Origin of the sequence: Amycolatopsis minnesotensis, from assembly GCF_039529815.1 — a bacterium.
In the GTDB taxonomy this organism is placed as follows: Bacteria; Actinomycetota; Actinomycetes; order Mycobacteriales; family Pseudonocardiaceae; genus Amycolatopsis; species Amycolatopsis minnesotensis.
Genome location: NZ_BAAANN010000006.1, coordinates 1 through 226,540, shown reverse-complemented (window position 1 = coordinate 226,540; position 226,540 = coordinate 1). Strand labels below are relative to the sequence as shown.

At 70.0% G+C, this 226,540-nt stretch carries 222 protein-coding genes, 2 tRNA genes, 1 pseudogene and 1 riboswitch (1 of these 226 cut by a window edge); of the genes and pseudogenes, 101 read left to right on the top strand and 124 right to left on the bottom strand.

Translation table 11 applies throughout. From position 1 onward, the window contains the following. Both uvrB and ABD256_RS10050 read right to left on the bottom strand, forming a co-directional pair. Positions 1–1,235, bottom strand: the 5' portion of a protein-coding gene (uvrB, locus tag ABD256_RS10055) for an excinuclease ABC subunit UvrB (protein ID WP_344415982.1). 919 nt of this gene lie to the left of the window's left edge; the window shows 1,235 of its 2,154 coding nt (coding positions 1–1,235); the start codon lies at positions 1,233–1,235; its stop codon lies off the left edge, out of view. A gap of 57 nt (positions 1,236–1,292) precedes the next feature. Then, positions 1,293–2,504, bottom strand: coding sequence for a DUF5685 family protein (locus ABD256_RS10050; RefSeq protein WP_344415980.1), 1,212 nt, complete (start codon positions 2,502–2,504; stop codon positions 1,293–1,295). 84 nt (positions 2,505–2,588) lie between these two features. Between ABD256_RS10050 and ABD256_RS10045 the strand changes: the two genes are divergently transcribed. After that, positions 2,589–3,122: a ribonuclease FAU-1 family protein gene (locus tag ABD256_RS10045; RefSeq protein ID WP_344415978.1), complete on the top strand. Its 534-nt coding sequence runs from the start codon at positions 2,589–2,591 to the stop codon at positions 3,120–3,122. On the opposite strand, the gene ABD256_RS10040 is transcribed toward ABD256_RS10045, so the two are convergent. Beyond that, positions 3,108–5,411, bottom strand: a complete 2,304-nt coding sequence (locus tag ABD256_RS10040) for an excinuclease ABC subunit UvrA (RefSeq protein ID WP_344415976.1) — start codon at positions 5,409–5,411, stop codon at positions 3,108–3,110. The two genes, ABD256_RS10045 and ABD256_RS10040, sit on opposite strands and share 15 nt — an antisense overlap. Before the next feature lie 219 nt (positions 5,412–5,630). Beyond that, entirely contained in the window at positions 5,631–6,821 is a 1,191-nt protein-coding gene (coaE, locus tag ABD256_RS10035) for a dephospho-CoA kinase (RefSeq protein ID WP_344415974.1), read from the bottom strand. A gap of 181 nt (positions 6,822–7,002) precedes the next feature. Between coaE and ABD256_RS10030 the strand changes: the two genes are divergently transcribed. Beyond that, positions 7,003–7,215, top strand: coding sequence for a hypothetical protein (locus ABD256_RS10030; protein WP_344415972.1), 213 nt, complete (start codon positions 7,003–7,005; stop codon positions 7,213–7,215). Between the two features lie 13 nt (positions 7,216–7,228). Here the strand turns inward: ABD256_RS10030 and ABD256_RS10025 are convergent, their stop codons facing one another. Further along, positions 7,229–7,639, bottom strand: a complete 411-nt coding sequence (locus ABD256_RS10025) for a pyridoxamine 5'-phosphate oxidase family protein (RefSeq protein ID WP_344415970.1) — start codon at positions 7,637–7,639, stop codon at positions 7,229–7,231. Positions 7,640–7,641: 2 nt separating this feature from the next. Here ABD256_RS10025 and ABD256_RS10020 point away from each other — a divergent pair, with 2 nt between their 5' ends. Further along, complete coding sequence (locus ABD256_RS10020; RefSeq protein WP_344416204.1) at positions 7,642–7,941, top strand: MmcQ/YjbR family DNA-binding protein; 300 nt, start codon at positions 7,642–7,644, stop codon at positions 7,939–7,941. A gap of 284 nt (positions 7,942–8,225) precedes the next feature. Here ABD256_RS10020 and ABD256_RS10015 read toward each other — a convergent pair whose 3' ends face one another. From ABD256_RS10015 to ABD256_RS09995, 5 genes are read right to left on the bottom strand one after another with little or no spacing between them, the layout of a single operon-like run. Beyond that, positions 8,226–9,416, bottom strand: a complete 1,191-nt coding sequence (locus ABD256_RS10015) for an acyl-CoA dehydrogenase family protein (protein ID WP_344415968.1) — start codon at positions 9,414–9,416, stop codon at positions 8,226–8,228. A 1-nt stretch (position 9,417) separates the two neighbouring features. Beyond that, a complete protein-coding gene (locus ABD256_RS10010) occupies positions 9,418–10,371 on the bottom strand; it encodes a 3-hydroxyacyl-CoA dehydrogenase NAD-binding domain-containing protein (RefSeq protein WP_344415966.1) in 954 nt (317 codons plus the stop codon). Continuing rightward, complete coding sequence (locus ABD256_RS10005) at positions 10,368–11,114, bottom strand: acetoacetate decarboxylase (RefSeq protein ID WP_344415964.1); 747 nt, start codon at positions 11,112–11,114, stop codon at positions 10,368–10,370. The genes ABD256_RS10010 and ABD256_RS10005 overlap by 4 nt, the downstream gene beginning before the upstream one ends. A gap of 5 nt (positions 11,115–11,119) precedes the next feature. After that, complete coding sequence (locus ABD256_RS10000; RefSeq protein ID WP_344415962.1) at positions 11,120–11,887, bottom strand: crotonase/enoyl-CoA hydratase family protein; 768 nt, start codon at positions 11,885–11,887, stop codon at positions 11,120–11,122. A gap of 10 nt (positions 11,888–11,897) precedes the next feature. Continuing rightward, the gene (locus ABD256_RS09995) at positions 11,898–13,040 is read right to left on the bottom strand and encodes a CaiB/BaiF CoA transferase family protein (RefSeq protein ID WP_344415960.1); all 1,143 of its coding nucleotides are present in this window, start codon (positions 13,038–13,040) and stop codon (positions 11,898–11,900) included. Between the two features lie 275 nt (positions 13,041–13,315). Here ABD256_RS09995 and ABD256_RS09990 point away from each other — a divergent pair, with 275 nt between their 5' ends. Then, a complete protein-coding gene (locus ABD256_RS09990; RefSeq protein ID WP_344415958.1) occupies positions 13,316–13,774 on the top strand; it encodes a 13E12 repeat family protein in 459 nt (152 codons plus the stop codon). A gap of 268 nt (positions 13,775–14,042) precedes the next feature. Here the strand turns inward: ABD256_RS09990 and ABD256_RS09985 are convergent, their stop codons facing one another. Both ABD256_RS09985 and dxs read right to left on the bottom strand, forming a co-directional pair. Then, positions 14,043–14,954, bottom strand: a complete 912-nt coding sequence (locus ABD256_RS09985) for a LysR family transcriptional regulator (RefSeq protein ID WP_344415956.1) — start codon at positions 14,952–14,954, stop codon at positions 14,043–14,045. A 99-nt stretch (positions 14,955–15,053) separates the two neighbouring features. Next, complete coding sequence (gene dxs / locus ABD256_RS09980; protein WP_344415954.1) at positions 15,054–16,991, bottom strand: 1-deoxy-D-xylulose-5-phosphate synthase; 1,938 nt, start codon at positions 16,989–16,991, stop codon at positions 15,054–15,056. Between the two features lie 331 nt (positions 16,992–17,322). Between dxs and ABD256_RS09975 the strand changes: the two genes are divergently transcribed. From ABD256_RS09975 to ABD256_RS09925, 11 genes are all read left to right on the top strand, one after another. Further along, positions 17,323–19,344, top strand: coding sequence for a glycosyltransferase family 2 protein (locus ABD256_RS09975; protein WP_344415952.1), 2,022 nt, complete (start codon positions 17,323–17,325; stop codon positions 19,342–19,344). Beyond that, positions 19,341–20,540 (top strand): acyltransferase family protein, encoded by a 1,200-nt coding sequence (locus ABD256_RS09970; protein ID WP_344415949.1) that lies wholly within the window; start codon positions 19,341–19,343, stop codon positions 20,538–20,540. Before ABD256_RS09975 ends, ABD256_RS09970 begins: the two co-directional genes overlap by 4 nt. 124 nt (positions 20,541–20,664) lie before the next feature. Then, positions 20,665–22,143: an aldehyde dehydrogenase family protein gene (locus tag ABD256_RS09965; protein ID WP_344415945.1), complete on the top strand. Its 1,479-nt coding sequence runs from the start codon at positions 20,665–20,667 to the stop codon at positions 22,141–22,143. A gap of 37 nt (positions 22,144–22,180) precedes the next feature. Then, on the top strand, positions 22,181–23,740 hold the full coding sequence (locus tag ABD256_RS09960; protein ID WP_344415942.1) for an APC family permease: 1,560 nt from the start codon (positions 22,181–22,183) through the stop codon (positions 23,738–23,740). Next, positions 23,741–25,288 carry a GMC family oxidoreductase gene (locus ABD256_RS09955; protein WP_344415940.1) on the top strand — a complete coding sequence of 516 codons (1,548 nt, stop codon included), beginning with the start codon at positions 23,741–23,743 and terminating at the stop codon, positions 25,286–25,288. Between the two features lie 297 nt (positions 25,289–25,585). Next, positions 25,586–26,509 (top strand): quinone oxidoreductase family protein, encoded by a 924-nt coding sequence (locus tag ABD256_RS09950; protein WP_344415938.1) that lies wholly within the window; start codon positions 25,586–25,588, stop codon positions 26,507–26,509. Positions 26,510–26,621: 112 nt separating this feature from the next. Further along, the gene (locus ABD256_RS09945; protein ID WP_344415935.1) at positions 26,622–27,041 is read left to right on the top strand and encodes a DUF1707 SHOCT-like domain-containing protein; all 420 of its coding nucleotides are present in this window, start codon (positions 26,622–26,624) and stop codon (positions 27,039–27,041) included. A gap of 1 nt (position 27,042) precedes the next feature. Continuing rightward, positions 27,043–27,777 carry an ABC transporter ATP-binding protein gene (locus ABD256_RS09940; protein ID WP_344415933.1) on the top strand — a complete coding sequence of 245 codons (735 nt, stop codon included), beginning with the start codon at positions 27,043–27,045 and terminating at the stop codon, positions 27,775–27,777. Positions 27,778–27,785: 8 nt separating this feature from the next. Then, on the top strand, positions 27,786–30,293 hold the full coding sequence (locus ABD256_RS09935; protein WP_344415931.1) for an ABC transporter permease: 2,508 nt from the start codon (positions 27,786–27,788) through the stop codon (positions 30,291–30,293). A 94-nt stretch (positions 30,294–30,387) separates the two neighbouring features. Further along, positions 30,388–31,842, top strand: a complete 1,455-nt coding sequence (locus ABD256_RS09930; RefSeq protein WP_344415928.1) for a pyridoxal phosphate-dependent decarboxylase family protein — start codon at positions 30,388–30,390, stop codon at positions 31,840–31,842. A gap of 141 nt (positions 31,843–31,983) precedes the next feature. Then, positions 31,984–33,216 carry a type I restriction endonuclease gene (locus ABD256_RS09925; protein ID WP_344415926.1) on the top strand — a complete coding sequence of 411 codons (1,233 nt, stop codon included), beginning with the start codon at positions 31,984–31,986 and terminating at the stop codon, positions 33,214–33,216. Between the two features lie 38 nt (positions 33,217–33,254). Here ABD256_RS09925 and ABD256_RS09920 read toward each other — a convergent pair whose 3' ends face one another. Then, on the bottom strand, positions 33,255–34,013 hold the full coding sequence (locus ABD256_RS09920; protein ID WP_344416202.1) for an endonuclease I family protein: 759 nt from the start codon (positions 34,011–34,013) through the stop codon (positions 33,255–33,257). A gap of 274 nt (positions 34,014–34,287) precedes the next feature. Between ABD256_RS09920 and ABD256_RS09915 the strand changes: the two genes are divergently transcribed. Continuing rightward, positions 34,288–35,229, top strand: coding sequence for an esterase/lipase family protein (locus ABD256_RS09915; protein WP_344415924.1), 942 nt, complete (start codon positions 34,288–34,290; stop codon positions 35,227–35,229). A 24-nt stretch (positions 35,230–35,253) separates the two neighbouring features. Here ABD256_RS09915 and ABD256_RS09910 read toward each other — a convergent pair whose 3' ends face one another. After that, the gene (locus tag ABD256_RS09910) at positions 35,254–36,675 is read right to left on the bottom strand and encodes a choice-of-anchor A family protein (RefSeq protein ID WP_344415921.1); all 1,422 of its coding nucleotides are present in this window, start codon (positions 36,673–36,675) and stop codon (positions 35,254–35,256) included. Between the two features lie 803 nt (positions 36,676–37,478). Next, positions 37,479–37,673 carry a hypothetical protein gene (locus tag ABD256_RS09905; RefSeq protein ID WP_344415919.1) on the bottom strand — a complete coding sequence of 65 codons (195 nt, stop codon included), beginning with the start codon at positions 37,671–37,673 and terminating at the stop codon, positions 37,479–37,481. Positions 37,674–37,706: 33 nt separating this feature from the next. Here ABD256_RS09905 and ABD256_RS09900 point away from each other — a divergent pair, with 33 nt between their 5' ends. After that, entirely contained in the window at positions 37,707–37,925 is a 219-nt protein-coding gene (locus tag ABD256_RS09900) for a hypothetical protein (RefSeq protein WP_344415917.1), read from the top strand. Positions 37,926–37,942: 17 nt separating this feature from the next. Here the strand turns inward: ABD256_RS09900 and ABD256_RS09895 are convergent, their stop codons facing one another. After that, on the bottom strand, positions 37,943–39,613 hold the full coding sequence (locus tag ABD256_RS09895; RefSeq protein ID WP_344415915.1) for a glycoside hydrolase family 99-like domain-containing protein: 1,671 nt from the start codon (positions 39,611–39,613) through the stop codon (positions 37,943–37,945). A gap of 44 nt (positions 39,614–39,657) precedes the next feature. After that, a complete protein-coding gene (locus ABD256_RS09890; RefSeq protein WP_344415913.1) occupies positions 39,658–40,038 on the bottom strand; it encodes a MerR family transcriptional regulator in 381 nt (126 codons plus the stop codon). A 63-nt stretch (positions 40,039–40,101) separates the two neighbouring features. On the opposite strand from ABD256_RS09890, the gene ABD256_RS09885 reads away from it, so the two are divergent. Both ABD256_RS09885 and ABD256_RS09880 read left to right on the top strand, forming a co-directional pair. Beyond that, positions 40,102–40,977, top strand: coding sequence for a polysaccharide deacetylase family protein (locus tag ABD256_RS09885; protein ID WP_344415911.1), 876 nt, complete (start codon positions 40,102–40,104; stop codon positions 40,975–40,977). Between the two features lie 68 nt (positions 40,978–41,045). Next, positions 41,046–41,549: a tetratricopeptide repeat protein gene (locus ABD256_RS09880; protein WP_344415909.1), complete on the top strand. Its 504-nt coding sequence runs from the start codon at positions 41,046–41,048 to the stop codon at positions 41,547–41,549. Here ABD256_RS09880 and ABD256_RS09875 read toward each other — a convergent pair. Next, positions 41,535–42,082 (bottom strand): annotated as a pseudogene (locus ABD256_RS09875) (NUDIX domain-containing protein). The gene ABD256_RS09880 and the pseudogene ABD256_RS09875 overlap by 15 nt on opposite strands. Before the next feature lie 120 nt (positions 42,083–42,202). Between ABD256_RS09875 and ABD256_RS09870 the strand changes: the two are divergent. After that, positions 42,203–43,276 (top strand): GmrSD restriction endonuclease domain-containing protein, encoded by a 1,074-nt coding sequence (locus ABD256_RS09870; protein ID WP_344415907.1) that lies wholly within the window; start codon positions 42,203–42,205, stop codon positions 43,274–43,276. Between the two features lie 59 nt (positions 43,277–43,335). Then, a complete protein-coding gene (locus ABD256_RS09865) occupies positions 43,336–44,217 on the top strand; it encodes a HEPN domain-containing protein (RefSeq protein ID WP_344415905.1) in 882 nt (293 codons plus the stop codon). A 16-nt stretch (positions 44,218–44,233) separates the two neighbouring features. Here ABD256_RS09865 and ABD256_RS09860 read toward each other — a convergent pair whose 3' ends face one another. From ABD256_RS09860 to ABD256_RS09850, 3 genes are all read right to left on the bottom strand, one after another. Continuing rightward, positions 44,234–45,139, bottom strand: a complete 906-nt coding sequence (locus tag ABD256_RS09860; RefSeq protein ID WP_486303465.1) for a tyrosine-type recombinase/integrase — start codon at positions 45,137–45,139, stop codon at positions 44,234–44,236. Between the two features lie 210 nt (positions 45,140–45,349). Beyond that, the gene (locus ABD256_RS09855; RefSeq protein ID WP_344415903.1) at positions 45,350–45,508 is read right to left on the bottom strand and encodes a hypothetical protein; all 159 of its coding nucleotides are present in this window, start codon (positions 45,506–45,508) and stop codon (positions 45,350–45,352) included. A gap of 104 nt (positions 45,509–45,612) precedes the next feature. Further along, positions 45,613–45,686, bottom strand: a tRNA-Ile gene (locus ABD256_RS09850). Positions 45,687–45,925: 239 nt separating this feature from the next. On the opposite strand from ABD256_RS09850, the gene ABD256_RS09845 reads away from it, so the two are divergent. Continuing rightward, complete coding sequence (locus ABD256_RS09845) at positions 45,926–46,129, top strand: hypothetical protein (protein WP_344415901.1); 204 nt, start codon at positions 45,926–45,928, stop codon at positions 46,127–46,129. Positions 46,130–46,257: 128 nt separating this feature from the next. On the opposite strand, the gene ABD256_RS09840 is transcribed toward ABD256_RS09845, so the two are convergent. Then, complete coding sequence (locus ABD256_RS09840) at positions 46,258–46,482, bottom strand: hypothetical protein (protein WP_344415899.1); 225 nt, start codon at positions 46,480–46,482, stop codon at positions 46,258–46,260. A 163-nt stretch (positions 46,483–46,645) separates the two neighbouring features. Here ABD256_RS09840 and ABD256_RS09835 point away from each other — a divergent pair. Further along, a tRNA-Asn gene (locus tag ABD256_RS09835) sits at positions 46,646–46,718 on the top strand. A gap of 158 nt (positions 46,719–46,876) precedes the next feature. On the opposite strand, the gene ABD256_RS09830 is transcribed toward ABD256_RS09835, so the two are convergent. The 3 genes from ABD256_RS09830 to dnaG are packed head-to-tail and all read right to left on the bottom strand — an operon-like array spanning position 46,877 to position 50,118. Continuing rightward, positions 46,877–47,641: a trans-aconitate 2-methyltransferase gene (locus ABD256_RS09830; protein WP_344415897.1), complete on the bottom strand. Its 765-nt coding sequence runs from the start codon at positions 47,639–47,641 to the stop codon at positions 46,877–46,879. A 60-nt stretch (positions 47,642–47,701) separates the two neighbouring features. Further along, the gene (locus tag ABD256_RS09825) at positions 47,702–48,223 is read right to left on the bottom strand and encodes a hypothetical protein (RefSeq protein WP_344415895.1); all 522 of its coding nucleotides are present in this window, start codon (positions 48,221–48,223) and stop codon (positions 47,702–47,704) included. Next, entirely contained in the window at positions 48,223–50,118 is a 1,896-nt protein-coding gene (gene dnaG / locus ABD256_RS09820) for a DNA primase (protein ID WP_425546424.1), read from the bottom strand. Before dnaG ends, ABD256_RS09825 begins: the two co-directional genes overlap by 1 nt. Before the next feature lie 29 nt (positions 50,119–50,147). Here dnaG and ABD256_RS09815 point away from each other — a divergent pair, with 29 nt between their 5' ends. Further along, entirely contained in the window at positions 50,148–51,125 is a 978-nt protein-coding gene (locus ABD256_RS09815; RefSeq protein WP_344415891.1) for a sigma-70 family RNA polymerase sigma factor, read from the top strand. Here the strand turns inward: ABD256_RS09815 and ABD256_RS09810 are convergent. Beyond that, on the bottom strand, positions 51,038–51,646 hold the full coding sequence (locus tag ABD256_RS09810) for a carboxymuconolactone decarboxylase family protein (protein ID WP_344415889.1): 609 nt from the start codon (positions 51,644–51,646) through the stop codon (positions 51,038–51,040). The genes ABD256_RS09815 and ABD256_RS09810 overlap by 88 nt on opposite strands. 117 nt (positions 51,647–51,763) lie before the next feature. Next, positions 51,764–53,155 (bottom strand): MFS transporter, encoded by a 1,392-nt coding sequence (locus ABD256_RS09805; RefSeq protein WP_344415887.1) that lies wholly within the window; start codon positions 53,153–53,155, stop codon positions 51,764–51,766. Positions 53,156–53,297: 142 nt separating this feature from the next. Here ABD256_RS09805 and ABD256_RS09800 point away from each other — a divergent pair, with 142 nt between their 5' ends. After that, positions 53,298–53,813 (top strand): MarR family winged helix-turn-helix transcriptional regulator, encoded by a 516-nt coding sequence (locus ABD256_RS09800; RefSeq protein WP_344415885.1) that lies wholly within the window; start codon positions 53,298–53,300, stop codon positions 53,811–53,813. On the opposite strand, the gene ABD256_RS09795 is transcribed toward ABD256_RS09800, so the two are convergent. From ABD256_RS09795 to ABD256_RS09775, 5 genes are all read right to left on the bottom strand, one after another. Continuing rightward, positions 53,797–55,605 (bottom strand): glycosyl transferase, encoded by a 1,809-nt coding sequence (locus tag ABD256_RS09795; RefSeq protein WP_425546418.1) that lies wholly within the window; start codon positions 55,603–55,605, stop codon positions 53,797–53,799. The two genes, ABD256_RS09800 and ABD256_RS09795, sit on opposite strands and share 17 nt — an antisense overlap. Positions 55,606–55,658: 53 nt before the next feature. After that, entirely contained in the window at positions 55,659–56,753 is a 1,095-nt protein-coding gene (locus ABD256_RS09790) for a serpin family protein (protein WP_344415883.1), read from the bottom strand. A gap of 13 nt (positions 56,754–56,766) precedes the next feature. Next, positions 56,767–56,979 carry a hypothetical protein gene (locus ABD256_RS09785; protein WP_344415881.1) on the bottom strand — a complete coding sequence of 71 codons (213 nt, stop codon included), beginning with the start codon at positions 56,977–56,979 and terminating at the stop codon, positions 56,767–56,769. A 71-nt stretch (positions 56,980–57,050) separates the two neighbouring features. After that, positions 57,051–58,325 carry a deoxyguanosinetriphosphate triphosphohydrolase gene (locus ABD256_RS09780; RefSeq protein ID WP_344415879.1) on the bottom strand — a complete coding sequence of 425 codons (1,275 nt, stop codon included), beginning with the start codon at positions 58,323–58,325 and terminating at the stop codon, positions 57,051–57,053. Positions 58,326–58,341: 16 nt separating this feature from the next. After that, positions 58,342–58,995 (bottom strand): YdcF family protein, encoded by a 654-nt coding sequence (locus ABD256_RS09775; protein WP_344415877.1) that lies wholly within the window; start codon positions 58,993–58,995, stop codon positions 58,342–58,344. 510 nt (positions 58,996–59,505) lie between these two features. Between ABD256_RS09775 and ABD256_RS09770 the strand changes: the two genes are divergently transcribed. The 3 genes from ABD256_RS09770 to ABD256_RS09760 all read left to right on the top strand — a co-directional run bounded on the left by ABD256_RS09770 (position 59,506) and on the right by ABD256_RS09760 (position 62,033). After that, a complete protein-coding gene (locus ABD256_RS09770; RefSeq protein WP_425546417.1) occupies positions 59,506–60,102 on the top strand; it encodes a papain-like cysteine protease family protein in 597 nt (198 codons plus the stop codon). Between the two features lie 5 nt (positions 60,103–60,107). After that, positions 60,108–60,890, top strand: coding sequence for a hypothetical protein (locus ABD256_RS09765; RefSeq protein ID WP_344415875.1), 783 nt, complete (start codon positions 60,108–60,110; stop codon positions 60,888–60,890). An 84-nt stretch (positions 60,891–60,974) separates the two neighbouring features. After that, positions 60,975–62,033, top strand: coding sequence for an Lrp/AsnC family transcriptional regulator (locus ABD256_RS09760; RefSeq protein WP_344415873.1), 1,059 nt, complete (start codon positions 60,975–60,977; stop codon positions 62,031–62,033). Positions 62,034–62,052: 19 nt separating this feature from the next. Here ABD256_RS09760 and ABD256_RS09755 read toward each other — a convergent pair whose 3' ends face one another. From ABD256_RS09755 to ABD256_RS09715, 9 genes are all read right to left on the bottom strand, one after another. Continuing rightward, positions 62,053–62,658, bottom strand: coding sequence for a response regulator transcription factor (locus ABD256_RS09755; protein WP_344415871.1), 606 nt, complete (start codon positions 62,656–62,658; stop codon positions 62,053–62,055). Next, positions 62,655–63,863 carry a sensor histidine kinase gene (locus tag ABD256_RS09750; protein WP_344415869.1) on the bottom strand — a complete coding sequence of 403 codons (1,209 nt, stop codon included), beginning with the start codon at positions 63,861–63,863 and terminating at the stop codon, positions 62,655–62,657. Before ABD256_RS09750 ends, ABD256_RS09755 begins: the two co-directional genes overlap by 4 nt. A 62-nt stretch (positions 63,864–63,925) precedes the next feature. After that, positions 63,926–64,666 carry an ABC transporter permease gene (locus ABD256_RS09745; RefSeq protein WP_344415867.1) on the bottom strand — a complete coding sequence of 247 codons (741 nt, stop codon included), beginning with the start codon at positions 64,664–64,666 and terminating at the stop codon, positions 63,926–63,928. After that, positions 64,663–65,628: an ABC transporter ATP-binding protein gene (locus tag ABD256_RS09740; protein WP_344415865.1), complete on the bottom strand. Its 966-nt coding sequence runs from the start codon at positions 65,626–65,628 to the stop codon at positions 64,663–64,665. The genes ABD256_RS09745 and ABD256_RS09740 overlap by 4 nt, the downstream gene beginning before the upstream one ends. 135 nt (positions 65,629–65,763) lie before the next feature. Beyond that, the gene (locus ABD256_RS09735) at positions 65,764–67,152 is read right to left on the bottom strand and encodes a glycine--tRNA ligase (protein WP_344415863.1); all 1,389 of its coding nucleotides are present in this window, start codon (positions 67,150–67,152) and stop codon (positions 65,764–65,766) included. A gap of 184 nt (positions 67,153–67,336) precedes the next feature. Next, complete coding sequence (locus ABD256_RS09730) at positions 67,337–68,047, bottom strand: class F sortase (protein WP_425546423.1); 711 nt, start codon at positions 68,045–68,047, stop codon at positions 67,337–67,339. Positions 68,048–68,150: 103 nt separating this feature from the next. Beyond that, positions 68,151–69,251 carry a hypothetical protein gene (locus tag ABD256_RS09725; RefSeq protein ID WP_344415859.1) on the bottom strand — a complete coding sequence of 367 codons (1,101 nt, stop codon included), beginning with the start codon at positions 69,249–69,251 and terminating at the stop codon, positions 68,151–68,153. A gap of 259 nt (positions 69,252–69,510) precedes the next feature. Then, entirely contained in the window at positions 69,511–70,194 is a 684-nt protein-coding gene (locus ABD256_RS09720; RefSeq protein ID WP_344415857.1) for a class F sortase, read from the bottom strand. A gap of 15 nt (positions 70,195–70,209) precedes the next feature. Further along, positions 70,210–71,472 (bottom strand): hypothetical protein, encoded by a 1,263-nt coding sequence (locus tag ABD256_RS09715; protein ID WP_344415855.1) that lies wholly within the window; start codon positions 71,470–71,472, stop codon positions 70,210–70,212. Between the two features lie 304 nt (positions 71,473–71,776). Here ABD256_RS09715 and ABD256_RS09710 point away from each other — a divergent pair, with 304 nt between their 5' ends. Continuing rightward, positions 71,777–72,145, top strand: coding sequence for an ArsR/SmtB family transcription factor (locus tag ABD256_RS09710; protein ID WP_344415853.1), 369 nt, complete (start codon positions 71,777–71,779; stop codon positions 72,143–72,145). Continuing rightward, positions 72,142–72,567: a Fur family transcriptional regulator gene (locus tag ABD256_RS09705; RefSeq protein ID WP_344415851.1), complete on the top strand. Its 426-nt coding sequence runs from the start codon at positions 72,142–72,144 to the stop codon at positions 72,565–72,567. The genes ABD256_RS09710 and ABD256_RS09705 overlap by 4 nt, the downstream gene beginning before the upstream one ends. 252 nt (positions 72,568–72,819) lie before the next feature. Here ABD256_RS09705 and ABD256_RS09700 read toward each other — a convergent pair whose 3' ends face one another. The 21 genes from ABD256_RS09700 to ABD256_RS09600 all read right to left on the bottom strand — a co-directional run bounded on the left by ABD256_RS09700 (position 72,820) and on the right by ABD256_RS09600 (position 93,205). Then, on the bottom strand, positions 72,820–73,575 hold the full coding sequence (locus ABD256_RS09700) for a TIGR03943 family putative permease subunit (RefSeq protein ID WP_344415849.1): 756 nt from the start codon (positions 73,573–73,575) through the stop codon (positions 72,820–72,822). Then, positions 73,575–74,609 carry a permease gene (locus ABD256_RS09695; protein WP_425546416.1) on the bottom strand — a complete coding sequence of 345 codons (1,035 nt, stop codon included), beginning with the start codon at positions 74,607–74,609 and terminating at the stop codon, positions 73,575–73,577. Before ABD256_RS09695 ends, ABD256_RS09700 begins: the two co-directional genes overlap by 1 nt. A gap of 214 nt (positions 74,610–74,823) precedes the next feature. Beyond that, positions 74,824–75,267, bottom strand: coding sequence for a hypothetical protein (locus ABD256_RS09690; RefSeq protein ID WP_344415847.1), 444 nt, complete (start codon positions 75,265–75,267; stop codon positions 74,824–74,826). Beyond that, positions 75,264–76,103, bottom strand: a complete 840-nt coding sequence (locus ABD256_RS09685; protein ID WP_344415845.1) for an isoprenyl transferase — start codon at positions 76,101–76,103, stop codon at positions 75,264–75,266. Before ABD256_RS09685 ends, ABD256_RS09690 begins: the two co-directional genes overlap by 4 nt. 32 nt (positions 76,104–76,135) lie before the next feature. Beyond that, complete coding sequence (gene recO / locus ABD256_RS09680) at positions 76,136–76,891, bottom strand: DNA repair protein RecO (protein WP_344415843.1); 756 nt, start codon at positions 76,889–76,891, stop codon at positions 76,136–76,138. A 44-nt stretch (positions 76,892–76,935) separates the two neighbouring features. Beyond that, the gene (locus tag ABD256_RS09675) at positions 76,936–77,745 is read right to left on the bottom strand and encodes an RDD family protein (protein WP_344415841.1); all 810 of its coding nucleotides are present in this window, start codon (positions 77,743–77,745) and stop codon (positions 76,936–76,938) included. 172 nt (positions 77,746–77,917) lie between these two features. After that, the gene (era, locus tag ABD256_RS09670; protein WP_344415839.1) at positions 77,918–78,817 is read right to left on the bottom strand and encodes a GTPase Era; all 900 of its coding nucleotides are present in this window, start codon (positions 78,815–78,817) and stop codon (positions 77,918–77,920) included. Between the two features lie 22 nt (positions 78,818–78,839). Continuing rightward, positions 78,840–79,193 (bottom strand): cytidine deaminase, encoded by a 354-nt coding sequence (locus tag ABD256_RS09665; RefSeq protein WP_344415837.1) that lies wholly within the window; start codon positions 79,191–79,193, stop codon positions 78,840–78,842. After that, positions 79,186–80,529 carry a hemolysin family protein gene (locus ABD256_RS09660; RefSeq protein WP_344415835.1) on the bottom strand — a complete coding sequence of 448 codons (1,344 nt, stop codon included), beginning with the start codon at positions 80,527–80,529 and terminating at the stop codon, positions 79,186–79,188. Before ABD256_RS09660 ends, ABD256_RS09665 begins: the two co-directional genes overlap by 8 nt. A 12-nt stretch (positions 80,530–80,541) precedes the next feature. Continuing rightward, complete coding sequence (ybeY, locus tag ABD256_RS09655; protein ID WP_344415833.1) at positions 80,542–81,099, bottom strand: rRNA maturation RNase YbeY; 558 nt, start codon at positions 81,097–81,099, stop codon at positions 80,542–80,544. Continuing rightward, the gene (locus ABD256_RS09650) at positions 81,096–82,184 is read right to left on the bottom strand and encodes a PhoH family protein (protein ID WP_344416193.1); all 1,089 of its coding nucleotides are present in this window, start codon (positions 82,182–82,184) and stop codon (positions 81,096–81,098) included. Before ABD256_RS09650 ends, ybeY begins: the two co-directional genes overlap by 4 nt. A gap of 111 nt (positions 82,185–82,295) precedes the next feature. After that, the gene (locus tag ABD256_RS09645; RefSeq protein WP_344415831.1) at positions 82,296–82,652 is read right to left on the bottom strand and encodes a histidine triad nucleotide-binding protein; all 357 of its coding nucleotides are present in this window, start codon (positions 82,650–82,652) and stop codon (positions 82,296–82,298) included. A gap of 9 nt (positions 82,653–82,661) precedes the next feature. Beyond that, on the bottom strand, positions 82,662–83,381 hold the full coding sequence (locus ABD256_RS09640; protein ID WP_344415829.1) for a hypothetical protein: 720 nt from the start codon (positions 83,379–83,381) through the stop codon (positions 82,662–82,664). Positions 83,382–84,212: 831 nt separating this feature from the next. Further along, positions 84,213–84,977 (bottom strand): 16S rRNA (uracil(1498)-N(3))-methyltransferase, encoded by a 765-nt coding sequence (locus ABD256_RS09635; protein WP_344415827.1) that lies wholly within the window; start codon positions 84,975–84,977, stop codon positions 84,213–84,215. Next, the gene (gene dnaJ, locus ABD256_RS09630) at positions 84,978–86,147 is read right to left on the bottom strand and encodes a molecular chaperone DnaJ (protein WP_344415825.1); all 1,170 of its coding nucleotides are present in this window, start codon (positions 86,145–86,147) and stop codon (positions 84,978–84,980) included. A gap of 41 nt (positions 86,148–86,188) precedes the next feature. Then, positions 86,189–87,214: a heat-inducible transcriptional repressor HrcA gene (hrcA, locus tag ABD256_RS09625; RefSeq protein ID WP_344416191.1), complete on the bottom strand. Its 1,026-nt coding sequence runs from the start codon at positions 87,212–87,214 to the stop codon at positions 86,189–86,191. 539 nt (positions 87,215–87,753) lie between these two features. After that, positions 87,754–87,972, bottom strand: a complete 219-nt coding sequence (locus ABD256_RS09620) for a DUF397 domain-containing protein (protein ID WP_344415822.1) — start codon at positions 87,970–87,972, stop codon at positions 87,754–87,756. Then, on the bottom strand, positions 87,944–88,843 hold the full coding sequence (locus ABD256_RS09615; protein ID WP_344415820.1) for a helix-turn-helix domain-containing protein: 900 nt from the start codon (positions 88,841–88,843) through the stop codon (positions 87,944–87,946). The genes ABD256_RS09620 and ABD256_RS09615 overlap by 29 nt, the downstream gene beginning before the upstream one ends. 9 nt (positions 88,844–88,852) lie before the next feature. Then, on the bottom strand, positions 88,853–89,929 hold the full coding sequence (locus tag ABD256_RS09610; protein WP_425546415.1) for an HNH endonuclease signature motif containing protein: 1,077 nt from the start codon (positions 89,927–89,929) through the stop codon (positions 88,853–88,855). Between the two features lie 484 nt (positions 89,930–90,413). Beyond that, a complete protein-coding gene (locus ABD256_RS09605) occupies positions 90,414–91,910 on the bottom strand; it encodes a CoA-acylating methylmalonate-semialdehyde dehydrogenase (RefSeq protein WP_344415816.1) in 1,497 nt (498 codons plus the stop codon). Next, positions 91,907–93,205 (bottom strand): aspartate aminotransferase family protein, encoded by a 1,299-nt coding sequence (locus ABD256_RS09600; protein WP_344416188.1) that lies wholly within the window; start codon positions 93,203–93,205, stop codon positions 91,907–91,909. The genes ABD256_RS09605 and ABD256_RS09600 overlap by 4 nt, the downstream gene beginning before the upstream one ends. 155 nt (positions 93,206–93,360) lie before the next feature. Between ABD256_RS09600 and ABD256_RS09595 the strand changes: the two genes are divergently transcribed. The 8 genes from ABD256_RS09595 (at position 93,361) to ABD256_RS09560 (ending at position 103,194) form a co-directional block, all read left to right on the top strand. Then, positions 93,361–94,974 (top strand): PucR family transcriptional regulator, encoded by a 1,614-nt coding sequence (locus tag ABD256_RS09595; RefSeq protein ID WP_344415814.1) that lies wholly within the window; start codon positions 93,361–93,363, stop codon positions 94,972–94,974. Positions 94,975–95,032: 58 nt separating this feature from the next. Then, complete coding sequence (locus tag ABD256_RS09590) at positions 95,033–95,404, top strand: SSI family serine proteinase inhibitor (protein WP_344415812.1); 372 nt, start codon at positions 95,033–95,035, stop codon at positions 95,402–95,404. A 205-nt stretch (positions 95,405–95,609) separates the two neighbouring features. Continuing rightward, complete coding sequence (locus tag ABD256_RS09585) at positions 95,610–97,181, top strand: NCS1 family nucleobase:cation symporter-1 (RefSeq protein WP_344415810.1); 1,572 nt, start codon at positions 95,610–95,612, stop codon at positions 97,179–97,181. Beyond that, the gene (locus tag ABD256_RS09580) at positions 97,132–97,974 is read left to right on the top strand and encodes a nitrilase-related carbon-nitrogen hydrolase (RefSeq protein ID WP_344415807.1); all 843 of its coding nucleotides are present in this window, start codon (positions 97,132–97,134) and stop codon (positions 97,972–97,974) included. The genes ABD256_RS09585 and ABD256_RS09580 overlap by 50 nt, the downstream gene beginning before the upstream one ends. Next, a complete protein-coding gene (gene hydA / locus ABD256_RS09575) occupies positions 97,974–99,359 on the top strand; it encodes a dihydropyrimidinase (RefSeq protein WP_344415805.1) in 1,386 nt (461 codons plus the stop codon). The genes ABD256_RS09580 and hydA overlap by 1 nt, the downstream gene beginning before the upstream one ends. 9 nt (positions 99,360–99,368) lie before the next feature. Continuing rightward, on the top strand, positions 99,369–100,367 hold the full coding sequence (locus ABD256_RS09570; RefSeq protein ID WP_344415803.1) for a TIGR03842 family LLM class F420-dependent oxidoreductase: 999 nt from the start codon (positions 99,369–99,371) through the stop codon (positions 100,365–100,367). Positions 100,368–100,414: 47 nt separating this feature from the next. Continuing rightward, positions 100,415–101,440, top strand: coding sequence for a methyltransferase (locus tag ABD256_RS09565; protein WP_344415801.1), 1,026 nt, complete (start codon positions 100,415–100,417; stop codon positions 101,438–101,440). Positions 101,441–101,649: 209 nt separating this feature from the next. Continuing rightward, on the top strand, positions 101,650–103,194 hold the full coding sequence (locus ABD256_RS09560) for an alpha/beta hydrolase (RefSeq protein WP_344415799.1): 1,545 nt from the start codon (positions 101,650–101,652) through the stop codon (positions 103,192–103,194). 15 nt (positions 103,195–103,209) lie between these two features. Here the strand turns inward: ABD256_RS09560 and ABD256_RS09555 are convergent, their stop codons facing one another. After that, complete coding sequence (locus ABD256_RS09555; protein ID WP_425546413.1) at positions 103,210–103,974, bottom strand: TetR/AcrR family transcriptional regulator; 765 nt, start codon at positions 103,972–103,974, stop codon at positions 103,210–103,212. Positions 103,975–104,080: 106 nt separating this feature from the next. Here ABD256_RS09555 and ABD256_RS09550 point away from each other — a divergent pair, with 106 nt between their 5' ends. Next, positions 104,081–104,788 carry a GNAT family N-acetyltransferase gene (locus ABD256_RS09550; protein WP_344415795.1) on the top strand — a complete coding sequence of 236 codons (708 nt, stop codon included), beginning with the start codon at positions 104,081–104,083 and terminating at the stop codon, positions 104,786–104,788. A 300-nt stretch (positions 104,789–105,088) separates the two neighbouring features. On the opposite strand, the gene ABD256_RS09545 is transcribed toward ABD256_RS09550, so the two are convergent. Continuing rightward, positions 105,089–105,691, bottom strand: a complete 603-nt coding sequence (locus ABD256_RS09545; RefSeq protein WP_344415793.1) for a TetR/AcrR family transcriptional regulator — start codon at positions 105,689–105,691, stop codon at positions 105,089–105,091. Between the two features lie 70 nt (positions 105,692–105,761). On the opposite strand from ABD256_RS09545, the gene ABD256_RS09540 reads away from it, so the two are divergent. Continuing rightward, positions 105,762–106,655: an NADP-dependent oxidoreductase gene (locus ABD256_RS09540; protein WP_344415791.1), complete on the top strand. Its 894-nt coding sequence runs from the start codon at positions 105,762–105,764 to the stop codon at positions 106,653–106,655. Positions 106,656–106,692: 37 nt separating this feature from the next. Here ABD256_RS09540 and ABD256_RS09535 read toward each other — a convergent pair whose 3' ends face one another. Both ABD256_RS09535 and ABD256_RS09530 read right to left on the bottom strand, forming a co-directional pair. After that, the gene (locus ABD256_RS09535; protein ID WP_344415789.1) at positions 106,693–107,931 is read right to left on the bottom strand and encodes a serine hydrolase domain-containing protein; all 1,239 of its coding nucleotides are present in this window, start codon (positions 107,929–107,931) and stop codon (positions 106,693–106,695) included. Positions 107,932–107,970: 39 nt separating this feature from the next. Continuing rightward, the gene (locus tag ABD256_RS09530; protein ID WP_344415787.1) at positions 107,971–108,774 is read right to left on the bottom strand and encodes a siderophore-interacting protein; all 804 of its coding nucleotides are present in this window, start codon (positions 108,772–108,774) and stop codon (positions 107,971–107,973) included. Between the two features lie 117 nt (positions 108,775–108,891). On the opposite strand from ABD256_RS09530, the gene ABD256_RS09525 reads away from it, so the two are divergent. Continuing rightward, positions 108,892–109,470 carry a DUF1707 SHOCT-like domain-containing protein gene (locus ABD256_RS09525; protein ID WP_344415785.1) on the top strand — a complete coding sequence of 193 codons (579 nt, stop codon included), beginning with the start codon at positions 108,892–108,894 and terminating at the stop codon, positions 109,468–109,470. Between the two features lie 3 nt (positions 109,471–109,473). On the opposite strand, the gene ABD256_RS09520 is transcribed toward ABD256_RS09525, so the two are convergent. The 5 genes from ABD256_RS09520 to ABD256_RS09500 all read right to left on the bottom strand — a co-directional run bounded on the left by ABD256_RS09520 (position 109,474) and on the right by ABD256_RS09500 (position 113,010). Then, positions 109,474–111,084: an FtsX-like permease family protein gene (locus ABD256_RS09520; protein ID WP_344415783.1), complete on the bottom strand. Its 1,611-nt coding sequence runs from the start codon at positions 111,082–111,084 to the stop codon at positions 109,474–109,476. Then, the gene (locus ABD256_RS09515) at positions 110,979–111,413 is read right to left on the bottom strand and encodes a hypothetical protein (RefSeq protein ID WP_344415781.1); all 435 of its coding nucleotides are present in this window, start codon (positions 111,411–111,413) and stop codon (positions 110,979–110,981) included. Before ABD256_RS09515 ends, ABD256_RS09520 begins: the two co-directional genes overlap by 106 nt. Beyond that, entirely contained in the window at positions 111,414–112,184 is a 771-nt protein-coding gene (locus ABD256_RS09510) for an ABC transporter ATP-binding protein (RefSeq protein ID WP_344415778.1), read from the bottom strand. A 71-nt stretch (positions 112,185–112,255) separates the two neighbouring features. Further along, a complete protein-coding gene (locus ABD256_RS09505; RefSeq protein WP_344415775.1) occupies positions 112,256–112,591 on the bottom strand; it encodes a hypothetical protein in 336 nt (111 codons plus the stop codon). After that, positions 112,588–113,010 (bottom strand): SgcJ/EcaC family oxidoreductase, encoded by a 423-nt coding sequence (locus ABD256_RS09500; protein WP_344415772.1) that lies wholly within the window; start codon positions 113,008–113,010, stop codon positions 112,588–112,590. Before ABD256_RS09500 ends, ABD256_RS09505 begins: the two co-directional genes overlap by 4 nt. Before the next feature lie 112 nt (positions 113,011–113,122). Here ABD256_RS09500 and ABD256_RS09495 point away from each other — a divergent pair, with 112 nt between their 5' ends. Next, complete coding sequence (locus ABD256_RS09495) at positions 113,123–113,824, top strand: TetR/AcrR family transcriptional regulator (RefSeq protein ID WP_344415770.1); 702 nt, start codon at positions 113,123–113,125, stop codon at positions 113,822–113,824. A 216-nt stretch (positions 113,825–114,040) separates the two neighbouring features. On the opposite strand, the gene ABD256_RS09490 is transcribed toward ABD256_RS09495, so the two are convergent. Next, positions 114,041–114,295 (bottom strand): hypothetical protein, encoded by a 255-nt coding sequence (locus ABD256_RS09490; protein WP_344415769.1) that lies wholly within the window; start codon positions 114,293–114,295, stop codon positions 114,041–114,043. Between the two features lie 39 nt (positions 114,296–114,334). Continuing rightward, positions 114,335–115,540, bottom strand: coding sequence for a radical SAM family heme chaperone HemW (gene hemW / locus ABD256_RS09485; RefSeq protein ID WP_425546412.1), 1,206 nt, complete (start codon positions 115,538–115,540; stop codon positions 114,335–114,337). 65 nt (positions 115,541–115,605) lie between these two features. Between hemW and ABD256_RS44375 the strand changes: the two genes are divergently transcribed. From ABD256_RS44375 to ABD256_RS09445, 9 genes are all read left to right on the top strand, one after another. After that, on the top strand, positions 115,606–115,740 hold the full coding sequence (locus ABD256_RS44375) for a putative leader peptide (protein ID WP_425546411.1): 135 nt from the start codon (positions 115,606–115,608) through the stop codon (positions 115,738–115,740). Positions 115,741–115,865: 125 nt separating this feature from the next. After that, entirely contained in the window at positions 115,866–117,566 is a 1,701-nt protein-coding gene (locus ABD256_RS09480) for a nitrite/sulfite reductase (RefSeq protein ID WP_344415765.1), read from the top strand. Continuing rightward, complete coding sequence (locus tag ABD256_RS09475) at positions 117,563–117,730, top strand: Insertion element protein (protein ID WP_344415763.1); 168 nt, start codon at positions 117,563–117,565, stop codon at positions 117,728–117,730. Before ABD256_RS09480 ends, ABD256_RS09475 begins: the two co-directional genes overlap by 4 nt. Then, on the top strand, positions 117,727–118,422 hold the full coding sequence (locus ABD256_RS09470) for a phosphoadenylyl-sulfate reductase (RefSeq protein WP_344415761.1): 696 nt from the start codon (positions 117,727–117,729) through the stop codon (positions 118,420–118,422). The genes ABD256_RS09475 and ABD256_RS09470 overlap by 4 nt, the downstream gene beginning before the upstream one ends. Positions 118,423–118,432: 10 nt before the next feature. Then, on the top strand, positions 118,433–119,353 hold the full coding sequence (gene cysD / locus ABD256_RS09465) for a sulfate adenylyltransferase subunit CysD (protein ID WP_344415758.1): 921 nt from the start codon (positions 118,433–118,435) through the stop codon (positions 119,351–119,353). Next, positions 119,353–120,615, top strand: a complete 1,263-nt coding sequence (locus ABD256_RS09460; protein ID WP_344415756.1) for a sulfate adenylyltransferase subunit 1 — start codon at positions 119,353–119,355, stop codon at positions 120,613–120,615. The genes cysD and ABD256_RS09460 overlap by 1 nt, the downstream gene beginning before the upstream one ends. Continuing rightward, positions 120,612–121,346, top strand: a complete 735-nt coding sequence (locus ABD256_RS09455) for a sirohydrochlorin chelatase (protein ID WP_344415754.1) — start codon at positions 120,612–120,614, stop codon at positions 121,344–121,346. Before ABD256_RS09460 ends, ABD256_RS09455 begins: the two co-directional genes overlap by 4 nt. A gap of 161 nt (positions 121,347–121,507) precedes the next feature. After that, positions 121,508–122,179: a cyclase gene (locus ABD256_RS09450; RefSeq protein ID WP_344415751.1), complete on the top strand. Its 672-nt coding sequence runs from the start codon at positions 121,508–121,510 to the stop codon at positions 122,177–122,179. A 202-nt stretch (positions 122,180–122,381) separates the two neighbouring features. Then, the gene (locus ABD256_RS09445; RefSeq protein WP_344415749.1) at positions 122,382–123,155 is read left to right on the top strand and encodes an enoyl-CoA hydratase family protein; all 774 of its coding nucleotides are present in this window, start codon (positions 122,382–122,384) and stop codon (positions 123,153–123,155) included. Positions 123,156–123,190: 35 nt separating this feature from the next. Here ABD256_RS09445 and ABD256_RS09440 read toward each other — a convergent pair whose 3' ends face one another. The 3 genes from ABD256_RS09440 to ABD256_RS09430 are packed head-to-tail and all read right to left on the bottom strand — an operon-like array spanning position 123,191 to position 124,266. Further along, positions 123,191–123,556 (bottom strand): barstar family protein, encoded by a 366-nt coding sequence (locus ABD256_RS09440; RefSeq protein ID WP_344415747.1) that lies wholly within the window; start codon positions 123,554–123,556, stop codon positions 123,191–123,193. Between the two features lie 5 nt (positions 123,557–123,561). After that, complete coding sequence (locus ABD256_RS09435) at positions 123,562–124,056, bottom strand: guanyl-specific ribonuclease (protein ID WP_344415745.1); 495 nt, start codon at positions 124,054–124,056, stop codon at positions 123,562–123,564. Between the two features lie 9 nt (positions 124,057–124,065). Further along, a complete protein-coding gene (locus ABD256_RS09430) occupies positions 124,066–124,266 on the bottom strand; it encodes a hypothetical protein (protein ID WP_215545933.1) in 201 nt (66 codons plus the stop codon). A gap of 59 nt (positions 124,267–124,325) precedes the next feature. Here ABD256_RS09430 and ABD256_RS09425 point away from each other — a divergent pair, with 59 nt between their 5' ends. The 3 genes from ABD256_RS09425 (at position 124,326) to ABD256_RS09415 (ending at position 127,953) form a co-directional block, all read left to right on the top strand. Then, positions 124,326–125,291 carry a zinc-binding dehydrogenase gene (locus ABD256_RS09425; RefSeq protein ID WP_344415741.1) on the top strand — a complete coding sequence of 322 codons (966 nt, stop codon included), beginning with the start codon at positions 124,326–124,328 and terminating at the stop codon, positions 125,289–125,291. A gap of 110 nt (positions 125,292–125,401) precedes the next feature. After that, positions 125,402–126,412, top strand: a complete 1,011-nt coding sequence (locus ABD256_RS09420; RefSeq protein ID WP_344415739.1) for an alpha/beta fold hydrolase — start codon at positions 125,402–125,404, stop codon at positions 126,410–126,412. 89 nt (positions 126,413–126,501) lie between these two features. Next, positions 126,502–127,953, top strand: a complete 1,452-nt coding sequence (locus ABD256_RS09415) for an amino acid permease (RefSeq protein ID WP_344415737.1) — start codon at positions 126,502–126,504, stop codon at positions 127,951–127,953. 1 nt (position 127,954) lies between these two features. Here ABD256_RS09415 and ABD256_RS09410 read toward each other — a convergent pair whose 3' ends face one another. After that, positions 127,955–129,007 (bottom strand): nitronate monooxygenase, encoded by a 1,053-nt coding sequence (locus tag ABD256_RS09410; RefSeq protein ID WP_344415735.1) that lies wholly within the window; start codon positions 129,005–129,007, stop codon positions 127,955–127,957. Positions 129,008–129,251: 244 nt separating this feature from the next. Here ABD256_RS09410 and ABD256_RS09405 point away from each other — a divergent pair, with 244 nt between their 5' ends. Continuing rightward, positions 129,252–129,485 (top strand): hypothetical protein, encoded by a 234-nt coding sequence (locus tag ABD256_RS09405; RefSeq protein WP_344415733.1) that lies wholly within the window; start codon positions 129,252–129,254, stop codon positions 129,483–129,485. A 44-nt stretch (positions 129,486–129,529) separates the two neighbouring features. Then, positions 129,530–129,976, top strand: coding sequence for a pyridoxamine 5'-phosphate oxidase family protein (locus ABD256_RS09400; protein WP_344415731.1), 447 nt, complete (start codon positions 129,530–129,532; stop codon positions 129,974–129,976). 1 nt (position 129,977) lies between these two features. Here ABD256_RS09400 and lepA read toward each other — a convergent pair whose 3' ends face one another. After that, a complete protein-coding gene (gene lepA, locus ABD256_RS09395; protein WP_344415729.1) occupies positions 129,978–131,837 on the bottom strand; it encodes a translation elongation factor 4 in 1,860 nt (619 codons plus the stop codon). A gap of 115 nt (positions 131,838–131,952) precedes the next feature. On the opposite strand from lepA, the gene ABD256_RS09390 reads away from it, so the two are divergent. Next, positions 131,953–132,564: a class I SAM-dependent methyltransferase gene (locus tag ABD256_RS09390; protein ID WP_344415727.1), complete on the top strand. Its 612-nt coding sequence runs from the start codon at positions 131,953–131,955 to the stop codon at positions 132,562–132,564. Between the two features lie 30 nt (positions 132,565–132,594). Here ABD256_RS09390 and ABD256_RS09385 read toward each other — a convergent pair whose 3' ends face one another. After that, entirely contained in the window at positions 132,595–133,566 is a 972-nt protein-coding gene (locus tag ABD256_RS09385; protein ID WP_344415725.1) for an AsnC family transcriptional regulator, read from the bottom strand. A 198-nt stretch (positions 133,567–133,764) separates the two neighbouring features. Between ABD256_RS09385 and ABD256_RS09380 the strand changes: the two genes are divergently transcribed. The 4 genes from ABD256_RS09380 to ABD256_RS09365 all read left to right on the top strand — a co-directional run bounded on the left by ABD256_RS09380 (position 133,765) and on the right by ABD256_RS09365 (position 137,393). Further along, positions 133,765–134,601 (top strand): LLM class F420-dependent oxidoreductase, encoded by an 837-nt coding sequence (locus ABD256_RS09380; RefSeq protein ID WP_344415723.1) that lies wholly within the window; start codon positions 133,765–133,767, stop codon positions 134,599–134,601. 1 nt (position 134,602) lies between these two features. Then, entirely contained in the window at positions 134,603–135,586 is a 984-nt protein-coding gene (locus ABD256_RS09375) for an amidohydrolase family protein (protein ID WP_344415721.1), read from the top strand. A 9-nt stretch (positions 135,587–135,595) separates the two neighbouring features. Next, positions 135,596–136,201: a nitroreductase family protein gene (locus tag ABD256_RS09370; RefSeq protein WP_344415719.1), complete on the top strand. Its 606-nt coding sequence runs from the start codon at positions 135,596–135,598 to the stop codon at positions 136,199–136,201. 73 nt (positions 136,202–136,274) lie between these two features. Next, positions 136,275–137,393 (top strand): FAD-dependent oxidoreductase, encoded by a 1,119-nt coding sequence (locus tag ABD256_RS09365; RefSeq protein ID WP_344415717.1) that lies wholly within the window; start codon positions 136,275–136,277, stop codon positions 137,391–137,393. Here the strand turns inward: ABD256_RS09365 and ABD256_RS09360 are convergent. Genes ABD256_RS09360 through ABD256_RS09335 form a run of 6 tightly spaced genes read right to left on the bottom strand, consistent with a single transcriptional unit; the run spans position 137,390 to position 141,892 of the window. Continuing rightward, complete coding sequence (locus ABD256_RS09360) at positions 137,390–138,412, bottom strand: WXG100 family type VII secretion target (RefSeq protein ID WP_344415715.1); 1,023 nt, start codon at positions 138,410–138,412, stop codon at positions 137,390–137,392. The genes ABD256_RS09365 and ABD256_RS09360 overlap by 4 nt on opposite strands. Further along, complete coding sequence (locus tag ABD256_RS09355) at positions 138,412–138,726, bottom strand: type VII secretion target (protein ID WP_344415713.1); 315 nt, start codon at positions 138,724–138,726, stop codon at positions 138,412–138,414. The genes ABD256_RS09360 and ABD256_RS09355 overlap by 1 nt, the downstream gene beginning before the upstream one ends. A 6-nt stretch (positions 138,727–138,732) precedes the next feature. Next, the gene (locus tag ABD256_RS09350) at positions 138,733–139,302 is read right to left on the bottom strand and encodes a YbaB/EbfC family nucleoid-associated protein (protein WP_344415711.1); all 570 of its coding nucleotides are present in this window, start codon (positions 139,300–139,302) and stop codon (positions 138,733–138,735) included. Between the two features lie 21 nt (positions 139,303–139,323). Continuing rightward, positions 139,324–140,559: a DUF6346 domain-containing protein gene (locus tag ABD256_RS09345; protein WP_344415709.1), complete on the bottom strand. Its 1,236-nt coding sequence runs from the start codon at positions 140,557–140,559 to the stop codon at positions 139,324–139,326. Positions 140,560–140,604: 45 nt separating this feature from the next. Continuing rightward, complete coding sequence (locus ABD256_RS09340) at positions 140,605–140,985, bottom strand: VOC family protein (protein WP_344415707.1); 381 nt, start codon at positions 140,983–140,985, stop codon at positions 140,605–140,607. Between the two features lie 46 nt (positions 140,986–141,031). Then, positions 141,032–141,892: a DMT family transporter gene (locus ABD256_RS09335; RefSeq protein ID WP_344415705.1), complete on the bottom strand. Its 861-nt coding sequence runs from the start codon at positions 141,890–141,892 to the stop codon at positions 141,032–141,034. Positions 141,893–142,259: 367 nt separating this feature from the next. On the opposite strand from ABD256_RS09335, the gene rpsT reads away from it, so the two are divergent. After that, positions 142,260–142,520: a 30S ribosomal protein S20 gene (rpsT, locus tag ABD256_RS09330; protein WP_344415703.1), complete on the top strand. Its 261-nt coding sequence runs from the start codon at positions 142,260–142,262 to the stop codon at positions 142,518–142,520. A gap of 668 nt (positions 142,521–143,188) precedes the next feature. Here rpsT and holA read toward each other — a convergent pair. After that, positions 143,189–144,169 carry a DNA polymerase III subunit delta gene (gene holA, locus ABD256_RS09325; protein ID WP_344415701.1) on the bottom strand — a complete coding sequence of 327 codons (981 nt, stop codon included), beginning with the start codon at positions 144,167–144,169 and terminating at the stop codon, positions 143,189–143,191. A 128-nt stretch (positions 144,170–144,297) separates the two neighbouring features. Next, positions 144,298–144,430, top strand: a riboswitch (SAM riboswitch). 13 nt (positions 144,431–144,443) lie between these two features. On the opposite strand from holA, the gene thrC reads away from it, so the two are divergent. Continuing rightward, positions 144,444–145,700, top strand: a complete 1,257-nt coding sequence (gene thrC, locus ABD256_RS09320; protein ID WP_344415699.1) for a threonine synthase — start codon at positions 144,444–144,446, stop codon at positions 145,698–145,700. A 43-nt stretch (positions 145,701–145,743) separates the two neighbouring features. Here the strand turns inward: thrC and ABD256_RS09315 are convergent, their stop codons facing one another. Continuing rightward, positions 145,744–146,637, bottom strand: coding sequence for a TIGR03854 family LLM class F420-dependent oxidoreductase (locus ABD256_RS09315; RefSeq protein WP_344415697.1), 894 nt, complete (start codon positions 146,635–146,637; stop codon positions 145,744–145,746). Between the two features lie 134 nt (positions 146,638–146,771). After that, entirely contained in the window at positions 146,772–147,356 is a 585-nt protein-coding gene (locus ABD256_RS09310; RefSeq protein ID WP_344415695.1) for a TetR/AcrR family transcriptional regulator, read from the bottom strand. 142 nt (positions 147,357–147,498) lie between these two features. On the opposite strand from ABD256_RS09310, the gene ABD256_RS09305 reads away from it, so the two are divergent. Together ABD256_RS09305 and ABD256_RS09300 are read left to right on the top strand one after the other, a co-directional pair. Beyond that, the gene (locus tag ABD256_RS09305; protein ID WP_344415693.1) at positions 147,499–148,530 is read left to right on the top strand and encodes an aldo/keto reductase; all 1,032 of its coding nucleotides are present in this window, start codon (positions 147,499–147,501) and stop codon (positions 148,528–148,530) included. Between the two features lie 82 nt (positions 148,531–148,612). After that, on the top strand, positions 148,613–149,455 hold the full coding sequence (locus tag ABD256_RS09300) for an LLM class flavin-dependent oxidoreductase (RefSeq protein ID WP_344415691.1): 843 nt from the start codon (positions 148,613–148,615) through the stop codon (positions 149,453–149,455). Between the two features lie 21 nt (positions 149,456–149,476). Here the strand turns inward: ABD256_RS09300 and ABD256_RS09295 are convergent, their stop codons facing one another. The 7 genes from ABD256_RS09295 to nadD all read right to left on the bottom strand — a co-directional run bounded on the left by ABD256_RS09295 (position 149,477) and on the right by nadD (position 156,087). Continuing rightward, entirely contained in the window at positions 149,477–151,873 is a 2,397-nt protein-coding gene (locus ABD256_RS09295; RefSeq protein ID WP_344415689.1) for a ComEC/Rec2 family competence protein, read from the bottom strand. After that, the gene (locus tag ABD256_RS09290; protein WP_344415687.1) at positions 151,870–152,628 is read right to left on the bottom strand and encodes a ComEA family DNA-binding protein; all 759 of its coding nucleotides are present in this window, start codon (positions 152,626–152,628) and stop codon (positions 151,870–151,872) included. Before ABD256_RS09290 ends, ABD256_RS09295 begins: the two co-directional genes overlap by 4 nt. 147 nt (positions 152,629–152,775) lie before the next feature. Further along, complete coding sequence (locus tag ABD256_RS09285) at positions 152,776–153,633, bottom strand: DegV family protein (protein ID WP_344415685.1); 858 nt, start codon at positions 153,631–153,633, stop codon at positions 152,776–152,778. A 10-nt stretch (positions 153,634–153,643) separates the two neighbouring features. Further along, positions 153,644–154,372 (bottom strand): diglucosylglycerate octanoyltransferase, encoded by a 729-nt coding sequence (gene octT, locus ABD256_RS09280; protein WP_344415683.1) that lies wholly within the window; start codon positions 154,370–154,372, stop codon positions 153,644–153,646. A 2-nt stretch (positions 154,373–154,374) separates the two neighbouring features. Next, a complete protein-coding gene (locus ABD256_RS09275; RefSeq protein WP_344415681.1) occupies positions 154,375–154,989 on the bottom strand; it encodes a histidine phosphatase family protein in 615 nt (204 codons plus the stop codon). Continuing rightward, positions 154,986–155,423 carry a ribosome silencing factor gene (gene rsfS, locus ABD256_RS09270; RefSeq protein ID WP_344415679.1) on the bottom strand — a complete coding sequence of 146 codons (438 nt, stop codon included), beginning with the start codon at positions 155,421–155,423 and terminating at the stop codon, positions 154,986–154,988. The genes ABD256_RS09275 and rsfS overlap by 4 nt, the downstream gene beginning before the upstream one ends. Positions 155,424–155,472: 49 nt before the next feature. Continuing rightward, positions 155,473–156,087 carry a nicotinate-nucleotide adenylyltransferase gene (nadD, locus tag ABD256_RS09265; RefSeq protein WP_344415677.1) on the bottom strand — a complete coding sequence of 205 codons (615 nt, stop codon included), beginning with the start codon at positions 156,085–156,087 and terminating at the stop codon, positions 155,473–155,475. A 304-nt stretch (positions 156,088–156,391) separates the two neighbouring features. Between nadD and ABD256_RS09260 the strand changes: the two genes are divergently transcribed. The 6 genes from ABD256_RS09260 (at position 156,392) to ABD256_RS09235 (ending at position 162,516) form a co-directional block, all read left to right on the top strand. After that, positions 156,392–158,497, top strand: a complete 2,106-nt coding sequence (locus tag ABD256_RS09260) for a RecQ family ATP-dependent DNA helicase (protein WP_344415675.1) — start codon at positions 156,392–156,394, stop codon at positions 158,495–158,497. A gap of 80 nt (positions 158,498–158,577) precedes the next feature. Further along, entirely contained in the window at positions 158,578–158,967 is a 390-nt protein-coding gene (locus ABD256_RS09255) for a hypothetical protein (protein ID WP_344415673.1), read from the top strand. A gap of 103 nt (positions 158,968–159,070) precedes the next feature. Beyond that, the gene (locus ABD256_RS09250) at positions 159,071–160,360 is read left to right on the top strand and encodes an MFS transporter (protein ID WP_344415671.1); all 1,290 of its coding nucleotides are present in this window, start codon (positions 159,071–159,073) and stop codon (positions 160,358–160,360) included. An 81-nt stretch (positions 160,361–160,441) separates the two neighbouring features. Then, entirely contained in the window at positions 160,442–161,047 is a 606-nt protein-coding gene (locus ABD256_RS09245) for a TetR family transcriptional regulator (RefSeq protein WP_344415669.1), read from the top strand. A 23-nt stretch (positions 161,048–161,070) separates the two neighbouring features. After that, positions 161,071–161,544 (top strand): hypothetical protein, encoded by a 474-nt coding sequence (locus tag ABD256_RS09240; RefSeq protein ID WP_344415667.1) that lies wholly within the window; start codon positions 161,071–161,073, stop codon positions 161,542–161,544. Between the two features lie 27 nt (positions 161,545–161,571). After that, the gene (locus ABD256_RS09235; protein WP_344415665.1) at positions 161,572–162,516 is read left to right on the top strand and encodes an alpha/beta fold hydrolase; all 945 of its coding nucleotides are present in this window, start codon (positions 161,572–161,574) and stop codon (positions 162,514–162,516) included. Here ABD256_RS09235 and proB read toward each other — a convergent pair. The 5 genes from proB to ABD256_RS09210 form a co-directional block, all read right to left on the bottom strand. After that, complete coding sequence (gene proB / locus ABD256_RS09230) at positions 162,513–163,622, bottom strand: glutamate 5-kinase (RefSeq protein WP_344415663.1); 1,110 nt, start codon at positions 163,620–163,622, stop codon at positions 162,513–162,515. The two genes, ABD256_RS09235 and proB, sit on opposite strands and share 4 nt — an antisense overlap. Next, entirely contained in the window at positions 163,619–165,085 is a 1,467-nt protein-coding gene (gene obgE, locus ABD256_RS09225; protein ID WP_344415661.1) for a GTPase ObgE, read from the bottom strand. Before obgE ends, proB begins: the two co-directional genes overlap by 4 nt. 109 nt (positions 165,086–165,194) lie before the next feature. Then, entirely contained in the window at positions 165,195–165,458 is a 264-nt protein-coding gene (gene rpmA, locus ABD256_RS09220; RefSeq protein WP_344415659.1) for a 50S ribosomal protein L27, read from the bottom strand. Between the two features lie 39 nt (positions 165,459–165,497). Next, positions 165,498–165,812 (bottom strand): 50S ribosomal protein L21, encoded by a 315-nt coding sequence (gene rplU / locus ABD256_RS09215; protein WP_009081084.1) that lies wholly within the window; start codon positions 165,810–165,812, stop codon positions 165,498–165,500. A 163-nt stretch (positions 165,813–165,975) separates the two neighbouring features. After that, positions 165,976–168,936, bottom strand: coding sequence for an Rne/Rng family ribonuclease (locus ABD256_RS09210; RefSeq protein WP_344415657.1), 2,961 nt, complete (start codon positions 168,934–168,936; stop codon positions 165,976–165,978). 545 nt (positions 168,937–169,481) lie between these two features. Here ABD256_RS09210 and ABD256_RS09205 point away from each other — a divergent pair. Both ABD256_RS09205 and ABD256_RS09200 read left to right on the top strand, forming a co-directional pair. Beyond that, positions 169,482–170,900, top strand: a complete 1,419-nt coding sequence (locus ABD256_RS09205; RefSeq protein ID WP_344416186.1) for a S8 family peptidase — start codon at positions 169,482–169,484, stop codon at positions 170,898–170,900. A gap of 41 nt (positions 170,901–170,941) precedes the next feature. Further along, the gene (locus ABD256_RS09200) at positions 170,942–171,961 is read left to right on the top strand and encodes a DNA polymerase III subunit beta family protein (protein WP_344415655.1); all 1,020 of its coding nucleotides are present in this window, start codon (positions 170,942–170,944) and stop codon (positions 171,959–171,961) included. A 30-nt stretch (positions 171,962–171,991) separates the two neighbouring features. Here ABD256_RS09200 and ABD256_RS09195 read toward each other — a convergent pair whose 3' ends face one another. The 4 genes from ABD256_RS09195 to ABD256_RS09180 all read right to left on the bottom strand — a co-directional run bounded on the left by ABD256_RS09195 (position 171,992) and on the right by ABD256_RS09180 (position 175,380). Next, a complete protein-coding gene (locus tag ABD256_RS09195; RefSeq protein ID WP_344415653.1) occupies positions 171,992–172,822 on the bottom strand; it encodes an ABC transporter permease in 831 nt (276 codons plus the stop codon). Position 172,823: 1 nt separating this feature from the next. After that, the gene (locus tag ABD256_RS09190; RefSeq protein WP_344415651.1) at positions 172,824–173,630 is read right to left on the bottom strand and encodes an ABC transporter permease; all 807 of its coding nucleotides are present in this window, start codon (positions 173,628–173,630) and stop codon (positions 172,824–172,826) included. Beyond that, complete coding sequence (locus tag ABD256_RS09185) at positions 173,630–174,544, bottom strand: ABC transporter ATP-binding protein (protein ID WP_344416183.1); 915 nt, start codon at positions 174,542–174,544, stop codon at positions 173,630–173,632. Before ABD256_RS09185 ends, ABD256_RS09190 begins: the two co-directional genes overlap by 1 nt. A 101-nt stretch (positions 174,545–174,645) precedes the next feature. Next, positions 174,646–175,380 (bottom strand): FadR/GntR family transcriptional regulator, encoded by a 735-nt coding sequence (locus tag ABD256_RS09180; RefSeq protein ID WP_344415649.1) that lies wholly within the window; start codon positions 175,378–175,380, stop codon positions 174,646–174,648. Between the two features lie 76 nt (positions 175,381–175,456). Between ABD256_RS09180 and ABD256_RS09175 the strand changes: the two genes are divergently transcribed. Further along, a complete protein-coding gene (locus ABD256_RS09175; protein ID WP_344415647.1) occupies positions 175,457–176,905 on the top strand; it encodes a sialate:H+ symport family MFS transporter in 1,449 nt (482 codons plus the stop codon). Further along, positions 176,886–177,818, top strand: coding sequence for a dihydrodipicolinate synthase family protein (locus tag ABD256_RS09170; protein ID WP_344415645.1), 933 nt, complete (start codon positions 176,886–176,888; stop codon positions 177,816–177,818). Before ABD256_RS09175 ends, ABD256_RS09170 begins: the two co-directional genes overlap by 20 nt. Before the next feature lie 193 nt (positions 177,819–178,011). On the opposite strand, the gene ndk is transcribed toward ABD256_RS09170, so the two are convergent. The 4 genes from ndk to folC form a co-directional block, all read right to left on the bottom strand. Next, entirely contained in the window at positions 178,012–178,413 is a 402-nt protein-coding gene (gene ndk, locus ABD256_RS09165) for a nucleoside-diphosphate kinase (protein WP_344415643.1), read from the bottom strand. A gap of 82 nt (positions 178,414–178,495) precedes the next feature. Next, positions 178,496–180,040: an alkaline phosphatase D family protein gene (locus tag ABD256_RS09160; protein ID WP_344415640.1), complete on the bottom strand. Its 1,545-nt coding sequence runs from the start codon at positions 180,038–180,040 to the stop codon at positions 178,496–178,498. A 68-nt stretch (positions 180,041–180,108) separates the two neighbouring features. Then, positions 180,109–180,459, bottom strand: coding sequence for a DUF4233 domain-containing protein (locus ABD256_RS09155; RefSeq protein ID WP_425546422.1), 351 nt, complete (start codon positions 180,457–180,459; stop codon positions 180,109–180,111). Positions 180,460–180,488: 29 nt separating this feature from the next. Further along, positions 180,489–182,168 (bottom strand): bifunctional tetrahydrofolate synthase/dihydrofolate synthase, encoded by a 1,680-nt coding sequence (gene folC, locus ABD256_RS09150; protein WP_425546410.1) that lies wholly within the window; start codon positions 182,166–182,168, stop codon positions 180,489–180,491. 278 nt (positions 182,169–182,446) lie between these two features. On the opposite strand from folC, the gene ABD256_RS09145 reads away from it, so the two are divergent. Together ABD256_RS09145 and ABD256_RS09140 are read left to right on the top strand one after the other, a co-directional pair. Then, on the top strand, positions 182,447–183,328 hold the full coding sequence (locus tag ABD256_RS09145; RefSeq protein WP_344415636.1) for an SGNH/GDSL hydrolase family protein: 882 nt from the start codon (positions 182,447–182,449) through the stop codon (positions 183,326–183,328). A 29-nt stretch (positions 183,329–183,357) separates the two neighbouring features. After that, a complete protein-coding gene (locus tag ABD256_RS09140) occupies positions 183,358–183,492 on the top strand; it encodes a hypothetical protein (protein ID WP_344415634.1) in 135 nt (44 codons plus the stop codon). 398 nt (positions 183,493–183,890) lie between these two features. Here ABD256_RS09140 and ABD256_RS09135 read toward each other — a convergent pair whose 3' ends face one another. After that, positions 183,891–184,427 carry a hypothetical protein gene (locus tag ABD256_RS09135; protein WP_344415632.1) on the bottom strand — a complete coding sequence of 179 codons (537 nt, stop codon included), beginning with the start codon at positions 184,425–184,427 and terminating at the stop codon, positions 183,891–183,893. 544 nt (positions 184,428–184,971) lie between these two features. On the opposite strand from ABD256_RS09135, the gene ABD256_RS44370 reads away from it, so the two are divergent. Continuing rightward, the gene (locus tag ABD256_RS44370) at positions 184,972–185,520 is read left to right on the top strand and encodes a LysR substrate-binding domain-containing protein (RefSeq protein WP_425546409.1); all 549 of its coding nucleotides are present in this window, start codon (positions 184,972–184,974) and stop codon (positions 185,518–185,520) included. On the opposite strand, the gene ABD256_RS09130 is transcribed toward ABD256_RS44370, so the two are convergent. Beyond that, positions 185,486–188,140, bottom strand: coding sequence for a valine--tRNA ligase (locus ABD256_RS09130; protein ID WP_344415630.1), 2,655 nt, complete (start codon positions 188,138–188,140; stop codon positions 185,486–185,488). The genes ABD256_RS44370 and ABD256_RS09130 overlap by 35 nt on opposite strands. Positions 188,141–188,235: 95 nt before the next feature. Here ABD256_RS09130 and ABD256_RS09125 point away from each other — a divergent pair, with 95 nt between their 5' ends. Genes ABD256_RS09125 through ABD256_RS09115 form a run of 3 tightly spaced genes read left to right on the top strand, consistent with a single transcriptional unit; the run spans position 188,236 to position 192,372 of the window. After that, positions 188,236–188,673 (top strand): MarR family winged helix-turn-helix transcriptional regulator, encoded by a 438-nt coding sequence (locus tag ABD256_RS09125; protein WP_344415628.1) that lies wholly within the window; start codon positions 188,236–188,238, stop codon positions 188,671–188,673. 44 nt (positions 188,674–188,717) lie between these two features. Beyond that, positions 188,718–190,091, top strand: a complete 1,374-nt coding sequence (locus ABD256_RS09120) for an MFS transporter (protein ID WP_344415626.1) — start codon at positions 188,718–188,720, stop codon at positions 190,089–190,091. Then, on the top strand, positions 190,066–192,372 hold the full coding sequence (locus ABD256_RS09115; RefSeq protein WP_344415624.1) for an FdhF/YdeP family oxidoreductase: 2,307 nt from the start codon (positions 190,066–190,068) through the stop codon (positions 192,370–192,372). Before ABD256_RS09120 ends, ABD256_RS09115 begins: the two co-directional genes overlap by 26 nt. A 9-nt stretch (positions 192,373–192,381) precedes the next feature. On the opposite strand, the gene ABD256_RS09110 is transcribed toward ABD256_RS09115, so the two are convergent. Together ABD256_RS09110 and ABD256_RS09105 are read right to left on the bottom strand one after the other, a co-directional pair. After that, positions 192,382–193,098: an SDR family oxidoreductase gene (locus ABD256_RS09110; protein WP_344415622.1), complete on the bottom strand. Its 717-nt coding sequence runs from the start codon at positions 193,096–193,098 to the stop codon at positions 192,382–192,384. 84 nt (positions 193,099–193,182) lie between these two features. Then, on the bottom strand, positions 193,183–194,064 hold the full coding sequence (locus ABD256_RS09105) for an alpha/beta fold hydrolase (RefSeq protein WP_344415619.1): 882 nt from the start codon (positions 194,062–194,064) through the stop codon (positions 193,183–193,185). 87 nt (positions 194,065–194,151) lie between these two features. On the opposite strand from ABD256_RS09105, the gene ABD256_RS09100 reads away from it, so the two are divergent. Together ABD256_RS09100 and ABD256_RS09095 are read left to right on the top strand one after the other, a co-directional pair. Then, positions 194,152–194,664: a CGNR zinc finger domain-containing protein gene (locus tag ABD256_RS09100; RefSeq protein ID WP_344415617.1), complete on the top strand. Its 513-nt coding sequence runs from the start codon at positions 194,152–194,154 to the stop codon at positions 194,662–194,664. Positions 194,665–194,782: 118 nt separating this feature from the next. Further along, positions 194,783–196,384 (top strand): MOSC domain-containing protein, encoded by a 1,602-nt coding sequence (locus ABD256_RS09095; protein ID WP_344415615.1) that lies wholly within the window; start codon positions 194,783–194,785, stop codon positions 196,382–196,384. Positions 196,385–196,389: 5 nt separating this feature from the next. Here ABD256_RS09095 and ABD256_RS09090 read toward each other — a convergent pair whose 3' ends face one another. The 3 genes from ABD256_RS09090 to ABD256_RS09085 are packed head-to-tail and all read right to left on the bottom strand — an operon-like array spanning position 196,390 to position 198,620. Beyond that, a complete protein-coding gene (locus ABD256_RS09090) occupies positions 196,390–197,157 on the bottom strand; it encodes an SDR family NAD(P)-dependent oxidoreductase (RefSeq protein WP_344415612.1) in 768 nt (255 codons plus the stop codon). 9 nt (positions 197,158–197,166) lie between these two features. Beyond that, complete coding sequence (locus ABD256_RS44365; RefSeq protein WP_425546421.1) at positions 197,167–197,256, bottom strand: MFS transporter small subunit; 90 nt, start codon at positions 197,254–197,256, stop codon at positions 197,167–197,169. Between the two features lie 14 nt (positions 197,257–197,270). Next, positions 197,271–198,620, bottom strand: coding sequence for an L-lactate MFS transporter (locus ABD256_RS09085; RefSeq protein ID WP_344415610.1), 1,350 nt, complete (start codon positions 198,618–198,620; stop codon positions 197,271–197,273). Between the two features lie 97 nt (positions 198,621–198,717). On the opposite strand from ABD256_RS09085, the gene fdhD reads away from it, so the two are divergent. The 6 genes from fdhD to ABD256_RS09055 all read left to right on the top strand — a co-directional run bounded on the left by fdhD (position 198,718) and on the right by ABD256_RS09055 (position 205,254). Then, positions 198,718–199,542, top strand: coding sequence for a formate dehydrogenase accessory sulfurtransferase FdhD (gene fdhD / locus ABD256_RS09080; RefSeq protein ID WP_344415608.1), 825 nt, complete (start codon positions 198,718–198,720; stop codon positions 199,540–199,542). A gap of 228 nt (positions 199,543–199,770) precedes the next feature. After that, complete coding sequence (locus tag ABD256_RS09075) at positions 199,771–199,974, top strand: hypothetical protein (protein WP_344415606.1); 204 nt, start codon at positions 199,771–199,773, stop codon at positions 199,972–199,974. Then, positions 199,961–200,908: an HNH endonuclease signature motif containing protein gene (locus ABD256_RS09070; RefSeq protein ID WP_344415604.1), complete on the top strand. Its 948-nt coding sequence runs from the start codon at positions 199,961–199,963 to the stop codon at positions 200,906–200,908. The genes ABD256_RS09075 and ABD256_RS09070 overlap by 14 nt, the downstream gene beginning before the upstream one ends. 199 nt (positions 200,909–201,107) lie before the next feature. Further along, on the top strand, positions 201,108–202,616 hold the full coding sequence (locus ABD256_RS09065) for an alpha/beta fold hydrolase (RefSeq protein WP_344415602.1): 1,509 nt from the start codon (positions 201,108–201,110) through the stop codon (positions 202,614–202,616). An 88-nt stretch (positions 202,617–202,704) separates the two neighbouring features. Continuing rightward, entirely contained in the window at positions 202,705–203,652 is a 948-nt protein-coding gene (locus ABD256_RS09060; RefSeq protein WP_344415600.1) for an alpha/beta hydrolase, read from the top strand. 111 nt (positions 203,653–203,763) lie between these two features. Continuing rightward, positions 203,764–205,254, top strand: coding sequence for an alpha/beta hydrolase (locus ABD256_RS09055; RefSeq protein ID WP_344415598.1), 1,491 nt, complete (start codon positions 203,764–203,766; stop codon positions 205,252–205,254). Between the two features lie 40 nt (positions 205,255–205,294). Here ABD256_RS09055 and ABD256_RS09050 read toward each other — a convergent pair whose 3' ends face one another. The 5 genes from ABD256_RS09050 to tig all read right to left on the bottom strand — a co-directional run bounded on the left by ABD256_RS09050 (position 205,295) and on the right by tig (position 210,007). Next, complete coding sequence (locus ABD256_RS09050; protein WP_344415596.1) at positions 205,295–205,645, bottom strand: hypothetical protein; 351 nt, start codon at positions 205,643–205,645, stop codon at positions 205,295–205,297. Positions 205,646–205,687: 42 nt separating this feature from the next. Next, the gene (gene clpX, locus ABD256_RS09045; RefSeq protein WP_344415594.1) at positions 205,688–206,983 is read right to left on the bottom strand and encodes an ATP-dependent Clp protease ATP-binding subunit ClpX; all 1,296 of its coding nucleotides are present in this window, start codon (positions 206,981–206,983) and stop codon (positions 205,688–205,690) included. Between the two features lie 215 nt (positions 206,984–207,198). Further along, the gene (locus ABD256_RS09040) at positions 207,199–207,831 is read right to left on the bottom strand and encodes an ATP-dependent Clp protease proteolytic subunit (RefSeq protein ID WP_344415592.1); all 633 of its coding nucleotides are present in this window, start codon (positions 207,829–207,831) and stop codon (positions 207,199–207,201) included. A 27-nt stretch (positions 207,832–207,858) separates the two neighbouring features. Beyond that, positions 207,859–208,494, bottom strand: a complete 636-nt coding sequence (locus ABD256_RS09035; protein ID WP_344416178.1) for a ClpP family protease — start codon at positions 208,492–208,494, stop codon at positions 207,859–207,861. A 118-nt stretch (positions 208,495–208,612) separates the two neighbouring features. Continuing rightward, positions 208,613–210,007: a trigger factor gene (tig, locus tag ABD256_RS09030; RefSeq protein WP_344415590.1), complete on the bottom strand. Its 1,395-nt coding sequence runs from the start codon at positions 210,005–210,007 to the stop codon at positions 208,613–208,615. A gap of 193 nt (positions 210,008–210,200) precedes the next feature. On the opposite strand from tig, the gene ABD256_RS09025 reads away from it, so the two are divergent. The 3 genes from ABD256_RS09025 (at position 210,201) to ABD256_RS09015 (ending at position 213,959) form a co-directional block, all read left to right on the top strand. Then, positions 210,201–211,757, top strand: coding sequence for a hypothetical protein (locus ABD256_RS09025; RefSeq protein WP_344415588.1), 1,557 nt, complete (start codon positions 210,201–210,203; stop codon positions 211,755–211,757). Between the two features lie 125 nt (positions 211,758–211,882). Continuing rightward, positions 211,883–212,398 carry an XRE family transcriptional regulator gene (locus ABD256_RS09020; protein WP_344415585.1) on the top strand — a complete coding sequence of 172 codons (516 nt, stop codon included), beginning with the start codon at positions 211,883–211,885 and terminating at the stop codon, positions 212,396–212,398. 73 nt (positions 212,399–212,471) lie between these two features. Beyond that, on the top strand, positions 212,472–213,959 hold the full coding sequence (locus ABD256_RS09015) for a sensor histidine kinase (protein ID WP_425546408.1): 1,488 nt from the start codon (positions 212,472–212,474) through the stop codon (positions 213,957–213,959). A 245-nt stretch (positions 213,960–214,204) separates the two neighbouring features. Here ABD256_RS09015 and ABD256_RS09010 read toward each other — a convergent pair whose 3' ends face one another. Together ABD256_RS09010 and ABD256_RS09005 are read right to left on the bottom strand one after the other, a co-directional pair. Next, the gene (locus ABD256_RS09010; RefSeq protein WP_344415580.1) at positions 214,205–214,531 is read right to left on the bottom strand and encodes a DUF3099 domain-containing protein; all 327 of its coding nucleotides are present in this window, start codon (positions 214,529–214,531) and stop codon (positions 214,205–214,207) included. A gap of 60 nt (positions 214,532–214,591) precedes the next feature. Then, a complete protein-coding gene (locus ABD256_RS09005) occupies positions 214,592–215,857 on the bottom strand; it encodes an amidohydrolase (RefSeq protein WP_344415578.1) in 1,266 nt (421 codons plus the stop codon). A 65-nt stretch (positions 215,858–215,922) separates the two neighbouring features. Between ABD256_RS09005 and ABD256_RS09000 the strand changes: the two genes are divergently transcribed. The 7 genes from ABD256_RS09000 (at position 215,923) to ABD256_RS08970 (ending at position 223,408) form a co-directional block, all read left to right on the top strand. Further along, positions 215,923–217,419: a DUF7782 domain-containing protein gene (locus ABD256_RS09000; protein WP_344415576.1), complete on the top strand. Its 1,497-nt coding sequence runs from the start codon at positions 215,923–215,925 to the stop codon at positions 217,417–217,419. Then, entirely contained in the window at positions 217,419–217,853 is a 435-nt protein-coding gene (dtd, locus tag ABD256_RS08995; protein WP_344415574.1) for a D-aminoacyl-tRNA deacylase, read from the top strand. The genes ABD256_RS09000 and dtd overlap by 1 nt, the downstream gene beginning before the upstream one ends. Positions 217,854–218,152: 299 nt before the next feature. Continuing rightward, complete coding sequence (locus ABD256_RS08990) at positions 218,153–219,196, top strand: sigma-70 family RNA polymerase sigma factor (protein ID WP_344415572.1); 1,044 nt, start codon at positions 218,153–218,155, stop codon at positions 219,194–219,196. A 234-nt stretch (positions 219,197–219,430) separates the two neighbouring features. Then, the gene (locus ABD256_RS08985) at positions 219,431–221,107 is read left to right on the top strand and encodes a fumarate hydratase (protein WP_344415570.1); all 1,677 of its coding nucleotides are present in this window, start codon (positions 219,431–219,433) and stop codon (positions 221,105–221,107) included. A gap of 92 nt (positions 221,108–221,199) precedes the next feature. Further along, positions 221,200–221,823: a dihydrofolate reductase family protein gene (locus tag ABD256_RS08980; RefSeq protein WP_344415568.1), complete on the top strand. Its 624-nt coding sequence runs from the start codon at positions 221,200–221,202 to the stop codon at positions 221,821–221,823. Further along, complete coding sequence (locus ABD256_RS08975) at positions 221,820–222,173, top strand: YciI family protein (protein WP_344415566.1); 354 nt, start codon at positions 221,820–221,822, stop codon at positions 222,171–222,173. Before ABD256_RS08980 ends, ABD256_RS08975 begins: the two co-directional genes overlap by 4 nt. Further along, positions 222,170–223,408, top strand: coding sequence for an RNA polymerase sigma factor (locus ABD256_RS08970; RefSeq protein WP_344415564.1), 1,239 nt, complete (start codon positions 222,170–222,172; stop codon positions 223,406–223,408). Before ABD256_RS08975 ends, ABD256_RS08970 begins: the two co-directional genes overlap by 4 nt. Here the strand turns inward: ABD256_RS08970 and ABD256_RS08965 are convergent. Together ABD256_RS08965 and ABD256_RS08960 are read right to left on the bottom strand one after the other, a co-directional pair. Further along, a complete protein-coding gene (locus ABD256_RS08965) occupies positions 223,397–223,774 on the bottom strand; it encodes an MFS transporter (protein WP_344415562.1) in 378 nt (125 codons plus the stop codon). The two genes, ABD256_RS08970 and ABD256_RS08965, sit on opposite strands and share 12 nt — an antisense overlap. A gap of 253 nt (positions 223,775–224,027) precedes the next feature. Next, a complete protein-coding gene (locus ABD256_RS08960; protein WP_344415560.1) occupies positions 224,028–224,459 on the bottom strand; it encodes an SRPBCC family protein in 432 nt (143 codons plus the stop codon). A 774-nt stretch (positions 224,460–225,233) separates the two neighbouring features. Between ABD256_RS08960 and ABD256_RS08955 the strand changes: the two genes are divergently transcribed. Both ABD256_RS08955 and ABD256_RS08950 read left to right on the top strand, forming a co-directional pair. Then, on the top strand, positions 225,234–225,704 hold the full coding sequence (locus ABD256_RS08955; protein ID WP_344415558.1) for a hypothetical protein: 471 nt from the start codon (positions 225,234–225,236) through the stop codon (positions 225,702–225,704). Beyond that, positions 225,701–226,030, top strand: a complete 330-nt coding sequence (locus tag ABD256_RS08950; RefSeq protein ID WP_344415556.1) for a transcriptional regulator — start codon at positions 225,701–225,703, stop codon at positions 226,028–226,030. Before ABD256_RS08955 ends, ABD256_RS08950 begins: the two co-directional genes overlap by 4 nt. Positions 226,031–226,540: the final 510 nt, after the last annotated feature.

Here is a 226,540-nt window from a genome sequence, read left to right as displayed (position 1 = left end):
ACCGTCTGGCCGATCCGGTCGGAGAACTCCTCCCAGGTCAGCGGCCGGTTGTCGACCGCGCTCGGCAACCGGAACCCGTGCTCGACCAGGTTCCGCTTGCGCGACATGTCGCCCTCGTACATACCGCCGATCTGCGGCACGGTGACGTGCGACTCGTCGATCACGAGCAGGAAGTCCTCCGGGAAGTAGTCGATGAGCGTGGCGGGCGAGGTGCCCGCTTCCCGGCCGTCGATGTGCCGCGAGTAGTTCTCGATCCCGGAGCAGAACCCGACCTGGCGCATCATCTCGATGTCGTAGCTGGTGCGCATGCGCAGCCGCTGCGCCTCCAGCAGCTTGCCCTGCTTCTCCAGCTCGGCGAGCCGCGCCTCCAGCTCGGCCTCGATGCCCTTGATCGCCCGCTCCATCCGCTCCGGGCCCGCCACGTAGTGGGTGGCGGGGAAGATGCGGACCTCGTCGACCTCGCTGACGATGTCGCCGGTCAGCGGGTGCAGGTAGTACAACTTGTCGACCTCGTCGCCGAAGAACTCGACCCGGATCGCCAGCTCCTCGTACGCCGGGATGATCTCGACGGTGTCGCCGCGGACGCGGAACGTGCCGCGGGCGAACGCGACGTCGTTGCGCGTGTACTGCACGTCCACCAGCGCCCGCAGGAACGTGTCCCGGTCGACCTCGCCGCCGACCACGAGCTTGCTCGAACGGTCGAGGTAGGACTGCGGGGTGCCGAGGCCGTAGATGCACGACACGCTCGCGACCACGATCACGTCACGCCGGGACAGCAGGTTCATCGTGGCGGAGTGGCGCAGCCGCTCGACGTCGTCGTTGATCGACGAGTCCTTCTCGATGTAGGTGTCCGTCTGCGCGATGTACGCCTCGGGCTGGTAGTAGTCGTAGTAGCTGACGAAGTACTCGACCGCGTTGTTCGGGAACAGGTCCCGCAGCTCGTTCGCGAGCTGGGCGGCGAGCGTCTTGTTCGGCGCCATCACCAGCGTCGGCCGCTGGACGCGCTCGATCAGCCACGCGGTGGTGGCCGACTTGCCCGTGCCGGTGGCACCGAGCAGCACGGTGTCCTTCTCGCCCGCCCTGATCCGGCGCTCCAGCTCGTCGATCGCGGCGGGCTGGTCACCGGCCGGCTTGTAGTCGCTGACCACCGTGAACTTCCCGTCGGCGCGGGGCACCTCGGAGATCGGGCGGAACTCGGACTGGGCGAGCACGGGGTGTTCGGTTGCGAAAGCCACGAGGACCAGGGTAGGCGCAGGCACCGACAGTTTCAGCGGCCCACGGTCCGGACAGGCTCAGCAGTCGCACGCGCAGTCACAGCAGTCACACCCGTCACAGCAGTCCGGCCGGCTGGCGTCGATCGGCTTCCCGCTCCACGGGCCGGGGTACGGGTCGCGGCAGCAGACCTGGCACGTGCCGCACTGGTACGCCGCGACGGCGCAGCCGAAGACCAGGTTGCGCCGGACCGCGGGCACCCGGAACCTCGGCACCCAGCAGCCGCCGCCCTTCCCGTCGTAGTACGGGTCAGGGGCACCGCCGGACGGCGGCTCCGGCGGGCCCGTTGGCCCGGGTGCGCCGGGTGGCCCCGCCCACTGTCCGGGCGCCGGCCGCGCGCCCCGTGACCCCTGGGGCCCGTGCTGGGACGGCCCTCCCGGGTACGCGGCGCGGGCGAACGTCCTGGCCACCGAGTGCCGCAGCTCGTGGACGAGCAGGGCGTGCACGAGCGTGGCATCGGCGAACACGGCCTCGTCGAGCGCGAGCCGGACGCCGAGCACCGCGTCGTCGCACAGTCGCCTGGCCCCGGCCCGCGAAGTTCCGGTGGCCACCAGCGGGTTCCAGGCTCCGGTGCGTTCGTCCTCCGCCTGGTCCTCGACCGCGTCCAGCAGGTGCGCGACGCGCCCGAACAGGCGCCCCGCTTCCCGCAGCGGCGCCTCGTTCGCGGCGACCCCGGAGAGGACGGCGGTGTGCGCGAACGCGGCGGCCGTCGCGCGCTCGGTCGGCCCGGTGGCCACCAGCACCGGGTCCCCCGTCCCGATCGCGCGCTCGAGTCCGGCCTGCCCCGCGACCGCCTCGGCCAGCACCGCGGTGTCGAATCCCAGACCGGCTCCGGTGCGGCCGGCTTGCCGGGTCCAGCGCGCGGCCATCCTGCGCCCGGCGCCCGCGACGGCCCGGCGGCCGAACACGCCGTCACCGTCCTCGGCGTGGTCGCCGATCTTCGCGGACGCGAGCACGAGCGACACCGCCGCCGCGAGGCGCGCGCCGTCGCCGTGCGAGACCGAGGTGCCGCGCATGCCGCGCAGCGGGCACGGCCCGGCGCGCCGCCTGCCGCCGGGCACCTGCGCCTCGACGAGCGCGGAGACGACGAGTCCGTCGTGGTTGGTGACCACGCGCGCGAGCTGGCCGTGCTCGTCGCGCAGCGCGAGGCACAGCCCGCACAGGTGCGCGAGCCAATCCGCGTGCAAGCCTTCGGACAGCCGGTGACGGCAAGGACGGATGATCCCGAACACGAACTCCCCCAGAGGTCGATCCCGACGCGGACACCCTAGCGCCGGTTCACCCGTCGTCTCGGCGGTGCACGGCAGGATGGCGGCATGACCGACGTGCACCCGCCCAAGCTCGAGATCTTCGACCTGGACCGGCGGACCAACACCGATCCGAAGGGGATCTCCCGCGAAGTCGAAGAGTTCCGGGTGGAGCCGTTCGGCCTGTACCTCGCCCGCCCTGCCCCCGGCCGCGCGCAGTTCCACTACCTGGAGTCGTGGCTGCTGCCCGAGCTCGGCCTGCGGATCACGGATTTCTGGTTCTCCCCCGGCCACGAACGCGACCAGGACTTCTACCTCGACGTCGTCGAGGTGGCGCGGGAGGGCTCGCGCTGGTTCGCCACCGATCTCTACCTCGACATCGTGCTGCGCGAAGGCCGCGGCCTCGAAGTGCTCGACACCGACGAACTGCTCGCCGCCGCGCGCCACGGCCACGTCGACGACCAGCGCGCCACCACCGCGCTCGAACGGACCTACGCCGCGGTCGACGGGCTGGCGCGCCACGGCCACCGGCTCGGCGCCTGGCTGTCCACAATGGACATCACGGTGAGCTGGCGGCGGCATCCCCGCTCAGACCGGGACTGAGCGCGCGAGGTCGCGCCGCAGGAACTCACCGGTGTGCGAGCCCTCCGCGGCGAGCAGATCGGCGGGCGTGCCTTCGAAAATCACCTCCCCGCCGTGCCGCCCGGCCTCCGGGCCGAGGTCGACCACCCAGTCCGCGCGGACGATCACGTCCGGGTCGTGCTCGACGACCAGTACCGTGTTGCCCGCGTCCACCAGCCGGTCGAGCAGGCCGACCAGCGCGCGCACGTCGGCCATGTGCAGCCCGGTGGTCGGCTCGTCGAACACGTACACGGTGCCGGTCTCGCGCAGCCGGTGCGCGAGCTTGACGCGCTGGCGCTCGCCGCCGGACAGCGTGGACAGCGGCTGGCCGAGGGTCAGGTACCCGACGCCGACCTCGTGCAACGTGGCCAGCCGCCGCCGGATCACCGGATCGTCGAAGAACCCCAGCGCGTCCTCCACCGTCATGCCCAGCACGTCCACGATGGTCCGGCCGCCCACGCGGTGTTCGAGCACCTCGTCGGCGTAGCGGCGGCCTTCACACTGTTCGCAGGTGACGGTGACCGGGTCGAGGAAGGCGAGATCGGTCTCGAGCACGCCGCGCCCTCCGCAGCCGCGGCACGCGCCGGTCGAATTGAAGCTGAACATCCCGGGCGACACGCCGTTCACCTTGGCGAACAGGGCCCGCACCTGGTCGAAGATGTCGACGTAGGTCGCCGGGGTCGACCGGCTGGACACCCCGATCGCCGACTGGTCGACCATGACCGCGTCCGGGAACCGCGCGCGGAACTCGCCGGAGAGCGAACTCTTGCCGGAGCCCGCGACCCCGGTGACCGCGGTCAGCACGCCCTCGGGCACGCGCACGGAGACCCCTTTCAGGTTGTTCCGGCGCGCGTCGCCGATCTCGAACCAGCCACGCGGCGCACGGGGCTCGGCCTTGACCTCGGGCGTCCTGCCGAGATGACGCCCGGTGACCGTGCCCGCGGCGCGGAGCCCGGCCACCGTGCCTTCGAACACGACCTCGCCACCGGCGGCACCCGAGCCCGGGCCGAGATCGACGACGTGATCGGCCACCGCGATGACGTCCCGGTCGTGCTCGACGACCAGGACCGTGTTCCCCTTGTCCCGCAAGGCGATCAGCAGCTCGGTCAGCCGGTGGACGTCCCTCGGGTGCAGGCCGACGCTCGGCTCGTCGAAGACGTAGGTCATGCCGGTGAGGCTGCTGCCGAGGTGCCGGACCGTCTTCAGCCGCTGCCCCTCGCCACCGGACACGGTCGAGGTTTCCCTGCCGAGGGTGAGGTACCCGAGCCCGATGTCCTCGAGGCGGCGCAACGCGGCCAGCGCGGCGCGCGCCACCGGGGCGGCCACAGGATCGTCGAGCGCGGAAAGCACCTCGATCAGGTCGCTGACCTCCATCGCGCAGTAGTCGGCGATCGAGTGCCCGCCGATCTTCGACGCCAGCGCCGCCGCCGAGAGCCTGCCGCCGCCGCACACCGGGCACGGCCCCTCCGCGACCATCTCGCCGAACGCCTCGCGGTGCTTTTCCTTGACCTCGCCCGCGTCGCGGTTGAGGTGCAGGCGGGTGAACCGCCGGACCGCGCCCTCGTACTCGTTCTGATACTTGCCCGTCTTGCCGGGCCGCTCGACCTTGAACCCGCCGCCGTGCAGCAGCAGCTCGCGCTCGTCCGCGGTGAACGCGCCGACCGGCTTGTCCGGGTCGAACAGGCCCGACTGGGCGTAGAGCTGCCACTGGAAGGTGCCCGGCGCGAAGGTCGGGAACCGCAAGGCGCCTTCGTTCAGCGACTTCCGCTCGTCGAGGAAACGGCTCAGCTCGACGGTGGTGGTGCGCCCGAGCCCGTCGCAGCCGGGGCACATCCCGCTCGGGTCGTTGAACGAGTAGGCGTTCGACGGGCCCGCGCTCGGTGCGCCGTGCCGCGAGAACAGCACGCGCAGGATCGGGTTGATCTCGGTCATCGTGCCGACCGTGGAGCGCGCGTTGCCGCCGACCGGCTTCTGGTCGACCACGATCGCGGTCGTGAGGTTGTCGATCACCTCGGCGCGCGGGCGCTCGTACTTGGGCAGCCGGTTACGGACGAACCAGCCGAAGGTCTCGTTGAGCTGGCGCTGCGACTCGACCGCGATCGTGCCGAACACGATCGAGGACTTGCCGGAGCCCGACACCCCGGTGAAGACCGTGAGCAGGCCTTTCGGGATCTCGAGCGAGACGTTCTTCAGGTTGTTTTCGCGTGCGCCGGTGATCACGATGTGATCGCCCGCGGTGGGCGCGGGCGGCGGCAGTACAGGGGTGCCCATACGGCGGAACGTAGCGAAGACCCCCGACAGAATCCCGCCGCCAGTCGTCGGATCGGGTGACGGGGGCCACTCTTGCTATCTGCGTGAACCGAATCGCCTCTTGTTACGTCGGAGAGGGCGCAGGAGCAAGAGGGGAGCTCCCGCCACGAGGCTGGTCGGCATCGACGTGCTGGGGGTATGCCGACCAGCCGATCGTGGCCCCGGTTCCGCGAAGGCCGGTCAGCCTTCCGGCGTCCAGCCGGAGCGAGCGGCCCAGTCCTCGGCCCGGCGGAACGCCGCGTTGACCCAGCCCTGCTTTTCTTCCGCATACGGCTCGACCGTGCCGTCGTGGGCGTGCGCGTCGGCGAGGCCCTCCTTGACCGCGGCGTACGCATCCCGTTCGCCGGGGTTCTGCCGCAGCCACTCCGCGAACAGCAGCGCGAGCCGCCACGCCGGCGTCTCCGGCGAGCGGACGTGCAGGTTCACCGCGCGGCAGGGGTCGGCGCCGTAGTGGAACCGCTTCGGCCAGGTGCCGGTACCGTCCTGCGCGTCGTCCCGCCAGTCGCCCGCCGCGGGCGGGAAGCCCGCCGCGGTCAGCGCGTCGGCGAGTTCGTCGGCGCGGTCGAGCGAGTCCACGGTGAGCTGCAGGTCGAGCACGTCCTTGGCGAGCAGGCCCGGCACCGACGTCGAGCCGATGTGGTCGACGCGCCGGGCGCGGTCCCCGACCGCGGCGCGGATGCGGGCGATCGCGCGCGCGGCCTGCACGGGCCAGGCGGGGTCGTGGGGCACCAGGCGCGGTGAGCTCGCCGCGCGGGGGCGGTGCAGCCGGATGTTCGCCTCGAAGGGCACCAGCCGGTCGGCCCACAACGAGTCCACTTCGGACAGCACGGCGTCCTCGTGGCCGCCGTTGTCGAGCCACACGTCGGCGACCGCCCTGCGGTCGGCCTCGGTGGCCTGTGCGGCGATGCGGGCGCGTGCGTCGTCCTCCGCCATCCCGCGCGCGGAGACCAGGCGGCGCACCCTGGTCTCCACCGGCGCGTCGACCACGACCACCACGTGGTAGTGCGGCGCGAGACCGCCTTCGACGAGCAACGGGACGTCGTGCACCACGACGGCGTCGGGCGCGGCCTCGCCGATCAGCTCGGCGGTGCGGGCGCCGATGCGCGGGTGCGTGATCGCGTTGAGCGTTCGGCGAGCCTCGTCACTCGCGAACGCCTTCGCGGCGAGCGCCTGCCGGTCGAGCGCACCGGTGGCGGTGAGGATGTCCTCGCCGAACGCGGTCACCAGTTCGGCGAGTCCTTCCGTGCCCGGCTCGACCACCTCCCTGGCGATCCGGTCGGCGTCGACGACCACCGCGCCGTGCTCGGCGAGGCGCGTGGCCACCGTCGACTTGCCCGCTCCGACGCCCCCGGTCAACCCGACACGCAACATGGGCCGCATTCAACCAGCACGGTCGTGGACCCGCGGCGCGGGCCGCACCCACTGATGGGTGTTTCACAAGATCAACAAGGCCCGTGACTCAACTGATATGGGTGACACGCCGATGGGTTACCGCCGATTTTCGCGGCCGTTGCGTACCGTGCGGCGCGAAGGTAGCCCACACGGAGGAACGATGCCCTCGAGCAAGCACGCCGGAAGGCACCGGCTCGGCACGCCGGGGCTCGTGCACTGCGTCATGCATCGCCCCGTCGAGGACGCGCTGACCGAGTTCCGCCGCACTTGGTGGCGAGCGCTGCTCGTGCCCGCGAAGCACAGCCTCGCGGGCCTCCGCCGCCGCGCCGTCGTAGCGGCTCAGGAACGGGCCTGGGCGCCCGCCACCACCTGAGCCCCCCGCACTGTCACCACGCCCGCACGCGCGCGGGCGTGACCGCGATCGGCACCGAGTAGTCGCCGAAGAATCCTTCCACCGTCGTCTTCAACGCGCCGGTGATCAGGTGCTCGTACTTGGCGGCGTACGCCTCGCGGTACCCGTCCGCCGGGGTGCCGCCCAGTTCGGCCGTGCCGTCGATGGACACGATGGCGCCGCCGTGCCCGTCGCTGTCGAGGTGGAACGCCACCTTCGGGCCCGCTCCGATGTTGCGGGTCTTCCCGACGTCCGGCTGGCTCTGCACCCACAGCAGGCCGCCGTGCCACAGGAACCACACCGGCGAGGCCTGGGGCTGTCCCTTCGAATTCACCGTGACCAGCCAGCCCACCGTCTCCTTGGCCAGCCTGTCCGTGACGTCTCGGCTCAGCTCGATGCCGCTCATCGATCACTCCCTTCCGCGATGACGGGATCTTCGCGTTCACCGTGGCGGGCAAGATCTTCGCGATCCTGCGGCCCGCTCACGAACCGCCACGGATCAGCCTCAAGGGTGACCCCGATGAAGCCGAACGGCTGCGCGCCACCCACCCGGCGATCACCCCGGGCTACCGGCTGCACAAGCGGCACTGGAACACCGTGCTGCTCGACGGCTCGGTACCCGACGACCTGGTGCTCAGCCTCGTCGACGACTCCTACGACCTGGTACTCGCCTCGCTCACTCGCGCTCAGCGCGCGAGCCTCCGCTGACCGGCTCCCCCTCGTTAACAGGCTCTTCCTCCCCCGTGGCTGGTTCCTTCGGTGCTGCCGGTTCCCGGTGCTCGTCGGCACGCGAGAACCCGTCCCGGCAGTGCCGGGCGAAGCGCCTCGCTCCCGCTGTCATCCGTCCCACCCCGCTGTTTGGAGTAACACCGTTGTAGCACCGCGGTACGACACTCGCAGGCGGGTTTCCGCGGGCGGACGCCCCGTCGCGACGAGCGGCCACCCCCGCGCGGAAGAGGACTGCGCGGAGGCGGCTTCTCACGACGAACGGCTCAGACGAACGCGCTCTCCCCGGTGATCGCCTTGCCGACGATCAGGGTGTTCATCTCCCGGGTGCCTTCGAACGAGTAGATCGCTTCGGCGTCGGCGAAGAAGCGGGCGATGTCGTAATCGAGCACGATCCCGTTGCCGCCGAAGATCTCCCTGCTCCACGCGACGACTTCGCGCATGCGGGAGGTGACGAACGCCTTCGCCAGCGACGAGTGCTCGTCCTTGAAGATCCCCGCGTCCTGCAGCCTGGCGAGCTGGACCAGCATGCCCCACGAGGCGGTGATGTTGCCGAGGCTCTTCACCAGCAGGTCCTGCACGAGCTGGAACTTCGCGATGGGGCGGCCGAACTGCCTGCGCTCCTTCGCGTAGTCCAGCGCGAGCTCGTAGGCGCCGATCATCACGCCGAGGCCCTGCCACGCGACACCGCCGCGGGTGGCGCGCAGGATCTCCGCGACGTCGCGGAAGGAATCGATGCCCTGCAGGCGGTTCGTCTCGGGGACTCGGACGTCGGTGAGCGTGATCTCGGCGTTCTCCACGATCCGGAACGCGATCTTGTTCTCGATCTTGACCGGGACGAAACCCAGAGTGCCCTTCTCGACGACGAAACCCTTCACCTTGTTGTCGTCGACGTCGCGGGCCCACACGATCACAAGGTCAGCGAAGGTGGCGTTGCCGATCCACTTCTTGGCACCGTTGAGGATCCAGGTGTCACCTTCGCGCTTCGCCGTGGTGCGCATGCCGCCCGCGACGTCGGAGCCACCGAGCGGTTCGGTCATCGCGAACGCGCCGATCTTGTCCATCGCGGCCATCGGCGGGAGCCAGCGGTCGCGCTGCTCCTGGCTTCCGCCCGCGTACACCGAGTACATCGCGAGTCCGTTGTGGACACCGAAGAAGGTGGACACCGAAGGGTCGGTGCGGGTCAGCTCCATCGACATCATGCCGACGAGCAGGTTGCTCGCCGCGGGCCGGTGATCGCCGTAACCCTCGTAGGGCACTCCGGCGAGGCCCTGCTCGCGGAACTTGGCGATCAGCTCCTTCGGGAACTCCCCCTTCGCCCAAGCCTCGTTCACCATCGGCTTGATCTCGGTGCGCATGAAGGTGCGCGCCTGCACCAGTACCTTGCGCTCCTCTTCGGACAACAGGGTTTCGTAGTCGTAGAAGTCCGCGGTCAGCTGGTCTTCGAGCGTGGTCATCTCAGTTCTCCTCCCTTGTACCGTCCAAAGCGGACAGCACGGCGAGCTGCCTGCGGTCGCGCGCCTCGGTCAGTTCCGAGTACGTGGAGGAGCCGTAAGCGTTTTCGACGGCCTCGATGAGCCGTTCCTGTTCTTCCGGGCCTTGCGAGGGCTGGCCGAGACCGGCCCACATCTTCTTCATGGACACGCCGATGTGCTCGGCCATGTGCCGGTACCCACCGGGGCCGCCGCCGAGGTGCGAGCCGAGGAACGGGCCCACCGTCGACCAGCGGATGCCGAGCGAGTTCGTGATCACCTCGTCCAGTTCGGCCGGGCTGACGACACCCTGCTCCACCAGGTAGATCGCCTCGCGGTTGAGCGCGTTCTGCAGCCTGTTGCCGACGAAACCGGGGATCTCCTTGCGCTCCACCACCGGGGCGCGGCCGAGCAGGCGGTAGAACTCCACCGCACGGGTCACCGCGTCGGCGCCGGTCCGCTCCCCCGGTACCACCTCGACGAGCGGGATCAGGTGCGGCGGGTTGAACGGGTGTCCGATGAGGACCCGGGACGCGTCCGCCAGCTCGCCGGTGAACGCGGTCGACGGGATCGCGGACGACGAGCTGAGCAGCAGCGCGTGCGCGGGTGCCTCGGCGACGAGCGTGGCGAACAGGTCCTTTTTGAACTCGAGGTTCTCGGGACCGTTCTCCTGCACCACATCCGCGTCGCGGACGGCGTCGGTGACATCGGCCGCGAGGCGCACGCGATCGGCGATGCCGGTGACGTCGAGACCGCGTTCGGCGAGGTGCGGGGCGAACTCCTTCAGCGCCGCGTCGACCGCGTCCGCCAGGTCGGGCCGGGGGTCGGAGACCGCGACCCGGATGCCGTGCGCGGCGAACAGGACCGTCCAGGACAGCCCGATCGTGCCTGCGCCGATCACCGCCGCGTGCTTGAACTCCGCTTCCTCGAACACTGTCATGACCGGACTCCCTTCAGGTAGTCGTGCACCGGCTTGACGGGGGCGAGGGTCAGGTCGGTGAGGATGTGGCTGGCCGAAACGATCTCGCGCACCGGCAGGTCGGCCAGCGGCGCCAGCACGTGCTCGAAAAGCTGGAGGCGGGCGGGTCCCGCCCACGCCTGCTTCACCACGACGTCGGTGATCTCGGTGCGGACCAGCTCCGCGACGCGGGGCGCGCCGTCGTAGCCGGGGACGAACTTGAGCATGAACGTCGGCACGGTGATCTGGGCCGCCGCCTCGGCGAGGTCCAGCACGTGGTGCTTGTAGCCCATGGTCGCGGTGGCGACGCGCTGCGAGCCGTAGTCGAGGGTGCCGACGAGCGCTCCGTTGTCGGCGAACAGGCTCGGCGACCCGATCGTCTTCGGGTAGGCGCTGACCTCGCGCCCGGACGCGGTGGCCGGGAAGTTGTCGAGGTACATCGCGTGCAGGTACTCGCCGCGTTCGCCGTCGAAGGTGACCGGGATCGCCTGGCCGGATTCGGTGTACGGGCCGTACCCGCTGACGTCGCCCATCTTCATGACCTCGAAGCGCACCAACGGTTCTTCGATTTCGAGCGGCTCCGGCACGACGGCGCGCAGGGCGGCTTCGTCGGTGCGGTAGACGATGTTGAGGTACTCGCGATCGGTGAACCGCGGCACCACGGGTGCGAACGCCGGGTTGACCAGCGGGGTGGTCACGTGCTGAAGAACTTCTTCGGTCTTCATCGAGCTTACTTCCCTTCCCACTTCGGGTCGCGGCGCTCGGCGAAGGCGGTCATTCCCTCGCGAACGTCCTTCGACTGCATGAGCTGGGACATTTCCTTGCGCTGCAAGGAGAACGCCTCCGGTTCGGAGATGCCTTCGGCGGCACGGACGATCTTCTTGACCGCGGCGAGCGCGAGCGGCGCGTTGGCGGTGATCAGCTCGGCGAGCTGGAGCGCGACGGCGGTGGCCTCACCGCTCTCGACGACGCGGTTGACCAGGCCGAGTTCGCCCGCGCGGGCGCCGCTGACCGGCTCGCCGGTGAGCAGGAACTCCATCGCCAGGTGGTGCGGGATCCGCTTCGGCAGCCGGATCACCCCGCCGCCCGCGGCGATCAGCCCGCGCTTGACCTCCGGCAGCCCGAACTTGGCGTCCTCTGCGGCGACGATGAGGTCGCAGCCGAGCGCGAGTTCGAACCCGCCGCCCATCGCCCAGCCCTCGACGGCGGCGACCAGCGGTTTCGTGGTCTCGGCCTCGGTCAGGCCGCCGAACCCGCGGCCCTCGATCGACGGGGATTCACCGCGTAGCGCGGCCTTGAGGTCCATCCCGGCGCTGAACGTGCCGTCGGCTCCGGTCAGCACCCCGGCGCGGAGGGCGGGGTCCGTCTCCAGCCGGTCCAGCGCTTCGGCGATTCCGGCGGCTGTGGCGGCGTCGATCGCGTTGCGGGCGTTCGGGCGATCGATGGTGATGAGCAGTGTCGAACCGATGGCCTCGGTGCGGACTTCGGGCGTGCTCATGGCTTTCTCCTTACTTCGCGAGTTCGCTCAGGACCTCGGCCGTGTGCTGGCCGGGGAGCGGGGCGAGGCTGCGGACCGACGCCGGGGTCGCGGAGAACCGCACCGGGATGCCGACCGAGCGGATGGTGCCCTCGCTGGGGTGCTCGACGCTGTCGAGCAGGTGCCCGTCGCGGACGTAGTCGTCTTCTCCCGCGCGGTCCAGTTCGAGGACCGGCGCCATCGGGATGCTGTGCTTCGCGCAGACCTCGGCCCATTCCGCGGTGGTCAGCGCCGGGGCGCAGTCCTCGATCATCGCGGCCAGCGCCTCGGTGTCGGCGTTGTCGATCGCGTCGCCGTTGACGCGCGGGTCCTCGGCGAGTTCGGGCCTGCCCGCGGCGGCGAAGAAGTCGCGGAAGTTCTGCGGGTTGTACGGGATCACGCAGGCGAGGCCGTCCTTGGTGCGGACCGCGCGGTGCCCCTTCGACATCGACAGCGGGAAGCCCGTTTCTCCCTGCGGGGGCTCGAAGACGTGCCCGGAAAGGTGCTCGACCAGGTTGAACGCGATCAGCGTGTCGGTCATCGGGATCTCGACGTACTGGCCTTCGCCGGTCTTCCGCTGGTGCAGCAGCGCCGCGAGCACCGAGTAGGCGATGGTCAGCGAAGACACCTTGTCGCCGAGGATCGTCGGCAGGTACACCGGCTCGCCGAGGGCGCGGTTCGCGATGTCGACCAGACCGGAGGACGCTTGCACGGTCTCGTCGTAGGCGGCGTTGCCGGCCTGGCCGGAGTCGCTGCGGAAGCCCTGGGCGTGGGCGTAGACGAGCTTCGGGTTGCGGGCGGCGATCTCGTCGTAGTCCAGGCCCAGCCTGGTCAGCGCGCCGGGGCGCATGTTCGTGATCATCGCGTCGGCGGTGTCGATCAGTTCGAGCGCTTGCTCTTTCTGCTGCTCGTCCTTGAGGTTGAGCGACACGCTCCGCTTGTTGCGGTTGACGTTGAGGTTGAGCGGGGTCATGCCGGGAGTGGTCCGGTACTGGCCGACGCGCACGGTGTCGGCGGGGGACTCGATCTTGATCACGTCGGCGCCGAGGTCACCCAGGATCTGTGCGGCGTAGGGGCCCATTACGACGGTGGAGAGGTCGATCACCCTTATGCCGGTCAGTGGTCCGGTGTTCATTCCGTCATCTCCTCGTGGTCTCTGCTCTGGTTTCGACGGTAATCGGGTCTTTCCGGGAAGGGAACGATCAAGAAGCGCATAATGGTGTGATTGGGGTGGTCATACCATTCCCAGGGGGACGGCGAGAGTTTGAAGCACGCCTGCGGCGCGCCGTGGGGAACGGATTTCCTTGATCGCCTTGACGTGCCATTCCCGACGCATTGTCGGTCCCGTTAGCTGTTTGCGTCGTTGTGGTCCCGCTGTGGCAAGCTGTGACCTTTCCTGCACCTGATTGGGTGACGGAAAACGTTTTGCTGGTTGACAGAATCGTGACATGTCTTCTGAAGAAGAGTTTTATCGGGTTCGCGTGCTTTCCGACTCCGCGGCTCGGCGGCTCGGCGGCTCGGCGGTTGCGGGTTATTCGGTATCAGCAGGCAACGCTGCTGCGCGAAATAGCGGAGATGGAGCAAGTGTCCTCACGAAGATCCACCGTGGGGCAGGTGGGGTTGCTGCATGCCGTGACGCAGGCTGCGGCGGAGCGGAAGGTGGCGCTCGCTGACGCGTTGACCTCATACCTGCCGTGCACCCTGGCCGCGATGGAAGCGGGGCTCATTGACGAGTACGCGGCCTCCCGTGCGTTCGAGGCGACCGCGTGCGCGTCGGAAGAGGTGGCCGCCGAAATCGACTCTCAGTTAGCGGGGAGGTTCGAGAACCGGAATCCGCCGCACTGCGGAGGTTGGTCGACTCGTTGTTGATGCGGGTCGACCCGGAGGGGTACGAGCGGCGGCGTCAGGAGAAGGTGGCGGCGCGCAGGTTGGAAATCCGGCACGGGGATCACGGATCGTCGCCCCTGTTCGCCGAACTGCCAACAAGCGCCAGGGGATAAGCGCACCATGGGTCAATTGCGCTTGAATGAAAACTACCGGCCACCCAGCGCCATGCGGAAGTACCTCCACGCACCGCGCCCAACCGGCGCAGCTACCCCGAAGATCCCACCGGATTCGGCTGATGCGCTCGGGGCGCTCAGGTCTCCAGCGGGTCGGCGAAGACCTCGCGTGCGCGGCTGACCAGTCCCTCCAGGTCGCCGCCATGACCGCCGCGGTCGGCGCGCCACACCAGGCCGGTTTCCAGGGTCGCCTCGAAGTCTTCCAGCGGGAGGATGGTCACGTTGTCCAGGCGGTAGAGCTGCATCGGCGAGCCGGGGTCGAGCATGGAAATCGAGAAGGCGATACCGGTGGAAACCAGCTCCGCGATACCGGCGTAACCGGACGAGGAAAGCTTGATGCGCTTCTTCACCCCGGCCGCGGCGAGCCGGCCGTCCAGCTCGTCGAAATAGACGGGCGTCGAATCGGCCGAATCGGCCACATAGGACAGTCCGGTCAGGTCGGCGACGGTGAGCGAGGTGCGGCCGGGGAACAGGTCCGCGGGGACGGCCGCGCCGAGGCGTTCGGTCATCACCGGCAGCACTTCGAGGGCGGGGTCGGTCACCGGGAGCCTGGCCAGCGCGAGCGCCAGCTTGCCGTCGCGCACGTCGGCGACCAGTTCGGCGGTGCCGCCGGGCCAGCGTTTCAGCTCGGCCGTTTCGCGGGTGCGCTCCTCCAGGTCCTTCACCCGTTCACGCAGCGCGGGGTGCACCCCGGCGGGCATCCCGACGAACAGGGTGCTGCGGCCGGGGCGGGCGGCTTCGCGGACCTTCCACGGGATCGACGAGACGCGGTCGAGCACATCCCGGGCGAGCGGGAGCAGCGCCTCGCCCGCTTGGGTCAGCGCCACCTTGTGCGTGCTGCGGTTGAACAGCTGCTGGTCCAGCTCGTGCTCGAGATCCTTGATCCGCTGGCTCAACGGGGACGCCGCCATGTGCAGCTTCTTCGCGGCCTGCGAGAAGTTCAGCTCCTCGGCGACCGCCACGAAGTAGCGCAGGTGCAACATCTCCACGCCGCGAGCCTACCCAGGGCGATGCCGTACGCCCTGAAGGGAGCCTTTCGGCATCGGAAGCTCCCTTCAGGGCAGGTGAGCCACCCCCGAGGAGCGCTTTCAGGACTCCTTGCTGGTGGCTTCCGCGTCGGTGGCGTCGACCCGAGTGCGCTGGGGCTGGCCGAGGAGGTTCGCGGCCCACTCGGTGACCCTGCGCGCGACGTCCTGCGCGGTCAGGCCGACCCCGGCCAGCACCTCTTCCCGCGAACCGTGGTCGAGGAACCGCTGCGGCACCGCGAGATCGCGCAAGGGGACCGGGCAGTCGGCGTCGCGCAGCACGGCGTCGAGACCGGAGCCGAACCCGCCGTGCCTGCCGCTGTCCTCGACGGTGACGACCATCCGGTGCTGCTCGGCCAGCTTGACCAGCGCCTCCGGCACAGGGAGGACCCAGCGCGGGTCGACGACGGTGACGCCGATGCCCTGGTCGGCCAGCCGGTCGGCGGCGGCGAGCCCGAGCGGGGCGAACGCGCCGACGGCCACCAGCAGGACGTCCGTCCCGGCGCCGTCGTGAGGGCGGTAGAGCACGTCGACGCCGTCGATCCGCTCCACCGCGGGGACGGATTCGACCACCGAGCCCTTCGAGTACCGCAGCACGGTCGGGCCGTCGGACACCGCGACGGCCTCGCGCAGCTCTTCGCGGAGGGTCTCGGCGTCACGGGGCGCGGCGACCCTGATGCCGGGCACCATGCCGAGCAGCGACAGGTCCCACATGCCGTGGTGGCTCGGGCCGTCCGGACCGGTGATCCCGGCGCGGTCGAGCGCGAAGGTCACCGGCTGGCGGTGCAGCGCGACGTCCATCAGCAGCTGGTCGAAGGCGCGGTTGAGGAAGGTGGAGTACACCGCGACGACCGGGTGCATGCCGCCCATCGCCAGGCCCGCGGCCGAGGTGACCGCGTGCTGCTCCGCGATGCCGACGTCGAACCACCGGTCCGGATGGGCCTCGGCGAACTTCTGCAGCCCGACCGAGCGCTGCATCGCCGCGGTGATCGCGACGACGTCGTCGCGCTCCTCCCCGATCTTCGCGAGCTCGTCGCCGAACACCGCCGTCCAGCTCCGCCCCTTCGGCTTCGGCTTGCCGGTGGCTGGGTCGATCGGGTCGGTCTGGTGCATCTGGTCGGCTTCGTCGGTCACCGCGGGCGGGTAGCCGTGCCCCTTCTCGGTGACGACGTGCACGATCACCGGTCCGCCGAAGGTCTTCGCGCTGTGCAGCGACTTCTCCAGCGCCACCAGGTCGTGCCCGTCGACCGGGCCGAGGTACTTGAGGCCGAGGTCGGAGAACATCACCTGCGGGCTCAGCGCGTCCTTGATCCCGGCCTTGGCCGCGTGCAGCGCCGCGTAGATCGGCTTCCCGACGACGGGGGTGTGCTGCAGCATCGCGCGCCCGCCGTCGAGGAAGCGCTCGTAACCGGGCTGCAGTCGCAGCGACGCGAGGTGGTCGGCGAGACCGCCGATCGTCGGCGAGTAGGAGCGGCCGTTGTCGTTCACCACGATGACCACGGGGCGGTCGGGGCCGGCGGCGATGTTGTTGAGCGCCTCCCAGCACATGCCGCCGGTGAGCGCGCCGTCGCCGACCACGGCGACCGCGTGCCTGCCGCCGCCGGAGAGCTGGAACGCCTTCGCCAGACCGTCCACATAGGACAGGGCGGTGGAGGCGTGGCTGTTCTCCACGAAGTCGTGCTCGCTCTCGGCACGGATCGGGTAGCCCGCGACGCCGCCGACCTGGCGGAGCCGGTCGAAGCCCTGGTGCCTGCCGGTGACGATCTTGTGCACGTAGGCCTGGTGGCCGACGTCCCAGACGATCGCGTCCTGCGGGGAGTCGAACACCCGGTGCAGCGCCATGGTCAGCTCGACGACGCCGAGGTTCGGGCCGAGGTGACCGCCTGCCAGCCGGACCTTGTCGATGAGGAACTCCCGGATCTCGTGAGCCAGCTTGGCGAGCTGGTCCGGGTTCATGCGTTTGAGTGCCGCCGGTCCCTGGACTGACGCCAGCAGTTCCACGCTTCCACCTCACCTGGTCTCCGCACCCGCGCGGTCCACGCGGGCATCGGCCCAGTCTAGGAGAGCCGCGCGCGCCATCGCCTCCCTCGGAGGCGTTGGTTTGGCGGCCGTCACGTTTCGGCATTCGGTCGAACGGCCGTTGGCCCGTTCAGGCCAACCCCCTGTCAAGTAGTCACTGGGAGTGGGAAATTAACAGTCGGATACCGAAGTATGTGAACTCACTCTCACTTAACGGAGTGGACTAGGCGCGCATGCAGTAACCACTCGTAGCGTGCCCCACGAACGGATGAACACAAAAGCGAGCCATGATACGCGGAGGTGAACCGACGCCGTGCCGTTCCTTCAGCCGTCGATCGAGATGACTGACCAGCGGAGGCTCGCCGAGCAAGCAGGCGAGCAGAGAAACGGCGGCGCCAACGAAGACGCCAGAGCCACACTTGTCCATCGAGAAGACACCCGGTACGCCAAGGCGGCGGAACCGGGAGCCGCCCACGCGGCGTTCGCGCCGAACGAGCGGTGGCACCAGCACACCCTGCGCGTGCTGAGCAGGCCGGCGAGCCACCGGAGGCCGCCGAACGTCGCGGTCGTGCGCTTCGTCGAAGCGCCCCGCATCGAATCCCGGTTCGGCAAGCACGGGCTGGACCGCGTGCTCGAACAGGTCGCCTGGATCCTGCGCACCGAGCTGTCCGAGCAGGAGCACATCACGCCCGACGAGCACGGCGGGGTGATCCTGACCCTGTGCGGCGCGGCGAACTGGCAGGTGAAGGCCAGGCTGGGGAGCATCTCCACCCGGCTCGCCAGGCTGCCGATCGAGCTCGGCGACGAGCACCTCACCATCACACCGGTGATCGGCTGGGCCGACGCCGCCGACCGGCCGGTGAGCATGGACCCGCACAAGCTCGTCGAACGGGCCACCGAGGCGGCCGAGCTGGCGACCAGCCAGCTCGACCTGATCCCGCGCAAGTGGGCACCCCCGTCGACGCCGAAGCGCAAGAAGTCGACGGGCCCGCTCCGCACGACACTGCAGTCGCTGGCCACCCTGGTGCTCGGCATCGCGGTGCCGTTCGCGCTGCTCGTGTCCTTCTACGCGGACGGAATCGACCTCGCGACCCCGGTGTACCTGGTGGTCACGGCCTCGCTCGTGGTCACCGCGATCGTGATCTGGACGGAGAACTTCTTCGCGCTGGACCCCGATCGCCCGCCGAAGAAGGCGGCGGCACCGGAACCCGCCGCGTCCGCGATCATCCCGGCCTACCTCCCCAACGAGGCGGCCACGATCGTCGACACCCTGCACGCGTTCCTGCGCCAGGACTACGGCGGCCCGCTCCAGGTGATCCTGGCCTACAACACGCCGACCTCGATGCCGATCGAAGCGGAGCTGCACGACCTCGCCGCCCGCGATCCCCGGCTCGTCGTGCTGAAGGTCCCCTACTCCACATCCAAGGCGCAGAACGTCAACGCGGCGCTCGAACTCGTGACGGGCGAGTTCGTCGGTGTCTTCGACGCCGACCACCACCCGGCGCCCGACGCGTTCGGCAGGGCGTGGCGCTGGCTCTCGCACGGCGCCGACGTCGTGCAGGGACACTGCCTCATCCGCAACGGCGACGCGTCGTGGGTCGCCAGGACCGTCGCGGTCGAGTTCGAGTCGATCTACGCGGTCAACCACCCCGGCCGGGCGAAGCTGCACGGGTTCGGCCTCTTCGGCGGCTCGAACGGGTTCTGGCGCACGCAGGTGCTGCACGAGACCCGCATGCACGGCCAGATGCTCACCGAGGACATCGACTCGTCGATCCGCGTGCTGCTCTCGGGCCGGACGGTGGTCAACGACCCCGCCCTGATCAGCAGGGAACTGGCGCCGGCGACGCTGTCCGCGCTGTGGAAGCAGCGCGTGCGGTGGGCGCAGGGCTGGTTCCAGGTGTCGCGCCGCCACCTCGGCCCGGCACTGCGCTCGAACGCGCTGACCGTGCGCAACAAGCTCGGCATCACGTTCCTGCTCGGCTGGCGCGAGGTCTACCCGTGGCTGTCGATCCAGATGATCCCGGTGGTGGCGTTCATCTTCTGGCGCGACGGCGGGTTCGGGAAGATGGACTGGTTCGTGCCGGTGTTCGTGCTGTGCACCATCTACACGCTGTCCTCCGGCCCGAGCCAGGTGCTGTTCGCGTGGCGGCTCGCCGCGCCGGACGTGCGGAAGCATCCCCGCTGGTTCCTCGCCTACCTCGTGGTGTCCACGTTCTTCTACACCGAGTTCAAGAACCACGTGGCCAGGGTCGCGCAGATCAAGGAGCTCACCGGCGAGCGCAAGTGGGCGATCACCCCGCGCCAGGCACCGTCCACGCGGGAGCGCACGGCGTGACCGCGGTGCTGCCGTCGGCGAGGAAGGTCACGCGCGAGGCCGCCCCGCCGCGCCGGTTCCAGCTCGACGTCTACCGCGCACTCGCGGCGATCGCGGTCGCGACGTTCCACGCCTACCAGTTCAACCGGAACGAAAAGTGGCCGCTGGAAGGCACCGTCTGGCACGAAGTGATGATGAGCACCGACCTGTTCGTCGCACTGTTCTTCGTCCTGTCCGGGCTGCTGCTCGGGTTACCGGTGGCGAAGGCGGCGCTCGGCGAATCGGGGCCGAGGCCGGCGAAGGTGTTCCTGATCAAGCGCGTGTCACGGCTGATCCCGGCCTACTTCATCGTGGTGCTGGTGGTCTGGTTCGTGTCCAACCCGGAACTGCCCGGCCACTGGCAGGACCTGCTGCTGCACCTGACCTTCACGCACGTCTACAGCGACCAGTACATCTTCTGGACCGACGGACCCGCGTGGTCGCTCGCCGACGAGATGCACTTCTACCTGCTGCTGGCGCTGCTCGGTTCGCTCGCCTACCGCGTCTGCGCGCGGCTGGAAAGCAAGCGGGCGAAGCTCGCGGTCCTCTACGGCGGCGCGGGCACGCTCGTCGCGCTCAGCCTCACCTACAAGCTGCTCGCGAAGTTCGTCTGGCACCGGCCGTCCTCGTCGTGGTCCACCTGGTTCGGCCCGATGGCGAAGCTGGACCTGTTCGCGATCGGGCTGCTGATGGCGGTGCTGGCCGCCGCCGGCGTCAAGCTCGCCCACCGGTGGTCGCGGTGGACCTCGGCGCTGTTCGGGCTCGGCGTGATCGTGCTGGCGCACTGGGTGCGCTCGAACGGGTACCTCCCGGACCCGTTCCTGCACCCGGTCGTCGCGGTCGGCTGCGCGTTCGTGGTGGCCAGCACGACGCTCACGACGGTTCCCCCGCCGCGGATACTGAGCTGGCGGCCGGCGGTGACCGTCGGGCTCGCCAGCTACAGCCTGTACCTGTGGCACGAGCCGGTGCTGCGCGTGCTCGACACGCTGGGCGTGCTTCCGTCGACGGGGTCGCCCTCCGCGTTCGTCGTGACGGCGGTGGCGCTGCTGGCGCTCGCCATCCCGGTCGCGCTGCTCAGCTACCAGGCGATCGAGAAGACGGGCATGAAGATCGCGGCGGCCTTCGATTCGAAGGGCAGGCCCCGCGAGTACTACGCACCGGAGCCGCTCGCCGTCTGAACCGTACGGAACGTCACGGGCCGCACCGCTGAATGAGCGGTGCGGCCCGTTTTCAGCGTAGGATTCCGATCCGGCGCGGGCCGGGCCCGCGCTGTGGCACGCACTGTCCAAACTGGAGAGGTTGATGGCGGACTTTTTCATCAACGGCAATTGGGTCGGAGCGAAGCAGGGCGGTACCCGCGAGATCCGGTGCCCCGCCAACGGCTCACTGGTGGCCGAGGTCGCCGAAGGCACCCGTGAGGACACCGAGGCGGCCATCGCGGCGGCACGGAACGCCTTCGACAACGGCCCGTGGCCTGGCACCCCCGCGGCCGAGCGCGGTGACGCGCTGCTGCGCGCCGCTGACCTGCTCGTACAGCGCAAGGACGCGTTCGCCCGCGCGGAATCGCTCGACACCGGTAAGCGGCTGGTGGAAAGCGAACTCGACATGGACGACATCACCGCGTGCTTCCGGTACTTCGGCAAGCTCGCCGGAAACGACGCCGGCCGCGTCGTCGACACCGGGAACCCGGACGCGTTCAGCCGGATCGTGTACGAACCGGTCGGGGTCTGCGGGCTGATCACGCCGTGGAACTACCCGCTGCTGCAGACCGTGTGGAAGGTCGCGCCGGCGCTGGCGGCCGGGAACACCTTCGTGCTCAAGCCGAGCGAGCTGACCCCGCACACCTCGATCCTTCTGATGCGCCTGCTCTCCGACGCCGGCGTGCCCGACGGGGTCGCGAACCTCGTGCTGGGCGCGGGCGGCGAAGTGGGCGCCCCGCTCTCCGAACACCCCGACGTCGACCTGGTGTCGTTCACCGGCGGGCTCGCCACCGGCAAGGTGATCGCCGCCTCCGCCGCGGCCACGGTCAAGAAGGTCGCGCTCGAACTCGGCGGCAAGAACCCGAACGTGGTGTTCGCCGACGCCGATTTCGAAACCGCCGTCGACTACGCGATCACCGCGATCTTCCTGCACTCGGGGCAGGTGTGCTCCGCGGGCGCGCGGCTGATCGTGCAGGAGGGGATCCACGACGCCTTCGTCGACGAGATCGTCCGCCGCGCGGAGCTGATCCGGCTCGGCGGGCCGTTCGACCCGGACGCCGAGACCGGGCCGCTGATCTCCGCGCAGCACCGGGAAAAGGTCGAAAAGTACGTCGCGACCGCGATCGAAGAGGGCGCGGTGCTGCGCACCGGCGGCAAGCGTCCGGAGGGCGAGCGGTTCGCGGGCGGCTACTACTACCTGCCGACCGTGCTCGACGGCGTCCGCCAGGGCAGCACCGCGGTGACCGACGAGTCGTTCGGCCCGGTGCTGACCGTCGAGACGTTCACCGACGAGGACGACGCGGTCCGCATCGCCAACGACACGCACTACGGCCTCGCCGGCGCGGTGTTCACCGACGACGCTTCGCGCGCGCAGCGCGTGGCGAATCGCCTCCGCCACGGCACCATCTGGATCAACGACTTCCACCCCTACCTCCCGCAGGCGGAATGGGGCGGGTTCAAGCAGTCCGGATTCGGCCGCGAGCTGGGCCCGAGCGGGCTGGCCGAGTACCAGGAAGCCAAGCACATCTACCAGAACCTGCGCCCGGTGCCGCCGAAGTGGTTCTCCGGCGAGCAGGGCTGAACTCGTAAATTCCATAGTGGACTGATCAGGAGGCGCCTTGAGCACACAGGGTGGCGGCGACCAGGAACTCAGCGATTTCGGCTACACCAACCAGTTGAAGCGGACACTGGGCAGTTTTCACACCTTCGCCGCGGGCATCAGCTACATCTCGGTGCTGACCGGCGTGTTCCAGCTGTCCTATCTCGGGCTCGGGCAGGGCGGCCCGGCGTACTGGTGGTCGTGGCCGATGGTGTTCGTCGGCCAGCTGATGGTGGCGCTGACCTTCGCCGAGCTCGCGGCGCACTACCCGGTGGCCGGTTCGGTCTACAACTGGGCGAAGAAGCTCTCCAACAACCACCTCGCCTGGCTGGCGGGCTGGATGATGCTGCTCGCGTCGATCGTGTCGATCTCCGCGACCGCGCTCGCCTACCAGCGCACGCTCCCCCAGATCTGGGGCGGCTTCCAGATCATCGGTGACGGCACCGGCACCAGCGACGCGGCCAACGGCGTGCTGCTGGCGAGCCTGCTCATCGTGTTCACCATGCTGGTCAACGCGTTCGGCGTGAAGCTGATGGCCCGGATCAACAGCGCGGGCGTGTTCATCGAGCTGGTGTTCGCGGTGCTGCTGGTGATCTTCTTCGCCGCGCACTTCGTCCGCGGCCCCGAGGTGGTCACCGAGACGCTCGACACCGGCGCGAACCACACCGGCGGCTACCTCAGCGCGTTCCTGATCGCCGCGATCGCGTCGTCGTACGTGATGTACGGGTTCGACACGGCCGCCTCGCTCGGCGAGGAGTCGAAGGACCCGCACCGCAACGCGCCGAAGGCGATCCTGCGCGCGCTCATCGCCTCGGCACTGCTCGGCGGCCTGATCATCCTGTTCGCGCTGATGGCGGTGAGCGACGTGAACGCGCCGCAGCTCGCGACCGAGGGCCTGCAGTTCGTGCTCACCGACGCGCTCGGCGGCACGATCGGCCGCGTCTTCCTGATCGTGGTGGGCATCGCGATCACGGTGTGCGTGCTGGCGGTGCACACGGCCGCGATCCGGATCGCGTTCGCGATGGCGCGCGACAACGCGCTCCCCGGCGGTTCGAAGCTCGCGAAGGTGAGCAAGAAGACCGGCACCCCGGTGCTGCCCGCGGTGCTCATCGGCGTGATCGCGATCGTGCTGCTGCTGGTGAACATCAACTCGTCGCAGATCTTCTCGGCGGTGACGAGCCTTGCCATCATCCTGATCTACATCTCGTACCTGATGGTCACCGTGCCGATGCTCATCAAGCGGCTGCGCGGGCAGTGGCCGCCGAAGAACGTGCCGGAAGGCCGGTTCTCGCTGGGGAAGTGGGGCCTGCCGGTCAACGTCGTCGCGGTGCTGTGGGGCGGGTTCTGGACGGTGAACCTGGCTTGGCCGCGCGCGGAGATCTACAACGCGACCCCGCCGTTCCACTGGTACCTGCAGTGGAGCTCGGTGCTGTTCGTCGCGGTCTTCGCGGCGGGCGGGTTCGCCTACTACTGGTTCGTGCAACGGAAGAAGGTGGGGGTGCTGGCCGATCACGCGGCGAAGGCCGCGGCCGACGAGCCCCCGTCCGAGGTCCAAGAGGTTCGAGAGGAGAGCGCTTAAGTGAACGAGGAGTTCGACTACGTCGTCGTCGGTGGCGGCACCGCGGGATCGGTGGTCGCGGCGCGGCTTTCGGAGGACCCCGGCGTCACCGTCTGCCTCCTGGAGGCCGGTCCGTCCGATGTGGACGACCCCGCGGTGCTCCGGCTGAACCAGTGGATGGGCCTGCTGGAGTCCGGGTACGACTGGGACTACCTGGTCGAGCCGCAGGAGTCGGGCAACTCGTTCCTCCGGCACGCGCGGGCGAAGGTGCTGGGCGGCTGCTCCTCGCACAACTCGTGCATCGCCTTCTGGGCGCCTGCCGAAGACCTCGACGAATGGGCTTCGTTCGGGCTCGACGGCTGGTCGGCCGAGGACGTTTTCCCGCTGTACAAACGGCTTGAGACCAATGACGGGCCGGGCGAGCACCACGGGCGCTCCGGCCCGGTGACGATCCGCTCGGTCCCGCCGCGCGACCCGGCTGGCGCCGCGCTGCTCGAAGCGTGCGAACAGGCCGGTATCCCGCGCACCGAGTTCAACTCGGGCAGCACCGTCACACACGGCGCGAACTGGTTCCAGATCAACGCGCGCGAGGACGGCACCCGGTCCTCCGCCTCGGTCTCCTACCTGCACCCGATCATCGGAAAGCGGTCCAATTTGGACATCCGAACGGGAGCGCGGGCCAAGCGGCTCACCTTCGAAGGCAAGCGCTGCACCGGTGTCGAGTACCTGGCGCCGGACCTGATCCACGGCATCGAACTCAAGGCGCGCCGCGAGGTCATCGTCAGCTCCGGTGCGATCGACACGCCGAAGCTGCTGATGCTGTCCGGTATCGGGCCGGCCGAGCACCTGCGCGAGGTCGGCGTCGAGGTGCTGCACGACTCCCCCGGCGTCGGCGCGAACCTGCAGGACCACCCCGAGGGCCTGATCCAGTGGGACGCGAAGCAGCCGATGGTGAGCGATTCCACGCAGTGGTGGGAAATCGGCATCTTCACCACCACCGAGGACGGCCTCGACCGGCCGGACCTGATGTTCCACTACGGCTCGGTCCCGTTCGACCTGAACACGCTCCGGTACGGCTACCCGACCACGGAGAACGGCTTCTGCCTGACCCCGAACGTGACGCGCAGCAGGTCGCACGGCACCGTGCGGCTGCGCACCAGGGACTACCGCGACAAGCCGAAGGTCGACCCCCGGTACTTCACCGACCCGCACGACATCCGCGTGATGACCTACGGCATCAAGCTCGCGCGGGAGATCGTCGCCCAGCCCGCGATGGCCGCATGGGCCGGCACCGAACTCGCCCCCGGCGCCGGCGCGCGAACCGACGACGAGATCGCCGACTACCTGCGCAAGACCCACAACACCGTCTACCACCCCTCGTGCACCGCCAAAATGGGCGGCGACAACGACCCGAACGCCGTCCTCGACGCGCGCCTGCGCGTCCGCGGCGTCTCGAACCTGCGGGTGGCGGACGGCTCGGCGATGCCGTTCCTGGTCGCGGTCAACCCGTGCATCACCACGATGGCGATCGGCGAGAAGTGCGCGGACATGCTCAAGGAAGACGCCTGACCGCCTGCCCTTCGGGGAGCATGAGGCCGCGCTCTCGGTTTTCGCGGGCGGGCCGTTCATGCCTTGAGGGCTCCCTTCAGGGCATGAGCCGGGGCCCGGTAGCTCGCCCCTCGTTTCCCGCTTCCGCGCTCGCGCCCCGAAGGGGCCCTTGAGGGAATCTGACGCCGCAAAGGCCCCCTTCGGGGCATGAGCTGCCCCATACGACCAGTGCCGACAAGGGCACTGAGCGTTTATTCGCGTGGTCACCCGGATCCGATGCTCTACGCTGCCGCGGAGATCATCGGCGAAGGGGGACACATGCGCGGCATCAGGTTCGACGGGCAGGGTACGAGGCAGCCGTTCGAGGTGGCGGAGCTGGCCGAACCGGTGCCGGGGCCGGGCCAGCTGGTGGTGCGCACCGAAGCGGTCGGTGTCGGGATCGGGATCGTGCGCATGCTGGCAGGCGGCTCGATGCCGTCGAGCGGCCCCGGTGGCGAGATGGTCGGGCACGTGGCCGCCGTCGGGCCGGAGGTCACCGGGTACGAGATCGGCGATCGGGTCGGCGGCGTGGTGTTCGAGGGCCTCTACGCCGACGCCGTGCTCGCATCTCCGGCGCTGATTTCCCTTGTTCCGCGAGGAATCGACGCCGGTGACGCGTTGAGCCTGGTGCGCGGCGGGCTGATCGCGCTGTCGGTGCTGCGCGCCGCGCGCTTCGAACGGGGCGAGTCGGTGCTCGTCACCGCGGCGGCGAGCGGGACGGGGCATCTCGCGGTGCAGCTGGCGAAGGCCCTTGGCGCGAGCCGCGTGGTCGCCGCGGTCGGCTCGGCGGACAAGGCGGACTTCGCGCGGTCGTGCGGAGCCGACGAGGTGGTGACCTACTCCGGCGAAAGCTGGGGTGAGCCGGTGGACGTCGTCCTCGACGGCGTCGGCGGCGAACTGGTGCAGCGGGGCGTCGACGCGCTCGCGCCCCACGGCAGGCTCGTCGCCTTCAGCGCGGGCGGCGGGACCGTGGACGCGGGGAGCCTGCTCGGTGAGCTGAAGTCGGTCATCGGCTTTTCCATCGGCCTCATCAGCAGGCGGCAGCCCGAGCTGGTGGACGAGCGGCGTGCCGAGCTGTGGGCGCTGCTGGCCGGTGGCGCCTTGCGTCCCGCCGCCACGACGCTGCCGTTCGACCGGCTCGCCGAGGCCGTCGAGCTGATCGAGTCGCGTCGCAACCTCGGCCGCGTGCTGCTGCGGCACTGACGCTCGCGCGCTCCCATTCGGACACTCTGCCCTGAAACGGGTATGACCTTGCCCTGGTCACCCGCGCTCCCTAAACTGTGTGAACCTTACACAAATAAACTGGGGAAGCACCATGACCGAGACAGCGCCGCTGCTCATGCGGATGCTCATGTCCGAGCGGGTCCCGGCTTCGGCCGCCGACCGCGAGGGCGTCGCGAGCCGGCTCGCCCGCGCCCGAGAAGACGGCGCGCTCACCGAGCAGGAGGCAGGCGAGCGCCGGGACCGCCTGAACGCGGCAGGCACCCGTGACGCCGTGCGGCGGGTCCTCGACGGGCTGCCCGGCGTGCCACCCGCTGGTCTCGTCACCGTGCGCCGGGTGGTCACCTGGGCCTTGCTCGGGGTGAACGTCGTGCAGATCGCCGTCTGGCTGCTGATGTGCGTGATCGGCCTGCACTTCGCGCCGCCGTTCTGGCTGTGGTCGGTCGTCGGCGGCGGCCTCGTGGTGGCCGTGCTCTGGCGGCTCACCGAATCCGTCTACCGGGTGCGCGGCTGACATGACGAACTCTCCCGTCCGCCTCGAGGCGGTACGCAAGACCTACGGGCGCGGCGACAGCGCTGTCACCGCGCTCGACGGTGTCACCTTCGGCTTTCCCGCGGGCAGCTTCACGGCCGTGATGGGTCCGTCCGGCTCCGGCAAGAGCACCCTGCTGCACTGCGCGGCGGGGCTCGACCAGCCCGACTCCGGCACCGTGACACTCGCGGGCACACCACTGACCGGGCTGGGCGAAACCGAGCTCACCGTGCTGCGGCGCGACCGGGTCGCCTTCGTGTTCCAGTCGTTCAACCTGATGCCCGCGCTCACCGTGTGGGAGAACGTCACGCTGCCGACGATCCTCGCCGGGCGCGCACCCGACGACGCGTGGGTCGCGAGGGTGCTCGACCGGGTCGGCCTCACCGACCGCACGAAGCACCGGCCGGGCGAGCTCTCCGGCGGCCAGCAGCAGCGCGTCGCGGTGGCCAGGGCGCTCGCCGTCCGCCCGGCGGTCACCTTCGCCGACGAGCCGACCGGGGCGCTGGACACCCAGACCGCGCTCGAAGTGCTCGCGCTCCTGCGCGAACTGGCCGAGGCGGGCCAGACGGTGGTCATGGTGACCCACGACCCGGTCGCGGCATCCCACGCGGACTCCGCGCTGTTCCTCGTGGACGGTCGCATAGTGTCCGAAGTGGACCGTCCGAGGGCGGACGCGGTGGCCGCCGAGCTGGCCGGACTGACTGGGCGGGCGCGGTGAACCGGCCGATGACCAGGCTCGCGCTGGCGAGCCTGCGGTTCCGCGCGGCCGCCTCGGTTGCCACGTTCGTCGCGGTGCTCGTCGGCTGCGCGCTGCTGATCGCCTGCGGCGGGCTGATGGAGTCGGCCATCCGGCTCGGCGCGGTCCCGCAGCGGCTCGCGGGCGCGCCGGTGGTCGTGGCCGGTTCCGAGGGGTTCAAACTCCCCGACGAAGAGAGCGAGACCGTCGCCTACCCCGAGCGTGCCGGCGTCGATCCTTCGGTGCTGCCGAAGGTCGCCGCCACCTCCGGTGTGGCGAAAGCCGTCCCGGACATCACCTTCGCCGCCACCATCGCGGGAGACGAACCCGGTACCGATGTCCTTTTCGGACACAACTGGGCGTCCGCCGCGCTGACCCCGTTCACGGTGCGCGAAGGCGCCGAACCACGACCCGGCCAGGTGAGCCTCGACGAGGCGTCGGCGGACCGGCGCGGCGCCGAGGTCGGCGCGCCGATCGACCTCGTCGTCGGCGGGCGCGCGGAAACCTTCACCGTCGCGGGCATCCTGCACGGCGAGCGGGCCATCGACGCACCCGCGCTGTTCTTCGCCGAGGACGACGCGCGACGCCTGTCCCCCCGATCGGACAAAGTGGACGCGATCGGGGTCGTGCCCGCCGACGGTGTGGACGTGGACGACCTCGCGGAACGCCTCGGCGCGCAACTCTCCCCCGGCGCGAGCGTGCTGACCGGCGACGACCGCGGCGCGGCCGAATACACCGGCATCGGCGCCAGCAGGCTGCCGCTGATCCTGCTCGCGGCGGTGTTCGGCGGCATGGTCCTGGTGGTGATGGCGCTCGTGGTGTCGGCGACGATCAGCCTCTCGGTGCGCCAGCGCCAGCAGGAACTCGCCCTGCTCCGCGCCAGCGGGGCGACCCCGGCGCAGGCACACCGCATGGTGGTCGCCGAGACGATGGCGGTCGCCTTGCTCGGCGCGGTGTGCGGGCTGCCCGCCGGCGCGCTCGCCGGCGGCCAGATCTTCGATGCGAGCACCGCGCAGGGGGTGTTCCCCACTCAGCTCGTGTTCCACCAGGGACTCGTCCCGTTCGCGGGCGGTTTCCTGCTGGCGCTGGGGATTCCGTGGCTCACCGCGCATTTCGCGGCGAGAGCGGCGGCGAGGGCCCGGCCGATCCAGGCACTGTCCGAAGCCGCGATCCCGACCGCGAACCTCGGACCCGTGCGCAGGACGCTGGGCAAGGCCTTCGCGGCCGCGACCGTCGCGCTCGCCGTCGCCACGATGTTCCTCGACCCGGAGACGGCGTCCGCGGTCGGCGGTCCCGCGGTGCTCACCGGTTCCATCGCGGCCGGGCTCTTCGGTCCGGAGCTGGTGCATGTCCTGGCGGGTATGGCGGTTCCGGTGCTCCGGCGGTTTTCCGGCGGCGCGATCGCGGTGATCAACATCAGGGCGCGGGCACGGCAGTTCGCCGCGGTGCTGACGCCGCTGACGCTGGCCACCGCGATCGCGCTCGGCAACATCTACGCGCAGACCACCCAGAGCGAGGCCGCGACGGCGGCGCGCGCCGACGAGCTGAGCGCCGACGTCGTGGTGTCCTCCGGTGACAGGGTCGTCTCGCCCGATCTCGCGACCCGGCTGCGCGGCGTGCCGGGAGTGACGGCGGTGTCGTCGCTGGTGGTCAGCAAGGGCTGGGTCGAAGAGCCCTACGACGGCAACGGCAGCGACCCGAGCACCCTGCTCGGCGTCGACGCGCAGACCGCGGACCCGGTACTGAACACGCCGGTTGCCGAAGGGTCGTTGCGGGACCTCGGCGGCGCTTCCGTGGCGCTGCCCCGATCCGAAGCCGAGGACCTCGGCGCCGGGCTGGGCGCCAAGGTCACCCTGCGGCTCGGCGACGGCGCGCGCGTGGAGGTCGCGGTGGTCGCGCTGCTGGACGGTTCGTCGAACTACCCGAGCGTGGTGGTGCCCGCGGCACTGCTGGCACCGCACACGAGCACCGGCCTGGCGAGCGAAATCCTCGTCCGCGGCACCGGCGACCTGGCGTCTGGGGTACGCCAGGTCGCCGGGCCCGGCACGACCGTCGGCGACGGCGGCGTGCTGGCCGCCGAGTTCGCCACCGGCGTCGACGTGCAGGCGTGGATCAGCTACCTCCTCGCAGTGCTCGCGATCGCGTACGCCGCGATCGCGGCGGTCAACACGCTCGGGGTGGCGGTGCTGTCACGGCGGCGGGAACTGGCCTTGCAGCGCCTGGCCGGGGCCACCCGGCGGCAGGTGACGCGCATGCTGTTCGTGGAAGGCACCGTGCTCGGCGTACTGGCGCTGGCACTGGGCACGGTGATCTCGCTGTTCACCGTACTGCCGATCGCGATCGCCACCGGGTCGGTGCTGCCATCGGGGCCGATCTGGGTGTTCGTCGTGGTGGTCGACGCCGCGTTCCTGATCGTGTGGCCGGTCACCGCCATCACGGGCAGGCTCGCGATGAAGCGGAAACCCGTGGATGAACTGAGCATCGGCGGCGGGCAGTAGTCCGCTGTCCCCAGTGGACAGACTCGGCGGCGCCTGCGTCCGCCGGAGCCGAAAATGCTGGCGGCTGGGTGGTCCGGTGTGATGATCTGGACCCATGACGGATCCGCTCGGCGACCGCGAGCTCGCCACCGAAGCGTTCGAACTCGTCGCACAGGCGGTCAAGCCGTACCTGGACACGCTTTCGGACGCGCTGGTGCACGACACCCGCGCGGAGACCCTGCTCGCGGAACTGGACGGGACGCTCCCGGACGCCGGCGACGGCACGCTCGCCGCCGTCGACCGGCTCGTGCGGGTCGGCACGGGCACCGCGACCCGCTCGTCCGGCCCTCGGTTCTTCCACTTCGTGGTGGGTGGCGCGACACCGGCCGCGCAGGCGGGCGACTGGCTCGCGACGCTGCTCGACCAGAACTCCGGCCTGTGGCTGTCGTCGCCGCTCGCGACCCATGTCGAGACGGTGGCTCTGCGCTGGCTCAAGGACCTGTTCGGCCTGCCCGAAGGCCACGGCGGCGTGCTGACCCCGAGCGCGACCTTCGCCAACCTGACCGCGCTGGCCTGCGCGCGGTGGTGGTGGGCCGATCGCCACGGGGTCGACGTCACCGCCGACGGGCTCACCGGCCTGCCCCGCATGCCGGTGCTCTCCAGCGGATACGTGCACGCCAGCAGCCGCAAGGCGTTGCAGGTGCTCGGCCTCGGCAGGGACGCCGTCGAGACGTTCGCCCGCGACGACACGGGCGCGGCCGACCTCGCCGCGATGGAACGCAGGCTGGCCGAACTCGACGCGCCCGCGGTGCTCATCGCCAACGCGGGCGAGGTCAACGCCGGGGACTTCGACCCGATCGACCGGATGGCCGATCTCGCGGAGTCCTATCGCGCCTGGTTGCACGTGGACGGCGCGTTCGGGCTGTTCGCCGCGACCTCGCCGCGCACGGCACCGCTGGTGCGCGGCGTCGAACGGGCGGATTCGGTGATCGCCGACGGGCACAAGTGGCTGAACGTGCCCTACGAAAGCGGCTTCGCGTTCGTGCGCGACCCGCGAATCCTCGGCAGGGCGTTCGGCGGCTGGAACGCGCCGTACCTCCCGGAACCCGACGAGGTGCGGGTCAACTACAACAACCTCGGCCCCGAATCGTCACGCCGCGCCCGCGCGCTGCCGATCTGGGCGACCCTGCGGGCCTACGGCAGGCAGGGGCACCGCGCGATGGTCGAACGGCACCTCGACCTGGCGCACCACCTCGGCGAGCTGGTCGAGGACTCCCCCGGCTTCGAACTGCTCGCCCCGGTACGGCTGTGCGTGGTGTGCTTCCGCTACCGCCCGGCCGGACTGTCCGATGTGGACACCGACCTGCTGAACCAGCGGCTCGGCGACGCGATCGTCGCCGACGGCAGGGTCTTCGTCGGCACCACGCGCTACCGGGGTGTCACCGCACTGCGGCCCGCGATCGTCAACTGGCTCACCACCGAAGCCGATATCGACCTGCTGTTCGCCGTCACCAAGGAACTGGGCGAAAGACTCGCGGCACAACTCCCCGCTTTCCACAAAGGCTCGTGACAAGCACACCATACTCCTGCCTCGGAAATCGCCGACATTGCTCTGCGGTTACGGTGCCACAATACCCGTAACGACACCTTCACCCGCGGCGACGTGATCGTCATCATGCATGCGTACCTCGGACATCAGAAGGGAGCCGTCGTGGGCATCGCAGAGCAAACCCGAGCACTGGCCACCAAGATTCGTGAACACAAATCCACGGTAACAACCGAGGAAGCCACGAAAAATGCCTTCGTCCTCCCGTTTATCAGCGGCGTTCTCGGGTACGACGTATTCGACCCCGCCGAAGTCATCCCCGAATTCACAGTGGACGTTGGGATCAAAAAGGGTGAAAAGATTGACTACGCAATAAAACACGACGGCAAGGTTCAGCTGCTAATTGAGACCAAGAAGATCTCCGATCCATTGCGCCTCGAGCACGCTTCACAGCTGTACCGATACTTCGCAACCACCAACGCGAGGATCGCAGTACTTACCAATGGCGAGACATACGAGTTCTACACCGATCTCGATGCCCCCAACCGCATGGACGCCAAGCCTTTTCTCGTGCTCGACCTAACCGACATCGACGAAACACTTCTTCCCGAACTGGCAAAACTGACCAAGGAATCATTCGATCTCGATTCAGTGATCAGCGCCGCCGGTGAACTCAAGTACATCGGCCAGCTCAAAAAAGTCCTCACAACCCAGTTCAAGGAGCCAGAGGACGAGTGGGTTCGCTTCCTTACAACCAGGGTTTACGACGGATTCTTCACCCAGCGGATACGCGACCAGTTCTTGCCACTCGTGCTGAAAGCATCCCGACAGTATCTCAACGAGCAGGTCAACGATCGGCTGAAGAATGCACTCGGCAGCACAGATTCCTATGCCATTCCGGTTGACACTGAACCTCAAGCCGAAGCGGGACCCAAATCGCAACCAACCGAGAAAACTGCCACAGAAGACCTGAAGCTCGAAGTCGTCACCACTGACGCCGAAGCGGAGGGCTATCACGTCGTCCGCGCGATTGTCTGCAGTGAAGTTCCAGCGGCCCGAGTCGTCGCTCGAGACACCAAGACCTACTTTGGTGTCCTGCTCGACGACAACAACCGGAAGCCGATAGCCCGGCTCTGGTTCAACCGCTCGAAGAAGTACCTGGGGGTGTTCGACGAGCACAAGACCGAAACCAGGATCTTGATCAACTGCGTCGAAGACATCTATCGCCACGCCGATCAACTGCGCGCCACGGTAAACAGGTATCTCGCCGCACCCGCACGCGATTCCGTTCCGGTGGCCTATATCGCGTCCGGTTCGCAGGTTGTCACAACGAACACCCCGGAACACGAGCGGATGCCCGCAAACCAGGCCAACGGAATGGACCCCATAGTTGAATAGGACTCACGAAGGCACCACATAAGCAGCCTCGCCGCAGCTCACGGCCAGATGGACGTGACCCACTCCGGGTGGTCGACGAACGGGTTGCGGTTGTGCTGGAACTGGTCGTAGATGACCTGGTTCCGGTGCTGTTCGAAGGAGTCCGGCGGGTCCTGCGCGCTCCAGGCCTTCAGGACGGACAGGCGGCCGATCGCGGGGGCCGAGCCGTTGTCGACCTTGTCGTTCGGTTCGAGGTCCGGCGCGCCGTCGTAGCGCACCGCCATGTAGAGGATCATGCGAGCGACGTCGCCCTTGACCGCGTCGCGCGGTTCGAACGAGTCGTCGTCGGTGCGGTTGCCCGGTGCCCCTCCGACCTCGCCGCCGCCGTTGTCGAAGTCCTTGCTCCCGCGCTCGGAGTTGACCGTGACCTGTTCGGGGCGCAGGTGGTGCAAATCCGTACCAGGGCCCGTGGCGGTGCCGAAGTCGCCATGGGACTTCGCCCAGACGTGCTCGCGGTTCCAGTCGCCGGTGCCGCCGCCGTTGCTGGTCTTCGGCTGGGACTTGCCGGAGTAGACGTCGATGACGTTCGCGGAGTTGGCCGGGTCCTCGTCGGTCGCCTTGATCCCGTCCCACACCTGGTCGTAGCTCAGCTTGTCCATCTTCGAGATGATCGTGTGCAGCGCCGTCTTGAGCTCGGCACCGCTCTTGCCTTCGGCGTCCCGGTAGTAGTCGTCCGCCGCGGCGGCGGGTCCCGCGAGCACGGTGCCGGCGAGCGCGGCCCCCAGCAGCGCGACGGGTAGTTGACGGCTCAGGCGCATGATCGCGTCCTTTCCCCCGGTCGTCGCGACGGCCCTGCCCGGACACGACGCGACGAGATCGGCAACTTGTGAGAAAAACACTGTCATACAGCGACTTGTGTTGAACACCGACGATCGTCGGTTGACAAGCCCGCCGCGTGACGAGAAGTACGCAACCCACTGACAAAGTTCCCGTTCCCATTGCGCAGTGAATTGACAAACAATTCCGCTTCGGAAACTGATAGCGTTCATTTTCGCCTCGCGATGCGAGCGCTTTCCGTTGAAGGGGTCGACGATGATCAACCGGAATCGCAAGGTGTCCAGGATTTTGGCGCTGCTGGCGGGGTTCGCGCTGCTGACCGGCATCGGAGCGCCCGCACGGGCCGCCACCGACCCGGAGCTGCCGAGCTTCCCGACGGCATTGCTCTATTCTCTCGGAAACCCCGACGCGACCCCTCCTGGCGCGAACGACTGGTCCTGCACCCCGTCGCCGTCCCACCCGCGGCCGGTGGTGCTGGTGCACGGGACCTGGGAAAACCGCTACGACAACTTCGCCAAGCTGTCCCCGGCGCTGAAGCGCGACGGGTACTGCGTCTTCGCGCTCAACTACGGCGCGCGCGGCCCCGGGCTGATCGGCCAGGCGCCCGCGGTCAAGGGGTACGGCGACATCGGCGAGTCGGCCAAGGACCTCGCGGCGTTCGTGGACCGCGTGCGCGCGTCCACCGGATCCGGCGACGTCGACCTCGTCGGCCACTCCCAAGGCGGCATGCTGGCGCGCCAGTACCTGAAGTTCGAGGGCGGCGCCGGCAAGGTGCACACCCTGGTGTCACTGGGCGCGACGCACCACGGCACCACGCTCAGCGGCATCGCGACCCTGGCGGAAACCCTCCATCTGCTGGGGTTCTCGCCGCTGCTGCTCGGTGAGGCGGCACAGCAGCAGGTCGTCGGCTCCCCGTTCCTCGCGAAGCTGAACGCGGGAGGCGACACCGTGCCCGGCGTCGGCTACCTCGCGATCGCCACGAAGTACGACGAAGTCACCACGCCGTACTCATCGGCCTTCCTCACCGCCGGGCCCGGCGCCACCGTGCGGAACGTGACGCTGCAGGACGGCTGCGCGCTCGACCTTTCCGATCACCTGTCGATGACCTACTCCGCACGCGCGATCGGCTTGGTCAAGCAGGGCCTCGACCCGTCCGCACCGCCCGCGCCGTGCGGCGTGAACCTGCCCGTGCTCTGACCTCCGGTCCACTGTGGCCGGTGCTCAGGATTCGCCGCGGTTGCGCCGGATCGTGACTGCCACCAGTGCGCCTCCGAGTACCAGGAGCAGCCCGCCGACGGCCAGTGTGCCGCGGACGTCGGTCCCGGTCGAAGCCAGCGGGCGGCCACCGGTGGGGCCGCTGCCCGGCTGTGTCCCGGTCGCGACCGGCTGGCCGGTGGTGCTGGACGAAGGCACCACGGGGCCGGGCGTCGTGCTGGTCGTGGTGGCGCTGCTGGTGGGCCCGCTCGTGGACGTCGTCGCCGAGGTACTGGTGGTCGGTGTCGTCGGCGCCGTGCTGCTCGTGGTCGTCGAGCTTGTCGGCCCGGTACTGGACGTAGTCGTGGTCGGCCCGGTGCTGGAGGTGGTCGTGGTCGACGTCGGCGCCGTGGTCGTCGTGGGTTTGGTGGTCGTCGTGGGTTTGGTGGTCGGCGTGGTGACGCAGTCCGGCAGGTCCCCGGTGAACGGGTAGGCGTGGAACTCCTGCCCGCCGCCCCCGGTGGCTTCCGACGTGTGCAACAGCGACCCCGTGGTGAAGAAGCGGCCGTTCATGCCGGGCACCGTGATCGTCGCGAGGCTGCCGGGGTTGCCGATCAGCACGCTGCCCTGGAACTGCGCGCCCCCGGTGACCCGCACGCTGGTGGCGTCCGGGAAGTTCCACAGCAGCCGTTCCCGCAGCTTGTTCAGCGGGTCCTGGTCGCCGGGGTCGCCGGTGTAGGTGTTGATCGTCCGTGCCGCGCCCGTCATGTTGACCAGCACGGTCGCCCCTGCCGGGATGCCCTGGAACTCGATCCCCTGCATCCCGCCGCCGCGCCCGGTCAGGTCGAAGTCCACTGTGAACACCTGCAGCGCGGACTTCCCGTCGCCGGTGAACAGGGTCCGATGGCCTTCGTTGCGCGCCGTCCCCGTGGCGGGCCTCGGCTCGGTGTCCTGGCGGGCGTAGCAGTGGCTGGCCCGGCGCAGGTCGGCGCGCAGGCCGGCGTAGGGCTCGGCCGCGTCCGGATCCTGCACCAGCTTGCCCGTGACCGTCCCGCTGAGCGCCCCCGCGTATCGGACGACACCCCCCTCGGCGAGCAACCGCTGGCCACTCGCGACGCTCACGTCCCCGCCGGTGGTCAGGAAGTCCGCGCCGTCCGGCGGCGGCACCCTCGACCCGACACCGGCGATGCCGACGTTGTACGCGGCGGACGCGCCCGCTCGTTTCGCCATGTCGAAGTCGCCGAGGACGACGACCCTGCCTTCGGCTTCCGCCGCCGCGCCGCGCACCTGGAATTCGCCGCCGACGTAGACGTTGATGCCGTTGTCGCGGCCGGCGAACCCGCCGTTGTTGATCGGCGGGAAGGTACCGGGGCAGGCATCTCCCGCACACGGCCCCAGCCCGCCCGGCAACGGGGCAGCGACCGCGCCGGAGGTGGCCACGACAGCCACCAGGCCCACCGTGGCAGCGATACTGGCGGATATCGTGGCGAATCGCCTTGCGCGCATGCGTCCGATTGTTATGCCGTTCGGCGGAACTCGCTCACCCGAACAGCGGAAATACCCCAACCGGGCGATATCCGCAGGTGAACGGCACCGAGCAAGGGAGCCGACGCCATTCAGCGCCCCCGGATCGGCTATTTTTCCCAGCACGGCTTGGCTTTCCGTAGCACGGTGTGATGTGGACCATACTCGTTAGAGGCGCGGTCGCCGGTGCTCCTAATGTTTGCGGTGCGGGTTCTCGCCCCTGGGGTTTCACTTGTTCCGGTCACCGGCAACAACTGTCCGAGGCGTGCGCCCTGCATCTTTTCATCCCGATTTCCTCATCCGAGAGGGTGCTCGATGCCGCGATCCGGATGACTTCGAAGGCGCTCCCTGCTCTCCGCCACCACGGCGGTGACCGCGCTGGGAGCGTTCGCACTGGCCGCTCCCTCGGCCGACGCCGCCGAAACCAGCGTTCGCTGCGATCCCGCCGCCAACGCCTCCGGCGAACCGGACACCCTTTCACTGGCACCGAACTGCGCCTACACGCTCACCTCCCCGGCGGACACCAGGTGGGCACTCGGACTGCCCGAGACCAAGGGCAACTCGGGCGACCTCACCCTCAACGAAGTCACCATCACCGGCGGCCGCGCCCCCGATGGCGTCGGTACCTATTCCTTCGGCGGGGGAAAGCCGGGCGGCGGCATCGGCAAAGGCGCCGTTCTGCGCATCACCGGCAGCACCATCAGCGGCAACACCAGCGCCGACGGCGGTCAGGGTGGCACCGGGGGTCCCGACGGCGGCTGGGCGGGATCCGGTGGCAGTGCGGCATCGGTGCCGGGATCGCCGTGTCCACCAGGCAAGGCGAGCTGCTGGGCCCCGTCATCGCGAAGACCGAGATCTCCGGTAACCGAGCGGGTGAGGGTGGCGATGCCGGTGTCGCGGGCCCCGGCGGTTACCCGGGGCAAGCGGGCTACGGTGGCCAAGGTGGCGGACTCGGCGTGTTCTACGACACCGTCACCCTCGACGGAGGGACGATCCGCGACAACGCCGCGGGCGAGCCCGGAACAGGCTCCTATCCTTCACCTGCATCCGCCGGTGGCATCTACATCAACGGCGGGCATGTCACGCTGACCAACAGCGCGGTGGTGACCGCTGCTCAGAACCGCCAGGCCGAGGATCTCGCTGCCGCGGCCCGAGCCGCGATGCCCACTCGCTAAGACACGGCGAACCGGCGCTAGTGCGGGTTCGGGACGCATCCTGTGCCGGTGGTGAGGCTCAGCGCGGCCCGCGTAGCGTCGAGGTAGGCGCAGCCGTCCCGCTTGTTCGGTTCGATGTAGCCGCCTTCGTGCCATTCGTTCCAGGCGTACAACGAAACAAAGTTGTCCACTGTGGACGGCCTCGTCGATTCGGCGATATCGGTGCCGACGCCGGTGAGCAGCCGCCGGTACTGAGCCAGATCGGCGTCCGGGAACCACCGGAACGCCTTCGCCAGCGCGGCCGGGTCCGGGCCGGGATCGCCGATCAGGATCCCGATCCGGGGCCGCTCATCGAAGTCCGAAGTCGCGCAGCGCACCAGAATTCCCGGATATGCCTTGAAGAAGTCGCGCTGGCGATCGACGTACTGCTGGTAGGAACGGGATTCGTCGAACTGGCCGAGGCACTGGCTGCCGTCGAACCCGGTGTCCGCCGGGGGAAGCCCGCCGTTGAGGGTGATGAGCACGTCCTCGCCGAGCTTCTCCTTCGCCCGCGCCCTGATGGCGTCGTTGAAGCGCTTGGTATCCGCGTTGTCCATTCCGGACACCGAACCGTTTCCGATGCCGCGGGCGTCGCACACCCCGATGATCGGCCTGCCGTCGTTGGCTCGCAGGTAGTTCGGCTGCGTCAGGTAGGTGTCGACCAGGGTGTTCGCAGCCTTGGCGATCTGCTCGTCCGGGATGTTCAGGCCGACGTCGCCGTCTTTCCACGGGTGCATGCAGGGAAGCACGTTGAAGTCGATATCGGACCGGTTCTGAGCCTTCAAAAAGGACTTCAGACCGTCGATGTAGTTCTCGCCGCCGCCGTTCGCGGGGTTCCAGTACCAGTAGAAGCTGAAGTACCGCAGCCCTGCTCCGGCTGCCTGGGCGACCTGTTTGCGCAGCGTTTCGGGATCGGAGTCGTCGTAGTAGCCGATGGCGGGCTGGCGATCGGAGAAGTCTTCCTTCGGCCAGTGCCACGCGTTGCGCGGCACACCGGCGCCCGCGAAGTCGCGCAGCCCTCCCCACGGATCCTGAGCCCTGCCGTAAACCTGCTCTACATTGCGCATCATCGCCTGGTTGCCGTTCTTGTCCCAGGTGGCGAAGTAGATCGCACCGGTGCGGTGGAACGCGGTCCAGACGTAACCGAGCGGGCCGTCGGTGCGATACCCGTGGTCCGCGAACGCCTTCTCCTGCGCGGCGGGCACCACTCGCCACTCGGCGCCGTTCGACATCCGCAGCAGCGCGTCCGTACCCGGGAGCTTGGTGGTGGCCGCGTATCCCAGCACTCCCTCGTCGGCGAAACGACCGGACGCCACGAGCTTCTGGCGCTCGTCGGCGGATGCTGTCGGCAGGTACGTCGGCGCGGATGTGGAGCGTAGCCGGAAAACGGGCTGACTCCCCTCGAACGGCTGCCTGCGCAGGTATCCCAACTTGCTGCTCAGCGCCGTCATGCCGTACCGCGCGACCGCCGAAGACTGTTCCGCCTGCGACAGCGTCCAGAACCAGCCCTTCCCGCCCGCGGTGCGCAGTTCGAGGAGCGGCACCGGATCGACGACCTTCGCCTCCGGCGACGAACCGGCCGCTCGCGCTGGCACGGCCTGCCCCGCCGGCACGTGGACCAGGCTCACGGCAACGAGAACCACCGCGGCTATCGCTCGCAACGAACGCATGACTACCCCCTGGAGTTGCTCCGGGCAGCCTATCGGGGCAGCTCTTACCGATCCGATAAGGACCCGGACGGCTCCGAGGCCGCGTCGATCACTTCGCCGAGCACGTCACGGGAGGTGGTCAGTTCGATGATCGTGCGGTCGATCCGCCGCTGCTCGGCGATCAGCTCGGTGACCAGCTGGGGAGTGGCGATCTCGGAGGGGCCGCCGTCCGCGTCCCGCAGGCACGGAAGCAGCCGCGCGATCTTCTTGCTGTGCAGGCCCGCGGCGAACAGCTCCTGGATGCGAACGACCCGGTCGACGGCCCACTCCGGATAGTCGCGCTGACCACCGGCGGTGCGGTCGGCCGTGAGCAGCCCCTGCTGCTCGTAGTAGCGCAGCGACCGCTCGCTCACCGCCGTACGCCGAGCGAGCTCACCGATCCGCATATCGACTCCCACCGGGATCTCGGAGTTGAACCTGACACTGGTGTCAGCTTCTACGGTATCGGCATGACGAACCCGACGGACAACGCACTCTTCGACTACAGCCCGATCACCGAGCGTCCGCCGATCAGCTGGCCCGGCGGTGCCCGCGTCGCCGCCTACATCGGTCTCAACGTGGAGCACTTCCTCGTCGACCGCCCGTCCACCAGCATCTGGCCCGGCTCGGCGGATCTGGTCCCCGACGCACTCAACTACGGCTGGCGCGACTACGGGCCAAGGGTCGGCATCTGGCGAACGATCCAGAGCCTGGACCGGCACGGCATCCGGGCCAGCGCGCTGGTGAACTCGGCGGTCGCCGAGCACTACCCGCAGATCATCACGGCGGGCCTGGAACGGAACTGGGCCTGGCTCGCGCACGGGCGAACCAACTCCATCCTGCACACCGGCATGACCCGCGACGAAGAACGCGATTTCCTCACCGACGTCGTCGACACCATCACCACCGCCACCGGCAGGCGGCCACAGGGCTGGATGGGGCCCGGCCTGACCGAAACGTTCAACACCCCGGCCCTGCTCGCCGAACTCGGCCTGAACTACGTACTGGACTGGACCAATGACGACCAGCCCTACCGGCTGAACACATCCGGCATGCTCAGTGTCCCGTACTCGATCGAACTCAACGACCTGCTCTTGTTCAGCAAGGGTTTCACCGGACCGGAATTCGTCCAGATGGTCAAGGACCAGCACGAACAACTGCACGCCGACTCCGAACACAGCGGCCGGGTCATGGCGCTCGCCCTGCACCCGTTCGTGATCGGCCAGCCGTTCCGGCACAAGTACCTCGACCAGGCGCTGGAATACCTCGCCGCGCAACCCGACATCTGGCTGACCACCAGCGACGAGATCGCCGACCACTACCGAAGCACGGTCGCCGAACACTGACCCGGCACCGGCCCGGCCCCGCGTGGCCCCGAGGTGTCAGCACCAGAACCGCGATCGGGCGCTGGTAAATGACCAGCCGGACCACGCTGGGTCAGGCGAAGCTCGCACCGTGGGTCCGGGGCTCGGCCCCAGAGACAACACCACCCGATCTCGGCGAAGGCGCGAAGCACCGAGCAGGATCAGGCCAATCGGGTCAGGCGAGCAACGCACGACGTTCATTCGACACGGCAGACGCCCTGCAACCGGCCGAGGTCGTCCATCCCGAACTACCGTTCCTGTTCCTCGGCCCAACTCAACTCGACCGCTGGCGCGGGAACGCACTCGTCCACCTCGGCGCCGACGAAGCCATCAGCCACCTCGAAGCCCTACTCGACGCGATGCCAGCCGAGTTCGTCCGCGCCCGCGGCGCGACCTATGTGGACCTCGCGCTCGCTTACGGAGCGGCCGGTGACCGGGAGGCCGCCGAAACCTACGCGCGGCAGGCCCGGCGGATCATCTCCGAAGTCTGTTCCGTGCGCCTGCGCCGCAGGCTGGAGCGCTTGGTGCTGCCGGGCGCGTCACGCCTGGCGTGAACTGAGGTAGTAGAGCAACGACACGAGCGTGCCGGAGCCGAGCAGCTCTTGCCGCTGCGCCAGCTCGTTCACCCGCGACAACGGCACCCACTCCACGCGCCCGACCTCCTCCGTATCGGTCGGCTCGCTGACGTGCTCAGCCGCCCGCCACAAGTACACGTCCACCGGCGCGGTGACCTGCCCGGCAACGGCTCGAAGCTCACCAAGTGCTCAGGCTCGCCGACCAGCCGCCACCCGCTCTCCTCAGCCGCCTCCCGAGCAGCAGTCTGAGCGGCCTCCTCGCCGTCATCGACCATCCCGCCGAGCAGCTCATACCCCCACTGCTTCGTAGCGAACCGATACCGCCACAACATCAGCGCTTCGTCCCGCTCGTTCACGATCAGCGCGATAGCGATACGAGCCAGGTGCACCACGTGGTACTCCCAACGCTCCCCGTTGGGCGCCTGCACGTCGGTCAACCCGACCTTCACCCACCGGTTGTCGTACACCAACCGCTCAGCGAACGTCTCCCACGACCCATGCTTGTCAACCACAGACCACAGCTTACGTCGAAGGATCACAACACTGTGGTAGAAGTTGCATCTTGCGGTGCCTCTAGGAGGCTCAGACGGTCCGATCTGAACTCCTACCATACAGCCGACTCAGGGGAGAACGTGGCAAGTTTCGAAGACATCGAGAAGCGTTTCGAAGAAGCACAAAATGCACTTGTGCTTCAAGCTTCAGACTTATCTCTTGAGACCATCGCCTCAATGGTATCGAGTCAATCAATCGATGTAGCACCACAATTTCAAAGACGAGAGCGCTGGGATATATTCCGACAGTCCGCGCTCATAGAGTCATTCCTTCTAAATATTCCCGTTCCGCCAGTCTACCTTTCGGAAGAAGAATTTGGAAAATATTCTGTAATTGACGGAAAGCAACGCATAACCGCCGTGCACGATTACATGCGAGACAAGTTTCAACTCTCAGGGGTCACACGATTCCCCGAGGTCGAGAGACTTCGTTTTAGTCAACTTCCAGAAACCCTGAAGAACGCGCTCATGGTTCGTCCGTATATTCGAGCCATCACGATTCTACGTCAATCCAATAAGGGAACTAAGTTTGAAGTTTTCCATCGGCTCAACTCAGGCGGCCAACCACTAAATGCCCAAGAGGTTCGGAACGTTATTTTCCGAGGACCGCTAAACGATCTACTACTGGAACTTTCATCTGAAGAGTTTCTACGTAAGCAACTCAAAATTCGCGACAGCAGAACAAGCGCCTATCGCGACATGCAAGATGTTGAATTCGTTCTTCGATTTCTAACCCTGCGGGAGACGTGGGAAAACTTTTCTGGCGACTTCAAGCGCTCGATGGACAACTTCATGTCTAGACATCAGTACGCCACCAACGAAGAACTTGATCAATATCGCGCATCGTTTCAGCTTAGCCTTGCAATGTGCGCATCAATATGGGGCGACAACGCCTTCAAGCGACCAGAGAAGAAAGGCTGGCGAGACCAAACCCTTGCTGGAATGTACGACGCACAAATGGTAGCTGCCACCCTTTTGAAACCAGAAGAGATTCAAGTTGCCGTACAGCGTCGTAGTGATATCATCGAGATGAGTAGGCGACTCTTTGAAGACCCAGACTTTGAATCCGCAGTACGCGTCGCTACGAACACTCCAGCAAAGCTTGTTTTGCGAGTCAGTGACATGCTCAGGGTACTGAAGTTGGACAGCAAATGAGCGTAGCAAGTCCCGCGAGACAGAGATTTCTAGACCGAATTTCTTCCGTAAATGAGGCGGTGCAGCAGCCCTTGCTGATAGACGGCCCGCTTGTGGATGCGATCCATAATCAAAGAGCAAGCCTACTTCGAAATGGCTTAATGGTAGTTGCTTTCACTTCATTAGAGGATTTTATTCGAAATCGCACAGTCGAGTTATTTAAGATCATCAGTCGCACTGTTTTGCCTTTTTCTCAACTACCTAAAGAGCTTAAAGAAGCGGCAACAATAGGGGCCGCCCGGTCAGCCGTTTACCAGGCAGGGCTCGCCAACAGGGCAGGAAAAGATCCAATCGCGCTCGTACAGTCGGCCGCCCGATCAGTTGGCAGCACTCTTAGTGGAGCCTTAGAAATATGCGAGTACAGTCTCGCTTACAGCGGCCCCAACGTCACTAGCGCCGACTTGTCATCAGCACTTGGAGCATTTCAGATTTCTGACCCTTGGAACGAAATGTCTTCCATTGCTTCCAGATGCGGACTCGGTAGTCTTCCTCTGAAACAAGCCTACGAAACGATGCAACTTAACAGAAACCGGGCGGCTCATGACGTTAACGCGAATATACAGCCAGGCGATTTCTACTCGTTTGTCCAAGAAGCCAAGTCTATAGCCATCGGATTCGACCTACTGACAAGCCGGGCAGCACGCTTGCTGACGGAAGGCGATAAATCTGTACTCAACGGCAAGAAGAAGCTGAGCAGCTCAATTGCAATCAGGTACATACAGCCACGAGGCACTAAATACGTCGAGCACATTGAGAACCGCACACGCGCAGTTAAGGTAGCCAAAGACCGCGAAGAAGCGTGGCGTCTCGCCGTTGGAAACGCAAGACGCAAGAGGGATGCAGTAGTGGAATTAAACTCTAGGGGGGTCCCAATCGAGTGGTACACCAGCGAAGCTCCATGAACTATTTTAAAAGCAGTCAATCATTCCTCTTTATTTTCGGCATTCGTGCTCCAAGAAGTTCAGCAGCCTTACGGTCGGCGGCAGCTACCCATGCAGCATAGACTCGCAACGTCGTAGCACCGCCGCCACCGTGGCCGAGGCGTCCAGCGACGGTGCGGAGGTCGATTCCAGCTGTGAGCAACTCAGTCGTGGAGTCGTGCCGGAGCGCGTGAATGTGAGTCTCGATGCCGAGGCGCTTGGCCATCTTCTTGTAGCGGCTCGATACCGCATCGGGTGGGTAAGGCACAGACGGGTCGTTGCCGCGCGTGCCAGGAAAGACGTAGGAGTCCGCGTTCCACTCCACGCCCAAGTCTGCATAGCGCTGCTGACAACGCGCGAGATGTTCGCGTAGGAGCACGACAGCTTCCGTATCCAGCGCGGTGCGGCGCATCTGGTGTGTCTTGGTGTCCTTCTCCGCGCCGACGCCTCGGAGCGTCGTGTAGCTGCGGCGGATCTCCACGATCCCCTCGTCCAGGTCCACACGCGACCAGCGGAGCGCGCACACCTCACCGCGGCGGATGCCGGTGGTCATCACGAGCCATACGAGGGTGCCCCAGTCCTCGTCCAGCGCGAACGCCTTCTCCATCAGGCGGGCGGCCTCGGCCGGTGATGGTGGGTCCGGGTGTGGTGGCGTCTGCTTCGGCCGCTGAGCGATGCGCGCGTGCTTCGAGGAGATCCACTCCCAGCGAACCGCAGCGTTGAGCACGCCGCTGATGATCGAGTGAATCTGGCGCACGGTGGACGAGGCCATGGCTTTGCACTTGTGCGGCTTGCATTCCAGCTCGACGCAGTCGTGTTCGTTGTCGGCGTTGTGCTCGACGAACGGGCGGCCATCGCACCGGACGCGGCACCGTCGAAGTTCGTCGTAGAAGGTCTCAAGCATGCGTGCGGTCAACTTGCTGACCGCGATTTTTCCCAGTGCGGGGCGAATGCTTCGTTCGATGTACCCGACGTAGCCGTGCCGAGTTATCGACTCGATGTCGGCGGTGCGGAGCCACTCGTCTATGGCCTAGGAGAACGAGACCGAGGTGGACGCCGAGCGTTGCCCGTCCACGCGAGCTTGGAGCTTCGTCATCGCCTTCTCGGCCGCTCGCTACGCGGCTTTGTCCGTACCCCGCACGGTTTCGGTCAGGTACGACGGCTTTCCGGTCACCGGGTCGACGCCCGCGTACACGCGGACCTGGAGCGCGTTGCCCCGGGCACGGATGCTGCCTCGCTTGCGGCTGTTTTCGCCGGTAGATGACTTGGCCATAGCCTCAGGCTGAGCCGCGTCGGCGAGGGCTGTCAATGGACAGAGCCATGGACGAGCGCGTGACCGCTGATCTTGCGGGAGATAGTTTTCGCTGGTCAGTCGGGTGGGCCGGGCGGGGCTCGAACCCGCGGCCAAGGGATTATGAGTCCCCTGCTCTAACCAACTGAGCTACCGGCCCCTGCCACCGGAAGCGCCGCAGGCCACAGGCCAGCGTGGCGGGCTGACGGCGTGGCGGGGGTCCCAGTCGCGCAAAGTTATCACAGGGGCAACGGTGGTTCGTGGCGGTGGTCCGTTCGCGCGGAGGGCTTCTCCTGGCGCCGTCGGTCGTCTAGCGTCGATGCCTCAGCGCACACCTGGATGGTGGCCATGTCCGGTTCCGGCAGAACCTCCGGGGACAGAGCCCCGCGCTCTCTCGTGATGGCGGACGTGTTGGTGGCGGGGCTCGCGCTCGGGTACCTCGCTCGCGAGCATCGCGAGGTTCTCGTGGCGCATCTTCCGTTGCTCGCTCTGGTCACGCTCGTCGTCGCGGTGTTCGTGGTGGCCGCGGGACGGACGCTCGTCCGGGCGAGCGATTACGTGGACGACGTTCTCGACGCCGAGTTCGGACCGGATCGCCGGTGACGGACACAGGTGCGCCGACCTTGGCTGACGCTCCACGCTCCGGTTGAACCAGCAGGGCCGCAACCTCACCTAGCGAGCCGGAGCAATAGCGGGCACCCGACCCGCTCTGGAGAATTTTCGGCGCCGGGTCAGCGGTTCGCCGGGTCGTGGCCGTTGACCGGCCCGGTGCGGCGGAAGGGAACCCGCTCGCCAACCCGTTCACCCACCTTGGCCCGAGCGATGCCCGCCGCGCCCTGCACCGCCGGGTGGTCCACGACCTTCCGGTACGTGCGCACGATCTGCTCGTACCGGCCGCGCCCTGCCTTCGCCCCGAGCACGTAGCCCACGACGGCGCCCAGCAGGAACTTCTTCATGGTCGCCAGCTCCTTCCGGTGGTTCGGTGCCTCCCAGTGTCCCCCAGCGGCGGTCGCGGCGCTGGCGGCCGGAACCAAGGGGGGTGGTTGACCACCGCCGGAAGGGCGTGCGCTAAAGTTTCTCCTCGTTGGCAGGGAGACCGGCCGGAACACACAACTTCATTCCCCCATAGCTCAATTGGCAGAGCATTCGGCTGTTAACCGGAGGGTTCTTGGTTCGAGTCCAAGTGGGGGAGCATCAGCCCAGGTCAGTGCACCTGGGCTTTTTTGTGTCCGGAACTCAGAGGCCCCGAGTGTCCAGAAACCGTCCGCCCCCGCCGGTAACGTGAAGATCGGGGGCTCCCCCGTCGCACGAACGGGATAGTTCGTGCGACCTGCCGAAGGAAACCCGGGCTCAGGCGACAGTGGCCACGGCGAAGACGCGGCGGAACGGGAACCACGTGGTGCCGTCGGGACGCGGCGGGTAGACCTCGTCCAGCATCGGGGCCAGCTGGGCGCGGAACCGGGTCCACCCGGCATCGTCGAGCGCCGCTTTGACGGGCCGCAGCGCGGTACCGGTGATCCACTCGAGGACGGCGTCGGGACCGGTGAGCCGCTGCGCATAGGTGGTTTCCCAGGCATCCACCCGGCATCCGAGTTCGGCGAACAGGTTCGCGTAGTCGATCGGGTCGTCCACGGCGTCCGCGTCGCGGAGGTTCGCCCCGCGCAGCCGCTCCGCCCACTCCTCGCGCGCGGCGAGCCGGCGCATCAACACGTGCGACGGCGCGTTCAGGTTTCCGGGCACCTGCATCGCGAGCCAGGCGCCGGACGGGAGCGCGCTCACCCACTTGCGCAGCAGGTCGCGGTGCTCGGGGACCCATTGCAGCACCGCGTTGGTCACCACGACGTCGGTGTCGGCGCGGGGCGACCAGTCCAGGACGTCGACGTGCTGGGCGTCGATACCGGCTTCACGGGCGGCGGCGACCATTTCCGGCGAGTTGTCCGAGGCTTCGAGAACCGCGCCCGGCCAGCGGAGCGCGAGCGTCTTGGTGAGGTTTCCCGGTCCGCAGCCCAGATCGACGACCCGGCGCGGTGACGGGTGGCCGATGCGGGCGACCAGGTCGTGGAACGGCCGGCCGCGCAGGTCGGCGTAGTCGAGGTACTTTCCCGGATCCCACATGAGACCTCCCAAAAGCCGCAACAGTACAACCGTACTGCTGCAATCAGTACGAGCGTACTGCTAGCTTCCGGGATTGGCCAGCTTCGCGCTCGCGTCCCTGGCGATCTCTTCGACGAGCGTGGCGTCCACCCCGGGATCGGCGCGGACCTGCAGTACGACGCCGTCGCGGCCGGGCACCTTGCGCTGGACGAACCAGACCCCGCCGCCGTCGAGCTCCTGCCGGTGCCGCGACCGGATCGACCCGTCCACGCGCTGGCGGATCATCAGCGGCACCTTGCCGGGACTCGGCAACGAGAGCCGCAGCGGCTCACGATCGGTGAGCAGCACCGCGTCGCCCGCGGTGCCGGTCTCGTCGGCCTCGGTGACCGCGAGGAGGTCCGCCGTCCAGGCGGCCTTGCTGATCAGGTGCCAGCCGATCCGGCGCGCGCCGGATTCCGACGGCACCCACAGCCCGAGCGCGGTGACCACCGCGTGCCCGCCGCCGGTGACCGCGGCCGCCGCGAGCGCGTGCTCGTCGGCGTCCAGTGCCCCCGGGAACCCGTCGGGCAGCGGATCGCCCATGAGCCTGCGCAGCCAGCCCATCAAGCCATCCCGCCGTCGGCCTGCTCCCGCAGCGCCTTGCGGTACTGCTCGAGCGCCACGAGATCGCCGAACAGGGCGCGGTACTCGTCGGCCGCCTCGACCGGCGAAAGCCGCTGCAGCTTCGACTTGATCTCGCCGATCTGCCTGCCGACCAGGTTCTCCTGCACCGCGGCCAGCACCCCGCCGACATACCGCGCGTCGGCGTCTCCCCTGGCGCGCAACGGTTCCACGGACAGCTCGCTCATCACCCTTCGCGGTGTCCCCTGTGGACAGTGCGGGGTGGCCGCGTCGATCAGCGCGGGCCCGGTGAGCCCGCTCGCGGCGCCACCGGCGGCGAGCACGGCGCGGTGCACCGAGACGTAGACGGGATGGGTGAACGCTTCTTCGGGCAGGGCGTCGTACTCGGGCCCGGCGATCGCGGGCTCCTGCAACGCCGCCTTCAGCGCTTCCCGCTGCGCGATCAGCCGCGGGTCGCCGGGCGCGGGCCTCGGCACGTCCTGCGGCTCCGCCGGCGCGGGCGCCGCGGCCTTGGGCGCCGTGCGCTTCGGCGCGGCCTTGGTGCCCGAACTCGCCCGGACGCGGCGCACCACCATCGCCTCGTCCTGCCAGCCGACCCACCACGACAGCTTCGTCGCGTACCCGTCGCGCTTGGACCTGTCCTTGATCTGGGCCACCACCGGCACGGTGTCGCGCAGCGCGGCGACCTGGCCGTCGACCGAGTCGAGGTCGTAGCCGCGCAGCATGCTCCGGATCGCGAACTCGAACAGGGGGGTGCGCCGGGCGACCAGGTCCTTGACCGCCGCGTCCCCCTTGGCCAGCCGCAGCTCGCACGGGTCCATCCCGTCCGGCGCGATCGCGATGTAGGTCTGGCCCGCGAACGTCTGGTCGCCCTCGAACGCCTTGAGCGCGGCCTTCTGCCCCGCTTCGTCACCGTCGAAGGTGAAGATCACCTCGCCGCGGAACGCGTCGTCGTCCATCAGGAGCCTGCGCAGCACCTTCATGTGGTCCTGGCCGAACGCGGTGCCGGAGGAGGCGACCGCGGTCGGCACGCCGGCGGCGTGCATCGCCATCACGTCGGTGTAGCCCTCGACGACCACGACCTGGTGGCGCTTCGAGATCTCGCGCTTGGCCATGTCGAGGCCGAAGAGCACCTCGGACTTGTGGTAGATCGGGGTCTCGCTGGTGTTGAGGTACTTGGCCTCGATGCGGTCGTCGTCGAACAGGCGGCGGGCACCGAATCCGACGACGTCGCCGGAGAGGTCCTTGATCGGCCACAGCAGGCGGCGGTGGAACCGGTCGATCGGGCCCTGGCGGCCCTCCTTGACCAGCCCGGCCGTGATCAGCTCCTTGAGCTCGAAACCCTGGTTGAGCAGGACCTTCGTCAGCTTGTCCCAGCCTGCCGGCGCGAAGCCGCAGCCGAAGGTCACCGCGGCGGCCTGGTCGAAACCGCGCTGGTTGAGGAAGTCGCGCGCGGTCTGTCCCTCCGGCGTGAGCAGCTGCTCGGCGTAGAACTTCGCCGCGATCCGGTGTGCCTCCACCATGCGCGTGCGGGTGCCGCGGTCGCGCTGGACGCTGCCGCCGCCGCCCTCGTAGGTCAGCCGGAACCCGGCGCGGTCGGCGAGGCGCTCCACCGACTCGACGAACGAGAGCTTCTCGATCTGCATGAGGAACTTGATGACGTCGCCGCCCTCGCCACAGCCGAAGCAGTGGAAGGTGCCGTGGGTGGGCCGCACGTTGAACGACGGGGTCTTCTCGTCGTGGAACGGGCAGAGGCCCTTGAGCGCGCCCCCGCCCCGGCGCAGTGCGACGTAGTCGCCGATCACCTCGTCGATCCGGTTGCGGTTGCGCACTTCCGCGATGTCACTTTCCCGGATCCGGCCTGCCACGGAAGACAGTCTAGTCCTCGTCCGGCACACTCGATCCGGTGAGCACCACCGAACAGGGACTGGACGAGCTGGCAGGCGAGTTCGCCGGGCTGAGGACGCATCTGACGGCCGTGGCCTATCGCCTGACCGGCACGGTTTCCGACGCCGAGGACGCCGTGCAGGAGTCGTGGCTGCGCCTGACCGGCCTCGCGCCCGCCAAGCGCGCCGAGATCCGCGACCGGAAGGCCTGGCTGACCACGGTGGTCAGCCGGATCTGCCTCGACCGGCTGCGCTCGGCGGCGGTGCAGCGCGAGCGGTACGTCGGCCAGTGGCTGCCCGAGCCGATCGTCACCCCGCTCGAAGGCGCGCCGGGCGAGAACCCGCTGGAGGTGGCCGTGCGCGACGAGGGGATCCGGATGGCCGCGATGGTGGTGCTGGACAAGCTCACCCCGGAGCAGCGCGTGGCATTCGTGCTGCACGACGCGTTCTCCGTGCCGTTCGGCGAGATCGCGGACATCCTCGGCTGCTCCCCCGAGGCCGCGCGCCAGCACGGCTCGCGCGGCCGTCGCGCACTGGACGACGCCGCCCCGCCGCCGCGGACCTCGCTCGAAGAGCAGCAGGCGACGCTGGAGAAGTTCATGGTGGCGATGATGACCGGGGACGTCCAAGCCGTCGCCGAGGCGCTGCACCCGGACGTGGTGCTCATCGGCGACTCGAACGGCAAGGCGCGCACCTCGCGGCAGGTCATGGCCGGCGGCGACAAGATCATGCGCTTCCTGCAGGGCCTGCTGCGCAAGTACCGGCCCGGTTCGTTCGAGAGCGCGATCCCGGTGCTGGTCAACGGCGACCTCGGGCTCTACCTGCCGGCCAATCCCGGTGACGACGGCCACATCGCGCTCGACGCGCACGTGAACACGTTCGCCATCCGGGACGGCCGGATCGCCGCGATCTACGACTGCGCCAACCCGGACAAGCTGTCGCGGCTGCCGTCGGCAGGCACCGGGATCAGGCAGGCGTCCCCGGACGTGAAGCCCTGATCGGTGATTTCGAGCGCGCTGTTCATCCGGCCGCGCATGTTCTCCACCGCGATCATGTAGGTCAGTTCGAGCAGGCCCTGGCGCCCGAACACGGTTTCCAGCTCGGCGACCTGCTCGTCGGTGACCCGGACCGGGGATTCGGTCATCGCGTCGGCGTAGGCGAGCGCGAGCCGTTCCTCGCCGGTGAACAGCTCCGACGTCGCGTACTCGTCGATGTGCTTGAGCCGCTCGATGTCGAGGCCCTGGTGCTTGATCAGCATGGTGCCGAAGTCGACGCACCAGCTACAGCCGAGCTGGACGGCGGTGCGGTAGACGGCGAGGTCGCGCACGTTCGGCGGCAGTTTCTTCGCGGCGCGCTCGATCATCAGCTCGTGCACTGCCTCGGTCCACATCAGACCGGGGTGGTGCGCGCTCACCGTGACCGGCTCCGGCACGGCGCCGAACTTCTTGCGCGCGAAGCGGTAGGCGAGCCGGGTGAACCTGCTGGCGGCCTTGGTCGGGACGCCGGGAATGCGGGGCATGGATCCTCCTTCGGTGCTGCGGTCATGACGAGGACGAGCCGGCTTCCGCGAATGTGACAGGAGTGACGAGCGTCTCCCCTGCCCGGACGGCTCGCGGTTTCCCCGGCCACGGCGAAATCATTCAGGCCCGCCGCTCATCGGCCGCCCGGCCGGGACTTCGCCCGCGGCCTCCTCCTGCGCCCTGGTCGGCGCGCACCACCAGGCCGCGGCCATCGCCAGCGCGCCGGCGGCGAACACCACGGTCAGCCCGGCGTCGTCGAGCGAGCCGGTGACGACCAGCGCCAGCCAGCCGAACACGGCGAGCCCGAGCGCCCCGCCGCCCTGGCGGGCGAAGGTCAGCGCGCCGAGCGCGGCGCCGACCCGCTCGCGCGGCGCGCTCGACTGCACCAGCACCGTGTAGGCCGACGCGGTCAGGCCGAACGCGGCACCGGCCAGTGCCAGTCCGGCGGCCAGCAGGGCGATCCGGCCCGCGCCGCCGAGCTGGGGCGCCACCGCGAGCGCCACCATGCCCGCGGCGCCGGTCGCGCAGCCGGAGCGGCCCCAGCTCGCCATCGCGGGCCATCGCCTGGCGAGCACGGCGAACGACAACGAGACGACGAGCTGGCCGACGGTCATCGCGAGCAGGAGCGCACCGGCGGCCGCGGGCCCGTCCTCGCCCGCGGCGAGCCCGCCGAAGGTGATCATGGGGAACAATGCGCTGCCCGCCATCGCGGTCACCAGGACCGAGCGCGACACCGCCCGGTTCGCGAAGGCCTGCGGCGGGATCAGCGGGCTTTCCGCCCGCCGCTGCCGCACCACGAATCCGGCGCCGGCGGCCAGTCCCGCGACGACCAGCAGCGGTGTCCACAATGGACTGTGCGCGAGGTCCCCGGCGGTGCCGAGCGCGACCGCGACCGATCCGGCCGCCACGACGAGCGCGGCACCGGGTACGTCGAACCGCGGCCGCTCGCCGGTGGCGCGCCCGCCCGGCAGCGATCCGGCGCCGAGCACGACCGCGAGCAGGCAGATCGGCAGGTTGAGCAGGAAGATCCAGCGCCAGCCAGGGCCGGCCGCGAGCGCGCCGCCGACCGGCGGCCCGCCGAGCGCGGCGATCGAGAACACCGCCGTCTGCCAACCGGCCCTGCGCAGCAGCTCGGTCTTGGTGAACAGCTCGCCGAGGCCGCTGATCGCGCCGACGATCAGGCCGCTGCCGCCGACGCCCTGCACGGCCCTCGCGGCGATCAGCCAGCCGATATCGGGCGCCGCCGCGCAGGCCGCCGAAGCGACGGCGAACAGCAGCAGCGAGCAGAGGACCGTGCGGCGCCTGCCGAACAGGTCGCCGAGCCTGCCGTGGACGGGCGTGGAGACGGTGACGGTGAGCGCGTAGGCGGCGTTGACGCCGGCGATCGCGGGCCCGGCGCCGAGTTCGGAGCCGAGCGACCGTAGCCCGGCGGACAGCGCCGTGCCGTCGAGCTGGGCCATCAGCATCCCCAGCAGCAGCGCCGCGAAGGCGTGATTTTTCGTGTGCATAACGCACACATTAACATGCAAAAAACACGCTTTTGAGTTGACGGCACCAGCGCACGACGCCATTCGGGGGCGTGGCACTATGTCCGAACCATCCGCTCGGGTGAACCCGCTGGAGGGCACGACGCTGGAGGGCACAACTGCAGTGACCGAGCAACACGAAGACGCGGTGACCGACAAGGAGACACGCACGATGCCAGGCGCCGGTGCCGCGCTCTTCCGGTTGGTGCGGTTCTGGACGCGCCGGTGGGCCCCCGTGGTCGCCAGCGGTATCAGGGGGCACGACGAGAACGTGCAGAACGTCTACGTCGTCGAAGCGATCGCGAGCGCCGGTGACGCGCGCAGCGAAGTGACCGTCGCCGACATCGCGCACCAGATCGGCATCGACCGGTCGGTGGCGAGCAGGATGATCGCGGTCGCGGTGGCCGCGGGCTATGTCCGCCGTGACACTTCCGGCAGCGACGCCCGGCGCGCCAACCTCGCGCTGACGCCGTCCGGCGAGCAGTTCCTCGCCGACTCGCACGCGTTCCAGCAGCGGACGTTCGAGTCGCTCGTGGCCCACTGGCCCGCCGACGACCGCCGCCGCTTCGCCGGCTACCTGCGCAGGCTCGCGAAGGAAGTCATCGACGAGCCGCAGCCCAGCTCTACGAGCCGCTCGTGAGGGCCCGCACGTCCCACACCCACACGCCGCCGATGAACTCCCCCGGCTTGTGCAGCAGGTCGTCGACGGTCTGCTTCAGCGGCACCTGGTGCTCGTCCGGCGGCAGCACCAGTACGTCCGCGCGCCAGTAGCGCAGGTCGCGCAACGCCTTCGCGCGCGTTCTGTCGTCGATCGAGGCCGCGGCACCGGTCTGGGTCACCTCGTCGAGCAGCCGCGAGGTGGACGTCGTGACGGCGCCGTAGCGGCCGCGCTTGTCGTCGGGGCCGTTGGGGCCGACGAAGTAGCCTTCGGCGAGCGGGAACCCGAGTCCGGCTTCCACCTGCCAGTGCAACGGCTTCGCGTTGCCGGGACTGGCCAGCGGCACCGTCACCACCGACTTGCCGTGACCGACGAACTGGCGCCAGGTGCCGTCGGCGAAGAAGGCCGGAGTGGCGGGCCGCGTGCCGCTTTCGAGCGGGGTCGGCGCGATCGGCAGCAGCACGGCCGCGAGCGCGCCGCACCACAGCAACCGCACCGGGACGTCCGCTTCGAGCGCGCCGAAACGCGGGCTGGCGCGCCAAACCCGGTCGGTCGCCATCGCGAGCAGGATGCCGATCGCGGGCACGCAGCCCATCGCGAACCGGGACTCCAGCACGGATTCGAGCAGCGGCAGCTCAGCCAACAGCTTCCACGGCAACGAGATCCCGGTGTCGGTGTGCGCCACCGTGAGCGTCACGCCGAGCGAGAGCAGCGCCATCACCGCCATCGCGATCGCGACCGCGCGGGCCAGCGCCACCCGCCACAGCCAGCCGCTGATGACGACCACCAGCACGATGAGCGGCCAGCCGAAGAACGCGTTCTCCTCGGTGTAGTTCAGCGCGACGTCCTGCGCGACGTTCGCGTCGCCCGCGATGGACTGGGTGGGGAACCGGGTGAAGGCCGCGGTGTCGTTGCCGACCGGGCCGTGTTCGAGCGAGCCGTAGCTCTGCGGCCCCGCGAACTGCCACCACAGCGGGAAAGCGGCGAGCGCGACCGACACCACGACCGCGACGCCGAGCCCGATCGCGGTGGGGCGCACCAGTTCCGGCACCTCGCGCGGGCGCGTCAGCGCGTAGGCGATCGCGAACACCACGAAGCTGAGCATGCAGATCAGCAGCGGCTCCTCGCCGAGGAAGATCTGGTATGCCAGCAAAAGGCCGAGTATCACGCCGTCGCGCACCGGGCGCTCGCTGCGCACCAGCTTCACCAGCCGCAGCACGATGAACGGCAGCACGAACAGCCCGACGAAGTTCGGATGCGCGTTGCCGTGCGAGATCAGCGGTGGCGCGAACCCGCAGAAGAGCCCGCCGGCCGCGGCCGCGAACCGGGACGTCACCAGGTGCCGCGAGAGGACCCAGTACCAGGCGGCCGCGGTGCCCGCGAGGCCGCCGGTGAGCGCGATCGCCCAGGTGACGGTCGGGCCGAAGAGCAGGGTGATCGGGGTCAGCGGCACGCCGACGCCGAGCATCGCCGTGTTCGCCATGAGGTTGACGCCGAGCGGGTAGTTCTGCAGGTCGCTGGCGAGCGGGTTTTCCAGGTGGGACACGGCCTTCGCGGTCACCGCGAAGAACCATTCCCACATGTTCTGGTCCTGCGCGCTGTTGACGAGGTACCCGGTGCCGAGGTTCAGCCACTGTCCGCTGTAGACGAACAGCGCGAAGAACACGAAGCCGGCCACGATCCCGGTGTCGGCGCGGGCCCACCGCCGCCCGCGCGGCTCGGCTGCCGGTTCGCCGTCGAGCACGGCGGTCAGCTCAGTCGGAAAGTCGCTCACGCCGGTTACACGTCACCGGAGGGTGAAAAGGATGCACGCACTTCGCGATTCCTTCACGGTTCGACGACACGGGCGAAGAAGTAGACCACACCGGTGGCCGCGTGCCGCACGAGAAGGAGGAACGGGCGGTCGACCGACACGCTGACCTCGTCGATCGGCATGGACGTGAGGCGCATCATAGCCGCGGTCGCCGCCGCGCCCTCGAAACCGCTCTCGTCGACGCGCAGCACGGACTGGTGCAGTACGTCGGAGACCACCAGCCTGGGATCGGGGCTGAGCCCGCTCAGATCGGCGCCGGGCCCGAACAGGGTGCGCACGCCCAAGTGCTGGAGCGCGCCGGTGAGATCGGCGCGGACGTCGAGGTCGAGCTTCGGCAGCGCGAGGTTGACCTGCCTCGGCCGGAGCCCGTCGAGCAGCGCGGCCAGCGCCTCCGCGTCGAGCGCGGCCTCCTGCCCGGCCAGCTCGCCGTCGGGCAGCAAGACGACCGCTTCGGCACCGCCGACCGCGGGCATCCCGACCACCTGCCAGCCGCCGTCGGCGTGGTAGGCGAGCCGCTCGGACTGGTGCATCGTCGGTACTTCGCGCACACCCGACGGCGCCGCGAACGCCGCGGGGCCGGTCGCGCCGTCGGAGAACGGGATGGCCCACGGGCACCGCAGGTAGAGCGCGTTCACGACGCTGGCCACGGTGTCGTCGCCGACGATCCCCGGCGGGAGCAGCTCCGGGATCAGGCCGCGGGTGGTCTCGGCGATGTCCGCGTTGATCACCTGCCGGGCGCGCTCCGGCTCGGTCACGAACGGCGCTTCGGCGACCCGGCCGCCTGGCCAGGTGGCGAGTTCCCCGGCATATCCCGGTTCGATCGGCAACTGGTCCCACACCCACAGGGTGTTGGCGACCGCGAGGACGGGCTCTTCGCGATCCGGCCTCGGTTCCAGCGTCGCGGCCTCGCGCAGGGGGCGCGCGTCGAAGTCGTCGCCGAGCAGGGCGAGCAGCTCGTCGGCCGCCTTGCCCCGCGCGGCGCGCGCGACGAGGCCGAGCGCGCTGGCCACCGAATACGGCGAGAAGCACGAGTCGGCCGCTCCGGTGGCGACCGCGCGGTGCAGCGCGAGGCTGAAGGTCAGGTGCGATGCGGCTGTTCCGTGGGACACACCCGCGACCGTACTACCCGCGGGGGTCCTTCAGGTGCGCACCGACTTCCGGCGGCGGGACCGGCCGTGCCGCCGCGCCGGACGGACCGGACGGACGGGGGCGGCGTGGTTCACGCACACCGGCCGCACCGCCGTGGCCCGGGTTGTCGCGCGGTCCCGCCCCGGCGGGAACGCGCCTGCGCAGGAGCCGGCGCACCAGCGCGCCGAGCAGGCGTTTCGGACTCATGCGCCCAGTGTGGCACCGTGCGCGGCCGTTTCCGCCGATTCCGCTCCCAGCGGAACCCGGCCGCGGCCCCTTCAGCCGTGCCGTCCGAGGTGCCACGAGTGCCAGGCGTGGGCCTGCGCGTCGGTGAGCGAAGCGACCTGGTCGACGACCACGCGCAGCCTCGCGTCATCACCGGCGGCGGCATCCCATGCGGTGCGGTAGGCCACGTCGAGCGACTCCGGGGCGCGGACGGCGAGCACGCGCACCAGCTCGGCGAGCACCTGGCGCTGTCCTTCCTGCATGGCGAGGCGGCGGGGGTCGCTCATCACGTACCGGACGGCGAGCGCCTTGAGCAGCGCCACCTCGGCCGCCACCTGCCCTGGCACCACGAGCCGCGCGGAGTACCTGGTCAGCGGACCCTCGCCGCACTCGTCCCTGGTCGCCGTCACCACCGCGGAGGCGAACCGGCCGACGAGCTCGCTGGTCAGCTGCTTGAGCGCGACCTGCGCGCCGAGCGAAGCGTCGTACCCGGTCTTCGCCAGCGCGGCCACCACGGGCAGCGCCGCCAGCTCGCGCGCCGCGTCCTCCACAGTGGACACCGACTGCGCGGAGAAGTGCTTGGTGGCCAGCTCCGCCACCGCGGCGCGCTCCTCGAAGTCGGCGAGGACGTGCAGCGAGATCCGGCCGGCGAGCACGCCGTCCTCCACGTCGTGCACCGAATAGGCCACGTCGTCGGCCCAGTCCATGATCTGCGCCTCGAGGCACGTCCGCCCGGCGGGCGCGCCGTCGCGCAGCCATTCGAAGGCGCCGGAATCGTCGGTGTAGGCGCCGAACTTCCGGCCGGGCCGCTCACCCCGCCGCCAGGGGTACTTCGTCGTCGCGTCGAGGCACGCCCTGGTCAGGTTCAGGCCCACCGCCGTGCCGTCGCCGGTGAGCGCCTTCGGCTCCAGCCTGGTGAGGATCCGCAGCGTCTGCGCGTTGCCCTCGAACCCGCCGCAGGGCTCGGCGACCTCGTCGAGCGCGTTCTCCCCGTTGTGCCCGAACGGCGGGTGCCCGATGTCGTGCGCGAGCCCCGCGGTGTCCACCAGGTCGGGGTCGGCGCCCAGCTCCTCGGCGATCCCCCTGCCGATCTGCGCGACCTCGAGCGAATGCGTCAGGCGCGTCCGCGGCGCACCGCTGATCTCGGTGCCCTCGCCAGGCCCGACGACCTGGGTCTTCCCGGCGAGCCGCCGCAACGCGGCGGAATGCAGGACACGGGCCCTGTCCCGTGCGAAGGCGCTCCGCCCGTCGGCGCGCGTGCCCGGCAACGCGGCGCCCTTGGCGGCCTCGGCGAGGCGGCGCCGCAGATCGTGCTCGGTGTAGGTCACCGGGCAAGCCTAGGACTCAGCCGACCGTGGTGCCGCCGATTTCGTCCGCGGGGCTCCTGGTGAGCAGGTAGAACAGCAGCGCACCGGTCTCACGGTAGATGTACATCGCCTGGCGTTCCCTGGTCTGCACCATGGGCCCGCTGTGCGTCGGCGAGCTCCGCGTGTCAAGCCCGGAGTCGTCGGCCATGGTGACCGCGCGCAGCGAATGCCACGGATCGCTGACGACCACCGCGCTGTGCCAGCCCCGCTTCTCCACCGCGGCGGCCACCGCGCGCAGGCTGCCCAGCGTGTCGCTGCCCTCGCCGACCACCATCGTCGACGCGCGGGGCACACCGGCCTCGCGGAGCCATTTCGCACCGGCGTCCGCCTCGGTGAACCGGTCGCCCGCCTTGTTGCCGCCCGTGGTGACGACGGTCTTGGCGACACCGGTTTCGTACAGCATCTTGGCGTGCAGCAACCGCGCCTGGAACACCTCGGACGGTTTGCCGTTGTACTGCGCGGCACCCAGCACGACGATCACGTCGGCGCTCGCCCGGTCGTCGACGCGGGCGACCTGCCACACGCGGAACGCGGTGCCGCCGATCACGAGCGCGAGGACCACGACCGTGCCGAACACGGCGCGGCGCACCCAGGTTGCCTTCGTGGGCCGGATCGGCGGGGGCGTGCTCATCGGGGTGATTCTCGCAGAGGCACGTCACCGGCACGGGAAGCGGGCGGCCACCCGCCCCGGGTCGCGGGGCGGCGCGGCGCACGAGGAATTGATCCGCCCGGCGGTGACCGGTGGCGCGCACCGATAAACGATTACTTCGACGACTGCTTCAAAGACCGCTCCAAACAACTACTTCAACAAAGCACGACAGCCAGCCGGTGCGCGGCGGAAATTCGCCGGAACCGGACCTACTCTCGCGTAAAGAGTGCGCCTCGACCTGTGCGAACGGCGAGAATTGCCAGTATCCGCCACGATGTCCCCCTCGACGCCGGGATCCGCCGAATCCCGTAACGCCGGATTCCGCCAACAACAACCGTGAAACAGAAAACCCTCCGTTGGTAGGTACCGGACCGGGTTCGTCGAGCGCATCCTTTTCACACCTCCGGCTCCCATTCATGGTCAGCGAAACGGAAACCATTCCTGGAATGGTCGGCCGGACTCCCCTCCCTGCTCACGTGAAGGAGTTTCGGTGTGAAGACCAAGATTCCCGTCCTGCGCGGACTGGCGGTGAGCTGCGCGGCCGTCACCGCACTGCTCGTCGCACAGGCCCCCGGCGAGGCGGCGCCATCGACCACCGCCGCCACTGACCTGGACATCACCATGCAGGCCCAGGAAAAGGACCAGTGGTGCTGGGACGCGAGCGGCAACACCATCGCCGACTTCTTCGGGCACACGCTGTCCCAGACCAGGTTCTGCCAGATCGCGCACAACGAGTCCGGCTCGGGCTGCTCGAACCAGCAGGGGTACCTCAGCGACCAGCAGCGCGTGTTCCGCTACCTCGGCTTCCGCAACGTCGGCAGCTACAACTCCAACGGCTACACGCTGAGCTACGCCGGGATCAAGCAGCAGATCGACGCGGGCCAGCCGATCGGCACCCGCATCGGCTGGCGCTCCGGCGGCGGCCACATGCACGTCCTCTACGGCTACGACAACTCCAACGGGGTGACGAAGGTCGAGTACGGCGACCCGTGGGGAAGCAACCGGCGCTACAACTCCATGAACTACAACTCCTACCGGTCCAACAACTCGTTCACCTGGACCCACAGCGTGTACGGAATCGAGGGATGAGCGCGATGAGGAAGCACCTGGTACGCGCGGCCTTGGTGTTCGGCGCGGGCGCTTCGCTGGCGCTCGGCCCCGGTGAGGCGTTCGCCGCCGAGGGCCCCGCCGGCGCCCCGACCGGCCACGACCTCGCGGTGCTCAGCGGCGTCGTCGGCGGCAAGGGCACCCTCGACCGGCTCGCCACGACCAAGTTCCCCGGTGCCGCGGCGGTCAGCGCCGAGGCGGCGGCCCGGACCGCGCAGGCCGACGTCACGAAGCCGGTCGGGGTGTACGAGCCGACCGCGGAGTTCATCGCGGGGAAGTCCGCGGTGCCCGCCGCGCTCTCCTACGTCGCGATGCCCGCGCGGACGGGCGACGGCTCGGTGGCCACGGTGTGGGCGCAGCGCGAAGCGGGCACCTGGTCGGTCTTCAACGTCGCATCGGGTGATGTCGAGAACCGGTTCGCCTCGGCCGCGGGCAAGGGCTACCTCGTGCACGAGCCGCAGGTCAACGCCTGGTACTCGGTGGAGGGCGGCACCGTCACCGTGCTCGACGGCTCGGTGACCGGGGTCGCGACCGGCACCAGGATGACCGTCGACGCCTACCGCGCGGCACTGCGCGACCGGTACGCCGACAAGCTGCCGGGCTCGGCGTACGACCGCTCCGGCGCGGGCGGCGGCTACAGCAAGGCGGTGGCCGCGAAGCCCGCCGCGGCGGAGCCGGAATCGTCGACGGTCTCGTTCGTGCTCGGCGGTGCGGCACTCGCACTGCTCGGGGCCGGTTCGGTCGTCGCGATCCGCGTCCGCCGGAACTGACCGGTGGCCGTGGTGCCGGGAGGTGCGGGCCCGGCACCACGGCCGCCGTTGCGGATGGCGGGGCCGCGGGCCAAAATGCGCGCCATGCCTCGCCATTCCGCGCCGGGTTCGGCCGCACCGGGCCACTCCCCGCCGGATTCCGCCGCGCTGAGCGAAGTCGACCTCGCCCTCGTCGAAGCCCTCCAGGTGGACCCGCGAGCGCCGTGGACCAGGATCGCCCTCGCCATCGGCATCGACGCCACCACCGCGGCCCGGCGGTGGGAACGGCTCCATTCCGCCGGGCTGGCCTGGCTGACCGCCTACACGACCACGCCGACCACCACCATCGGCTACGTCGACCTCGCCTGCCGCCCCGACCGGCTGCCCGCGCTGACCGAGGAGCTGTGCCGGTGGCCGTCGGTGTTCAGCGTCGAACGCACCACGGGCCGCTACCAGCTCTTCCTCGGCCTGACCGCGCACGACCTCACCGCGCTCGACGCGCTCGTCACCGGCCGCGTCGGCGAGCTGGCCGGGGTCGACTCGACCCGGCTCGCCATCGCCACCAAGGTCTACCGCGAAGGCAGCGGCTGGCTGGTGCGGGCGCTGGCGCCGGAACAGCGCGCCGCACTGGACGACACCGCCGCCCAGGCCCGCGCGCTCGTGCCGGGGCGCTGGAACGACGCCACCGTCGCGACGCTGCTGGAGGCGCTCAGCGTGGACGGGCGCCGCAGCTGCGCCGATCTCGCGCGGGACTGCGGGATGAGCGAGTCGGCCGTCCGCCGCGTGCTCGGCCGCATGCTCCGCAACCACGAACTGGACTTCCGGTGCGATCTCGCGAACGGCCTCGCGGGCTGGCCGGTGATCGCGACCTACCGGCTCGACGTGCCTGGCGACAAGCTCGACCGGATCGCGCGCGCACTGGCCACCCGGCCCGAAACCCGGCTGTGCGTCGCGGTGACCGGCGAGCACAACCTCATCCTGACGGCGTGGCTGCACGCGCCCGTCGAATGCGGTGGTTTCGAAGCGCAGCTCGCCACGGCGGCCCCCGAAGCGCGGGTGGTGGACCGGGTCGTCACGATCCGGATGCCGAAACGCATGGGGCGCCTGCTCGCGAGCAACGGGACCGCGGTCGGCCAGGTCCCGATCGTCCCCGCGCGCACCTGACGACGATTCCGCGAAGGGATCAGAGCCAGCCGCGTTCTTCGCTCAGGCGCACGGCTTCGGCCCTCGTGCGCGCGCCCGTCTTCCCGATCGCCGAGGACAGGTGGTTGCGCACGGTGCCCTCGGAGAGGAACAGCTTCTTCGCCACGTCGGCGACCGTGCTGCCGTCCTTGGCCGCTTCCAGCGCCTCGCGTTCGCGCGCGGTGAGCGGGCTCGACCCGGTGGCGAGCGACTCGGCCGCCAGCGCGGGGTCGACCACCCGGAGTCCACTGTGGACGCGGCGGACGGCGTCCACGAGCTGTTCCGGTGACGAGTCCTTCACCACGAACCCCGCCGCGCCGGCGGCCATCGCCCTCGACAGGTAACCGGGCCTGCCGAACGTGGTGCAGATGATCACCCGGCACGACGGCAGCGCCGCGGCCAGCTCCGCCGCCGCGGTCAGCCCGTCCTTGCCCGGCATCTGCACGTCGAGCAGCGCCACGTCCGGCACGGACTCCTTCGCCGCGGGCAGCACCTCGTCCCCGGAGCCGACCTGCGCGACGACCTCCACATCGGACTCCAGCCCGAGCACGGTCGCCAGCGCACCCCGCACCATCGCCTGGTCGTCCGCGAGCAGCACCCTGATCACGCGAAACCTCCCGCCGGCTCCACGCGCGCAGACGGCGCGGAGGCGGGCTCGGCGTCCAACGGCACCTCGGCGCGCACCACGAACCCGCCGCGCGGGCCCGCCGAGGCCGTCAGCGATCCGCCCACCCCGGTGAGCCGCTCGGTGAGCCCGTTCAACCCGTTCCCGCTCGGCACCGGCCCGGCCGCCTTCCCGTCGTCGGAGATCTCGACCCAGTTCCGCCCCAGCCGGATCTGCGCCCGCTTGGCACCAGAATGCCGGATCACGTTCGTCACGGCCTCGCGCACCACGTACCCGAACGGGCGTTGCAGGCTCGGCTCCACGTTGTCGACCGCGTGCGGGAGATCGGCGTCGATCTCGGCCGCCCGCAGCGCCGCGCGCGCCCCGACGATCTCCGCCGACAGCGAAACCTCGCGATAGTCCGAAACGGTGGCCCGCACGTCCGAAAGCGCGCTGCGGGAGAGGCCTTCGACCTCGCGCACCTCGGTGATCGCCTGCTGCACGTCACCGCCGCGTTCGAGGATCTTCCGCGCCAGGCCCGCCTTCACCGTGATCGTGGTGAGGCTGTGACCGAGCACGTCGTGCAGGTCCCTCGCCAGCCGCGCCCGTTCCTCGGCCACCGCCAGCGTGCTGATCTCGGCGTTCGCCATCTCCAGCCTGCGCACCGCCCTGACCAGCCGCGCCATGAAGAAGACGGCGGCCGTGATCGAGGTGACCGTGATGTAGTCGCTCAGCCGCTGGCCGAACTGCCCGTCGAGCCAGCTCACCGCGAAGATCACCAGCAGCGCGCCGCCGTCGAGGATCAGCCCCCACGCGGCGGGGAGCGTGAACACCACGACGAGCGAGGCGTAGAGCAGGATGTACGGCGATTCGGTCACGAGCACCAGCACGGACCCGATCGCCAGCATCGTGACCGGGTGCGCGAACATCAGCCACCGCGGTCCGGGCGATTGGACCGACGGGAACGTGACGTAGAGGGCCCCGTACCCGACGAGCAGGCCGCCGATGACGTAGTTGCTCGCCGTCACCGGCGGTTTCGCCAGCTCGATGAAGATCGGGATGTAGGCGGGGAGCAGGAACAGGCAGCCGACGATCACCCAGCGCAGCGGGTGGAAGCTGTGCCTCGCGCGGTCGACCGGCACATCGCCCCACCACGCTTCCTTGGTGTCGAGGCCGACCGACGGCCCGTCCTTTTCGCCCTGTGCCATCCGGAGCGATTCCTTCCTGCGGCCGTCCTCGCCCACCGCGTTCCTTCCCGCCCGCGCGCCGCTCAGACGCGTGCGCTGTCCTTACCGTAGCGGCGGACGACCGCCGCACCCAGCACCACGGTCCATCCCACGAGCACCACGGCCGCGGTCCCGAGGCTCACCGTCAGGTTCTGGGTGATCACGCCGCGCCCGATCTGGGTGAGCCAGTAGGTCGGCATCACCTGCGCCACGTCGTGCAGCCACGACGGCATCGCGTCGATCGGGATCCACAGCCCGCCGAGGAAACCCATCCCCATCATCACCAGCATGTTCACCGGCTGCATCGAGTCCGGGGTGCCGAACTGCGCCAGCAGCAGGCCGAGCAGGACGAACGGGATGCCGCCGATCCACAGCCCGAGCACGATCCTCAGCCAGCCCGCCGCGTCGAGGTGTACCCCTTCGACCAGCACGCCGATGAGCGGCACCACGATCAGCACCGGCAGCCCGACGGCCATCCCCGAGACCGTCTTCGCGGTGAGGTAGCCGGGTCCGGACAACGGGGTCAGGCGCAACTGCCGCTGCCAGCCCGAGGCCCGTTCGAACGCCAGCTTCGTCCCGCTGGACATCGCGGAGGCGAACACACCGAACGCGATCATGTTGACCATGACCACACCGACCACCGCGGGCCTCGACGGATCGTCTGCCTTGACGAAAACGTTTGCCTGCAACAAGAACATCAACACGGGGAAGGCCAGCGCGAAGATCACGAACCGCGGCTGGCGAAACGGGCGGCGGATCTCGGTCAGCAGGTAGGTCAGGCTCATCGCACGCCGTCCTCGGAGTCGTCGGTGTTCTCGGCGGTCAGGGAAAGGAAGGCGCCTTCGAGGCCGATCGCGGCGATCTCGATGTCGTGCGCGCCGGGAAATCCGGAAAGCAGGGCACGCAGGGTGGCATCGGAGTCGTTGCTGACGAGCGCGACCCGGTCGCCGCGCAGCTCGACCTCGGTGACGCCGGGCAGCCCGACGACCGCGCGCTCGGTCGCGCCCGGCACGACGGCTCGGACCGTCCGCCCCCCGACGAGCGCGCGGACCTGCGCCACCGTCCCGTCGGCGACGATGGACCCCGCCCGCATGAACACGACCCGGTCAGCGAACTCCTCGGCCTCGTCGAGGTAGTGCGTCGCGAACAGCACCGTGCGCCCCGATTCGGTGTACTCGCGCATCGACTTCCAGAACTCGCGCCGCGAGCCGACGTCCATCGCGGCGGTCGGCTCGTCGAGCACCAGCAGGTCCGGGTCGCACACCAGCGCGACGGCGAACCGCACCCGCTGCTTCTGCCCGCCGGAGAGCTTGGTGCTGCGGCGGGCCGCGAGGTCCTCGACGCCCGCGCGCCGAAGCGCTTCGGAAACCGGCATCGGCGCCCGGCTCAGCGACGCGATCATGCCGACCGTCTCCCCCACGGTCAGGTCCTCCAGCAGCGCGGCCCCCTGCAGCATCGCGCCGATGGCCCCCTGCGCCACCGCGTCGGCCGGGGTGCGCCCGAAGACCGTCACCGAACCGTGGTCCGGTTTCGTGAGCCCGAGCAGCATGTCCACGGTGGTCGACTTGCCCGCGCCGTTCGGGCCGAGCAGCGCCACCACCTCACCGGGGGCGATGGTCAGGTCGATCCCGTCGACGGCGCGCACGTCGCCGTAGTGCTTGCGCAGCCCGGCGAGCCGCACCGCGGCCCCCGCGGCCACCTCCCGGTCCGCGCCGGTGGCGGTCGAAGTAGAAGCTGTTTTGGTCATGCACCGAGCTTGCCGCCGTGGGCACCGGAGTTCGCAGGCCGCGCGTCACGACATCGGCATGACACCTGTCAGGGGTCTGCCATGACGAACGGCCCGCCACCGGTGAGAGGTGACGGGCCGTTCGCGGCGGGACGCTCAGCAGCCGATGAGCCGACCGGCCAAATAGGACTCGAGCTTGTCGATCGCGACGCGCTCCTGCGCCATCGTGTCGCGCTCGCGCACGGTCACCGCGTGGTCTTCGAGCGAGTCGAAGTCCACCGTGACGCAGAACGGGGTACCGACCTCCTCCTGGCGGCGGTACCGCTTGCCGATCGACCCCGCGTCGTCGAAGTCGATGCTCCAGTGGCGGCGCAGCTTGGCGGCGACGTCCTTCGCCTTCGGCGTGAGATCGGCGTTGCGGGACAACGGAAGGACGGCCACCTTGTACGGCGCGAGGCGGTAGTCCAGCTTCAGCACGACGCGCTTGTCCACGCCGCCCTTGGCGTTGGCGACCTCGTCCTCGTGGTAGGCGTCGACGAGGAAGGCCATCATCGAACGGCCGACCCCCGCGGCGGGCTCGATGACGAACGGCCGGAACCGCTGCTTGGTCGCCTGGTCGAAGAACGACAGGTCGACGCCGGAGTGGTTCGAATGCGTGGTGAGGTCGAAGTCGGTGCGGTTCGCGATGCCTTCGAGCTCACCCCATTCCTGCCCGGCGTTGAACGCGAACCGGTACTCGATGTCGACGGTGCGCTTCGCGTAGTGCGAGAGCTTTTCCTTCGGGTGCTCGAAGTGGCGCAGGTTCTCGGACCTGATGCCGAGGTCGGTGTACCACTCGGTGCGCGTGTCGATCCAGTACTGGTGCCAGGTCTCGTCCTCGCCGGGCTCGACGAAGAACTCCATCTCCATCTGCTCGAACTCGCGGGTCCGGAAGATGAAGTTGCCCGGCGTGATCTCGTTGCGGAACGACTTGCCGACCTGGCCGATGCCGAACGGCGGCTTCTTGCGCGAGGTCGTCTGCACGTTGAGGAAGTTGACGAAGATGCCCTGCGCGGTCTCCGGGCGGAGGTAGGCGAGGCCCTCGGCCGACTCGACCGGGCCGAGGTAGGTCTTCAGCATCATGTTGAAGTCCTTCGGCGCGGTGTACTCGCCGCGGGTGCCGCAGTTCGGGCACGGCACCTCGGACAGGTCGTCCTCGAGCACCTTCTTGCCGGTGCGCTCGGAGAACTCCTCGGCGAGCTGGTCCGCGCGGAACCGCCGGTGGCACGAAAGGCATTCCACCAGCGGGTCGTTGAACACGTTGACGTGCCCGGAGGCTTCCCACACCTGGCGCGGCAGGATCACCGAGGAGTCGAGCCCGACGACGTCGTCGCGGCCCTGCACCATGGTCTTCCACCACTGGCGCTTGATGTTCTCCTTGAGCTCGACACCGAGCGGACCGTAGTCCCACGCCGAACGGGTACCGCCGTAGATCTCTCCGCAAGGGAAGACGAAACCACGACGCTTGCAGAGACTGACCACAGTCTCGATGGTGTTGGCTGGCACCCACGCTCTCCAGACATGCGGGAACGGTTATCTGACTCGGTGTGCCAGCGTATCCGGCCGTTCCCGCCTCGCTGGCAACGGGTTGACCTCAGGTTTACCGGGGAGACCGAAAGCAAGCCCCCGAGGACGGCAACCCGACCTGCGCGGATCGCTCACTTCCGGCCGGTTCGGTATTCACTGGCACCTACGGGCGGGACACCAGATCGGCTGTCACGATCCGGTTGTCCTGGTAACCCTCTGTGCCACCAACGTATTCCCCGCCGCACGTGACGAGCACGAGCCGGTGCGGCCCCTCCTGTCCGAAGAGCGTCTGCGCGCGGTCGGCGAGAGCGTCCTTGTGCACGGTGACGACCTCGCGGACGCGGTACACCCAGTGCCCGCCCGCGGTGTCCGCGACGGTGACCTCCTGGCCGTTCTTCATCCCCCAGAGCTCGTTGAACGGGCCCTTCTTGCCCTTCCAGTTCACGTGCCCCGACAACAGCGCGGCACCCTGGGCGTCCCCGAGCTTCGCGCCCCACCAGGTCGCGTCGTCGAGCCCTTCGGGGATCGGCAGCGTGCCGTCCGCGGTGATCTCCTTGCGCACCAGCTTCGCGGTACCACCGGACGGGAGCCGGACCGTGCCCGGTTCCTGCCCTGGCGATGCCTGCTGCTCACCGGCGGCGGGCACCCCGGCCGCCTGGCTGGTCTCCCCCGCGGCGGCACCGGGCGCCGGCGGCGCGCTGGCCGCGGGCTGAGGATCACCACCGCCGAAGGCGACCAGCACGACGACGAGCGCCGCCACGACCACCGCGGCCGCGCCCGACACCAGCCAGGCGATCTTGGCCCGTGCTCCCCGGCGCGCCACCGGTGCCGGGCGCTCCGCTGAAAACCGGGGCTCCCCTTCGACGCTTTCCACCATGTTCTCCGCTGCTCCTTCGCTGTCCGTCCACCCGCCGCCCGGACCGGCCGGCACCCCTTACATGCGGCGCCTGCCGGTCCGGGTTGCAGCGGATCTCCGGCTAGCCCCGGACCCGGCGGCGGTAGAGCGCCGTCCCGGCACCGGCACCGGCGAGGAGCACCGCACCGATCCCGATCGCGGCGGCGGGCGACGAGCCTCCGGCACCGGCCGCCTGGGCGGGGTCATCCCCTGCCGGGATCTTCACCGGCACCGCGGGCTGGCTCGACGTGCCCGGCGCACCACTGGGGGCCGTCGTGCTCGGCACCGGCTTCGCGACGAAGTCCTTCGGGACGCCGCAGGCGACCAGGCCGAACTGGAAGTTCGTGATACCAAGGGATTCACCGCGCTTGCCGTTCTCGTCAACGGGGAAGTCCTCGACCTCGACGAGCCATCCGGCGACGGCGCCCGAAGCCTTGCCCTCGGTCCCTTCCTCGGCGAGCTTCGGCGCGACCCGTGCCTTGATCGACTCCGGGGTCAGCACGGCGTTCGCGGTGACCCGGGTGATCTTGACGTCGGTGGCCCATTTCGTCGCCGCCGCGTCGAGATGGGTCGGCTTGCCCAGCTTCACGTCCTTGACGACCACCGGCTCGTCGCCCTTCGGCACGTCGACCTTCTTCTCCACGCCTTCCGCCGTCGAGGCGTCCTTGACCCAGATCTCGCCCGCCGTGGCGGTGCCCGCGACCTTGTCGGGCGCGGGGCAGTCCGCACCGGTGGCGAGGCCGCTGAAGTACAGGCCCCAGTGGTGCGCGCTCTTGTCGTCGGCGGGGCGCAGCCAGAAATCGCCCTTCACGGCGGCGGACGGGACGTTCGTCTCGGCGATGCCCGCGGTCAGCGAATAGAGGTTGGCCTTGAGGCCATCGGGCAGCTCCGGGTTTCCCTCTTCAAAGGAACTGGCGTGCGCGGAGAAGCGCTCCGCGCCCTTTTCCGGCACGGTGAGCCGGTCCTGCTCGTCCTTCACGGTGCCCGCCTTGCCCGCGGCCACGACCACCTCGCTGCCCAGCGGCTCCTTGAACTCCACCCCGCTCGCGATGATCCCCGCGCCGAAGGCCACCGGCCCGTCCTTCGGGAGCGGCGTGTCCGCCGCCGACGCCGTTCCCGGCGCGGCGGCCATACACGCGGCCGCCGCGAGGCAGGCCGCCAGCCTTGACTTCGGAAAGCTCATGTCACCCTCGTTTTCCCCGCCGGGCCCACGGGCCCGGACCTCCACTGGACACGAACGGGCCCCCAGTACCGCTCCCGGCTGAGGTCCCCAAAAAAAGCCACGGCTACCCGCACGTGGACGGTGTCAACGTGCCACAGCTCCAGGCACCGTGACAGGGCGTGCACGCATTGGAGACCGGAGTCACGTTAATCGCACACACAATGGGAAGAAATACGCAGCGGGGCACGAAAATCGGTGACGCACCGGCGCGAAACCGCGCTCAGTGGTGCGCTACGAGCTGGGCGGTGACGATGCGGTTGTCGCGATACCCCTCGGTACCGCCGAGGTAGTCACCGCCGCACGTGACGAGCACGAGGCGCGGCGGGCCGCCCTGGTCGAACAGCCGCGGCGCCTGCGACGGGAGCGCGTCCTTGTGCACCGTCACGATGTCGGAAACGCGGTACACCCAGGTACCGCCCCCGGTGTCCACAACCGTCACGTCCTGGCCGGGTTTCGCGCGCCACAGCTCGTCGAACGGGCCTTTCACCCCGGCCCAGTTGACGTGCCCGGAAAGCAGCGAGACCCCGGCCGGCGCGCCGACCTTCGCGCCCCACCAGCTCGCCTGGTCCAACCCCTTCGGAATGGGCAGTGTGCGGTCGCGCGTAAGTTCCTTGCGCACCAGCGTCGCGGTGCCGCCCTCGGGCAGCCGCACCGTGCCCGGCCGCTGCCCCGGCAACGCGTCGATGACCGCGTTGTCCGGCGGAAGCTCCACTTCGGACGGTGGCGCCGGGGGTGCGGCGACCGCCCTCGGCCGCTCGTCACCGCCACCCGTGGTCAGCACGAGCGCACCCGTGATCACCGCCGCGACGGCGAGCGCGCCGAGCGCGGCCGCCGTCCACCGCCGCCAATTCGGCAACGGCGCGGCGGCCGGCCCTGGTGCCTGCTCGTCGACCTCGTCGTCCATGCCTGGCCGGGCGCGTTACTCCGTCACGCGGGCTTCGGCGACCGCCTTGCGCCTGCGCCCGACGACCAGCGCGGCGGCACCGAGCACGGCTCCCCCGCCGAGAAGGCCGATGCCGAGCGGCAGCGAACCCGAGGTGCTTTCCGGCTGCGCCACGACCGCGTCGGCCGTGGTGTACCCGGCCGGGATCTTCTCCGGCACGCCGCCGCCACCGGCACTGCCCGGCGCGACCGGGGAGAACCCGTTCGGCAGCGAGCAGCTCACGCCGCCGAGCACGATGTCGGTCTTCACGTCGTACTTCTTGGGCTCCTCGGCCACCGCCGGCTGCGCCGACGGGGTCGCGGCGGTCTCGCCGTTCTCCTGACCGGCGCCCGGCTCCGTGGTCGCGGTGCCGTTCCGCGTTCCGGGCTGCGCGCTTCCGGTGGCCGGAGTGCGCTGTCCCTCCTGCGGCGCCGGGGGCTTGACGACCACGTGGGTCACGATCCGCACGTGCCAGCCCGCGACGGCGGTCGTGTCGCCCGAGCGCCATTCCTTCTGCCGCAGGAGCTGGTCGAACTTGGTGACCGGGTTGATCACGACGTCGGAGGTGGTCTTGGCCATGTCCGGGACGTCGGCGTGCTCGCGGTGCTCCACGATCGCGGGGCCGAGCTTGAGGCCCTTCTTGCTGATCTCGCCACCACCCGCGGGCAGGTCGACCGGGGCCAGCGCGTCCTTGTCGTCGCGGATCCACAGCTTCGACGCCGTGGTCGCGGCGGTCGCGGCGGTGTTGGACGGGCACTCGACCGCGGACTTGGCGCCCTGGAAGGCGAGCACGGTCTGGTTCAGCGGGGTGCCGCCGCGGGTGAAGTCCTGGAAGGCGTAGTTCGACTCCGCCGACGCGGTGGGCACGGTGGTGTCCCGCAGCGTGGCGATCACCGCGTGGTCCTTGCTGGCGACGCCCTCGGGGTACGGGCTGGCCGCCGCGTCGAACCTGCCGAAGGTCACCGAGTAGTTCGAGCCCATCGACTCGCGCTCGCCGTCGGTGTTGGGCACGGCCTTGCGCTGGTCCTGCGCGAGCTGCGAGCTGCCGGGGCGGGACGGGGACTTCTGCGTCTCGCTCACCACGGTGCCACCACCGGACTGCCCCGCGGGGCCGACCTCGACGGCGGCGATGTTCGCGTACGAAACGGGGCCGGTCTTGTCATCGACGGTCGTGGCGCCCTGCGCTCCGGCCACCCCCGGGGCGGCTGCGAGTGCGAACACCGCCGTGCCCGCGGCCACCTTCGTCACGAAACGGCTCATGTTTCCTCAGCTTCCACTGGTCAGCTTCCACTAGCGCGCCACGGCCAGCACGATGACCCGGCCGTCGAATCGAGGGTCAGGTTACTGGAGAACCGGACGAACACACCGAGCCCACCTTGCCCTGTTCGCCACCGGGTCGGGCCCGATCACGAAAAATGCTCACAAAGTCACTCGAACGGAGTAATGCATTCCTCATCGACCTGCCGCTGTGCGTCCCGGCCCGCCGCCGCTTGTCGACGGTGACAACCATGTGCGACGCGCCAGTAGGATGGCGGGACACCCCTGACGAAGGCTGGAGGGCATCATGTCCACGGTGAGCTCGGACGCCGCCCCCGCTGACGAGGTGCACGGACACGAGCACCCCGTTCGACCGCTCGCCCCGATGCACCCGGCGAGCACCCTTGCCGACGCCGGTGAGCTGCTGCGCGCGCTCGCGGCGCCGGTGCGGATCGCGATCGTGCTGCAGCTGCGCGATGGCGACCGGTGCGTGCACGAGCTCGTCGACGCGCTCGACGTCGCCCAGCCGCTGATCAGCCAGCACCTGCGGGTGCTCAAGGCGGCGGGCGTGGTGCACGGCGAACGACGGGGGCGTGAAGTCGCCTACGGACTCGTCGACGATCATCTCGCGCACATCGTGGTGGACGCGGTGGAACACGTACAGGAGGGCAAGTGAGCACGCCGACCAGGGGCAAGGCACCACTACCCGGCCGCCGTTCGACGAAGCAGCGCGCCGCCGTGGTGGACCTGCTCAGCGATGTCGAAGACTTCCGGTCCGCGCAGGAGCTGCACGACGAGCTGCGCAGGCGCGGTGACGGCATCGGGCTGACCACCGTCTACCGCACGCTGCAGTCCCTCGCCGAAGCGGGCGAGATCGACGTGCTGCGCACCGACTCCGGCGAAGCCGTCTACCGCCGCTGTTCGTCGCACCACCACCATCACCTGGTGTGCAGGCACTGCGGCTTCACCGTCGAGATCGAAGGGCCCACCGTCGAGCGCTGGGCCGAGAAGATCGCCTCCGGCAACGGGTTCTCCCAGATCAGCCACACCGTGGAGATCGCAGGCACCTGCGCCACCTGTGCCACGAACGGAAAGTAGCGGCACGGCCGCAGGGCCCGCGGCTGCTGTTCGTCGAACGCGGTGCGGGAGCAGCCGTCGGCCTGACACTTGCCGATGCCGACGGCCGTGAACTCGACCTCGGCACCCGCGTGGACGCCACCCCGGAGGAAAGCGCCGGGGCCTGCTACGCCCAGGGCCACCGGCACCACCGAGGAGCGCGTCGCTTCGGGAACGGCGACGACCCGCTACGGCCGGAGGACCTCGACTCGCACCAGGCAACACCCGGCCCGATCAGTACTCGTACGGGTCTCCCGGCGCCTTGAGGGGCCGGACGGTCGCGACGGTCAGGTCCGGGGTGTACCGGTTCCGCTCGGTCGCGGTGCCGGGCACGACCCGGCCGATCGCCTCGACCCAGCTGTCGCTCGGATACCTCGCGGCGGCCTCCCCGGAGAGCCGGACGGTGACCGGGTAGGCGTCGGCCGCGCAGCAGCTGATCACCATCCTGGCGAGCATCGTCGACCCGCCCGAGTGCACCACGAACCCGGACAGCGACACGGTGCGCCCGTCGAGCGTGTGGTTGCCGTCCCAGCCCGCGCGGGTCACGAAGTCGGTGACCCGCATCGGCACGACCTCACCCGGTGGCAGCGGCGGGAACATCGCCGCGTCCCGGCCCGCCGCGGTCTGCGGGGCCCTCGCCTCGGTCCTGACCACCGAGTCGGACCCGAGTGCGGGCGGGGCGACCAGGAAGACCGCGAGCACCGGGACCAGCAGCAGCCACGCCGAGCGCGCCGGATGGTGGTGCTCGTGCGTGCCAGGCGTGACCGCGCCACCCCCGGCACTGGTGGCCTCGGCGCGCGCGGCTTCCCGCGCCGCCAGCAGGTCGCGGAGCACCGCGAGCACGCCGAGCGCGAGCATCACCGCGCCGCCGCCGATCACCCACGGCTGCTGGGCCGGTTTGACGTAGCGCAGGTAGTCGCCGTTGATCGCGATCTTGAGCAGCGCGCCGCCGAGCAGGACCAGCAGGATGTTCTGGGTTTCCCTGCGCATCACGCGCCTCCCAGCACGAGGGTGCCCGCCAGTACGCCGCACACGATCGCCACCACGAACGTGACGGGCGCGAACCGCGTCGCGAACCGCTTCCCGAACGTGCCGGCCTGCAACGCGAACAGCTTGACGTCGACCGCGGGACCGACCACGAGGAACACCAGCTTCGGCAGCAGCGGCAACGCGCCGAGCGAGGCCGCCACGAACGCGTCCGCCTCGCTGCACAGGGCGAGCACGACGGCGAGCACCGCCATCACGAGCACCCCGAGGACGACCTGGTTGCCGAGCGCGCCGAACCACTCCTGGGGCACCAGCACGCCGAGCGCCGCGGAGATCAGCGCGCCGAGGACCAGGAATCCGCCCGCCTCGACGAGATCGGTCCTCGCCGTCTCGGCGAAGGTCTTCCACCTGGTGCCCGGCTCGACCTCCGGCAGCCTGCGCAGCGCCCGCTCGACGATCCAGTCGAGCTTGCCGAACCTCGCCCACAGCAGCCCCATCACGACCGCCGTGGCCAGTGAGCCGAGGAACCGCGCGAGCACCATCTCGGGGTTGGCCGGGAAGGCGACGGCGGTGGCGACGAGCACCACCGGGTTCACCGCGGGCGTGGCGAGCAAGAACGTCAGTGCGGCGGCGGGCGCGACGCCCTGTCCCATGAGCCTGCGCGCCACCGGTACGGAAGCGCATTCGCACCCGGGCAGCGCCACCCCGGCGAGCCCGGCGACCCCGACCGCGGCCTCCTGGCGCCTGGGCAGCACCCGCTCCAGCACCCTGGCCGGCACGTAGGCGGCGATCGCCCCGCTGATCAGGACGCCGAGCACGAGGAACGGCAGTGCCTGCACGCACACCGCGACGAACACGGTGGACCCCGTGCGCAGCGCGGGCACGTCGAGCACGCGGGCGAGCCAGCTCTGCGCGAGGATCGCGATGAGCAGCACCGCGCAGAGCACCTCGATCGAGGTGATCCTGCCGCGCCCCTTGCCCGTACGGGCTGGGCTGCCGCCCGCGCTTTCGGCCGTGCTTTCGGAAATCGTTCCCACAAAGCAGATGATGCCAGTGCGCTCCGACGGCACCGCGGGGCGCACCGCACGAAGGGCTGGCCTCGTGCGGAAATCGGCCGTTTCCCGTCCGGAAATCCACCTTTCGCGGCGTGACCGGACCAAAAGCGTCGGCGCCACGGGGTAGCGTTGAATCCAGGGGTCCCCTTGAGATCCGGACGAAGGGTTGAGTTCGTTCGGGTGCGAAGGGCGCGGGTTACTGGCCGTCGCCGTCCGGTTCGCCCGGCACCAGGTCGAGCAGGTCGCCGCGCAGTTGCGAGGCGGTCGACACGACGAGCATCAGCAGCGTGCCGAGCGGGACGGGGCCAAGGCCGTGCGCGGGGAAGGCGTACCGCAGCGTCATGTCCACCCCGCGGTCGGTGTGCACCACGCCGAGGGTGCCGAACAGGCCCTGGCCCGCGCGCTCGGCCGCGGCGGCGGCGAGCTTGCCGTCGTCGTCCTCGAGGTCCCAGCCGACCACGCAGGTCAGGCTCAGCACGGTGAGCCCTTCCGCGAGCCGGGTCGCCTGGATGACGCACGGGACCTCGGCGTGCGAGAAGGTCAGCGCGCCATCGTCGTCGACGTGCACTTCGAGATAGCGCTCAAGCGCTTCGCGTGCCTGGGTGAGCAGCGCTGCCGTGTCCGCGGCTTCGGTCGTCATCGGGACTCCGCCCTGTCGGTGGCCGCGGCGGCGGCCGCGTCGATCGCGGCGCCGAACCGGCGGTCCCGCTTCGCGTAGTCGAGGCACGCCGCCCACAGCTTCGTGCGGTCGAAGTCGGGGAACAGCGTGTCCTGGAAGACGAATTCCGCGTACGCCGACTGCCACAGCATGAAGTTCGACGTGCGCAGCTCACCGGACGGGCGGAGGAACAGGTCCACGTCCGGCATCTCCGGCTGGTACAGGTACCGCGCCAGTGTGCGCTCGTCGATCTTGTCCGGGTTGATCCTGCCCTCGGCGACGAGCTTTCCGATGGTGCGCATCGCGTCGCCGATTTCGGCCCTGCCGCCGTAGTTGACGCACATGGTCATGTTCAGGAGTGTGTTGTTCTTCGTCTTCTCTTCGGCGTCCTCAAGCTCCTTGATGACGCTGCGCCACAGCTTGGGACGCCTGCCCGCCCAGCGGATGCGGACGCCGATCGAGCCGAGGTAGTCGACCTGGCGGCGGATCGTCTCGCGGTGGAAACCCATCAGGAACCGGATCTCCTCCGGGCTCCGCTTCCAGTTCTCCGTCGAGAACGCGTACACCGAAAGCCACTTCACGCCGAGCTCGACCGCGCCGCTGGCGACGTCGATCATCACCGCCTCGCCGCGCTTGTGCCCCTCCGTGCGCGGCAGCCCGCGCTGGTTCGCCCAGCGGCCGTTGCCGTCCATCACCAGCGCGACGTGCTTCGGGACCAGCTCGGCGGGGATCGACGGCGGCTCCGCGCCCGACGGGTGCGGATCCGGCCGGCGAATCGCCACCGGTTCCGCCGTGGCCTGCCTGCCTCTGCGCCGCACCTGCTACCTCCCTGGAGTCGCCCGGTCCGACCCTACTTGCCGCCCGTCTGCGCCTCCCGGCGCCTCTCCACCAGCGGCAGCGACCGGAGCTGGCGCTCGAGGTGCCACTGCAGGTGCGCCGCGACGAGCCCGCTCGCGTCCCGCCGCGATACCGGCACCGAAGACTCGGCGACGTCCCAGTCCCCGTGCAGCAGCGCCTCCAGCAGGACGAGCACCTCCGGCGCGGGGTGCACGCAGCCGGGCATCCGGCAGTTCGCGCACATCGAGCCGCCCGCCTGCACGCTGAACGCGGTGTGCGGGCCGGGCAGCCCGCAGCGCGCGCATTCCGCGATCGCCGGTGCCCAGCCCGCGAACGACATGGCCCGCAGCAGGAACGCGTCGAGCACCAGCGAAGCGTCGCGCTCCCCGTCGGCCAGCGCGCGCAGGGCGCCGATCACCAGCAGGTACAGCCGCAGCGCGGGCTCGCCCTCTTCGGCCGAGAGCCGGTCCGCGGTCTCGGTGATCGCGCACGCGGCCGTGTAGCGCTGGTAGTCGCCGACGATCTGCACCGCGAACGCGTCCACCGTCTCGACCTGGGTGACCACGTCGAGCGTGCGCCCGGTGTAGAACTGCACGTCGACGTGGTTGAACGGTTCGAGCCGCGCGCCGAGCCGCGAACTCGTCCTCCGCACGCCCTTCGCCACCGCGCGGACCTTGCCGTGACGGCGGGTCAGCAGGGTGATGATCCGGTCGGCCTCACCGAGCTTGTGCACGCGCAGCACCACACCGGTGTCGCGATAAAGGCTCACGTTCCCATGGTCCCACTACCGGGGCGGGGAAACCGTCCCGACACTCACCAACGTTGCTGCTGCTGCGGGTAACCGCCCTGGCCGTAACCGGGCTGCTGCCCGTAGCCGGGCTGCTGCCCGTAGCCGGGCTGCTGGCCGTAACCCTGCTGCTGCGGATAACCCTGCTGCGGGTAGCCGCCCTGCTGCTGCGCGCCGTAGCCGGGCGGCGCGGTGAGCACGACGGTGCCCATCACCTTGTCCGCGAAGGTCTGGCTCTTCTCGTCCCACAGCGGCCACAGGAAACCGAGGTAGATCGGCAGGCCGTCCAGGATGTGGGCGAGGTCGCGCACGAACGCGTTGCCCGCGCCGATGGGCTGGCGGGTCATCTCGCTGACCATGATGATGCCCATCTTGCGGCGGCCGAGCGTCTGCCCGGTGGTACCGCCCTGGATCCACCGGTTGAAGATCGCCCAGCCCGCGTTGGCGAGGCTGCCGAGCATCAGGATGATCAGCCCCGCCATGAAGGAGCCCAGCATCACCAGTACGCCGATGAAGCCGAGCGCGAACCCGGGGAGCCCGTCGATCAGGATGGCCCCGAACCGCTGCCCCCACGTCGCGTAGCCGCCGGCACCGTAACCGGGCTGACCGCCGAAACCCGGCTGCTGCCCGGGGTAACCGCCGTACGGCTGCTGGGCCTGCTGCGGGAATCCGCCGGAGGGCTGGCCGTACGGGTTCACCTGCTGCCCGGGGTACTGCACCTGCTGCTGTCCCGGGTAGGCGCCCTGCTGGCCGTACGGCGACGGCTGGCCGGGGAAACCGCCGGAGGGCGGCGGCTGCTGCTGCCCGTAGGGCTGCTGACCGTACGGATTGGTCATCGAAGACTTCCCCCTGCACAAAGATTTTTCACTCGGTCTTTCCGGCCGCACTCGGTACCGGACAACAGCGTCGAGGACCCCGAGGCACACGGACAGGGAGCGCTCGCCCCTGCCGTTGCGCGGGAGCGTACCCGCTGGCGGACCGCGTCGCTCGCGGCATGCGAAAGAAGGCTCAGAAGCCCAGGCGGCGGAGCTGCTTCGGGTCGCGCTGCCAGTCCTTCGCGACCTTCACGTGCAGGTCGAGGTAGACCTTGCTGCCGAGCAGCGCCTCGATGTGCCCGCGGGCCTGCGCGCCGACCTTCTTGAGCCGCTCCCCCTTGTGCCCGAGGATGATGCCCTTCTGGCTCGGCCGCTCGACGTAGAGCTGCGCGTGCACGTCGATCATGTCGTCGCGGCCCTCGTGCGGGAGCATCTCCTCGATGGTCACCGCGATCGAGTGCGGCAGCTCGTCGTGCACGCCCTCCAGCGCGGCCTCGCGGATCAGCTCGGCGACGAGCGTCTGCTCCGGCTCGTCGGTGAGATCGCCGTCCGGGTAGAGCTGCGGGCCCTCCGGCAGCCGCCGCACCAGCAGGTCGGTCAGCGTGCCGACCTGGAAACCGTCCACAGCGGACACCGGGACCAGATCGGCGAACTCCATCACCTTCTCCAGCGCCATCAGCTGCTCGGCGACGCGTTCCGGCGGCACCAGGTCGGTCTTGGTGACGACCCCGAGCACCGGCGTGCGGCGCGCGATCTTCGCCAGCTCGGTGGCGATGAACCGGTCCCCCGGCCCGATCTTTTCGTTGGCGGGCACGCAGAACCCGACAACGTCCACTTCGGACCAGGTGGCGTAGACCAGATCGTTGAGCCGCTCGCCGAGCACCGTGCGCGGGCGGTGCAGGCCCGGTGTGTCGACGAGCACGAGCTGCGCGTCCTCGCGGTGCACGATGCCCCTGATCGCGTGCCGGGTGGTCTGCGGCTTGCTGGAGGTGATCGCGATCTTGGTGCCCACCAGCGCGTTGGTCAGCGTCGACTTGCCCGCGTTGGGGCGGCCGACGAAACAGGCGAAGCCGGACCGGTGCTCTGGTGTCATGCCCGCCATTCTCGCAGCCCGCTCAGTGCAGGATCTCCTCGACCGCGCCGGAGGCGTCCGCGCGGAAGATCGGCGCCGTCTTCGACAGGTCCCGCACCGCCTGCACCGACGCCTCCGGGACCAGCGGGTCGGTGGAGACCACGGCGGCGGCTTCGATGCCATCGGCCCCGCTGGACACCGCCGCCGCGATCGCCGCCTGCAGCGCGGTGATCTTGAACGACGGAAGGTCCACAGTGGACGCGGCGTAGGTGCGCCCGTCGGTGTCGCGCACCGCGGCGCCTTCCACGGCCTGCGTCCTCGCCCGCGCCGACCTGGCCAGCACGACGATCTTCTCGTCCTCGGGGGTCAGTTCGGTGTCTTCGGCGCTCTCAGGCATGTTCGACGCTCCTGTCACGGTCATCGTTGTCGTCCGTGGTGCCGACGCGCATCCTGCGGCCCGCGATCCGGTCGTCGCAAGCGTGCACCACGACCGTGGTGATCCGCATCCGGCCCCTGCGGTCCTTCCCGCCCTCGGCGTGCAGCCGGAGCCCCGCGACCTCGGCCTCGGCGCCCGGGAGCGGGACGCGGCCGAGCCGCTGCGCGAGCAGGCCACCGACGGTTTCCACGTCGTGGTCGTCGAGCTCGATCCCGAACAGCTCGCCGAGATCGTCGACGCCGAGGCGGGCCGACACGCGCACCGAGCGGTCGTCGAGGTGCTCCACCGGCGGGCGCTCGTCGGTGTCGGACTCGTCGGTGATCTCGCCCACGATCTCCTCGAGGATGTCCTCGATGGTGAGCAGGCCCGCGGTGCCGCCGTACTCGTCGACCGCGATCGCCATGTGGTTGTGGGACACCTGCATGTCCTTGAGCAGGTCGTCGAGCCGCTTGGAGTCCGGGACGAAGCTCGCCGGGTTCATCAGCTCGGAGACCTCGCGCAGCGGCCCGCCTTCGGCCATGTAGGCGGGCATGAGGTCCTTGATGTTCACCACGCCGACGATCTCGTCGACCGATTCGCCGATCACCGGCACGCGGGTGAACCCGGTGCGCAGCGCGAGCGACAGCGCCTGCCGGACGGTCTTGGTGGATTCGATCCAGACGATTTCGGTGCGCGGCACCATGACCTCGCGGGCGACGGTGTCGCCGAGTTCGAACACCGAGTGGATCATTTCGCGCTCGGAGTCCTCGACGACGCCGCGTTCCTGCGCCAGGTCGACGAGTTCGCGCAGCTCGACCTCGGAGGTGAACGGGCCTTCGCGGAACCCCTTGCCGGGGGTGATCGCGTTGCCGAGCACGATCAGCAGCCTGCTGAGCGGGCCGAGCACGGAGCCGAGCACCCGCACCGGCCCCGCGACGATCGTGCCGACGCGGTAGGGGTGCTGGCGGCCGATCGTGCGCGGGCCGACGCCGATGAGGACGTAGCTGACCACCACCATGACGAGCGCGGCGACGACCACCGCGAGCCACACCGGCGTGATCCAGGTCAGGAACACGATCGTGACGAGCACGGTCGAGGTGAGCTCGCAGCCCATCCGCAGCAGGAGCAGCAGGTTGATGTGCCGCCGCCGCTCGGCGATCACCGCGGAGAGCTGTTTCGCGCCGGGCCTGCCCAGCCGCACCAGCCCGTCGGCCCGCGCCTGCGACACCGTGCTGACGGCCGCGTCGGCCGCGGCGAACACGCCACCGAGGAGCACCAGCGCGACCGCGAGAATGAGCAGGCCGGTGGGACTGGCCATGTGTCGTCGTCCCTAGCCGGCGGAGTCGGGTTCGGCGGAACCGTCGAGACCGGCGGCGCCGAGCAGCCTGTCGTCGGTGCTGCGGCGCACGTGCTGGCGCCGCGCCGCTTCGGTGGCTTCCTGGAAGTCGGCGAGGATCCGCTTCTGCAGGCCGAACATCTCGCGTTCCTCGGCGGGCTCGGCGTGGTCGTAGCCGAGCAGGTGCAGCACGCCGTGCACGGTCAGCAGGTGCAGTTCGTCGAGCAGCGAGTGCCCGGCGGTGCGCGCCTGGTCCTTGGCGAAGCCGGGGCACAGGATGATGTCGCCGAGCAGCGCGGGCGAGGCGTCCGGCGCGTCGGGGCGGCGGACGGCGGCGTCCAGCTCGTCCATCGGGAAGGCCATCACGTCGGTGGGGCCAGGCAGGTCCATCCACCGCTCGTGCAGGTCTTCCATCACCTCGAGGGTGACCAGTGCGACGGACAGCTCCGCGAGCGGGCTGACCTCCATCCGGTCGAGCGCGAACCGCGCGGCCGAGACGATGGAGGCCTCGTCGACCGGGACCCCGGACTCGTTGGCGATCTCGATGCTCACGAGCGGCCCCGCCAGCCGCGTTCCGGTGCCGCGGCGTCCTGCAGCGCCTGCCACTTCTCGTAGGCGTCGACGATGTCGCCGACGAGCCGGTGGCGCACCACGTCCTGACTGGTGAGCTGGGCGAAGTGCAGGTCCTCGACGCCTTCGAGGATGTCCCTGACCACCCGCAGCCCGCTCTTCTGCCCGCTGGGCAGGTCGACCTGGGTGACGTCGCCGGTGACCACGATCTTGGCGCCGAACCCGAGCCGGGTGAGGAACATCTTCATCTGCTCCGGCGTGGTGTTCTGCGCCTCGTCGAGAATGATGAACGCGTCGTTCAAGGTGCGGCCGCGCATGTAGGCCAGCGGCGCGATCTCGATGGTGCCCGCCTGCATGAGGCGCGGGATCGACTCGGGGTCGACCATGTCGTGCAGCGCGTCGTAGAGCGGCCGCAGGTACGGGTCGATCTTCTCGTTGAGCGTGCCGGGCAGGTACCCGAGCCGCTCGCCTGCCTCGACCGCGGGCCTGGTCAGCACGATCCTGGTGACCTGCTTGGCCTGCAGCGCCTGCACGGCCTTCGCCATCGCGAGGTAGGTCTTGCCGGTGCCCGCGGGGCCGATGCCGAAGACGATGGTGTGCTTGTCGATCGCGTCGACGTAGCGCTTCTGGTTCAGCGTCTTGGGCCGGATGGTACGGCCGCGGCGGGACAGGATGTCCATGCTCAGCACTTCGGCAGGCGACTCGGCGCCGCCGGAGGAGAGCATGCCGACGGTGCGGCGCACCGTGTCGGGACCGACCTGCTGGCCGCGCCCGGCGAGCGTCACCAGTTCGGCGAACACCCGCTCGGCGAACGCCACGTCGGCGGGGCTGCCGGTGAGGGTGACCTCGTTGCCCCGGACGTGGACGTCCGCGGCGAGCAGTTCCTCGGCCACCCGGAGGTTTTCGTCTCGGGAGCCGAGCAGCGTGAGCGCGGCCGCGTCGGGGATGGGGAATCTCGACTGTGCTGCCTGGACAGCCTGGTCGGTGACCTCGGTCGTCGACGGCGGCTGTGTGACGTCCTGGGGGACGTCGGATCGGGCGGCTCCACCCGGTGCGGTACCGGCCACGTGCCCTCGGGCCTGCTTTCTGCGCGTTCGCTGATCGTCGGTGTCGGATGCGTTCCCCACGATGCTAGCGGTATGCCCGGCCTCGACGCAGGTGGTTACCCCGCACGCCGCTCAGGACACGCGCCCGAAGAAGCCGAGCTGCTCGCCACCGAGCACGTGGGCGTGCACATGGAACACGGTCTGCCCGGCATCCAGCTCGGTGTTGAACACCACCCGGTATCCGCTCTGGGAAATCCCCTCCAGCTCCGCCACCTTCGCCGCCGTGCCGATCACCTCCCCGAGCAGCGCGGGATCCGCCGCCGCCAGCTCGGCCACATTCCGATACCGCTTCTTGGGCACCACCAGCACATGCGTGCGCGCCTGCGGATTGATGTCCCGGAACGCCACCGTGTTGTCGGTCTCGTGCACGATCTCGGCCGGGATCTCCCTGGCGATGATCCGCTCGAACAAGGTCTCCGCGTCACTCATGGCCGCAGCTTATCCGGCGAGCTTCGCCGTGCCGACGATCGCCTTCGCCGTGCCGGACTTCGGCGGCGCGGGGTCGGCCGGGCCGCCGTCGGTCAGCGCGAACGCCACCAGCGCGCGGTAGGCCTTCTTGCCGTCGGGGCCGTCACCCGCTTCCCAGACCTTGACGGAGAGCTCGGCCTCCCGCCCGCATTCGGTGTTCCCGCCCACCTTCGCCACGGCTTCCTTGGTCGCGCTCTTGCCGTCCGGGCTGACCGCGGCCTTCGTGGTCTTGAGGTCGTTCGCGCCGACGTCGAGGGTCGCGCTCGAAACCACGTCGATGACGTTCAGGACGACCGTGGCCGGGTCCGGGTCCGATGCGGGGAAGCCCGGCGTGCTCACCACGCGCCCCTTGACCCCGCCCGTGGCCGGGCTCGGACAGGTGAAGGTGCCGTATTCGGCGTAGTTCCCGCTGAACCCGTACCTGGAGTCGTAAACCTGGCCCGCCTTGTGCTGCCACTCCGCAGGCACAGAGTAGGTGAGCCCCGCGCCCGCGCCATTGTCGACGACGGCCCATCCCGAAGTCGACACCGCGGGCGGCTCGATGGAGGTCGACGGACTCCCGGGCCCAGACGGCGGCCCGACCGGGATCGACGACGACGCAGGCTGAGCGTCAGGCGAAGACCCGCTGCCCAGCACCACGGCGGTAACACCCCCGCCCACCAGCACGAGCACACCGATCACCACCGCCACGATCACCCCGCCCCTGCGCCCCGGCGGCGGTGGCGGTGCCTGATACCCGTACCCCGGCTCTCCCTGCCTGTGCGCCGGATACCCCGGCCCGGGCGGCACCCACTGCCCCCCGCGCCGCGGATCCGGATACGCCCCCTGAAAGTTCCCTGGTCTCCCCACCCGCGAAACCGTACAGACCCCGGCTCTACCGCACAGAAAAACCACCAATTCCGTCCAACCGAGGCCCCGCAGGCCACCGGTCATACCCGCCGCCGCCCCAAAAACAAGCCCAGGGCCGCCAGGCCCGCAGGCCGAACCCGCCGCCCCAATAAGCCCAGGGCCGCCAGGCCCGCAGGCCCCACCCGAACACCTCCAGCCCAGGGCCGCCAGGCCCGCAGGCGAACGGACCCGTCCACCCAAGGCAGGCCCCGCAAGCAAACAGACCCACCCGCCCGCCCAAAGGCGAGGGCCGCCAGGCCCAACGCCACCGGACCACGCTGGTTCAGGAACCCACCGCACCGTGGGGGGTTTGGGGGGCTCGGCCCCCCAACCAATACGCGGAATCGCCACGCGGCATCGAAACGAGGAACGAGTGAAGATGCCGCGGGGCGATGGAGCCTGGGGGTTACTCCATCGCCACCGCGGCTCCGCCGGGCCGAGGGGGGAGGTGCCCGGCGGGGTTTACCGGCGCACCGGGAATCCAGAAGTCCCCCGGTGCACCGAAACCGTGTGTGGTGCGTTGGTTGACAAGAGTAACGGCCGGGAGACCTTGAGCGCCACAGTCGGAGCGGAAAACAGGGGTACAAATTTCCGGGGTTTCGAAGACAGCGGGTAGCTCGGTCCACCTGGTGGTCAGTTCCAGCGGGTGGTCCTGGCTCCTAGTGCACCGAGTGCGACGGCCGCGGCCGTCGAGGTCCGCAGTACGGTCGGGCCGAGGCGCACCGGGAGGGCGCCCGCTTCGCTGAGGGTGACGAGTTCCTCACCCGTAACCCCTCCTTCCGGTCCGATCACGAGCAGTAGCTCGCCGGACTCGGGTAGTGGCTCGGTCGCGAGCCTTCCCGGCACACCCGCTTCGAGGACGAAAGCCCGGTCGGCGGCGCGGACGCGCTCGGCGAGTGCCGCGGTCGTCACCGGGTCGCCGACCTCCGGCAGGTAGGCCCGGCGCGCCTGTTTCGCCGCGGCGCGCGCGGTGGATCGCCACCTGGCGAGTGCCTTCGCACCGCGGGGCCCGTCGTCCCAGCGCGCGACGCTGCGGGCCGCGCGCCACGGCAGGATCGCGTCGGCGCCTGCCTCGGTGGCCAGTTCGACGGCGAGTTCGCCGCGGTCGCCCTTCGCGAGCGCCTGCACGATCGTCACGCGCAACGCGGGCGGCGGCTCGGTCCACCGTTCTTCGACGACGAGGTCCAGCTCCGCGTCCCGCCCCGCGCGAACCGCTTCGACGGCGCACCGGGCCAGTTCGCCCGCGCCGTCGGACACCACGAGCAGCTCGCCGGCGCGCGTGCGCCGCACGGTGACGGCGTGGCGCGCTTCTTCGCCGCCGAGGGCGAACCGCTCCCCCGGCGGCACGGCGTCCACCAGGAAGACCGGCGGGGTGGTCGCCGTCGGGTCCGCGGTCACCTACTTGTGGCTCTTGGCGCGCAGCTTGGAGAACAGGCCGCCGTGCGCCCTGCCGTTGGTGGCGAGCGTCGGGACTTCCTCGCCGCGCTGACGGGCCAGTTCCCGCAGCAGGTCGCGCTGCTCGTCGTCGAGCTTCGTCGGCACCTGGACGTCGATGTGGACGTGCAGGTCGCCCCGCCCGTCGACGCGGCCGGACGAGCGCAGCCTCGGCATGCCCTTGCCGGTGAGCACCAGCTCGGTCGCGGGCTGGGTGCCCGGCTCGACGTCCAGCTCGTACTCGCCGTCGATGAGGGTCTCGATGGGCACGCTCGCGCCGAGCGCGGCGGTGGTCATCGGGATGCGGAAGTTGCAGTGCAGGTCGTGCCCCTGGCGCACGAACACCTCGTGCGGCTCCTCGTCGACCTCGACGTACAGGTCACCGGCCGGGCCGCCACCCGAGCCGACCTCGCCCTGCCCGGACAGCCTGATCCGCATGCCGTCGCCGACGCCGGGCGGGATCTTCGCGGTCACGTTGCGGCGGGCGCGGACCCTGCCGTCGCCGCCGCACTGGCGGCACGGGTCCGTGATGACCTCGCCGAAACCGCGGCACACCGGGCACGGCCGCGCGGTGACCACCTGGCCGAGGAAGGACCGCTGCACGGACTGGACCTCGCCCTGCCCGCCGCAGGTGTCGCAGGTCTTGAGCGTGCCGCCCTCCGCGGTGCCCGCGCCGCGGCACAGGTCGCACAGGATGGCGGTGTCGACGGTGATGTCCTTGTCGACGCCGGTCGCGCACTCTTCGAGGGTGAGCCCGAGCCGGAGCAACGCGTCCGAGCCCGGCTGAACCCTGCTGCGCGGGCCGCGTCCCCTGCCGCCACCGCCGCCGCCCGCGGCGCCGAAGAAGGCGTCCATGATGTCGCCGAGGCCGCCGAAGCCGGAGAACGGGTCGCCGCCGCGGCCACCGCCGCCACCGCTGTCGAGCGGGTCTCCCCCGAGGTCGACGATCTTGCGCTTCTGCGGGTCGGAAAGCACCTCGTAGGCGGTGGTGACCTCGCCGAAGCGGTGCTGCGCGTCCTCGGAGGGGTTGACGTCCGGGTGCAGCTCGCGCGCCATCTTGCGGTAGGCGCGCTTGATCTCCTGCTCGGTCGCGTTCTTCGCGACACCGAGCGTGCCGTAGTAGTCCCTGGCCACCGTTATGCCGTCCTCGTTTCCGTACCCTCCCGGCCGACGGGCTACCGCCCGGCCAGGATCTGCCCCACGTAGTTCGCCACCGCGCGCACCGCCGCGATCGTGCCCGGATAGTCCATCCTGGTCGGCCCGACGATGCCCATCCCGCCCAGCAGCATGTCATCCATGCCGTAGCCGATGGACACCACCGAGGTGCTGCGCATCTGCTCGTCTTCATTTTCCCCGCCGATGCGGACCGTGACCGCACCGGGGTTGCGCGCCGCGGCGAGCAGTTTCAACACGACAACCTGCTCTTCGAGCGCTTCCAGCACCTGACGCAGCGAGCCGGGGAAGTCCGCGACGTTGCGGGTCAGGTTCGCCGTGCCGCCGAGCACCAGCCGTTCTTCGGGATGCTCGACGAGAGATTCCACCAATACGGTACAGACCCGGACCAACACGTCGCGCAGCTCACTCGGCGCCTGCTCGGGCACCTCGGCGACCCTGGCCGCGGCCTCGGACAGCCGGCGGCCACCCAGCGCGGTGTTCAGCAGTGCCCTGATCCGCGCGACGGTCTCCTCGGTGACCACCTCGCCGAGGTCCACGGCGCGCTGGTCGACGCGGCCGGTGTCGGTGATCAGCACGAGCATCAGCCGCGCCGAGGTCAGCGGCACCACTTCGAGGTGGCGCACGCTGGAGTTGGTCAACATCGGGTACTGCACGACGGCGACCTGCCTGGTCAGCTGAGCCAGCAGGCGCACGGACCGGCGCAGCACGTCGTCGACGTCCATCGCGCCGTCCAGGAAACTCGTGATCGCGCGCCGCTCGGCGCTGGTCAGCGGCTTGATCTCGGACAGCTTGTCGACGAAGACCCGGTACCCCTTGTCCGTCGGGATCCGCCCGGCGCTGGTGTGCGGCTGCGTGATGTAGCCGTCCTCTTCCAGCGCCGCCATGTCGTTGCGCACGGTCGCGCTGGACACCCCGAGGTTGTGCCGGTCGACGATCGCCTTCGACCCGACCGGCTCCTGGTTGGAGACGTAGTCGGCCACGATCGCGCGCAGCACCTCGAACCGGCGCTCGTCCGCGTTGGCCACCCGATCACCTCCCGTGCCGCTCACCCGTACGTCGAGTTTACGGACTTCCGGCCGCACGGTGCGCGCCCCCGCTCCGGGCGCTCTTCGGGCGTGCTTCGCCGCAGGCCGGGCGCGCTGCTGCGGCGTGCCGTTCCGGGCGCGCGCTTCAGCTTGTGCCCGTTCCGCGTGGCGTGCCGCCGATGCCCCGAAGGATGCTCCTGTAGAGGTCAAAGCGAGGTGCCCTGAAGGCGCCCTTGAGGGAATCTGATGCCGCGAAGGGCACCTTCAGGGCATCAGCATCACCATGCCGCCCGCCATGAGGGACGAGATCGCGGCATCAGATTCCCTCAAGGCGCCGTTCACGTCTCATTCTCATCTCCGCGCTGGCACCCCAAAAAAGGCCTTCATAGGCGTGAATGCCACGGATGCGGCCTCCACGGACCCGCTCCGCTCCGAGCGCATACCCCGAAGGGGCCCATGAGGGAATCTGACGCCGTGAAGGGCACCTTCAGGGCATCAGCGCCGCCGTGCCGCCCGCCGCGAGGGGCGAGTTCGCGGCGTTAGATTCCCCGAAGGTGGCCTTCGGGGCATGCGGAGGGTCGCTCCGGCGCCTTGAGAAGGGCTCGCCAGGAGGCGGCCGAGATTGAGAGAATCCCGGCTTCAGGCGCCTTGGAGTCGCGCACGGCGGCGGTGCCCTTCCTCAGCGCGACCTCCACGCACTCGCCACCGACTCCGTTGCTGTAGCTGCTCTTACGCCAGATCAGATCGCGGGTGCTCATCACGGGGATCCTTCACTCGGTCGTACTCGCTTGCCAGGGTGGCAAGCCACCTCCTGGATTGTGCTCCATCCAGGGCGAGTTCCCCGAGTTTGCCGACAGTCTGCCGGTACTTGTCCAGGTCTTCCTTGTCTTCCAGAAACAGGCTCGTGGTGTGGCTTTCCACGTAGACCATGGGGCGATGCTCCGCGTATCGCATGAACCAGAACGGTCCACCGAAGACGCCTCCCGGGCTCGCCACCCTGCGGATCACGCGGATTTCGCATCGGGCGTATGAGCTGACCAGGAGGAGATGCATGACCTGCTCGTGCATGACCGGAAAGTTGCCCACCATGTTCCGCAAGGCATGTTCGTGCAGGTAGAAGGTGAAGTAGGGCGATTCCCCGCCGCGAAGCAGCCGCTGCCTGCTCAATCGTGCCTTCACGGAGGCTTCGATGTCCCACGGTGCCAGCGCTCCGGCCGCGCGGAAGACCTGGCGTGCGTAGTCCTCGGTTTGCAGGATCCCCGGTACGAGCATCGGCTCGAAGACCAGGATCGAGCTGGCGAGCGCTTCCTGCGCGCTCAGGGAGCGCAACTGATCTGGCATCTGCTCGCGGTGCGGGCGCAGGCGGTAACCGTCGTCGGTTTCCCTGACCAGGTCGAGGATGCGCAGAATTTCCTTCCTGCCAACGCCACACGCGGTCAGGTACATGGTCACATCCAGTTCGGACGCACCCCGCCCGCCGGTTTCCAGCCGGGAGATCTTGGTCTGCGAGCAGTCCATGGCCTTCGCGAGACCGGCTGCGGAGATTTTCGCAGCCACTCGCGCACCCCTCAGTTCCTCGCCGATCTCCCGCGCCCGCGCGGAGGAATCGCGCTCCGCATTTCCCATCATGAAGCCAAACTAGGCCGCTGCCGGACCGCCACGAGATACCGACGCAGGTCGTTCACCGCAACGGATGGCAGCGTGCCAACCCGGCAAAGCTATGTCCGGTGGGGATTCTTCGGTGTAGGTGCGGCCGCTGGGCGTGGTGACGACGAGGCGGCCGTTGTCGTCGGTGGTGAACGTCCAGCCTGGTTCGTTCCGCAGTAGGTGGTGATGGCGGCACAGCGGGCGCAGGTTGACTTTGTCGGTGCCTCCGCCTTCGCTCCAGGCGGTCGGGTGGTCGAGATCGGTGAACTGCGCGGGCCGGTTGCAGCCCGGCATGCAACAGGTGCGGTGCCGGAGGTGGGCGTGCCGCCGCACTGCCCTCGGCGCCCGGTATGTGCGCCGTCCTTCATCGCACGGCAATCCGGTCATCGGGTCGGTCACGATCCGCCGCCACGTGGAGTCGGTCTTGAACGCGATCTCGCGGGCCATGGCAGCCGGGATGTCCCCGTAGCCGCCGAGTTCCGCCGGGTCGTCCCGCAGGCCCAGCAACGTGTTGATGTCGACGTAGACGAAGATCTCCGCCCGCGCCTTGCCGTCCCCGGAACCGCCAAGACAGCGCGCGACGAAGCAGTCCACTCGCAACTGATCCATGGTGCGCGGATCACCTTTGAGCTTCAACGCCAGCGCATCGCGATCGCAGGCGGCGTAGATCGCTTGCGCCTGCTCGGCGGGCAGGTCGGCGAACAAAGTGGACGAACCGTGATCCCCGTGCCGAAGCTCCAGCCTCCGCGCGTCGATGCGTTGCTGGCGCCGATCCTCGTACCCGTCGGGGTCGATCCGCATGATGATGGAGTTCACGATCCGGCGCAGCGCCGAGGCGTTGCGGACATCGAACCGCCCTACCAGCAACGAATCCACCCGGCGCGCCAGCGCTTCGGGCGAACACGCGGTCGCATCGAACACCCGCGACGCCGCGTACTCGTCGATGAGACCGGACTCCAAGGCTTCCAGCGTGTGCGGCAGGTACGAGGTCAACGCGACCGCGAGCGCCGTCCGTTTCTCCGCCGCTACCTCAGAAAGCTTGCACACCAAAGCAACCTCGGACACCACCGATCTTCGAGAACCCAGCGAGGCGAGATGCGCTATCCCGCGCAACTCCCACGCACTCTCCCGGCATCGACAAACCCGCCGCTCCGCGATGAAGGCGGAAGCGAACGAAAACCCTTGGTACTCCCCAGTTTTAGGCACAACACAACGTTACCCGCACGCAAGCGCACGTTGCATCACTCACAAGTGTGAACCACGAATGCACCTTGATGGTGACCACTTGTCCAAACGCACCACGGCGACGCAACCGCGCCACCCGCACCAAACGACGCCAGCACAACGCGACCACCACGAAAACCGAAGCGTCCCAACCACAACCACCACCACAACCACAATCGCAGCCCTGCGAACGAAAGCCGACCACGATGCCCGGTCCGTCGGGAACCGCCGCTGGTGACCAGCGACGGTTCCCGCACCGAGGAGCGGCGGTTCCCCACGGCGCGCCGAAGGCGTGCCGTGGGGAACCGCCGTGCCAACCCGAAACGGATCAGTCGTTGCGCGGGAACCCCAAGTTCACCCCGCCATGCGACGGATCCAGCCACCGCGACGTGACCACCTTCGTCCGCGTGAAGAAGTGGAACCCCTCCGGCCCATAAGCATGGGTGTCCCCGAACAACGAGTCCTTCCACCCGCCGAACGAGTAGTACCCCACCGGCACCGGAATCGGCACGTTCACCCCGACCATGCCCACCTCGACCTCGTGCTGGAACCGCCGCGCGGCGCCACCGTCCCCGGTGTAGATCGCCGTCCCGTTCCCGTACGGGTTCCGGTTCACCAGCGCCAGCGCTTCTTCGTAGCCCGGCACGCGCGCCACCGACAGCACCGGCCCGAAGATCTCGTCGGTGTAGATGGACATCTCCGGCCGGACGTGGTCGAACAGCGTCGGTCCCAGCCAGAATCCTTCGGCAGCGCCATCGACCGCGATACCCCGCCCATCGACGACCAGCGAAGCACCCGAGGAAAGACCGGCGTCCACATAGGACGTAACGCGCTGGTGGTGCGCCGCGGTGACCAACGGCCCCATTTCCGACGACGGACGAGATCCGTCACCAACCCGCAACCGCGATATCCGGTCGGCGATCTTCGCCACCAGCTCGTCCCCGATCGGATCGACCGCGACGACCACCGAGACGGCCATGCACCGCTCCCCCGCCGACCCGAACCCGGCGGAGACCGCGGCGTCCGCGGCGAGATCGAGATCGGCGTCCGGCAGCACCACCATGTGGTTCTTCGCGCCGCCGAGCGCCTGCACGCGTTTCCCGTTCGCGGTACCGGTTCGGTAGACGTAACGCGCGATCGGCGTCGACCCGACGAACGAGATCGCCTTCACATCGGGGTGTTCGAGCAAGCCGTCAACGGCGACCTTGTCCCCGTGCAGCACGTTCAGCACGCCCGACGGGAGCCCGGCCTCGGCGAACAGGTCGGCGATGAAGTTCGCCGCGGACGGGTCCTTCTCGCTCGGCTTCAGCACCACCGTGTTCCCGCACGCGATCGCGTTCGGCACGAACCACAGCGGCACCATCGCGGGGAAGTTGAACGGCGAAATCACGCCGACCACGCCCAGCGGCTGGAGCATCGAATACACGTCGATCCCGGTCGACGCGCTCTCGCTGTAGCCCCCCTTCAGCATCTGCGCCGCGCCGCAGGCGTACTCGACGTTCTCGATCGCGCGCGCGATCTCCCCCGCCGCGTCGGATTCGACCTTCCCGTGCTCCGAGGTGATGATCTTCGCCAGCTCGCCCTTGCGTGCCGAAAGCAGTTCGCGGAAGGCGAAGAGCACGCGTGTGCGCGCAGCCAGAGAAGCGTTGCGCCAAGCGGGAAGCGCGCGAGACGCCGCCGAAACCGCCTCGGCGACCTCGGAGATCGAAGCGAAGTCCACTGAGGACTGGACGGAGCCGGTCGCGGGGTCGAACACCTCGCCGGACCGTTCGGGCACACCCGCCCACGCCTTGCCGTCGATCCGGTGACTGATGCGGTTGGTCACTTGGCCCCTGCCTCCTGGGTGTGCGCGATCGCTTCGCCGAGGATGCCGAGCGCCTCGTCGGCCTCGGCATCGGTCAGCGTCATCGGCGGCGCGAGCCGGATGACGTTGTTGTGCAGGCCGCCCTTGCCGACGAGCAGGCCCAGTTCCTTCGTCTTCTCCAGCACCGATCCTGCCGCGGCAGGGCTCGGTTCGCCGTCCGGCCCGACGAATTCGAGCCCGATCATCAGGCCCTTGCCCCGTACGTCGCCGAGCACGCCGTACCGAGTGGACAGCTCGCGCAGACCGGTCAGCAGCCGGTCGCCGAGCTTGGCGGCATTGCCCTGAAGATCGTGCGCGAGCAAGTAGTCCAAGGTCGCCTTCGCGCCCGCGGTGGAGATCGGGTTCCCGCCGAAGGTGGAGATCGAGTTGGCGCCGAGGCAGTCCATGATGTCGCCGCGCGCGATCACGCCGCCGATCGCGAGCCCGTTGCCGAGCCCCTTCGCGAACGTCATGATGTCCGGGGTGACGCCGTGCGCCTGAATGCCCCAGAAGTGCTCGCCCGTCCGGCCCCACCCGGTCTGCACCTCGTCGGAGATCAGCAGGATGCCGTGCTCGTCGAGGACCTCCTTGAACGCCCCGAGCATGCCGTCCGGCGGTACCGAGAACCCGCCGACGCCCTGGATCGGCTCCGCGATGAGCGCGGCGACGTCACCGGAGGTCGACGTCTGCAGCACATCGCGCAGGTCCTCGACGCACGCCGCGGTGTAGTCGGCGTCCGAGAACTTCGAGAACGGCCCTCGGTACCGGTACCCGCCGTGCACGTAGCTCACCTTCACCGGCGAAAGCGAACTGGCCGACCAGCCCCGGTTCCCGGTGATGCCGATCGTCGCGAACGCCCTGCCGTGGTAGGAGTTCCGCAGCGCGAGCACCTGGTCGCTGCGCCGGTACTGGGTGGCGAGCATGAGCGCGGTCTCGTTGGCTTCGGTGCCGGAGTTGGTGAAGAACACCTTCGCGTCCGGGATGCCGGACAGCTCCGCGATCTGCTCGGCCAGTTCCACCTGCTTGCGGATCAGGTACAGCGTCGAGGTGTGCAGGACGCCCGTGTCGAGCTGCGCGCGCACCGCGTCCGAAATCTCTTCGACGTCGTAGCCGATCGCGTTCGTCAGGATGCCCGCGAAGAAGTCGAGATAGGTCGCCCCGGTCGAGTCGGTGACGTGGCGCCCCTTCGCGCGCACGATCTCGATGGGCTCCGAGTAGTAGAGGGCCAGCCAGTTCGGCAGCACCGCGCGATGCCTGCCGAGAAGGTCCTCCTCCAGAAGCTCACTGCCGCTCAATTGAACCTCCCGCGTCACGTGCCAGTGCCTCCGAGTCTCACGGTGCGCGCCACGCGGGGACCACCCGCAACGTGTACGGACTCTCGCGCGCGGCCGTACAGTCTGTGGACCCGCCCCGAGCACGCTGGAGCCGCCGGATGTACCCGACCGTCGCGGAGGTGCTGGCACTGCCGGTGCTGCGCCACGGCCGCCCGCACGTGGTCGCGGGTTCGCGCGGGCTCGGCGCCAGGGTGCGCTGGGTGCACGTCGCCGAGGTGACCGGGATCGCGCACCTGCTCCGCGGCGGCGAACTCGTCCTCACCACCGGGATCGCGCTGCCCGACGACGCGAAGCAGCTCGCCGCGTACATGGGCGAGCTGGCCGACGCGGGTATCGCGGGCCTGGTGGTCGAGCTGGTCCGGCACTGGAGCGACGAGCTGCCGTCCGCGCTGGTGGGAGCGGCCGAAGAGCGCGGGATCCCGCTCGTGACGCTGTCCAGGGAGACCCGCTACGTGACGGTCACCGAATCGGTGAACGGGCTGATCGTCGACGCGCAGGTCGCCGAGCTCCGCGCCGCGGAGCAGGTGCACAAGGTGTTCACCGACCTGACCGTCTCCGGTGCCGAGCCGGCGGAGGTGCTGCGCGAGGTCGCCCGCGTCACCGGGCAGCCGGTGGTGCTGGAGACCCTTTCGCACGAGGTGCTCGCCTACGACGCCGCGGGCACCGATCCCGGTGACCTGCTGGACGGCTGGCCCGCCCGCTCGCGCGCGACCGAGATCGGCGAGCGCACCGGGTACCACGTCGAAGCGGGCTGGCTGCTCACCATCGTCGGCGCGCGCGGGCACGACTGGGCCAGGCTCGTGGTGGTGTGCGCGGAGCCGCCGCCGCACCGGCACGTCGTGGTCGCCGAGCGCGCCGCGTCCGCGCTCGCCGTGCACCGGCTCGTCGCGAAGGACGGTGACAGCCTCGAACGCAACGCACACCGCGCGCTGCTGAGCGAACTGCTCGCCGCGCCCGTGCCGTCGGCGGAACTGGTCGCCCGCTCGTCCGCGCTCGACGTGCCGCTCGCCGGGCGGTTGCTGGTCGGCGTCGCGATCCGGCCGCGGCTCACCGGGTCCGCCGCCCCCGCGCTGTCGATCCAGCCCTTGACGCGCGAACTCGCCGAAGCCGCGGCGCTCGCGGCACGGCGGGCTCGCGTGCGAACGCTGGTGTCCACCGGCGACGACGGTGGCGTCCGCATGCTGATTTCCCTTTCCCCGCAAGCGAAACCCGACGCGGTGCTGGACAGGCTGGCGACCGAGATCCACCAGGCGCGCGGTTCGGCGGTGATCGCCGCGGGCACGGTCGTGGCCGGGCCCGCCGGGGCCGGGCGCACGCTCGCCGAAGCGGCGCAGGTCGCGGCGGCGGCGTTGCACGGGCCAGACCGGCCGGTCCACCGGCTCGACGACGTCCGCCTGCGCGGCCTGCTGCACCTGCTCGCCGGTGACGAGCGGCTGACGGCGTTCGCGGCCCGCGAGCTGGGACCGCTGCTGGCCAGGGATTCGGCGTCGGGCAGCAGGCTCGTCGCCGCGCTGCGGCACTACTGCGAGCACGGCGGCAACAAGTCCGCGGCGGCCGCGGCGGCGCACACCTCGCGGACGGCCTACTACCAGCAGCTCGCGCGGATCGAGCAGGTGCTCGGGGTGCCGCTCGAAGAGCCGGAATCGCTGCTTTCGCTGTACGTCGCACTGCTCGCACACGACATCACCCGGCCAGGCCACCCGACCGGGTGAGGAAAGATCACCGGGCCGGGGAACACAGTCACCACGTCGACCTGTCGATACAGCCGATATGCCTTTCTTATTGGAACCGATCGTCGCGGGCGCGCTCACCCTCGCCTCCCTCGGCAGCCCGGCCGCGACCGCGCCCACCTCGCTGCAGCTGAACGCGCACGACACCACCGGCCGCGTCGCCGCCGTCTCACTCGCGTGCGACCCGGCGCGGGGCACCCACCCGAAGAGCGACAGCGCGTGCGCCGTGCTCGACTCGGTCAACGGCGACTTCGCCCGCCTGCCCCTGCACGACCAGGCGTGCACGCTCGTCTACGCACCCGTCGAGGTCACCGCCACCGGCGTGTACCGGGGCCAGCGCGTCGACTTCCGCACCACCTACCCGAACCGCTGCGCGGCCGACGCGGGCTCCAGCGGCGTCTTCGGCTTCTGATCGCGGCCTTCTGACCACGGGTGGGGCCTCACCGCCGCCGGGGCCCCACCCCTTCTTCTTGGTTTTCGGCGCATTACCACCGAGTAACGGGTGTCCGCGAAGCACCGCGGATCGATCAGCGCAATCGACAGTGTGCGCTGGGACACAGCCAAGACCGAACACTCTGCCAGTCCCGGTGCCGACGCCGCTGGCGCAGGATTCCGCAATGGAGCCGAGCCAGCGCGACAACGGCGAGCACACCGTGGTCCACCCGGACGGCAGGGTCGACCTCGGCGCCGCGACGAGCATCGCGGGCAGCCGGTACTTCAACACCGAACTGGCGCCGGTGCCGGTGTCCAAACGCACCTGGAGCACCTACAACTACTTCGCGCTGTGGATGGGGATGGCGCACAACATCCCCAGCTACGCGCTCGCGGCGTCGCTCATCGCACTCGGCATGAACTGGGTGCAGGCGCTGATCACGATCACCATCGGCAACATCGTGGTGCTGGCGCCGATGCTGCTCAACAGCCACGCCGGGACGAAGTACGGCATCCCGTTCCCGGTGTTCGCCCGCGCGTTCTACGGCATCCGCGGCGCGAACCTGGCCGCACTGCTGCGCGCGTTCATCGCGTGCGGCTGGTTCGGCATCCAGACCTGGGTCGGCGGCGAGGCCGTCTACATCATCGTCGGACGGCTCGCCGGGCCCGGCTGGCGCGATTCCGCGGTCGTCGCCGGGCAGCACTGGACGCTGTGGCTGTCCTTCGCGGTGTTCTGGGCGGTCCAGATGCTGATCATCTGGCGCGGCATGGAAGCCGTCCGGAAGTTCGAGAACTGGACCGCGCCGCTGGTGTCGGTCGGGTTCCTGATCCTGCTCGGCTACGTGCTGGTCAAGGCGGGCGGGCTCGGGCCGATCCTGTCCGAGCCGGGCAAGCTCGGCTGGGGCGCCGACTTCTGGAAGGTGTTCGCGCCGTCGCTGATGGCGATGATCGCGTTCTGGTCGACGCTGTCGCTGAACATGCCGGACTTCACCCGGTTCGGCGGCAGCCAGCGCAAACAGGTGCGCGGGCAGATATTCGGGCTGCCGACCACGATGACGTTCATCGCGGTCGTGGCCATCCTGACCACGTCGGGCGGAAGCGTGCTCTACGGCGAGCAGATCTGGGACCCGGCCAAGCTCGCCGACCGGTTCGACTCCCCGATCGTGGTCGTCATCGCGCTGATCGCGCTGGTGCTCGCGACCATCTCGGCGAACCTGGCCGCGAACGTGGTCAGCCCGTCCTACGACTTCTCCAACGCCTTCCCGAAGAAGATCACCTTCGCCCTCGGCGGGCTGATCACCGGCGTGATCGGCATCCTCATCCAGCCGTGGCGGCTGTACTCCGATCCGAGCATCTACATCTTCGCCTGGCTCGGGTTCTACGGCGGGGTGCTCGGCGCGGTCGCCGGGGTACTGGTCGGCGGCTACTGGGTGGTCAACAAGACGAAGCTGAACCTGAAGGACCTCTACACCGAGCGGGGCGCGTACTGGTTCACCGGCGGCTGGAACTGGCGCGCGGTCGTCGCGACCGTCGCCGGCGGCGTCCTCGCCGTCGGCGGCGCCTACGGCGGGCCGTTCCCCGCCGGCGGGCTGATCCCGTTCCTCAAACCGCTCTACGACTACAACTGGGTGGTCGGCCTCGTCGGCGCGTTCGTCGTCTACGTGTCGCTGTCCCTATCGAACTCCCCCAACACGAAGGAGGAACCAAGTGAGCGACCTGGTCCGAGCCGGATTGATCCAGCAGCGGTGGACGGGTGACAAGGAGTCCATGATCGCGGGCGCGGTCGAGGCGATCGGCAGGGCCGCGTCCCAGGGCGCCCAGGTCGTGTGCCTCCAGGAACTGTTCTACGGCCCGTACTTCTGCCAGGTGCAGGACACCGACTACTACTCCTACACCGAACCCATCCCGGACGGCCCGACGACCAAGCTCATGCAGGAGGTCGCCGAGCGGCACGGCGTGGTGCTCGTGGTGCCGATGTACGAGGTCGAACAGCCCGGCGTGTACTACAACACCGCGGCCGTGATCGACGCCGACGGCACCTACCTCGGCAAGCACCGCAAGAACCACATCCCGCAGGTCAAGGGGTTCTGGGAGAAGTTCTACTTCCGGCCAGGCAACATGGGCTACCCCGTGTTCGACACCGCGGTCGGGCGCATCGGCGTCTACATCTGCTACGAACGGCACTTCCCCGAGGGCTGGCGCGCGCTCGGGCTCGCCGGGGCGAAGATCGTGTTCAACCCGTCGGCCACCAGCCGCGGCCTCTCGGAGTACCTGTGGCGCCTGGAGCAGCCGGCCGCCGCGGTCGCGAACGAGTACTTCGTCGGCACGATCAACCGCGTCGGCGTGGAACCCTTGGGCGACAACGACTTCTACGGCCAGTCCTATTTCGCCGATCCACGGGGGCAGCTCGTCGGGGATGCGGCCTCGGACACCGACGAGGAAATCGTGGTGCGTGATCTGGACATGGGCAGGCTCGCGGAGGTCCGCGACCTGTGGGCGTTCTACCGCGACCGCCGCCCGGACAGCTACGGCCCGCTCGCGGAGGCGTGATGACGACGCTGATCAAGGGCGGCCAGGTCGTCGGCGTCGACGGCGCGAAGCTCCAGGACGTGTTCGTCGACGGTGAGAAGATCGCCGCCGTCACCTCCCCCGGCCTGCTCACCACGGCGGACGAGGTCATCGACGCCACCGGGAAGTACGTGCTGCCCGGCGGGATCGACGCGCACACGCACATGGAAATGCCCTTCGGGGGCACGCATTCTCATGACACCTTCGGCACCGGAACCACCGCGGCCGCGTGGGGCGGCACCACCACGATCATCGACTTCGCGGTGCAGGCGAAGGGCACCTCACTCTTGTCCACTTTGGACAAGTGGCACGAGAAGGCGGACGGCAACTGCGCGATCGACTACGGGTTCCACATGATCGTGAGCGATGTCAACGACGCCTCGCTCAAGGAGATGGAAGCCTGCGTCACCGCCGGTGTCGGCAGCTTCAAGATGTTCATGGCCTATCCCGGCGTGTTCTACTCGACCGACGGCGAGATCCTGCGCGCGATGGCCAAGGCGCGCGAAATCGGCGCCACGATCATGATGCACGCCGAGAACGGGATCGCGATCGACCAGCTCGCCGCGCGGGCCTTCGAGGAAGGGCACACCGCGCCGGTGCAGCACGGGCTGACGCGACCACCGGAACTGGAAGGTGAGGCGACGTCGCGGGCGATCACGCTGGCGAAGGTCACCGGCGCGCCGCTCTACATCGTGCACCTGTCCGCGTCGCAGGCGCTCGCCGCGGTCGCCGAAGCGCGCGACGGCGGGCAGAACGTGTTCGCGGAGACCTGCCCGCAGTACCTCTACCTGTCCATCGAGGACCTGGCGAAGCCCGACTTCGAGGGCGCGAAGTACGTCGCCTCTCCCCCGCTGCGCGACAAGTCGCACCAGCCCGACCTCTGGCGCGGGCTGCGGACGAACGACCTGTCCGTGGTGTCGACGGACCACTGCCCGTTCTGCTTCAAGGACCAGAAGGAGCTGGGGCGCGGTGACTTCCGCGCCATCCCGAACGGGATCCCCGGTGTCGAGCACCGGATGGACCTGCTGCACCAGGGCGTGGTGGCGGGTGAGATCTCGCTCGGCCGCTGGGTGGAAACCTGCTCGACGACGCCGGCGAAGATGTTCGGGCTGTACCCGCGCAAGGGCGTCATCGCCGCCGGGTCCGACGCGGACATCGTGCTCTACGACCCCGTCGCGAAGCAGACGCTTTCGGCCGAGACCCACCACATGAACGTGGATTACTCGGCGTACGAAGGGTTCGAGCTCACCGGCAAGGTCCACACCGTCCTTTCGCGCGGCGAGGTGGTCGTGTCGCCGTCGGGTTTCGGCGGCAGCACCACGCACGGCCGTTTCCTGTCGCGCGACCTCAACCAGTACCTCAGCTAAGGAGCACGCGTGGATTTCGGGATCGTGCTGCAAACCGACCCGCCCGCGAGCGAGGTCGTGCGGCTGATGAAGGCCGCCGAGGACAACGGTTTCTCCCACGGCTGGACGTTCGACTCGTGCGTGCTCTGGCAGGAGCCGTTCGTCATCTACTCGCGGATCCTCGCTGAGACCTCGGCGCTGACCGTGGGCCCGATGGTGACCAGCCCGGCCACCCGCGACTACTCGGTGATGGCGTCGACCTTCGCCACGCTCAACGACATGTACGGCAACCGGACGGTGTGCGGGATCGGGCGCGGCGACTCCGCGCACCGGGTCGTCGGCCGCGCACCGTCCACTTTGGCCACCGTGGCGGAGTGCATGCACCTGGTCAAGGAACTGGCCGAGGGGCGCGAAGTCCTGCTCAACGACACCCCCGTGCGGATTCCGTGGGTCCGCGACGGCAGGCTCGAAATGTGGATGGCGGGATACGGGCCGAAGGCGCTGAAGCTGGTCGGCGAGCAGGCCGACGGGTTCATCCTGCAGTGCGCCGATCCCGCCATCGCGCGGTGGACGATCGGCAGCGTCCGCGACGCCGCGCGCGCCGCGGGCCGCGACCCGGAAGGCATCACGATCTGCCTCGCCGCGCCGGGCTACGTCGGCGAGGACCTCGCGCACCAGCGCGAGCAGCTGCGCTGGTTCGGCGGCATGGTCGGCAACCACGTCGCCGATCTCGTCGCGCGCTACGGCGATTCGAGCTCGGTGCCGCGGGAGCTGACCGACTACATCGCGGGGCGCGAAGGGTACGACTACGCCCACCACGGCAAGGCGGGCAACCCGTCGACGGAGTTTGTACCGGACGAGATCGTGGACCGCTTCTGCCTGCTCGGATCGGCCGGCGCGCACGTCGCACGGCTGGAAGAACTGGCCGAGCTCGGCGTCGATCAGTTCGCGCTCTACCTCATGCACGACGAACGGGAGGACACGCTGGCCGCCTACGGGGCACAAGTCGTACCGAAGCTCACCGCCTGAATTAGGGTAGCCTTGCCTTCGTTTGAACACTGCGAAGGGGAGGCACAATGGCACAGCAGGACCCGGAAGCACGCGGGACCGTCACCCGGCTCGCGATGGGGTTCATGATGACCCACGCCGTCCGCGCGGCGGCGGACCTGAAACTGCTCGACGCCGTCGGGTCCGGCACCCGCGCGGCCGCGGCTGTCGCGACCGAGCTGGGCACCCCGGCCGAGACGACGACCAGGCTGCTGCGCGCGCTCACCGCGCTCGGCCTGTGCACCGAGCCGCGGCCGGGCGAGTTCTCGGCGACCGCCGCCGGGGCGCTGATGCGCAGCGACCATCCCGCGTCGATGCACGCCTTCGTCGAGACGTTCACCGACCCGGTGATGACCAGCGCGTGGCCGGAGCTGCCGTTCAGCGTGCGCACCGGGCGCACCGCCTTCGACGAGGTGCACGGCAAGCCGTTCTTCGCCTACCTGCGCGAAGAACCGGAGAAGTCGGCGCTGTTCAACGACGCCATGCGCGACGGCACGCGAGCCGTCGCCGAGACGCTGCCGAACTGCTTCGACTTCGGCCCGTACCGCACCGTGCTCGACATCGGCGGCGGCGACGGCACGCTCATCTCCCCTGTGCTACGGGAAAACCCGCACCTGCGCGGGATCGTCTTCGACTCCGGGGAGGGCGGCGCGCAGGCACCGGAACGGCTCGCGGCCGCGGGCGTCGGTGACCGGTGCGCCGTCGCGGCAGGTGACTTCTTCTCCGCCGTCCCCGCCGGCGCGGAGGTGTACCTGATCAAGAGCATCCTGCACGACTGGGACGACGACCGGTCCACGACCATCCTCGGGCACTGCCGGTCGGTCATCCCCGCCGACGGGCGCCTGCTGATCGTCGAACCGGTGCTGCCCGAGACGGCCGACCCCGCGCTCGCCCGTCTTTACCTGTCCGATCTGAACATGCTCGTCAACGTCGGCGGCCGGGAGCGCACGCGCGCCGACTTCGAGGCGTTGTGCGCACGCGCCGGATTCACCGTCACGGGTGCGAACCCGATCCCGGACACCGGCTACTGGCTGCTGGAAGCCGTTCCCCGGTAGACGGCTACGGGTCGGCGAGGGGCCGCGCACGCCCCAAGGGTCACCTTCGGGGAAACGCGTGGCGGACCTCGCCTCGACTTCCGCAGGAGCTTCCTTAGGGGACGTGGCGCACCGCCCGAGTCGGGGATGTCCCCGATAGGGCTCGCCCCACCACCGGTTCGGGGGTGCGCCACCGGGATTTCCGTGCGGCGCACCGAAATGCTGACCCGATGATTGGGAACAAGATCCGAACCGCCCTCGTGCTGGGGTCGGCCGTACTCGCCACCGCGGCGGTCGCGCCCGTCGCGGCGGCGAGCGCCAGCGGTGTCGTCTGGGAGCGGTGTCCCGGCGAATCCCCGCAGGGCTATGCCTGCGGCCACCTCGAGGTGCCACTGTCCTACCAGGACACAGGTGGCAAGAAGATCACCATCGCGCTGGCCAAGCTGCCCGCCACCGACCCCGCGCACCGGCTGGGCACCGTGTTCTACAACCCCGGCGGGCCAGGGGTTTCCGGCCGGTTCGCACCGAAGGAGCTGATGGCGAGCCTCGGTGGGAAGTTCGACCTCGTCGGCTTCGATCCGCGCGGCGTCGGCGCGAGCGGCGCCTTGCGGTGCTTCACCGATCCCGCGCAGCTCGGGACGCTGCAGGCCGCGATCGGATTCCCGATCACCGCGGCACAGGACCGCGCGCAGCTCGCCGCGGCCAAGACGGTCACCGACCTCTGCGCGGCGAACGGCGGCGAGCTGATGGGGCACCTGTCGACCGCGTCGGTGGCCCGTGACCTCGATCGGCTGCGGGCCGCGTTCGGGGAACCGAAGCTGAAGTACTACGGCAAGTCCTACGGCTCCGTCCTCGGCGAGACGTACGCGAACCTGTTCGGCGATCGGGTCGGCGCGCTCGTGCTCGACGCCGTGGACGATCCGGTGAACTGGTCGACCGGCTACCGGCCGCAGGACGCCGCGAAGCCGTTCAGCTTCCGGCTCGACGCCTTCCCCGACGCCCAACGGGCACTGGAATCGTTCCTGCGCTCCTGTGCGGCCGCGCCCCAGTGCGCCTTCCGCGAACCGGGAACCGATCTGCTCGTCAGGTACAACGGCTTGCTCGACCGGCTGCAACGGGGCCCGGTGGCCACGACGGACCCCGAAACCGGACAGCCGCTCACGGTCGGCTACCAGGACCTGGTCTCGCGCGTCCACAATGGACTTCTCGACACGGTGAAGGCGCCCGCGCTGGCGCGGTTCCTCCAGGCGGTGGCTATCGCGCCCGACACCGGCGGAAGCGCCCCGCCCACCGCTGCCCGGACAACGGCCACCGGTGCCACCATCCCGACTCCCGCCGACTCGCTGCTCGGTGGCGCGGCGACGTTGTGCTCGGACTCGCTGAACCCGCGCGATCCGCGGGTGTGGGCCGGGTTCGCCCGGCTCGCCGATCGGTCCGGCAGGGGGTTCGGTGCCTACGACACGTACAAGTCGCTGCCGTGCGCGACCTGGCCCGTCCGCGATCCCGGGCGCTACACCGGGCCGTGGAACCGCCAGACCGCCGCACCTGTCCTGCTGGTCGGCAACCGGCAGGGTGATCCGGAGACGCCCTACCCCGGCGCACAACGGACGGAGCGCGCACTGGCGAACGCGCGGCTGCTGACGCTGGACACCTACGGCCACGGCTCGGTGGGCAGGAGCGCCTGCGTCGACTCGGCGGCGCAGGACTATCTCGAACGCGGGACGCTCCCCGCGCGCGGGACCGTGTGCGCACCGGATCGCGGCCCGTTCGGCTGAGCGGTGCCGAGGGGGTCAGCTCGACGTGCCGCGCTCGCTGGGCGTCGTGCGGTGATCCGGGGTCAGGTTGTCGATGATCAGGCCGAGGGTGAAGTCGAACCGGTCGTGCCCGGAGCCCGCGGTCAGTTCGGCCGCGTGGCTCCGGGTGTGCGGGAAGCGGTCGGCAGGCAAGGCGTTGAACCGGTCGATGAGTTCCTCGCGGCTGAAGACCCAGGGATCGTCGTGGTGTTGCTGCCGCTGGTGGACGAGCGAGCGTTCCAAGGCGTACGCGCTGACGTAGAGGGTGAGCGCGTCGAGCGCCCACGCGGCGGTCTGCGGTTCGATGCCACCGGCGAGCAGGATCGCCAGGATGCCTTCGCCGACCCGCAGCGTGTCGAGGTGGGTGGGGACGATGACCAGTGCGGCGCGGGCGACGCCGGGGTATTTCAGGTACTGGTCGCGGATGCGGGCGTACACGTCGCGAAGCTGGTCCCGCCACCTGTCCGGGTCGGGTTCGGGCAGTTCGATCCCGGCGAGGAGCCTGCCGATGAGCAGGTCGTCGAGATCGTCCTTGTTGACGATGTGCGCGTAGAGCGAAGAGGGCCCGGTGCCGAGCACGGCCGCGACCCGGCGAATCGTCAGCGCGTCGTAGCCCTCGGTGGCGATGACCTGGAGCGCGGCGTCGGTGATCCGATCGGGCGTGATGGGCGTCTTCCGCGGCGCGGTCCGCGGGGAATCCGCGGGAGGCTGCGCGTGGCGGGCCGCGCGGCGCTGTCGGGGATCAGCAGGCATGGCGACCACCCTACCCGCCGGCCGAACTATGTTCGTGACTGAGAACTTAGTTCAAGGCGAAGGAGCCGCCGTACGACGACCGCCGATCACCGGCAGGTGATGCGATCATCGTGCGGTGATCACGGTTGCCGACTGCGAACGGGTGCAAGCGAACTGGTTCCGCCTGCGTGCGGAACGGCTCGGCGGGCAGGTCTGGACGGACGGGCCGCTGACCTGGGTCGACGGCCCGGACGGCCAGAACCTGCTGTTCCCCGGGGCGATTCCGCCCGCCGCGGTCGCGCGCGGTGTCGAGCACGCCGCGCGCTCCGGCGCGCCGATCGTCGGCGCGTGGCTGGGCCTCGGCGCCGACGCGTCAGCGCTCGCCGAGGCCGGGTTCGAGCGGGGGTGGTCGCCGTGGTGGATGGTCGCGCCGATCGAGACCGTCCTCGGCGTCGAGCCCGATCCGCGGATCGAACTTCAGCTCGACTCGGACGACTACGAGGACGAGTACGCCTTCTACCGCGACCACCTCGTACTCGCCAGGGACGAGCCGCCGCGGGCGTGGTACGCGGCGGCCTACGCGCCCGGCCGCGACTTCGCGGGCCGCGCGTGGTCCTTTTTGGACGGTGACATCGCCGGCGTGTTCGACATGGACGTGTGGGAACCCTTCCAGCGCCGGGGTTTCGGCACCGGGCTGCTGCGCGCCGTGTGCGCCGCGGCGGGTGCGGCGGGGGCGCGCCACGCCGTGCTCAACGCGACGCCGGAGGGCAAGCAGCTCTACCGGGCCCGTGGCTTCACGCAGATCGGCGAGGGCATCACCTGGTGGCTGCACCGGCGCCCTTGACCTGGAGCGCGCTCCAGCACGGGAGCTGCGCCATGCCGGATCCGCCGGCGACCGCCCGCATCCTGTCCACCGCGGGCGGTCGGTGAGCCGCTCCGGGCCGGTGGTCGTGCTGGCGTGGTTCGGCGGCGGGAAGTACGTCGAAACGGACAGTCGTGTCCTGATCGAGCGCAGTCCGTTCCTCGGCTGCGCAACGGGGAACGGCCGGGCTCGCGTTCTCAGCGGACGAGAGCAGGCTCTACATCGCGGACACCCGCCTGTTCACCACCGCGTCGAGTTCGCTCTACACCCTGCGCGTCAACTTCAACGGCCTTCGGTGACCGGCCCGGGAGCAGTGCGGGCGGCTTCCCAGGCCGCCTCGATCATCCGGAAGATCTCGTCCACCGCGGCCTCCGGTTCGGCCGCCTCACGGGCCAGCGAATAGGCGTCGATCGCGAACCTCGCGATCGCCCGGCAGGCCATCGCGGTCCGCGCCATGCCGGGATCGGCGGCGATCGCGGCGGCCAGCGACTCCGCGTGGCGCAGCCTCATCGTCTTCTCGTACTCCCGCAGGGCGGGCGATTCGTCGATCATGCGCCAGATCGGGGCGGCACCCTCCGCCGTGCAGTGCCGCACCAGTGCGTGGATCTCGCGGCGCAGCGCGGGGATGAGCGGCTCGTCCGGCGCCCGGCCGGTGACCGCCCGCGCGAGGCGCTGCTCGAAGTCTTCGTCCTGCTCGAACACCAGTGCCTCTTTCGAGGCGAAGTGGGAGAAGACCGTGGTGACGGCGACGTCGGCTGCCGCGGCCACGTCACGGATGCCGACCGCGTCGTACCCGTGTTCGAGGAAGAGCCGCAGTGCGGTGTCCGCGATGTTCTGGCGGGTGGCGGCTTTCTTGCGCGCACGGCGCCCGGTCGGCACGGTCATCCGGTGATGCTATCAGCCACAAAACAATGACCGTTGTTAAACACTAACCGTTAGTGCTACGTTCGACGGCATGAAGAAGGTGAGCTTCGCCGAGTTCGGCGGCCCGGACGTCCTGCAGCTCGTAGACGCCGAGGAGCCCCACGCGGGCGCTGGTCAGGTGCGCATCGCCGTGCGGGCGGCGGGGGTGAACCCCGTCGACTGGAGGGTCCGCGAGGGCCAGGTGCTGGGCGCCCATCCGATCGAGCTGCCCGCCGGAGTCGGGCTCGACGCCGCCGGGGTCGTGGACGAGGTCGGCGAAGGCGTCGAAGGGATCGAGGTCGGTGACCACGTGTTCGGCGAAGGCTCGAGCACCTATGCCGAGTTCGCGGTGCTGTCGGCCTGGGCACGGATGCCCGAAGGCCTGGCGTTCGAAGAGGCGGCCGGGTACCCCTCCGTGGTGGAAACCGCGTTGCGCCTCATCCGCGAGGTCGGCGTGCGACCGGGACAGACGCTGCTGGTCAGCGGCGCGTCCGGGGGTGTCGGATCGGCGGTGCTGCAGATCGCCCGCGAGCGCGGCATCGCGGTGATCGGCACGGCGGGGGCCGCGAACCAGGACTACCTGCGCGGTCTTGGCGCCCTCGCCACCAGGTACGGCGAGGGCTGGGTCGAGCGGGTGCGGCAGCTCGGCCAGGTCGACGCGGCGCTCGACCTGGCAGGCTCGGGCGTGCTCCGCGAACTCGTCGAGCTGACCGGGGATCCGCGGAAGGTGGTCTCCATCGCCGATCTCGGTGCGCCCGAGCACGGTGTCCGGTTCTCCGGCGTGGCCGGGAGCGTGCCGGACGCGCTCGCCGAAGCCGCCGCCCTCATCTCACGGGGGAAGCTCCACATCCCGGTCGAGAAGTCGTACTCGCTCGCCGAGGCCGCGGCGGCGCACATCGACAGCCACGCCGGTCACACGCGCGGGCGCCGGGTCATGGTCATCTGAGCCGTTCCCGGCGAACCGGCAGCCCGTGTCCGGAGCACTAGTCCAGCAGTGCCTGGTACACGAATCGGCGGAAGTCCTGGCGGAGGGGGTGCGTGCTGGAGGGCAGGAGCTGGGTGAAGAACAGCGCGGTGATCTCGTTCGCGGGATCGACCCAGAACGCCGTGCTCGCCGCACCGCCCCAGGCGATTTCCCCTTGCGGCGCCAGGGTTTTCGCCTTGACCGGGTCTTCGAGGACCGAGAAGCCGAGGCCGAACCCGTAGCCGTCGTAGGGCATCTCGGCGAACAGCGGGCGGCCGAACTGTTCGAGGTCGACGTGCCCTGGCAGGTGGTTCCCGCGCATCAGCGCGACCGTGCGCGGCCCCAGCAGGCGCACCCCGTCGAGTTCTCCTTCGCGCAGCAGGAACTGGGTGAACCGGTGGTAGTCGGCGGCGGTCGACACCAGCCCGCCACCGCCCGAAAGGTAGGTGGGCCGCCCGTCGACCGGGTACGCGAGGAGGTCGTTCCGGACGATCGCGTCCGAACCGGGGACGGCGAGGTACAGCGCGGCGAGCCGGTCCAGTGAATCGCCCTCGGCCTCGAACCCGGTCTCGGTCATCCCGAGCGGGTCGAGGATCCGGGTGCGGAAGAACTCGTCGAGCGGCTGCCCCGAAGCGACCTCGACGAGCCTGCCCAGCACGTCGGTGGCCACCGAGTAGTTCCATTCGGTGCCGGGGTGGAACAGCAGCGGCAGCGCGGCCCACTGCTCGACCGCGCTCGCGAGGTCCGTTCCCCTCGGCACCCACCATTCGTAGCCCGCCTTGCGGTACAGCTCGTCGACGGCGTGCGCGTGCTGGAAACCGTAGGTCAGGCCCGCGGTGTGGGTGAGCAGGTGCCAGACGCGGATCGGTTCGGTGGCGGGCACCGTCGCCATCGCCTGCGCGGAGCCGCGCGCGTACACCCTCGGCTCGGCGAACTCGGGCAGCCAGCGCGAAATCGGGTCGGTGAGGTCGAAAACGCCTTCCTCGTAGAGCATCATCGCGGCCACCGAAGTGACCGGCTTGCTCATCGAGAAGACGCGCCAGAGCGTGTCCCGCTCCACCGGCAGGCCCGCCTCGACGTCACGGAACCCGTGCTCGCCGAGGTAGACCACCTTGCCCCGCCTGGCGACCACCGCGAGCGTGCCCGGCAGCAGGCCCTTGTCGACGTAGCGCCCGAAGTACCCGTCGAGCCGCCCGAGCCTGCCGGGGTCGAACCCCGCCTCGGCCGGATCCACCTCGACAGCCAGTTTCCGCGTCATGCGGTTGTTCTACCCGAAGCCGCCGGCATTCTCGACCGCTCAGGCGCGCTCGGCCGCCTTCTCCGCGCGCCACTGCTCGTCGTCGCGGCCGATCCGCCAATAGCCCGAAATGGACAGCCGGTCCTTCGGCACACCGCGCTCGTCGAGCAGGTGCCGCCGCAGCTCCTTGACGAATCCCGCTTCGCCGTGCACGAACGCCTGCACGGCCCCCTCGCCGAAGTCCATGCCGCGCACCGCGGCCACCAGGTCATCGCCGGAGGACCGGTGCAGCCACGAGATCTGCGCGTCGCCCTTCGTCGCCAGCGGCTGCTCCTCCGCCGCGTCCTCGACCAGGATGAACGCGCGCACCGGCGCACCGGCCGGGACGGCTTCCAGGCCCGCCGCGATCGCGGGGAGCGCGCTCTCGTCACCGGCGAACAGGTGCCAGTCGACGTCGTCCCTCGGCGCGTACGCCCCGCCGGGACCGAGCAGGAGCAGGTCGTCGCCCGGTTTCGCGTTCGCCGCCCACGGACCGGCCAGCCCCTCGTCCCCGTGGTGCACGAAGTCGATCGACAGCTCGCCCGCGCCCGCGTCGTAGTGCCGCACGGTGTAGGTGCGCATCCGGGGCCAGTGCTCCCGCGGCAGTTCGGCGCGGACCGTGTCGATGTCGAACGGCTCGGGGTAGGTGACGCCGTCGACCTTGAAGAGCACCTTGACGTAGGCGTCGGTGAACTCGTTCGGGGTGAAGGCCGCGAGCCCGGGCCCGCCTGCCACGATCCTGAGCATGTGCGGCGTGAGCCGCTCGGTGCGGAGCACGGTCAGCCGGGTGACCGGCCGCCCTCCGCGTCGGGAAGTGTCCGCCATGTGCCGCTCCTCGAAGAAGTTCAGGGGTATCTACGGTAAGGCTACCCTTACATCGAGTGGAGGGCTCGGGGATTTTCCCCGATGCCGGGCCGGGCCTGCCGCCCTACGGTGTGAACCATGCACACACCCGGGGGAAATCCCGCAGACCTCCGGGTCTCGGACGCCGAGCGCGAACACGTCGTCGAGCTGCTCAACCGGGCGACCGGGCACGGCCTGCTCGATCTCACCGAATTCAGCGAGCGTACCGACATCGCGCTCGCCGCGCGCACCCGCGGCGAGCTGAACGCCGTGCTCCTCGACCTGCCTGGACTCACCCACGCCGAAGAGCCGCGCCGGGAACCGGTGCCGGGCGAACTGCTCGAACTGGTCGAGCACGGCGCGCCGATCCGCCGCTCGGGTGCGTGGCCGGTGCCGAAGACCGTGGTGGTGCGGTCGCGGTCGCGCACGGCGTCGCTCGACTTCACCGATGCCCGGATCGACCACGCCGAGGTCAGGATCGAGCTGCACTGCCGCGCCACGCACGTCCGGCTGCGCCTACCCGAGGGCGCCACGGCCGACACCACCGCGTTGCGGCGGAAGGAAAAACCCGCCGCTGTCCGGGACAGGGGCGGGTTCTGCGGGGCGGGCGGGACGCCGCACTTCGTGGTCACCGGCAGCGCGGCGCACGGCGCGGTCGTCCTGCTGCCACCCCGGTGACCGCTACTCCCGGCTCGCGGCCAGCGTGACCGGCCGCGGCCGCGTCGCCGCGATCCCGCTCCACAGGCTGGTGACCCCGACGACCGCGAAGGCGCCCGCGACCACCGCACCGAGCAGCTCCCACGGCACCGCGACGGCCGCCACGCCGGTGATGCGCCCGGTCGCCGAACCGATCGCGAAGAGCGTGCCCGAGGCCGCGAGACAGCCGAGCGCGAGCCCGATCGCGGTCACCACCCACGATTCGACGACCGCCATCCGCACCACCTGCGCCCGGCTGAGCCCGGTCATCCTGGCCACCGCGAACTCGCGGCGGCGCTCGGCAGCGGCGATCACCACCGCGTTGACCACCGCGACGAGCGCGTAGAGCCCGGCGAGGCCCATCAGCACCGCCATGATCCCCGAGTTCGTGGCGCGCTGGCCGTCCGCCTTCGCCGCCACCGCCGCGGCGACCCCGGCCGGGTTCCCCGCGCCCTCGGCCCGGATCCGCGAGGCGAGCGCACCCACGTCCGCACCCGGCGCCGCCCGCACGATCGTGGACGCCTTCCCCGCCGCGAGCACGTCGGCGCCCGCGACCTCCCTCGGCACGAGGAAGCTCGCGCCACCGTTCATCGTCGGCGCCAGCGCGGCGACGACCCGCAACGGCACCTCGCCGCGTGCGGTCCTCGCGCGCACGACGGCACCGACCGCGAGCCCCCGTTCCCCGCTGCGCTTGGGGCCGACGGCGATCGTGTCACCGTGCAGATCGGCGAGCGAGCCCTCGGCCGGCGGCCTCGGATGCGTCCGCTGGTAGGCGACGGGATCCACGGCGAGCACCGAACCGCGGAACTCCTTGGTCTTCGGCTTGCCGTCCCCGACCTCGGCGAGCACCGGCATCGTCAGCCCGACTTCCGTCGACGCCGTTTCCACGCCGGGCAGGCCCGCGATCCGCTGCGCGGCGGCGCCGGTCGAATCGACCACCAGATCACCCGCGATGGCCCGTTCCTGCTCGCCGCGCGTCGCCTCGGCGATCGAGCCGAGCGTGCCCGCCTGGCTCACCAGCAGCGCCACGAGCACGAGCAGCGGCGCCGCGGTCGAGGCGCTGCGGCGAACCCCGTCGCGCAGGTTGGCCTGGGCGAGCAGGCCGATCGTGCTGCCCCGCAACAGGAATCCGGCCAGCCTGCCCGCGATCGGCACCACGAGCGGGCTGAAGGCGCTCATCGCGATCGCCCCGGTGATGCCGACGAACAACGTGATCGGGATGACGCCGTCGCCGGGCACGATCCTGGAGACGATCATGAGCGCGGTCGCCCCCGCGGCGAACAGGATCCCGAAGAACCACCGCGGCGCGGTCATCACGCGCGTCGCGGTGCCGGTTTCGCGCACCGCGTCGAGCGGCCGGACCTTCGCCGCCCGCCGTGACGCGGCGAGCACACCCACGAGGGCGACACCGACGCCGGCACCCGCGGAGACACCGAGGATCCACGGCTGCCAGCGCGGGGTGAAGTCCGGTGGCAGGAACCCGAGATCGGTCAGCAGCCAGGACTGGAACCGCATCGCGGCCAGCCCGAGCGGCACCCCGATCCCGGTGCCGGCCACCCCGAGCACCAGCGCCTCGGACAGCAGCAGCCCCCGCACCTGCCGCTTCGCGCCGCCGACGAGCCGCGCAGCGCGAGATCACGCCTGCGCTGCGCCACGGTGAAGGCGAACGTCGAGCTGACGATGAAGATCGCGAGGAACGCCGAAAGGCCGAGTGTCATGGCGAGCAGGGTGATCGCGCCGGTGTAGCCGTCGCGCAGGTGGTCGGCGACCTCCGGCGGCAGGCCCGCCGGGATGTCCGGCGACGCCGCGGAAACCAGGATCAGCAGGGAGGACTGCACGAGCGCGACCCCGAGGCACACCGTGAGGACGGCGCCGATGAACAACGGCCAGCGCTCGCGGAAGGTGCTCAACGACAGGCGGAACACCTACGACTCCAGCCGGGCGAGCCGGTCGGCGACCTCGCGGGAGGAGAGCCGTCCCGAGGAGTCCACGACCCTGCCGTCGGAGAGGAACACGACCGCGTCCGCGCACGCCGCGGCGGCCGGGTCGTGCGTCACCATCATGATCGTCTGCCCCTCGGCGTCCACGAGCCGCCGCAGCAGCCCCAGCACCGTGCGCGCGGACTTCGAGTCGAGCGCGCCGGTGGGTTCGTCGGCGAAGAGCACCGACGGACGGGTGGCCATCGCGCGCGCGATGGCCACCCGCTGCTGCTGCCCGCCGGAGAGCTCGCGCGGCCGGTGCCCGCCGCGGTCGGCGAGCCCGACCGACGCCAGCACGTCTCGGACGTCCTTTTTGGACACCCGGATGCCGGCAAGCTTCAGCGGCAGCGCCACGTTCTGCTCCGCGGTCAGCGAGCCGACCAGGTTGAAGCTCTGGAAGACGAACCCGACCTCGCGGCGGCGCAACGCGGTGAGCGCGGCGTCCGAAGCCGACGTGATGTCCGCGCCGCCGAGCGACACCTGCCCGGAGGTGACCGTCTCCAGCCCCGCCGCGCAGTGCAGCAGCGTGGACTTGCCGGACCCCGATGGGCCCATCACCGCGGTCCACGATCCCGTCGGCAGCGCCAGGCTGACGTCGTCGAGCGCGGTCACCGTGGCGTGCTTCGTCCCGTAGTCGCGCGAAACCCGGCGCAGTTCGATCGCGGCCGCGCCGGGCATCGCACCCGGCCCCCGGTCGAGTTGGATGGCTGTCGTCATGGGGGAATTCCACCGTGCGGGCTACCCCGCCGGCACGACCGCCGACCACCGGAACCGTGGTGGGGCCAGCCCTACCCCAGTCCGCGCACGAACTTCGCGAAGCCGTCGGCGGTGGCCTGGCGGAAGCCGATGAAGAGCCGGTTCGCCAGCGGCACGCCCCAGCGGAACCACTCGGCCACGTTGTAGACCCGGTGCGTCACCCGCGCGCCGCCGCCCGGCTCCCCCGCCACCTCGTACTCCCCGCGGTACCACCAGCCACCCTGGCAGGCCACGATCCCCCGGTCGCGGTAGACCTCCAGATCCGGTGCGCCCGCGAGCCTGGTTTCCAGCGCTTCGAACACGTCCCCGACCGGCGCACTGACCACTTCGGACAGTTCGACCATCAGCTTCTTCCCGGGGCGCTTCATTTCTTGGCCCACGACTTCGGGTCCGTGACGCGCGTGTTCTGGAACGACGCGACCAGCCAGCGGTCGTCGTCGCACACCAGCACGTAGGTGATCAGCGACTCCCGCTCGGTCCCGTGCACCGGCTTCCCGTCGAGCGAGGACCCGCCGCCCAGCAGCACGACGGCGACGTCGGGCCGCAGGAACCGGATCTTCGGCGGCTCGCCGCCGCCCACCAGCTTCGATCCCTTCATCGGGCCCTGGGACATCGCACGGCGCAGTTCTTCGATCTTCCGGCGGCCGGGCACGGTCATCCCGAAGAATGTGATGTAGTCCGCGTCCTCGGTGAAGTGGTCCGCGTACGCGGCGGCGTCTTCGTTGTTCCACGCGGCGGCCATGCTCTCCAGCGTGGCGAGGACCTGGGCTTCCTTCGTGTCGGTCATCTGCGTACCCCTTTTCGAGCGAACGGTGTTCGTGGACGAACACCGTTCTACATGCGAACACCGTTCGCGTCAAGTACAGTGTTCGTACCCTGATCGCGAAGGAAGGCAGGACATGGACCTCCCCACCCCGCCATGGCAGCGGACGCCGCGGCGCCGCGCGGTGAAGCAGCCGCTGTCACAGGACCTGGTGGTGCGCGCCGGCCTGGACATCCTGGCGAAGGAGGGAATCGACGCGGTGAGCATGCGCCGCGTCGCGCAGGCGCTGGACACGGGACCGGCGTCGCTGTACGCGCACGTGTCCAACAAGGACGAACTGGACGAGCTGATGTTCGACCGGATCCTCGCCGGCGTCGAAGTGCCCGAGCCCGATCCGGCGCGCTGGCGCGACCAGATCAAGGAACTGTTGCAGGCGCAGGTTCAGGCCATGCTCGCCTACCCCGGCATCGCGAAGGTGGCTTGGCGCACCATGATGATCCCGGTCGGCCCGAACGCGCTGCGCCAAGGCGAAGCACAGCTCGCCCTGCTCCGCGCGGGAGGACTGTCGGCGCGGCACGCCGCCTACGCGAGCGACGCGCTTTCCACCTACGCCAAGGCGTTCGCCTACGAAGGCAACGCGTGGGCGTGGGGCGAGGTCCCGGCAGCGGAGCTGGCCGAACGGGGCAAGCAGATGTCCGACTACCTGCGCTCGCTCCCGGCGGGGACCTTCCCGAACCTGCTCGAAACCATGGGAATGTTCAACGGCGACAACGCTTCCGAACGCTTCGTGTTCGCGCTCGACGCCTTCCTGAACGGCCTCGGCGCAGCTTCCGCCTGAATGCCGCGATGACCGCGATTGGGGCGGGCGCGGTGCTTCCGGCAAGTTCAGTGGGCGCGCGTGGGTCCCTGAAGGATGCTCCTACAGAGGCCGAGGCGAGGTCCGCCGCGCATTCGACGTGACCGTCGCGGATATGTCTTCCGTGGGGCCTGCCCGGTTCCGGGGTGGATGCCCTGAAGGTGCCCTTGAGGGAATCTGACGCCGCGAAGGGCGCCTTCAGGGCATCAGCAGCGCCATGCCGCGCGCCGCGAGGGTCGAGATCGCGGCGTCAGATTCCCCGAAGGCGCCCTTCAGGGACCAAGCCCCGGCCGGATCGGCGACGCGGGCGCCCGGCCTGTCCCCCAGATCGTCCACAGTGGACACCGAACGCTGGCACCAGCGGCTGCGCCAGGTCAGGTAGCCCGTTGACCGCCATCCGCCGGGGAGGTGCTCCCCGGCGAACTCATCGGAACTGCACGTGAAGGAGGACACGGCACGGGTGCGTTCTGTGGCAGTTTTCGCGGAAGGAATTCAGGCGACGAGCCTGCGCACCACGCCGTCGGCGAGCAGCCTGCCGCGGTCGGTCAGCACCGCCCTGCCCCGCTCGTCGAGCGCCGACGGATCGAGCAGCCCTTCCGCCGCCGCCGCGCGGGCCTCGGCCACCCCCGCGTCGTCCAGCGCGGCCAGTGGCAACCCCTCGACCACCCGCAGCTCCAGCATGACGCGTTCGAGGTGCCGGTCCTGCTCGGTGAGCACCTCGTGGCCCGCCGACGGCGACCCGCCCTCGGCCAGCGTCGCGGCGTAGCGGGCGGGGTGCTTGAGGTTCCACCACCGGACGCCGCCGACGTGGCTGTGCGCGCCGGGACCCGCGCCCCACCAGTCGCCGCCGCGCCAGTAGCCCACGTTGTGCCGGCAGCGCGCGGCCTCGGACGCGGCCCAGTTCGAGACCTCGTACCAGGTCAGCCCGGCCCCGGACAGGACGCGGTCGATGAGCTCGTAGTCGGCGGCGAGCACGTCGTCGTCGAGTGCGGGCAGCTCACCGGTCCGCACGCGACGGGCGAGCGCGGTGCCCTCCTCGACGATCAACGCGTACGCGGACACGTGGTCGACCCCGGCCGAGAGCACGGCGTCGAGCGAGCGCTGGAGGTCTTCCACGCGCTCCCCCGGTGTGCCGTAGATGACATCGAGGTTGACGTGCTCGAACCCGGCGGCGCGCGCCTCGGCGACCGCCGCGCCGGGACGTCCTGGCGTGTGGACGCGGTCGAGGATGGCCAGTACGTGCCTGGCGGCGGACTGCATGCCCAGCGACACGCGCGTGTACCCGGCGTCGCGGATGCCCGCGAAGAACTCGGGCGAGGTCGACTCGGGGTTCGACTCCGTGGTCACCTCGGCGCCGTCGGCGAGCCCGAACGCGCGGCGCACCGCGTCCAGCACCGAGGCCAGCCCGGACGCGCCGAGCAGGGACGGGGTGCCGCCGCCGACGAACACGGTGTCCGCGGCGGGCGGCGCCCCGAGCGTCTCGGCGGCCAGCTCCAGCTCCCGTTCGAGCCCGCCGAGCCACGATTCCGGTGACGCGCCGGAGCCGAGCTCGCCCGCGGTGTAGGTGTTGAAGTCGCAATAACCGCAGCGCGTCGCGCAGAACGGCACGTGGACGTACACGCCGAACGGCCTCGTCCCGAGCCCGGCGAGGGCGGTTTCGGGGAGGCTGAACGGGCGGGAGGCGGTCTTCTCGGGCACAGCTCCAGTGTCCCCGTCGGCGCGCTGACCGGCGCGATCGGGGCGCACGTGATCCTGCTCCCAGGATGTGGACATGCCTGGACCACCATGTGGGCGAATGGCACCCTGGGGGCGTGACTCATGCCGGGATTCGACTCGTGGCGCGACGCCACGTCGATCTGCGGCGTGTCGCCAGCGCCCTGTGCCAGGCGACCGACTGACTCCTGCCACCACTGTTCCACGAACACGGACCGCAGGCATCGGTCGCTCCGCGAAGCGCCCCCCACCGCGGATCCATGGGCGCTTCACGGCTGGCCGGTGCTTCTCGACAGCACCCGGAGGACGAATGGCCTCGCCCACTCGCCAGAGCCCGACCGCGAGTCGCACCGCACGCCCCAAGCAACGCCGGGGCGAAGGGCAGTGGGCTCTCGGCTACCGCGAACCGCTCAACCCCAACGAGCGCTCGAAGAGGGACGACAACCCGCTCAACGCGCGCGCCCGCATCGAGAACATCTACGCGCACCGCGGCTTCGACTCGATCGACCCCGGTGACCTGCGCGGCCGGTTCCGCTGGTTCGGGCTGTACACGCAGCGCAAGGCCGGTATCGACGGCGGCCGCACCGCGACCCTGGAGCCGGAGGAGCTGGACGACCGCTACTTCATGCTGCGGGTCCGCCTCGACGGCGGCGCGCTGACCACCTCGCAGCTCGCGGTGCTCGGCGAGATCTCCCAGACCCACGCGCGCGACACGGCGGACATCACCGACCGCCAGAACATCCAGTACCACTGGATCCAGATCGAGGACGTGCCGAAGATCTGGGAGAAGCTCGAAGGCGCGGGCATGACCACGATGGAAGCCTGCGGAGACAGCCCGCGCGTCATCCTCGGCTCCCCTGTCGCCGGTATCGCCGCCGACGAGGTCATCGACGGCACCCCGGCGATCGACGAGATCAAGCGCCGGTACATCGGCAAGCCCGAGTTCGCGAACCTGCCGCGGAAGTTCAAGACCGCGATCTCCGGGCAGGCCGACGTCGCGCACGAAATCCACGACGTCGCGTTCGTCGGGGTGGACCACCCCGAGCACGGGCCAGGGTTCGACGTCTGGGTCGGCGGCGGGCTGTCCACCAACCCGATGATCGGCCAGCGCCTCGGCGCGTGGGTGCCCCGCGACGAGGTGCCCGACGTGTGGGAAGGCGTCATCAGCGTCTTCCGGGACTACGGCTACCGGCGACTGCGTTCGCGGGCACGGATCAAGTTCCTGGTCAAGGACTGGGGCGCGGAGAAGTTCCGGGAAGTTCTCGAATCCCAGTACCTCAAGCGCCCGCTGATCGACGGGCCGGCGCCCGCGGTACCGCCGCGGCCGATCGACCACGTCGGCGTGCACGCGCAGACCGACGGCAGGTTCTACGTCGGCGCGACCCCGGTCGCGGGCCGGGTCTCCGGCACCACGCTGATCGCGGTGGCGAAGGCCGCCGAGCGAGCGGGTTCGGGTCGCGTGCGGCTGACCCCGCAGCAGAAGCTCGTGGTGCTGGACGTGGAGTCCGGTGACGTCGACGGGCTGAAGTCCGATTTGGACGAACTGGGGCTGCGCGCGGACCCGTCGCCGTGGCGCCGTGGGGTGATGGCGTGCACCGGGATCGAGTTCTGCAAGCTCGCGATCGTCGAGACGAAGCAGCGGGCCAACGACCTCGTCGCCGCGCTGGAGACGAGGCTGGCCGATATCCAGTCGCATGTGGACACCCCGGTTTCGGTGCACCTCAACGGCTGCCCCAACTCGTGCGCCCGGATCCAGACCGCGGACATCGGGCTGAAGGGCCAGATCGTCACCGACGCCGACGGCAACCAGGTCGAGGGCTTCCAGGTGCACCTCGGCGGCGGGCTCGGGCTCGACGCCGGGTTCGGCCGGAAGCTGCGCGGGCACAAGGTCACCGCCGCACAGCTGAACGACTACGTCGAGCGCGTCGTGCGCAACTACGTCGAGCAGCGCGAGGACGGCGAGCGCTTCCCGCAGTGGGTGGCACGCGCGGACGAAAGCGCCCTGCAGTGACCGAGCGGGCCGCACCGTTCTACTGCCCGTACTGCGGTGACGAAGATCTCCGCCCGGAAGAAGACCACGCCGGTGCGTGGTTGTGCACGGGGTGCCGCCGGGTCTTCTCGGTGCAGTTCGTCGGATTGTCGATACCGCAAACGAACGAGGTGAGCGGACCATGACCACCGCGACAGATCACCGCGCGCTGGCCGAGCGCGCGTCGGCGGACCTGGCGGACGCCACCGCCGAGGAGGCGATCCGCTGGGTGGCCGACACCTTCGGCGACGACTTCATCGTGGCGTCGAACATGCAGGACGCGGTCCTGATCGACGTGGCCGCGAAGGTGAAGCCCGACTTCGACGTGCTGTTCCTCGAAACGGGGTATCACTTCGCCGAGACGATCGGCACGCGCGACGCGGTGGAGACCGTCTACCCCGGCGTGCGGATCGTCGACGCGCGGGCCGAGCAGAGCGTGGCGCAGCAGGACGCGGAGTACGGCGAGAAGCTGCACGACCGCGACGCGACGCTGTGCTGCAACCTGCGCAAGGTGGTCCCGCTGCGCAAGACGCTGGCGAAGTACTCCGCGTGGGTCACCGGCGTGCGCCGCGTCGACGCGCCGACGCGGGCGAACACCCCGATCGTCACCTGGGACGAGCGCAACGGGCTGGTCAAGGTCAACCCGATCGCGCCGTGGACCGACGAGGAGTTCGACGGCTACCTCCGCGACCACGGAATCCTGCAGAACCCGTTGGTGTCGGCGGGATATCTCTCGATCGGCTGCGCGCCGTGCACCGCGAAGGTGCTGCCGGGGCAGGACCCCCGCAGCGGCCGGTGGGCGGGCCAGACCAAGACCGAGTGCGGCTTGCACGGCTGAAAGGGAGTACATGACCACGCTCGAACCCGCCGCTGACGCCGCACAGGACAACCTGGCCGCGCTGGAGTCCGAAGCCATCCACATCTTCCGCGAGGTCGCGGGCGAGTTCGACCGCCCGGTGATCCTGTTCTCCGGCGGCAAGGACTCGACCCTGCTGCTGCACCTGGCGATCAAGGCGTTCTGGCCGGCACCGGTCCCGTTCCCGCTGCTGCACGTCGACACCGGGCACAACTTCGACGAGGTGATCGAGTTCCGCGACCGCGTGGTCGCCAAGCACGGGTTGCGCCTGGAGGTCGCGAAGGTGCAGGACTGGATCGACGACGGGCGGCTGGAGGAGCGCGCGGACGGTCTGCGCAACCCGCTGCAGACCACGCCGCTGCTGGACACGATCGCGGAGCACAGGTTCGACGCGGTGTTCGGCGGCGGCCGCCGCGACGAGGAGCGCGCCAGGGCGAAGGAGCGGATCTTCAGCCTGCGCAACGCTTTCGGGCAATGGGAGCCGCGGCGGCAGCGGCCGGAGCTGTGGAACCTCTACAACGGGCGGCACCGCCCCGGTGAGCAGGTGCGGGTGTTCCCGCTGTCGAACTGGACCGAGGCCGACGTCTGGAACTACATCGGGCGGGAGAAGGTCGAGCTGCCGTCGATCTACTACGCGCACCGGCGCGAGGTGTACCAGCGCGACGGGATGTGGCTCGCCGAAGGCCCGTGGGGCGGCCCTCGCCCGGACGAGGAGATCCGCGAGCTGACAGTGCGCTACCGGACCGTCGGCGACGGCTCGTGCACCGGCGCCGTCGAGTCCACCGCGTCCACAGTGGATGAAGTGATCGCCGAGGTCTCCGCATCGCGCCTGACCGAGCGCGGCGCCACCAGGGCCGACGACCGGATGTCGGAGGCGGCCATGGAAGACCGCAAACGAGAGGGTTACTTCTGATGAGCAGCTTGTTGCGGTTGGCCACGGCGGGCAGCGTCGACGACGGGAAGTCCACCCTCGTCGGACGGCTGCTGTACGACACCAAGTCCGTGCTCGCCGACCAGCTCGACGCGGTCACCCGCGCGAGCGTCGACAAGGGACTGTCCACACCGGACCTGTCGCTGCTGGTGGACGGCCTTCGCTCCGAGCGCGAACAGGGCATCACGATCGACGTGGCGTACCGCTACTTCGCCACGCCCAAGCGCAGTTTCGTGCTCGCGGACACCCCTGGCCACGTGCAGTACACCCGCAACACCGTGACCGGCGCGTCCACTGCCCAGCTCGCGGTGCTGCTGGTCGACGCGCGCAAGGGCGTGCTGGAGCAGACCAGGCGGCACGCGGCCGTGCTGGCGCTGCTCGGCGTCCCGCGGCTGGTGCTCGCGGTGAACAAGATCGATCTCGTCGGCTACGACGAGGCCGTGTTCGAAGCGATCGCGAACGAGTTCTCCACCCACGCGCGGTCGCTCGGGTACGCCGACGGCACCGTGCTGTCCGTGCCGGTTTCCGCGCTGCACGGCGACAACGTGGCGCAGCCGTCCGCGAGCACGCCGTGGTACACCGGGCCGACACTGCTCGAACACCTCGAAAACGTACCGGTGGCGCCGGATCCGCACGACGCGGCGTTCCGGTTCCCGGTGCAGTACGTGATCCGGCCGCGCACCGCCGAGTACCCGGACTACCGCGGCTACGCGGGCCAGATCGCGGCGGGCACGGTGCGACCCGGCGATGAGGTCGTGGTGCTGCCGCAGGGCCTGCGCAGCACCGTGGAGCGCATCGACACCGCGGACGGGCCGCTCGAAGAAGCGGGCTCCGGCGAGTCGGTCACGCTGCTGCTGGCCGACGACCTCGACATCGCGCGCGGCGACCTGATCGCGGTCGCCGGGGACCAGCCGGTGGTCACCGACGAGCTGACCGCGGTCCTGTGCTGGCTGTCCTCGAAACCGCTGGTGCCGGGCGCCCGCGTGCTCCTCAAGCACGGGACCCGCACCGTGCAGGCACTCGTCGACGAGATCTCGGCGCGCTTCGACGAGCAGACGCTGTCCTCTGTGGACTCTCCGGATTCGTTGGCGCTCAACGACATCGGCACGGTGTCGCTGCGGCTGGCGGAACCGCTCCCGGTCGACGACTACGGCAAGAGCCCGCGCACGGGCGCGTTCCTGGTGATCGACCCGAAGGACGGCGACACGCTGGCCGCGGGGCTGGTCGGCAAGCGGTTCACATGAGCGTTCCCCTGGTCGCCGTCGCGCACGGCAGTCGTGACCCGCGATCGCCGTCGGTCGTGCGCGAACTGGTGGACTCCGTAGCGGCGCGGCTGCCCGGTGTCGAGGTGCGGACGAGCTTTCTCGACCTGTCCGAGCCCTCGGTCACCGACGTGCTCGCCCGCCTGCACGCCGAGGGGCACCGCGAGGCGATCGTGGTGCCGTTGCTGCTCGGCAGCGCCTACCACGCGCGGGTGGACCTGCCCGGTCTCGTCGACGAGGTCGCGGCGAGCCATCCGCTGCTGCGCGTGTCCGTCTCGGACGTGCTCGGCATCGACCCGGTGCTGGAGCGCGTCGCCCTGCACCGGTTGGCCGAGACCGGCGCCGAGGTCACCGATCCCCGGCTCGGGGTGGTGCTCGCGGCCGTCGGCTCGTCGAACGCCGGTGCCAACGCCGCCGTCGCACGGATCGCCGCCCGCTGGCAGGACCGGTTCGGCATCCCGGTGGCACCCGCGTTCGCGAGCGCGACCCAGCCGGACGTCCCGGCGGCGCTCGCCCGGCTGCGCGCGCACGGCGCCACCCGGTTCGCGGTCGCCTCGTGGTTCCTCGCACCGGGCCTGCTGCCCGATCGCGTCGCCGCGCTCGCCGGTCCGGAGGTCGCACTGGCGGCTCCGCTCGGTCCCGAGCCCCGCGTCGCCGAGGCCGTGATCCGGCGCTACGACGAAGTGCTGCACGCGCTTCGGGTCGCTTCCTGACCCCAACGGCCCACCGGTTGGGCGGTTCCGGGGCAGTTCTTCCCAGTTCCGCTACCGAGCGCGCATGGGAACGGGTGCTTCTTGACGGTGTGTCGAACTCGCCGGTAACTATCTAATCGCCGCCAGGCCCCCACATCCCTGCGAACCCGAGGTGGCTCCACATGTCGTCTTCACCGTCGAAGACCGCCCTGCGCCGCGCGCTCACCTGCGCCGGCCTCGCTCTCGCCCCCGTGCTGGCGCTGACCGCGCCCGCCACCGCCATCCCCGCCATCCCCACCATCCCCACAGCCCCCGCCGACGTCAACTTCGACTGCGAGGCGAACGCCCCCATCGTCGGCCCCCAGCACGTCAACCTGAAGCAGTCCGCCGAGGTGACCGCGCCCGCCACCGTCGCCCCCGGCGGCGCGCTCGACGTGGTGATCGACCCCGCGCCCAACTCGGTGCCGGGCGACGTCGCCGGGTTCAAGGTCAAGGAGATCAAGGGCTTCGCGCTCAAGATCCCGGTCCCGGCGAACTCCAGCTACGTCAGCGCCGATCTCACCGGCGGCTCCGGCCTCGGCTCGACGCCACCGAAGATCACCGTCGACGGATCCGTCGCCACGCTCGCCTTCCCCGGCCCGATCGCGGGCGGCGCCCAGTTCGAACTGCCCACCGTGACCGTGCACCTCAAGGCCGGCACGTCCGGCAAGATCGAAACGAAGCTCGCGGGCACCAGCTACGCCGACCCCGGCCTGACCTTCACCGCGGTGGCCACCCAGATCATCGACATCGAAGCCCCCACCGCGTGCTTCCCCAACCCGAGCCCCACCTTCACCACGACCACCATCGGCTGACGCCTTTCCCGTGGGGGAGCCTTGCGCGACGCGAAGGCTCCCCCACGGCATGCCGCATACCTACCCGTGAAGGGCGCCTTCAGGGCATGGGCGCCAGGGCACCGACGCCCGAACCAGGGCGAACCCCGACGTCCCGTACGCGTGGTGTCCAGCGTTCGGGTATCCGTCGCCGTCAGACCGGGCGGTATGCGAGGGTGGGCGCATGGCTGACGAACTGGTGCACTACGAGGTGGCGGCCGGTACCGCCACGATCACGCTGGACTCCCCGCACAACCGCAACGCGCTGTCCGCGCAGCTGCGCCGCGAACTGAGCACGGCGCTGGCGAACGCGCGCGACGACGAAGCGGTGCGCGTGATCGTGCTCACCCACACCGGCCCGGTCTTCTGCGCGGGCATGGACCTCAAGGAAGCGCGCGGCGCGGGTGCGGCGAACCAGGGCGTCAACGAGTTCCCGCAGATCCTCGAGCAGCTCTGGACCAGCCCGAAGCCCGTGGTCGCGCGGCTGGCGGGCCCGGCGAGGGCGGGCGGCATCGGGATGGTCGCGGCCACCGATATCGCGGTCGCCGTCCGCGAGGCCACGTTCGCCTTCACCGAGGTCCGCATCGGCGTGGTGCCCGCGGTGATCTCGCTGACCGTGCTCCCCCGGCTGTCCTCCCGCGCGGCGCACGAACTCTTCCTGACCGGCGAGACCTTCGACGCCGAGCGCGCCGCCGCGATCGGCCTGATCAACTCCGCGGTGGACGCCGACGGGCTCGACGCCGAGGTCGACCGGTACGTGAAAGCGCTCTCGCTCGGCGGCCCGAAGGCACTGGCGGCCACCAAACAACTGCTCAGCAGCCCCCGTCCGGCCACACCGTCGGACGGCTTCGCCGCGATGAACGAGCTGTCCGCCGGATTCTTCGCCAGCGAGGAAGGGCAGGAGGGCATCCTCGCGTTCGCGCAGAAGCGGAAACCGTCCTGGGTGCCGCAGGACTGAGGGACAGGACTGAGGGAACGGTGACCGGGAGCGCGTCAGCTCTCGGTCACCACCACGGTCAGCCGTCGCGAATCCGACCGGTCACCGGTGGGCCCCAGCGCGCGCTGCGCGTCCGACAGGACGCCCCGGATCGCCAGGTACGCCTTGGGGTCGGCGGTCTTGAGCGCGTCGGAGCCGACCCAGATCAGCACGTGCTCCCCCGAGGGCAGCCAGGAAAGATCGGTCAGGCAGTCGTAGAGCGCGTCGAGGTTCCGGCCGAACCAGTCCGGGAACGACAGCGCCGACGCGATCGCGTCCATCGTGGACGCCTTGTCCGCGGCGGCACCGCCGGCGCTGGTGATGAGGTGCGGGAACGCACCCCGGGACTTCGCCTTCGCGGCCACACTGCTCGCGTTGTCCATGGGCTTCACCGATTCGGGTCGACGACGACGAAGGAACCGTAGTGGTCCTCGGTGTAGTAAAGCTCGTGTGCCTTGCCGAAGATCAGGCGCCGTGCGCCGCGATCGCGGCTTCCCGGAGTCTTCACGGTGTACTCGCGGTAGTACCCCGACTCCTTGCCCGGCAGCCGTTTCTCGCGGTTCTGCCAGGTAACGCCGTCGTTGCGGGGATAGGGGTAGGGCCCGTCGGACCGGATGAGCCCCCAGGTGTCCTTCGCCTGGGACGGCAGCCCGGACAGCGGTTTGACCGCGAGCCCCGAGTCCGAGCCGGGCAATCGTGACGATTTGCCCGCATTGTCCGCACCGGCCGCGGGGGCGCTGGACGACGGCGTCGCGGCCGAGGACGACGGCGTGCCGCCCGTGCCCTTGTCGGAGACCGCGTCCTTGATCAGCCAGCCGCCGACCACCAGGACGATGAGCCCGATGAGGGCGGCGGTGATCCGCTTTCGCCTACGGTTGACCATGCGGACACCCTAGGACCGGCGGCGCGGTTCCTCGCGACGGGCCGAGGCGAACCACCCGGCGACCTTGGCCACCGCCTTGTCGATCACCCATGCCAGCCCGAGGCAGAGCGGCCCCAGCACCGCGATCACGAGCAGGAACTGGAGCGGGAACCAGAGCTGGGCCAGCCACAGCTCCGCGCGGTCCCACCAGTCGGACAGTCCGTCGAGCACGCCGTGATGCTACTCGCGCGGGCGCTGCCGGTTCGGAGCCGGGCGGGTACGTTTGGCCCATGTTCGCCGTCTACGCCAAAGAACCGAACACGGAAAAGCCCCTCGACTCGCTCGTCGTGGGCGAGCGGCCGGAGCCGGCGGTCCCCGACGGCTGGGTGAAGGTGAACGTCAAGGCCGCCAGCCTCAACATGCACGACCTGTGGACCCTGCGCGGCGTCGGCATCAAGCCCGACCGCTTCCCGATGATCCTCGGCTGCGACGGCGCGGGCACGCTCGACGACGGCACCGAGGTGGTGCTGCACGCGGTGGTCAACGAGCCGGGCTGGCAGGGTGACGACACCCTCGACCCGAAGCGCTCGCTGCTCACCGAGGTCCACCAGGGCACCTTCGCCGACCAGGTGGTGGTCCCGGCGCGCAACGCGATCCCGAAACCGGCGGGCCTGTCGTTCACCGAGGCGTCCATCATGGGCACCGCGTGGCTGACCGCCTACCGGATGCTGTTCGTCAAGGCCGCCGTCCAGCCCGGCCAGACGATCCTCGTGCAGGGCGCCTCCGGTGGCGTCGCGACCGCGCTCGTGCAGCTCGGCAAGGCCGCGGGCGTCCGGGTGTGGGTGACGGGACGGTCCGAGGAGAAGCGCGCGCTCGCCGAGGGCCTCGGCGCGCACCAGGCGTTCGAATCGGGCGCGCGCCTGCCGGAACGGGTCGACGCCGTGTTCGAGACGGTCGGCAAGGCGACCTGGTCGCATTCGGTCAAGTCCCTCAAGCCGGGTGGCATCATCGTCGTCTCCGGCGCCACGAGCGGCCCGGACGCGAACGCCGAACTGCAGCGCGTGTTCTTCCTGCAGCTGCGGATCGCGGGCTCGACCATGGGCACCCGCGACGAGCTGGAGCGCCTGCTGTCCTACGTCGACCTGGCGGGCATCAGGCCGCAGATCGGGTCTGTGCTTCCGTTCGAGGAGGCCGAAAAAGGCTTCCACGACATGCGAAACGGCGACACGGCCGGAAAAATTGTCTTCTCCCGCTGACCAGGACAACCCGGCCTGACCTGCGCCGATCCCGCGACCCCCTGCCCCGAGACCGGTTTGTGATGCACGGATAAGCAGCGAAACCGGAGATCAGTTGTCATCCTGGGAGGATGACCGCGGTGCAGCGGGAGGCTTCGCCATCGGCGAGCCCCGGGGAAACGCCGGTAGCCGGCCCGGAGATCCGGGTCGGTCACCGGCGTTTCGCCGGGGTCCGCACCCGGGTGCTCGAAGTCGGGCCCTGTACCCCGGAACCGGCGCGGCGGCGCGGGAAACGCGCCGTCAAACCGGGCAGGCTCGTCCTGCTGCACGGCTACTGCGACAGCGCGGACACCTGGCGCCCGGTGCTCGGTGAGCTCGCCGCCGCCGGGATCCCGGCGATCGCCGTCGACCTCCCCGGTTTCGGCGAGGCGGACGCACTGCGGGCGGGCCCGATCCTCCCCCAGCTCGACGCGTTCGCCGCGGCCGTGCTCAAGGAACAGGCGGTACAGGGGCCGGTCGTGCTCGCCGGCAACTCGCTCGGCGGCACCACGGGGCTGCGGGCCGCGCAGAACCCCCGGCTCCCGCTCGCGGGCGTCGTTTCGATCGCGGCGCCCGGTTTCGTGGACTCCTGGCTCATCAGAACCGTCGCCAGGTACCCGCTGCCGCTGAAGCTGTACTCCGCGCTTCCCCTTCCGGTGCCCGGATTCCTGGTGCGCGCGGTCGCCGGGCAGGTGGTGCCGCGGCTGCTCTACGCCGACCGCGGCATCGCCGACGCCGAGCAGGTCCGCCGGTTCACCGAGCTGTTCCCGGACTACCGCGCCACGACCAGCAGGCTCGAACAGGCACGCCAGCTCGTCGAGGAGCTCGCTACCGCATACCAGCTCGACAGCGTCAAGTCGCCGCTGCTGGTTGTGGCCTGCGGCAAGGACAAACTGGTGTCCGCCGCGTCGGGGCGCCAGCTGCACACGCTGGTGCCGCACAGCAGGCTGCTGGTGCGCGAGGACTGGGGTCACTGCCCCCAGCTCGACGACCCCGCCGAGATCAGCGAGCTGCTCGCGTACTTCACGGCGGGCGTGAGCAGGCCAGCCGCCCGAGATGTGCGCGAAAGGACCTCAGTGGACGACCGTTCGGTCGCGGGTTGATTCCGATCGTTTGATCCGGGCCGAGTTCCCTGTACGGTTCCTCAAATCCTCGAACACCCCGGAATCGTTTCACCCTGTTGGAGACCGTCATGTCCGCTCCCCCCATCGGAACCGGCCCGTTCCGGCGGAAACCCATCGACCAGATCGCGGAGATCGAAGACGCGGGAGGAGCCGGTGGCCTGCAGCGCACGCTCGGCCTGCGCCAGCTCACCGCGATCGGGGTCGGCGGCATCATCGGTGCCGGGATCTTCTCGCTGGCAGGCGCGGTCGCGAACAAGACCGCGGGCCCCGCCGTGCTGATCTCGTTCCTGATCGCCGGTATCGCCAGCGCCGCGGCGGCGTTCTCCTACGCCGAGTTCGCCGGCCTGATCCCGAGGGCGGGTTCCGCCTACACCTACGGCTACGCGGTGCTCGGCGAGATCGTCGGCTGGTTCATCGGCTGGGACCTGCTGCTGGAGTACACCGCGATCGTCGCCGTGGTGGCGATCGGCATTTCCGGGTACTTCAACGACCTGCTCGGTTTCCTCGACATCAAGCTTCCACTGTGGATGTCCGGGTCACCTGGCACCGAACCGACCGGCGTCGAACCCGGTTCGTACAAGGTGAACCTGTTCGCGATGCTGCTGTGCCTGTTGATCGCGTTCATCCTCAACCAGGGCATGAAGAACGCCGCCAGGTTCGAGACCGTGCTGGTCTACGTCAAGGTCGCGATCGTGCTGCTGGTGGTCGTGGTCGGCGCGTTCCACATCAACTCCGGCAACTACTCGAACTTCTTCCCGTTCGGCATCAGCGGCGCCTTCACCGGCGCGGCAACGGTGTTCTTCGCGGTGTTCGGCTACGACGCCATGTCCACCGCGGCCGAGGAGTCGAAGGACTCCCAGAAGCACATGCCCAAGGCGATCCTGTACTCGCTCGCCATCTCGATGGTGCTGTACGTGCTCGCGTGCCTGGTGCTCACCGGGATGGTGAACTACACCGACATCGACTCGGAGAGCGCGTTCTCCAGCGCGTTCCGGTCGGTCGGGCTCGGCTGGCTCGGCCTGATCATCGCGGTCGGCGCGATCCTCGGCATCCTCACCGTGCTGTTCACGTTCATGATGGGCGCGACGCGCGTCGGCTACTCGATGAGCCGCGACGGCCTGCTGCCCAAGTGGTTCTCCGGCACGCACCCGGTGCGCAAGGTGCCGAGCCGGATGACCTGGGTGCTCGGCATCGCCTCCGCCGTGATCGCCGGGGTGCTGCCCATCGCCGAGGCCGCCGAGCTGACCAACATCGGCATCCTGCTGGCGTTCGTGGTGGTGTGCGTGGCGGTCATCGTGCTGCGCTACCGCCGCCCCGACCTGCCGAGGACGTTCCGCTGCCCGGGAATGCCCGTGGTGCCCGCGATCGGCGTGGTGTTCTCGATCTGGCTGATCACCTTCCTCGAGCCGGCGACCTGGCTGCGGTTCGCGATCTGGTTCGCCATCGGCATGGTCGTCTACTTCGGCTATGGCAGGCGGAACTCCTTGCTGGCCAAGAAGAACCCGCTCGAAGAGAGCTGAGTCAGCCGAGGCGCCGGGCGGCCGAGGACACGGCCGCCCGCGCCTCCCTGCCGAGCCTGGCCACGATCTCGGCGACCGTGCCCCCGGTCGCCAGCTCGTAGGTCTGCCCCGCCCACAGCGACAGCATCTCCGCGTCGCCCGCCTTGCCCGCCGCCGCGCGCACCGGCCGGGTGAGGTTGTTCACCTGGGGGTAGGCGGCCGGGGCCGATCCCGAGTTCTCGTCGAGGAAACGGTTGCGCAGGCCCCGCGCGGGACGGCCGCTGAAGGCGCGCGTAAACCTCGTCTTCCGGCCGCCTCCGGCCAGTGCGCGCCGGTGCGCGGGCTGGGTACCGGCTTCTTCCGCGCGCAGGAACGCGGTGCCGAGCTGCGCGGCGACCGCGCCACCGGCCAGCACGGCCGCGACGTCCGCGCCGTGCACCAGCCCGCCCGCCGCCACCAGCGGCAGGTCCACCGCCGCGCGCACCAGCCGCAGCGCCGCGAGCAGACCGTAGACCTCGCCGCCTGCCGGGTCATCGGCGTCGTCGGTGAGCAGGCCGCGATGGGCGCCTGCCTCGAAACCCTGGACGCACAGGGCATCCGCCCCGCTCACGGCCGCGAGCTCCGCCTCATCCGGTCCGGTGACCGTCACCAGCACCGCGCTGCCTGCCGCGTGCAGACTGTCCACAGCGGACTGTGATGGCACGCCGAAGGTGAACGAGACCCACGGAACCCGCTGTGCCACCACGGTTTCCAGCTTCGTCGGATAATCGTCATCATCCCATGTGGGCGCACCCGGCTCGACGCCGTGGCGCCGTGCCTCCTCGGCGATCACCCGCTCGTACGTCGAAGTGTCCACTCGCGACTCCCGGCCGGGCACGAAGAGGTTCACCCCGAACGACTCCGCGCCGAGCTCCCTCGTGCGCTCGATCTGCGCGGCCAGCGCGGCCGCCTTCAGGTACCCGGCGGCGAGGAAGGCGCCGCCACCCGCCTTCGAGGCAGCGGCCACCAGCTCGGGCGTGGACGGCCCGCCCGCCATCGGAGCGACCAGTACCGGCGTGCGCAAGGTGTCGAACATGGTTCCACCTTAGGAACAAGGCACCCGGTCCGCGAGGTCTCCTCGGACACACGATCCAGCCACGAGCACCGTCTCCTGTGGATTTCCGGTTTGTAAAGCACCGTCACCTGTTCGGGGCGGCCCGGGTTTCATCCTCGAAAACCGGTGGTAAACCGCCTTGTTCACCCGTTTCGGCCCGTGCACTGTGCTCCGTATGCGAACGCACTTCGCATCCGCAGTAGCCGAACGAGAGAGCAGGGAGCGCATGAGCGACTACCGGGATTGCACCGTGACGGAGACCGCGAACCAGGGCAAGGCGAGGCGCTGGGCCAAGCGGGGCATCGCGCTGGGCGCGCTCACCGTGCCGATGGTGGCGGTGCTCGGCGGCACCGCGTCGGCGGCGGAGCTCACCCCCATCGCCGAGTACCTCGACCACACGATCGCCGGCACGTCGGCGGCCGTGGTCAAGGCGCTGGCCGCGCTGCTGGGTGTCAGCTGACGGGATTCCGGACGGCCATGGCCCCGCGGCGCTACCGTGGGGCCATGGCCGTCGATCTGGAAGTCGTCCGCGGGCTCGCCGTCGCCGAGCACGGGCTCGCCACCATCGCCACCACGCGACCGGACGGGACAGTGCACGCGTCGGTGGTCAACGCGGGAGTGCTCGACCACCCGGTCACCGGGAAGCCCACCGTCGGGTTCGTCGCCCGCGGCGGCACCAAGAAGCTCGAACTCCTGCGCCGCACCGGCAACGCCGCCATCGTCTTCCGCCGCGGCTGGTCGTGGGCCTCGGTCCAGGGCGCCACGAGCCTGATCGGCCCGGACGACCCCGAACCCGCCTTCCCCGGCGCCGAACTGCCGCGCCTGCTGCGCGAGGTGTTCGTCGCCGCCACCGGCACGCACGACGACTGGGACGAGTACGACCGCGTGATGGCGGCCGAACGCCGGGTCGCCGTCTTCGTCGACCCGGCCCGCATCACCGGGAACGCCTGAGCTACTTCTTGCCCTTGCCCTTGTCGGACGGGTCTTCCGAGGACAGGGCCGCCACGAAGGCCTCCTGCGGAACTTCGACGCGCCCCACGGTCTTCATCCGCTTCTTGCCTTCCTTCTGCTTCTCCAGCAGCTTGCGCTTGCGCGAGATGTCACCGCCGTAGCACTTCGCCAGCACGTCCTTGCGGATCGCCCTGATCGTCTCGCGGGCGATGATCCTGGCGCCGATGGCGGCCTGGATCGGCACCTCGAACTGCTGCCGGGGAATGAGCTCGCGCAGCCGCGTCGCCATCTTGTTGCCGTAGCCGTAGGCGGAGTCCTTGTGCACGATCGCGGAGAACGCGTCGACCGCCTCGCCCTGCAGGAGAATGTCGACCTTCACCAACTCGGACGCCTGCTCCCCCGCCTCCTCGTAGTCGAGCGAGGCATAGCCGCGGGTACGCGACTTCAAGGAGTCGAAGAAGTCGAAGATGATCTCCGCGAGTGGCAGGTTGTAGCGCAGCTCCACCCTGTCCTCGGACAGGTAGTCCATGCCGAGCATCTGGCCGCGCTTGCCCTGGCACAGCTCCATGATCGCGCCGATGAACTCCGACGGCGCGATCACCGTGACCTTGCTGAGCGGCTCGTGCACCTCGCTGATCTTCGCGCCGGTCGGCCAGTCGGACGGGTTCGTCACGGTCACCTCGCCGCCGTCCTCCAGGAAAACCTGGTAGACGACGTTCGGGGCGGTCGAGATCAGGTCGAGGCCGAACTCGCGCTCCAGGCGGTCACGCGTGATCTCCAGGTGCAGCAGGCCGAGAAACCCGCAGCGGAACCCGAAGCCCAGCGCCACCGAGGTTTCCGGTTCGTAGTCCAGTGCCGCGTCGTTGAGCTGGAGCTTGTCCAGCGCCTCGCGCAGCACCGGGTAGTCCGAACCGTCCACTGGGTACAGTCCCGAGTAGACCATCGGCTTCGGCTCCCGGTACCCGGCCAGCGGATCCGTGGCGCCCTTGCGCTCCGAGGTCACGGTGTCCCCGACCTTGGACTGGCGGACGTCCTTCACCCCGGTGATCAGGTAGCCGACCTCGCCGACGCCGAGCCCCTTGCTCGGCTTCGGCTCCGGCGAGATGATGCCGACCTCCAGCAGCTCGTGCGTGGCACCGGTGGACATCATCTTGATCCGCTCGCGCGGCACGATCGTCCCGTCGACCACCCTGATGTAGGTGACCACGCCGCGGTAGGTGTCGTACACCGAGTCGAAGATCATCGCCCGCGCGGGCGCGTCAGCGTCCCCGACCGGCGGCGGCACCTGGCGCACCGCCTCGTCGAGCAGGTTCTTCACGCCGTCACCGGTCTTCGCCGACACGCGCAGCACGTCCGTCGGCTCGCAGCCGATGATGTGCGCCAGCTCGGCCGCGTACTTGTCCGGATCGGCCGCGGGCAGGTCGATCTTGTTCAGCACCGGGATGATGTGCAGGTCCTTTTCGAGCGCGAGGTAGAGGTTCGCCAGCGTCTGCGCCTCGATCCCCTGCGCCGCGTCGACCAGCAGGATCGCCCCTTCGCAGGCCTCCAGCGCACGCGAGACCTCGTAGGTGAAGTCGACGTGGCCGGGAGTGTCGATCAGGTGCAGGACGTGGTCCTGCCCGTCGAGCCGCCACGGCAGGCGCACGTTCTGCGCCTTGATGGTGATCCCGCGTTCCCGCTCGATGTCCATCCGGTCCAGGTACTGGGCGCGCATCGCCCGCTCTTCGACCACGCCGGTGAGCTGCAGCATCCGGTCGGCCAGTGTCGACTTGCCGTGGTCGATGTGCGCGATGATACAGAAGTTCCGGATGAGCTCCGGCGGCGTGAACGTGTCGTCCGCGAACGTGCGTGGGGCTGTCACTCGTGTGGTCCTCGGGAAGTCGGGGGTGAGCGTGTCCATCGTCCCACGAGCATCCGGGCGCGAATACGGGTCATCCCCGATGCACGCTCGGTATACCTGTGTTGACCTGGGAGGTATGAGCGATTCGATGACCCAGATGCTGGATCGCGCGTTCGGCCACCCGCGCGGTCTGCTCGGCAGGCTCGGTGGCGCGATGATGGCACACGGCAACGCGGCGACCGAGCGCCACCTGGTCAAACTCGCGAAGCTCGGCGGCGAGGACACCGTGCTCGTCGTCGGCCCCGGGCCCGGAGTCGGGCTCGCCGCGGCCGCGAAGGCCGCGCGCAGAACCGTCGGCGTGGACCCCTCGGAAGAGATGCTGGCGCGCTGCCGTGATCGCTGCCACGACCTGATCGCGAGTGGCGCCGCCGAACTGCGGCACGGCACCGCCGAGGACCACGGTCAGCCCGACGAGTCCGCCGACGCCGTCCTGACCGTCAACAACGTGCAGCTGTGGCCGGACCGCGCCGCCGCGTTCCGCGCGCTGCGCCGCGCACTGCGCCCCGGCGGCCGGATCCTGGTGTCCGCACACGACAAGTGGCTGCCGGTGTCCCGGCACGAACTCGGCGACGAACTCGTCGCCGCCGGGTTCACCGACGTGCAGACCTGGACCTGGGATCCGCCCGGCCGGAGCGCGAGCCTCGCCGCGCAACTGCGCGCCGTCCGGCCGCCGGAAAGCACCCCCTGAAGACACGCGCGCACCGCGGTGCGGGAGACCTCAGCCCGGTGCCGTCGAGGCGTCCGATGGCTCGGACGAGTAGCGCGGAAGGTGCCTGCCGAGGGTGTCGGCCAGCTCCTTGGCCTGGCGGATCAGGTCTTCCCGGTAGGTGATGACGGTGTTCCAGTACAGGCAGAGGGTGCCGCGCCGGGTGTCGCCGCTGCACACCGGCATGCCCAGCCAGCTGTGGAAACCTTCGGAGAGCACGAGGTCGGTCACGGAGCGGAAGAGCGGGTCGGTCTGGGCGTCGGCCACGAACACGTGCTGGTTGTGTTTGACGATGTTCGGGAGGACGACCCCCTCCGCCTGACCTTTGACGCGGATTTCCTCGACGTAGCGAGAGGAAAGACCTCGCCAGCGCATCGTGGACGGCCACGAGGACCGGGTCGGGTCGACGGGCCCGGCGTACCCGGTGGCCACGTGCACTCGGTCGGCGCCGAGCGACGCGGTGGCCACGTCACAGGCGAGGTCGAGCAGTTCGGCCATGCCGGCGACCCCCGACGCCTGCTTGTCGAACTGCTCGAAGTGGTCCGGCCGGGTAGCGGTGCCGCGGGTGACCGTCTCGACGACGTGCGTCGAGTGTGACTCCTCGATGCCAGGTCCCTGCTCGACGTGGCGGACGTAGAAATCGAGCGCGTCGCTGTCGGAGTCGAACGACGCGAGGACGATCAGCTCGTAGGCCCCGGTGGCCAGGTGGACCTCGTCCACCTGGGGCATCGACGCCAAGCGGTCGGCGACGACGAACCGCTGGCCCGGCTTGGCCCGTGCCAGGACGATGAGCCGCGACGGCGGCGCTTCGCGGTCCATGGTGGCCACCACCCGCATACCGGCGCGCTCGATCAATCGGCGGACCCGCTGGCGCACGGTCTTCTCCGACACCCCGACCCGGGCGGCGACCTCGAGGTTGGGCATGCGCCCGTTCTCGGCCAGCAGTCCGAAGATCTTTTCATCCAGCGCGTCGAGTTCGGGCACAGGAACCTCCTTGTCCCGGACATGCTAACAGCATCAAAATCCGAACATCGGCCATATTGGGTCGATATTCGGACACATCTAGTTGTCGAGTCCGAATTATGGGCGTACGGTTGCCGTAATTCGACACATCGCTCGCTGCCGGGCCGGCTGCTCCGCGCCGGGCGAACGAAGGAACCACGAGAGAGGAGGCGGCAAGGCGTGCGATTCGCTTTCAGGACCGCTCCCCAGCACACCACCTGGGCCGAGCTACTGGCCGTCTGGCAGGTGGCCGAGGACATCGAGGTGTTCGAATCGGGCTGGACCTTCGACCACTTCTATCCCATCTTCTCCGACAGCCGGGGACCGTGCCTGGAAGGCTGGACGGTCACGACCGCACTGGCCCAGGCGACCGAGCGGCTCCGGTTCGGGACCCTCGTGACCGGCATTCCCTACCGGCATCCCGCCGTACTCGCCAACATGGCGACCGCCCTCGACCTCATTTCCGGCGGCAGGCTGGAGCTGGGGATAGGAGCCGGTTGGCACGAAGAGGAATCAGCCGCCTACGGCATTCCGCTCGGCACGCCCGCGCAGCGCAGCGATCGGTTCGAGGAGGCATGCGAGGTACTCACCGGCCTCATGAGCCAGGAGTCGACCACCTTCCAGGGCGAGTACTACCAACTCACCGACGCCCGCAACGAACCCAAAGGCGTCCAGCGCCCCCATCCGCCGATCTGCATCGGGGGCAACGGAGAGAAGCGCACCCTCCGCACGGCGGCCCGCTTCGCCCAGCATTGGAGCTTCCTCGGCGGAACCCCGTCGGAATTCGCCCGGAAACGGGATGTCCTCCATGCCCACTGCGACGACCTCGGCAGAGATCCGAGCGAGATCCTCCTGTCGAGCCCGGTGAGGTACGACGGAGATGCGGCAGCCACCGCCGCCTCGGCTGCCGCACTGGGCGAGGAAGGGCTGGGGCTCGCCATCATCCCGCTGAAGCCGCCGTTCGACCCGGCGGTACTCGAGCCGCTGGCCTCCGCCCTCTCCGAGATTGGCCGGTAACATGATCGTCGACGTACACGCCCATTACCTGCCCGGTTCGTATCGGCCCCTGCTGGAAACGTTGACCGCGGTGTCCGGGAGGCCGACCACGCCCGCGGCGAACCCGATGCCAGAGGCGCGTCGGATATTCGCCGCGATATCCGATGAACCGGGGATGCTCGATCAGCGTAGTGACATGATGGACGATGCCGGAGTGGAGCGGCAGATTCTGTCTCCGGGCAGCATGGCCCCTTACGCGACGGAACTCCGGCTGGCCGTCGAGGCGGCGCGGGTACTCAACGACAGTTACCGCGAGCTGGTCGATTCGCGTCCAGGCCGGTTCTCTTCCCTCGTTTCCCTGCCCTTGCCGCATATCGATGCGTCACTCGAGGAAATGCGGCGCGGGCTGGACGAGCTGGGCATGGTCGGCGTGGCCCTCAGCTGTTCGGTGTTCAACCGCTCCACCGTCGAGGAGGAATTCGAACCGCTGTACGAGGAGATGAACGCGCGCGGCACGACCCTCTTCTTCCATCCCTGCCAAAACGGCATCTGCTCGCCATTCATCACCGACTACGGATTCACGACCGCGGCCGGGGCGTCACTGGAAGACACCGCCGTCGTCCTCCACCTGATCAAGCGGAACATCCCGGTCCGCTATCCCAACATCAAAATCGTGATCCCGCATTTGGGCGGCATGATCCCCATGCAGCTGGCGCGGCTCGACGGCCAAGCCAGCACGCCGGATCTGCTCAGTACGCCGAGTGCGATGGCTCGCAGCCTCTACTACGACACCGTTGGCTGGGGTTCCCAAGCCGCCCTCCGGTGCGCCTGGGAAGCCTTCGGGGCCGACCACCTCGTGCCGGGAAGCGACTTCTCCGCGCTGCTGGCGGTCGAGACCTACAAACGGACGTTCGAGTACATCCAGGAATCCGGATTGCCGGACAAGGACATCGAGAAGGTCCTCTACCGCAACGCGCCGGCCCTGTTCGACTTCGACAAGGCGTGAGGGTCGAACATGGATGTGTTCGAGGCGATGGAGTCGGCCATGACCATGCGGTGGCTGTCCGACGAGCCCGTGCCGGATGAGCTGATCGAGAAACTGGTCTGGGCCGGCACCAGAGCGCCGAGCCCGGAGAACTCCCAACTCTGGGATTTCGTCGTGGTCACGTCGCCGGAGCAGCGCGCACGTCTCCACGAGGCGATTGTTCCCGACATCTCGTCACTCGACACCGTCCGCGGGAAAGTGGCAGATGCCGCCGACCCCGCGAAACGTCGCATGGGAGAGGGTGCCTATCACCTGCTGGCCACTCTGCGAAAGGCTCCGGTTCTCATCTTCGTCTGTGCGTCATCGTATGTTCCTGGCGACCCGAGAGAGGACCGCTACCAGTTCTCCGCCATTTACGGGGCCACGCAAAACATGCTCGTGGCCGGAAGGGCGCTGGGCTTGGGGGTGGCCCCGACCGGCATCCACCATCTCAACACCAGAGGCGTCCGAGCCGTGCTCGGCGTGCCGGAGCACAAGATCATCGGGATGACCGTGGCGGTGGGGTGGCCTGCCCGCCCGTTCCGTCCGGTCAAGCGGAAGGCGATCGCGGACGTGCTGCACACCGATACCTGGTGAGGCCCCCAGATTTCCGCCACCTGTCCGGTGGTTCTTCGAATACCTTTCCGGCAACTTCCGGTAGGAGGACACGATGGGCCGGGTGATCATCGCCGGTGCGGGAATCGTCGGGTTGAGCACCGCGCTTTCCGCGCGCCGAGCGGGTTTCGAGGTCGCGGTCCGGGAGAGAGCGCCGCGGATCAGGGAGACCGGCGCCGTGCTCGGGGTGTGGCCGCACACGATCCGGGAACTCGAACGGCTCGGACTCGGCCCGCGACTGGCCGAGATCAAGGCGGAACGGAGTTTCGTACGCTATCGCGATTTCTCCGGTACCGAGTTCGCCACGACCGGAATGCCACCGGCCCGGACGGTGCACCGCGCCAGGCTCAGTGCCTTACTCGCCTCCGCCGTCGGCGAGGACGACCTGCGAACCGGCAAGGAACTCGTCGACTACGTCGAAGACCGCGATGGCGTCACCGTTCACTACGCCGATGGCGACCACGAACGCGCTGACCTGCTCGTCGGTGCCGACGGCCTGAATTCGCGGGTGCGCGCGATCCTCAACCCCGGCTCCGGGAGCCGCCACCAGGGCGGGCACCACGTGTGGCGGGCGGTACTGCCCTTCGACGGCGAGCTCGGCGAGGGCTGCCCGGTGCTCGGGCGCGACCGCACCCGAGGGACGCTCACGCGCCTCGCCGACGGGTCCTGTTGCTGGGTGATCGCCCAATTCGGCACCTCGACCAGCGCCACCATGAACAGCAAGGAAGAGGCCCTCGCCAGGGTGCCGAACCTGCACGACGGAACATGGCCGTTCGCGCTGCGCGAAGCCGTCCTGGCCACCCCGGAAGACTCGGTCCTGCACAGCCGGGTCGCCGTGGTCCCCGCGATCTCCCGCTGGGCCAGCGGCCGGGTCGTGCTCGCCGGAGACGCGGCACACGCCATGTCCCCGCACATCGGGTCCGGCGCCTCGCTGGGGATCGAGGACGCGCGCGTGCTCGGTGACTGCCTCGGCGGCGCCGGAATCGCACCGGCACTGGCCGCGTACCAGGACGACAGGCTCGACCGCTACCGGCAAGTGCGACGGCACGCGAACACCATGGCCGCGGCGCCGACGCCGTTGTCCTATGTGGAACGATTCGCCGCATACCTGAACTGGCTCCACAACAGCCGAACCCGCCCGGCCACGTGTCTACCTCACCCGGTTCGGGCCTAGGGCTTCTTCGCGGCGTCTTCCTTGGCGTCGTCGTAGTTCTCGTCGGCCTGCGCTTCTTCCTTCGCGCCTTCGTAGATGCCGGTGCGGGCGTAGTTCCCGGGGCTGAGCGTGTCCGAGAAGCCGTCACGGCCGCGCTTGGCGAACAGGTCGTCGGCCTTGTCCACGGCGTTCTTCACCGGGCCGGGCACGTGGTTCTTGACGGTGTCCTGCCACAGGCCCATCCGGCCCTCGACCTGGTTCATCAGCCTGCCGTTCTTCCCGGCGACCTTGCCGAGCGACTTGCCTGCCTTCCCCAGCCGCTGCGACATCTTGGCCAGTGCCTGCACGGCGCCGCGAAGCCTGCTGAAGCGGTTGAGGATGTTCGCGAGCTTCATCAGCATCTTCGAGATCTTGCCGACGATCTTGCCCGCGGTCGCCGCGCCGCGGGCGACCGCCCAGCCGATGAACGCCCCGATCGACGCGCCGAAGGAGCACCAGCTCGTGGCAACGGCCGCCGCGGCGGCCACGATGATCTCGCCGATCACGTCCGCGATCAGATCGCGGATGATCCCGCGCACGGTCGCGACGAGCTGGCCGGAGCCCTGCAGCGACTGCGACACCCCGGTCGCCGCGCCGGACAGGGACCGGATCTCCTTCGCGATCTTGGTCGAGGACTCGCGGTACTTCGTGGCCGCGTCGCCCTTCCACGAGGTGATCTCGCTCTTCACCGCGCTCTCGTAGTCGGTGGCGATCGTCTCGAGCTCCTTGCGGATGTCCTCGCCCCAGGTCACCGCGATCGCCTGGATGGCCTTGGGGTCACCGGCCAGGTCGTCGAGCGGTTCCTTGAGGAAGTCGAGGTGCTCGATCAGGTATCCGACACCCGCGCTGGCGAGCGTGCCGAACGGGTTCCCGATGAAGCCGAGCGCGTCCATGCCGAGCGCGAGCCCGTCCATGGCCCAGTCCTCTGGCTTGTCGATGTCCTGCACCGCCTGCCAGACGGTGTCGGCGGGGCCCGCCCCGTCCAGGTCGAAGTCCCCCATCATTCCTCCGTGTGCAGTGACTTGAGCAGTTGCTTGATCTCGTCTTCGATCTTTTCGTAGTGCTGGCCCGCGGCTTTGACGTCGGTGCCGAAGTCGGTGAAGGCGCTCGCGACGTCGGTCATCGCCTCGGCCGTCTGCGAGATCTGCTCACGCGCGCTCGTGGAGAAGGCCTGGCCGATGATCCCGTAGGTCTCGATGCCGAGGTCGACGCCGGCGCCCTTCTTCGACGCCGCCTCCAGGCGGCCACCGAGCTTCGACATGGTTCCCGAGTGGGTAGCCAGGTCGGCCGGGGTGGAATGGAATCCGTCAGGCATCGTCGCTCACCTCATGATCGAGCCGCCGAAGGGCTCATCGTCGTCATCGTCGGCCGGGCGGGCACGCCGCGGCCTCGCGGGCGGAGCCGGGGGCACCGGCGGGGCGGGAGGCGGCGGGGGCGGGGGCGCCTGCTGCTGCTCGTAGGCCGGCCGCAGCACCGGGGCCTGTTCGCCCGGCGCGGCGGGCTTCGGCGCCTCCTCGGGCTCCTCTTCCTGCTGCGCGGCGCCGATCTGCTCGCGGAGGAACTCCATCGCGTCCGAGTCGTCGCCGACGAGCGGTGTCACGGCCGCCTGGGTCTGACCGGCCGCGTCGGCGTGCGCCTTCTGGATCGTCTGCTTGATCGCCGCCGCCAGCCGGTCCGGGCCGAGGCTCATCGCCTGCGGCGTCAGCTCCAGGTTCTCCACCCGGCCGCCCGGTGCGAGCACCACCTTGACCGCGCCGTCCGGGCTCTCCGCCCGCGCGCGCATGTTCTTGATCTGCTCCTGCGCCTCCGCCGCGCGGCGCTGGATGTCGGCGATCTTGCCGGAGTAGTTCGCGAGCCACTCCTGCCCGACCGCCATGCCTTCCGAAGCCAAAGCTGCCCCTTTCCTCCCGGCCTACGACTGCGCGACGCCGGACCCGGTTCCCGCCGAAGCGGAACTTTCTTCATGAATTTCGAGCAGCCGCTTCAGCCGCGCGTACTTGCTCTCGATGCTGCTCAGCCAGAGCACGCCGAGACTGCCGAGCAGGATCGCGTCGGTGAGCGCCGCGACCCAGACCAGCGCCGGCGCCGACGACGGCACGTGCTGCACGGCACGGATGATCGCCCACGCGGCGAGTCCGAGCAACGCGACCCCGAACAGGGTGCTCACGACCACGCTGGAGCGCCCCGACGACCTGAGCCGGTCCAGGTTCGCCGCCATCCGCTCCTCGGTCGGCTTCTCCCCGTCCAGCTCGGTGAGCAGGTAGTTCGGCCCGTGCTCGACCACCTTCGCGGCGTCGCTGCGCGCGCTCGCGACGAAGAACAGGCAGAACACCGCGACGATGACACCGAAGATCAGCACCGCGACGGTCGGCGGGTCGGCCAGCAGCGCCTGCTTGATCTGCGGCCACGGCGACTCGAAGCGCACCGCCCTCGGCGCGTCGTTGCGCGGCACGGTGGACAGGCTGACCAGCACGATCGCCAGCACGCACCAGCACGCGAGCAGCCGGAGCCGCCGGACGAGGCGCAGCTTCGGCACGGCCGCGCGCGCAGCGGGCCCGACCGGCCACTTCTCGTCGGCCTTCCGCCCTGCCTTGCTGGCTTCGCGGCGGCGCGTGCCGGGATAGGGCTCGCTCTCCGCGCCGCCCGTAACCGGCTTCCGCTTCCTGGCCGCGCTGTACACCACGAGGGGCAGCGCCAGCAGCAGGACGATCAGCCCGCCCATGACCGGGAAGGTGACGTCGGCGAAGCGCGCCGTGTCGTCGTTGCGGCCGTACACCGTCGCCGAGCGGCGGCCGGGGTCGTGCTGGTAGACGGGTACGTCGTGCCCCACGTCGGCGGGCGTCATCTCCCCCGCCGGGAACTCGCGGTGCTCGGTCTTCCCGTCCGTCCAGCGAACGTCCGCGGCGCATTCGTAGGTGTAGCCGAACCCGCGGACGCCGACCGGCCCGTGCTCGCGGCACGCGGTCACCGCGGCGGTGCCGACCTTGTCGACGGCGGGCCCGGAACCGGCCAGATGATGCCCCAGCGTCACTGTTCCGAGCCAGCCCGCCACGAGGTACAGCACCAGAAGGACCCCGGACAGGACCCGTCGCCCAAGGCGGGAACCGCCGGACGCATAGGAGCTACCGGGCAAAGAGGTGTCGGACACGGGCGTCAGCTTCGCACAGCGTTACCGCGGTTTTCCCGGACCCCGTCAGGGCTGGCGGACGTCCACCCGCAGGGGGTGGTCGGCCGGGATTTCGACCAGCACGATCCGGGTGCCGTCGGGATCGGAGATCCAGGCTTCGTGCAGGCCCCACGGTTCGAGCCGCGCGCCGCGGTCCGGTTCCACCCCCTTGGCGGCCAGTTCGGCCAGCGCGTCGGCGAGGTCCCGGACCTGGAGCCACAGCGCGACGTCGGGGCTCGCCCCGCCTTCGCCCTCGCCCACGACCTCGAGGAATCCCTGCCCGAGGAAGAAGACCGTGCCCGCCGGGAACTCGCGGTAGATCGCGAGCCCGAGCGTGTCGCGGTAGAAGGCGGTCGTCGTGTCCCGGTCCCGGGGCTTCAGGAGCACCCGGCTGCTCAGCACCTGCATGCGCACATGCCTACCGCACGACGTGCGGGAACGCCCACCCGAAGCGTCACGAAGCGGCGATCGCGGCGATGCCGGCGAGCACCACCACCGAGCCCGCGATCCGGCGCAGCGGGTTCGCCTCCTTCAGCACCAGCCACGCCGCCACCCCGCCGAACACGATGCTCAGCTCGCGCGCCGGGGCCACCAGGCTCACCGGCGCCATCGTCATCGCGAACAGCACCAGCACGTACGCGGCCGGAGAGAGCAGGCCGACCACCAGGATCTCCTTGCGATGCGCCCGCCACAGCTCACGGGTGCGATCGCCGCGCAGCGCGTGGGGCGCCAGCAGCGCGCTCTGCAGGACCGCGCCCAGCGCGAAGTACGTCACCGGCGGCACCGTGAGCGCGTTGACGGCGTGGTCGTCCCACAGCGTGTAGGCGGCGATCGCGACCCCGGTCAGCAGGCCGTAGAAGATGCTGGTCCGCCGGGCCGCGCGGTCCACCTTGGCGCCGCCGGTGCCGATCACGATCACCCCGGCGATCACCAGCGCGGCACCGGCCAGTCCGAGCGGGCCCGGCCGCTCGCCGAGCACCAGCACCGCGGCCAGCACCGACAGCAGCGGGCCGCTGCCCCGCGCCAGCGGGTACACCACGGAGAGGTCGCCGACGTCGTAGCCGCGTTGCAGGACGATGCCGTAGAGGACGTGCAGCACCGCGGTCACCGCGGCGGCGAGCAGCCAAGTCCACTGTGGACGTTCGTCGCCGAACAGCACGATCGCGAGGCCGATGGGCGCGCAGGCGATTCCGCTGATCGAGTAGTAGAGCCACACGAACCGCGCACCGCCGGAGGGAACCCGCTTCGCGGCGAGGTTCCACAGCGCGTGGAGGACGGCGGCGACGAGGACGAAGGAGAGAGCGGTGCCCTGCACGAAAGAACCCTTCTGCTTTTCGCGCGCGCGAAAAGCGGGTTCCTCCAGGCTTTTGTCCCGTCAGATGAACGACCGTCCCGTTCCAGGCCGATGGTGCCGCTCGGACCTGCCCCGCCGGGTCTTGTTGTGGTGATGCGTCCTGCGGCGACCCGGCGGCGGAACCCTAGGCACTACGAAGATCACTGTACGCCCCTTCGCGCCAGAACCCTCCCGGCGACCTCCCGGAACGCCCTGTTAGGCTTGTCGACCGTTGCCGTGTGGCATTCCGCAATGGAGGAAGCCCGCGTCGCGCCCGGTGTCACCGGGCGAGGCCGGAGCCACGAAGACGCGGCGGCGAAACCCACCGAAGACGCAGGAGGAATGCCTCATGGCGAACATCAAGTCGCAGATGAAGCGCATCAAGACCAACGAGAAGGCGCGCCAGCGCAACCAGTCGATCAAGTCTTCGGTGAAGACCGCGATCCGCAAGTTCCGCGAGGCCGCCGCGGCCGGTGACAAGGACAAGGCCCTCGAGCTGCAGCGCGAAGCCGGGCGGAAGCTCGACAAGGCCGCCAGCAAGGGTGTCCTGCACCCGAACCAGGCCGCCAACAAGAAGTCGGCGATCGCGAAGCGCGCCAACGAGCTCTGAGCACCCGCTCGTCGACGAAGCCCCGGCCACCAGGCCGGGGCTTCGCTGCGTTCGGGGTATCCCCGTTGGCCGGCTCGGAGCCGCTTCGGGACCGTGCCTAGCGCTCTCGGTTGACGCGTCAGATGTGGCACTCAAGTCATCACGAGCAACAAGATCGATCACCCTCCGCCAGTTTCCGGGGACTGTGCTGAGGGCACATGCCCGGCCGTCCACGTGCCGGACCGTGGAACACCGCTCTTCCCAGGAAGCGTCGTCCCGATCGCCGACGGGTTGACTAGGGAGCACTTCGCGAAGCACCTACGAGCGCTCGCATGGCGGCTGGAAACTCAGCCGGTCCACACGGTGCGGAAGAGCAGGCTTCCCTGAAGCGGTTCCTGGCCGGAGAACCGCGCCCGGAAGGACACAACTCCTCGTGGCAGGCGAATGTGCGCGGCATGGTGCAGGCGGGTACAGAAATCGGACGGTGCGAATGGTCCGGGCACAGCTCACCGACTACCAGCGGTACCGACTCGCATGGGGTATCCCCGGTAACACCTCGGTCCCGGTACGCCTGGACTTCTCCGGAATATGGACACACGTCACCGAGAAAGAGTTGAAAAACGGGTCTCGAACACCGCGCGGCCCTCGCGGCCGTAGGCGAGGTTCCCGCCCGGATCAGAGCACCGGGCTCAGCGCCTGTCCTTGGCGGCGGCCAGTTCCAGCACCGCGCGTTCGATGGCGTAGTCCGGGTCCGCCGCGGCGCCCTTGACCTCGGCGTTGAGCCTCGCCACGATCTGCATCGCATCGGCGAGGCCGTCCTGGCCCCAGCCCCGCGACTGGCCCTGTGCCTTGCGGATCTTCCACGGCGGCATGCCCAGCTCACCCGCCATCTGGTTCGGGTTGCCCCGGCCCGCGGCGGTCACCTTCGCGATCGTGCGCACCGCGTCCGCGAGCGCGTCGGCGACCAGCACGTGCGGCACGCCGATCTGCATCGCCCAGCGCACCGACTCCAGCGCCGCCGACCGATCGCCCGCGACCGCCTTCTCCGCCACCGCGAAACCGGTCACGTCCGCACGGCCACGGTGGTAGCGGCGGACGGCTTCCTCGTCGATCCTGCCACCGGTGTCCGCGACCAGCTGCGCCGACGCCGACGCCAGTTCGCGGAGATCGGAGCCGACCGCGTCGATCAGCGCGAGCACGCCCGCGCCGTCGATCTTGCCACCCGCCTGGCGGACTTCGTTGCGCACGAACGCCTCGCGCTCGGCGGGCTTCGTGATCTTCGCGCACTCGGTGACCACCGCGCCCGCCTTGCGGAGCGCGGGCGGCAGCGCCTTGGCCGCCTTGCTCCGCCCGCCGCCGCTGTGCACGACGACCAGCGTGACGCCGTCTGCTGGCTGCTTGAGGTAGGACAGGATGACGTCCGCGATCTCCTGCGACACGTCCTGCGCCGATTCGAGCGCGATCACCCTGCCTTCGGCGAACAACGACGGGCTGACCATCTCCAGCAGCGAGGGAGCTGTGAGTTCCGACACCCGCACCCTGGTCAGGTCTGCGGTCGAATCGACCATCCTGGCCGCCGAGAGCGCACCGCGCACCGCGCGTTCGATCAACAGCTCCTCCTCACCGAGGACGAGGTGGAGCGGCGCGGGGGCGGCAACGGGATCGGTCACCCCCCGATCCTCCCAGACCGCCGCGCGGGCGAGGAAGGCCACGCCGCCCGGTATGGCGCGCCGCGAACGCCATGTCGTACGGTGTAGCCGAGGCAGCCGCCCGATCGGGCGCGCCGAAAACTGAATACCGCTCATCCAGAGGGGCAGAGGGAACGGCCCGATGAAGCCCCGGCAACCGGCGTCAGCCTGTCATCTCGATTCCGCGAGGTAGCTGACGATCACGGTGCCAATTCCGGCCCGCGTCAGCGGGACAGATGAGGAAAGGAACCTCGCGATGACCGCAACCCTCGGCACGAAGCGCACCTTCGACCTCGGCCCCGCCGTGGAACTGGTGTCCAAGGAAGAAGGCCACCGGCAGCCGCTGGCCCCGGAGTTCGTGTCCGCGGAGGACTTCTCCCCGCTCGAGGTGGCCTACGACTTCGGGCGCGTGCGCCGCGAGGACATCGAAGCCGGCCCCAACAACATCTGGCGCTACAAGAAGCTCCTGCCGGTGCCCTCGAACGTCGAAGAGATCCCGAACACCGAACCTGGCGGCACCAGGCTCGTCCGCGCCGATCGTCTCGCGAAGGCACTCGGCGTCAAGCGGATCTGGGTGAAGGACGACACCGGCAACCCGACCCACTCGTTCAAGGACCGCGTCGTGGCCGTCGCGCTGGCCGCCGCCCGCGAGTTCGGGTTCGACGTGCTCGCCTGCCCGTCCACCGGCAACCTCGCGAACGCGGTCGGCGCCGCGGCCGCCAGGGCGGGCTGGGAGTCGGTGGTGCTCGTCCCGTCCAGCCTGGAGCGGGCCAAGATCCTCACCACCGCGGTCTACGACGGCGCGCTGATCGCCGTCGACGGCAACTACGACGACGTGAACCGGCTCGCCACGCAACTGGCCGCGGAGAACGAGAACTGGGCGTTCGTCAACGTGAACGTGCGCCCGTACTACTCCGAGGGATCCAAGACGCTCGCCTTCGAAGTGGCCGAGCAGCTCGGCTGGCGGATCCCCGAGCAGATCGTCGTCCCGATCGCCTCCGGCTCGCAGCTGACCAAGGTGGACAAGGGTTTCCGCGAACTCGGGGAGCTCGGGCTCGTCGAAGCCAGCCCCTACAAGGTCTTCGGCGCGCAGGCGACCGGGTGCTCGCCGGTGTCCGCCGCGTTCCGCGCCGGGCACGACGTGGTGCAGCCGGTGAAGCCGGACACGATCGCGCGCTCGCTCGCGATCGGCAACCCCGCCGACGGCCCGTACGTGCTGGACACCGTGACCCGCACCGGCGGCGCCATCGAGGACGTCAGCGACGAAGAGGTCGTCGAGGGCATCCGGCTGCTGGCCCGTACCGAAGGCATCTTCACCGAGACCGCGGGCGGCGTGACCGTCGCGACCGCCAAGAAGCTCATCGAGGCGGGCAAGATCGACCCCGACCAGGAGACCGTCCTGCTGATCACCGGCGACGGGCTGAAGACGCTGGACGCGCTGGACGGCAAGATCGGCCCGCGCGCGACGGTGGCCCCCTCCGCCGACGCCGTGCGCGCGGCGCTCGCCGGCTGAGCGAGCCGGGTCCTGGTCAGTCCTCAGTGGACTGACCAGGACATCAGTTCTGCAGCGGCATCATGACTTCCGCGAACCGGTCGACGAACCGCTTGTACGGCTCGGCGCCACCGGGGTAGAGCACGAACTTGCTCAGCCCCGCGTCGATGTACTCCTCGACGAGCCGTCGCGCGGCGTCCCAGCTGCCGGGGACCAGCCGGGCGGGGTCCGTCCCCGGTGCCTGCCGCGAAACCGCGGCGGCGAACTCGGCTGGCACCCCGTCGGGCGCGATCACGAGGCTGATCCCGAAATGGTCCGCCTCGACTTCGCGCCCGGCATCCGCGGCGGCCTCCTGGATGGCCTCGCGGCCCGCACGCGCCTGCTCCGGCGTGATGAAGCTGGCGAGCCAGCCATCCGCCAGCCTGCCGACGCGGCGCAGCGCGCCCGGTGCCTTCCCGCCGAGCCACAGGTCGAGCCGCTTCGGTCGCGCCGCCCCGAGGCTGACGTTCTCCACCTGGAAGAACTCCCCATCGAACGTCACGTCGTCCTGTTCCAGCAGCAACCTGATCAGGCGCAGCGACTCGTCGAACACCGCGGCACGGCGGCCTTCCGGCACGGGGAAGAGCCGCACTTCGCGCTCGCGCGCGGGTTTCAGGCCGAACACCGGCAGTACCCGCTTCGGGGCCAGCGCGGCGAGCGACGAAAGCTGCTTGGCGACCAGCACCGGATCCCGGCCGGGCAGCACCATCACCCCGGTGCCCACCTTGAGGTGCTCCGTCCTGGCCAGCGCGTGCGCCATGCCGACCACCGGATCGACCCGCGGCGAGTACACCGCCTCCGGCAACCAGAGCGAGTCGATCCCGGCGCGCTCCAGCAGGTCGACGTGCGCGCCGAAGTCCGCGATCGCCCCTTCGGCGGGCGTTCCGGCACCGAGCCTGATCTTGAGGTCCTCCGCCATGCCACTCCCCCTTCGCCTCCGGCCGCACGGCACGACCACTCTCCCACGTCAGGCTCGCACCCGTGAACCGTTCCGTCGTGGTGCCGCCGCTGACACCTTTCTACTGAAATCGCAGCACTTTCACCGCTTCCCGGTCACCGGCGCAGCCCGGCGATGAGGAGTCCGACCAGCCGCCGTGCGTCGTAGCGGGAATCGCCCTCGGCGCCGATGCACAGGTTTCCCACGCCGCGCATGACCTCGTAGGCCGCGAAACCGGATCGGATCTCACCCGAAGCGACCGCGGCGTCCAGCAGGTGGGTGCACACGGGCACGAGGCGGTCGAGGAAGTAGGCGTGCAACGTGTCGAAACCGGCGTTGTCGGTCTGCAGCACGGCGGCGAGCCCGTGTTTGGTGACCAGGAAGCCGACGAAGAGGTCGACCCACTTCCCGAGTGCGGCGTACGGGGTTTCGCTGGTGTCCAGCAGGGTTGGGCCTGCCTCGGCCAGTGCCTCCACCTGGTGCCGGTAGACCGCGATGATGAGATCCGCCCGCGTCGGGAAGTGGCGGTAGATCGTGCCCATGCCGACGCCCGCCTCGGCCGCGATGTCGCGTACCGGCGCTTCCACCCCGGACGCGACGAAGACGGCGGCGGCCGCGTCGAGCAGCGTCTTCTCGTTGCGCCGGGCGTCCGCTCGCTTCGACCTGGCCGCGGGCCCCGCGCCCTCGTCGCTGTCGTTCACCACGCCGTTCCTCCCACCGTCGAGCTTGCCAACCGGAACAGTGCTCCGTATCGTTAGCGGAGCACTGTTCCGGTTGTTCATGATGCCAGAGCCGGACCAGGCGACCAAGCCGTGCCCCACCCCATACTGGAGGAACACCGCCATGCACTACCGCACCTTGGGCCGCACCGGCGTGCAGGTCAGCTCCCTCGCGCTCGGCGCGATGAACTTCGGCAAGATCGGGCGCACCACCCAGGACGAGGCGATCACCGTCGTCGATGCCGCGCTCGAGGGCGGGATCAACGTCATCGACACCGCGGACATGTACGGCGGCGGCGAATCGGAGGAAATGGTCGGCAAAGCCATCGCCGGACGCCGCGACGACATCGTGCTGGCCACGAAGGCGGGCATGCCGATGGGCGACGAACGGAACCGCCGGGGCAGTTCGCGGCGCTGGCTGGTGACCGAGCTGGACAACAGCCTGCGCCGCCTCGGGGTCGATCACGTCGACCTCTACCAGATCCATCGGTGGGATCCGGAAACCAGCGACGAGGAGACGCTGTCGGCGTTGACCGACCTGCGGCGCGCCGGGAAGGTCCGGTACTTCGGCTCCTCGACCTTCCCCGCGTACCGCCTCGTGCAGGCGCAGTGGGCCGCCCGCGAGCACCACCTCGGCCGGTACGTCACCGAACAGCCCAGCTATTCGATCCTGCAGCGCGGGGTCGAGGCCCACGTGCTGCCCGTGACCGAGCAGTACGGGCTCGGTGTCCTGGTGTGGAGCCCGCTGGCTTCGGGCTGGCTTTCCGGCGCGATCCGCGAGGGCAAGGAGATCACCACCAGCCGTTCGGCGTTCCTGCCGCACCGCTTCGACACCGCCATCCCCGCCAACCGGGCCAGGCTCGAAGCCGTCGAACAGCTGGCGAAGATCGCCGACGAAGCGGGCCTGTCCCTGATCCAGCTCGCACTGGGGTTCGTGACCGCGCATCCCGCCGTGACCAGCGCGCTCATCGGCCCCCGGACGCTCGCCCACCTGGAGTCGCACCTCGCCGCCGCCGACACGGTGCTCTCCGCGGACGTGCTCGACGCGATCGACACCGTCGTCGCTCCCGGCGTCGATCTGGCCGCGGACGAAAAGAACGACACCCCGCCCGCACTGCTCGACTCGGCGCCGCGCCGCCGCCGAGCGTCCGCGTGACGACCACCGATCCCCCGGAAAGCCCTGCCGGCGCAACGAAAGGACCACCATCCCCATGCGCGACACCCCTCGTTTCGGGATCATGACCGCCCCCATGCAGGTCGGTTACGACGACATCGCGCGCGTCTGGCGCGAGGCGGACGCGATTCCGGAGATCGGGCACGCCTGGCTGTTCGATCACCTCATGCCGATCGGCGGCGACCCCGGCGGACCGATCTTCGAAGGCTGGACACTGCTTTCGGCCCTCGCCGCGCAAACCCGGCGGCTGCGCCTCGGCCTGCTCGTGACCAGCAACCGCTTCCGGCCACCCGCGATGCTGGCGAAGATCGCCACGACCGTGGACATCGTCTCCGGCGGACGGCTCGACTTCGGGATCGGCGCGGGCTCGCGCCCCAGCCACCCGCTGGCCAAGCGCGAGTACGACGCGCACGGCCTCCCCTTCCACGATGCCGCCCAAGCCGTGGAAAGCCTCGCCGAGGCGTGCACGATCATCCGTCGCTTGTGGACAGAGTTCGAACCGTTCGACGTCGACGACACCCACGTCCAGCTCACCGGCGCGTTCGGCAACCCGAAACCCGTCCAGCTTCCCCACCCGCCGATCCTCATCGGCGGGCGTTCGTCCGCGGTGCTTCGGGTGGCCGCCGAACACGCCGGCCTGTGGAACATCCCCGGTGGCGACATCGACGACGCCATCCGCCGCAGCACGCTGCTCGACCGCTATTGCGGCGAAATCGGCCGAGATCCCGCCTCGATCGTCCGATCGATCCACCTCCCCGTCTCCTACGACCAGCCCGACGCCACCCGGGTAGCGATCGCTGAAGCGATCGACGCCGGGTTCAGCCACATCGTCCTCGGGCTGCCTTCGCCGTACCCGGCCGATGTCGCACGCTGGGTCGCCGACGAACTCATCCGTACTTCGGCCTAGCGCCTGCGAAAGCAGACCGGGTCAGCGACGGCGGCCACTGGTTTCCTGCCCGCGGCGGACCAACGCCGGGCCCGCCCTGTCAGCGACCACGGCCAGGTCACCATCGGTGTCGGTGCGGCCGACCAGCGCGCCCATCGCGGTCAGCTCGTCCACAGTGGACTTGTTCGGATGGCCGTAGGTGTTGCCCGCACCGACACTGACCATCGCCACCCTCGCCCCGGTCTCCGCCAGGAACCGCGGGATCGAGTAGCGCGAACCGTGGTGCGGCACCTTCAGGACGTCGGCGTGCAGGTCGGCGCCGCCTGCGAGCAGGTCGCCCTGTGCCGCCACTTCGACATCCCCGGTCAGCAGCACCGTGCCCGCCGCGGTCGCCGCGCGCACTACCAGCGAGGTGTTGTTGATCCCGGTTCCGTCGGGCTCGGCGCGGGGGCGCGCCGGGACGAAACGCGGCCCGATCACATCGAGGGTGAGGCCCGGCCAGTCGAGGCGCTGTCCCGTCGCGAGGTCGAGCAGCGGAACGCCGTGCTTCGCCGCCGTCTCCGCCACCTGGCGCCACGCCCACGGCGGCGACCGCCCGGGCCCGATCGCGACGGCGCCGACCGAACGGCCCTCGAACACCGAGGCCAACCCGCCGATGTGATCGGCGTGCAGATGGCTGAGCACCACCAACGGCACCCTGTCGACGCCGAGCGCGTCGAGGCAGCGGTCGACCGGGCCCGGTTCCGGCCCGGTGTCCACCACCACGGCCCTGCCGGGTTCGGCGGTGCCGAGCACCACCGCGTCGCCCTGGCCGACGTCGCACGCCGCCATCGCCCAGCCCGTCGGCGGCCAGGCGGGCGCGACCACCCTCGGCGTGACCACCACCAGCAGCACGCAGGCCAATGCGACCGCGAGGAGGAGCCGCAACCCTCTCCGCCGGAACGCCAGCACGATCGTGACCAGCACGACGACCGCGAGCAGGCCGCCCCACCAGCCAGACGGCCACGGCACCATGGCGTCGGGCACCGCGGCACCGTGCCTGGCGACGGTGATGAGCCAGTCCGCCTCCGGGCCGGCAAGGCGCACGAGCGCTTCGCCGCCCCACGGCCACACCGCGGCCACCAGCGTGGCGAGCACCCCGAACACCGTGGCCGGTGCGACCACCGGCGCGGCCAGGACGTTCGCCAGTACCGACACGGCACTGACGGTGCCGACCATCCCGGCCAGTACCGGCGCGGTCACGACGAACGCGGCGAGCGGAACCGCGATGCCGTCGGCGAACCCCGGCGGCACGCCACGCCGGACCAGCGCCGCCGACCAGCGCGGTGCCAGCAGGACCAGCCCGGCGGTGGCGGCGACCGACAGCGCGAAGCCGAGGTCGACCGCCATCGCCGGATCCGCCGTGATCAGCACGCACACGGTCGTCGCGAGCGCGGGCAACGCCGAGCGCTTCCTGCCCAGTGCCAGCGCGAGGAGGCCGACCGCGCCCATCGCACCGGCCCGCAGGACGCTGGGCTCCGGCCCGGCCAGCAGCACGAACCCCGCGAGCGCGAACCCCGCCGCGATGGCGCTGAACCGCGGCCCGAGCCGGCACATCCGGAGCAGGATCAGCACCGCACCGCACGCGATGGCGAGATTGCTGCCGCTCACCGCGGTGAGATGCGACATCCCGGCGTCGGTGAACTCGGTCCGCACCCGTTCCGGGAGACCGGCCGTGTCCCCGGTGACCAGGCCGGGCACCAACCCCGCCGGTTCCTCGTCGAGCACCGCGCAGGCCTTCCGCAACCCGGCCCGAAGCGTCTCGGCACCTCGTTGCCACCACGGCGCCTGCCCGGCCTCGGCCGGAGGTCCGCGAACGAGCACCGCGGCGACGGTCAGATCGTGACCGCGTGGCGGGGCGAGCGATCCGGTGAGGGTCACCTCCTGTCCTGGCAGCAACGCCGCCCACGAATCGAACGAGCCGATCACCACGACGCGGCCACCTGAACCGCTGTCTCGACCGTCCACAATGGCCTGATCCACGTCGGCCGCGAATACGACGGACCGCGCGCCGGCGCGCTGCCCCGCGTAGCCCGCGCTGCGCACCGGCCGCGGTCGCTCGGCGATCGTCACCCGCAGCGCCACACCGGCCGAGCGCGCCGCCGCGTCCCGCATCGGGTGGTGTTCCGCGTCGCCGAACCGCAGCGCCATCGGGCAGGCCACGACGAACGCGGCCACCAGCAGCGCCACCGCCCCCGCCTTCCACCTGGCGCTGAGCGCCCGCCTGCCGCATACCAGGACCGCCGCCGCGACGACGGCCGCGACCCCACCGCAGACGATCGCCGTCCACCAGCCGCACAGCAGGCCGAGCAGGGCGCCGAGCCACAGCACGACCGCGGACGGCACCAGCCGTGCGTCCTGTTCGGACGGAGGGACGACGGCGTCTTCGCTTCGGCTCATGACACGGCCACCTGGTCGCGCAACCGGGAGAACTTGGTCTCGCCGATGCCGTCGACCTCGCGGAGCTGCTCGACCGCGGTGAACCCGCCGTGCTGGGTTCGCCAGTCGATGATCCGTTTCGCGGTGACGGCACCGACCCCGGACAGCCCGTCCAGCTCTTCCGCGGTCGCCGTGTTCAGGTTGACCTTGCCGCCGGGAGCACCCGCCGAAGGACCCGCGGCAGGCGGCGCGGGTGGGCCGCCGACGACGATCTGCTCACCGTCGGCCAGGCGCCGCGCCAGGTTGACCCCGGTCAGGTCCGTCCCTGGCAGCGCACCACCCGCGGCTCGGACCGCGTCGGCGACCCTCGCCCCCGCCTGGAGCGTGACCAGTCCCGGAGCACCCACCTTGCCCACGACGCTGACCACGAGCGGGCCGCCGGGCCGGTCGCCTGCCTTGTCCGTGCCGGGCGACCGCGCCGCTTCCTTCGCCGCCGGGAGGGCCGGCGCGTGCTCCGGCCCCGGTGCTCCGCTCGTGACCAGCACGATCACGACTACGACCACCACAAGACACGCGACGGCGCCCGCCACCGCGAGACCGCGCCTCCGGCCCGTCCAGCACCCGTTCGTCAACGATTCCGGGACCCATCGCTCCACCAACCTCCCTCTCGCGTGCCCGCCGTCCGCGGTCACCTCGAGCCCGGCCGCCTGCCTGGCCAGCTGGGCGAGCCGGGTGCTGGGTGCGGCGCCTTGGCCGCCGGACGGTCGCTCGAACACGCATTCGACACTAGGGCGCACCGAGGCGGCGGGACAGAGCGGAATCGTCCCGTTGTGGACAACCGGGGTCGTGTGGACAACTCGACGGGAGCACGCCGCCGACCGCCCTGTTCCGTCGTGGGTGTGTGGGACGCTGCGGGGTTCGGGCTACCGCGCCGAGAACGCGCCTCGCTGGACGACCACGCCGAGCACTCCGGGACCGGTGTGCGCCCCGATCACCGCGCCGACCTCGGAAACGAGGCAGCCTTCCCGGCAGCGGATGCGGGATTCGAGATCGTTCGCCAGCGCGACCGCCCGTTCCGGGGAGGCCAGGTGGTGCACGGCGAGCTCGACTTCCTCCCCCGCCGCGGCGACCACCGCGAGCTCGACGAGCCTGCCCATCGCCCGGTTCATCGTGCGCACCTTTTCCAGCGGCAGGATGCGGCCTTCAGCCATGTGCAGCAAGGGTTTCACGGCCAGTGCGGTGCCGAGCAGCGCGGCGGCGGGGCCGATCCTCCCGCCGCGGCGGAGGTGTTCGAGGGTCTCCACCACGAACAGGGTCTCCGACTGGCGCGCGGCGGCCGTCGCCGCGGCTTCCACCTCGATCGCCGAGGCACCACGGGCCGCCGCGGACGCCGCGTGCAGCGCGGCGAACCCGAGTCCCATCGCGGTGCTCCTGGAGTCGACGACCCGGACCCGGTCGGGGCCGACCTCCTGCGCGGCGAGGACCGCCGACTCCCAGGTGCCCGAGATCTCCTTCGACAGGTGGATCGACACCACCTCGTCCGCGCCGTCGTGCAGCGCTTCCCGGAACGCCTTCGCGAACTCCGCGGGGGTCGGGCGCGAGGTGGTCACGATGCGGCGCTGCCCGAGCGCCTCGGCGAGGGCGGACGGCCCGACGTCGATCCCGTCGAGCGCGGCTTCGCCGTCGATCAGCACGTGCAGCGGAACCACGCGGATCCCGTGCCGGTCGGCAAAGCCCTCCGGCAGGTGGGAGGTGGAATCCGTGATGACGGCGACCGGCACGCGGGTCAGCCTACGTGCCGACCGCACCGAGGCGGGGGACCAGCAGCTCGGCCATCGCGGTGCCCACGGCGCGGTGTCCCGCCCAGCCCCAGTGCATCCCATCCGGGTTCCCGTGCCCGCCAAGGACATGCGGCCCGACGACCTCGCCGAGGTCGAGCAACGGCACCCCGACACGCGCGGCCCACGCCGTCATCGCGTCGACGGCGCCCGCGCGCGCGGTGTGCACGTACCCGTACGACGCCGCGCGGTGCACGCTCGGCAGCATGCCCACGATCGGCAGCTCCGGGCGCACCGCGCGCAGTGCCGTCACGGCGCGGTCGAGGTAGTGCACCGTGAGGTGCGCGGGCAGCACCGCGGGACGGCCCCTGGTCGCTACGGCGAGGCGCGGCTGCGCGATCCGGTAGGCGCTCCGGACGGCGCTGCGCAGCCGGTCGGGCCGCAGGTACCGCAACCCGATCCGGAGGTAGGTGGGCAGCGGCGACGGCAGGGTGTCCATGCTCCCCACCGCGAACAGCACCGCGTCCACCCGGTGCAGATCGGCCCACACCCGGGGGTCCCCGGTCAGCGACCACCACGCGTCGCGCGCGTTCCAGCCGATACCGGCCACGAGATCCGCCGCACCGCCGAGCCCGGCCGCCGCGACGTTCGGCCACAGCCGCTCGTCGTCGGCCGGGTGCGCGCCGTCGGGCCCGTGGAAGCTCAACGAATCCCCGAACACGAGCAACCGCGGCCCCGTCATGCTCAGCCGGTCATTCCCGCGTTGTAGACGTGCAGGCGCCAGTCGTCGTCGCGCAGCGCGAGTTCCACCCAGTGGCAGTTGCCGACCCCGCCGAGCGACGGCCACACCTCGACCGGAAGCCCCATCAGCCGCGCGGTGAGCGCGATGATCAGCCCGCCGTGGGTGGCCAGCAGCACCGTCTCGCCGCAGTCCTCGCCCGCCTGGCGGAGGTCCTCGACGACGGCGCAGGCGCGTTCGGCGACCTCGACCCTGGCTTCTCCCCCTGGCGGGGCCCACGTCTCGTCGCGGCGCCAGCGCGCGCGGTCGCCCGGCCAGCCCTCGTCGACCTCGGCTCCGGTGAGCCCCTGCCATTCACCGAGATGGGTTTCCCGCAGGCGCTTGTCGATCCGCAGCGGGACACCGGCGGACTCGGCGAAGACGGTCGCGGTGTCGGTCGCGCGCTTGAGATCCGACGCGATGACCAGTGCGGGGTCGAACCTGGCCAGCGCGGGCACCGCGAACCTGGCCTGGTTCCAGCCGACCGGGGTGAGCGACGAGTCGATGTGCCCCTGCATGCGCTTGGTCGCGTTGTAGTCGGTCTCCCCGTGCCGCCAGAGCACCAGCCGCCGCAAGGTCACCGGGTGCCCCGTGCCTCGTCCTGCGCCTCGTCCGCCTGCTCGTCCGCCAGCTCGTCGTCGGCTTCGCCGTTCTCGTCGAGGCCGTCGACCTCGATCCGGGGGCAGTCCTTCCAGAGCCGTTCCAGCCCGTAGAAGGAGCGTTCCTCGGTGTGCTGGACGTGCACCACGACGTCGACGTAGTCGAGCAGCACCCAGCGGCCTTCGCGCGCGCCTTCGCGGCGGACCGGCTTGTGGCCCGCGATCCGCAGCTGCTCCTCGACGTTGTCGACGATGGCGCCGACCATCCGCTCGTTGGCGGCGGAGGCGATGACGAACGCGTCGGTGATGACCAGCTGGTCGGACACGTCCAGCACGATCACGTCGCTGGCCTTCTTGTCCGCCGCCGCGTGTGCGGCCGCGGTCGCCAGGTCTCGTGCTTCGGACGTCGCTGCCACAGTGCTCCCTCGGGGTCGATATACGCCTGACGAGGGTACCCGGCGCGTCCTACCTGCCGTCCGAGGCGTCCGGGTCGTCGTCGGAGTAGAGCCGCCGCTTGTCGATGTACCGCACGACGCCGTCCGGGACGAGGTACCAGACCGGCTCCCCGTTACGGGCGCGTTCGCGGCACGCCGTCGAGGAAATCGCCATCGCGGTGACCTCGACCAGGCTCACCTTGCCGCTCGGCAGGTGGCCGTCGTTGAGCCGGTACCCGGGCCGGGTGACCCCGATGAAATGGGCGTAGGTGAACAGGTCCTCGGCGTTGCGCCAGGTCAGGATCTGCTCGAGCGCGTCGGCCCCGGTGATGAAGAACAGTTCGTCGTCCGGGTACTCGGCGTGCAGGTCGCGCAGGGTGTCGACGGTGTAGGTCTGGCCCTTGCGGTCGATGTCGACCCTGCTGACCGAGAAGACCGGGTTGGACGCGGTCGCGATCACGGTCATCAGGTACCGGTCCTCGGCGCGCGTGACCTCGCGCGCCGCCTTCTGCCACGGCTGACCGGTCGGTACGAAGATCACTTCGTCGAGACCGAAGCGCGCCTGTACCTCGCTGGCCGCGACCAGGTGTCCGTGATGCACGGGGTCGAAGGTGCCGCCCATGACCCCGATGCGGCGTGGTGACATGGCTCAGGAGCCTAATACGCGCCGTGCCCCCGCGGCCGGGGAGAGACGCGGTGCGCGGATCGTCCTCCCGCTCCCCGGCAAGGGATCCGCGCACCGCGTCCGCCCGGGCGGACGAGGGGTACCGCCGGGCGCCGGTCACTCCCCCGCGAGTGCCGGCTCACCGGTGTTGACCACCCTGCCGAGCGACCATGACGCCACCTTCGAATGTGACTTGAGTCACTTTTGACCGCACGAAGGGACCGTTCGTACGACTTCGGGCCCCGCGCCCGCCGCGTTGTCGGCGCGATGCGGTAGAGCTGTCGACGTGGGAAACGAAGCACTCCGCGAACGGGCAGAAGTCCTCCTGCGCGCTCTGGCAGGTGATTCCGCGACGCTGCGCGAGGACCAGTGGACGGCCATCGAGGCACTCGTGGCCGAGCATCGGCGCGCGCTCGTGGTCCAGCGCACGGGATGGGGGAAGTCCGCGGTCTACTTCCTCGCGACGGCGTTGCTGCGGGAGCGGGGCGCCGGCCCGACGGTGATCGTGTCCCCGCTGCTCGCGCTCATGCGCAACCAGATCGCGGCGGCCGGGCGGGCGGGCATCCACGCGGCCACGATCAACTCGGCGAACCCGCAGGAGTGGGACACCGTGCAGGCCACGGTGGCGGCCGGGGAGATCGACGTGCTGCTGGTGAGCCCCGAACGGCTCAACAACCCCGACTTCCGGGACACCGTGCTGCCCAGGCTGACCGCGTCGGCGGGCCTGCTCGTGGTGGACGAGGCGCACTGCATCTCGGACTGGGGGCACGACTTCCGGCCCGACTACCGGCGGCTGCGCACGCTGCTCGCGGAACTGCCCTCCGGCGTGCCGGTGCTGGCCACCACCGCGACCGCGAACGACAGGGTGGCCACCGACGTGGCCGAGCAGCTAGGAATCGGCGACCGCGCGGAGACGCTCGTGCTGCGCGGCCCGCTCGACAGGGAAAGCCTGCGGCTGTCCGTGGTCGAGGTGCCCACCGCCGAGGCCAGGCTCGCCTGGCTGGCCGAGCACCTCGCCGAACTGCCCGGTTCGGGCATCATCTACACGCTCACCGTCGCGGCGGCGCACGACATCGCCGCGCTACTCACCGAGCGCGGCTATCCGGTCACCGCCTACACCGGGAAGACCGAGCCCGCCGAGCGGGAGGCCGCCGAGGACGATCTGCTGGCGAACCGCGTCAAGGCGCTCATCGCGACCTCGGCGCTGGGCATGGGCTTCGACAAACCCGATCTCGGGTTCGTGGTGCACGTCGGCGCGCCGTCCTCCCCGATCGCCTACTACCAGCAGGTCGGCCGCGCCGGCCGCGGGGTGGAGCGCGCGGAGGTGGTGCTGCTGCCCGGCAAGGAGGACGCCGAGATCTGGCGCTACTTCAACTCGCTCGCCTTCCCCGACGAGCACCGCGTCACCCAGGTGCTCGACGCGCTGGGCCACGCCGACCGGCCGCGGTCGACCGTCGCGCTGGAGCCCGTGGTCGAGCTGTCCCGGTCCCGGCTCGAAATGGTGCTCAAGGTGCTCGACGTGGACGGCGCGGTCCGCCGGGTGAAGGGTGGCTGGGAGTCCACGGGCGCGCCGTGGGAGTACGACCGCGAACGGTACGAACGGGTCAACCGCGCCCGCGACGTCGAACAGCGCGCGATGCTGACGTACCAGTCCACATCGGACTGCCGGATGGAGTTCCTGTTGCGGCAGCTCGACGATCCGCACGCCGCGCCGTGCGGACGCTGCGACAACTGCACCGGCGAGCGCCGGTCGTCGGCGGTGTCGGAATCGGCGATCGCCGAAACCGGCGAACGGCTGCAGCGGCCCGGTGTCGTGGTCGCGCCCCGGCGCCAGTGGCCGAGCGGCCTGTCCACCCTGGACGTGCCGTTGTCGGGCCGGATCGCGAAGGAGGAGCAGACCGAGCCAGGCCGCGTGCTCGGGCGGCTGACCGATGTCGGCTGGGGCGGGCGCCTGCGCGAGCTCGTCGGCACCGCGGCGGGCGACGGCGCGGTACCCGACTCGGTGTTCCAGGCCTGCGTGACGGTGCTGGCTTCGTGGGACTGGGCGAAGCGCCCGGTCGCCGTCGTCGCGATGCCGTCGCGGACGAGGCCACAGCTCACCGGCGAGCTGGCGCACCGGCTCGCGCAGATCGGCCGCCTCGAGTTCCTCGGCACGCTGCAGAGCGGCGACGGCCCGCCGCGGCGGGCGAACAGCGCGCAGCGGGTGGCAGACCTGTGGACCACCTTGGCACTGCCACCGGAGGTGGCGTCCGCACTGTCCACAGTGGATGGCCCGGTGCTGCTGGTCGACGACGTGGTGGACACCGGCTGGACGATGGCCATGGGTGCGCGGCTCCTGCGGCGCGCGGGCGCGGAGGGGGTGCTGCCGTTCGCACTGGCCGGAACGTCCTGAGTGGAGCGTCCTCGAGGGCAAGTCCCTACCGGCAAGGTCCTTGGTGGAACGCGGGTGCGCGGCGGCGCGTCCCTACCGGCGTGAAGACATCACGGAGCCTCAAGGTCCCGGTCGGCCTCGTGGCCGTGGCCGGACTCGTCGTGGCGGGTTCGTTCGTGTTCGCGGGCCATACCGTGGTGAGCGAGACATCGGCACCCGGTGCCGCGGACGACCGCGTGGAGAACGTGCTGGACGTGGCCGTCGTCCGGAACGACCGCCTGTTCGGCCTCGCCCCGTCCTACGACCTCCGCGTCGGCACCGGTGTGATCATGAGCCGGTCCCCGCTGGCCTTGTGCGGCGAGCCGGTCGCGGTGGACGAACCGTCGGTCGCGAGTTCGGCGCGGACACCGGGCGGTGGCGTTGTGGTCACGCTTCGTTCCGGGGCCACGCGGACGTTTCCCGCGGCGACCGTGCGACTTTCCTGCGGCTGAAGGCTCGCCGCGGAGCCCCGGATCGTTCACATCGCGAACGATCTTCCGGTTCGCTGTGCGGTGTGGCAAGGTTCGAGGCCGTCGCGCGAACGCGGAGGTGGCCATGCCCGACTCACCCGTCAAGAACGAGGCACGGCACCGGCTGCCGGTCCGCAAGCTGGTCGCGGCCAGTGCGGGCAACGCGCTGGAGTGGTTCGACTGGACGATCTACGCGACGTTCAGCATCTACTTCGCCACCGCGTTCTTCCCCTCCGGCAACGACACGCTCGCCCAGCTGAACACCTTCGCCACCTACGCGCTCGCGTTCTTCTTCCGGCCGCTAGGCGGGGTGCTGCTCGGCCGGTTCGCGGATCTCAAGGGCCGCAAGCCGGCCATGCTGCTCACCATCACGCTGATGGCGGGCGGTTCGGTGGTGATCGGGGTGCTCCCGACCTTCGAGCAGGTCGGCTGGCTCGCGCCGATCCTGCTGCTGCTCGCGAGGACCGCGCAAGGACTTTCGCTCGGCGGTGAGGTTTCCAACGCCTCCGCCTACCTCGGCGAGGTGGCGCCGGCGGAACGACGCGGGCGGTACTCGTCCTTCTTCTACATCTCCACCGGCACCGCGGTGCTGATCGCCTCGGTGCTCGGGTTCGTGCTCGCCAGGACGATGGACAAGGCCGATCTCGCCTCGTTCGGCTGGCGGATCCCGTTCCTGCTCGGCGGCGTGCTCGGCCTCGCCGGTTTCTGGCTCCGCCGCAGCCTCGCCGAAACCGAGCAGTTCGAGCAGAACAAAACCCGCGCGCGACGCGTGCGCCGGCCCCTGCTGACCACGCTGCGGGACCACCCGAAGGCGGTGGGCCAGCTCGTCGGGTTCAGCATGCTGTCGACGCTGTGCTATTACACGTTCTTCAGCGCGCTCACCCCGTTCGCGGTCAAGACCCGCAAGGCCGACGCGGTCGACGTGTTCCTCGCGCTTTCCATCGCCACGGCGCTGTTCATCGCCCTGCAGTACCCGATGGGCGCGCTCGCCGACCGGTTCGGCCGCAAGCCGCAACTGCTGGTGTGGGCGGCGGCGACGGCGATCCTGATCGTGCCGCTGTCCTCGCTCGTCGCTCCGGGCCTCGGCGGCCTGCTGGTGGTCTTCTGCGTCGGGCTCGCGCTCTACACCGCCATGACCTCGATCGCGCCCGCCATCATGAGCGAGCTGTTCCCCACCGAACTCCGCGGCCTCGGCATCGGGGCCTGGTACAACCTCACGGTCGCCGTCTTCGGCGGCACGGCACCCCTGGTGATCAGCGCGCTGGCCGACGCCGGCGCTTCGACGGTGTTCTTCTGGTACGTCGCCGCGAGCGCCGCGATCGCGTTCTTCGTCATCCTGTCGCTGCCCGAAACGAAGGCCAGCGAGCTGCGCTGAGCACCGCGCATCCCCAGGTAGGGGGCCGGTTCAGGGTTCTCCCCGATATCGCTGACGGCCCCGGTACGCTACATTTTGCTCATGCAGGCAAAATCTAGCTCAAGCGAGCAATCAGCGCGTTCGTTCATCGAGAGCGCGCGACGGGCGCAGATCGTGCGGGCCGCGCTCGACACGATCGCCGAGCTCGGGTTCGCCAATGCCTCGTTCGCCAAGATCGCGAAGCGGGCGGGACTGAGCAGTACCGGCATGATCTCGTACCACTTCGACGGCAAGGACGACCTCGTCACCGAGGCGATGCGGGACGTGCTCACCGCGGCGGCCGTGGAAATGGGCCCCAGGATCCACGCCGAGACCAGCGGCCCGGCCAGGCTGCGGGCCTACCTCGAAGCGAACATCGCCTTCATCGCCGAGCACCCGACGGACATGAAGGCGCTGCTGGAGATCCTGCGGAACAGCACGGGCGAACCGGCGTGGTTCCTCCAGTCGATATCGCTGCTGGAAGAAGCCTTCCGCGAGGGCCAGCGCGCGGGCGAATTCGGGGAGTTCGACCCTCGTGTCATGGCGATCACCGTGCGGCAGGCGATCGACGGGCTCCACGCGCTCCTCGCGGCCGAACCGCAGACCGACACCGCCGCCTACGCCCAGCAACTCGTCCGCATCTTCGCGCTCGCCACCGCCTGCTCCTGACTCACCGAGAACCGGAGGACACCATGACCGCCCCCTCGACCACGCTCAAGCCGGTGATCCGGCTGCTCTACGTCAACCTCGGGCTCAGCGTCCTGCTGGCCGCGCTGACGTTCGTCTTCCAGAACGACGTACTCGACTACCAGGTGCTGACCATGCCGGGCGTGCCGCACGGCACCGCGGCCGAGATCGCGGCTTCCCGTTCGTCGCTGGAAAGCGTCCTCTGGCTCCGGCCCGTCTCCGTCCTGGTCATCGCGATCGTCTACCTGCGCCTCGCCGCGCGGCTCCACCTCGGCAGGCGCAGCACCTACCTCCGGGTGCTGGTGATCGCGATCGCCGGGTTCGCCGGGCTCGTGTACCTGGTCCTGAGCGCGCAGTTCCCGCTGTGGATGCGCGGTATCCAGGTGGTGCAGGCGATCGTCCTGCTCGGCCTGCTGGCCGCGGTGCTGCGCCCGGAGGTCCGCTCGCACTTCGCCAAGAAGGTCCCCGCGGCCGCCTGACCGGCCAGAAACGAAAGGACGAAGCACATGACCTCCCGGCGAGGATTCCTCCGAGGCGGCGCGCTCACCGCGGCCGGGCTGGCCGCGGGAATCGGCACCGCGAGCGGCCAAGGATCAGCGGCATCGCGCAGGGGCACTCCGACGTTCGTGTTCATCCCCGGCTCGCACGGCAGCGGCACCTACCTCGCGCCCCTGACCGCCGAACTCACCATCCGGGGCCACCGCGCGTTCACCGTGGACCCGCCAGGCCACGGCGCGGAAGCCGTGATCCCGTCCTGGTACTGCGCGCCGCAGGATGCCGCCGCGATGGCGAGCGCGCCGTCGCCGATCGCTCACATCACCCTCGCCGACGCGGTGAACAGGGCGGTGCGCGCGGTGGTGCGGGCGGCGGCGAACGGGCCCGTGATCCTCGTCGCGCACAGCCTCGGCGGCGCGACCGCGGGCATGGTCGGCAACGCCGTGCCGGCCCTGATCTCGCGGATCGTCTACGTCAGCGCGTACTGCCCCGTGACGCTCGGAACGGTCGCGGAGTACAGCCTGGCACCGGAGAACTCCGGCAGCGCGCTCAACGACCCGTCGCTCATCGCGGCTCCGACGACGGTCGGCGCCCTGCGGGTGAACTGGCGCTCCGGTGAGCCGGTGTTCCTGGAGAAACTGCGGTCCGCCTATCTGCAGGACGGCACGATCGACCAGCTGCGGTCGATGGTGAGCGGGCTGCAGCCGGACGAAACGCTGCGGTTTTCCACGGACACCGCGCGGGTCGACGGCCACTCGTGGGGCCGGATCCGCCGCACCTACGTCCGGGCCACCGAGGATCGCGCGATGCCGACGGCGCTGCAGGACCGGATGATCCGGGAGGCCGACGCGCTCACCCCGCGCAACCGGTTCGACGTGCATTCGCTGCCGTTGAGCCACCTGGGGCTGACCATCGACCCCGCGCCGCTCGCGACCCTGCTGGCAAGCCTGACCTAGCGGCTCAGTGGTACGAGGTCGTCGGCGTGCACGACCTCGTGCCGTTGTTCGCTGGGCAGGTCGTGGGTGGAGCGCCCGATCATCGCGGGCAGCTCGCCAGCGTCGAAGCCGACCACTCCCCTGGCAACGGTCTCGCCGGTGGGATCGACGAGATCGACGACGTCACCAGCTTCGAATTCCCCGTCGACACCGATGATCCCGGCCGCCAGGAGCGAACGCCTGCGGCGAACCACGGCGGCCACGGCGCCGTCGTCCAGTCGCAGCCGCCCCTTGGCACCCGCGGCGTAGCCGAGCCAGAACCGCCGCGCGGACAGGCGCGAGTCCGCGGCGGTGAACGCGGTACCGGTGTCCGCGGTGTCCAGTGCGGCCGCAGCGGCCGCCGCGGAGGCGAGCAGTACCGGGATCCCGGCCGCGGCCGCGGTGCGGGCGGCGGCGAGCTTCGAAACCATGCCGCCCGTGCCGAGCCCCGAACTCGACATCCCGACCTTGATTCCGTCCACATCGGACTCGCCGGTGACCTCGGCGATCTTCGCGGTCGCACCGTCGCGCGGGTCGCCATCGTACAGCGCGTCCACATCGGACAGCAGGACCAGCGCGTCCGCGCCGATCAGGTGCGCGACGAGCGCGGCGAGCCGGTCGTTGTCGCCGAACCGGATCTCCTCGGTGGCCACCGTGTCGTTCTCGTTGACCACCGGCACCGCGCCGAGTGCCAGCAGGCGCGAGAAAGTGCGCTGCGCGTTGCGGTAGTGGGCCCGGCGCACGACGTCGTCGGAGGTCAGCAGGACCTGCCCGACGGTGAGCGAGTAGCGGCCGAAGGACTCGGCGTAGGCATGCGCGAGGGCGAGCTGGCCGACGCTCGCGGCGGCCTGCTGGGTGGCGAGGTCACCGGGGCGCTTCCGCAGCGAAAGCGGCGCGAGCCCGGCGCCGATCGCACCGGAGGACACCAGCACGATCTGGGTGCCCCGGCCGATCCGGGTGGCGATCGCCTCGACGAGCGCGTCGAGGCGCCGCGCGTCGAGCCCCTCCCCCGCGGTGGTCAGCGCGGACGACCCGACCTTGACGACCAGCCGCCTGGCCGCGGCGACGGCCTCGCGCGCGGCACTCACTCGCCGGGCCCCTCGTCCACGGAATCGTCCTCTTCGGACACACCGTCGCGGCGGATCCGGCGCGCTTCCTTGCGTTCGGAGGCGCTGATCCGGCTGGTGTCCTCGAGCCGGACGTCGGTGCCGCGCCCGGACAGGTGCGCCGCCACGCCAGCCGGGGTCGACGGCTCCCATTCGAACGTGACGTCGCCGATCGTGACCGGGCTGCCCGGACGCGCGCCGTGGCGGGCCAGCGCGTCCTCGACGCCGAGCCGGTTCAGCCGGTCGCCGAGGTAGCCGACCGCCTCGTCGTTGCCGAAGTTGGTCTGCCTGATCCACCGTTCCGGACGCGGGCCGCGCACGATGAACCCGCCCTCCTCGTCGGGATCGGCGGACACCGTGAATCCGGTGTCGTCGACCGCGAGGGGACGGAGCACGACCTTGGCCGGTTCGGGCACGGGCTGCTCGGAGCGGTACTTCTCGACGACGGCCGCGAGCGCGAAAGTCAGCTCCCGCAGGCCCTTCCTGGACGCGGTGGACACTTCGAACACCGCGAGGCCACGCGCTTCGAGTTCGGGCTTGACCAGCTCGGCGAGCTCGGCGGCCTCCGGCACGTCGATCTTGTTCAGCACGACCACCCGCGGCCGCTTCGCGAGATCTCCGCCGAGTCCCGGCGTGTACCGCGAAAGCTCCTCCTCCAGCGCGTCCACATCGGACAGCGGATCGCGTCCCGGTTCGTAGGTGGCGCAGTCGATCACGTGCACCAGTGCGGCACATCGCTCGATGTGGCGCAGGAAGTCGAGCCCGAGGCCCTTGCCGTCGCTGGCGCCGGGGATCAGGCCCGGCACGTCGGCCATGGTGAACACCGTCTCGCCCGCGGTGACCACACCGAGGTTCGGCACCAGCGTGGTGAACGGGTAGTCGGCGATCTTCGGCTTCGCCGCGGACAGCACGGAGATCAGCGAGGACTTGCCTGCCGACGGGAAGCCGACCAGGCCGACGTCGGCGACGGACTTCAGTTCGAGCACCAGGTCGCGCGCTTCGCCAGGCTCGCCGAGCAGGGCGAATCCCGGCGCCCGGCGGGCCTTCGACGCGAGTGCGGCGTTGCCGAGGCCGCCGCGCCCGCCCTGCGCCGCGACGAAGGTGGTGCCGGGACCGGTGAGATCGGCGACGACCTCGCCGTCCTCGGTCAGCACGACCGTGCCGTCCGGCACGTGCATCTCGAGCGTGTCGCCCGCCGCGCCGGACCGGTTGCTGCCCTGGCCCATCTTGCCGTTCCCGGCGCGGGCGTGCGGGCGGAAGTGGAAGTCGAGCAGGGTGTGCACGTTCGGGTCGACGATGAGCAGGACGTCCCCGCCGTTTCCACCGTTGCCGCCGTCGGGTCCGCCGAGCGGCTTGAACTTTTCGCGGTGCACGGAGGCACATCCGTTCCCACCGTCACCGGCGGCCAGATGGATCACCGCGCGGTCCACGAACCGGGACGCCATTGCTTGCCTCTTTCACTCGCGAAAGGAACCGTACAAAACAAACGAGGGGTGGCGCCGGATATTCCGGCCCCACCCCTCGTCAGAGGTCTTGCTGTACCGCTGCGAGCGCTCAGGCCTCGACAGTGGCAGGCACGATGTTGACCGTCTTGCGGCCACGCTTCGTACCGAACTCGACGGCGCCGGCGGACAGCGCGAACAGCGTGTCGTCGCCGCCACGGCCGACGTTCACGCCGGGGTGGAACTTGGTGCCGCGCTGCCGGACGATGATCTCGCCCGCGTTGACCTCCTGGCCGCCGTAGCGCTTGACGCCAAGCCGCTGCGCGTTGGAGTCACGACCGTTGCGGGAGCTGGACGCACCCTTCTTGTGAGCCATAGCTCAAGCCTCTTTCTGCCTGCGAAGATCCGGAAGGTCCTACTTGCTGATGCCGGTGACCTCGACGCGGGTCAGCTTCTGCCGGTGACCCTGGCGCTTGTGGTAGCCGGTCTTGTTCTTGAACTTGTGGATCCGGATCTTCGGACCCTTGGTCTGCTCGACGACCTTGCCGGTGACCGAGACCTTCGCCAACGCGTCGGCGTCCGTGGTGACCTCGCCGCCGTCGACGAACAGCACGGCGGGGAAGGTGTGCTCGGTGCCCGGCTCGCCCTCGAGCTTCTCGACCTCGACGACGTCGCCGACGGCCACCTTGTACTGCTTGCCGCCGGTCTTGACGATCGCGTACGCCGACACGGAAGTCTCCTGCATTACTCGACAATGGGTGGGGGCTTGTGCGCTCGGCCCGCAACTAAGCGGTCCGGGTCTCGCACAATGCGGCCCGCTCTAGTGGCGGGCCGCCTTACAGGTTACGTACCACCCCGGATCCGTCGGACACCGGGGTGGCCTAACCCTGTGGTCAGCTCTTCTCCGAAGCGTTGACCGGGGGTCCGGCAGGCCGCGAGGCGGCCCGCCGGGGACGGCGCCGTGCCGACCGCACCGCCGGTGCGGGCACGCTGCCCTCGGGTGCGGCCTCGTCCTCCTCGGCCGGAACCGGCGTTTCAGCCGCCACCGGAGCGACGGACTCGTCCGTGCCCGCGGGCGGTTCAGCGGCCTTTTCCGGGGCAGGCACGGGGGTCTCCGGCGCCTGGGACACCTCAGGCGCCTCCGGCGCCGCGTTCTCCTGCTGCTCGCCGCCACGCCCGCCTCGGCGACGGGCGCGCCTCGTGCGGCCCGTCGGCTCCGGCGCGTGCCCGTTGAGCTCGGGCTTGCGCGCCTGCTCCGGCTCGGTCTCGTCCTCGTCCTTGGACGCGACGGCCTTGGACGCGTTGGCCATCGCCTGCACGGCCGACACCACGGACTCCCGCTGCTCGGGGGTGCGCGGATCGGCTGCCTGCTCGGTGCGGGCGGGCTCGGTGTGACCGCCACCGCCACCGCCACCGTCATCGCCCTTGCCGCGGCCACGGGAGCGGCCCTTGCCGTGCCCGTTGCCACCGGAGTGCTGGTGCCCGCCGTTCGACGAGCCGCTCACCCGGCTGAGATCGGTGGAGATCACGACGCCGCGGCCCTTGCAGTGCTCGCACGACGTGGAGAACGCTTCGAGCAGCCCGGTGCCGACCCGCTTCCGGGTCATCTGCACCAGCCCGAGCGAGGTGACCTCGGCGACCTGGTGCCGCGTCCGGTCCCGGCCGAGGCATTCGGTCAGGCGCCGCAGCACCAGCTCGCGGTTGGACTCGAGCACCATGTCGATGAAGTCGATCACGATGATGCCGCCGATGTCCCGCAGCCTCAGCTGGCGGACGATCTCCTCGGCCGACTCCAGGTTGTTCCTGGTCACCGTCTCCTCGAGGTTCCCGCCGGAGCCGGTGAACTTGCCGGTGTTGACGTCGATCACGGTCATCGCCTCGGTGCGGTCGATGACCAGGTACCCGCCAGAGGGCAGCCACACCTTGCGGTCGAGCGCCTTCGTGATCTGCTCGTCGATCCGGTAGTCGGTGAACACGTCGCCGTTGCCGACGTAGCGCTTGAGCCGCTCCGCGAGATCCGGCGCGACGTGCTGGACGTAGCCGTGGATCGTGTCCCACGCCGTGCCGCCCTGCACCTCGAGCTTCGCGAAGTCCTCGGTGAACAGGTCGCGCACGACCTTGACCAGCAGGTCCGGCTCCTCGTAGAGCATGGTCGGCGCGCTGGACTTCTTCTGCCCCGCGTTCTCGTCGGCCTTGGTCTTGATGACGTCCCACTGGGCCTTGAGCCTGCGGACGTCGCGGTCGAGCTCCTCCTCGCTGACGCCCTCCGAGGCCGTGCGGATGATCACGCCCGCGTCCTCGGGGACGATCCGCTTCAGGATGTCCTTGAGCCTGCGCCGCTCGTTCTCCGGCAGCTTCCGGGAGATCCCGGTCGCGCCGCCCGCCGGCACGTACACCAGGAACCGGCCCGGCAGCGAGATCTGCGTGGTGAGCCTGGCGCCCTTGTGGCCGACCGGGTCCTTGGTGACCTGCACCAGCACGCTGTCGCCGGTGGAGAGCGCCTGCTCGATCTTGCGCGACTTGCCTTCGAGCCCGGCGGCGTCCCAGTCGACCTCACCGGCGTAGAGCACGGCGTTGCGGCCGCGGCCGATGTCGACGAACGCGGCCTCCATCGACGGCAGCACGTTCTGCACGCGGCCGAGGTAGACGTTCCCGACGATCGAACCCGAGCCGGAGGAGGTCACGAAGTGCTCGACGAGCACGCCGTCCTCGAGCACGCCGATCTGCGTCGATTCGCCCTTCTCGGCGACGACCATGGTCCGCTCGACCGCTTCGCGGCGGGCGAGGAACTCGGACTCGGACAGGATCGGCGCCCTGCGGCGGCCCGCTTCCCTGCCGTCACGGCGGCGCTGGCGCTTCGCCTCGAGCCTGGTCGACCCGCGCACGCTGCGCACGCCGTCGCCGCCGGCCTTGCCTTCCTTCTCCGGCTTGCCCTCGCCCTTGCCGTCGCGCACGTGCACGACGGTGTTCGGCGGGTCGTCGCCGGTCTGCTGGGCACCGTCGCCATCGGACTCGTCCCCGCCCTTGCGACGGCGGCGACGGCGCCTGCGGCGGCTCCCGCCGTCACCGTCCTCGTCGGAATCGGCGTCCGGGCCCGCGTCGCGGGAGTCCTTGGCCTGCTCGTCCTTCGCCGAGTCGGCCTTCTTCTGCTCGGTGTTCTTCTCGGACTCGGCCTTGTCCTTCTTCTTGGCAGGCTTGGCACCGGTGTCCTGCTCGTCGTCGGCCTCGTTCTCGGCCGAGTCCTCGCCGCCCTTGCCACGGCCGCGGCCACGGCGCCCCCGGCGGCGACGGCGCCTGCCGCTGCCGTCGTCGTCCCCGTAGTCGCCACCGTCGCCACCGTCGCCACCGTCGGCGTTGTCACCGGTGTCGTCGGACTCGATCTCGTCGGCTTCGTCGTCCACCTTCGCGGGCTTGGCCTGCTCGGCCGGGCGCTCCTGGCGCGTCGAGGGCTCCGGCGGCAGGAAGACCGGCGACGGCGCGGCGAACACCGGGACGTGCGCGGCCGGGCGCTTCGCGGGCTCCGGCTCGGGAGCGGGCTTCTCCTCGGGCACCTGCTCCGCGACGGGCGCGGCGGCTTCGGCCGACTTGGGGGCCTCCGTCGTTTCGGCGGGGCCGACGAGCGCGTCGGCCACGCGCAGGGCGACCTCCTTCGGCACGCTCGACTGAGCGCTGCGCGCCGTCTCACCCAGTTCGGTGAGCTTGGCCAGTACGTCCCTGCTGTGCGAGCCGAGCAGCTTCGCCAGTGCGTGCACCCTGATCCGGGCGGGCAGCTCGCCCAGCGCGGCAGCGCCGGGCGACAGGGGTGTGGCGGTATTCCCGCCGGTGTTCTCGGCGGGTGTGTCCGCGTTCGACATGTGTCTCCTCCGCCCCCGGGCGCGTCTGCCAGCCCGTGGCTGGAAGGACGCGGCCGCGCAGGGGCCCCTTCTGTGTCTTCGCACTCCCTCTCGGGAGGCTTGTCTGGTCCGCCGTGGTGGGGTCACCGACGGCGGGAATCCTCGCCTGTCGCCACGACGCCGCCGGGGTCCGGCTACCCGTCGTTGGCAGGTCCACTCGGCGCCACACCGGCTGGGCCGTGGCTGTGCGCCACCGTCCACGTCGTCGAGCCGCCCGCCTGGAGCGAGCGGCGACTCCCGTGATGCTCTTTCGGCATGTCACCGGGCCGCCGTACCGGCGCCAGCCGTGCTGACACGGCGTGCGCGGCCCGGTGGCCACCACGAGTATCCCACACCGTGCGCCCGGTGGTGGGCGCTCGGGTCGGTCGCGGCGCGTCCCGGCAGGCCCGGCAGGGCGAACTTCGCCGGAGAACTTGTCCGGCTCACCGCACGTGGATAACGTGCGCGACGAGGGTGTCGAGCGGCGCTCGATGCGGTGGGAGGACTCGGGGCCGGTGGGAGGTGCGGTGGCGCTGCTGGGGCCCGTGAGCAGGGTGGCGGTCGTCGCGCTGGTGGTGTGCGCGCAAATCTCGGGCACTCCCGCGGCACAGGCGGCCGGCCAGGACTGCGCGGCATCCGGGCGCGCGGCGCGCTACGTCGTCGTCTTCGACAAGGGCACCTCCGCGGACTCGGCGGCGCGGCAGGTCGGCGCCGCCTGCGGCACGCAGACCGTCTACTACCCGCAGATCGCGGTCGGCGTGGCCACCTCGGCCGATCAGGGCTTCGCCTCGAACCTCGGACTCGACCGCGCGTTCAGCGCGCAGGCCGGACGGCGCGCGGCACCGCACTCGCACCAGCCGGGCACGCCCGCCCCGGTCGCGGCGGCGGGGGCGGTCCCCGGCGCGGACCGGACCGGGGACCAGTGGGACATGCGGGCGATCGGCGCCGCCTGGCCGCCGGGGCGCTCCCCCGGCAGCCGCTCGGTGGTCGTCGGCGTGCTGGATTCGGGGGTCGACGCGACGCACCCCGACCTGGCCGCCGCCATCGCGCCCGGCAAGTCGGCGGGCTGTCTCACCGGCGCGCCGGACACGAGCGCGGCGAGCTGGCTGCCCGGCACGTCGTCGCACGGCACGCACGTGGCCGGCACGATCGCCGCCGCGAATGACGGCAAGGGCGTGACCGGTGTCGCACCGGGGGTCAGCGTCGCCTCGGTCAAGGTCGTCGACGACCGCGGCTACGTGGACCCGGAAGCGGCGGTGTGCGGCCTGATGTGGGCTGCGACACAGCACATGCAGGTCACGAACAGCAGCTACTTCGTCGACCCGTGGGGGCTGTCCTGCGCGCACGGGGACGATCACGGCGTGGTGCACGAAGCGATGGCACGCGCGGTGGAGTACTCGACGGCGGCCGGGACCCTGAACGTCGCCGCGGCGACGAACGAGGCGGTGAACCTCACCCCGTCGCCGAAGTCCGGGACACCACCGGGCGGCACCGGGTGCGAGGCGCTGCCCGCCGGTCTCCGCGACGTCGTCGCCGTGTCGGCGATCGGGGCGAACCCGGTCAAGGCCGGGTACAGCTCGTACGGGCTCGGGGTGATCGACCTGACCGCGCCGGGCGGCGACGGCGGCGACTGCGTGCTGTCGACCGTCCCCTCCGGGTACGCGCCGCTGTGCGGGACCTCGATGGCGGCGCCCCATGTGGCGGGCACCGCCGCGCTGCTGGCGTCGGCGCATCCGGAGGCGAGCCCGCGCACCCTGCGGGCCGATCTGGAGCACGAGGCCAAGCCGGTGCCCTGCCCCGCCGACTACGACCTGACCGGCGACGGCGACCAGGACGCGTTCTGCGACGGGTATTCGGCCTACAACGGGTTCTACGGGCACGGCCTCGTCGACGCGGCCGCGGCCGTCCCCGCCCCGCCGGCGCCCGACCTCCGGCTCGTCCGCTGACGCTTGACCTTCAAGGAACTTCAACGGCGAGGATCGCGGTCATGAGCGACGGCTTGCTGAGCATCAGCGTCTTCGCGCGCCGGGTGGGCATCACGCCGAGCGCGCTGCGGTTCTACGCCGACTGCGGGGTCCTCACGCCCGCGAAGGTCGACCCGGTGACCGGATACCGGCTCTACCACCCCGGGCAGGAAGACCGGGCGGTGCTCGTCCGCAGGCTTCGGGAAGCCGGGCTCCCGCTGCCGAAGGTGACCGAGGTGCTGGACGGCGCGCCCGAAGCCACCGGCGAAATCCTGCGAGAGCACCTGCGCTCGGTGCGGGAAGCAGCCGAATCGGCCGCCCTCGTCGTCGAAGAAGTGCTCGCCGAACGGTCTTCTCGCGCCACCTCCGCCACGATCGGCGGCGCCGAACTCGCGGGCGCGATCCGCCAGGTGGTGCCCGCCGTGGACAGCACGCACCCGACGCTGGCCGGGGTGCTCGTCGAGGTGGACACCGCCGAGGTCCGCCTCATCGCGTCGGACCGGTACCGGCTCGCGATGCGCAGCCTCACCGTCTCGGCGATGACCGGCGCGCCTCGGCGGGCCGTCGTCGGCGGGGACGAACTCGCGGCGCTGGGCCCCGAAGTGGCGCGGTCGGCCACGGCGACCCTGACCGTGGACGACCGGTACCTCTCGATCCGGGCGACGGCGCCGGTCCGCCTGACGCCCGCGGACGTCGAGTACCCGGACTACCGAGTGGTGCTGGCTCAGCTCGGCGAACCGGTGTCCCGCGTCGTCACCGGCCGCGAGCGCCTGCGGGACGCCGTGCTGGCAGGCGACTCCGCCAAGGTCCTGCTCGGGACCGGCGGGGACGAACTCGTGGTCGGCGCGTCCCGCCTGCCCGCCCTCTGTGCCGGCGAGACCGTGCTGACCGCCTTCGACCCGGCGGTGCTGGCACCGGCGCTCGAAGCGGGCGTCGGCCCCGATGCGCTGCTCGAGTTCACCGCCGATCCGCACCAGCCCGTGGTGGTGCGCTCCGCGGACCAGGGTGACTTCCGCACGCTCGTGATGCCGGTGCCGCGCTGAAACCCCGCCCTGAAACCCCGCCCTGAAACCTCAGTGCAGCAGCATCTTCTTGAGCCGCCGCGTCGCGCCGTACACGCCGAGCGCCGCGAGCGCGACCAGGTAGCCGAGGTGCCACAGCAGCTCCGGGCCGACCACGCCGGTGGACAGCCCGCGCATCACCTCGACCCCTTGGTACAGCGGGGAAACCCGCACGACGACCTGGAGCGGGCCGGGGTAGACCGACAGCGGGTAGAAGGTCGCCGAGAACAGGAAGAGCGGCATCACGACGAGCTGGATGTAGTCGAACTGGGACGGTGACTTGATGAACGTCGCGCAGGTCATGCCCACCGCGGCGAAGGCGAACGCGATGAGCAGCGCGACCACCGGCATCAGGAGCACCCAAGCCGAGGTGATCAGCCCCATCGCCGCCATCACCCCGACGAAGGCGATGGAGTACATCCCGCCGCGCAGCACCGACCAGCCGATCTCGCCCATCGCGATGTCGAGCGGGCCGATCGGGGTCGCCAGCATCGCGTCGTACAGCCTGCTGTAGCGGAACCGGAAGAAGACGGCGTAGGTCGCGTCGAAGATGGCGCCGTTCATCGCCGACGACGCGAGCAGCGCGGGCGCGACGAAGGCGACGTAGCTGAGCTGCTGCCCGCCCGGCCCGGTCACCGTCTCGACGAGTTTCCCGAACCCGATCTTGAAGGCGAACAGGTAGAACAGCGGCTCGAAGACACCGGACAGGAAGACCAGCCACGCCCGCGAATAGGCGAGCACCGAGCGCTCGATGACGCGGCTCGCCCTGCCCGCGTACAAGCCGGGCGGGAGGATCCGCAGCAGCAGGCCGGGGCGGCGCGGGCTGGGGGCCAGTGCGGTCATCTCAGACCACCAGCCTTCGCCGGAAGAACGTCCGCGCGAAAGCGGCGCCGACACCGGCGACCGCCGCGAGGTACAGGACGTGCCCCACCGCGGGCCAGAACGCGAGCCCGCCGATCGTGACGCCCCTGGCGAGCTCGTTTCCGTGCCACAGCGGGGAAATCCAGGCGAGCCAGCGCAGCGCGACGGGGATCTGGGTGATCGGGAAGAACGTGCCCGCGAACAGGGTCATCGGCATCACGACGAACCGGAACACCGAGGCGAACCGCTCCCCCTCGTCGAACGTGGTCGCCGCGAGCACCATCGTCGGGGTGCCGCAGGACAGCCCGGTCAGCACGCCGACGAGCACGACCGCCAGCACGCCGAAGTTGAGCCAGGCGCCGAAGAACAGCGCGATCACCGCGTACACCACGCCCGACAGCGCCAGCCGCAGCGTCAGCCACAGCACCTGGCCGCCGAGGAGCTGGCCGGGGGTCATCGGGGTCGCGGTGACCGCGATGAAGTCCTTCTGCCACTTGAACCCGGACAGCACCGGGTAGCTCGACTCGCCCACCGCGTTCTGCGCGGCCGCCGCGACCAGCAGCGCCGGTGCCACGTAGTGCAGGTAGGACAGCCCGCCGGTGGCCGGGCCCGCCTGCACCTGCGAACCGAACCCGAGCCCCATCGCGGCGAGGAACAGCACCGGCTGCAGCCCGGTGGAGTACAGCGTGGAGGCCCAGTAGCGCCGGTACCAGGTCCAGTGCCCCTCGACGCGCAGCCAGGCCGCGCGCCACGAACCGACGACCACCCCCGTGGGTTCCGGTGTGCTCATCAGTCCACCAGCGTCCTGCCGGTCAGCCGGAGGAAGACGTCTTCGAGGGTGCTGCGGCGCACCAGGCTCGACACCGGCCGCACACCGCGCGCGTGCGCTCGCTCCAGCGCGGCTTCGCCTTGCCGCGTGTAGAGGAGCACCCTGTCCGGCAGCACCTCGACCCGCTCGGCGAGATCGTCGAGCCCGCGCGCCGCGCTTTCCTGCTCACCCGGCGCGAACCGAAGTTCGAGCACTTCCCGGGTGGAGTACCGGGAAATCAGGTCCGACGGCGAGCCCTCCGCGACGATCCGGCCCGCGTCCATCACCACGAGGCGATCGCACAGCTGCTCCGCCTCGTCCATGTAGTGCGTCGTGATGATGAGCGTGACGCCCTGCGATTTCAGCCGGAACAGCCTGTCCCACAGCAGATGCCGCGCCTGCGGGTCGAGGCCCGTCGTCGGCTCGTCGAGCAGCAGCAGCTCCGGGTCGTTCACCAGCGACCTGGCGATGGTCAGGCGCCGCTTCATCCCGCCGGAAAGCGGCTCGACCTCCTCGTCGGCGCGGTCGGTCAGCTGCGCGAAGGCCATCAGCTCGTCGGCCTTGCGCCGGACGTGCGCGCGGGACAGGCCGAAGTACCGGCCGTAGACCTGGAGGTTCTGCCGCACGGTCAGCTCGGAGTCCAGGTTGTCCTGCTGGGGCACCACGCCGAGCCGCGCCCGGATCTTCGGCCCCTCGGTGTCCGGGTCGAGGCCGAGCACCCGCAGCTCGCCCGCCGACCGCGGCGAGACGCACGCGATCATGCGCATGGTGGAGGACTTGCCCGCGCCGTTCGGGCCGAGGAACCCGAACGCCTCACCCTTGCGGACCGCCACGTCGACCCCGCGCACGGCCTCGAACTCGCCGAACCGCTTGACCAGCCCTTCGGCGCGCACCATCGCGGCCTGCTCCGGATCGGCGCCGATCACGCCCGGCGCCCCCGCCGTCTCGCTCTCCACGAAACCGACAGTAGGACCTACCCCCGACAGAATACGACCGATTATCCGACGCGGGCGCGGATCGCGTGGAAGTGCACGCCGATCGCCCTGCGCAGCGCGGGTTCCTCCCTGCTGCGCAGCGCTTCGAGGATGTCGCGGTGCCAGGACGCGATGACCGCCGGGTCGGCCTGTTCGCGCGGGAGATCGCCGTCCATCGCGTGGAAGACCCGCCAGAACACGCGGAGCAGGTCGAGCACGAGCGCGTTGCCGAGCGGCTGGTACAGGGTTTCGTGGAACCGCAGGTCCGCGTCCGGCGCGTACTCGCCGGAGGAGGCGTGCCGTTCCATCTCCGCGACGGCCTCTTCGAGCGCCGGCAGGTCGATCTGGTCGAACTGGTCGAGCACCCGGGCGACCAGCCCGGTTTCGAGGACTTCGCGCACTTCGAGGAGGTCGCGGATATCGGACAGGTCCCCCTTGATCGATCGCGCGCTGCGAAAGGCGAGGCCCGCTTCGAGGCCGCCCAGTGAGACCGAGCCGACGTAGGTGCCGTACCCGTGCCGGATGTCGACGATCCCCAGCGCCTCCAGCGCTTTCATGGCTTCGCGCAGCGGGTGCCTGCTGACCTCGAGCTCGCGCGCCAGCACCTGCTCGGTCGGCAGGAGCGAGCCTGGCGCGAGGCCGCGCTGGACGATCAGCTCCTTGATCGCCTCCTGCAGCGCGAGCTGGTTGGCGCGCGCGCCGCCGTGGCGCCCCGGCTCCGGCTGCCGCGGATCCTGCGAGCGCAGGCGAACCACCATTGCCTCCCCCGTTTCCCCGGGTTATCGTCGATTGGACATAGGACATCCTATGTCTGATCCTTCCGGAGGTCCAGGCATGGCAGTGCCGCCACCAGCCCCCTCGTTCCGGCGGCTGCCCCGCGAGCAGTACAAGGCGTTCTTCGCCGCGTGGCTGGGCTATCTGCTCGACGGGTTCGACTTCATCCTGATCACGCTCGTGCTCACCGAGGTGCAGGCCGATTTCGGGCTCTCGAAGGCGCAAGCCGCGACACTCGTCTCGGCCGCCTTCGTCTCGCGATGGCTCGGCGGCCTGGTGCTCGGCGCCATCGGCGACCACTTCGGCCGCAAACCCGCGATGATCCTGTCGATCCTGACCTTCTCGGCCGGCAGCGCGCTGTGCGGGTTCTCGTGGGGCTACTGGTCCCTGTTCGCCTTCCGGGTGCTCGTCGGGCTCGGGATGGCGGGCGAGTACGGGTCGAGCGCGACGTACGTGATGGAGTCGTGGCCGCCGAAGATGCGCAACCGCGCCGCGGGATTCCTGCTCTCCGCCTATCCGATCGGCACCGTGCTGGCCGCGCTCGCCTACGGCGTCATCGTGCCGAACCTGAGCTGGCGCTGGCTGTTCTACCTCGGCCTGATCCCGATCGCGCTGACGCTCTACCTCCGCCGCTCGCTGCCGGAAGCACGCGAATGGCAGGAGGAGGTCGCCGGGCGCACCGGCGTGACGACATCGTCGATCCTGTTCTCCCCCAAGCGAAGGCTGCCGAACGCGGTGCTCGCCGTGGTGCTGTCGGTGGCGCTGGTGCTGCTGTTCAGCGAGCACAGCGGCGGGTACGGCCCGTGGCTGACCGCGCTCGTGGTGCTCGGGTTCGCCGCCTTGGCGGTCCAGCTCGCCGGGCGGTCGTGGCCGGTGATGCTCGCGATCATGGCGACCGTCTTCGCCGCGTTCCTCTACTCGTGGCCGATCCAGTCGCTGCTGCCGACCTACCTCAAGAGCGATCTCGGGTACACCGCGAGCCAGGTTTCCACGGCGCTGACCTGGGCGGGGCTCGGGTACGCGGCGGGCTCGTGCCTCGCGGGCGTGCTGGGCGACAAGCTCGGCACCCGGCGCGCTTACGTCCTCGGACTCGTCGTCTCGCTGCTGTTCGTGCTCCCCGCGTTCGCGCTGCCCGCCGGGAACGTCGTGCTGCTGTGGGTCCTGCTGTTCGCGATGCAGGCCACCAGTTCCGGCATCTCGGGCCTGCTGCCGAAGTACATCGGCGACCACTTCCCCACCCGGCTCCGCGCGGCTGGTCTCGGGTTCTCCTACAACGTCGGCGCGCTCGGCGGCGCGGTCGCCCCGCTCGCCGGTACCGCGATCGCGTCCGGCATCGGCAGCCTCGGCACCGCGCTGACCGTGCTGGCGGGCGGGCTCACGCTGGTCGTCGCGCTCGTCGTCGGGCTCGACCTGCCCGCCCGGCTCGGCCGCGCGCTCCGCATCGACTCGGGCGCACCCGCGCTCGTCACTCCCGAAAGGACAGTCCGAATTGAACACAGCGAGCACTGAGTCGTTGCACGGCGTGATCCCGCCGCTGGTCACCCCGATCGACGACGACGGCGAGGTGGACCGGCGATCACTGGAGAAACTCGTCGCGTTCCAGCTCGACGCCGGGGTGCACGGGGTGTTCCTCGGCGGCTCCACCGGCGAGGTCGCCCTGCTCGACGGCGCTCGGCAGCGCGCCGCGCTGGAGGTCGCCGTCGGTGTCGTCGCCGGCGCGGTCCCCGTGCTCGCCGGCGCCATCGACACCGGCACGCTCCGCGTCGTCGACCAGGCGCGGCGCGCGCAGGAAACCGGCGCCGACGCGATCGTCGTGACGGCCCCGTTCTACGTCAGCCCGCACCCTTCGGAGATCGTCGCGCACTTCCGCGCCGTGCACGACGCGATCGACGTTCCCGTTGTCGCGTATGACATTCCCAGCGCGACGGCGGTTGCGGTCGGCGCCGGGGTGGTGTGCGAACTCGCGGCGTCGGGGACGGTCGTCGCGACGAAGGACTCCAGCGGCGACTTCGCCGGTTTCCGCCGGATCCTGCGCGAGGCACCGGGGCTTCCGGCGTTCACCGGCTCCGAACTGTTCGCCGACAGCGCGGTGGCGCTCGGCGCCGCGGGAATCGTGCCGGGGCTCGGCAACATCGACCCGCACGGCTACGTCCGGCTGTACGAGGCCGCGAAGTCCGGTGACCTCGCCGCTGCCGCCGCCGAACAGGACCGGCTGGCGAGGCTGTTCGACATCACCACCGTCGCCGACCGGGGGCGGATCGGCCACACCGCGAGCGCTTTGGGCTCGTTCAAGGCCGCCCTCTCGTTGCGCGGCGCCATCGCGAACGCGGCGACACTGCCCCCGCTGGCCCCCTTGACCGGCACGGAGCTGTCCGCGATCCGCGCGATCCTGGACGAAGTCGGCCTCGCCCAGATCGAATAAGCCTTGCTCGCGGCTGACCCCCGACACGGCCGCCTGCCCCGAGCGCAGCGAGGTCGCTGCCAAGCCGGCCCCGCACCCGGCCTCCCCGGTGCGCGCAGCGCACCGGGGAGGCGTCAAGTCGCGCGCAGGGCCGCCAGGCCCTCTAAATTCGCGATAGACAACACAGCGCACATTTCGACACGCGATAGAAAACTCAGAACCAGAGCTTCAGTTCGCGCTCGGCCGACTCCGGCGAGTCGGAGCCGTGCACCAGGTTGAACTGGGTCTCCAGCGCGTAGTCGCCGCGGATGGTGCCGGGCGCCGCCTTCTCGACCGGGTCGGTGCCGCCCGCGAGCTGGCGGAACGCGGCGATCGCGCGCGGGCCTTCGACCGCGATCGCGACCAGCGGGCCGGAGGTGATGAACTCGAGGAGGTCGCCGAAGAACGGCTTGTCCTTGTGCTCGGCGTAGTGCTCCTCGGCGACGGACCGTTCGACGGTGCGCAGCTCCAGCGCGGCCAGGGTGAGCCCCTTGGCCTCGATGCGCGAGATGACCTCGCCGACGAGGCCGCGCTTGACGCCATCGGGCTTGACCAGAACCAGGGTGCGTTCAGTCACGACGGTAGAACTCCTTCGATTTGCCGGGGAGAAGTCCACGGTTTATTTCGGGTTTGTGGCGAAGAGCCTACTGATGTGTTTCTCACCGCTGCGGGCGCAGGGTCTTCGACCACAGCGAAGCACCCGACGCGTCGCGCAGATCGACGGTCAGCTCACCGCTGCCGCCGTCGATCGCGATCTCGCCGAAGTGCTGGTAGCCGTCCGCCGGCGAGGTGTTCTGCACCGGCGGCGCGTGCACGAAGACGGCCTCCGGGCCGAACGTCGGGTCGAGCGCGTTCGGGCCGAACGCGCCGGCGTTGAGCGGGCCCGACACGAACTCCCAGAACGGGTCGAAGCCGGTGAACGCCGCGCGGTCCGGCGAGTAGTGGTGCGCCGCGGTGTAGTGCACGTCCGCGGTCAGCCACACCACGTTGCGGACCCGGCGGCGGGAGATCTCGCGCAGCACCCACGCCAGCTCCGCCTCCCGCCCGCCCGGCGCGCCGGGCAGCCCGTTCGCGACCGCTTCGATGTCCTTGCCGTCCGGCACCACCAGCCCGATCGGCATATCGGCCTGCACGATCTTCCACGTCGCGGTGCTGCGCGCGAGCGCGTCGGCCAGCCACTTCGCCTGTGCCTGCCCGAGAATGTGCCCCGGCTTCGTCCGATCGGAGGTGTTGGCGTCGCGGTAGGTCCGCATGTCCAGCACGAAGATCTCGGCACGCGCGCCGTAGGAGAAGCTGCGGTACACGCGGCCGTCCACGGCGGCGCGCCGGTCGATCGGGTGCCACTCGTGGAACGCCCGGAACGCGCGCGGCGCCAGCACGTCCACGCGCTTCTCGGTGTACTCCGGCCGGTCGTTGAGGATCTCGCCCGGGTACCAGTTGTTGACGACTTCGTGGTCGTCCCATTGGACGTAGCTCGGCACCGCGGCGGTGAACCGGCGCAGGTGCTCGTCCAGCAGGTTGTAGGCGAACTGGCCGCGGTACTCCTCGAGCGTCTCGGCGACCTTCGACTTGGCGGGGGTCACGATGTTGCGCCAGGTCCGCCCGCCCGGCAGCGTCACCGTTTCGGTCAGCGGGCTGTCGGCGTAGACGGTGTCGCCGCTGTGCAGGAAGAAGTCCGGCTCGCGATCGGCCATCGCGGAGTAGATGGTCATCCCGCCGCGCTCGGGGTTGATGCCGTAGTTCTGGCCGACGACGTCGCCGGACCACAGGAACCGCACGTCGCGGCGGCCGAGCGGCGCGGTGCGGAACCGGCCGGTCACCGGTTCGCTCGCGCCACGGCCGTCGAGGTCTTCCGCGGTCACGCGGTAGTGCAGTCCGGTACCGGGCGGCAGCGCGGGGATCCTGATCTTGCCGGTGCCGCCCGTGGCGGGGCTCAGCACCGGCCCGCACACGCGGCGCGCCCGCCGGAACGAAGCGTCGCGGGCGATTTCGACGGTCAGCCGCGACGGCCGGTCGGCGCGCGACCAGATGATCGCGGAGTCCGCGGTGACGTCGCCGGCCTGCACGCCGTGGGTGAGCACGGGGCGGTCGCGACGGACGAAGGCGGCGGCGTTCGCGGTGCCGGGAAGGACGAGTCCCGCGGCGAGCGCGCCGGCGCCCGCTCTGAACAGCGTCCGGCGGCTGTGGTGGGTCGGTTCGGTCATGGCGCGGTTTTATCCGCCGTCGGCGGCCACCAGGCCAACTCCGCGCGTCGCCGCGGTGAACGCGCCGCTCACACCTGCTGGCTGGGCAGCCTGCCCTCGGCCATCCGTTTCGCCACGTCACGGCGCAGCCACAGCAGCCACAGCCAGATGCACAGGAAGACCACGCCGATCACCGCGATCGCGGGCACCGCGAAGAAGAAGGCGATCAAGCCCAGTTGCAGCACGAGCACGACCGGCATGGCCCACGGGCGCTTGATGATCCAGCAGCATGCCACCAGCGCGACCGCGAGGCCGATCACCGTCCAGCCCTTCCCGCTGCCGATCCCGCCGCCGAACTGCGCGATCACGGGCAGCGCCAGCGCCACCGTGATCGCCTCCAGGATCAACGCGCCGGACTGCACCCCGCGGAAGGACTTCATCGGGTCCTTCGCGGGCGGCTTCACCTCGGTCACACCGGCTCCTTACCGAAAAGCGTTCGAGCCTCACCCGCCGTGACGACCGATCCGGTGATCAGCACGCCACCGCCGGCCAGGGGCTCCTCGGGGTCGTCGCTCCGCTCGACGAGCCCGATCGCGGTCTCCACCGCGGCGTCCAAACTGGACTCGGCGACGACTCGCTCTTCGCCGAACACGGTGATGGCGATGGCGTTCAGCTCTTCCAGCGGCATCGCGCGCGGAGAACTGTTGCGGGTCACCACGATCTCGGAGACGACCGGCTCGAGCGCCTCCAGGATGCCGCGCGCGTCCTTGTCCCCCATCACCCCGACCACGGCGGCGAGCTTGCGGAACGCGAACGCGTCGGCGATGGCGGCCGCGAGCGCCTTGGCGCCGTGTTCGTTGTGCGCCGCGTCGAGCAGCACGGTCGGCGCGGCGCGCACGTGTTCGAGCCGCCCCGGTTCCTCGACCTCCGCGAACCCTTCGCGCACGGCTTCGAGCACGAGCTGGCGATCCTTGCCCGCACCGAAGAACGCTTCGACCGCGGCCAGCGCGAGCGCGGCGTTGGCGGCCTGGTGCGCGCCGTGCAGCGGCAGGAAGATCTCGTCGTACACCCCGCCGAGGCCCTGCAGCTTCAGCATCTGCCCGCCGACCGCGACCTCGCGTTCGAGCACGCCGAACTCGCTGCCCGCGCGCGCCACCGTCGCGTCCACTTCGATCGCGCGTTCCAGCAGGACGCGCTGCGCCTCGGGCTCCTGCTCGGCGACGATCGCGACCGAACCCGGCTTGATGATCCCCGCCTTCTCCTTCGCGATCCCGGCCAGTTCGCTGCCGAGGTACTCGACGTGGTCGATCCCGATCGGCGTGATCACCGCGACGTCGGCTTCGACGACGTTCGTCGCGTCCCACGTGCCGCCGAGGCCGACCTCGACGACCGCCGCTTCGACCGGGGCGTCGGCGAACGCCGCGAACGCCATCCCGGTGAGCACCTCGAACTTGCTCAGCGCCGGCTCGCCCGGCCCGGCGGCACCGTCCACCATGGACACGTACGGCGCGATGTCGCGGTAGAGCTCCACGTAGCGCTCCGCCGGCACCGGCTGCCCGTCGATCGCGATGCGCTCGGTGACGAGCTGCAGGTGCGGGCTGGTGTACCGGCCGACGCGCAGGCCCATCCTGCTCAGCAGCGCGTCGATCATGCGCGCCGTCGAGCCCTTGCCGTTCGTGCCGGCGACCTGCACGACGGGATAGCCCTTGTGCGGCTCGCCGAGCACCGTGACGAGCGCGGAGATGCGCGACAGGGACGGCTCGATCTTCGTCTCCGGCCACCGCTGGTTCAGCTCGGCCTCGACCGCCATCAGCTCGCGGCGCGCCTGCTCCTGGCCGATCGGGGCCGCCCGCTCGCCCTCGTCGTCGAGTTCGTGGACGTCGCCATCGCCAGGACGCAGGTCCGGCACCGGGCCGAGCGCCAGGTTGTCCCCGAGCTGGCCGATGCCGCCGATCCCGCCCGACGCCCCGCCGCCCGCGGTGAAGGCGCGGTCCTCGCTGGTGAAGGCACCTTCCGGATCGTCGTGCACGCCCAGCTCGTCGACCCCGGCGAAGCTGCCGGGATCGGCCAGGTCCGGTTCGCCGTGACTGTTCACCGCCGACTCGTCCACCGGCTCGTCGAACGGCTCATCGGACTTCCCTCGCGGCACCCGCGCTCCCAACTCATGCCTGTTCACGGACGCGCCCGAGTCTACGTCGCGAGGCTCCGCGGCCCTGGTGCGGGCGGGCCCCGCGTGCCCCGAAGGGGACCTCCGGGGCATCTGACGCCGCGAGGGCCGCGAAAGCGGCGTCGGAGTCCTGAGAGCCGTCAGGGGCAGACGAAACACTCCCGGGTGATGATCACGGACGGTACCCGTTTGGGGGCACCTAGGCGCGGTCCGTGACAGCTATGAACGAGGCACAACTCGAAACAAGTGATGGGGTGCGCATGTTCAGTCGCAGAGGTCTCACGATCGCCGCCGTGGCCGCGGTGGCAGCACTGTTCACCGGAACCACGAGCGTGGCGGTCGCGGCCGAGCGGGTCCGCTACGTCGCGCTCGGCGATTCCTACACCTCGGGCCCCTTCATCCCGCTCATGCGCCTCGATCCGCTCGGCTGCGCCCGGTCCACCAACAACTACCCGTCGCTGCTGTCGCGCAAGCTCAAGCCCGCGTCGTTCACCGACGTGAGCTGCGGCGGCGCGGCCACCGCGAACATGACGACCTCGCAGAGCGTGCCCCTCGGCACGAACCCGCCGCAGTTCGCCGCGCTGCGCGCGGACACCGACCTGGTCACGATCGGCATCGGCGGCAACGACTTCACCTTGTTCGGCACCCTCATCGACACCTGCCCGAAGCTGCGGGCGAGCGACCCGGCCGGCAATCCGTGCCAGCGGAACTTCACCGTCGACGGCGTCGACACGATGAAGGTCACGGCCGCGAAGATCCGCCCGAGGATCACCGCGGTGCTCGCCGGGATCCACGCGCGGTCGCCGCGGGCGACGGTGCTCGCGATCGGCTACCCGCGCATCGCACCGGCCACCGGGACCTGCCCGGACCTGCCGTTCGCCGCTGGCGACTACGCCTGGCTCAGCAGCATCGAGGAAGCGCTCAACGCCGCCGTTTCCGATGCCGTCGCCGACGACGGTGCATCGTCCTATGTGGACATCTTCACCCCGTCGCTCGGGCACGACGCGTGCGCGGGCGGTGCCGCGTGGATCAACGGGAAGGACCTGAACATCCTCGCCGCCGCGAACTACCACCCGTTCCGCGCCGGGATGGAAGGCGTCGCGAACGTGACCTATCGCGCGCTGGCCGCCGCGAGGCGCTGAGCGCGCTGGCCAGCACCGGAGCCGGTGCCGTGCTCCGGCCGAGCAGCGGTCCGAGGTCGACGCGCGGGTCCACCCCGGTGTGCCGGATCGCGCCCGGTTCGATGACCGAGGTGAGCTGCTCGACGAGCGCTTCGTTCGCCTCGTCGGTCGTGGCCGTCCAGTAGCCGGGCCCGAACGCCCCTGAGCGGGAGCAGCCTCGCGAACAGGGCCGTGCCGTGCACCGGCACGGGGCCGGGGCCGTCACCGAAGCGTTCGTAGTGGACGTCGGCCGCTCCACCGGAGAGCGGAACTGTGGGCCGATCGGCACTTCGAGCGACGGCAGCGCCGGACGCGGGTCGTAGCCCGTGCTTTCGGTGAGCAGATCGTCGATGTAGACGCCCGAGTCGAGGATCTGGCGGATCGTCCACCCGACCGTCGCCGCCGAGGTCCCCGGCGCGGACCAGATCGGTGCGCGGGGAGCGCACGAGTTCGGTCATCCCCGCCGACCGCGATCACACTGCGCCCGCACCAAGCAGCGATCGGCTCCCGCGCTGATCACGACTCGTGCCGAAACGGGTGCGGATCAGGGTGCCTCCGGTTTCGGGCGGGTGCCGTGGTGCACGGCGTGCTGCACGGTGCCGCCGAGCCGGAGGGCGTCTTCGGTGATACCGGTGATCATCACGACCCGGCGCCCGCCGACGGCGGAACGGAGCTTGACGCGGTAGCGGACGTCGGCGCCGAGTACCCGGTAGAGCGCGTTGTCCCGCCCCTCGTTGGCGATCTTGACGATCTCGTCCCAGCTGATCGCCAAGGACTTCCCGGCATAGGAATGGACGAAGCCGCCCTCGTGCAGGGTGAACGCCTCGTCGGGCCGGGTGCGGGACAGCCAGGCCTGCTGGATGCCGACCGCGAGCGCGCCCAGTGCGAGCCCGCAGGCAAGGCAGGGCAGGAGGACAAGCGACGGCGATCCGCCGCGGCCTGCCAGTACGACGAACCACAGCCCGGTCAGGGCCGCGACCACCCCGCCCACCGGCACGGCGACCGCGAAGATCCTTCTCCGGCGCCGGTTGTCGCTCTCGAACCGTCCGACCACTGCGCCCAACTCTTGTTCTGCGGCCATCGCCATCTTCCCGATCCGGCTACTGGGGAAACGAGGATAGGGCTCGGCGCCGGGACTGGTCCCGAAGCTCGCGCTTCGCGAAAGGCACCGGAACCGCGGCGGTTCCGGCGAGGGGCGACCTTCAGAGACTCTGACGCCGCGTTCTCGACCTTCACGGCGCGCGGCATGGCGCTGCTGATGGAGCCTTCGCGGCATCAGGTTCCCTCAACGGCCCCTTCAGGGCATGGAAACACCTACGCCACCACGGGATCGGGCCGCGGCGTGTACCTCTTCGAAGGCGCGGATCCGCTCCCCCACGCCCATCACCCCTCGTGAAATCGACTCCGGCCGGCCGCGCCGCCACCCCGCCGAAGGTCATCGTCCGCCTTTTCCCCGCGCGGCTGCCTTGCCCTGCCCGGCACGACGGCCCGCCCCCGTCCTCAGTGGGCGAATCCACAGTGGAGTAACAGTGGAGTAGCAGTGGAGTATTCGAATCGAAGCGGGAACCCGGTTCCTGCCGCACGCACGCGCGGTCATCGCGGCCGAGGATGGCGCGATCGAGGCGATGGCCGGGTTCCGGGCCGAGCAGGCCACCACGATCCGCGTCGGCACCACGTCGGGTCTCGGGCCGCGGCTCGATCTCGTGCTGGCCGGGTTCGCGAAGCTCGCCCCGGAAGTCCACGTCGAACTGATGCGTCCGCCGACGGCCGAGCGGCTGAAGCTGGCGCGCTCGGGAGAGCTGGACGCGACCCTGGTCCGCGGGAGCTGGCCGTCGGACCGGCTGCACTTCGAGGCCACTGTGGACCGACGCGCTCGTCACCGCACTCCCCGTCGCGCATCCGTTGGCACAGCGGCAAAAGATCCGGCTGTCCGATCCGGGCGAACTGCCGCTGCGCCTGCCGCCCCCGGAGATCAACCCGCCGTTGCGCGACCTGGTGCTGTCCTCCTGTGGCGTTCCGCGGCATCTTCGCGCCCGAACCGGCGACGCGCACCTACCTGGTGCTCGCCGCAGACGTCAACGGCGAGCACCTGCGCTTCCTGTTCGACCGCCTGCCAGCAGGCGGTCGAACAGGAAGCGATCAGGCAGAAGGCAGCGCGGCCAGCCGGGAGTTGATGCGGTCGATGTCGGCGACGGCGGCTTCGCGGCGCGCCCTGATCTTCTCGACGACGTTTTCGGGCGCCTTCGCCAGGAACCCCTCGTTGCCGAGCTTGGCGTCGGTCTGCTTCAGCTCCTTCTCGGCCACGCCGAGATCCTTCCGCAGCCGCTTGCGCTCCGCCACGACGTCGATGGCGCCGGACAGGTCCAGTTCCACCGTCGCCGTCCCGGAACCCAGCACGACTTCCAGTGAGGCACCCGGCGTGAAACCGTCCTCCGCCTCGGTCAGCCGGACGAGCGAGCGCACCGCGTCGGCCTGGCCCGAAACCTCCTCGAACCCGGGACCGCCGAGCCGGGCCGCGACCTTCTGGCTCGGCTTCAGGCCCTGGTCGGACCGGAACCGGCGGATCTCGGTCACCAGCTTCTGCACGTCGGCGATCCGCGCGTCCACCACCGGGTCCGCCTCGATCCGGTGCTCGGTGAACTGCGGGGACCCGGCAGGCCACTGCGCGACGACGAGCGACTCGCCGCCGGTCAGCGCCAGCCACAGCCGCTCGGTGACGAACGGGATGAACGGGTGCAGCAGGCGCAGCACGGTGTCGAGCACGTGGCCGAGCACCGCGCGGGTGTTCTCGACCGTCTTCTCGTCGCCCTGGTAGAGCTGGACCTTCGCCAGTTCCAGGTACCAGTCGCACAGCTCGTTCCAGGTGAACGCGTACAGCGACTCGGTGCTCTTGGCGAACTGGAAGTCCGCGAGCTGACCGTCCACTTCGGACACGACGGCGCCGAGCCTGCCGAGGATCCAGCGGTCGGCCTCGGTCAGCTCCGCGGCGCCGGGCACCGGGCGCGCCACGGTCGCGCCGTTCATCAGCGCGAACCTGGTGGCGTTCCACAGCTTCGTGCAGAAGCTGCGCGAGCCGTTGACCCACTCCTCGCTGATCGGCACGTCGACACCGGGGTTCGCGCCGCGGGTCAGGGTGAACCGCAGCGCGTCCGTCCCGTAGCGGTCCATCCACTCGATCGGGTCGACGCCGTTGCCCGCGGTCTTCGACATCTTCTTGCCGAACTGGTCGCGGACCATGCCGTGCAGCGCGATCGTCCGGAACGGCGGCTCGCCGTCCATCGCGTACAGGCCCATCATCATCATCCGGACGACCCAGAAGAAGAGGATGTCGTAGCCGGTGACCAGCACCGTGGTCGGATAGAACTTCGAGAGGTCCGGGGTCTTCTCCGGCCAGCCCAGCGTCGAAAACGGCCACAGGCCGGAGGAAAACCAGGTGTCGAGGACGTCTTCGTCCTGCGTCCAGCCCTCGCCGGAAGGCGGTTCCTCGTCCGGGCCGACGCACACGACCTCGCCTTCGGGGCCGTACCAGACCGGGATGCGGTGGCCCCACCAGAGCTGCCGCGAGATGCACCAGTCGTGCAGGTTGTCGACCCAGTCGAAGTAGCGCTTCGCCATCTCCGGCGGGTGCACCGCCACGCGGCCGTCGCGGACGGCGTCGCCCGCGGCCTTCGCCAGCGGGCCCACCTTCACGAACCACTGCAGCGAAAGCCGCGGCTCGATCGGCTCCTTCGACCGCTGCGAATGCCCGACGCTGTGCAGGTACGGGCGCTTCTCGGCGACGATCCGGCCCTGCTCGCGCAGCTTCTCCCGCACCGCGACGCGCGCCTCGAACCGGTCCATGCCGTCGAACTCGGTTCCGGTGCCGTCGATGCGGCCCGTCTCGTCCATGATCGTGCGCATCGGCAGGTCGTGCCGCTGGCCGATCTCGAAGTCGTTCGGGTCGTGCGCGGGCGTCACCTTCACCGCACCGGTGCCGAACTCCGGGTCGACGTGGGAGTCCGCGACGATCGGGATCCGGCGCCCGGTCAGCGGCAGCTCGACCTCGGTGCCGACGAGGTGGGCGTACCGCTCGTCGTCGGGGTGCACCGCGACCGCGGTGTCGCCGAGCATCGTCTCCATCCGGGTGGTGGCCACGACGATCGCGCCGTCCCCGTCGCCGTAGCGCATGGAGACGAGTTCGCCCTCGACCTCCTCGTGGTCGACCTCGGCGTCGGAGAGCACCGACCGCAGCTCCGGCGACCAGTTGACCAGCCGCTCCGCCCGGTAGATGAGCCCGTCGTCGTACAGGCGCTTGAAGATCGTGTTGACGGCCTTCGACAGGCCCTCGTCCATCGTGAAGCGCTCACGGGTCCAGTCGACGCTTTCGCCGAGCCGCTTCATCTGGGCCAGGATCTGCCCGCCGTGCTCCGCCTTCCACTCCCAGACGCGCTCGACGAACTTCTCCCGCCCGAGTTCGCGGCGGCTCGTGCCCTCGGCGCGCAGCTGCTTCTCCACGAGCGCGTGCACGGCGATGCTCGCGTGGTCCATGCCCGGCAGGTACAGCGACTCCTCGCCCAGCATGCGGTGGTAGCGCGTGATGGTGTCGATGAGCGTGTGCTCGAAGGCGTGGCCGATGTGCAGCGAACCGGTCACGTTCGGGGGCGGGATCACTACGGAGAACGGCGGCCGATCCGATCCGGCGTCGGCCGTGAAGTAGCCGGCGTCTACCCAGCGCTGGTAGATCGCGGATTCCTCGTCGGCCGGGGTCCACGAACCCGGAAGGTCGGTCTGGGGCGCAGGGGCGTTCTCCGTCACAACCGGTAAGTCTACGAACCGCTCCCCCGCCGTCGTCACGGAGTGCGCCCATGGGCAGGATGCACAGGACGGGCTTCACAGTCTAGACTGTTGTTATGACCAGGGTTCCGAACCAGGTGGCCGAACTCGCCGGGCAGCTCCGCGGCACCGTCGGCCAGCTGCACCGCAGGCTGCGCCAGGTCGACAACGCGGAGGTACTGACGCCGTCGCAGACCGCCGTGCTGGGCAGGCTCGTCCGGGACGGCGCCGCCACGCAGGGCGAACTGGCCGCCGCCGAGCACGTCCGGCAGCAGTCCATGGGCGCCACGCTCGCCGCGCTCGACGAACTCGGCCACCTCACCAAGATCCGCGACCCCGGTGACGGCCGCCGCGTGCTGATCTCGGCCTCGGAACTCGGCGAGAAGACCGTGCGCGGCCTGCGCCAGCACCGCGACGAATGGATCGCGCGCGGCATCACCGCCGAACTCACCCCGGCCGAACGGCGCACCCTCGCCGAAGCGATCCCGCTCCTGCACCGGCTCGCCCAGCTCTAGGAGGCACCACGCCCACCGCGGCTTCGAAGCGCTTCGGCGCCAGGATGATCACTCCCCTGGTCGCCAGCGCGATCCTCAACCCGATCAACTCGACGCTCATCGCGGTCGCGCTCGTCCCGATCGGCCAGACCTTCGGCGCCGGACCGGGCCAGACCGCGTGGCTGATCTCCGGGCTGTACCTCGCCACGGCCGTCGGCCAGCCGGTCGTCGGGCTGTTCGTCGACCGGTTCGGGGCGAGACGGGTCCTGCTCGCCGGGGCCGTGCTCGTGATGGCGGCCGGGATCGCCGGGATCTTCGCGTTCTCGCTCGGCTGGCTGATCGGCGTCCGGATCGTGCTCGGCGTCGGCACGTGCGCGGGGTTCCCGGCGGCGATGGCCGTTCTCCGCAAGCGCGCCGAGCAGACCGGGCAGGGTGTGCCCGCGCGTGTCCTCTCGCTGCTGTCGATGTCATCGCAGACGATCATGGTGATCGGGCCGACGCTCGGCGGCGCGCTGATCGCGCTGTTCGGCTGGCCCGCGATCTTCGCGGTGAACATCCCGCTCGCCGGGCTGTCGCTGGTGCTGGCCGTGCTGTGGGTACCCGAGGACGGGGCCGGTGGCACGGCACGGGGCATCGACGGCGCCGGGATCGCGCTCTTCTCGCTGACCCTGCTGGCCGTGCTGTTCTTCGTGATGGACCCGTCGGTGGCGGATCTCGGGTACCTCGCGGCGGCCGCAGCGCTGGGCACGGCGTTCACCGTGGTCGAGCTGCGAAGCCGCCACCCGTTCATCGACCTGCGGGTGCTGGCCGCGAACGGGCCGCTGCTGCGCACCTACCTGCGGCAGTCGCTCGCCTTCCTCGTCGTCTACTCGATCATGTTCGGCTACGTGCAGTGGCTCGAATCGACGCGGGGCCTCAGCGAATCGGGTGCCGGGGCGCTGCTCCTGCCGATGTCCGCGGTCGCGGTCGCCGCGGCGGCGCTGTCCGGCAGGGCGACCGGGATCCGCGCCAGGCTGACCGTGACCGCGCTCGCGGTGCTCACCGGGTCGGCGCTGCTGCAGCTCCTCGGCGCGGAGACGCCGATGATCGTGCTGGTGGCCGTGGCCGCCGTCTTCGGCGTCGCGCAGGGCATGACGAGTGTGACGAACCAGACGATGCTTTACGCGCAGGCGCCCGCGTCCCAGATCGGCACCGCCAGCGGGCTGTTCCGGTCCGCACAGTACCTCGGCGCGATCGCCTCGTCGACGCTCATCGCGCTGTGCTTCGGCACCCACGCCAGCTCGGCGGGCCTGCACCACCTCTCGTGGGTGCTCGTCGGGGTGAGCGCGCTGCTGCTCGCCGTCACCGTGCTCGACCGCCGTCTCCGGGGCCCCGTGGTCGCGAACGACGAGGTGAAGGCGCACCATGGGAGCCGTGACGAGGAACGCGCCGAAGCATGACATCGACGAAGCCGGCATCGAGGTCCACCAGCCCAAGACGTGGGCGGCGGGGATCCCCGGGGTCGCGGTCTCACTGGCACGCGGGGTCGAGCAGATGGGCGCGGCCCGCACGGTCAGGACCCTCCGGCTGCTGAACCAGCGCGACGGGTTCGACTGCCCCGGCTGCGCGTGGCCGGAACCCCGCGAGGTGGACGGCGAGCACCGCAAGCTCGCCGAGTTCTGCGAGAACGGCGCGAAGGCGGTCGCCGAAGAGGCGACGAAACGCCGCGTCGGGCCCGAGTTCTTCGCTCAGCACCCGGTCGCCGAGCTGGCCGGGAAGACCGACTACTGGCTCGGTCAGCAGGGCCGCCTGACGCACCCGATGGTGCTCCGGGAAGGCGGCACCCACTACGAGCCCGTCACCTGGGACGAAGCCTTCGGCCTCCTCGCCGACCAGCTCAACTCGCTGTCCACTCCGGACGAAGCGATCTTCTACACCTCCGGGCGCACCAGCAACGAGGCCGCGTTCGCCTACCAGCTCCTGGTCCGCTCGTTCGGCACCAACAACCTGCCGGACTGCTCGAACATGTGCCACGAATCGTCCGGGGCGGCGCTGTCCACGACGACGGGCATCGGCAAGGGCTCGGTGAGCCTCGCCGACATCCACCGGTCCGACCTGATCGTCGTGGTGGGCCAGAACCCGGGGACCAACCACCCGCGGATGCTCTCGGCGCTGGAAGAGGCGAAGAAGAACGGCGCGAAGATCATCGCCGTGAACCCGCTGCCGGAAGCGGGGCTGATGCGCTTCAAGAACCCGCAGAACGTGCGCGGCGTGGTGGGCAAGGGCAGCCCGCTCGCCGACGAGTTCGCCCAGATCCGGCTCGGCGGCGACCTGGCGCTGTTCCAGGCGATCGGGCATCTGCTGCTGGCGTGGGAGGAGGCCGCTCCTGGGACCGTGGTGGACCAGGACTTCCTGGACGGCTCCACCGACGGGTACGCCGAGTACGCGGCCGCGATCAAGGACCTGGACTGGGCCGAGGTCGACGAGGCCACCGGGCTCGACCGCGAGCAGATCGTGCGGCTCGCCCGCATGATCGCGGAGTCCGAGCGGACCGTCTACTGCTGGGCGATGGGACTGACCCAGCACAAGCACGCCGTCCCCACGATCAAAGAGGTCGCGAACGTCGCGCTGCTGCGCGGGATGATCGGCAAGCCTGGCGCCGGCCTGTGCCCGGTGCGCGGCCACTCCAACGTCCAGGGCGACCGGACCATGGGCGTGTGGGAGAAGATGCCCGAGTCCTTCATGGACAGTCTGGACGAGGAGTTCTCGATCACCGTGCCGCGCAAGCACGGCTGGGACACCGTCGATTCGATCAGGGCCATGCGCGACGGTACCGGCAAGGTCTTCTTCGCCATGGGCGGCAACTTCGCGTCCGCGACACCGGATTCGGACCTGACCGCGCAGGCACTGCGGGCCTGCGAGATGACCGTGCAGGTGTCGACGAAGCTGAACCGCTCGCACGTCGTGCCGGGCCGGACCGCGCTGATCCTGCCGACGCTGGGCCGCACCGAACGCGACGTCCAGGCCGGCGGTGAGCAGTTCGTCAGCGTGGAGGACTCGATGTCGGCCGTGCACACCTCGCGGGGACGGCTGGCCCCGGCGTCGGACTGCCTGCTGTCCGAGGTGGCGATCGTCTGCCGCCTCGCCCGCAAGGTGCTCGGCGAAGACCACGCCGTGCCGTGGCGGGACTTCGAAGCCGACTACGACCTGATCCGCGACCGGATCGCCCGCGTGGTGCCGGGCTGCCAGGACTACAACGCCAGGGTGCGCGAGCCGGACGGTTTCGTGCTCCCGAACGCGCCGCGCGACTCGCGGCAGTTCACCGGGACCAAGACCGGCAAGGCCACCTTCACGGCCAACGAACTGGAATACCCCGCACTGCCGGCCGGCCGCCTGCTCCTGCAGACGATGCGCAGCCACGACCAGTACAACACCACGATCTACGGCCTGTCGGACCGCTACCGCGGGATCGAGGACGGGCGGCGCGTGGTCTTCGTCAACCCCGAAGACCTCGCCGACCTCAACTTCGGCGACGGCGAACTGGTCGACCTGGTGTCCGAATGGGACGGTGCGGAGCGGCGCGCCGAACGCTTCCGCGTCGTGGCGTACCCGACCGCGCGCGGGTGCGCGGCCGCGTACTTCCCCGAGGCCAACGCGTTGGTACCGCTGGACTCGGTGGCGGACACCTCGAACACGCCGGCGTCGAAGAGCATCGTGGTGCGGCTGACCGCGCCCCGGTGATCCGGCCGTTCAGACGAGGGGCTCACCGCCGTCGATGCCGAGCGAGGCGCCGGTCAGGAAGGTCGTGGTGAGCGCGAAGACGACGGCGCCGGCGATGTCCTCGGGACTTCCGATGCGGCGCACCGGGTTGCCCGCCTCGCGCGCGGCGAACAGCTCGGCTTTCTTGCGCTCGCCGAGGCCGTCGTAGGCACCGCTGTCGACGGTGCCGGGTGAGATCGCGTTGACCCGCACCGGGGCCAGCTCGACCGCGAGCCCCCTGGTCACCGCGTCGACCGCGGCGTTGGTCGCCCCCACCGCGAGCATGCCCGCCGCGGGCTTGCGGGCCGACGAGCCGGAGAAGAAGACGAACGAGCCGTCCGTTGGCAGGCGCGGCGCGAAGTGCTTGGCGAGCAGGATCGGGCCGACGACCTTGACGTCGAAGGAGGTCAAGACGGTCTCGTGGCCGAGGTCGCCGACGGCACCGCGGGCACGGGCCGACGCGGTCGACACGACGTGGTCGACCCGGCCGAGCCGTTCGGCCAGCGCGGCGATGCTGGTCTCGTCGGTCAGATCGACCTGCGCGGCGGTGATACCGGGCTCGTCGTAGGCCGCCGCGAGGGCCCGTCCATCCCGCCCTGCCACCACGACGGTGCCGCCCGCGTCCCGGATGGACAGTGCGACCGCGCGGGCGATGCCGCTGCCGCGGCCGATGACGAGGACGGTGCGGTCTTCCAATGATGCGGGCACTTCGGTTTCTCCATTCCTTTGTGGACGATGACGCGGACGAACACGCCGGGTTCGTGCCGCAGCACGACGTCCGGCTATTGCTTGCTACGCGGCAGGCTGCCCGGCCGTCCTGCGCGCCAGGAAGTCGCGGATCAGTGCGGCGACCTCGTCGCCCGCGCTCTCCAGCAGGAAGTGCCCGCCGTCGAGGAGGTGGATCTCGGCGTCCGGGACGTCTTCGGCGAACGCGCGGGCGCCGTCCGGGCCGAAGATCTCGTCACCCTTGCCCCACACCGCCAGCACCGGCGGGCGGCCCCGGCGCAGGTACTCGTGCAGTGCCGGGTACAGCGGCGGATTCGTCGCGTAGTCGCGGAAGAGCGCGAGCTGGATCGCGTCGTTGCCCGGCCGGGACAGCTTCGCGAAGTCGTGGTGCCAGGTGTCCGGGCTGACCAGGCTGTCGTCGGAGACGCCGGTGAGGTACTGCCACCGGATGGCCTCCAGCGTCAGCGCGGTGCGGATACCGGCTTCGGTTTCGGGTGTCTGCTCCCGCTGGTAGTCCCACACGGTCTTCCAGAAACCCGGTACGAATCCGGCGTCGTAGCCGTTGCCGTTCTGCGTGACGATCGCGGTGACGGCCGACGGATCGGCCAGCGCCAGGCGCCAGCCGATCGGGGCGCCGTAGTCCTGGACGTACAGGGCGTAGCGCGTCACGCCGAGGTGATCGAGCAGCCCGGCGGTCAGTCCGGCCAGCGCGTCGAAGGTGTAGTCGAACTCGCCGGCGGACGGGGCCGCGGACAACCCGAATCCGAGGTGGTCCGGCGCGAGCACGTGGTAGCGGTCGGCCAGCGCGGGGATCAGGTTGCGGAACATGAACGAACTGGTCGGGAAGCCGTGCAGCAGCACGATCGCGGGGGCGTCGGCGGGACCGGCCTCCCGGTAGAACAGCTCCTGGCCGTGGACGGCCGCGTAGCGGTGGTGAACGACGGTCATCTCTAACCCCTTTGCCAATGTTTGATGGTTAGACAGAATCATGACACGCTATAACCTGTCAAGACCTGGTTTGGAGGTTAGACTTCGATGGTGACCGAAACCGACGAGACACTGCTGCTCGATCTGCTGAACACGACGCCGGTCGTCGACGGGTCGCCCCGTGACGAACTCGCCGACGCCGGGGCGGGCGCGCGCTGGCTCACCGGACACGGGCAACCGGCCTCCGATGACGAATGGCGGTCGCTGCTCGACGTGCGCTCGACGCTGCAGGACGTCGTCCGTGGCGAGGAGGTCCCGGCGTCGCTCGCCGGCTTCGTCGACGGCGTGCACTATCGCGCTTCGCTCACCGGCGACGGTGTCGAATGGACACTGGACGTGCCCGCAGGAAGGCGCGCGGCGGCGCGCGCCGTACTCGCCTGGGACGCGCTGCGCGTCTCCGGCCCTGGCCGCCTTCGCCCGTGCGCCAACCCGGACTGCCGGTTGTTCCTGATCGACCACAGCAAGCCGAACCGCGCCCGCTGGTGCTCGATGGCGGTCTGCGGGAACCGCATGAAGGCGCGCAGGCACTACCAGCGCACCCGTAATTCCACAGTGGACTGAGGAGGAAGACGTGGTGGCACGCCTGCTCTCGCTGAACGTCGGTATGCCAGCGGATGTGCCGTGGCATGGCAAGACTGTCCACACGGGAATCTTCAAGTATCCCGTCGAGGGGCCGCGGATGGCCCGCAAGCTCAACATCGACGGTGACGGGCAGGGCGATCTCGGCGGGCACGGCGGCGAAATGCGCGCCGTACTCGTCTACCAGCGCCAGTCCTACGACTTCTGGCGGAGCCACCTCGGGCGCGACGACCTCGAATACGGCCAGTTCGGCGAGAACTTCACCGTCGACGGCCTGACCGACGACGAGGTGCACATCGGCGACCGCTACCGCATCGGGGAGGCCGAGTTCGAGGTCAGCCAGCCGCGCGTCACGTGCTATCGGGTCGGCATGCGCCTCGGCGAGCCGCGGCTGCCCTCGCTGCTCGTCGCCCACCACCGGCCCGGCTTCTACCTCAGGGTCATCACCGAAGGCCCCGTGCGAGCCGGTGACGAGATCGCCCGCACCAGGGTCGGCAGGCACCGGATGAGTGTCGCCGCGATCGACGCGCTGCTCTACCTTCCCGACCGTGACGTGGGCCGGCTTCGCGAAGCCGTCGACATCCCCGCGCTGAGCCAGGGCTGGCAAGGCTCGTTCCGCGAGCTGCTCGACGCGGTCGAACACCCGGCGCCCGCCGGCTCGGATTCCGGCCGCTGGACCGGCTTCCGCCCGCTGCGCGTCTCCCGGATCGTGTCCGAAAGCGCCACCGTTTCGTCGATCCACCTCGCCGCCGACGACGGCGCACCGCTGGCCAGCCCCGAGCCAGGGCAGTACCTCACGCTGCGGCTCGCCGACGCCGCCGATCCACCACCGGTGCGCACCTATTCGCTGTCCTCCGCGCCGTCGGACGCCGAGTACCGCATCAGCGTCAAACGCGAAGCGCACGGCGTCGCCAGCACGTACCTCCACGCCCGGCTGCGCGTCGGCGACACCGTGGAGGCCGCCGCGCCACGGGGTGATTTCTTCCTGTCGCCGGAAGACCACGAAGCCGCGCCCGTCCTGCTGCTCTCCGCCGGGGTCGGGGTCACCCCGGTGCTGGCGATGCTGCACGCACTCGCGGCGCGACGGAGCCGGCGCGAAATCTGGTGGCTGCACACCGCTCGCTCAGCCACCGAACACGCTTTCGCCGTCGAGGCCCACCAGTTGCTCGACGGGCTCGACGGAAGCCACGAACACGTCTACTACACCGCGGCGACCGGCCGCCTCGACCACGACACCCTGGCCGCGCTCGGGTTACCCGTGCACGCGACCGCTTACCTGTGCGGACCCGGCCCGTTCATGACGGCCATGCGCGACGCGCTCGTCCGGATCGGCCTCGACCCCGCTCGGATCCACACGGAACTGTTCGGCGCGCTGCCGCCGATCAACCCCGGGCTCACCGGTGCCGACGCTCCCGCGCCGCACCAGCCACCCGGCGCCACCGGCACCGGGCCCCGGGTCACGTTCGCCCGCAGCGGGCTCACCGTCCCGTGGCGCGACGACCGCGCCTCCGTGCTCGAACTCGCCGAAGCCTGCGACGTGCCGACCCGGTGGTCCTGCCGCACCGGGGTCTGCCACACCTGCCAGACCCCGGTCCTCTCCGGCACCGTCCGATATGGACCCGATCCGCTGGAGCCGCCGTCACCCGGTACCGCGCTCGTGTGCTGCGCCCGCCCTGTGACCGATCTCGTGCTGGACCTGTGACGGCCTCAGGTTCGCAGGTGGGACGCGCCGTTGAGGTCGAGGATCGTGCCGGAGGCCCAGGTCGCGTCCGGTGAGGCGAGGTAGACGACCGCGGCGGCGATTTCCGCCGGCCGTCCGACGCGCCCGAACGGGCTCTGCCCGCGCAGGTCCACTCCCCCGTCCCCGGCAAGCCGGTCCGCGACCCGCTCCGTCTCGGTGAAGCCGGGCGCCACCGACGTCACGGATATCCCCTCCGGGGCAAGGGAAAGCGCCAGTGACTGACCGAGGGCGTGCAGGGCCGCCTTGCTGGCGCCGTAGGCGGGGTGATCGGCTTCGCCGCGGAACGCACCGCGCGAGCCGACGTTGACGATCCGGCCCGCCGCGCCGCGGGCGACCATGTGCCGTGCCACGCAGTAGCTCAGGTTCGCGGTGCCCGCCACGTTGACGTCCAGGTTCTGCCGCCACGCCCGCTGCCAGTCCGCATAGGACACCTCGGTCACCCGGTGGGCGTTCGCCGCCGAGGTCGCGACTCCGGCGTTGTTCACCAGCACGTCGACACCGCCGAGGGAGGACTCCGCCTCGTCGGCCAGGCGGCGCGCGGCCTCCGGATCGGCGATATCGGCACCGAGCACCACGTGACCGGTGCCGGGGAGCCCGGCGAGCACCGCCTCCGCGGCCGCGCGGTCGGCGTGGAAGTGCACCGCGACCCGGTCACCGCCCGCCGCGAACGCCTCGGCGACGGCCCTGCCGATGCCCTTCGACGCACCGGTCACCAGAACACCGCGAGATCTCATCCGCGCCCCTCATCCGCCGAACAGCTGCACCACCTTGAGCACCAGCTCGTACACACCATAGGCGAACGGAATGCCGACCCACAGCCAGGCCACGATCATCAGCGCTCGACGGTTCACGACGACTCCCCCACCGGAACAGCCGCCTGCTTCCGCGGCTCGTGGTACTTCGGGTTGACCGGGCCGACCAGCTCGTTCGCCACGAACCCGGCCGCCAGCAGGCAGATCATGATGATGAACGAGGTGCCGTACAGATCGGGCCCCTGCTTGCCGTCGCTCTTCCCGCTGTCCGCGATCGCGTTCACGATCAGCGGCCCCAGCACACCGGCCGCCGACCACGCGGTGAGCAGCCTGCCGTGGATGGCGCCGACCTGGTAGGTGCCGAACAGGTCCTTCAGGTACGCGGGCACGGTCGCGAACCCGCCGCCGTAGAACGACAGGATCACCCCGGCGCACACCACGAACAGCACCTTCGACGAGTTCGTGGTCAGCGCGATCACCAGGTACAGCAGCGCGCCGGCGCCGAGGTAGACGCGGTAGATGTTCTTGCGCCCGATCAGGTCCGATGTGGACGACCAGACGAACCGGCCGAGCATGTTGGTCAGCGACAGCAGCGCCACGAACCCGCCCGCGGCCGCGGTGGCGATCGGCGCCGACGTCTGCTTGAAGAAGTCGGTGATCATCGGCGAAGCCTTCTCCAGGATGCCGATGCCCGCCGTGACGTTGAAGCACAGCACCACCCACAGCAGCCAGAACTGCGGCGTCTTGATCGCGTTCGCCGCGGACACGTCGGCCTGGGAGATCATCGGCCTGCCGTGGTCGACCGGTTCCCAGCCCGCGGGCTTCCACCCCGGCTCCGGCACCCGGATCAGCAACACGCCGAGGCTCATGAAGATCGCGTACACCACGCCATGGACCAGGAACGCCGCCGCGATGCCGCCGGTGCCCGCGCCGAACGACTCCAGCATCTGGGACGACCACGGCGTCGCGATGAGCGCGCCGCCGCCGAACCCCATGATGGCGATGCCGGTCGCCATGCCCGGCCGGTCGGGGAACCACTTGATCAGGGTGGACACCGGCGAGATGTAGCCGATGCCGAGCCCGATGCCGCCGACGAAGCCGTACCCGACGACCACCAGCCAGTACTGCGAGGTGGCGACGCCGAGCGCGGAGATCAGGAACCCGGCCGAGAAGCAGGTCATGGACACGAACATCGCCCAGCGCGGGCCGTTCCGTTCGACCATGGTCCCGCCGAAGGCCGCGGACAGGCCCAGCATCACGATGCCGAGCTGGAACGGGAGCGCGCTCTGCGTGCCGGTCAGGTGCAGCGCCTTCTCCAGCGCGGGCTTGAACACGCTCCACGCGTAGGCCTGCCCGATCGACAGGTGCACGGCGAGCGCGGCCGGTGGGACCAGCCATCGGCTCCAGTTCACCGGTGCGGGAGTCTTCAGGAAGCTCACTGCCATCGGGCGCCTCCTCCAGGTGCGGGTCAGCAATGTATTACTTGATCGTGTCGCGATGCAAAACAGGCGTCATACGAGGTGGACTCGGTAGGGTGGGGGCATGGGCCGTCTGACTGTCCGGCGCCCGGTGCGCAAGCTCACCACCAGCGGTGACCTACGTCGCGCCGACACGCTGGCCGCCGAGGAACCGATGGAGATCAGGGTCGGCGGCAGGGCACTCGCGGTCACCATGCGCACCCCGGGGAACGACGTCGAACTGGCACACGGGTTCCTGCTTTCCGAGGGTGTCATCGGCGACCGCGAGGACGTGCTGACCGCCCGCTACTGCGACGGCGTCGACGAGGCGGGCCGCAACACCTACAACGTGCTCGACCTCGCGTTGTCCGAGGGCGTGCCACCGCCCGAAACGGGAGTGGAGCGCAACTTCTACACGACGTCGTCCTGCGGCGTGTGCGGGAAGGCCGCGCTCGACGCGGTGCGCCTGAAGACCAGGTTCTCCCCCGCGTCCTCGACCTTCGCCATCGAAGCCGACGTGCTCGCCTCCCTCCCCGACGCGTTGCGCGCACGCCAGAAGGTGTTCGCGCAGACGGGCGGGCTGCACGCTGCCGCGTTGTTCGACTCCTCGGGTGAGCTGCTCGTCGTCCGGGAGGACATCGGTCGGCACAACGCTGTCGACAAGGTTTTGGGGTGGGCCCTGCTGGAGGGGCGGGTGCCTCTTGGCGGGGTCGGTCTTCTGGTGTCGGGGCGGGCGTCGTTCGAGCTGGTGCAGAAGGCGGCTATGGCGGGGATTCCGTTGTTGGCTGCGGTGTCTGCTCCTTCTTCACTGGCGGCGGAGTTGGCTGAGGAGGAGGGGATTTCCCTCGTTGGGTTTTTGCGGGGGGAGTCCATGAATCTTTATACGGGGGATTTTCGGGTTTTGACCTGATTTTTTCGGGGTTTCGGGGTTGCTTTGTTCGCGTGTTTGGTGGGCTCGGTGAGGGTTTACTGTGGAACGAATCTCTTTGGTCGCCTTGATGTGCCGTTCCCGACGCATTGCCGGTCCCGGTTGTTGTTTGGCTTCCGTGTCGTTGTGGTCCCGTTGTGGAAAAGCTGCGATCTTTCGTGCACCTGATTGGGTGACGGAAAGTGTTTTGCGGGGCGGTAGAATTGTGGCATGTCTACCGAAGAAGAGTTTTATCGGGTTCGTGCGCTTTCCGACTCCGCGGCTCGGCGGTTGCGGGTTATTCGGTATCAGCAGGCAATGCTGCTGCGCGAAATAGCGGAGATGGAGCAAGTGTCCTCACGAAGATCCACCGTGGGGCAAGTGGCACTGCTGCATGCCGTGACGCACGCTGCGGCGGAAGGTGGCGCTCGCTGACGCGTTGACCTCATACCTGCCCTGCACCCTGGCGGCGATGGAAGCAGGGCTCATTGACGAGTACGCGGCCTCCCGGGTGTTCGAGGCGACCGCGTGTGCATCGAAAGAAGTAGCCGCCGAAGTCGATGCCAGATTGGTGGGGAGGTTCGAGAACCGGAATCCGCCCGCACTGCGCAGGTTGGTCAACTCGCTGCTGATGCGAGTTGACCCTGAAGGATATGAGCGGCGACGGCAAGAGAAAGTGGCGGCGCGGAGGTTAGAAATCCGGCATGGGGATCACGGATCGTCGACCCTGTTCGCCGAACTTCCTTCCGATCGGGCGCAAGCGCTGTACGCCGCCTGCGACCGAGACGCGCTCGCGAAAAAGCGCCAAGGCGACAAGCGCACCATGGATCAATTGCGCTTGGATGCACTGGTCGAACACTGCCTGGGTGGCCACGGGTGTGCGGGCAAGCCGAAAGCCCAGATCTTCGTCCACATCGACCTGCCAACCCTGCTGGGACTGCGCGACAACCCCGCCGAACTCGCGGGGTGTGGTGGCATCTCACCGGAGATGGCGCGGGCGATCGCCTTCGACGCCGACTCGGTCTGGAACCGGATCATCGACGAACCCATGACCGGCCTCCCCATCGACCTCGGTCGGAAAAACTACCGGCCACCGAGCGCCATGCGGAAGTACCTCCACGTCACCCACCGGACCTGCAGCATGCCCGGCTGCACCCGGCCCGCCCAGTACACCGACCTCGACCACGCCACCGCCTGGAAAGACAGCGGACGCACCGACAAAGCCAACATGCGGCCGCTCTGCCGAGTCCACCACCTACTCCGCGACGAACCCGGCTGGACCTTCACCACCGACAGCGAAACCGGCGTACTCACCGTCACCGCACCGAACGGGCGCAGCTATGCCGAGGATTCCACCGGGTTCGTCTGAGCGCCAGGCAGGGGCCCAGTTGTGTGGAAGCCGTTCGGTGGCGTGGTCGTACACGAATCCCAGCAGCACGCCGTCGGCCTCGGCGACACGGTCGAAACCGTCGGACTATCGGTGCGGGCCATTCACCTGAACGCCTTCCCCAGCGCAGCACCGAACGTGGTTTCATGATCAAAGACTCATGAACCTCGGGAGCACGCCCATGCGCAAACTGATTGTCGCAACGTTCTGCGCACTGCTGGTGACAGCGGTGCCCGCGGTCGCGACGGCCGCACCGGACGCGCCGGGCGGTGTGGCCGGAGTGGACGTTCCCCGGCTCGCCTGGGCGGACTGCGGCCAGGGCGTCCAATGCGCGACCGCCGTCGTACCGCTCGACTACCGGCGGCCGCACGGGCCCACGATCGCACTGGCGGCGTACCGGGTGCCCGCCGCCGATCCCGCGCACCGGATCGGATCCCTGTTCATCAACCCCGGCGGCCCCGGCGGCCCGACCAAGGGCTTCGTCCGTGCGTACGGTTTCCGCGGCCCGCCCGAACTGCACCAGCGGTTCGACATCGTCAGCTTCGACCCGCGCGGCGTCGCCGCGAGTTCCGCGATCACCTGCCGGACCCCGCAGGAGTACCGGGCCTCCTGGGACGGCGCGACCGCCCGCCCGGCGCCGGGCGCCTACGACAGGGCGGTCGCCGGCGCCAAGGACTTCGACGAATCGTGCTACGCGCGGTCGGGCGGAATCCTGCCGCACGCCGGCGCGGAGAACTTCGCCCGCGACCTCGACGTCCTCCGCGCGGCCGTCGGCGACGAGAAGGTGAGCTACCTCGGGATCTCGTACGGCACGTTCCTCGGCACGGTGTACGCGAACCTCTTCCCCCGCCACATCCGCGTCCTGTCCCTCGATGGCGCCTACGATCCCGAGTCCTACGCCAACCGCCCGTACGACTACGACCGCGGCCAGTACCGCGCGCTCGACGCCGGGCTGTCGCGGTTCTTCGACTGGTGCGCGGGCGCACCGGCCGCCTGCGGGTTCGGCGACGGCCACCCCGCCGAGAGTTTCCTGTCGATGCAGCGAGACCTCGATCGGAACCCGATCCGTGACGAGAAGGGCGCGTTCGTCGCCAACGCCGCCACGATGGCCGTCCAGCTGTCGTTCACGGTGAACGAAGGCAAGGAGAACTGGCCGGACCTCGGCAAGCAACTGAAGGCCGCGCAAGGGCGCGGCGGGCCGCTGCTGGCACCGTTCGACGACTCCACCGTGAACCTGCTCGCCGCGAACACCGCCATCGAATGCATGGATCGGGTGTTCCCCGGTGGCCTGCGGCCGCTCCGCGCCAAGCTCGCCGCGAACGTCCGAACGGGACCGCTGCTCGGTCCCGCCCTCGGGTACGGCCCGCCGAGCTACGACCACTCGCACGCGACGGCGTGCACCCAATGGCAGGCACCGCGCCTGAGCAGGTACGCCGGTCCGTGGAACGCGGCGGGCTCACCGCCCATCCTGGTCACCGGCACGATCGGCGACCCGGACACCCCGTTCCAGGACGCGGTCGCCCTTTCGAGGACGTTCGACAACGCCCGCCTGCTCGTGTTCGACGGCGAAGGGCATTCGGCCATGCAGCGCAGCGCGTGTGCGACCGGACACGAAGTGCGCTACCTGGTCGACAAGGTGCTCCCGCCGAGGGGAACGGTCTGCGCTGACGAACAGCAACCGGTCGGGTGACCGCAGTCACCAGGCGAAACACCGCAGGGTCCCCCGACGATGAGTCGGCAGCGGTGGTAGAACGGAAGCAGTCGGGGGACGGGGACGAATGGACGACAGCGAGGCGGCCGGAGCGGCCGAGGAGAGCGCGACGCGGGCTCGGCGCAGGCTGCCCAGCCGCCGCTCCGCGCTGATCGCGGGCGCGTCCGCGCTCGGCGTCGCGGGGTTCGCCGTCGGTACCGCCACGAACACGCTTCCGTTCGGCGAGTCGATCCAGCGGCTGCTCGGCACCGCGTCCTCCGGCCCCACCGGCCAGCTCGGCGCGACGAGGGTCGAGCGCGTGTGGTCCGCCGCGCGCGGCCGTGAGGTCGATCTCCTCATCATGCTGCCGGCCAAGTCGCCGCAGAAGAACCTGCCGATGTCGCTGCTGCTGCACGGGCTCCACGGTTCGGCCCGCAAGGCGCCGCCGACCGGCCTGCAGCGCCAGCTCAGCAACGACGTCACCCGGCGCGCGGTGCCCCCGTACGGGTTCGTCGCCGTGGACGGTGGCGACAACTACTGGCACCAGGTCCGGCCCGGCGACGATCCGATGGCGATGCTGCTCGAAGAGGTCCCGCGCTGGCTGCGCGAGCGCGGGCTCGGCGGCTCCGAGGGGCTGCCCTTCGCCTGCACCGGCATTTCGATGGGCGGGTTCGGCGCGTTCCTCTACTCGCGGCGGCGCGCCGAGCGCAGGCAGCCCGTGCGCGCGATCGCCGCGATCGCGCCGGCGCTGATGACCTCGTGGCAGGAAATGAGCAAGCGCAAGGCCTTCCGCGACGCGGCCGACTGGGCGTCGATGGACCCGCTCAAGAACCTGACCGCCACCAGGGACATCCCGACCGGGCTGTGGTGCGGCACCGAGGACAGCTTCATCGGCGGCGTGCGGCGCTTCGCCACCGAAGCGCGGCCGCTGGTCGTGCACACCGGGCACGGCAAACACGGTGACGCGTTCAACCGCACCGCCGTACCCGGCGTGGTCGGCTTCCTCGGCAAGTACGTGCCGAGCTCGACGGCGTGAGCACGCACCGTCCACAAAGGAGTTAACCGTGGCGCCGCACCGGGTGGCTTTCCGATAGTCTCCTCCCGCTCAGCCGCGACCGGACGGCTGGCAGTACTGGGAGGATCCTTCGTGTGCCGACACACCCTCGCCGCCGCAGTACTCCTCGCGGGCGCGGTCGTGACCACCCCGGCCGCCGCCGCGCCCGGTCTCGCGTGGAATGCCTGCGGTGACATCGGCGGCGAATGCGCCACCGTCACCGTGCCGGTCGACTGGGCGACACCCGCTGGCGAAAAGACCGACGTGGCGATCGGCCGGATCAAGGCGGCCGACCCGCAGCACCGGATCGGCGTGCTGTTCCTCGCACCAGGCGGCCCCGGCCTGTCCGGGATCGACAAGTACACGCTGAAGGCGGGGCTGCCCGAGGACAGCGTGCTGCGGCAGCGCTTCGACGTCGTCACCTGGGACCCGCGCGGGGTTTCGCGCAGCCACGCCGTGCAGTGCGACGCGGCACTGCTCGACAAGGCACCGACGACGTTCCCGGACACCGAGCAGCAGTACCGCGACCTGGTCGCCTACAACGGCGCGCTCGGCGCGGACTGCCGCGCGCGCACCGGGGCGCTGTTCGACCACGTCGACACCGCGAGCGCGGTCCGCGATCTCGACGCCATCCGCGGCGCGCTCGGCGAAGAACGGCTCAGCTTCTACGGCGCGTCGTACGGCACGCAGGTCGGCCAGCAGTACGCCGAACTGTTCCCCGGCCGGATCAGGGCGATGACCATCGACTCCACCATGGACCACAGCCTCCGCTCCGGCGGCCGGTACGTCGAGACCGCAACCGAGGACCTCGAAGGCTCGTTCACCGCGTTCGCCGACTGGTGCGCCAGGACCTCCGGCTGCGCACTGCACGGCGAGGACGTCCGCAAGGTGTGGGACGGGGTGCTCGCGAAGGCCGAGCAGGGCACGCTCATCGACCCGAAGACCGGCAAGGCGATGACCTCGGAGGCCCTGCAGTCGGAGCTGATGAACGCGATGTACACCCCGGAGAAGGACTGGTACCCCGCGGCGACCCGGTTGCTCGCGCTGTCGAAGGGCGTCCCGTCGAACGCGGTGGCCGCCGCGAAGGAAGACCTCGCCGAGAACTCGTACCAGGCGATCTGGTGCGAGGACTGGCAATGGCGCGTCCACGGGTACGCCGAGCTGAAGTCCTATCGGGACGCCGCGGCGCAGCGCGCGCCGCACACCAGGCTGTCCGCGTTCTGGAGCGACGTCACCAGTTGCCTCGGCTGGCCCGCGAAGGTGGTGAACACGCAGCACCGGCTTTCCGTGCTGGGCGCGCCGACCGTCCTGATCGTCAAAGGCAGGTACGACGTGGCAACCCCGCACGCCTGGAACTACGCGGTCGCCGACCAGTTCGCCAACTCCGCACTGCTGGAGTACGAGGGCATCGGGCACGGCCAGTACTTCAACAGCACCTGCGCCCGGGACCACGTCGAGCGGTACCTGCTGACGACGAACGCCCCCGAGCGCGGCGCCCGATGCGCCGCCGTCTGGCCGGCCACCCCACCCCCGGCGAAGGCGGAACCGGCTCCCCTGCCGGCGAAACCGGTACACGCGGTCTGATCTCGGCCTTCGGGGCGGTGAGCGGCGAAGTCGGACCCGGCTAGGTGCCGGTGGGGTCCAGGACCCTGGCCATCACGGACATGAGCCAGAAGCCCACCAGCAGCGCGCCGAAGTAGACGCCGGACCAGATCATCAGGGGCTTGTGCCCCTCCCCCACAGCGCGCAGCCGCCGTTGCGCGTAGGCGGCGACGGCGAAGAGCGGCAGGGGCACGAGGGGCAGGGGTGACAGCCGGAACCCGGCCCCGGCGAGGCACACCACGGTGAGCACACCGAGCACGACCGTGTAGGTCCGGAACCACCGCGGATGCCGCCGGTACACGCCGACGGTCAGCCGCCGCGCGAGATCGCCGATGCCCTGCACGTCATCGGCGATCACCCGGGTGGCGCTCATGCTGTTTTCTCTTCGGTCTCAGGCACGTGCGGCCCGAAACCGCTATGCCGACTTCTCACCACGCTCGTTGCGCTGGCGGCGCGACGGCTGACGCGACACGATCGTCGGGTTCACGTTCTCCCGGACGGTCTGCTCCGTGATGACGACCTTCGCCACGTCGTCGCGGCTCGGGATGTCGTACATGGTCGGCTGCAGGACCTCTTCCATGATCGCGCGGAGGCCGCGGGCGCCGGTGCCGCGGAGCACGGCCTGGTCGGCGATCGCCTCGAGCGCGGTCTTCGTGAACTCCAGCTCCACGTTGTCCAGCTCGAACAGCTTCTTGTACTGCTTCACCAGCGCGTTGCGCGGGGTGGTGAGGATCTGGACCAGCGAGTCCTTGTCCAGGTTCGTCACGCTCGCGACGACCGGGAGGCGGCCGATGAACTCCGGGATGAGCCCGAACTTGATCAGGTCCTCCGGCATCGTGTCGGAGAAGATGTCGCTGTTGTCGATCTCGGCCTTGGTCCTGATCTCCGCCGCGAACCCGAGCCCGCGCTTGCCGACGCGCTCGTTGATGATCTTCTCCAGGCCGGCGAACGCACCGGCCACGATGAAGAGCACGTTCGTGGTGTCGATCTGGATGAACTCCTGGTGCGGGTGCTTGCGCCCGCCCTGCGGCGGCACCGAAGCGGTGGTGCCTTCGAGGATCTTCAGCAGCGCCTGCTGCACGCCCTCGCCGGAGACGTCCCTGGTGATGGACGGGTTCTCCGACTTGCGGGCGATCTTGTCGACCTCGTCGATGTAGATGATGCCGGTCTCGGCGCGCTTGACGTCGTAGTCAGCGGCCTGGATCAGCTTCAGCAGGATGTTCTCGACGTCCTCGCCGACGTAGCCTGCCTCGGTCAGCGCCGTGGCGTCCGCGATGGCGAACGGCACGTTGAGCAGCTTGGCGAGGGTCTGCGCGAGATAGGTCTTGCCGCACCCGGTGGGACCGAGCATCAGGATGTTGGACTTGACCAGCTCCACCGGCTCGTCCTTGGCATCCTTCGTGCCCGTCTTGTCCTCGGACTGGATGCGCTTGTAGTGGTTGTAGACCGCTACCGCGAGCGCGCGCTTGGCGTCGTCCTGGCCGATGATGTACTTCTCGAGGAACTCGTGGATCTCGGCTGGTTTCGGCAGCTCGTCGAGCTTGACGTCACCGGCCTCGGCCAGTTCTTCCTCGATGATCTCGTTGCACAGATCGATGCACTCGTCGCAGATGTAGACGCCGGGCCCCGCGATGAGCTTCTTGACCTGTTTCTGGCTCTTCCCGCAGAAAGAACACTTCAGCAGGTCCCCGCCGTCGCCGATCCGTGCCATGACCGTTGACCTGTCCCCTCCGGTGCGCCGGGAAGCCGCACCTGAATGTGTACCTGCCATCGTCGCCCGCCGGGCGAGCGTTGCCACTGACGGTACCCGTCCGAAGCGCCGGACGGGAGCATCCGTGCAAGACAAGCCGAGCGAGTGGCGTCCGAGCGACCCTAGACCACGGGCGGGTGGTGCCGTCGGCCGACACGCACCCGCCCGTGCCGGGATCACACGTCGATCGCGGACGCCTTCCGGTACGGCACGACCTCGTCGATGATGCCGTATTCCTTCGCCTGCTCGGAGGTGAGGATCTTGTCGCGTTCGACGTCCTTGCGGACCTCGTCCACCGGCTTGCCGGTGTGGTGCGCCAGCGTGGTCTCCATCAGCGACCGCACGCGCTGGATCTCGTTGGCCTGGATCTCGAGGTCCGAGACCTGGCCGTAGGTGCCCTCGGTGGCGGGCTGGTGGATCAGCACGCGCGAGTTGGGCAGCGCGAGCCGCTTGCCGGGGGTGCCGGCGGCCAGCAGCACCGCGGCGGCCGAGGCGGCCTGGCCGATGCACATGGTCACGATGTCCGGGCGGACGAACTGCATGGTGTCGTAGATCGCCATCAGCGCGGTGAACGAGCCACCCGGCGAGTTGATGTAGATCATGATGTCGCGGTCGGGGTCCTCGTGCTCCAGGTGCAGGAGCTGGACCATCACGTCGTTCGCCGACGCGTCGTCGACCTGGACGCCGAGCATGATCTGCCGCTCTTCGTACAGCTTGTTGTACGGGTTCGACTCCTTGATCCCGTAGCTGGTGCGCTCGACGTACGACGGCAGGACGTAGCGCGACTGGGGGATGTGCAAGTTACTCATGTGAAGGTCTCCTACTTACCTGCGCGCTCAGTTCTTCGCCCTTGGCGAACTGCCCGGCTCGAGGACGTGGTCGACGAAGCCGTACTCCTTGGCTTCCTGGGCGGTGAACCAGCGGTCGCGGTCGCCGTCGGCGATGATCTGCTCGATCGTCTGGCCGGTCTGCTCCGCGGTGATCTTGGCCAGTTCCCGCTTCCACTTGTTGAACAGGTCGGCCTGGATCGCGATGTCCGACGCGGTGCCGCTGATCCCGGACGAGGGCTGGTGCATCAGGATGCGCGCGTGCGGCAGCGAGTACCGCTTGCCCGGTGTGCCGGAGGAGAGCAGGAACTGCCCCATCGAAGCGGCCATGCCCATCGCGTAGGTGGCCACATCGGACTTGATCAGCTGCATCGTGTCGTAGATGGCGAAGCCCGACGGCACGGAACCGCCGGGCGAGTTGATGTAGAAGGTGATGTCGGACTCGGAGTCATCGGCGTCCAGCAGCAACAGCTGGGCGGTGATCCGGTTCGCCACCTCGTCGTTGACCTCGGACCCGAGCACGACGATGCGTTCCTGGAGCAGCCGCTCGAATACCGAGTCGGTCAGGTTGAGCCCCGCGGTGCTGGTCCGCGCCTCGGGCATGTGCTTCGTCACGTCTGCCTGCCTTTTCGCCGCTTGTGGCACCCGGACCACGGGAGCCACGGTGTGTCTTTCCCAGCTCGGATTCACTGGATCTTGCCACCGACCCTAACGAACTTGGGCGGTGCAGAATGCCTGACACCGCCCAAGTTCGCTGAGAGCTTTACTTGTCGGAGACTGTTCCCTCGACCTCGGTGACCTGAGTCTCGTCCGCCTCACCCGAAGGGGTCTCGGACTCGTCCTTGCCGAACAGCTCCTCGAGGTCGACGGCCGTCCCGGAAGCGTCGGTCACGGTCGCCTTGCGCACCACCGACGCCAGCGCCTTGCCGCGGCGGACGTCGGCGAAGATCGCGGACAGCTGGCCGGACTGCTGGGCGCGCTGGACGTACTCGTCCGGGCTCACCCCGTAGCGCTGCGCCTGGTAGATGATCCGCTCGGTGAGCTCGCCGTCGTTGACCTGGGTCTGCGCCTCGTCGGCGATGGTGTCCAGCAGCAGCTGCGTGCGGACCGCCTTCTCCGACTCCTCCTTGACCTCGGCGTTGAACTCGTCAAGGGTCTTGCCCTCGGCCTCGAGCGCCTTCGCGAAGGCGTCCTCGTCGTGGTCGAACGGGTGCACCGCGTCGTGCTTGCGGTTCTCGATCTCGCCCTCGACGACCTTCTCCGGCAGCGGGACCTCGGTGCTCTCGAGCAGCTGCTCCAGGATCTTGTCCCGCGCCTGCACGCCCTGCTGCATCTTCTTGACGCGGCCGAGGCGCTCGCGCAGGTCGTCCTTGAGCGCGTCGAGGGTGTCGAACTCGCTGGCGAGCTGGGCGAACTCGTCGTCGGCCTCGGGCAGCTCGCGCTGCTTGACCGACTGCACGGTCACCGTGACCTCGGCGTCCCTGCCCGCGTACTCGCCGGCGACGAGCTGCGTGGTGAAGGTCTTGGTCTCGCCGGCCTCGGCGCCGATGATGGCGTCGTCGATGCCGTCGACGAGCTGGCCCGAGCCGATCTCGTAGGACAGACCGCTGGTCGACGCCTCTTCGACGGCTTCGCCGTCGACGGTCGCGGCCAGGTCGACCGAGACGAAGTCGCCGTCCGCCGCGGGCCGCTCGACGCCGGTGAGCGTGCCGAACCGGGCGCGCAGCTCGTCGAGCTGCTCGTCGACCTCGCCGTCGGTCAGCTCGACGTCGTCGACGCTGACGGCGAGGCCGTCGAAGTCCGGCAGGGTGATCTCGGGACGGACGTCCACCTCGGCGGTGAACTCGAGCACCTCGCGGTCCTCGAGCTTGGTCACCTCGAACTCCGGCTGGCCGAGTACGCGCAGCTCTTCGGCGCGCGCGGCCTCCATGTACTTGGCCGGGATGACCTCGTTGACGACCTCGTCGAGCACCGGCGCGCGGCCGATCCGGCTTTCCAGCACGCGAGCGGGTGCCTTACCGGGACGGAAGCCGGGGATGCGCACCTGCTGGGCGATCTTGCGGTACGCGCGGTCGAAGTTCGGCTTCAGCTCGTCGAACGGCACCTCGACATTGATCTTGACTCGCGTCGGGCTGAGCTGCTCGACGGTGCTCTTCAACGTATTCTCCTCGAGCGTAAAGATTTCGGATGATGCCTGGTCAGGTTAAGACCGGGACGCCCGAGTCTAGGCCAGCGGCTCGTCCGGCCTGGTTCGGGGCGTCGTTCCGGTTTACAACCCGCGACCGGATGCCTACCTTCTTCTCAGAAAACCCCGTCACCCGGGGGTCCCCGCGCGAGGAGCCAGGTCCGACATGTCGGTCGTCGACACGCGTCGTCAAGCCCGTGACCGTGCATTGAGCGCAACCGGCCCGCGCGCCTCGCTGGCACCGGTCTCGGTTTCGGCCGTCACGGTGTTCGGCGCCGGTTTCGCGCTGTGGTCGTGCGCGCTCCTGCTCGCGCTCGCCGGGGTCCTGCCGTTCTGGGTGACCGTCCCGGCGCAGTCGCTCGCCACGATCGCGATGATCGTCGTCGCCCATCACTCGATCCACCACACCAGCGGCAGGCTGACCTGGGTGAACGAGCTCCTCGGCAGGCTCGCCACGCCGTTCTTCGCGGTGTGCGGCTCGTTCCCGCTGTTCCGGTTCGTGCACCTGGAACAGCACCGCGTACTGGCCGCGGGCGAGGTGCCCGCGACGTGGCGCCCGGACGTGCCGTGGTGGCGGCTGCTGCTCAGGTGGCTCGCGATCGACCTCGCCTACCTCGTCCGGTACCTGCCGAGGCGCTCGGGGCGGCCGCGCGCCGAAATCGCCGAAACGGCCGTGTTCACGCTGGTCTGGCTGGGCACGCTGGCCACGGTCGTGGCCGCGGGGCACGGTCCCGAAGTGGTGCTGCTGTACCTGCTGCCCCAGCGGCTCGGCGCGGTGGCGTTCGGCTGGTACGTCTTCCGCGGCCCGCGGCACGAGCCGGCGCGGCCGCACCGGTTCCCCGCCGCCGTCTACCGCGACCGGTTCCGGAAGCACCACCGGAAACCGGCGATCCCCTGCCACCGGCGGGCCACCGCCCCGGCGGCTCCCGCCACGACGGGCCGGTTCCGCGAACTCGCCGTCTCGGAGGTGCGGCGGATCGCGGCGGGTGCCACCTCGATCCGGATGGCGGTGCCGCCGGACCTGCGAGCGGAGTTCCGGCAGGGGCCCGCGGCCCAGGTGATCGTGCGGCCGGTCGCGGGCGGCCGGCACCGGACCTACGTGCCGTGCCCGTCGGAGCCCGGCACGCTGACGATCGCGGTACGGGAAGCCGATGACGGGCCCGTTTTCGCGGATCTCCGGCCGGGCGACCGGCTTTCGGTGCGGGCCGGTACCGGCCGGTTCGCGCTCACCACCGACCCCGGCGCGGCGAAGCACTACGTCGCGGTCGCGGGCGGGTCCGGGATCGCGCCCGTCCTCCCGGTGCTCACGGCCGTGCTCGCCGAGGAGCCGCAGAGCCGGTTCACGCTGCTGTACGTCAACCGGAGCGGCGCCAGCACGATGTTCGCCGAGGAACTGACCTCGCTGGCCGCCGGTACCGACGGACGGCTGCGGATCCTGCACTACCGCACCGACGAGCGGGACCCCGACCTGCACCGCGCGCGTGCGCCGAAGCGCGCCGACGTGGTCGCCGAGGCGCTCGCGGTGTCGTACGAGGAGTACCACCGGGGGCGGCTGACCGAGACCAGGCTGCGCACGCTGCTGGAGGCGCGCCTGCACCCGGTGACCGTGGACGAGTGGTTCGTGTGCGCGCCGCACGGGCTCACCGAACTGGCTCGCTCGGTTCTCGAAGAACACCTCGTCGAGCCGGGCGCGGTGCACTACGAGCGGTTTCAGCCCGGCTGAGCCTCATCCGGCGGCGTGTCCGGGAACGTCAGCCACTCCGCCGGTTGTCTCGACAGGTTGAAACCGGCGTCCGACCGGCTACCCCTGACGTGATCGCGGCCTACGAGCAGGTGTTAGGAGCCGGTATGCGCCGACGCGACATCACCCACCCACGACTCCGCAAGATCCACGACGATGTGCATCTGGAGCAGATCCGGGAAGCCGTCGAGGCCGGGGATCCGAGCATCTTCGGCGAAGGCCCGACATCGAACACCATCGATGTGGCCGTAACACCGCTACTCGGAGACGCCGGGATAGAGAACTTCCGGCGCTGGGCGAAGGAAGGCGAAACGAGCACGCTCCGCGCGAACTCGGTATCCATCATCGGCTTCCTGCCAGGACGCCGTAACGCCGAGCTGGTCGCCGAGATCCTGGAGACGGACCCGAGAGTCCGTCGGCTGTGCGTGGCCTCCGAAGTTTCCAGGCTGATGCAATGGGAATGGAGCACGGCGCTGGCGGTGGCGGACGACCCCCGGACGGCACCGGAGGCGACCGCGCTGGCCGCGCGGCTGGCGAAGTCGGTGATCGACCCGAAGGACAGTGAGTCCCGGTGGTGTTCGGCGTGGGTGCTGCAACGGCTCGCGCCGATCCTCGGCGACTGACCGAGCGGCGAGCGCGAAGCCCACAGCTGCTTCACAGCGACCCCACACCGCGTCCACACCAACCCGCCGCAGCATGGACGCCATGGAGCCGCGGGCCAGGCGGCCGCGCGAGTGGCCGCTCCGAACGAAGCTGATCGCCGCACTCGTCGTGCTGCTGGCGCTGGCGTGCGTGCTCATCGGCGTGGTCAGCGAGTTCGCGCTCGGCGCGTTCCTGACGCGCCAGGTCGACGAACGGCTCGGCTCGGCGACGATCCGCGCCACCGCGTTCAGCGGCGACCACGGGCACGGCGACCCGCTCGACGCGCCGGGACAGGCATCGGGCACGCTCAACGCGCGCATCCAGAACGGCCGGATCGCCGACGCGGCAACCCTTTCGGCGCGCGGGGAGCGCCAGAAACTGGACCCGGCCACGACCGGCGCGCTCACCGCCATCCCCCAGGACGGGCGCCCGCACACGCAGGCGCTCGGCGCGCTCGGCGACTACCGGCTGACGTCCATCCCGGTGCCGGACGGGGCGATCGTCACCGGGCTGCCGCTGAGCGGTGTCCACGACACCCTGCTCACCGTCGGCCTGATCTTCGGCGGGGCCGCCTTCGCCGTGGTGCTCGGCACCGGGTTCGCCGGCGCGGCGGCGGTGCGCCGGACGCTGCGCCCGCTCGACCGGATGGCCGCCACCGCGACCAGGGTCGCCGAACTGCCGCTGGACCGCGGCGAGGTGGCGTTGTCCGAACGCGTACCGGACACCGACCCCCGCACGGAGATCGGTCAGGTCGGCGCGGCGCTCAACCGGATGCTCGGGCACGTCGGCGACGCGCTGTCCGCCCGGCACGAAAACGAGCTGCGCGTCCGGCGGTTCGTCGCCGACGCCAGCCACGAGCTGCGCACACCGCTCGCGGCCATCAGGGGTTTCGCGGAGCTGGCGGCCCGGCAGGCCGCGCCGTCACCGGGGCTCGCCCACGCGGTCGGCCGCATCGAGTCCGAAGCGGACCGGATGACGAGCCTCGTCGAAGGCCTGCTCCTGCTCGCCAGGCTCGACGAAGGACGCCCGCTCCAACTGTCCGATGTGGACCTGTCACGGCTGGTGACCGACGTCGTCGGTGACGCGCGGATCGCGGGGCCACGGCACGAGTGGGCCATCGACCTCCCCCGAGACGCCGTTCTCGTCACCGGGGACGCCCAGCGGCTGCACCAGGTTCTCGCGAATCTCCTGTCCAACGGCAGGACCCACACGCCGCCGGGGACGACGATCACGACCGCGCTCGCGCTGTCCGGCGAAGACGTCGTGCTGACCGTGACCGACGACGGTCCCGGCATCGATCCCTTGGTGCTGCCGAGCGTGTTCGAACGGTTCGCCCGCGGCGATTCCTCGCGCTCGCGCGTCGCGGGCAGCACGGGGCTCGGGATGGCGATCGTCGCCGCGGTGGTGGTGGCGCACCGCGGCACGGTGACCGCGACCAGCGAACCGGGGCTGACCCGGTTCGAGGTCCGGCTCCCGCGCACAGCAGGGGCACAGCAGGGGCACAACGGCGGCCGAGGTCGGATCACCACGCTGGCACCATGACAGCGACGGTCTACGACCTCACCCGCTGACGCGTACTTTCCGGGGCGGTGGCGGCTGCTGCTCGCTCGCGGGCCGAGATCCTGGCGCTCAAGTCCCTGAAGGATGCTCCCATCCAGAGGCACGACGGCCGCGGATCCAGCCTTCGCGATGCCTGCTTGCTCCAAGCCGCGTACCCCGAAGGGGACCTTGAGGGAACTTGAGGGAATCTGACGCCGCGAAGGGCTCCCTCAGGCCGTGAGCACTCCTCAGCCGCCGTCGATTACTTGATGGCTGCGGCTTTCGATGGCCTTGGCCTCGCGCTGGTAGCCGCTCATCTTCTCCGACTTGCGCGGCGGGCCGTCGTTCGCGATCAGCACCGCCATCCACGGCAACGGCACCGACAGCACGATGAACCCGAGCGCGAGCCACCAGGTGTGGTAGAAGATCCCGGCCAGGATGAGGCACGGGAAGCGCAGCCCCATCATGAGCATGTACTTGCGCTTGCGCGCCGCGAACTGCTCGTCGTAGGAAGGGGCGGCCTCGGTGATCAGCACCGGGGTGACGTCCCGCGATTCGGATGCCCGCTCGCTCACGACATCACCTCCTGGCGTCCATCGTCCCACCCCGCCACGCGGAACGACAGTGGGGCGGGTTCACCGCGCGCCGAGCCACTGCAGCGCGCCCACGACGAGCGTTTCCACGCCCGTCGCAAGGGTCGGGTGCACCACCGGTGCGAACAGCGGCGAATGGTTGGACGGGATGTCCTCTTCGAACCTGCCCGCGGTCATCGCGGTGACCACCGCCTCCTGGTCCATCCCGCCGACCAGCCAGAACACCGACGGCACCCCGGCGGCGCGGCCGAACTCGCTGAAGTCCTCGCTGCCGGTGACCAGCGGCGCCCCCATCGAGCGCTCCTGGCCGAAGTGCTCGCCGAACGCGGCGGCGAGCGCGGCCGTCGCCGTTTCGTCGTTGGCGGTCACCGGGAAGGTGCCGATGTGCTCGATGTCGGGGCTCTTCGGTGAGCCCGCGGTGACCGCCTCCCCGTGCACGATCCGTTCCACCGCCGCGACGACGCGTGCCCGGACCTGCTCGTCGAAGGTGCGGATGTTCACCTCGAGGGTCGCGTGGTCGGCGATGATGTTGTGCGCGGTGCCGACGTGCACCGACCCGACGGTGACGACGGCCGACTCGGTCGCCGAGATCTCGCGCGACACGATCGTCTGCAGGCGCAGGACCACGGACGCGGCGAGCACCGCGGGGTCCACCGTGGTCTCCGGCCGCGAACCGTGCCCGCCCTTGCCGTGCAAGGTGATCCGGAGCGCGTCCGTCGCGGCCATGAGCACTCCCGGCCGCGTCAGCACCCAGCCCGCGGGACCGGGCACGACGTGCTGGCCGAGCACCACGTCCGGCTTGCCCGCGTACGAGAACACGCCGTCGGCGACCATGCGCGCCGCGCCGTCCCCCTTCTCCTCCCCCGGCTGGAACACCACGAGCACCGTGCCGGACCACTCCTCGCGCCCGCCCGCGAGGAGATCGGCCGCGCCGCTGAGCCAGGTGGCGTGCATGTCGTGGCCGCAGGCGTGCATCACCGGCACCTCGGTGCCCTCGTCGCCGATCGCGCGCACGGTGCTCGCGTAATCGAGCCCGGTCTTTTCCTCGACGGGCAGCGCGTCGATGTCGGCGCGGAGCAGCACCGTCGGCCCGGTGCCGTTGTGCAGCACGCCCAGCACGCCGGTCCCGCCGATCCCGGTGTGCACCTCGTACCCCGACGCTTCGAGCCTGCGCGCGAGTTCCGCGGCGGTGCGCGTCTCCGCGAACGACAGCTCGGGGTGCCGATGCAGGTCGACGTAGAGGGCTTCGAGGTCGGCGAGTTTCGACTCGAGCGGGGCGAGGACGGCGGCGCGGCGTTGAGGTGTCACTTCGCCATCGTGGCAGCATGATCGCCCGTGAACACCGACGACGCGCGTTTCCCAGCGGAGAAGCCGTGAACGCTGACCAGCCCGAGTTTTCGCCCGAACTGTGCGCGCGCCTGCGCGACGCCCTGCTCCGCGCCGGTTACACGGCCGACGGCGTGGTCGACGTCCTCGGCGGGCAGGCGCACGCCGCGCTGGGCCGAGGCGAGCCGGAGCCCGCCATCCGCGCGACACGGGACGCGGGTGAGCTGGGCGCGCTCATCCGGCTGTTCCTCCTCGGCGAGCCCGTGGCCGAAGTCGAGGCGGCGGCCGCCCTGTCACCGGTCCCGATCGCCGACGCGATCGACTTGGGCCTGCTCCGGGTCGCCACCGAGGGCGTGCGAGCCGGTCTCGACCTGCGCCCGCACAGCGACGAGGAAGGCTTCTGGTGGGTCCTGTCGGACCTCGACTCCGACCAGCTCGGCGGCGAGGTGCCTGCCGATCACGTGCTGGGCGTCGGGCACGCTTCGCTGAGCCTGATCAGGGCGACCAGCAGGCGGCCGGTCGGCACCCTGCTCGACGTCGGCACCGGGAACGGTGTCCAGGCACTGCACGCCTCGCGGCACGCCGCGAAGGTGACCGCGACCGACGTGTCCGCCCGCGCGCTGGCGCTCGCGAAGGCGACGTTCCTGCTCAACGGACTCGACGTCGAGCTGCTCCGGGGCGAGTGGTTCGCCCCGGTCGCGCGGCGGCGGTTCGACCAGATCGTGTGCAATCCGCCGTTCGTCGTCGGGCCGCCGCGGGTCGACTACACCTACCGCGACTCCGGCCTCGCCGGCGACGACGCGAGCGCGCTCGTCGTGCGGCAGCTCCCCGGGTTCCTCGCCAACGGCGGCACCGGGCAGCTCCTCGCGTCGTGGCTGCACGTGCGCGGGGAGGACTGGGGCGACCGGGTGGCGCGGTGGCTGCCCGCCGGGACCGACGCGTGGTTCGTGCAGCGCGACATCGCCGATCCCGGGCTGTACGTCGGAACCTGGCTCCGCGACGCGGGAATCGACCCCCGGTCACCGCAGGGCAGGGCGAAGGCGAGCGCGTGGCTCGACTGGTTCGACGGCAACGACGTCGAGGGCATCGGCTTCGGGTTCGTCACCCTTCGCCGTGACGACGCCATGGGCGCGGCCCCCACGATCGTCTGCGAGGACCTCCGCCAGGCCTACGACGACCCGCTCGGCGCGGAGGCCGCGGACTGGCTCGACCGCGTCGCGTGGCTGCGGGCGAACGCGGACGGGCTGCTCGACACGCCGTTCCTGGTACCGCCGACGGTGTTGCTGGAACGCGTCGACACCCCCGGTGACGAAGGCTGGGAAACGACGGTGCGCAGGCTCCACCGCACCGATGGGCCCGGCTGGCAGCACGAGGTCGACGAGCTGGCCGCGGCGCTCCTCGCGGGCTGCCGCGGCGCGCTCCCGCTGTCGGACCTCATCTCGTTGCTCGCCGCCGCGCACGGACAGGACGAGGACGAACTCTCCGGCGCCGCGCTGCCGATGATCAGGGAACTGGTGCGGCACGGAATGGTGGTGCCCGCCTGATGCGAGCGGTCGTGGCACGCGTCACCGAAGCGCGCGTGACGGTCGGCGGCGCGACCGTCGGGGAGATCGGCGAACCGGGTCTGCTGGTACTCCTCGGCGTGCACACCGAGGACACCGAAGACACCGAGACGAAGGTCACCGCGATGGCCAGGAAACTGCATGAACTGCGCATTCTTCGCGAAGAGGAATCCTGTGCCACGACCGGCGCACCGCTACTCGTGGTGAGTCAATTCACACTCTACGGAGAGACCAGGAAAGGCAGGCGCCCGTCGTGGACCGCGGCGGCGCGGCCCGAAGTCGCCGAACCGATCGTGGACGCGGTGGTGTCCGCCCTGCGCGAACGCGGCGCACGGGTGGAAACCGGGAAATTCGGCGCCATGATGGCTGTGCACAGCGTGAATGACGGCCCCTGCACCGTTCTGGTCGAAGTCTAAAGAGGTCTAGACCACAGTTCGTCTAAACCACTGTTCGGGCCGCCGCCGTTCCCGTTGGCGTGGCTCGGCTCACGGCCGCGGCGCTCTCAGGAAAACCTCAGCTTTGGTGGAGCAACCGATACCAGGGCAGCCCCGTCATCTTGTCGGGAACACGGGAACGATTTCGCAACCGCTCGCGTTGACCCAAGTAACCAGCCGCCAAAGCTGGGGTCGCGAACCGAAGCACTCCACAGGCAGCGGTTCACGAAGCACAGCCGACGTGACTCCACCACGTCAGCCCGTGACCGGGGAGGCAGTACATGTCCGTCCAGACTCTCGAGCGCGAGGCTCGCGGGATCCGCCAGCGAACGGTCCCGAAGCAAGCCACCGAGTCCGCACTCGATTCCAGCATAACCACACTTCCGGCCGAGAGTGCGGATCTCGACGCGCAGAGCCCCGCGGCCGACCTGGTCCGCGTGTACCTCAACGGCATCGGCAAGACCGCGCTGCTGACCGCGGCCGACGAGGTCGAGCTGGCCAAGCGCATCGAAGCGGGCGTCTTCGCCGCGCACATGCGCGACACCGCGGAGAACCTCACGCCGAAGCGCCGTTCCGAGCTGTCCGCACTGGTGCGCGACGGCCACGTCGCGAAGAACCACCTGCTGGAGGCCAACCTCCGCCTGGTGGTCTCGCTCGCGAAGCGCTACACCGGCCGGGGAATGCCGCTGCTCGACCTGATCCAGGAGGGGAACCTGGGTCTGATCCGCGCGGTGGAGAAGTTCGACTACTCCAAGGGGTTCAAGTTCTCGACCTACGCCACCTGGTGGATCCGCCAGGCCATCACCAGGGGGATGGCCGACCAGGGGCGCACCATCCGGCTGCCGGTCCACCTGGTGGAACAGGTGAACAAGCTGGCCAGGATCAAGCGCGACCTGCACCAGCAACTCGGCCGCGAGGCCACCAACGAAGAGCTGGCCGCCGAATCCGGGATCGCCGCCCACAAGGTCTCCGACCTGCTCGACCACGCGCGTGACCCGGTATCCCTCGACATGCCGGTGGGCACCGAGGAGGACGCGCCGCTCGGGGACTTCATCGAGGACTCCGAGGCCACCGACGCGGAAAGCGCCGTCATCTCGGGGCTGCTGCAGGACGACCTGCGCCGCGTGCTCGCCACCCTCGACGACCGCGAGCAGCACGTGATCCGGCTGCGCTACGGCCTCGACGACGGGCAGCCCCGCACGCTGGACCAGATCGGCAAGCACTTCGGCCTGTCGCGCGAGCGCGTGCGCCAGATCGAGCGCGAGGTCATGTCCAAGCTGCGCCAGGGCGAGCGGGCGGACCGGCTCCGCGCGTACGCCAGCTGAGCCACCCGTTCGGCCGCGTTGACTTATGACCTAGGTCACGAGACGGTCGGATGCAACGGTCGGGGCCCGTTGCTCCGTCCACTAGGGCGGAAGTCTTCGCGGCAGGGTGCTCGCACCTGTGCCGCTTTCCCCGGAAGGTCGGGTCCGTCGGGGTGGGCCCGGCCTTCCGCTATCTCCCGTGCCGCGTTCGGTACCGTCAGGTGTTCTCCGATCGCGTGCAAGGGAGCCCGCGCAGTGACTGACGCCACCACCACCCCGTTCGACTACACGGAGGTCCTGCCGCTCGGCACGGACAACCGCACCGAGTACCGCCTCGTCACCCCGGACGGCGTCCGGGTCGTGGAGGCGGCGGGCCGGAAGTTCCTCGAGATCGACCCGGCCGCGCTCACCACGCTCGCGCGGGCCGCCATCACCGACATCCAGCACCTGCTCCGCTCCTCGCATCTCGCCCAGCTGCGCGCGATCGTCGACGACCCGGAAGCCAGCGGGAACGACCGGTTCGTCGCGATGGACCTGCTGCGCAACGCGGCCATCTCGGCAGGCGGGGTGCTGCCGATGTGCCAGGACACCGGCACCGCGATCGTCATCGGCAAGCGCGGCGAGGGTGTGCTCACCGGCGGTGACGACGAGCGCGCGCTGGCGAAGGGCGTGTTCGAGGCCTACCAGGAGCTGAACCTGCGGTACTCGCAGATGGCCCCGGTGAACTTCTGGGAAGAGCGCAACACCGGCACGAACCTGCCCGCGCAGATCGAGCTGTACCACCGTGACACCGCCGCCGGGGGTGAAGACCCGTCCTACGAGTTCCTGGTGATGGCCAAGGGCGGCGGCAGCGCGAACAAGACCTTCCTCTACCAGGAGACGAAGGCGGTCCTGAACCCGAAACGGCTCGCGAAGTTCCTCGACGAGAAGCTGCGCGGCCTCGGCACCGCGGCCTGTCCCCCGTACCACCTCGCGATCGTCGTCGGCGGCACGTCGGCCGAGTTCAACCTCAAGGTCGCGAAGCTCGCGTCGGCGCGCTACCTGGACGACCTGCCGACCGAGGGCTCACCGTCCGGGCACGGCTTCCGCGACCCCGATCTCGAACAGCAGGTGCTCGAGATGACGCGCCAGTTCGGCATCGGCGCGCAGTTCGGCGGCAAGTACTTCTGCCACGACGTGCGCGTGATCCGGCTGCCGCGGCACGGCGCGTCCTGCCCGGTCGGCATCGCGGTGTCCTGCTCCGCCGACCGGCAGGCGAAGGCGAAGATCACCGCCGACGGCGTGTTCCTCGAACAGCTCGAACGCGATCCCGCCCGGTTCCTCCCCGAGGTCACCGAGGACGACCTGTCCGACGAGGTGGTGACCGTCGATCTGAACCGGCCCATGGCCCAGATCCGCGCGCAGCTCGCCGAGCTGCCGGTGAAGACGCGGCTGTCGCTGACCGGGCCGCTCGTCGTCGCGCGCGACATCGCGCACGCGAAGATCGCCGAACGCCTCGACGCGGGCGAAGAGATGCCGCAGTACCTGAAGGACCACCCCGTCTACTACGCGGGCCCGGCGAAGACGCCGGAGGGCTACGCGTCGGGTTCGTTCGGTCCCACCACCGCGGGGCGCATGGACTCCTACGTCGAGCAGTTCCAGGCCGCGGGCGGGTCGCTGGTCATGCTCGCCAAGGGGAACCGGTCGAAGAAGGTCACCGCGGCCTGCCGCGAGCACGGCGGCTTCTACCTCGGCTCCATCGGCGGCCCGGCGGCGCGCCTGGCGCAGGACTGCATCAAGAAGGTCGACGTCCTCGAATACCCCGAGCTGGGCATGGAAGCCGTCTGGAAGATCGAGGTCGAGGACTTCCCCGCCTTCATCGTCATCGACGACAAGGGCAACGACTTCTTCGAAGCCACCTCGGAGCCCGTGCTGCAGATCAGCTTCCACTGACTTTTCCGCCTTCGCTGTCGATCGAGGGCTCGTTCGTTCGCCGTAGTTCGTGATGGCGCCAATCCCGGCGCCGTCACGAACGAAGGAACGACATGGGCACTTTGACGGTGATGGAGTTCGCGTCCCTCGACGGGGTCGTGCAGGCACCCGGCGGCGAGGAGGACGCGGGCGGCGGGTTCCGGCACGGCGGCTGGGCGGTACCGCATTTCGACGAGGAGATGATCGAACGGATCGCGGAGCGGACCGAGCGGGCGGCCGCGCTGCTGCTCGGGCGCGGGACCTACGACATCTTCGCCGCCACCTGGCCGCTCGCCGAGCCGGACGACCGGATCGGGGCGAAGCTGAACGGCATGCCGAAGCACGTCGCGTCGCGGACGCTGAAGACCGTGTCGTGGCAGAACTCCGCGCTGCTCACCGGCGACGCCGCCGAAGCTGTCGCCGCGCTCAAACGCGACGTGGAAGGCGAGATCCAGGTGCACGGCAGCGTCGGTCTGGTCCAGACGCTGCTGCGGCACGATCTCGTCGATGAACTCCGCCTGTTCACCTTCCCGGTGCTCGTCGGGTCGGGTCAGCAGCTCTTCGCGCACGGCACGATCCCGGCGAAGCTCCGGCTCGTCGCCACCGAGACGTCGGCGACCGGCGTCGTGGCCAGCACTTACGCGCGCGACGGCGACCTGACGTACGGTGCGATGGGACCGGAGACGGGGAACTGGTGAGGGGACGGGAAACCATGCCGCAGTACGCGATCCTGATCTACGAAAAGGAACTCCCCGGTGGCGTCGCCGACATCCCGCCCGAGGTGATGGAGGCCAACATGAGCGCCGGGGAGAAGATCGCCGCGATGGGCGCGACGGTCGTCAACGAACAGGGCCTCGAACCGGCCGCGACCGCGCGGACGATCCGCAAGGGCGGGCTGGTCACCGACGGGCCGTTCCTGGAGACGAAGGAAGTCCTCGCCGGGTTCTTCGTGGTGGAGGCCGCCGATCTCGACACCGCGATCGCCATCGGCAAGCTGTTGCCGATCATGGACGGCGCCGTCGAGGTGCGGCCGGTGCTCGGCGTGTGAACCCTGCCCGGCAAGCGGTCGCGGACGCGCACCGTCACGAGTGGGCCGCCGTGCTCGCCGCGACGGTGCGCGTCACGCGCGATCTCGATCTCGCCGAGGAATGCGTCCAGGACGCCTACGCCGCCGCGCTCGGGGACTGGACGCGCGGCGGCGTGCCGTCGAAACCGGGTGCCTGGCTGACCACCGCCGCCCGGCACAACGCGCTGGACGCGCTGCGCCGGGCGCGGACGCTGCGGTCCAAGCTGCACCTGCTGGTCGAACCGGAGCGGGCCGGTGCCCCGGCCTCGGACGGCGACGACCGGCTGCGGCTGGTCTTCCTGTGCTGCCACCCCGCATTGGCCGTCGAGGCTCAGGTGGCGCTCACGCTCCGGGTGGTGTGCGGGGTGGCCACACCGGACGTCGCGAAGGCGTTCCTGGTCTCCGAGCCGACCATGGCGGCCAGGATCACCAGGGCGAAGAAGAAGATCGCGACGGCGGGCATCCCGTTCCGGATGCCGGGCGCCGCCGAGCTGCCCGCGCGCGTGGACGCCGTGCTCACCGTGATCCACCTGCTGTTCACCACCGGCCACACCGCCCCGACCGGGCCCGAGCTGACTCGAACCGGCATCGCGGAGCACGCGCTCGACCTGGCGCGCCTGCTGCACGGCCTGCTGCCGGGCGAGTGCGAGGTCCGCGGGCTGCTCGCGCTGCTGCTGGCCAACCACGCCCGCCGCGCCACGCGCACCGCCGACGACGGGCGCCTGCTGCTCCTGGAAGAACAGGACCGCTCGGTGTGGGACGCCGGCGTCATCGCGGAAGCCCACGAACTCGTGGTGGGGGCGCTGCGCGGCGGCGGACCGGGCCGGTTCGCGCTGCAGGCCGCGATCGCGGCGCTGCACGCTTCCGCACCGTCCTATTCGGACACGGATTGGCCACAGATACTGGTGCTGTACAACGCGTTGCTGAAGGTGTGGCCATCCCCCGTGGTCGCGCTCAACCGCGCCGTCGCGGTGTCGATGGCGGACGGCCCCGCACCCGCGCTGGCCGAGATCGAGTCCCTCGAACGCGACGGCGGGCTGGTGGGCTACCGCTACCTGCCCGCCGTCAAAGCCGATCTGTTGCGACGGCTCGGAAAAGCACCGGAAGCGGCCGCGGAATACGAACGCGCGCTCGCGCTGACCGACAACGAAGCCGAGCGAGCCTTCCTGCTCGGCCGCCTCTCCGAGACGGGCGGCACACCGTCCTCAAAGGATTGACCGGGTTTCCCGCACACGCTGACGGATCGGGCGCTCCTTTCGCGCCACGCCGAATCCTCTCGCCAAGGGCGCGATCACCAACGCGACGACACCGACCAGGCCGAACGAGACGGCGAGGGAACTGTGCTGGGCGATCAGGCCGATGACCGGCGGCGCCGCGACGAAACCGGTGTAGCCGACGGTCCCGACGAAGGCGATCTCGCGCTCACCTCCGCTCCCATCGGCCCGCTTTCCTTGTTTCCCCGCCAAGCTGAGCGCCAAGGGAAACGACGCGGCGGCACCGATTCCGGCTAAGGCGAAGCCGGCGTACCCGACGGCGGGCACCGCGATGACGGCAGCGGCGATGACCCCGCCGCCGGCGAGCACCGCGCCGACGACCAGCGTGACCGAGGGCCCCTACCGCTCCTGCACCGAGGCACCGGCCAGCCGCGACACCACCATTCCGAGTGAGAACACGGTGTAGGCGTATGCGGCTTGACCTTGGGTGACCCCGAGCCGAGGCACGCTCCATTCGATCTCCGTGCCGGACAATCACGTGGCACTGGAACGCCCGGTCGATCTCGGCCGCTGCGAGGAACCGGCACCCGCTCGATCGGGCGCGGTCGACGCCGCGTAGGAGTCAGAGCGCTTCCAGCGTTTCGGTCATGGTGCTGACGACCTCGTCCCCGAGCCTCTCGAACTCGCGTTTCAGGAACGGGTCCGCGAGCTTCGCGAGGCCGTGGAAGGTGATCGTGGCGCGATAGGTGACGCGCGTGCCCTCGCCCAGCGCGGTGAGCGTGAGATCGTCGGTCGAGGTGACCGTCTTGTTGGTGCCGACGAACACGAGGCGCCCCGGTTCGGCGCGGTCGAGCCGGTAGGTCAACTCGGTCTTCTTCCCCCGGAACTCCGTGACGTTGTGCCATTCGGCACCGACGCCGAGTGGCCCGCTGCCGGTGCGGCGGCAGGACACCGTGCCGGGGTCCCAGCGTTCGCTGTGCGAGAAGTCCTTCAAGTACTCGATGACGGTGTCCACCGGCTTGCGCACGGTGAAGATCCGTTCGACGTCGACCATGGCTCTCCCTCGATAAGTGATTTCGTGAAGTTGGGGTTGGTGGTTGTCGGCGATGGCGGGCTGCTCGCGGCGCGGGCGAATGCCCCTGAAGGCCGCAGTGATGTGTGCGCGTCGGTTCCGGTGAGGTGGGTGGCGGATGCGTGGAGCTGTCGGGGCCTTGGTCTGTGAAGGTCGCCTTCGGGGAATCTGACGCCGCGATCTCGCCCCTCCCGGCGTGCGGCGTGGTGGTGCTGATGCCCTGAAGGTGACCTTCGCGGCGTCAGATTCCCTCAAGGGCACCTTCAGGGCATGCGCCCTGGAGCGGAGCAGCCCCGGTGAAGGCCGCATCCGCGGCATGCACATCCCTGAAGGTCCCTGCAGGGGCCTGAGCGCGGACGGGGGAAGAGGCGCGGGCGGCGAAATCCCAGCGCATGCCCTGAAGGTCACCTTCGCGGCGTCAGATTCCCCGAAGGGCACCTTCAGGGCATGCGCAGCGGACCCCACCTCGGCCTCTATAGGAGCATCCTTCACGGCGCTCAGTGCCGTCAAGGTGGCCTTCAGGGTCAAGGGCGCGCGCAACTCGATACGCAACCAGGTTCCCGAACGCGACCCGCAGGACACCGAACCACGAGCCGCCCTTCACACGACCTTCACGGGATCATCCGTCTCGGGATTCGACCAGGAATACCCCCGTGGCACCCCTGACAAACGGTCGCACCGCGCTTGCGCTCAGCACCTCGACGAAGTACTTTCGAAAGGGAAAGTACTTCACCCACTGCCGACTTGGGAGAGACCATGAGCGAAGAAACCGACGGAACGGCCCTGGCCGGGCAGGCGCGCGACGCACTGGCGCAGCGGGCGCGGTGGCCCTGGTGGTACATCGGGCTGATGGGGCTGGCGCTGCTGGGCCTGCTCGCGGCACCGCTGGTACCGCATCTGACGACGTGGAGCGGCGCGTACCAGGCTGTGATGTGGCCCAGCCTGGTCATCCTGCTCTTCGGCGACCTGCTGCTCTCGCGGCTCCGGGGAACGGCGTTTTCCCGCAAGACGCTGCGGGCCTACCCCTCCACCCGGCTCACCGGCGTGGCACTTCTCGTCGTGGGCGTGGCCGGGATCGTCGCGGTGAACCTGCTGGTCCGTGCCGAGGAGACCGGGCCGGGGATCGCGGTCGCGATCGCCACCGCCGTCATCGGCGCCGGGCTGATGTGCGGGATGAACGCCGCCATGCGACGCGACATCCGCGACGGCCGCGTAGTGCGCCCGTGAGCAGCGGCGCGGCGGCCAAGCGAGATCCGTTGCTGGAGGCGGGCACCCGGCTGGCGATGTGCGCGCTGCTGCAAGGCGCAACCAAGGTCGAGTTCGCCACGGTGCGCGAGATCGTCGGCGTCGCGGACTCGTCGGTGTCGAAGAACGCCCGGATCCTCGAGGACGCCGGGTACATCGAGGTCACCAAGGGCGCGGTCGGGCGACGGCCTCGCACCTGGTTCCAGCTGACCCCGGCGGGCAACGAAGCCCTCGGCGGTCACCTGGCCTGGCTCGACGAACTCCGCCGGACACCGACCGGTCAGTCGCGAACCGCCTCAGATGAGTGATTCCGTGAAGATCGCGTGCAGGGTGGGCTGTGGTTTCGTGCCCTGCGGGTCACATTCGGGAACCTGCTCGCGTATCGAGTGCGCGCTGCATGCCCCTGAAGGCCACCTTGACGGACACAGCAACGCGAAGCGTTTCCGTAGGGGTGGTGGTCGGGTGACGGGTGGGCGGACACAGCAACGCGAAGCGTTTCCGTAGGGGTGGTGGTCGGGCGACGGGTGGGCGGACACAGCAACGCGAAGCGTTTCCGTAGGGGTGGTGGTCGGGCGACGGGTGGGCGGACACAGCAACGCGAAGCGTTTCCGTAGGGGTGGTGGTCGGGCGACGGGTGGGCAGCACTGAGCGCCCCAAACTCGGCCTTCGCACCACCATCGCGGGGTGGCGGCACCACAGCGGTATGCCCTGAAGGCCACAGTGATGTGTGCGCGTCGGTTCCGGTGAGGTGGGTGGCGGATGCGTGGAGCCGTCGGGGCCTTGGTCCGTGAAGGTCGCCTTCGGGGAATCTGACGCCG

Coding starts and splice junctions, on each gene's coding strand:
- ABD256_RS09015 (WP_425546408.1), top strand. CDS start 212,472: ATGGACGCCATGGAGCCGCGGGCCAGGCGGCCGCGCGAGTGGCCGCTC.
- dtd (WP_344415574.1), top strand. CDS start 217,419: ATGCGAGCGGTCGTGGCACGCGTCACCGAAGCGCGCGTGACGGTCGGC.
- ABD256_RS09105 (WP_344415619.1), bottom strand. CDS start 194,064: ATGACCGTCGTTCACCACCGCTACGCGGCCGTCCACGGCCAGGAGCTG.
- ABD256_RS09450 (WP_344415751.1), top strand. CDS start 121,508: ATGTCGTCTTCACCGTCGAAGACCGCCCTGCGCCGCGCGCTCACCTGC.
- ABD256_RS44365 (WP_425546421.1), bottom strand. CDS start 197,256: ATGATCGTGGCCTGGCTGTGGGTCGGCATTCCGTTCGCCTATGGTGTG.
- rpmA (WP_344415659.1), bottom strand. CDS start 165,458: ATGGCTCACAAGAAGGGTGCGTCCAGCTCCCGCAACGGTCGTGACTCC.
- ABD256_RS09390 (WP_344415727.1), top strand. CDS start 131,953: ATGAGCGATTCGATGACCCAGATGCTGGATCGCGCGTTCGGCCACCCG.
- ABD256_RS09675 (WP_344415841.1), bottom strand. CDS start 77,745: ATGACCAATCCGTACGGTCAGCAGCCCTACGGGCAGCAGCAGCCGCCG.
- ABD256_RS09585 (WP_344415810.1), top strand. CDS start 95,610: ATGGAGCCGAGCCAGCGCGACAACGGCGAGCACACCGTGGTCCACCCG.
- ABD256_RS09595 (WP_344415814.1), top strand. CDS start 93,361: ATGTACCCGACCGTCGCGGAGGTGCTGGCACTGCCGGTGCTGCGCCAC.
- ABD256_RS09560 (WP_344415799.1), top strand. CDS start 101,650: ATGATTGGGAACAAGATCCGAACCGCCCTCGTGCTGGGGTCGGCCGTA.
- ABD256_RS09460 (WP_344415756.1), top strand. CDS start 119,353: ATGAGCAGCTTGTTGCGGTTGGCCACGGCGGGCAGCGTCGACGACGGG.
- ABD256_RS10000 (WP_344415962.1), bottom strand. CDS start 11,887: ATGAGCACGCCCGAAGTCCGCACCGAGGCCATCGGTTCGACACTGCTC.
- ABD256_RS09155 (WP_425546422.1), bottom strand. CDS start 180,459: ATGAAGTCCTTCCGCGGGGTGCAGTCCGGCGCGTTGATCCTGGAGGCG.
- ABD256_RS09950 (WP_344415938.1), top strand. CDS start 25,586: ATGCGCGGCATCAGGTTCGACGGGCAGGGTACGAGGCAGCCGTTCGAG.
- ABD256_RS09840 (WP_344415899.1), bottom strand. CDS start 46,482: ATGAAGAAGTTCCTGCTGGGCGCCGTCGTGGGCTACGTGCTCGGGGCG.
- ABD256_RS09935 (WP_344415931.1), top strand. CDS start 27,786: ATGACCAGGCTCGCGCTGGCGAGCCTGCGGTTCCGCGCGGCCGCCTCG.
- ABD256_RS09085 (WP_344415610.1), bottom strand. CDS start 198,620: ATGGCAGTGAGCTTCCTGAAGACTCCCGCACCGGTGAACTGGAGCCGA.
- ABD256_RS09075 (WP_344415606.1), top strand. CDS start 199,771: ATGTCTACCGAAGAAGAGTTTTATCGGGTTCGTGCGCTTTCCGACTCC.
- ABD256_RS09025 (WP_344415588.1), top strand. CDS start 210,201: ATGTCGGTCGTCGACACGCGTCGTCAAGCCCGTGACCGTGCATTGAGC.
- ABD256_RS10040 (WP_344415976.1), bottom strand. CDS start 5,411: ATGGGCACCCCTGTACTGCCGCCGCCCGCGCCCACCGCGGGCGATCAC.
- ABD256_RS09405 (WP_344415733.1), top strand. CDS start 129,252: ATGAGCGACTACCGGGATTGCACCGTGACGGAGACCGCGAACCAGGGC.
- ABD256_RS09125 (WP_344415628.1), top strand. CDS start 188,236: ATGACCAGGGTTCCGAACCAGGTGGCCGAACTCGCCGGGCAGCTCCGC.
- ABD256_RS09235 (WP_344415665.1), top strand. CDS start 161,572: ATGACCTCCCGGCGAGGATTCCTCCGAGGCGGCGCGCTCACCGCGGCC.
- ABD256_RS09360 (WP_344415715.1), bottom strand. CDS start 138,412: ATGGGGGACTTCGACCTGGACGGGGCGGGCCCCGCCGACACCGTCTGG.
- ABD256_RS09250 (WP_344415671.1), top strand. CDS start 159,071: ATGCCCGACTCACCCGTCAAGAACGAGGCACGGCACCGGCTGCCGGTC.
- ABD256_RS08955 (WP_344415558.1), top strand. CDS start 225,234: ATGAGCGAAGAAACCGACGGAACGGCCCTGGCCGGGCAGGCGCGCGAC.
- ABD256_RS09880 (WP_344415909.1), top strand. CDS start 41,046: ATGACCAGCCGGACCACGCTGGGTCAGGCGAAGCTCGCACCGTGGGTC.
- ABD256_RS09315 (WP_344415697.1), bottom strand. CDS start 146,637: ATGGCGGAGGACCTCAAGATCAGGCTCGGTGCCGGAACGCCCGCCGAA.
- ABD256_RS08990 (WP_344415572.1), top strand. CDS start 218,153: ATGTCCGTCCAGACTCTCGAGCGCGAGGCTCGCGGGATCCGCCAGCGA.
- ABD256_RS09185 (WP_344416183.1), bottom strand. CDS start 174,544: ATGGTGCGCGCCGAAGGGCTGGTCAAGCGGTTCGGCGAGTTCGAGGCC.
- ABD256_RS09995 (WP_344415960.1), bottom strand. CDS start 13,040: ATGAACACCGGACCACTGACCGGCATAAGGGTGATCGACCTCTCCACC.
- ABD256_RS09175 (WP_344415647.1), top strand. CDS start 175,457: ATGGCAGTGCCGCCACCAGCCCCCTCGTTCCGGCGGCTGCCCCGCGAG.
- ABD256_RS09120 (WP_344415626.1), top strand. CDS start 188,718: ATGATCACTCCCCTGGTCGCCAGCGCGATCCTCAACCCGATCAACTCG.
- ABD256_RS09855 (WP_344415903.1), bottom strand. CDS start 45,508: ATGGCCAAGTCATCTACCGGCGAAAACAGCCGCAAGCGAGGCAGCATC.
- ABD256_RS09435 (WP_344415745.1), bottom strand. CDS start 124,056: ATGGTCAACCGTAGGCGAAAGCGGATCACCGCCGCCCTCATCGGGCTC.
- ABD256_RS09305 (WP_344415693.1), top strand. CDS start 147,499: ATGCACTACCGCACCTTGGGCCGCACCGGCGTGCAGGTCAGCTCCCTC.
- ABD256_RS09775 (WP_344415877.1), bottom strand. CDS start 58,995: ATGAGCACGCCCCCGCCGATCCGGCCCACGAAGGCAACCTGGGTGCGC.
- ABD256_RS09765 (WP_344415875.1), top strand. CDS start 60,108: ATGAGGAAGCACCTGGTACGCGCGGCCTTGGTGTTCGGCGCGGGCGCT.
- ABD256_RS10025 (WP_344415970.1), bottom strand. CDS start 7,639: ATGAGCGGCATCGAGCTGAGCCGAGACGTCACGGACAGGCTGGCCAAG.
- ABD256_RS10030 (WP_344415972.1), top strand. CDS start 7,003: ATGCCCTCGAGCAAGCACGCCGGAAGGCACCGGCTCGGCACGCCGGGG.
- ABD256_RS09535 (WP_344415789.1), bottom strand. CDS start 107,931: ATGACGCGGAAACTGGCTGTCGAGGTGGATCCGGCCGAGGCGGGGTTC.
- ABD256_RS44370 (WP_425546409.1), top strand. CDS start 184,972: ATGGCCGGGTTCCGGGCCGAGCAGGCCACCACGATCCGCGTCGGCACC.
- ABD256_RS10005 (WP_344415964.1), bottom strand. CDS start 11,114: ATGAAGACCGAAGAAGTTCTTCAGCACGTGACCACCCCGCTGGTCAAC.
- ABD256_RS10010 (WP_344415966.1), bottom strand. CDS start 10,371: ATGACAGTGTTCGAGGAAGCGGAGTTCAAGCACGCGGCGGTGATCGGC.
- clpX (WP_344415594.1), bottom strand. CDS start 206,983: ATGGCACGGATCGGCGACGGCGGGGACCTGCTGAAGTGTTCTTTCTGC.
- ABD256_RS09615 (WP_344415820.1), bottom strand. CDS start 88,843: ATGATGGGAAATGCGGAGCGCGATTCCTCCGCGCGGGCGCGGGAGATC.
- ABD256_RS10015 (WP_344415968.1), bottom strand. CDS start 9,416: ATGACCACGCTCGAAGACCAGCTGACCGCGGACTTCTACGACTACGAA.
- ABD256_RS09745 (WP_344415867.1), bottom strand. CDS start 64,666: ATGAGCCTGACCTACCTGCTGACCGAGATCCGCCGCCCGTTTCGCCAG.
- ABD256_RS09930 (WP_344415928.1), top strand. CDS start 30,388: ATGACGGATCCGCTCGGCGACCGCGAGCTCGCCACCGAAGCGTTCGAA.
- ABD256_RS09040 (WP_344415592.1), bottom strand. CDS start 207,831: ATGAGTAACTTGCACATCCCCCAGTCGCGCTACGTCCTGCCGTCGTAC.
- ABD256_RS09645 (WP_344415831.1), bottom strand. CDS start 82,652: ATGAGTGACGCGGAGACCTTGTTCGAGCGGATCATCGCCAGGGAGATC.
- ABD256_RS09190 (WP_344415651.1), bottom strand. CDS start 173,630: ATGAGCACACCGGAACCCACGGGGGTGGTCGTCGGTTCGTGGCGCGCG.
- ABD256_RS09445 (WP_344415749.1), top strand. CDS start 122,382: ATGGCTGACGAACTGGTGCACTACGAGGTGGCGGCCGGTACCGCCACG.
- ABD256_RS09805 (WP_344415887.1), bottom strand. CDS start 53,155: ATGCACACGAAAAATCACGCCTTCGCGGCGCTGCTGCTGGGGATGCTG.
- ABD256_RS09050 (WP_344415596.1), bottom strand. CDS start 205,645: ATGAGCGCCACCCGGGTGATCGCCGATGACGTGCAGGGCATCGGCGAT.
- ABD256_RS09090 (WP_344415612.1), bottom strand. CDS start 197,157: ATGAGATCTCGCGGTGTTCTGGTGACCGGTGCGTCGAAGGGCATCGGC.
- ABD256_RS09725 (WP_344415859.1), bottom strand. CDS start 69,251: ATGAGCTTTCCGAAGTCAAGGCTGGCGGCCTGCCTCGCGGCGGCCGCG.
- ABD256_RS09375 (WP_344415721.1), top strand. CDS start 134,603: ATGATCGTCGACGTACACGCCCATTACCTGCCCGGTTCGTATCGGCCC.
- ABD256_RS09420 (WP_344415739.1), top strand. CDS start 125,402: ATGACCGCGGTGCAGCGGGAGGCTTCGCCATCGGCGAGCCCCGGGGAA.
- ABD256_RS44375 (WP_425546411.1), top strand. CDS start 115,606: ATGTGGACATGCCTGGACCACCATGTGGGCGAATGGCACCCTGGGGGC.
- ABD256_RS09200 (WP_344415655.1), top strand. CDS start 170,942: ATGAGCGACGGCTTGCTGAGCATCAGCGTCTTCGCGCGCCGGGTGGGC.
- ABD256_RS09940 (WP_344415933.1), top strand. CDS start 27,043: ATGACGAACTCTCCCGTCCGCCTCGAGGCGGTACGCAAGACCTACGGG.
- ABD256_RS09920 (WP_344416202.1), bottom strand. CDS start 34,013: ATGCGCCTGAGCCGTCAACTACCCGTCGCGCTGCTGGGGGCCGCGCTC.
- obgE (WP_344415661.1), bottom strand. CDS start 165,085: ATGGCGTCCCGGTTCGTGGACCGCGCGGTGATCCATCTGGCCGCCGGT.
- ABD256_RS09700 (WP_344415849.1), bottom strand. CDS start 73,575: ATGCGCAGGGAAACCCAGAACATCCTGCTGGTCCTGCTCGGCGGCGCG.
- thrC (WP_344415699.1), top strand. CDS start 144,444: ATGACCGCAACCCTCGGCACGAAGCGCACCTTCGACCTCGGCCCCGCC.
- fdhD (WP_344415608.1), top strand. CDS start 198,718: ATGGGCCGTCTGACTGTCCGGCGCCCGGTGCGCAAGCTCACCACCAGC.
- ABD256_RS09100 (WP_344415617.1), top strand. CDS start 194,152: ATGGTGACCGAAACCGACGAGACACTGCTGCTCGATCTGCTGAACACG.
- ABD256_RS09210 (WP_344415657.1), bottom strand. CDS start 168,936: ATGTCGAACGCGGACACACCCGCCGAGAACACCGGCGGGAATACCGCC.
- era (WP_344415839.1), bottom strand. CDS start 78,817: ATGACACCAGAGCACCGGTCCGGCTTCGCCTGTTTCGTCGGCCGCCCC.
- ABD256_RS10045 (WP_344415978.1), top strand. CDS start 2,589: ATGACCGACGTGCACCCGCCCAAGCTCGAGATCTTCGACCTGGACCGG.
- ABD256_RS09660 (WP_344415835.1), bottom strand. CDS start 80,529: ATGGCCAGTCCCACCGGCCTGCTCATTCTCGCGGTCGCGCTGGTGCTC.
- rpsT (WP_344415703.1), top strand. CDS start 142,260: ATGGCGAACATCAAGTCGCAGATGAAGCGCATCAAGACCAACGAGAAG.
- ABD256_RS09965 (WP_344415945.1), top strand. CDS start 20,665: ATGGCGGACTTTTTCATCAACGGCAATTGGGTCGGAGCGAAGCAGGGC.
- ABD256_RS09845 (WP_344415901.1), top strand. CDS start 45,926: ATGGCGGACGTGTTGGTGGCGGGGCTCGCGCTCGGGTACCTCGCTCGC.
- ABD256_RS09415 (WP_344415737.1), top strand. CDS start 126,502: ATGTCCGCTCCCCCCATCGGAACCGGCCCGTTCCGGCGGAAACCCATC.
- ABD256_RS09860 (WP_486303465.1), bottom strand. CDS start 45,139: ATGCTTGAGACCTTCTACGACGAACTTCGACGGTGCCGCGTCCGGTGC.
- hydA (WP_344415805.1), top strand. CDS start 97,974: ATGACGACGCTGATCAAGGGCGGCCAGGTCGTCGGCGTCGACGGCGCG.
- ABD256_RS09245 (WP_344415669.1), top strand. CDS start 160,442: ATGCAGGCAAAATCTAGCTCAAGCGAGCAATCAGCGCGTTCGTTCATC.
- ABD256_RS09740 (WP_344415865.1), bottom strand. CDS start 65,628: ATGACCAAAACAGCTTCTACTTCGACCGCCACCGGCGCGGACCGGGAG.
- ABD256_RS09095 (WP_344415615.1), top strand. CDS start 194,783: ATGGCCCGCAAGCTCAACATCGACGGTGACGGGCAGGGCGATCTCGGC.
- ABD256_RS09145 (WP_344415636.1), top strand. CDS start 182,447: ATGTTCAGTCGCAGAGGTCTCACGATCGCCGCCGTGGCCGCGGTGGCA.
- ABD256_RS09425 (WP_344415741.1), top strand. CDS start 124,326: ATGTTCGCCGTCTACGCCAAAGAACCGAACACGGAAAAGCCCCTCGAC.
- ABD256_RS09530 (WP_344415787.1), bottom strand. CDS start 108,774: ATGGCGGACACTTCCCGACGCGGAGGGCGGCCGGTCACCCGGCTGACC.
- ABD256_RS09295 (WP_344415689.1), bottom strand. CDS start 151,873: ATGAGCCGAAGCGAAGACGCCGTCGTCCCTCCGTCCGAACAGGACGCA.
- ABD256_RS09365 (WP_344415717.1), top strand. CDS start 136,275: ATGGGCCGGGTGATCATCGCCGGTGCGGGAATCGTCGGGTTGAGCACC.
- ABD256_RS09525 (WP_344415785.1), top strand. CDS start 108,892: ATGCACACACCCGGGGGAAATCCCGCAGACCTCCGGGTCTCGGACGCC.
- octT (WP_344415683.1), bottom strand. CDS start 154,372: ATGACGGGGCCGCGGTTGCTCGTGTTCGGGGATTCGTTGAGCTTCCAC.
- ABD256_RS09340 (WP_344415707.1), bottom strand. CDS start 140,985: ATGCAGGTGCTGAGCAGCCGGGTGCTCCTGAAGCCCCGGGACCGGGAC.
- ABD256_RS09020 (WP_344415585.1), top strand. CDS start 211,883: ATGCGCCGACGCGACATCACCCACCCACGACTCCGCAAGATCCACGAC.
- ABD256_RS09945 (WP_344415935.1), top strand. CDS start 26,622: ATGACCGAGACAGCGCCGCTGCTCATGCGGATGCTCATGTCCGAGCGG.
- ABD256_RS09720 (WP_344415857.1), bottom strand. CDS start 70,194: ATGGACGACGAGGTCGACGAGCAGGCACCAGGGCCGGCCGCCGCGCCG.
- ABD256_RS09890 (WP_344415913.1), bottom strand. CDS start 40,038: ATGCGGATCGGTGAGCTCGCTCGGCGTACGGCGGTGAGCGAGCGGTCG.
- ABD256_RS09400 (WP_344415731.1), top strand. CDS start 129,530: ATGGCCGTCGATCTGGAAGTCGTCCGCGGGCTCGCCGTCGCCGAGCAC.
- ABD256_RS09750 (WP_344415869.1), bottom strand. CDS start 63,863: ATGGCACAGGGCGAAAAGGACGGGCCGTCGGTCGGCCTCGACACCAAG.
- ABD256_RS08960 (WP_344415560.1), bottom strand. CDS start 224,459: ATGGTCGACGTCGAACGGATCTTCACCGTGCGCAAGCCGGTGGACACC.
- ABD256_RS09195 (WP_344415653.1), bottom strand. CDS start 172,822: ATGACCGCACTGGCCCCCAGCCCGCGCCGCCCCGGCCTGCTGCTGCGG.
- ABD256_RS09060 (WP_344415600.1), top strand. CDS start 202,705: ATGGACGACAGCGAGGCGGCCGGAGCGGCCGAGGAGAGCGCGACGCGG.
- ABD256_RS09065 (WP_344415602.1), top strand. CDS start 201,108: ATGCGCAAACTGATTGTCGCAACGTTCTGCGCACTGCTGGTGACAGCG.
- ABD256_RS09505 (WP_344415775.1), bottom strand. CDS start 112,591: ATGAAGCGCCCCGGGAAGAAGCTGATGGTCGAACTGTCCGAAGTGGTC.
- ABD256_RS09455 (WP_344415754.1), top strand. CDS start 120,612: ATGAGCGTTCCCCTGGTCGCCGTCGCGCACGGCAGTCGTGACCCGCGA.
- ABD256_RS09760 (WP_344415873.1), top strand. CDS start 60,975: ATGCCTCGCCATTCCGCGCCGGGTTCGGCCGCACCGGGCCACTCCCCG.
- ABD256_RS09355 (WP_344415713.1), bottom strand. CDS start 138,726: ATGCCTGACGGATTCCATTCCACCCCGGCCGACCTGGCTACCCACTCG.
- ABD256_RS09565 (WP_344415801.1), top strand. CDS start 100,415: ATGGCACAGCAGGACCCGGAAGCACGCGGGACCGTCACCCGGCTCGCG.
- ABD256_RS09500 (WP_344415772.1), bottom strand. CDS start 113,010: ATGACCGACACGAAGGAAGCCCAGGTCCTCGCCACGCTGGAGAGCATG.
- ABD256_RS09885 (WP_344415911.1), top strand. CDS start 40,102: ATGACGAACCCGACGGACAACGCACTCTTCGACTACAGCCCGATCACC.
- ABD256_RS09240 (WP_344415667.1), top strand. CDS start 161,071: ATGACCGCCCCCTCGACCACGCTCAAGCCGGTGATCCGGCTGCTCTAC.
- ABD256_RS09180 (WP_344415649.1), bottom strand. CDS start 175,380: ATGGTGGTTCGCCTGCGCTCGCAGGATCCGCGGCAGCCGGAGCCGGGG.
- ABD256_RS09825 (WP_344415895.1), bottom strand. CDS start 48,223: ATGGGCTGGCTGCGCAGGCTCATGGGCGATCCGCTGCCCGACGGGTTC.
- nadD (WP_344415677.1), bottom strand. CDS start 156,087: ATGTCACCACGCCGCATCGGGGTCATGGGCGGCACCTTCGACCCCGTG.
- ABD256_RS09135 (WP_344415632.1), bottom strand. CDS start 184,427: ATGGCCGCAGAACAAGAGTTGGGCGCAGTGGTCGGACGGTTCGAGAGC.
- ABD256_RS09915 (WP_344415924.1), top strand. CDS start 34,288: ATGATCAACCGGAATCGCAAGGTGTCCAGGATTTTGGCGCTGCTGGCG.
- ABD256_RS09690 (WP_344415847.1), bottom strand. CDS start 75,267: ATGACGACCGAAGCCGCGGACACGGCAGCGCTGCTCACCCAGGCACGC.
- ABD256_RS09370 (WP_344415719.1), top strand. CDS start 135,596: ATGGATGTGTTCGAGGCGATGGAGTCGGCCATGACCATGCGGTGGCTG.
- ABD256_RS09300 (WP_344415691.1), top strand. CDS start 148,613: ATGACCGCCCCCATGCAGGTCGGTTACGACGACATCGCGCGCGTCTGG.
- ABD256_RS09590 (WP_344415812.1), top strand. CDS start 95,033: ATGCCTTTCTTATTGGAACCGATCGTCGCGGGCGCGCTCACCCTCGCC.
- ABD256_RS09540 (WP_344415791.1), top strand. CDS start 105,762: ATGAAGAAGGTGAGCTTCGCCGAGTTCGGCGGCCCGGACGTCCTGCAG.
- ABD256_RS09440 (WP_344415747.1), bottom strand. CDS start 123,556: ATGGACAACGCGAGCAGTGTGGCCGCGAAGGCGAAGTCCCGGGGTGCG.
- ABD256_RS09545 (WP_344415793.1), bottom strand. CDS start 105,691: ATGACCGTGCCGACCGGGCGCCGTGCGCGCAAGAAAGCCGCCACCCGC.
- ABD256_RS09710 (WP_344415853.1), top strand. CDS start 71,777: ATGTCCACGGTGAGCTCGGACGCCGCCCCCGCTGACGAGGTGCACGGA.
- ABD256_RS09160 (WP_344415640.1), bottom strand. CDS start 180,040: ATGACCGAACCGACCCACCACAGCCGCCGGACGCTGTTCAGAGCGGGC.
- ABD256_RS09810 (WP_344415889.1), bottom strand. CDS start 51,646: ATGCCCCGCATTCCCGGCGTCCCGACCAAGGCCGCCAGCAGGTTCACC.
- ABD256_RS09665 (WP_344415837.1), bottom strand. CDS start 79,193: ATGCCTGAGAGCGCCGAAGACACCGAACTGACCCCCGAGGACGAGAAG.
- coaE (WP_344415974.1), bottom strand. CDS start 6,821: ATGTTGCGTGTCGGGTTGACCGGGGGCGTCGGAGCGGGCAAGTCGACG.
- ABD256_RS09895 (WP_344415915.1), bottom strand. CDS start 39,613: ATGCGTTCGTTGCGAGCGATAGCCGCGGTGGTTCTCGTTGCCGTGAGC.
- ABD256_RS09495 (WP_344415770.1), top strand. CDS start 113,123: ATGGACCTCCCCACCCCGCCATGGCAGCGGACGCCGCGGCGCCGCGCG.
- ABD256_RS08980 (WP_344415568.1), top strand. CDS start 221,200: ATGGGCACTTTGACGGTGATGGAGTTCGCGTCCCTCGACGGGGTCGTG.
- ABD256_RS09785 (WP_344415881.1), bottom strand. CDS start 56,979: ATGAGTCCGAAACGCCTGCTCGGCGCGCTGGTGCGCCGGCTCCTGCGC.
- ABD256_RS09715 (WP_344415855.1), bottom strand. CDS start 71,472: ATGAGCCGTTTCGTGACGAAGGTGGCCGCGGGCACGGCGGTGTTCGCA.
- cysD (WP_344415758.1), top strand. CDS start 118,433: ATGACCACGCTCGAACCCGCCGCTGACGCCGCACAGGACAACCTGGCC.
- ABD256_RS09830 (WP_344415897.1), bottom strand. CDS start 47,641: ATGTGGGATCCGGGAAAGTACCTCGACTACGCCGACCTGCGCGGCCGG.
- ABD256_RS09480 (WP_344415765.1), top strand. CDS start 115,866: ATGGCCTCGCCCACTCGCCAGAGCCCGACCGCGAGTCGCACCGCACGC.
- ABD256_RS09470 (WP_344415761.1), top strand. CDS start 117,727: ATGACCACCGCGACAGATCACCGCGCGCTGGCCGAGCGCGCGTCGGCG.
- ABD256_RS09620 (WP_344415822.1), bottom strand. CDS start 87,972: ATGAGCACCCGCGATCTGATCTGGCGTAAGAGCAGCTACAGCAACGGA.
- ABD256_RS09510 (WP_344415778.1), bottom strand. CDS start 112,184: ATGACGACAGCCATCCAACTCGACCGGGGGCCGGGTGCGATGCCCGGC.
- ABD256_RS09410 (WP_344415735.1), bottom strand. CDS start 129,007: ATGTTCGACACCTTGCGCACGCCGGTACTGGTCGCTCCGATGGCGGGC.